We start from the raw sequence: 230686 nt of genomic DNA on the forward strand, positions 1-230686 counted from the left end.
GCGACCGGATTCCGTCAACCAGGCCCGACGGGCGTGGGGGGCCGGCGAGGGCGTTGTCCACCAGCATGACGACCAGCAGCGTCAGGGCCGAGAGGCCCGCCAGCACCAGGACTTCCATGGGCGACCGCCCTCCGGTTGAGTTCGCGTTGGAATCGGTGGGCACGATTCTGATGGATGTGGCTGGATGCGACGCGGCCGGGGCCCCCTTCGATGGTGGAGGCCCCGGCCCGCGGGCGGTCGAGCGATGCGTCGGCCCTTTGGCCGATCGATCGGGTCAGGCCATGCTGCGGTAGATGGCCATGCCGGCGGCGCCCAGGCCGGCGGCGGTGGCCAGTCGGAGGCGGTTGGTGTAGTAGCCCTTGGTCGCCTCGTCGGCCCTGATGTAGCCGACGACCGAGGCCAGGCAGACGAGGGTGAAGCCCAGGGCACCGCCCAGCTTCAGCAGCCGGCCGCCGACCTGCTCGCGCTCATACTGGCGGACGATCCTGGTCCGGTTGTCGCGGGAGAGGTCGGCCTGGAGCGTGGCCTTGTACATGGTCCCGTAGTCCTTCGTGACCGGCACGACCTGGATGTCCTGGATCAAGCGGCTGGCCTCGCGGGGCAGGCGGGCCCAGGTGCGCGGGACGTTGGGCTCCAGCCATTCGGCGACCCGGCGTTCCAGCAGGAGCTTGGCGTCCTTGCGGGCGCGGTCCTCGTCGGCCGAGATCCGGCCGGCCACGACCTGGCGGCGGCCTGCCTCGGCGACGCCTGCCTTGGCGAGCATCGAGTCGGCGACGACCTTGACCTTGGAGTTGCCGGATTTGGGCAAGACAGAGCCGACGACGACCTCGGCGGGCTCGTCGTGATCGGCGTCGTCCTCGCCGACCTTGATGTTGATCGTGCCGAGCTTCTCGAGGCCGGCCCTGGACAGGGTCTCGCGGACCTTCTGCTCGAGCTGGCCGAGCTTCGCCTCCAGCCTCGCCAGCCCTCGGATCGGCGGCTCGGGCGGGGCGGGGGGCTCGGGGGGGGCCGGCGGGGCGAGGGCTCCGTGGTCGTCATCCCACGAGTCGTCCGAGATCGTGGTGACCGCGGAGGACTCGGTGACGCGGCGATCGTTGCGGGCAAGATGCCGGGCGAACGCCTTGCGGGGGGCCGGACTGCCATCGGGGTCGTTGGCGTGCTCGACGATGGTGACGGGCCGGCCTTCGTCGTCCTGGACGACCATGACGCGCAGGTCGGACGCGACGGGTCGCGGCGGGGGCGGCGCCGGGTGATGGTGGCGGCCACCTCGGATGGCGTGGATGGCGAGCCAGCCCATGAAGAACAGCAGGGCGAATCGTTTCATCGAAGGTCCGTCCGATCCTTGCTCGACTCGCGTCGAGGGGCCCAACTCACGGCCCCTGGCCGTCGGTTCGGTCCCGCGTCCGTTCGCGGTCTTGACACCATGGAATTCGCCGGCCGAGGGCGATTATTCGGCCTCTTTGCGGTCCTGGGATGCCGCCAGTTCAAGGCGGCCCAGGAGACGGAGCAAGCCCCGGTCGGGCCGATGGGCCGGATCGGGGCTCGGAGACGGATTGGGCGTTTTCGGCCGCGCGAGTCGATCAGGCGACGCGGGCGGCGGTCGGGTTCTCGGCCAGGTAGCGTGCGTATCGCGCGGCGGCCTGATCCCAGGGGCTGGAAAGCTGGAGCACGACGGCCGTGACGACCAGGCTGGCCACGCCCCAGGCGCTGGGCATGTCCCAGAGGGGCGAGAGGATCAGGCCGATCAGCCCCGCCTTGACCACGGGCCAGACCCGGAACCGCTTCGGCCGGTCGCGGTCGGTCAGCTTCCACCATCCGCAGAGGGCGAAGGCCAGGGCGAAGAAGAGTCCCATGCTCAGCGACTCGGGCATGTTCATGTTGTAGGAGCCGAAGGCGTCGGTGACGACCCGGATCGACTGGCCAACAACTGGCGGGCCGACCCGCGTTGCGTCGGCCAGGGCCTGCGCGGCCATGCCGACGCCGACGCCGATGACGGCATAGCCGGCGCGTCGGCCCAGCCGGTCGATCTTGCGGCCTTCCCAGAATTTGTTGGCGGCCATCAGGGCCCAGGCCCCGGCCAGCGAGACGCCGAAGAGGCAGGCAAGCGGCTGCGGCTGCCGGGCGAAGTCGGCGGCGAAGGCGGTCAGGCCCAGACCTCCGGCGAGCAGGGCCGTCAGCGGCGCGACCCAGATCATCGACGTGGCCAGCTCGGCCACCCTGGCCCTCGGGGGGGGCAGGGGACCGGGAGCGGGGGGCGGCGGCGGGACCTTGGCGGCGAAGGCGCGGCGGACCAGGCGGGCGGCGCTTTGGCGGGCCTCGGCGGAGTTCGCCCAGGCCCGGGCAATCGGCGCGGTCCGATCCCGCTTCCGGCCGCGTGCCAGCCGGTCCTTGGCGCTCTCCCGCCACTCCGCGGCGATCTGCATCGTGGTCTTCGGCGGCGTGGTGTCCGGCCCGATGTAGAAGACGGGCTCCTCGTCGCCGATTCGGTGGACCTGCTCGGCGGCGGGCCGGGGGGCCTGCGCCGGGGCCGGCCTGGGCGCGGGCTGGGCGGCGGGGGCCTCGGGCTGGCGGGCGGCGAACGGGTTGGGAATCCGGAATCCGCCACGCCTGGCGTCGCCGATGATCCGGACCTCGGGGGGGGCCGGGGCCGCGGCGCCCAGCATCTCCATGACGGCGGCCTGGCGGTGCGCCGGGTCCTTCGACATCGCCTTCTCGGCGATCGCGCGGTAGGGCTCCGGCAGCGCCGAGACGTCGGGCCGCGCGGTCAGGTGCTTCATCAGGATCTCGCCGACGGACTCCCCCTGGAAGGGGACGCGGCCGGTGAGCATCTCATGCAGGACGACGCCGATGGCGTAGATGTCGATGGGCGTGTGGTACCGGCCGCTGGCGATCTCGGGGGCCATGTAGTGGCAGGTGCCGACCGACTCGGACTGGCCGCCGTCCTGGCTGCCGGTGATCAGCTTGGCCAGGCCGTAGTCGCCGATCTTGACGACCCCGTCTTCCATGAACAGGTTGGCCGGCTTCAGGTCGCGGTGGACGATCCCGTGGTCGTGGAGGTAGGCGACCCCCTCGACGAGCCCCTTGAGCCAGGCGTCGACGTCGGGCAGCGGCATCCCGTCGGGGTATTGCGCCAGGACGTTGGCCAGGCTCGGGCCGTTGACGTATTCCATGATGACGAAGGTGTCGCCCTCGTCGGTGGTCTTCAGATCATAGATCGCGATCAGGTTGGGGCTCTTGAGGTTCATGCATTGCACGACCCCCCGGCGCTCGATGTCGAGGTTGCGGGTGATGAGCTTGAGGGCGACTTCCTTGCCCGAGTCGGAGGTGGCGTAGTAGACCTCGCCGAAGCCGCCCCGGCCGACGGCCCGCTTGATCGTGTAGCCTTCCAGGGGGCGGGCGCCCGAGGTGAACGTATAGCGGACTCGGTCGACCCTGGGCTTGGGCTCGGCCGCGGGCGGCGCGGGGTGGGTGGCGGGGTCGGCGACCTCGGTCGGCTTCCTGATGGGGGCCGAGCCGTCGGGTCCGACGTGGGCGACGGTCTCTTCCAGCGTGTCGCCGGGCAGGTCCTGGGCCGTTGCGTTCGTCACGGGTCTCGCTCCGCCAGCCTTGGGATCGTCGCCGGGGGTCCGCCTGGGGCCGCCGCCGGTGCGTGGGGCCTTCACCTCGATGTTCATCGCCGCGGCGTTGCCGCCGGCCTGGCGGGGGCCGGCCTCGCCCCGACTTTCGCGAGAAACCCGGCGGGCCGCCCTCGCCATTGTCGCCAATCGTCCCGGAATCTTCAAACTCGCCCCCTCGGCCGGGACGTCCCGCCCGCGTCGTTCGTGTGAGTCGCCTGGGTCGTTGTCGCCTTGTCCGGTGTCATTCGCATGCCGGGGGCCTACATTCGAGGGAATGCGGGCGAGTTTGCCGGTTCGTTCGGATCAGGCCAGGCCGGGTGCCGGCCGGTGTGCCAGCGGTTCGAGGCTGAACGAGAAGCCGTCGCCCAGGACGCTGGACTTGAGGGTGAGCGGGGCCCTGGCCGAGCTGGCCCGGCCGTCGACATCGAAGGCGCCCGGGGCGCGGCACCAGAGCGCCCCTCCCTGGCGGTACAAGACCACCGGCTTCTCCAGCTCGATGGACTGGATGTGCGACTGCGGGCCGGGGCCGATGATGCAGGTCTCGGCCATGAGCAGGACGCCGTCGACGGCCAGCGGGAGGCGGTGGCGGCTGACGATCTCGAGCCTGGCGGTGGCCGACGCCGGGCTCGGCTGGTGGAATTCCAGCTCCACCGTCGAGCCCAGGCGGATCACGTCGCCGTGCCGCAGCGGGGCCGGCCCGTCGACCGCCTTGCCGTTGAGGTGGCACGACCGGTTGGGCCGCAGGATGTACCCTTCGCCGTCGCGGACGATCCGAGCGTGGTCGCGCGACAGGTCGCCCAGAAGCGGGATGTCGGCCGTGGAGTCGGGCCCGGCGCGGCCGAGCACCACCTCATCGTCGAGGCAGACGAGGTAGCCGCCGACGGCGTCGAGCCAGAGCAGGAACCGCCCGCCGGGGCTTGCCGAGGAGGCTTTGGAGAGCGGCCTGGCGGCGCCGTTGGCGCCCGGGTTCTGGTCCGGGGCCTCGGCGGCCTGCGGCGCCTGCGGCCTGGGTTGGTCGCTGATGGTGCGGCCTCCTGGGTCGGGGGTCTGCTGGGCGACGCGCCCGCCGCGGTCGGGCCAGGCCATCGAGCCGGGGCCGATGGCGGCGATCCGCTGCCAGGCCTGGGTCCTGGCCTGGCGCGCGGCGGGATGCTCGGGGATCAGGTCGAGCACCGACTCGGCGGCGGCCAGGACCCGGGCCCACTGCTTCTGCTCGAGCGCGGCGTAGAGGGCCTCGACACGCGGTGCGGCGTCGTTGCGCCTGGATTCGACCTGGCGGCGGGCGGCGGCCAGGGGGTCGGCGGCCGACCCCTGGGCGAGCCGCTCGGCGCGGTCGAGATTCTCGTGGGCGCGGCCGAACTCGCCGCGGCGTGCGTCGCTCTCGGCGGTCGCCCAGGCCTCGGCCGCCTCTCCGAGCCGCCGAAGCGCGGGGCCGCCGACCTTGAGCCGGCCCAGTTCCTCGACGCGGTCGATCACGCGGCCGGGGTCGCCTGCCTCCAGGTCGGCCCTCGCCTCGCGGGCGGCACGGTCGGCCAGCGACAGTCGGGCGGCGGCCAGGGCGTCGGGGGGGGCGGCCAGCCGCTCGGCCAGGCCGAGGTCGCCGAGGGCGCCGGCCAGGTCGTCGGCCTCGCCGCGGCGCACCCCGCGGGCGATCAGGTCCATGGCCATCCGGCCCCGGAGCCGGACGGCCTGCTGATGGTCGACCACGTCGGGGCGGCCGGCCAGGGCCAGCGCCTCGTCATATCGACCGGCGCGGGCCGCCTCTTCCGCCTGCTTCAAGACCACTCGCCACTGTCCCAGCATGGTTGACTCGCCGCCCGGTAAGACCATGGGGAGGAACCCACTCGCCGAAGGAAGGCCGCCAGGCCAGAAGGCCCCGGCCGAATCGTCCCGACCTCGCCCCGCGGCCGGCGGACTGGCCGGCCCCTCGCATCACTCATTCGTGCGATTCGTCGCCGTGGTTCGATGGATTCGATCGGATTCGCGGGATGGTTTTCCGCCCCGTTTTCCGGCCGCCCGTTCAATGGTCCGACCCCGCCCGGCCCCCCGACCCGGACGGTCGAGGGGGCCGGAGCGGGGCCGGGGGGCACTCGGGTTGGCCGGGGATCAGAGGCTCTTCTCGGTCCCCTTCAGCTCGACCGCCTTGGCGGCGGGGCCGAACTTCACGTCCACTTCCTTGACCACGTCGCGGCTGGGGTCGATCACCACCGGGGCACCGTCAACCGGGCGGCCTTCCATCTCGGCGACGCGGGCCATGATGTTGAGCCGCTTGTCCAGGTCGGCCACCGTCTGCTTGGCGCGGGCCAGGGCGCTGTCGTCGAAGTTGAACTCGTTGTACGTCTGGGTCGCCTCGATCTCCTTGAGCCGGGCCTCGATGCCCTCGACCTTGGCGGCGAGCACCTTCTTCGCGTCGTGCATGCCCATCAGCTTCGTGCGGGCGGCGATGACGGCCTTCTCCTTGGACTTGAGCGTCGCTTCCTTCGACGTCAGGGTCCGCTCGCAGCGGTTGTAGCCGTCCAGGCGAGCCTTCAGGCCTTCGGTCACCTCGTCGCGGGTGTAGGAGACCGACCCGGTCAGGCGGAACTCACCGGTGTCCAGGCTCTGCCTCAGGGCGAGGATCTCGGCCTTCTGGCTGCCCAGGTTGGCCGCCGTCGTGGCGATCTCCGACTTGAGGGTGTCAACTTCCTCCTCGGCCCGGGCGAGCAACTCGCGATTGTCGCGGATGGCCGGCTCGAGCTCGGAGATCATGTCGCGGGCCCGGTCGATCTCGAACGGCAGCGGCACCGAGTCCTTGGCGGTGTGGCGGACCTTGTGGAAGGCCGTCTTGACGTAGCTGGGGGCAGACGTGCCGAAGGCCAGATACAGGGCGCCGGCGGTCAGGGCGGCCCCGGCGACACCCTTCTTCATGAGCTTGCAAACCATGGTCGCGATCTCCCTTCGTGCAGGAGGCCCGTCAAACTGGCGGCGGCCCCGGCTGCCCGGCGTTGCGTTGGCGGTGTCGTTGTCAGATTCGTTCGCTGGGCGGCCCGTCCCGGCTCGTCTCACCGGTTTCCGGCCCCACACAGAGAATTTCGGGAAGCCCCGACCATTATTGGGTCTCCATTGAAAATTCGAGGCCCGTCCCCGGACCTCCTGGGAACTGCCTCCGACGAGCCTCGCTCCATGGACCCCTCGACCCGGACCATGCCAGCCCGGACACCTCACCGAGCGGGCCGACCGGGATTGGGTTCGTTTTTCGAAGGCGGGCGGCAAAGTCCCGAGGATGTCCGAGCGAAGTGGCGAAATTGCCAGGACTTAGGGAGAAATTGGGTTCGCTTCGTTTTGTCGAATTGGGTTCGTTTCGTACGGCGGCTTGAATTCAATCTGGAAGCTCTGGGTCGGTCGCATTCCTGGGGAAATCAATGTAAGTGTTTCTGAATAAACGATTTCTGGGAGAAAGCGATTTGTCTTGTGTGGCCACTGCATGGCATGGTGCGACCCGCTCTCCTGCTCTTGGCGAACGTCACGCATCCCGTCGATCAGGTACCGGCTTGTCCGGCAGAGACCGTTGCGGCCGGGCATGCCTCTGGCTTTGGAAGATTCGCGTCGTCAAAGAACGGCCCGGGTCGCGGCTGGATGGCGGGCGAGGCCTCCGCACGATCGCGGAGAGCCTCCTTGAATACCATCCTTAGAAAGGTTGATTTCCTCCCTCCTATTTTGGGATGGGGCGAAAATACAACGCAGGCCCCTGTCCCCATCGGGGGGACGTCGCACGGAATCGCCGAGTTGACGCCTCTATCTTCTGGTGGTCCAATCCGGGGGATGCCCGAGATCTCAGGCGACATGCCCATCGGCGGGGAGTCGGGCCGGACTCACCGGGGCACGAGGCAGGGCTGTGCGAACGCCCCGTTTTGGCGAATCCCGTTCGGGCCCGTTGGACTGATCCGTGGGTTGTCTGTCGGGAGGACAGCCCCGAGGAAGAGGAGGGTGGGCCTCGGGACGGAGCGGCGGTCGAGGGCCCCGGCGAGCCATGAGGACCACCGGCACGGGGCAGGTGCCAGATCAGAGGATGTCATCGTCGGGCGGCTCCTGTCGGGATCTCAGGCAGGTGTTGTCACCGCCAGCGTCCCGGTCGGGCCGGCCTTCGTCCGCCCGATCCTCGTTCGGAGCCGGCGAGCCATGCCCGACTTCCGGGCCTTGCTCCGCTCCATCGCGGGGCGTCTATCGCTGTCTTTCGGCGAGTGCTCCGTCCTCGCTGAGAGCGACGACCTCAACGGATGCTGCCACGCGTTAAGCGACCTCGGTCACATGGAGACGCCGTTCGACGGCTGGATGCGCCGGGTCGAGTGACGCGTCCTCATTTCGCACTCCGCGTGGCGCTGGACCCGCATTCTCCTGCACGTCGATGGGAGCGACCAGGTGGCGATCGAGCGCTGCCCGACCTGCATCGAGAATTCTTGGCCGGGCGCGCCGTGATCGGCGTCGATGGGATCGAGGCGGCGATCGAGCAACGTTTCATCAAAAGGCACGGTGAACCCTGGGATGAGCCCCCCGCGACGAGCACCACGATCGTCGCCTGATTCAGGGCCGTAGGCGCCGAAGCGAACCTCGTCGCCGAGCCATCAGCTTCGCGACCAGGGCTGCAAGGCCCCGCGCACCCAGTCCGGATGCACCGGGTCGCGGGACGTGCAGCTTGAGAAGAAGGGACCATGAATAGGCGGTCCCTGACTCCTCAGCCGAATTCGCCAACAGGATCCGGTGGTCTTCGGGACGGTTGAGCACATGACCCGAGGACCAAGCGTCCGCTCGGGAGTTGCTGAAAGGGATGGCTGATAGTGCCCTCTATTCTATGTTGCATTCGCCGGTGAGTGTCCCGGAGGTGTCACTCCGAGCCGCCCAGCGGTTGGCCGGCGCCGCACACGCCCGGAGAGGGGGCGCCGGCCGCTTCGACCGAACTGCGGGGCCGAGCTTACAGGGGATCGCAGCCCGGTCCCCCGATTATCGCCGTCTCAACTTGAGAAGGAACATGTTGGTTCCCCTCGGGTTCGTCAGCGTGTGGGTGCCGACGGGGTCCGGGTCGAAGTCAACCGTGGCGGAGGAGTAGTTGCCGGCCAGGTAGAGGTTGCCGGCCGCGTCGACCGCGATCCCGTTTGCGTAGTCACCCCCCGTTCCACCGAACGTCACCGCCCAGTCGACCGCCCCGGTCGTCGTCAGCTTGGTCACGAAGACATCGGTCCCGCCCTGAGAAGTGACGGTGGGGAGGCCGAAGCCCGGAACGAACGGCTCGTAGAAGGTGCCCGTGGCATAGACGGCACCAGCAGCGTCGACGGCCAGACTCTTGACCGGAGCACAGCCCAGCGGGGTCGCCCACTGGAGCGAGCCGGCGGGCGAGAGCCGGGCGACGAACCCGTCGCTGGTGAACGTCGCGAAGTTCGGCAGCCTGGTATCGACGCTCGCGCTCGGGTTGAAGTCGACCTGGCCGATATACGTGCCGCCGACGACGATGTTGCCCGCGGCGTCGAGGGCCAGGTCGTCCGGGCCGACTGAGGAGTTCACCTGGGTCGACCGGGTGAGGAACGGCGCGACCCACCCGAATGTGCCGGCCGCCGTCAGCTTGAGGACGTAGCCGTTCGAGTTCGGCCCTCCGGTCACGTAGTTCGCCTTCTTGGCGTCGGGGTTGAAGTCGAGGGTGCCGAAGAAGCCACCGGCGACGTAGACGTTGCCCCCCGCGTCGGTCGCCAGGCTCGAGGCCCCCCCGCCCGAATTGTCGAAGCGCTTGGACCACGTGACCGCCCCGGTCGGGCTGTACTTCCGGACCTCGAAGCCGGTGTAGGAGATGGTGTTGCCGCTCTGGGACCACGAGGTACCGGCCGTGAAGACGTTGCCGGAGGCGTCGATGGCGATATCCCCGTCGTGTTCCCCCGTGGCCGATGCTCCCCAGTTCTTGGCCCAGAGGAAGTTCCCGTTCGCATCCAGCTTGGTGACGATGGCGTCGGAGGGTCCAGCCGCCGTCAAGGACGTCGAACCGAAGGCGGCCTGCCCGGAGAATTCGCCGCTGACGTGGACGTTCCCGGCCCCGTCGACCGCGACGCTACCGGGCCCACTACTGCTATTGCTGCCGACCGGGCGGGCCCAGACGAGCGTGTTGTCGGGGGCGTACTTGGCGATGTAACCGGCCCAGGGCCCCGGCGGGGTGAGGATATCGGAGCCGTCGGGGCGGACGACGTTCGGGTCGAAATCCATCGGGCCACTGAAGCTGCCAGTCATGTAAGTGTTACCGGCCGCGTCCACGGCGTTGGACTGCGAGGTGACTGTCGCGGTATCACTCCCGACATCAAAAACCGAGTCGAACGCGGCGGAGAGGACGACGCGGTCCTCGAGGGATTCCAGGCGGGGCCGCGAGGCACGGCGGCGGGAGTATCGGGGCCGGCTCGAATTTGTCCGGGTCGGAGATGCGAACGGATGCCACATCGATCGGCTCCTTTGAAGGTCAGAGTGCTGGACAGGGACACTCGGCGCGCACCCCGGACGTCCGCGGGGCTCGCACGCCGCTCCGAAGGGGAATCAGTCGCTACTTCGAGACGCCGTCTGCGTGGCGCTTCGTGACCTGGCAATCGTTCAGTCGGCCGTCATTCGAGTTTCGGCCGGTCCTCGGACCGCCGCGGCTCGGGGGGCAACAGGGCCCGCAGCCGTCCTTCGCTCTCCCGGGCGAGCCGGACGAAATCCGGTTCGCCGCCCGACCAGGAACCCGGGGCTACGTCGCGGAGGAGCCGCTCGGCCCAGGCCCGGGCCTGCTCGCGATCGCCGCGTTCCAGGTGAATCAGGGCCAGAATCAGCCAGTGGTAGCGGTAGCCGTTGCTCTTCTGGATCTCGAGCGACTTGGTCGCGGCCTTCAGGGCAGCGTCAAGGTCGCCGGCGCTGTACTCGGCCAGTGCCAGGCCCTTCCAGTAGCCTGCCTCCTGCGGTTCGATGGCGACCGCCTCCAGGGCCAACTCCCGGGCACGTGTCCCATCGCGGGCCTCGCGCCCGTTGAGCGTCGCGAAATCGACGGCCGCCGAGTAGCAGATCCAGCCGAGGCTCACGCGATACCTCGTAAGATCGGGATATCCAGTGACGAGCGATTTCTGGATTTCGTAGGCACGCTCGAACGCCGCGCGGGCCCCCCCGTTCCGGCCGCGCTGCGCCTCCATGCTGCCCCGCTGGAGCGACCCCAGTGCCAGCTGATTTCGGTAGGAGGGGACGTCGGGAAAGTCGGCGACGAGCCGCTCTGCGATCTCTTGCCAGCGGCCAAGGGCGTGTTCCGCCTCGTCGAACTGAGCGAGGCGCGAGAGTTGGTCGGCCAGACGAAGGAACGTCTGCGCCAGGATCGCCCGAAACTCGGGGCGGGCCGGTTGGTCGGTGACCAGGTTCTCCGCAAGAGGCAGCGCCCTTCGGTACTCCGCCGCGGCCTTGTCGAACCGGAACGTGTGACGGTAGAAATTGCCGAGACGCTGGTACGACCCGACCAGGCCCTCCCGGTATGCTAAGTCATCCGGGTGGTTGCGCATGACGTCGAGGCGCAGGGCGAGTGACTGCTTGTATCGGGCCTCCGCTTCGGCCTTGCGGTCGGTCTATTGATACTTATCACCGCTACGGTGGTAGAGATCGCCGAGTTCCATCTCGGCCTCGGCGAGCAGGGCCTTGTACCGATCCTCGTTGGGAAACTCCGCGATCAGCCGGGAGAGCAACTCGGTCGCACGGACCTCGATCGGTTCGCCGTCCCCGGCCCTTCCGGTCGCGTCGAGCAGGGTGGCGCGGGCCAGGAGACCGCCCGCAAGGTCGGCCCGGTCTTCGGGCCTGCCGGATACCTTGGCCACTTGCTCCCACAGTGCGATCGCCTCGCGGTATGCCTGCTCGGCCTCGCGGATCTGGTCCAGCGACTCGTGAAGCCGGCCGATGCTGCCCAGGCTTTGGGCGACACCCCGCCGGTACTCTGGCTCACCGGGGAATTCGCCGGCGAGCAGCCGGAACACATCGAGGGCTCGGCGATGCGCCTCCATCGCCTCGGCGGACAGACCCAGGTGGCTCCGGATCTCGCCGACGCGAGCGGCCGCCTGACCAACCTCGGCGCGGGCCTTCGGGTCGTCGGCCCGCTCCCGGGCGAAGGCCTCGTAAAAGGCCAACGCCTTCTCGAGGAACTCCCGCTGGAGCGGAGTCCTCGCCCCCTCGCGTGAGAGCCATTTCTGGGCGACCTGTGTGTACATCTCGTCGACCGCCCGGCGGGCCAAGGCTCGCTGGCGCCCGGCCTCGGCAAGGCTCCCGCGGGCTTGCTCCAAAGATGATGCGGTCTGCCGCTCCGCTTCGGCCGCGCGGATCGCCATGGCAACGCTCGCGGCCACCCCGGCCAGGAGTGCCCCGCCGACCAAGGCGGTGGTCGTCAGCGCGATGCGATGACGCCTGGCGAACTTGCCGAGCCGATAGCGGGCCGTCGGCGGGCACGCCTCGACCGGCTGATCGTTCAAGTGTCGCATCACGTCGGCCGCGAAGTCGTTTGCGGTCTCGTAGCGGCGGCGTCGGTCCTTCTCCAGGGCTTTCATCACCACCCAGTCGAGCTCGCCCTTCATCGAGGTGCCCAGTCGCCGTGGGTCGGCTTTCCGCCGGGCCGAGACGGCCGAAAGGTTATCACCCAGCGAGCTCAGCCGCGTGCTCGGCCTCTGGGGCTCCTCCTCGCGGATGATCCGTCGCATCTCGTCGAAGGCGGCCCGCTTCAGCGTCTCGGAGTCGAACGGCGTCGTGCCGGTCAACAGCTCGTAGAGCAGGACGCCCAGCGAGTAGATGTCGCTTCGGGTGTCAACGTCGACCCCTGAGAGCTCGGCCTGCTCGGGGCTGACGTAGAGCGGCGTGCCCACGAACTGGTGGAACCCGGTGTAGACCGTATTGTCGGTAAGTGCCTGGCCGGCCGCCTTGGCCACGCCGAAGTCGATCACCTTCGGCACGCCGACCCCGTCGATGACGGTTACGAGCACGTTGGAGGGCTTCAAATCGCGGTGGATGATGCCCTTCTGGTGAGCGTGCTGGACAGCCCGGCAGACGAGCACGAACAGCTCAAGCCGTTCGGCAACGGAGAGCTGCTGCCGGTCGCAGTACTCGCTGATAGGCAGGCCCCGAACCAGCTCCATCACAAAGTAGGGGTGACCGACGGGGGTCATCCCGGCGTCCAGAACCCTGGCGATGTTCGGGTGGTCCATCATCGCGAGGACCTGCCGCTCGGCCTCGAACCGGGCGACGACCTGCTTGGAGCCCATTCCCGGCTTGATGACCTTCAAGGCGACCCAGCGGCGGACCGGTATGGTCTGCTCGGCCAAGTAGACCGTGCCCATTCCGCCCTCGCCTATCACCTCTCGCAGTTTGTAGAGGCCGATGACCGTACCAGGTCGTTCGTCGCTCAACCGGGACTCGTGGGCGGCGGTCTCCGTGGGCATTGAGGCCGGGGCTTCAAGATAATCGTTCGCCTCGGTGTCGAGAGCGAGGAGCCGCTCGACGCGACGCCGCAGCTCCGTATCCCCGCAAGTCCTATCGAGGAACGACGAGCGAGCTTCCGTGCCTTTCAATTCCAAGGCTGCAAAAAAGAGTTCCTCGACGTTTGGAACCGCTTGATACATCGCTGACACCCCGGTCGTCGTTTGTCTCCATCTATAGGGCAGTGCGAAATACCCAGCCCGCGAGCATCATGGACATGACCGATTTCAAGAATTTTCTTCGGCAACACCTGTTCCCCGGACCTCTCCGAGGAGCCAGACCTTGGCGAAACGCCAATGCCGTTGGGCAGTCGCACGGGAAATCCCGAGTACGTCTGACGCCTCGACCTCGGTCAAACCGGCAAAATAGCGGAGCTTCACGAGTTGGGCCTTGACCGGGTCCTCAGCTTCGAGTTTCGCCAGGGCCTCGTCGAGGCCGAGCAGGTCATCCAAGGGGGCCGGGGCCTCAATCTCAACCTCATCAAGGTCCCGTCTTTCAAGGTGACCGCCGTGCTTCTCGGACCGCTTGCGGCGGGCGTTCTCGACGAGGATGCGACGCATGGCCTCGGCGGCGGCGGCGAAGAAGTGGCCGCGACTGTTCCACTGTTGGGCCTCCTCGCCATCGACGAGCCGCAGGTAGGCTTCATGGACCAGGGCGGTGGCCTGGAGCGTCTGCCCCGGATTCTCTCGGGCGAGCCTCTGCTCGGCGAGCCGTCGCAGCTCTCGGTAGACGAGCGATAGGAGTCCCTCAGGCGCCTTCGGGTCGCCCTGCTCGATGGCCGAGAGGATACGGGTCACGTCGTTCATCGGCTTTGGCCGCATGGGCAGGAGGTTCGAGGTTGTGGCAACATCGCTCGACGCGACTCGAAGGCCGCCCCGGGAAAAGGTTCTTCCCAGATTAGCCGACATCCATGCAAGGAAATAGCGGCGGACGGAATCGACCCGCGCGATGTGATATGCGGAGGTCATTCGGCTCGGCAGGTTTTGCCGGAGAAAATTCCCTTGATCTGGGGCAAGGAGGCCGTGCCAAGACGGTCAGACTTAGTTGGGAAATTCAACGGAGTGGTCGGAGGACGCGTTGCAACCGGGAAAAGGGGACAGGTCACTGGTTCCGGCGAAACTCCCGCTAATCCTGATTGTCGGCATAACCGATGGTTTCTGTATCGACTTCCTGCATCGTTCACATAGTGGCCCCCGGCAATGTTGACGACACATCGAATCGTGTTGGTGATGTCTGTCATCTTGGCATGTTTAGCTGTGGGGCAACGGTGCTATGCCCAGCAGGAGAACCCGGGCGATTCCGGCGGGGACCCCGCATCGGCGACCGTTAAACCCGGTCCGGACTCCGCGACGGGGACCGAATCGACGGCTCAATCTCCCGCCGCGACTAATCCCTATGCTGGCGATCTTTCCACGCGTTATCGGCTGACCGGAGACTGGTCGGGTGCCCGGTCTACCCTTGCAGACCGTGGGCTCACGTTCGACTTCTTCGCCACCCAGTTCTACCAGGGCATCGCTAGCGGCGGCCGCCAGCGGGAATTCGAGTACGGCGGGAAGCTCGACTATCTGTTCAACCTCGACGGCGGCAAGCTCGGCCCCTTGCCGGGGTTTTTCCTCAATATGCACGCCGAGACCCGGTTCGGGACGGATGTCAACAACATCGATGGGCTGCTCGCCCCGTCCAACCTCCCGATGAGTTTCCCGGACCCCAATCGGGACATCACCTCGATTACCGGCCTGAAGTTCACGCAGGCGCTGAGCGAGAATCTTGTCGTCTACCTGGGGAAGATTAACACCCTGGACGAGTACGGATTCCGCTACGCCCCGGCACTCGGAGCCAGTAGGCCCGGCCTGGCCGGGTTCATGAACACCTCGCTGGTGTTCAACCCCATCGTCGGCCGGACCGTCCCGTATTCGGCCGCAGGGACGGGGTTTGCCTTCCTACGCGAGGGCGAGCCGTTCCTCTCCCTCTCGGTCTTCGACCCGCGTGAGCGAGCCACGACGGGCGTCGATAACCTGTTCGCGGACGGGGTGGTGCTCGTCCCGGACTTGACGTTAAAGGCCAAGCCGTTCGGCCTGCCCGGAAAGTACAACTTCGGCGGCACCTGGAGCAGTGCCAGCTACCGGTCTTTCGACCCGGCCGCCTACCTGAGCCTCCCTCCTCAACTGATTCTCGACGAGCGATTCACCCCGAAGGAGACCGGGTCGTGGTCGCTGTACGCGAACTTCTACCAGGCCCTATGGGTGGACGAGGAGGACTCGAAGCGGAGTTGGGGAGTGTTCGGGCAGTTCGGGATTTCGGACGGGAATCCGAACCCGATTCAATTCGTCGCCAACGGCGGGGTCGGCGGGCGGAGCATGATTCCCGGGAGGACGTTCGACACGTTCGGGGTCGGTTACTTCTACCTCGGCCTCAGCGACAATTTTAAGGCGCTGGCCCGTCCCATCCTGCCCCAGCGAGATGAGTTCGGCGTGGAACTCTTCTACAACCTCAACATCACGCCGTGGGCACGGCTCACCGGAGACCTCCAGATTGCCCGTCCGAGTACGGCCGAGTACAACACGGTGATTATCCCAGGGTTACGGTTCCAGATTCTGTTCTGACCGCATCGGAGCCGGGACCGACCTACTTATTCCCATGGCCGTTGCATCCCCTCACCGGACGAGCTTTACAGGCCGACCGGCAGTGTGAGGAGGGGCCCGCCCTTCTTGGGCTCGGAGAGCTGGAGGTTGAAGAGGGCCTGAATCAGGGCGAGGGTCGATTTCGACCGCTTGTCGGAGTCCGAGATGAAGTACCAATGGCCCTCGTACTCGATGGCCACGGCGGCCTCCTTCGGGCGTTTCTTCTGGGAGCAGACCTGGAACACGCCCCGCGTCACCGCCGTCCAGTCGAAGGTGAGGCCGTCGGGCCCCAGCGTCTGGGCAGCCAGGCCGCGACAGGCGTGCTCCTCGGGCACCCGCACGCCCTTGGACAGGAACGCGAGCATCTCCAGCAACGTCCGGGTGCGGATGTCGACGGAGTCGAGGGCATCGGGCAAGGGGAGGAGCCCGATGCCGCCGGGCACGTCGACCCGCTTGACCCCATACTCGAGGCGACCCGGCGTGAGCCGCAGCAATTGCCGCAGCTCGTCGGCCTCGGGGTGACCTTGAGCGGCTGGCGAGAGCGTGAGCTTATACCCCGGTTCCGTCCGGGTGAGGATGACCTCTTCCGGCCGCTCCGACACTCGATATTCGAGCTTGTTGCTCGCAGCCTGCACGAAGTCCGACCCGTCAACACGGCCCGCCGCAATCGCGGGAGAGACGGGTTTTGACAGGTCGGCCGAGGCGAGGACGATGAGCCGCTCGCGGCGAAGGTGGCCCGCGAGGTGGGACATCTCGCCGAACGGCGTCGGCGTCGGCACGGATTCGGGGATGAGCTGCTCGGCCCCCGGGGCGTTCTCCAGGCCGTTGACGTCGGCGACCATCACGCGGAGCACGTCGTCGAGGCTCCAGCCGTTGTTGGCCATGAGCCCCAGGGCGGTGATGCCCACCGGGGCGACCATGGTCCGGGTCAGCTCGGTCGGGTCACGCGGCGTGTAGCTCAGCGTGGGGGCATCGCGGAACTGGAGCGAGGCGTCGCCGAAGAGCGACAGGTTGGGCGAGTCCCGCTCCTTGCCGCCGGTGAGGCCGCCCCGGCTCGACAGCTCGAACTGGCTGGTGATGGCCGAGACGTCCATGAAGGAGGGCAAGTCGCCGTAGCGGAGGCGGACGATGTTCCGCAGCCACTGCTGCTCGCTCGTCTCGTGGACGGCCTGGTCGTATCGGAGCCGGGTGAGTTCGAGCCCCCGAGGGCCGATGCAGCCGGGGAGTGCGGCGACGAGCAAGGCCCCCCAGAGAGCGAGGTGAGGCCCGCAACGGGTGGGGGCAACGCTCGCCTTATTGCCCTCGACACACGGCATGACCCGCCTTTCTTGTGGACCAGATGCGAGTGGTCCCGCTCTAGAATCTGTCAGATACAGCGGCCCGCATCTTCGGGAAAGCTCCTGCAGTCGTCAAGGTTGGTTCGCTTCATCGTTCATTCACCGCCGATTTCACTTCTCGGAAGGGAAGACGAGGGACCAATCTCGCTTCATATCCACGACGGTCCAGCCCCGAGCCGGTGCCTCATCCAGGGCTCGGACCAGGCGACCGATGACCGAATCGCGGTCATAGGCATACTCGCGTTCCGCGTCGGTGTGGTGGACGATGAGCCCGAACCGAGGGCCGGTCCCCGAGGTGACGTAGCGGAGCATCTCGTAATCGCCATCGGAGTTGCCGAACGCCGCGATCGGCCGCTTCCCGATGAACTTGCCGATGCCGACCGGCTTTCCGGCATGGTCGTCGATGAAATCAACCTCGGGCAGTCGCATCAGTACCGGGGTTTCGCCACGCAACTCGTATCGCGTCTTGACCGTGCTGCCAACAACCTTGTCCGGAGGGATGCCGTAGACCGGCTCGGCCCAGACACGCATGAATTCGATGCCCCCACCCGACACGATGAACGTCTGAAATCCGTTCTCCCGGAGGTAGGCGAGCAGTTCGAGCATGGGCTGATAGACGCACCTCGTGTAGGGCCGCTCGAAACGCGGATGCTTGGCCGTCGCAATCCAGTCGCGAACGAGCAAGGCGAACTCCTCGCTCGTCATCCCGGCATGGGTGGCGGTGACGAGGTCGACCAGGCCCTTCTCCCCCAGACTGGCGAGGGTCGCACGGTCCTTTTCGAGCAGGGCCTTGAAAGGCTGCTGCTGCTTCCATTCGGGATGGTCCGGGGCCATCGCCTGGACGCGGTCGCGGACGAACGCGGCCTGAACGTACATGGGCTGTTCGCACCAGAGGGTTCCGTCGTTGTCAAAGACCGCGATTCGGTCGGCGACGGGGACGAAATCGGGAGACCCTTTCTCCGTCACTTTGGCGACGAACGCCAGGATGGCCTTCTTGGAAGCGACGTCATTCCACGAGGGCAAGGGACCATCCGAGGCCCGGACCGGACTCACGAAGAGCGTACCTAGGGCGACGACCAAACCGCCCAGGGACGTGAAGGCTGGACGCATCGAGAAAACTCCTGGCTTGAATGAGAAGCGGCGACCGAGGGCCGACGGGCTTCCTCGGTCGCCGCTCCGAAAAGGCATCCGGCAGGCGAATTACTGAGATGAAGCCTCTTTCAACTTTTCGAGGACCTCATCGAGATTGAAACTCGCGGCCTTCTGGCGTTGCGGGAAGTCCTTGAAGGTCATGAGGAACTTGCCCACGTAGTCTTGGGCCGGGACGAACAAGTAGATGTGGTCGAACAACCAATCGTAGTAGGTGTTCGATGTAACGTCAGCCCGCTCGTAGGGGTCGGTCCGAAGGTTGAAGAGCTTGGGAACCCGCAGGTTCACGAACGGCTCGGCCCAGACCTGGAGCGTGCCCCGCACCCTCTGCTCCAGGAAGACGAGCTTCCAATTGTCGAAGCGGAGGCCCGTGACCTGCTGGTCGTCGTTGCAATAGACGAACGACTCGCGAGGGCTCTTTTCGGCCTGGCCTGCCAGGTAGGGGACCAGGTTGTAACCGTCGAGGTGGACCTTGTAGGTCGTATCCCCCACGGCGTGCCCCTTGAGGAGCTTCTCCTTCACGTCTCCATCACCCGCCATGGCGAGGAACGTGGGGAGCCAGTCGTGGTGGCTGACCATCTCGTTGGACACCGTGCCCGGCTTGATTTTGCCCGGCCAACGAACCATCGCAGGGACGCGGTAGGCACCCTCCCAGTTCGTGTTCTTCTCGTTGCGGAAGGGGGTCATGCCCGCGTCGGGCCAGGTGTTCATGTGCGGGCCATTATCGGTCGAGTACATGACGAACGTGTCGTCACCGAGCTTGAGCCGGTCGATGGCGTCGAGGACCGTGCCCACGTTCTTGTCGTGGTCGATCATCGCGTCGTGGTATTCGCTCTGCCAGCGGCCCGACTGACCCTGGCTCTCCGGCTTCGGGTGCGTCCGGAAGTGCATGTGGGTGAAGTTCACCCATAGGAAGAACGGCTTATCTTCCTTCGCCTTCCGCTCCATGAAATCGACGGCACGGGCGGCAGTGTCGTCGTCAATCGTCTCCATCCGCTTCTTCGTGAGCGGCCCGGTGTCCTTGATGACCTGCTTGCCGATCTTGCCGAACCGGGGGTCGACGGTCGCGTCGTCTGTCTCCGTGGCCTTCGAGTCCATCACGCCCCGCGGGCCGTATTTCTGGCGGAAGGCCGGGTCCTTGGGATAGTCGCGGTTCTCGGGCTCCTCCTCGGCATTCAAATGGTAGAGGTTGCCGTAGAACTCGTCGAAGCCGTGGACGGTCGGCAGGAACGCATTGCGGTCGCCCAGGTGGTTCTTACCGAACTGCCCGGTGGCGTAGCCGTGCGGCTTGAGCAGCTCGGCGATGGTCGGGTCTTCCTTCTGGAGCCCCAGCGTCGCACCGGGGAGCCCGACCTTGGTCAGGCCGGTGCGAAGCCCGTGCTGGCCGGTGATGAACGAGGCACGCCCGGCGGTGCAGCTCTGCTCGGCGTAGTAGTCGGTGAAAATCATCCCTTCCTTGGCGACGCGGTCGATGTTGGGAGTGCGGTAGCCCATCACCCCCATCGAGTAGGCACTGACGTTCGACTGGCCGATATCGTCGCCCCAGATGACGACGATATTGGGCTTCTTCTTGGCCTGGGCCGGAGCAGCCTGGGTGGGCTGAACGGCGGTCGTGGCGAGGGCGAGGAGGGCGTTCCGGCTCAAACCCTCCGAGCAGGAAGACTTGGCTTCGGAACCGGTCGTCACCTCGGTAGACCGAGTCATCGGCTCATTCGCCGCCAGTGCGGTACGCGGGATGCCGAGCCCGCCCGCCGCGACGAGGTATCCCAACCCCGAGCCGAGGCCAAGGGCGAACAGGGCTCGTAACATCGTCCTTTTCATGATGTGGTGTTCCGAGAGGTGAATGGGTTGCGGCGAAGGGAGTCCCGGCCGAAATCGTACTGTAGCCTATGGCAGCGGATGCAACAGCGATAGCCCCGGATCCCGAGTCCCAGACTGCCTCAAAATGCTCGTATTTGAGACCATCCAACGAGGCTTCGTGTGGACCGGACGCCGATGCTCGGCATCATAGGGCACGCCAAGCGTGTCAAATCGGGTGTCCCCCGTATCGGCCACATCGAGACGAGCATCCCATGTTGGTCGCGGGCTAGCCGGCTAGGCTAGATATGCGGTCCGGCTAGGCCTCGGAGACAGGCCAGCTTACGCCGTCATTGGATCAAGTCCCACTGCGTATACCCCTGCCCGAAAGCCGGATTCCAGGTGCGGTGACATTGACGCACTCACTCGAATCCTTCATCGGTTAAGTGGGATCGACGCAATTGGAACCTTAAGACCCAGGAATCGAGATATCAGCCACCCGCCCTTTTGCCGGAGATCATTCCCAGTATTTGGGGCAAGGAGGTCGTGCCACGAATCGGGAAAAGGGGACTGGCACCCGCGCTTCGCTGCGGAGCCAGTCCCCTTATCTCGCTACTCAAGCGGGGACCGCTTTAGCGGAGTTTCGTGGCGGTGACCAGCTCGCCCATATCGGAGCGCATCACCATGGAGCTATCGCCGATGGAGTGGATGGTGTTGTACAGGACGTGGCCGGCGAGGCTGAAGTCGGTCGTCCGGAGGATCTCGGCGGTGAGGATCCCTCGGGTGTAAGACCAGCGACCCGACGACGTGGTGTCGCCCCCCTGGAAGAGCCGCTTCATGGCTTGCCTCCAGGCACGCGTCGCGGTGAACGAGCCGTCGGGCCGGATCACGAACGTGAGGGTGCCCTTGCGGTCGGTGATCTTCCAGGAGCCGATCAGACGCTCGTTGACCTGGCTGTCGACCGACTTGACCATCGGGCGGGCCTTCACCACCTCGGTCGTGATCTCGGGGAGCGGGTCCTTCCGGGGTTCCGGCCTGGGGGTGGCGGGGGCCATCTTGAGGTCGAACAGCATCCGATTCGAGCCGCCCGGGGCTTCGAATCCGGTCGGCCGGTCGTCGTCCTCGGACTTGGCCAGGCAGAGATTGAGGTGGTCGCCGTTGAACTTGTAGATCCCCTTGAGGACCTGGTCGAACTGGTCGGTGACGTTGACCTGGCTGGGAGATTTGGTGGGATCGATCTGGATCGCCGAGATCCTTCGCTCGCCCGTGACCGGAGAAGTGAGCCGGGCCGTGCGGGTGCCGATGACGATCCGGTTCCGCTCGGCGAACTTCGCCCGGATCAGGTTGCTGCCCATGGTGTCGCCGTCGTCCACCATCGAGACGATGTCCCAGTTGCCCGCCAGCAGCTCGTGAGCGCGGCGGACTTCCGGGCTGAACTGCGAGGCGCGGTCGCGGGCGGGCTTGTGATACTCCTCCTCGTCGGGCGGGGCGAGGACCGGGAGGGACGTGGGAACCGGGGCGACATTGGAGGCCGGCGCCAGCGCCAGGCTCACCAGGATCCGGTTCGACCCCTGAGGCGCCTCGAATTTGTCCGGCCGATCTCCGGTCTCCTGGGACTGCACGCAGAGGATCAGTCGATCGCCGTCGAACTGATAGATGCCCGGCAGGATGCGATCATTGCGGGAAATGATGTCGATTTGACGGGGGCTCTTCGACGGGTCGAGCCGGTAGGCGAGGTTCCTGGTCTCCAGCGTCTCAGGGTTCTCGAACGTCAGCATCCGCTCCGAGATGCGCAGGACACCTTCCTTGGCGAGCTTCCGCCCCACCAACTCGGCCCCCAGGCGTTCGCCCCCCTCGGTCAGCGAGGCGATGCGCCAGTCGCCGACGAAGAGTTCCTTGTCGCGGCGGACGGCCGCCGTGTCGTCGGCGGCGAGGCAGGCCGCGGAAGCCAGCAGGGGGAAGAGCAGGGCAATCATGGGGTGCGTTCCATCCGTGGATTTCGATCCGAATGTCCGGAGTCCGCCTGAATTTGTAGCAAAATGCGTGAATCCGGCAAAGGTGGACTTCCGGTCAGCGAAACTCGCCCGCGGGCCGATCTTCCTCGACCTCGTGAAACGGAAAAAGAAGGCCCGTTCTTCTCTCCCTTTGGGCGACTTCCCAGGCGGGTTCGTCTCCCTTCGAGGCCCGTGCCGAGGATTCGAGGACGGCACTGTCGAAGCCAGATCTCACGGTATCGAGGGGGAATTTCGAGAGGCGGCCGGTTATGGGTCGTCAGGTCGATCGAGAAGCCTCGCCCTTCAACTCGAGGGACGAGCCCGTGTTCCTCTGAGCCCGAAGTCGCTCAGGCCGAGGTCGAGGGCCGACGGGATCGCGCACGACGAGTCGGGTGCTCACCCGCCGATTGTGAGGTCGGAGGCGGGCACGCCGAGCAGCGTACGGAGGGTTGTCGCGATGTATTCCATGTCGGGCTTGGCCTGGGCGGCGGGCCCCGACATGAGGATGTCCGGTTCCTGACCGATCGGGTCGTTCCCGAAGATCAGGACGCGGGTCTGGCGTCCGCCACTGCCATCGCCGGAATCATCGAGCCTCGTGTCGGCGCGGATCGACGCGATCTCATGCGACTTCCAGGTCCTGCGCGACGTCCCACGCAGGCCCTTCGTCTCGAGCGTGAGGGAGTCCGGGGTGACCGTCAGGGCCTGGGACGATATCGCGTCTCTCGTCGAGAGGACGACGAAAACGCAGAGATAGATCAGGAGCAAGCCCGAGCAAAACAGATTGCTGAATTGATCGAGTTTCGTGCTGTCTACGGGCAAGCCGAGGAACGGAAGGAGCGCCGCGGAGAGCGCGAAGATCAGGACCCCGATTCCAGAGGCCGTGACATTCGTCGATTCGAACACGCGGAACCCCTTGCGTGGCCTGATGATCCGGGTTTCGCCCGTCACCAGATGCTCGATGGTCAACCGAGATCCCGCGGGCAGGTCGCGCCGCTCGCGGATGCCGGTCGAGACGTTTGAGTGTTCGCGGACGGCGAGCTTCCCCGGGCCGACCTCGACGAAGTCCGGGTCAATCGGCAGTTCTTTCCAGCGCGTCGACAGCTCGACGGCCAGGGCCATGAGCATCTCACGCGAGTAGTTCCCGCCCAGGATCCTCATCCGGCCGAAATCGTCCTCGGCCGCCAGCAGATGGCCCCCGCCACCCTCGCGAGTCACCGTGAATTGCGCCACGTCCGAACGCCGGGCGGTCGTCGACCAGGACAGCGGGCCGAGCCGCCAGGTCGCCCGGATCGCCACCGCATCGAGCGTCAGCTCGTCTCGACCGGCCAGCCGCCTGAGGAGATTGAAGACGAGCGAGGGGACCGAGGCGAGGATCGTCAGGCAGACGAGTACGAGGAACGCCTCGCGCGAGGCCCATCCGCGTCTCATCGTCGTCGGCACGTCGATCATCAGGACGTACCCGCCCGCCACGAGACAGAGGACGAACCTGCCGAGGGAATTGAACCAAGGGATCGGCTCGCGTGCGGACGTGGGGAGGGTGTAGGCCCATCCCTCGGGCGTCTTGGCGGAGTCGAACCAGCCGTGAGGTCGGGTTTGCATCGGCAGATCCCCCCGAGAGCGATTCTCGCCCATCATCGATCATCGTCGAGTGTCAGCGAGGAAAGTCACCCGCTGGTCGGGCCTCGCCCGACGCTCATTGACGGGGGGTCGGATCGGCACGCGACCTGGCCGCCGGGCGGCGATCGAGCCGTCGGGCCGGGAAAAGGGGCCCCCGCGCGGGCGGGGGCTGGGCGAATCAGTCGAGGGGGATCGGGCCTTCTTCGTCGTCGGTCTCGTCGGGTATCTCGGGGGAGTCCGGCAACGGGACGGGGACGGTGGGGGGGTCGGGAGGCGGCGGCGGAGGCGGGGGAATCGGATCGCCGTCGAGCGGGATGGCCCCTTCTTCGTCGTCGGGCAGGTCGGGGGTCATGGTCGTTGAGATCCTCGGGGGGCGGCGGCTGGACGGGGCGGCCTGGTCGGCCCTGAGAGTGCCGCGGGCCATCTTAACAAGATCGGCCGGTCCGGGCCCGTTGCGTGTGACGCGGGCGAGATGCCGGGGCTCGATGATTCCCGTGGGCCTCGCTCGCGTCAAGAACCTCGGTGGATGGGCCGCCGATCATGGGGAAGGTACTCGATCGTTCGAGCTTCCCGATAAGACGCTCTCTCTCGTTAACGAATATTGTATTGTTAAAATATTGATATCTATTTTACTTATTGAATTTATCAATATAAATTTGGCCTGATTCCGAGAATCTGGTCGGGCGTCTCTCCCCGGCCGACGCGTGCGCAGAAGTCGAGCACGGCCGTGCGATATCGTTGGGGGGCGACCTCGAGGATTTGATGGTGGCCGGCGCCCTGGATGATCACCAGTCGCGAGTGCCTCCGGACGCGGTCATGCAGGGCGATGGCCTCGGCGGGCAGCGCCAGGCGGTCGGCGCCGGCGGCCAGGATCAGAATCGGCACGCCGGCCGGCGATCGGCCGATGGCGCGGATAGGGGAGATGTCGGCGAATTCGGGGAGGACCAGCGGGGCGGTCGCCCGCAGGCCGAGATACGCGATCAGGTCGAGGACCGGCGGGAGATAGGCCCTGGTTCGATTCCTGACGGCCGTCACCAGGTCCTGGAAGGGGCTCTCGAGGAGATAACCCCGCACGCGGCCACCGAGTTCCTCGGCCGCGAAGATCGCCGCGGCCGCCCCCAGAGAGACGCCAACCACGACCACGGGCTTGCCCGGCCGCCTCCGCTCGAGGAAGTCGACCGCTGCCGTGACATCATGCCTCGCGCCCAGGCCGAAGGTGTTGGACTGGCCCGTCGAGTCGCCGTGCGAACGGAGTGAGATGAGCAGCACGGAGCAGCCCGCGGACGCCGGCACCTCGGCCCGGCCCAGGCAATTCCGCCGGCTCCCGCCATTGCCGTGCAGGACCAGGACCGAGGGGGCCTCATCGTCGGTGCCGGCGGCGTACCAGGCCCCGACCTCCTGGCCGTCGACGGTCTTGAGCCGATGCGGCTCCAGCAGGCCCCAGCCGACGATCGGCGGAGGTTCGGCGAACGGCGGCCTGGGCCTGCGCGTGAGGCGGTACGCGACGCCGAAGGAGGCAAGCATCCAGCAGGTCAGGCCCAGGATGCCCACGATCAGCAGACGTCGAAATCGCCCGTTCGCTCTGAGTCTGGCGAGGCCGAGGTCCATCATGCATCCCCCTGTGGTCCATCAGGTTCGCCCGTGCGACCATCCATGGTTGCTCGATGGGCGGCCGATGTCCAGCGGGGTCGGTTCAGGACTGGATGGCCTTGAGGTAGCGGTCGGCGGAGCGGCGGACGACTTGCTTGCCCTGGGTGGGGACGACTCCCTTGCCCCGGACGACGAAGGCGCCGTAGATCCGGTCGTAGGCCAGGGGTTCCAGGCAGTCGACGACGTGGCGGATGGCGGGCGCGTTCAGGGGGATGTAGTTGGGATAGCTGTACATGAAGCTGACCTGCTTCGGATCCATGCAGATCTGCGGCTGATCGCCGGCCATGAGCGCCCCCTTGCCGCCGGCGCCCGCGGGCCAGTGCAGGACCTGATAGCCCGTGAAGTGGCCGCCGGTTCGCACGAGGTTCAGGCCGCCACGCAGGGGTTTGGACTCGCCGTCCCAGAACTTGATGCAGGGGTCGGGGCGCATGACCCAGGGGGTCTCGGCCCGGTGGATGTGGACGGGTGCGTCGTCGAAGGCCCGGCTCCACTCGACCATGGTGGTGTAGTAGTGCGGGTGCGAGATGGCGATCTCGGCGATACCCCCGAGTTCCTTGATGCGCGAGACGGTGGCGTCATCGATGAGGCCGACGCAGTCCCAGAGGACGTTGCCCTCGGGCGTCCTGATCAGGAAGGCGCGCTGGCCGATGCCGGCCTTGGGCTCGGTGTTGATCGAATGGAGGCCGTCTTCCTCGGCATTGATGACGTTCTTGTGGGTGGTCCTGAGCTTGTCGAGCGTGGTCCACATCTGCCCCTCGGGCGGGACGTACTGGCGCTCGTCGTCGCAGATGGCGCAATGGTCGGGGGGCTGCTCGGTCTCTGCGAACTGAGTGCCGCAGGTGACGCAGAGGTAAGGCGTGCCCGAGTTCGGGGCCGCCGCCCGTGCGCCAGAGGCGAGCGCCGCCATCGCGGCGGCGGAACGAGTCGTTTCTTTCATGAAGGTCCTGCGCGTCGGGTCCTGGCTCATGGCCGTCGTTCCCCCGGGAGAGGAGAGAGGTGGGCGGATCGGCCCCGCGCGTGGCGAGGGCCGGTCGAGCCCTGAGTTTAGAGGGTCTCGCCGGCCGCCGCCACGCGCGGGGCTGGGGAGACGACCCGATTGGCATCCGGCGCCGGTCGTAGTCAACTCGGGGTCGCGGGCTCCGGTCAAGCCAGCACTTCTGTCCCTCAAAGTTGTCGAGATGCCCGGACCTTCGAGGATTGCATAATAGACGTGAAAAATGCCGACTCCAGATGTGCCGGACTTCGCAGTGGAATTGATTTGGGAGATGAGGGGAAAATAATGGGAGGTTATGATGCATTCTTTGATTATCGGCCTCGGTCGCCGACCGCCTCAGCCTGGAGATTTTCCTGATAGTCCAATGATTCAACTGCCGTCGTTCTGTCAATAAAATCCAAAATAAGGACGGTCATCATGCTTCGGACATTCCCTGCGAAAGTGACCGCCCCGGCACTCGTCGCGATCTGGACCGCCACCTGTCTCCAGGCCCAAGAACGCTCGCTCTCGGAAGCCCGGACAAGAGCGACCGATCCTGCCAAGGCCACAAGCACACAAACAAAATCCGCCGCTCATAAGTTCGACAAGACAGAGACTTCGATACCTAGCCTTTTGAGTTCGGAAGTCGTCAAGAGAGAGATCGGCATTAGTCAACAGCAAGAGATGGCGATCGATACAATCAGCAATCTGTACGGACGCCAATTTCCAGAGCTAGGGATGCGGCTTCGCAACGCTAGCGACCCTGAGGAGAAGGCTATCGTTGAGGCTCAGATTGCTGAGTTTCAAGCCGAACTCGATGACGCAATTTACACAAAATTGAGTCGCCCCCAAGCCCGCCGTCTGACACAAATCGTCGCACAAAATGCCGGCCTGCGTGCCCTGACTAATCCTCAGGTGGCGAGTGCTGTCGGGCTCTCTCCTTTCCAGCAGGAAGCGATCGTCTTCGCTCTTCAGCGTTTCGATGCCGAGGAGCAAGTCATGCGAGCCCAATTTCAGGAACGCGACTCCACCGATCGAGCCAAGATCGCTCACGACGATTACGAATCACTGGCGGCCTTCTCAAGAAATAAAGACAGACTGGATCGCATTAAAACACTCAATCGAAGTATCCAGCAGGCTCGTTCCAAGGCCGATCGCGAAATTCTGAAAGTCATGACAAAGAGACAAGAGAAGCGGTTTCAGCAATTGTTAGGCCGTCCGGTTATTGAAGGCGATGAAGGTGGCGCGGCCGATCAGGCCGGAAATCGGACCGGCGAAGAGGCAACCGCCGTTCGAAAGGAGGTTGAACGTAGGCCTTGATGGCCTTCCTGTGGGTGGTCCACATCTGCCCCTCGGGCGGGACGTACTGGCGCTCGTCGTCGCAGATGGCGCAATGGTCGGGGGGCCTGCTCGGCCTCGGCGAACTGGGTGACGCAGAAGTAGGGTGTGCCCGAGTTCGGAACCGCTGCCCGCGCGTGGCGAAGGCCGGTCGAGCCCTGAGTTTAGGGCGCACTCCGGCCGCCGCCAATCCTGGGGCGGGGAGACGACCCGCTTGGCAATTGGCGCCGGTCGTAGTCAACTCGGGGTCGCGGGCTCCTCGGTGTTATCGCCCCTTCGGAAGAAACCCAATGATGGAACTGCGGCGCCTTGTCCCGATCCTACTCTGCCTGCTCTCGCTGCCGGGTCTGTCGAAGGCCGATAACCCGCCCTTGATGCGGGCGACGCCCGAGATGTTGCGTGCACCGGCGACCTACCCCGCGCCCGACTTGAAGGCCGATGGCCTGGAGGCCATCTTCTTTGAAGGGATGCCCTGGAAGGGGAAGCCGACCCGCGTCTTCGCCTGGGTCGGCATGCCCAAGCTGGCGCCCGGCGAGAAGGCCCCCGGCATCGTCCTGGTGCACGGCGGGGGCGGGACCGCGTTTGCGGAGTGGGTGAAGCTCTGGGTGGGCCGTGGCTATGCGGCGATCGCGATGGACACCTGCGGGACCGTGCCCAGGGGTACCTACGGCAAGTGGGAGCGGCACGACGCGGGAGGGCCGCCGGGAAACGACTTTGCCGGGGCCAGCCTGCCGATGGAGGATCAGTGGAATTATCACGCGGTCGCCGACGTGATCCTGGCGCACTCGCTGCTGCGGTCGAGGCCTGAGGTCGACGCGGGCAGGATCGGGGTGACGGGGATCTCGTGGGGGGGCTACCTCACCTGCATCGCGTCGGGCCTGGACGACCGCCTGAAGTTCGCCGCGCCTGTGTACGGCTGCGGGTTCCTGGGCGAGAACTCGGTCTGGAAGCCGGAGATCGACAAGCTGGGTGAGCGAGGGGCGCGCTGGCTGGCCACCTGGGATCCGTCACACTACCTGGGCGCGGGGACGATGCCCAAGCTCTGGGTGACGGGGACGAATGACTTCGCCTACCCCCTGGATTCCCTGGCCAGGTCGACTCGAAAGGCGGGGGGGCAATCGACCCTCTGCATCCGCCTGCGGATGGTGCACGGGCATGGCGGGCCGGGCGAGAACCCCGAGGAGATCCGCGCCTTCGCCGACTCGATCGTCAACGGCGAGAAGCCGCTGGCCAGGATCGCGGCATCGGAGACGCTCAAGGATCATTCGATCCAGGTCTCGTGCCGATCCGAGGTCCCCATCGTCAGGGCCGAATTGCTGTTCACCAAGGATGCAGGGCCCTGGCCTGAACGGCGCTGGGAGGCCGTCGACGGCGTACTCGTCGCGGGCGGAGAGAAGGCCACGGCGAAGATCCCGGAGGGGGCGACGGCCTACTTCTTGAACCTGGTCGACGAGCGTGGATTGATCGTGAGCAGCGGGCTCGAAATGCCGAAGGCGGCGGATCGATAAATGAGGGCGGTTCTCCCCCCGGGCAACCGGGGGGACGTGGCCTCGATACACCGCGGAACCGGCCCCCGCATTGCCGCCCGGCCCGGGGCGGCGATGCCATGGTCGATAGGTATCACCGAATATTGTTTAATTATGATATAAAATCATGTAGAATTTGACGAGGCGATCCCGGCCGAGCGGTCGCTCTCGAGTCAACGATGGGGATCTGGTCGGCGTGCGGCCTCATCCCCGAACTCCTCCGGACCGATGCATCTCGCGAAGGCTCCTGTTCAACGGCCGGCGATATGTGTCTGAACCGCGATGTGGTACAAAGCCCTCCCCGGCGGCGTTTCCATGGAGGTGACGCGGTGGTGCGGTGGATGTCGTACCTGGGTTGTCGGATGCGACAGTGGCCCGGAAAGCAGCGGTAAATGAGCGACGTACGAACCGCGACTCACAGGGGTTGCAAACTTGCGTACCGTATCCGTGGGGATGGACTGCCGGTTCTGTTCATCCAGGGGGTGAACACGCACGGGGACGGCTGGAACCCGCAGGTCGACGGCCTCGCAGAGAGGTATTCCTGCCTGACCTTCGATCATCGAGGAATGGGCGGGAGCGACCGCGGAACCGAACCGATCACGGTCGAACAGATGGCGGCCGACGCGGCGGCCGTGATGGATGCGGCCGGTTGGGAGTCGGCCCACGTCGTGGGGCACTCTCTCGGAGGTCCGGTGGGCCTGCAACTCGCCCTGACCGATCGCAAGCGGGTCAGGAGTCTGGCCCTGCTCTGCGGTTTCGCCTGCGGGAAAGATGTTGGGCCGCTGTCATGGCGACTGGCGTGGGCGGGGATGCGGATGCAGCTCGGCACTCGGGCGATGAAGCGGCGGGCATTCCTCGAACTCGTCGTTCCGCCGGGAACCACGGGCGACCGGGATGCGATGGCCGTCGAGCTGGCCACACGATTCGGCCACGACTTGGCGGATCAGCCGCCCGTGGTGAAGGACCAGATGAGAGCGATGCGGGCGTTTGATGCCATGCCGAGGCTCGGCGAGCTGGGCGGGTTTCCGACCCTGGTTGCGAATGCCGAGTTCGACCCGATCGCCCCTCCGAAGCTGGGGCGCGCGGCCGCGGCCGCGATTCCGGGTGCCAGGTACGTCGACCTGACCGGGGCGTCGCACGGGGTCATTCTGACCGAGCCGGGACGGGTCAACGAATTGCTGGCAGCGCACTTCGAAGAGGTCGAGGCGAATCGAGCCTGAGACCGAAGCCTCGTCAGCCCCCATCGTGGCGAGTTCTCACGCGTCGAGGCTGATGCGGAAAGCCGAGGAAAAGCCGCTTGAGCGAGACGGCACATGATGGACCGCACCAGCAGGTCGACTGTCCTCAGCACTCTGGGTCGTGGGCAAGGATCGTCCATGTCGCTCGGCTCCGGTTCCTCTTACGGCCCGCGGCGCATGGTAAGGGCCGGCGCGGCCCGGGTTGCGGGGGGCGCCGGCCCTTGGAGTCAGGTCGGATCATCGATCGGTCGAGGGCCGTCATTCGGTCAGTTCGATGTCGATGGTGTTGGACCCGGACTTGACCTCTTTCTCGAGGCCGGAGGTCGTGGGGGCCTCGTACCTGGCGGGGATGGTGCCGGTGGCCTTGTGCTTGGCGACGGCCTTGGCCTGGAGCTCGGGGGGGATCCGGGTGTAGGTGACCTTCTTCTTCTTGGCCAGCGCATCGGACTCGGCCTGGAGGGCGCCGGAGTCGAGCTGCCGGTCGCTAACGGTGACCTTGTAGGTGCCGGGTATGGCGCCATCCTCGGGCTTCAGGGTTGTGAGCTGGTAGGTGCCGTCCTGGATGTTGCCGCTGGCGGCGTGGCCGTCCTCGGCGCTTGGGATGAAGTTGATGGAGCCCTTCTTGACGGGCTCTCCCTTGTGGGTGACCTTGCCGCTGACGGCGTAGCGTGTGGGCATGCCGCCGTCGTCGTCGCCGCAGCCGGCGAGGGTCAGGGCCAGGGAGAAGGCGATCGCCGCGGGGGCGGCAAGTCGGCGGGCCTGGAAGTCATTAAGCATGAGCGTGTGTCCCGTCGTCGATCCATCGACCGGGGGGCGGCGGCGCCTCGCGCCGTCGCCCCCGGGATGGATTAAGGCGTGGTGGATCAGAATGCGTCGGAGCTGACGATCTCTCCGCCGTTTCGGCTGCCGATGGCGGCGTAGGAGGCGCGATTGATGGAGCTCTTGAGGAAGCGGACGGATCCGTCGGCGAAGGTGAAGTTGGCCCCGCCCGGGTGGCGGCTCTTGAAGCCTCGCGCGGCGTAGCTGTAGCGACAGGTCCAGTCGACCGAGTTGTAGTTGCCGACGCAGGCGTCGTAGCGAGCGTTGCTCTTCCAGTTGAGCGGGATGGTGACGCCGGCCCCGCCGCCGGTGAATCCCCAGAATTCGTTGTTGGCGTCCTCGTCGGGGAGACCCTCGCCGTAGAGGATGGTGTTGCTGGTGCCGTCGGTGACCGAGGCCAGCGAGGCGATGCCGCCGGTGGAGTAGTCGGAGAATCCGCGCATCGATCCGCTGTTGTTGCTGGTGCCCCACCAGCCGTTGTAGCCGATGCGCGGGTTGACGCCGGCGCTGCTGGCGTTGGGTGTTTCCCAGGGATTGGTGGTGCCGACGAGGGTCTCGATGGCGTAGTTGTCGCCGAAACTCATCAGGTAGTTGGAGACGGGGACGAGCTGGGTGCCCGTGCCGCCGACCGGGGTGTTCGGGGGATAGGGGGGCGTGACGGTGGTGACGGTGCCGCCGGGCCCGCCGTAGGGGACGAAGCCGACGGGGCTCTGGCCCTGGCCGTCGGAGGGACACAGGAAGGCGGCGACGGAGGTGTACCAGACGGTGGCCATGGCCGGGCCGCTCAGGTTGTTGAGGATGCTGAAGTTGATGGCGTTGTACTGGTTATTGGCCTCCATCTGCGGCAGGATCATCGCCCGCCAGGTCAGGCCATTGCTGGTGAAGTTGAAGCCCCCGTTGGTGGCCCCCGGGGGGAAGAGGTCGGTCTGGCTGATGTAAGTGTGCGTGGCCAGGCCCAACTGCTTCATGTTGTTGGTGCACTGGATGCGCCTGGCGGCCTCTCGTGCGCTCTGCACGGCGGGCAGGAGCAGCGCGATGAGCACCGCGATGATCGAGATGACCACCAAAAGCTCGATGAGGGTGAAGCCGGCCTTGGGCGATTTGCGACGGAATTGCATGGGGACATAGCTCCGCGAGGTGCCGATTGGGAGAGGCGCGAGGCGAATCACCGGGGCGCGCCAGGGCGATCGTCGAGGGGACCCTCGAGAGAGGCCGGCGCCGGGCGGATTCGTCGTCGCGCCCGGCCTGGGCGTCTGACTTCGGGAGGCCGGTTCGCCGACGCATTTTGATACGTCGCCGAAGGGGCCGCGACGATCCTCGTGGAATCGACGCGATGCCGGCACATGGCGGCCAAGGCCGACCCGCCCGTCGATCCGGGTTAGTCGGCCGGCACGCTTCCCTGAAGAGATTCGTTCACCACCTCATTTATTCGGGATTGCGGGCGAAGGTCAAGGGTGGAAATTTGTATAACATCGATCTGGGCTCCAGGTTGCAATCGCCTAATTCTGTGAGGCTTGCGTCAATGATGGATGGACTGAGCCAGTCAAGTAACCTCCGAGACGTTGATCCGATTCGCGTTGGATTCGGGATTCATCCGGCACTAGGTCATCTAGATTTTCTCATCCTGACGCGGCGGATCTCGGTGACTCTCGGGTGGGGTGCCCGGCGGTCCACTCGAGACGGTCGCTGGCCCGATGATGCGCCGCATGCGGCATCGCCGGATCGGCGGGGTCGGCCTGTCTCGCCATCACCCCCGCCGATCCGTCTCGCAATTTCGGATCAGAATGCGTCGGAGCTGACGATCTCTCCGCCGTTCCGGCTGCCGATGGCGGCATAGGAGGCGCGATTGATGGAGCTCTTGAGGAAGCGGACGGATCCGTCGGCGAAGGTGAAGTTGGCCCCGCCCGGGTGGCGGCTCTTGAAGCCTCGCGCGGCGTAGCTGTAGCGACAGGTCCAGTCGACGGAATTCCAGTTGCCCACGCAGGCCTCGTTGCGGCCGTTCGTCTTCCAGTTGAGCGGGATGGTCACGCCGGCGGAGCCGCCGGTGAAGCCCCACATCTCATTGTTGGCGTCCTCGTCGGGGAGACCCTCGCCGTAGAGGACGGTGTTGCTCGTGCCGTCGGTGACCGAGGCCATCGTCGCGGTGCCGCCGGTCGTGTAGTCGGAGAAGCCCCGCATGGACCCCGAGTTGCTGGTCGTGCCCCAATATCCGTTGTAGCCGATGCGCGGGTTGACGCCGGCGCTGCTGGCGTTGGGTGTTTCCCAGGGATTGGTGGTGCCGACGAGGGTCTCGACGGCGTAATTGTCGCCGAAACTCATCAGGTAGTTGGAAACCGGCATCAGCTGGACGCCCGTGCTGCCGACCGGAGTGTTGGGGGGGAAGGGGGGCGTGATGACGCCCATGGACCCATTAGGACCGCCGTAGGCGGCGAAGCCGACGGGGCTCTGGCCCTGGCCGTCGGAGGGACACAGGAAGGCGGCGATCGAGGTGTACCAGACGGTGGCCATGGCCGGAGCGGCCAGGGCGTTGGTGATGCTGAAGTTGATGGCGTTGTACTGGTTATTGGCCTCCATCTGCGGCAGGATCATCGCCCGCCAGGTCAGGGCATTGCCGGTGTTCCCGAAGCCGTCCTTGATGGCGCCCGGGGGGAACAGGTCGCATTGGCTGATGTAAGTGTGCGTGGCCAGGCCCATCTGCTTCATGTTGTTGGTGCACTGGATGCGCCTGGCGGCCTCTCGTGCGCTCTGCACGGCGGGCAGGAGCAGCGCGATGAGCACCGCGATGATCGAGATGACCACCAAAAGCTCGATGAGGGTGAAGCCAGGCCTGGACGACGTGCGACGAAGGGGCATGGAAGCGTGACTCCGCGAGGTTCCGATGTGAGGTGTGGGGCGGAATGAATCGGCACGCCGGGGCATCGCGGACCGCTGTCCCTCAAGGGGATGCGGGCTGCGTGTTTCGGGCGGCCGGGTCATCGCCACAACCCAGGACTTTCGCCGCGGGGGGAGCCGCGCAGGGTCGGGTCAGGTCGACTTGAATCCGACGGGGAGAGGTCTTCGTCAGCCGGTTGAGGACCCAGATCGAGTGTCCGGCCCTTTTGTCTCCGAAAGAATTCGTTGACTCCCCATTTATCCGACATTTCGGGCGAAGGTCAATGGTGGAAATTTGTATCAATTGGGCCCGCATCCCGAGCCGGAAGTGGTTTTTAGAGTTGGGATTGCGTCAGACGTGAGGTCTCTTTATCGGGGCGAAAGGATTGGGTGTGTTGATTTGATGTGCGTCGGATCAAGAAACGGAGAATTGAATAACGCTGGAATCGACTGGCGAAATTTCAAGGGCGTGGAGGGTCGATCCGCCCGCTCGGCGGGGCGGAGACCGGCGAGGGAGACTCGTCGACGGGCCCCTTGGCGAGCCAGGATCCCGGCCGATCGGGGGTGCCCGGGGGGAATCGGTCGACGGCGACCCGGAGGGCGAAACGCCCCGGATCCTCCCGGAGGGCTGGAGGGACTCCCTGCGATCAGAGGAAGATCAGGCGCACCAGCAGGAAGGGGGGCAGCAGCACGACGAGGCTGTAGCCCATGTAGCCGAAGAATCCGGGCATGGCGACGCCCTGGCGCTCGGCGATGGCCTTGACCATGAAGTTCGGGCCGTTGCCGATGTAAGTGCAGGCGCCGAAGAAGACGGCACCCAGCGAGATGGCCGCAAGCAGGCTCTGGGGCACGGATCGGCCGCCCGAGAGGGGGACCATCTGGCCCTCGGCGGGGCCTTGCCGGGCCTGGGCCAGTTGGAGGAAGACGAGATAGGTGGGGGCGTTGTCCAGGACGCTGGAGAGGGCCCCGGTGGACCAGTAGAACGAGGCGGGCGTCGACAGCGGGAGGTCTCCGCCGCGTGCCTCGAGGAGTTCCAGCGGCGGCTGCATGGTCACGAAGATGCCGAGGAACAGGCAGGCGACCTCGGCGATGGGCGTGTAGTTGAATTCGAGCTCTCGCCTGAGCCCGCGCGGGGTGGTCGCCAGCGACAGCCCGGCCAGGATGAGCAGGACGGCCTCGCGGGCGTAATCGGGCACGATGGCGGTAGTGCCCGGCAACGGCCGGCCCGGGACGATGAGGGCCACCGACAGCACGGCCAACGCCAGCCAGACGACGTTGATCGTCCCGCGAAGGCGCACCGGGACGCGAATCGACTCGTCACGTGCGAGGTCTCGCGGCGTCTCGCGGCGATAAGCCAGGCGGTCCCAGACGTAGTAGGTGGCCAGAATCGTAGTCACGCAGACGGCCCAGGGGCCGACCAGGTTCAATGTCCAGAGGAACGGGACACCTTGCAGGTAGCCGAGGAAGAGGGGGGGGTCGCCGATGGGCAGCAGGCAGCCGCCGACGTTGGAGACCAGGAAGATGAAGAAGAGGACCGTGTGGCGGACGTGGACCCGCTCTCGGTTGGTCTGAAGCAGCGGCCGGATCAGGACCATCGATGCGCCGGTCGTGCCGATCAGGCTGGCCAGAAGAGCCCCCAGGCCCAGGATGGCGGAGTTGATCACCGGCCTGGCGGGCAGGTCGCCCGTGAGCCGCAGGCCGCCGGCGATGACGTAGAGGCTGAAGAGGAGCGTGACGAACGGGACGTAGTCGCCGAGCACCGAGTGATGCAGGACGGCCAGGACCGACGAGGCGCCGGGTTCCGCCCCGTGGTAGCCGTGGCCGCGGGTCGCGTAGTGCGCCAGGACCAGGCCGCCGAGGACCAGCCCGACGAGCAGCTTCGACCGGTTGCGCTCCCACCAGTGGTGCGTGCGCCCCAGCAGCGGCAGTACGGCGATGGCGGCCAGCAGCAGCCCGAAGGGGAGGCCCCAGGCGACGTGCGGCACCTCGTGCGATGGCTCCGCCGGATGGGCGCCCAGGGCGACTGCGGCCTGGAGCGTGAGCAGGGCGCAGGCCGATGCGGCGACGCGGAGGGGCAATCGGGGCATGGTGGCTCGCTTCGTCGCTGGCGAACTGGTGTGGGGCTGGAGGATGCGTGCGTGCGTCAGCCGGTGGCGGCCTCGGCGGCGGGGATGTCCTCCAGGCTTTCTCGCCACTCGACGGAGTAGCCGTTCTCGCGGGCGAATTTCTCGATCTCGTCCCGGGTCTGGGGGATGCCCATGCCGCTGATCTCTCGGTAATACCCGCTGCCCGACCGCTTCCAGGAGACTTCCTGGCCGAACCAGTCGTTGCCCGCCTTGTACACGATGAGGCTCTTCATGGACCGGGAGCTCCGCGTTGCCGCAACGTGCGTCGAGGAGGAAATAACGGGCCCCACGCGCGAGGCCCCGGGGCGGAGCATTCTAACCTGCCGGGGGCCGGTTTGAGAATCCAGGAGGCCATCCGCGAGGTCCGCCGCGGTGAAGGGGCGGTCGTCAACCCCGCGCGGCGGCCTCGCTCAGATCACCCTGTCGCGGGCGAACCCGAACGCTCCGACGCCGCCGTTGAAGGCGAGCTCATCGAGGCGGAGACGCCCGGGGAATCGAGCCGAACACATGAAAGAAGGATGACGGGCGACCTCGACAAATTCGCCGATCAGCGGGCGGCGACCTGATGGAAACGCTGGGCCCGGGATCTCGATGGGCGGTGCGGCGGCGGGCGATCTCACTTGTCGATCACGCCGTCCTTCAGGGATTCGGCGAGGGCGCGGATCCGGTCGGCGTCCTCCTCGGTGTCGCCGATCACGTTGAGCGTGTAGAACTCCTTGCCGAAGACCAAGGCGTTGCCGATGTGAACTCTCCGGCCGTCCGGGGTTGTCGCGGAGATCTTGGAGAAGACACGATCGGGGATAGGCGGGGTGTCGGGGTGCTGCGTGACCTTCACGTTGGTGAAGCCGCTCTCCTTGATGCCTTCGTGCAACTTGACGAAGTAGCCCCTCAGGGCGTCCGCTCTCCTGGCCTCCACGGCAGGAATACCGGCGGCCGTGGTCAGCGATGCGTAGAGCGACGAATCATCACTCGTGCAGAAGTAAACCTTCGATTTGCGGCCTTTGCTCTCGAGGGGTTGGTCGTGCCAGGCGTAGCCCTTGCCGATCGAGTCGATCCGGAAGGAACCGGGGACGACCAGGGGTTCGCCCTCGGCGGCCTTGGCCCCGGCTTCGGGGGCAGCTTCGCCGGGCCCTTCATCCTTTTCCTTCGCCTCGACCGCCTTGCGGGCGGCCTTGCGGCCGGCGATGACGGAGGAGGCGTCCACGCGCCAGTGGCCGTCGACTTTGGTGCAACGGAACGGGATCGGCTGGCCCTGGGGCAGTAGCAGGGCGTGGTCGTCGTTCACATCCTCGTCGGTGACCTTGACCACCCTGCCGCGGGGGAGCGTCCACTCTTCGCCAGGCTTGAGTGCCTTGATGGGTTGGCGAGCGATCAGGCCCTTGGCGATCGCCGCCCTGAGCTTGGGGATCGGCTGGCCCCCCAGCAGGACGTCGAAGTCCTCGTGGGGCAACGCCACGGCACGAAGCTTTGTCTCATCTCCGTCGAGCATCGCGCCCAAAAACCCCCGCAGTGCTCCCTCGGGGGACGCATTCGCGTCCGCCTTGGGCTTGTCGGAGGCTTTGGTCGCCTCGGCCTTGGGCTGAATCGCATCGGGAGCTTGCAGGATGAGCGAGGCGGCGAGGAGAAGCGTGAGCATGGGGGGAATTCCTGAAGGGTCCGCGTTGGCTTCGGTGGAAGGGCCAGGCGTGAACTCTGATCGATCAGGAGATGCCGGCGATGGCGCGCATCCAGGTGGCGACGGCGATGGCTCCGGGGTCTGGATGGCCCAGGGCTCGGTCTCCCAGGTAGCTGGAGCGGCCCTTGCGGGGGGGCATGGTCGCGGTGGAGTTGGCCCCGGATTGGGCTGCGTCGGCGGCGGCTTTTTGGGCCGTCTGAGCGGAGTTTCCGGCGGCGATGGCATCGGAGAAGGCTTGCGAGGCGGGGTGGAGGGCGTCGAGCATGGTGCGGTCGCCGGGGGCGGCTCCTCCCAGGTCGGCGATGGCCTCGACCCCGGCTTCGAAGGCTTCGGACCAGGTACGGAGTGGGATGTTTTTCGGATCCTGAGTCGCGGATTTCAAGCGGGCGGCGGCCCGCAGGGCGAGGACGGCGTAGAGCGGGCCGGAGGTTCCGCCGAGGGACCGTTGCAGGGTGACGCTTAGGGCGTGAAGGGTCGCGGCGGGGTCGTCCAGGGGATAGGTTGGCATGGCTTCGAGCACGGCGTTGGCGCCTCGGGCCAGGCTGATGCCGAGGTCTCCGTCGCCCACGGCCCGGTCGAGTTCGGTGAGGCGCGGGGCGTCCTTGATGAGCGAATTCGCCGCGGCGCGGATGGCACGTTCGAGGGCGAGGCCAACGGGAGTCGTTGGGGGATTGGCCTTCGCGGGGGCGGTTTCGGGGGTGGGATCGGGGGTTGCGTCGCGGTGGCCTCGGGGACGATTCAAGGCGGCCTGATTGGGCCAGGCGGGGGCGTCGGTCGTGGCGTCGAGGCGGGCCAGGCGGGCGTCGTCGAGCTTCAGGACCGTCAGGGAGACGCCGGCCATTTCCAGGGCGGTGAGGAATGTTCCCGCGTAAACACGCTCGATCGTCAGGCCGGTTGCTTCCAGGGATGAGATGGCGTGCCGCGCCACGATGGCCAGCTCCATCGTGGGCGTGGCGCCCAGGTTGTTGACGAGCAGCGCGATCCGATCGCCGGGCTTTAACGCCAGCTCGGCGACGATGGGCGCGAGCAGGAGGTCGACGATGTCGTCGGCCGGGCCGATGCACCGGCGCTCGACGCCGGGCTCGCCGTGGATCCCCAGGCCAAGCTCGACCTCGTCGGGCCCCAGGTCGAAGCCGGGGGCGCCGGCGGCCGGGACTGTGCAGGGGGAGAGCGCCACGCCCATCGTGGCCAGGTTGGAAGCAGCATCGCGTGCCTCGGCGGCGACCTCGAGGAGACTGAGGCCGGCCGCCGAGGCCGCGCCGGCGACCTTGTGCACGAGCACCGCGCCGGCCAATCCGCGAGGGCCTGCCGTCTGGCCCGTCGAGCCGCGCAGGGCGACGTCGTCGGCCACGAGGACGACCTCGACGGGAATTCCACCGGCACGCGCCATCTCGGCGGCCAGGCCGAAGTTCAGGCGGTCGCCGGTGTAATTCTTCACCACGAGCACCGCCCCGGCGGGCCCCGCTACGGCCTGGATGGCGGCGAGCACGGAGTCTGGGTCGGGCGACGTGAAGACGTCGCCGGCCACCGCCGCGGAGAGCATTCCTTCGCCGACATATCCCGCATGAGCCGGCTCGTGCCCGCTGCCGCCCCCCGAGATGACCGCCACCTCGCGCGGCCTCGCGGCCCCCGCGTCAAGGCCGGCCCGGACGACGACCTCGTGCCCGGGCAGCTTCCGCAACCCCGGCCAGATGGCGACCAGGCCTTCAATCATCTCCGGGACGACCGAGCCCGGACGATTGATGAGCTTCTTCAAGGCACCCGCCCCCACGTCCAAAGACACGTCGCCCCAGCCCGCGATGATGCACTCGCGGTGGGCGCACCGCCAGGGGGTCGGGCGGCGAGGGAGGGGGCCTCGGAGTCGACCGTGGCGCGGTCGTTGGCGGCGCATGTCCGGGCCGGATACGATCCCCCTCGTGGGATCGGGGCGGATCGGGGCATGGGAGATCCAGCGATGGCGTTCAGGGCGAAGGCGGCAGGGCGGGGCGGACTGGTGCTGGGGGCGCTCGCCCTGGCGGCGGCGATGGGGCCGGGGCAGGAGCAAGGCCAGCCGCCGGCGAAGGCGGCCAGGGCCGAGGTGGCGTCGAGGTCGCAGGCCGCCGGGAAGGCGAAGGCGGCGGCGGCACGCAGGGCGTATGAGCAGGCGCGGGCGTTCTATGTCGAGCGGCAGCCGGGGGCGTGGCTCGACGGCACCTACCTCTGGTCGGTCAGGATGCTCCACGCCGCTCTCGAGATGGCCGAGAGAGCCGAGTCCCGCGAGGCGGCGTACAAGGTTCATCTGGAGGGCATGGCGTCACTCGAACGGTTGCTACGGCGGACGGCGCGGATTGGCATGACCAACCAGTTCGATTTATCGGCCGTCGAGTTCTACAGGATCGAGGCCGAGCAGTGGCTGGAGCGCGAGCAGGCGAAGTGAGGGCGGTGCGAATGCGAACGGCCCCCCGCGGGTGCGAGGGGCCGTTCGGGGTGACGCGGCGATCGAGCCTGGCTCAGACGGTGATCCAGTCGGCGGCGGAGGGCTCGTCGACGAGGCTGAGCAGGAGCGAACGGGTCTTGTCGCGGGTCTCGCCGATGGCGGTGACGTAGACGGCCGGGTCGTCCTTCACCGGGCACTCATGCTCGCAGATGCCGCAGCCGATGCACTTGACCGGGTCGATGAAGGGACGCTTCAGCTCCAGGGTGGCGCCCCAGCGGTCGGTGACGGTGACGTTCCTGGTGAAGATCGCCTTGGGGCTGACCGGGCAGACCTCCTCGCAGACGACGCAGCTGGTGTCCATCGCCCAGGGGAGGCAGCGCCCCTGGTTGTAGAAGGCGGTGCCGGTCTTGACGGGGCCCTTGCTCTCGAAGGGGCCGACGCCGAGCTTCTCGGCGATGGAGATCTCGCGGATGGCGCCCGTGGGGCAGACCTGGCTGCACAGCGTGCAGTTCAGCTCGCACCAGCCCATCTTGGAGATCATGATCGGGGTCCAGAGCCCCTCGACGCCCGCTTCGAACAGGGCCGGCTGGAGGACGTTGGTGGGGCAGACCCGGATGCACTGGTCGCACTTGATGCAGCGGCGGAGGAACTCATCCTCGGCCACGCTGCCGGGGGGGCGGATGACGGCCTTGTTGAAGTTCTTGCGGACGCCGCCGGAGAGCCGCGCCATGGGGAAGAAGAGGACGCCGAAGACGCCGGCCAGCATCAGCTCGCGGCGGCCGACGGCCGGGTAGGTGATCTCGCTGGCCTTGCGCGGCAGGAACCGGTAGGAGAGGGCGTCGTGCGGGCAGTCCTCGATGCAGTTGAGGCAGACGAAGCATTCGCTCTTGCGCAGGTCTTTATGCGGGTCGGAGGCGCCTTCGCAGTTCTTCAGGCAGAGGTCGCAGTCGGTGCAGCGAACCGGGTCGCGGTCGATGCGCCAGAGCGAGAACCGGCTGAAGACGCCGAGCAGGGCGCCCAGCGGGCAGATGGCCCGGCAGAAGAACCGCGGGATCCACCAGTTGGCCACCAGGAATCCGATGAAGATGAGGCCGACGAGCCAGGCCTGCCAGTACTCGCGGGGCTCGGAATAGACCGACTCCGACGCCTTGTGCACGGTGGGCAGGACGCTGGTGGTCATCGACCGGACGGTCAGCGCGATGGGGTCGAGCAGGCCAATTTGCAGCGTGCTGTTGCCCACCTTGTGCTGCTCGGCCGAGCTGGCCAGGCCGGTGCCGACTGCGCCGAAGGCCCGCGCGAAGACGTTGCGCTCGGGCGTGTCGACCTGCGCCTCGCGGAAGGCCCGGCCCACGTGGTTGGGGGCATCGAGCACCGTGGGCACGATCCAGAGGCTGGCCATGGCGAGCATGGCGGCAAGGATGTAGTACTTGATCGCGTAGATCGGCTTGTATCTGTTGACCTCGATGAGCGCCTTCGTGTTCCGGCGATTGCCGATGAACCCGAAGATGTGGTGGAGGATGCCGAAGGGGCACATCCAGTTGCACCAGACGCGGCCGAGCATCATCGTGATGGCGATGACGACCAGGCCCCAGACGAGGTTGCGGTAGATCGTGTGCGTCGTCAGCGCGGTGGCCAGCGCCACCAGGGGCGTGGCCTCCAGGAAGATCGAGACCGGCCAGCCCTTCAAGTAGCGCAGGTCGGTGATCAGCAGGAAGAACAGAAAGAGGCCGAGGAACAGGGCCTCGTAAGCTCGTCGGATCTTAACCACGGATTCCTCCGGCGGGCTCGTTGAGGCATGCGGGCGAAGGTGCCAGTCGGGATGAAATTCTCATGTGAGAATCCCCGTGAGGTCGAGTCTGAATCCGGGGAGCACGTCCTCACCATCGAGCGAGGCGGGCCGCTCGAGGATCTGAGGATCCCGGCCAGGCCTGTAGATCTCGGCGGTGACTGAGATCGGGTCAATCAGCCACCCGAGCCGAGCGCCCTGCGCCAGGTACTCGACCATCTTGTCGCGGACCTTGGGCTGGGAGTCGCTGGGTGAGCGCAGCTCGATGACGAAGTCGGGGCAGATGTGGGCGAAGGCCTTGCGCTGATCGGGAGTCAAGGCGTCATATCGCGATCGTTCGATCCAGGAGGCGTCCGGGGCGCGGATGGCACCATTGGGCAGTGTGAACCCTGCGGAGGAGTCGAAGACGTAACCGAGCCTCGCCGTTTCATTCCAAATGAAGAGCCGGGCGGTGATCCCGGCGTTGGCGTGACCTGTGTCGGAACCCGCGGGTGCCATGGCAATGAGTGTCCCGCTTGCGGAGAGTTCCAGCCGCAGGTCGCTGTTGAGACGGCAAAGCTCGGCGAACCCAGCCGCCGAGACGGTGAGGTCGACATCGGGCGTGAGACGCAGCTCGACCGGCGGTGCGGCGACGGGGGGTGAGCTGGCTCGGGGCCTGGCGACGGATGTCTGGCTCATCTCAGGCATCCTCCGCCGGTGGCGTCTCGGGCTCGGGGGCTGCAAGAGGTTTCGCGGGCGGCGCCCAATCGTCGGCCAGCTTCAGGAGTTCGGCCAAGGGGAGGACGAAGCCGGGAAGCAGGTCGGTCTCGTGGGATTGGCCCTCGGTGACGACCTTGGTGAGGGTCCGGTCGCCATCTCGGCGGTGGACGGTCATCGTGCGGCGGTATCGGTCGATGATCCAGTACTCGCGGACGCCGATCGCCAGGTACTCGTCGCGCTTGATCTCGTAGTCGCGGCGGATGTCCCGCCTGGATCGGGAGACGAACTCGACGGCGATGGCGGGGACGTCGACGCGGGGGTCAGGCGTGCGTCCCAGTCCGACCCAGATGGCCCGGTCCATGCGGCGGCGGTCGTCGCCGACGGGGATCGTCTGCTCGGGCAGTGCTTTATCGATCGCCGACCCTTGCGGGTGGTTCCGCTTATGCGACATCAGCAGGAAGCCGAGGAATTCGTTGGGGTCGACTTCGCCGTTTCCTGGGTGGGGTGACACGACAAGAACTCCGCCGATCAGCTCGTAGCGATTGCCCCGCCCGGTCGTGGCCCGGTCGAATTCATCCGGGGTGAGGTGCACGCCCGCGAGCCCGGGGGCCAGGCGCAGACGCGACGTCTTCCTGGTCAGCTCAAGGCTCATGGGCGGGGGCTCCTGGCGGGGTAGACGCGTCGGGCGTTCGGCGCGGTCGTAGCTAGGGCTCAGACGGTGATTTCCTGGGTCCACTGGGGGCGCCAGTCGGCCCCGAGGCCTCGCTTGATGGCCTTGTCGAGGTAGAGGATCTCGTGACGCTGCTTCTCGAGGATCTTGGAGACGGTGTAGCTGTCGACGGCGACGTGGTCGATGCCGACGATCATGGCGTCGGATCGCTTCACGTCGTTGAGGCTGCCGCCGGTGGGGCCGTTACGCATCAGCATCTTGCGGGCGTCGGCGATGACCAGGGTCGGCTTCATCATCAGGGCGAAGTCGCTGATGATGCCGTGGATGTCCTGGTGGAACTGGTTGCGGGGGTTGCCCAGCAGGCCATACCAGTTCTTCATGGTGATGGTGGCCTTGCAGAGGTTGTGGTCCTTCACCGGCGAGACGCCGATGACCTTGGTGGCATACTGGAAGGGCTTGTAGAACATCCGCCAGGTGTTCTTGATGGTCTCGCCGCCGACGTAAAGCTGCTCGAAGTAGCTGTCCTGCGGCAGCATCAGCTCGGCGCCGGCACGCAGCGCGGCGTCGCCCACCTTGGTCTTGAAGAAGCAGCTCTCGGGGTTGTTGATCGGGTTGTCGGCAACGATCACCTTGCGGGCACCCGCGCCAAAGCAAAGCTTGATGACGGCGGCCAGGGTGTCGGGCTGGGTGGTCGCGGCCAGGTCGGGGTTCTTGTCGAACGCGACGTTGGGCTTCACGACGACGACGTCGCCCTTGACGATGAACTTGTTCACCCCGCCCATGGCGTCCATGGCCGCCTTGACCATCGCGAAGGCCTGGTCCTCGCGGGCCTGCATCTCCTCGGCCTTCCTGTCCACGTAGTCGCTGGACTCGACGGGCCGGGATCGGACGACGACCAGCGTGGGCTTGGCCGAGTCGAGCTTGATCGAGTAGTCCTTCAGGCGGACCGGGGGCGGTGGCTTGACCCCTTCCATGCCCCAGCGATCGCGCGTGAGCAGGCCTGCGGCCATGGCCCCGCCGGCGACGAGCGCCGTGCCGCCGACCCGGGCGGCGAAGTCGCGCCGGCTGAAGGTGTCGTCGGCCGGGTTCACTCCCCCGAGCCGTTCCAGGTTCTTCTGCTGGGTTCGCGTCAGTTTCTCGCTCATCGCGGACCTCGTCGAGAAGATGTCACGCCGCGGCGGGGGGGCGTGGCGGATGTTTGGGCTCGGTCGGAAGGGGGAGGGGCGGGTCGCGGCAGGGATGCAGTGGCAACCCGCCCGGGGGCGGTTATTTGCTTTCGTCGCCCCCGGCCTCGGGCTTCTTGGCCGAGCCGGTGTCGACGATCGGGACGACAGTGGGGAGCGACTTGGCGAATCCCTTGGCGAAGACCTCGGCCTTGGCCCCGTCGGTTGAGCCGTTGACCCCGGCCAGGGCATTGCCCTTCAAGATCAGGACGTCGACCAGACCGATGTTCGAGCTGACGACGATCTTATCGGCCCCTTCGGCGGGCAGTTCCTTCACCTCGGCACCGTCCAGCTTGGCCCCGGCCAGGTACTCTTCGAGCACGGCCTTGGCGGCGGCGGGGTCGGCGTAGGGGCGGATGAAACCCTGGAACGCGACGTCTCCATCCTGATAATCGGCCATGAAGACGTCGGACAGGAATGCGTAGCCGAAGACGTCCTGCGCGATGTACTTGGGATTGGCCTTGGCCGGCCCGTCCGGAAGCAGTGCGAAGAGGTCCTCGGGGGTCGCCTCCTTCTTCTGCCCCGGCGATGCCCCGGCGCCTTCGCCTCCCTTCATCGCCTTGGCGATGCGTCCCGCCAGGTTGAGGGCGAAATCGGCGAAGGTGGAGTGATCCTTCGTCGAGACGATCTGGATGTAATACTTGCCGGTGTAGAACAGGGTGCTGCCGGCTGAGGTGTAGCCCTCGGTGCCGATGGGCTGGACGCTCACGCCATCGGGCTTCTCGCTGCCGTACTTGCCCAGCGCCTTCAGCGGATTGGCCATCTCGAAGATGTAGAGCTGCACCTCGTTGGAGTCGTCACCGATCGGGTGATAGTAGGTGTAGGCCATCCCCCGGACGTCGTACTGGGTGAAGCTCTCGGCGCGGCCGTCGATCTTCTCGAAGAGGTTCTCGGCGTTGAACGTCTCTAGGTAGCGGTCGCCACTCTTGGCCACCATCCAACCTCCGGGCAGGTCGGTCAGGGGGAGGAAGGCGGCCAGCGGCTTCTGGGGCGCGGGGACGGTGGCCAGCTCGGCGTCGGCCTGTTCCTTGGTCAGTCCCGGCCCGGGGGCGGGGGCTGCCGCCACGGCCGCAACCGGGGCGGGGGCCAGGTTGGCCGGGGCGCCGGTCGTGCCTCCGCCGATGGCGGCGAGCTCGACCGGCGGGGCGGTCAGGTCGATCAGCTGCTGCGGGCCATCCAGCCCGACGCTCTTGCGCACGGCGGCCAGGGTCTGGAGCACGTCGGGGATCGTCGCGGCGACCTGCGCCGAGGTGCCGGCCACCGCACGCAGGCGGATCATGGCCTCATCCAGCTTCTTCACCGAATTGAGCAGGTTCTTCCGCTCGTCGGCCAGCCGGGCCATCTCGACCCGGACCCCCTCGTCGGCCGCCTTGATCGTGGCGTAGCCGCGGCCTTGCTCCAGCACAGACCAACTCTTGTTGGGGTCGAACTCGTAGCGGTCCTTGTCGAACGACTCGCTCTTGACGACCAGGGCCAGGAAGATGGCCGGGATGCCCATCACGAGCATCATCGAGCAGACCACCGACCAGAACGCGGGCTTCAGCATCACCCGGCCACGCCTGGCCTCGAACCACTTGGTGTTGCCCAGCACGGCGAACGCGATCGGGGTGCTCGCCAGCGCGATGAGCCCCGCGGCGATGGCCAGCGTCATCAACGGGTCGGTCCAGAACTTGTCGCCCAGCTTGATCAGCATCTCACGCATCGCGTAGCCGCCTCCGGACCATGGGGGGGCGTTCTTCCGCAAAGGGTTGCCGCCGCCAGGACGGATTATATCGGACAGAAGGAGGGTGCGGCAATCGCCATGCCACAACCCGGGTGATGCAGGCCGGATCGGACTCGCCATGCCCCGAATCCGGTCGTCACCGTAACTCCTTTACCATCCCCACCCTGAATGAATAGACTCGGGACACCGGCCGCCCGACTGGCCCCGACACCTGGGACTCGATGCTGAGAGCTTTGTTCGACAAAAATTCGACGAGACAGGTGAGGTCCGCGGCGGATCGAGGTCGGCGGTCCATCCATTTCTTGCCAACGGGGGACGCGGGAATGCGCCCGGAGAGTTGCTTCGCCCTGTTTTCGGCCCTGATCCTGGCGGCAACCGCCCACGGGCAGGCGCCGAAGCGAGATTATCGGGCCGACATGCGCGCCTTCGTGGCTGCAATCAGCCTGAAGGCCAAGGCGCAAACTCCGGGGTTCCTGGTCGTGCCGCAGGGGGGCCTGGAGCTGTTGACCGAGGATGCCGAGCCGGACGGCAAGCTGGCGGCCGCCTACCTGGGTGCCATCGACGGCGTCGGTCAGGAGGAGGTTTTCTACGGTTTTGAGAACGTGGACGACCGCAAGACGCCAAGGCCGGAGTCTGAGGCCTTTCTGAAACTCCTGGACGTGGCGAAGAAGGCCGGCAAGGGTGTGCTGGTGACCGACTACGCCACGAAGAGGCCCTTGGTCGATGACGCCTACGCCCGCAACAAGGCCGCCGGACTCGTCGGGTTCGTGGCCGACCGTCGGGGCCTGGACAGGATCCCGCGTTATCCGGCCAAGCCGCCGGGCGTGAACACAGCCGACGTCCGGTCCTTCGCCGACGTGAAGAACTTCCTCTACCTGATCGACGGCGGCCGGTTCGAGACGCTCGCCAACTACCTGGGGGCGATGGCGAGGACCGACCACGACTTACTTATCATCGACCCGTTCTCGGGCGACTGGGCGCCCACCGCGGCCGACATCGACCGGCTGAAGCGCAAGCCGGGCGGTGGTCGTCGGCTCGTGCTCTGCTACCTCAGCATTGGCGAGGCCGAGGACTATCGCCCCTACTGGAAGCCCGCCTGGACCAAGGCCCCGCCGCCGTTCCTGGGCCCCGAAAACCCCGACTGGAAGGGGAACTTCTCCGTCCGTTACTGGGATTCCGCCTGGCGGTCGATCATCCTCGACGGCCCCGGCTCGCCCCTCGGACGCATCCTGGCGGCCGGCTTCGACGGGGTCTATCTCGACAAGGTCGACGAGTATGGCTGGTTCGAGGACCACCCCGAGTAAGGCCAGGTCAGATCAAGTGAAGAGGGATTCGACGAAGTCGTCGGCGTCGAACGGCTGGAGGTCGTCGATTCCCTCGCCCACCCCGATGAACTTGACGGGCAGGTTCAGGATCTGGCGGATGGCGACGACGACCCCTCCCTTGGCGGTGCCGTCGAGCTTGGTCAGGATCACGCCCGTGCAGCCGATGCTCTTGGTGAAAGCCTCGGCCTGGCGGATGGCGTTCTGGCCGTTGGTGGCGTCAAGCACGAGCAGCGTCTCGTGGGGGGCGCCACCGATTTTGCGGCGGACCACGCCGTTGACCTTCTCCAGCTCGCGCATCAGGTGCGACTGCGTGTGCAGCCGGCCTGCGGTGTCGACAATCAAGACATCCACCTCGCGAGCCAGGGCACGGTCGCACGCGTCGTGCGCCACGCTCGCGGGATCGGCCCCGGGGGCTCCGCGGACGATCTCGGAGCCCGAGCGTTCGGCCCAGATGGCGAGCTGGTCGGCCGCGGCGGCGCGGAAGGTGTCGCAGGCGGCGAGCAAGACAGACTTGCCCTCCCCCTTGACCCGCTGGGCCAGCTTGGCGATCGAGGTCGTCTTGCCCGACCCGTTGACCCCCGCGATGAGGTAGACCGTCGGCTTTTTTGGTGCGACGGCTAGGGTCCCGGGCCTGGGGTCGGCGAGCAGGGCCTTCAGGCTCCCCTTGACCAGCGTGATCAGCTCCTCGTCGGCGGTCTTGCCGGCGTAGGCCTCGCGCACCTCGTCGACGATCTTGGCGGTAGCCTTCACGCCGACGTCGGCCTGGATGAGCCGGGCCTCGAGCGCATCGAGGAACGACTGGTCGACCGTCCGGCCGAACCACGAGCGGACGTCGAAGAGCTTGGCGGTCCTGGAGAGCCCCTGGCGGAGTCGGTCGAGCAGGCGTTTCGCGGCCATCGCAGTCCCGGGGGCTGGTTCGAGCGTCGAAGTTCGGAGGGGCCGAGTCCGTCCGTTTGCCGGCCTCGTCAGTTCAAGACGATATCGCGCCGACGGTCGATTTGAGAAGGGCAGGGCGCCCGCTCAGGCCCGTGCGACGCCGGCCTCAGACCGTTCCCGCAGCCGTTCGAGGTCGGCCGTGGGCGTCGTGATCGCCCCCAGCCAGCGGCCAGGTCGGTCGGGGGCGTGGAAGTCGGAGCCGGCGGTGGGGACCAGATCCAGCAAGGTGGCCCACTCGCGCAGGCGGGACTCGCGGCGGGCGTCGACGGCGTGGTAGTCGACCTCGATGGCGCCCATGCCCGCGTCGGCGTAGTCGCGCAAGGTGGCGAGCCGCAGGTCGTGGGGCGGGTGCGCCAGGCCGGCGACTCCGCCGGCTTCGCGGATAACCCGGATGGCCCTGTGCCACTCGACGCGCGGCTTGGGAACCTGCGCGGGGCCGTCGTCGCCCAGCCAGCGAGCGAACGCCTCGCGGCGGGTGGGCACCTGGCCGGTGCGCACCAGGAAGTCGCCCAGATGCTTGCGGCCCAGGGTGGCACGCGGAAAAGCCCGGCGCAACTGCTCGTGGTCGACCCGCAGGCCGAGCCCGGCCAGCCGGGCGATCATGCCGGCCAGGCGCGTGTCCCGCTCGATGCGCATCGAGGCGGTCAGCTCGACCAGGGTCGGGTCGTCGTCGCGGACGAAGTGGCCGAGGATGTGGACCTCTCGGCCGTCGCGCTCGGCGGTCAGCTCGATGCCGCCGACCAGCTCGATGCCCAGGCGTGCCGCTTCGGGGCGGGCCACGGCCAGGGCTGAGAGGCTGTCGTGGTCGGTGATCGCCAGGGCGGCAAGCCGCATGTTGGCCGCCGCCTGAACCACCTCACCCGGCGAGCAGGCGCCGTCGGAGTGGGTCGTGTGGACATGCAGGTCGGCCCGGCCGGCCTTCGAGGCATCAGGCATCGCGGCCGGTCCTTGCCTTCGGCCCCGGCTCACGACGTTTCGGGCGTCGTCTCGTCGCCGAGCCCGGCCGTCTCGTCAGCGATCTCTTCCCAGGCAAGCGACTCGTCGGCGATTTCGGCCACCTCGTCGTCGGCCTCTTCGCTGGCGACCGTCTCGGCCAGCTCCGTCTCGGCCAGCTCCGCCGCAGCTCTCTTGGCCCTGGCACGCGCCTTCTTGGAATCCGAGGAGGGCCTGCGATTCTCCAGGTTGATAACCACCTCGGGGCCCTTCTCGGCCTCGACTTCGGGGGCAACCTCGGGTTCCAGGGGGGGGAGTGGGGCGTTGGGGTCGATCCCCTGGAGGCGGTCAAGGATGCCGTTGACGAACCGGCTCGACTGCGCGGTGCTGTACCGCTTGGCCAACTCAAGGGCCTCGTTGATGGCGAGCCTTGCGGGCACGTCGGGCGAGTACAGAAGCTCGAAGGCACCCAGACGCAAGATGTTGCGGTCGATGGCCGCCATCCGGTCGATCCGCCAGTTCTCGGCGAACCGGGAGATCAGGTTGTCCAGCGTCTCCTGATGCTCCTGGACTCCGTCGATCAGGTCGATGGCGAAATTGATCTGATCCGCATCGCCGCGGAGCCTCCGGTTGATGAACCGGCTGATCTGGCGGGTGGAGACCCCTTCATTCTGCTCGGCCTGATACAGGACCTGGAGCGAGATCTCGCGGCACCGGGTCCGCCTCATCAGCGGCGACCGCGACGCCAGGCCTTCGGGCGTCTCGTCGACAGGGGCGACCGGCGCCGAGGCGGCCTCGAGCTCCGACTCCTCGATCCGCCGCGCGATGGGAGCCATGACAACCGGCGGCTCGGGCGTCTCGATGAGCGTGGGCGCCGGCTCGGCCTCGGGCTCAGGCGTCTCGACCTCGTCTCGCGGGGCGAACGGAGACGCGGCCCGCTGGGCCTCGGTTGACCTGCGGGGCGGGGGGACATCCTCGGGCGAGAGGGCCAGGCCATACTCGATCAGGTCGCGCAGCAGGCGATCTTCGAGGTGATCCCCTTCCTTCAATCCCATCGACTCGAGCAGCTCGCGTTCTCCCGCTTCGGTCAGCGGGTGGGTGACGATGCGGCTATTCAGGGTCGAGACGATGAAATATCCGGTCCCGTCCTTCTGTCTCCGTAAGACCGGCATGCAACAACGCCTCTTTGGCTTCACCGATACCTGCTGCCGACCCGGCTTCCGGGTCTTCATCCAGACGGGATTATACGCCGAGTCGGGCCCAGACGAGAAGGCCAGCCACGCGGGCCGGTCGCGGAGACGCCCTCGGACGGCCCTGGCCCGGACACCTCTCGGCGGCAACCCACCCCGATCAGCGACGGCGCCATAACACCAGCGCCACGACCAGGACCGCGACACCAAGGCCGATCGAAACGCGAGAGGGCGTCACAACTCCCTCCTCGGGAATCGTCACCCGGATTGCCTCGGTCGTCGTGTTCGCGATCGGGGGCGGCGCCGGCGGCGAGGCGACCGGCCGTGGCTTGCCCTTAACCTCGTATTGCTTGTTCGTCAGCGTGGCGACGACATCGGCGCCGGGATGATTGGCAGGCCAGAAGGTCGAGCGGGGATACTCCTGATCGAAGGCGATCCGCTTCACCGTGAGCTTCTGGCGAAGCGTCGCCTCGTTAGGCGTGCCGCGACCCACATGGGTCGCCCTCTCGGACTTGATCGGGAATGGCCGGCTTCGGACCTGGTCAAGCTCCGTCGCGACCCATGTCGACAGCGGCGGCTTGCCGTTGTACTCGCTCACGCCGTCGAAAATCTCGACCTTCAACGGAACCGACATTGCCTTGTCGAGGTGGAAGACGATTTGCTTCTTCGCGCGATTCCACGGGACGTCGCGAAACAGGAAGATTTCGCATTCGCGGGCGAGAACTCGGCCCTCGCCCACATACTCCGCCCTGGGCATCGCCTCATGCAGCGGGACGGCTCCGAGGTAGGAGTATCGGAGGGGAACGGGGCGGACGGTCCAGGCCCCTCGGTCCTCGACGGAGAAGGATTTCTTGATGACGATCTGACGCTCGAGCGCCAGGTCGTCCTTGTCGTAATTCACGTTGGCTCAACGATCACCATCGCAGTACGAGGTCGAGCGGCCCGTCTTCCCGTCGGTCTCATGCGTCCGGTCGTCGAGCATCCTCTGCCCGGCGGCGGTCTCGACGTATCGGGCCTCGATCCGTTGAATCCTCGATTGGTCAGCCGGGACGATCGAATCGGGGATCACCTGCTCGGTGAGGGCGTCGACCTCCACGGACATCCAACTCTCCGAGGCGACCTTGAGCCGCTCGGCCGCCTGAGTCATGCGATCCGGCATCGGGGAGGCTCCGAACTGTGAGGGGTGACCCGCGGGGCGTGGGAATTTTCCGGGGCGAACGCCAACGTCCGAGTGATCGTCTCGCGGACGCGCCAAGGGCGTTGGAGAAGTCGCGCGTCTCCATCGTGGGACCTCATCGGCCCACCAACCTTCGATATCCTTATGGGACGTCCGAGATCACCTCTCCCCCATCGCGGGTTCCGAGGCTTCGCCAGATCGCCGGGTCGATCGCCGAGCCGTACCAATGCACGGCTCCGTCGGCGGTCAGCGCATTGACCCCGCCCGGATGACGACTCCGGGCCCCGAACACACCTGCTCCGAAGAACCCATCATATCCGTAATCGGGGATCGGACTGTTCGGCGGGGTTGCGACGAAGAAGGTCGTGAAGATGGCGCCCGAGATCAGCCAGTTGCTCCCGGCGTCGAGCCGCGCACGCGACGTTTCAACCAACCGAGAGCAGACGGCAACCCAGCCGTCGGCGCTCCTCGGGGTCGGATTACTCTGTCTGTAAACCCAATCTCTGGATGAGGAATAAGTGCCGCCATGGCCCGAGCCGATGGGCTTCTCGGAGAATGCCAGGGTGTGCGAGAGGCCGTCACGGAAGCTAGACAGGCGATTCGGCCGCCCCCAGAAGAACGCCCCGACGTCATCACCCACGCAGCCGTGGCACGCCCCGGCGTTTGCCCGATAGCCATTCGCCCCACCATCGTCGCCGGATCTCGGGTCGGAGGGGCAGAGGAAAGTGCCCACGGAGAGTGCTATCACCGTCGAGTTTCCGGGATCGATGGCAATGATACCGGAAGATGTTTCGAGATTCGCCGTATAGCTGATTCCCAGGGAAAAGTTGATTGCGTTATAAATTCCCCCTTGTTCCAGAAAAGGGAGGAGCAGGGATTGCGGCGAGAAATACGTAACTCGATGCGGAGACCCGGCCGCATCGCCGGTCGAGGTCGAGGGGGGGACCGCATCCCACGAGTCGATATAGGAGTGAAGGGCCAGGCCCAACTGCCTGAGGTTATTGGAGCACGCGACACGCCTGGCCGATTCGCGGGCCGACTGAACCGCCGGCAAGGTAAGCCCCACGAGCAGGCCGATGACGCCGAGGACGACCAGCAGTTCGATCAGGGTGAACCCTCGGAGGGGTTCCGGCGCGGCCCTTCGTGTCGAAGAGTTGCTCATGGGTTGGTCGCCTCCCGCACTTCGACCGGGGCGACGACTCGCGTCGCGGCGTTATCCGACGCATGCAGAATGGCAGGATGGGAGCCCGGGCCGATGATCGTTGGCACAATTGTTACCTTCTCCAATCACCGGACTACGCCGCACAACAACCGATTCCTAAGCAGCCAATGCCCCGATTTGGCGGCAAGCAGCCGTGAGGACGGCCCGATCGAGCGCAATGCCGATGATGCAACCAAAACGATCGCAAAACCAATCAACCATTTCCTGATATTTCTTGCCCCACTCGATCCATTCGAACAGGGTTCCTGCCATCAAAGAACAAGTGAGATCAGGCAGAATCTGATTGAGTTGACTGTGGCAATCAGGATGAATTTTGCAAAAGAAAATCGCGTCACTGTTCAGAATTGAGAATGCTACAACCCGTCGCCGTAGAACGCTAGGTCGGACGGGCGAGTTGCGTCCATCGAGGTGTCACGCCTCCACAGACCGGCTCCCGACGCGGGTCGGGGCCGGCCTGTGTAAGGCGTGGCCTCAGACTCGCTCGGCCATCCGCTTCGCCATGCGGTCCAGCGCGGGGCTCCGGTCGAGCTTGTCCAGGTGGACATTCAACAGGCTGAAGCTCGACGCGTTGGCCTGGGCCCTGGCCAGCGCCTCGTCAAGCTCGTCCTCGGTGCGCACCTCGATGCCCAGGCCGGCGCCCAGGACTTCGGGGATCTTGTGGAAGGCCCAGGGGTGGATGTCGTTGAACGGGCCTTCGAGCAGGAACCGCTCGGTGGTGTAGCCGTGGTTGTTCAGCACGATGACGATCGGGTTCAGGCCGTTGCGGGCGACGGTGGACAGCTCCATGCCGGTCATCTGGAAGGCTCCGTCGCCGACGATCACCAGCGAACGGGCCCCCGGATTGGCGATCCCCGCGCCCACCGCCGCGGGGACGGCGAAGCCCATCGACGTGTAATAGGCGGGGCTGATGAACTCGGTCCGCTTGCCGATCGACAGGTCGGCCGAGCCGAACAGCGAGTCGCCGATATCGGCGATCACCACCGTGTCCTCGGTCAGCATCGTGTTGAGCCGGCTGAACAGCCGTGCGGTCGTCATCGCCTTGCCGCGCTCGGCCACCCAGGGGCCCGGCTTCGGCGGCCTGGGGGGCATCGGCGTGGTGGCGCGCGGGATCTTCCGGGCCCGCAAGGCCCGGATGAAGTCGTCGAGCCGGACGTCCCGATAGTGGTGGTAGCGAATATGCAGGTCTTCACTCGTGGCGTCGATGCACCGCGACTGGTCGAGCTTGGCGGTGAAGATCCCCAGATTGATGTCGGTGAGGAAGCACCCGAGCATCAGCAGGCAGTCGGCCGACTCCACCGCCTCGGCCACCTCGGCGCGGCCCATGGCCCCTTCGTAAACGCCGATGAACAGCGGGTGGCTCTCGGGCACGACGCTCTTGCCCAGCAGGGTCGACGCGATCGGCAGGTTGACCGCCTCTGCCAGCGCCAGCAACTCATCCTGAAGGCCGAACCGGTGGATCTCCACGTCGGCCAGGATCATCGGCTGCTTCGCCTTCGTCAGCATGGAGACCGCCTCGTCGACCGCCTCCCGCAGCGCATCGGGGTCGCTGGGGGGGATCGGCGCGGGGGCCCTGTGCGGCACCACCTGGCGGGCCTGAACCATGTCACGCGGCAGTTCCAGGTACACCGGTCTCTTGTACCGGACCGCCGCGGCGAGCACCCGGTCGATCTTGTCGAACGCCGTGACCGGGTCGTCGAGCACCGCCGAGGCCACCGTGATCTTCTCGAAGACCTCCAGCTGGGTCGAGAAGTCGCGCACCTTGTGATGCAGCAGCGGGTTGCTCACTCGTTCCGAGATCCCGGGCGACCCCGACAGCACCACGACCGGGCTCTTCTCGGCATAAGCCCCGGCGATACTGTTGCAGGTCGATAGCCCCCCCACACAGTAAGTCACGCAGACACATCCCAACCCGTTCACGCGAGCATATGCGTCCGCGGCGAACCCCGCGCTGTCCTCACGCGTCATCCCGATGACCTCGATCGGGCTGTCTTCCAGCATCTTGTACAGCCCGAGGATGTAATCACCCGGGATCCCGAACAGATGCTTGAGCCCCAGATCCTGGAGCCGCTGGACCAGGTATCCCCCGATCGTGACCTCACCGGCCCGCGCGTCCTTGCCATCGAGCTGCGCGTCCGCGTTCGCCGTCGTTGCCATCGGTCGTCTCCTTCACGTCCGGTTCGGTCCGGCCGGCCCCGACCCCGGGGCCGCCGCACGCTCTCCCTTTCATTGTAGGCGCCAATCCCCCGCCCCGAAACTCGCCGCGATGCGTCACATCCGTGGGTGGCGGAAGGACCCCCCACCGACTTCGTCTTTCGTGAGTCGATCGAGATAGTTAAGATTCAGCCCCTGGGCGGCCCGCCGGGGTCCTCTCCTCAACCGGCACCGCATCGATCGACTCTCCTGGAATTGAGGCGGTATGGCCATGCTCGGATCTTGCGTTTCGCTGGCATTCGCCCTGCTGGCGGGGGTTGCCCCCGCGGAGGCGGGCCGGCCCAACATCGTCGTCGTGATGAGCGACGACATGGGTTACTCGGACCTGGGCTGCTACGGCGGGGAGATCGGCACGCCGAACCTCGATGCGCTCGCCTCGGGCGGGGTCCGGTTCACGCAGTTCTACAACAACGCCCGCTGCTGCCCCACCCGCGCATCGCTTCTGACGGGCCTGTACCCCCACCAGGCCGGCATCGGTCACATGACGATTGACCGCGGGTTCGACGGTTATCGAGGTACGCTGAACCGGCAATCCGCCACCATCGCGCAGGTGCTGCGCCCCGCGGGCTATCGCACCTACATGGCCGGCAAGTGGCACGTCACCCGGGGAGTCGGCCAGAACGCCGATCGGGCCGACTGGCCGATCAAGCGCGGGTTCGACAAGTTCTACGGTACGATCGCCGGTGCGGGAAGCTATTACGACCCGACCTCGCTCTGCCGCCAGGAAACCCTGATCACGCCCGAGAACGATCCCGACTACGCGCCAGACGCCTACTACTACACCGATGCCATCTCCGACAACGCGGTGCGCTACCTGAAAGACCATCGCCAGGAATCGCCCGACAAGCCCTTCTTCCTCTACGTCGCCTACACGGCCGCCCACTGGCCGATGCAGGCGCCCGAGAAGGCCATCGAGAAGCAAAGAGGGAAGTACGAAGCCGGCTACGCCCAGGCCCGCGCGGCCAGGCTTAGGCGCATGAAGGCCCTCGGCCTCGTCCCCCCCGAGACCGACCTTTCCCCTGGCGCCGAGAGCTGGGACGAGGTCGGTGACAAGGCCTGGGAGGCACGCGGCATGGAGGTCTACGCCGCAATGGTCGACACGATGGATGCCGGGGTCGGCCGGATCGTGGCACAATTGAAAGAGAGCGGCCAGCTCGACAACACGCTCATCCTCTTCCTCCAGGACAACGGCGGTTGCGCCGAGCTGACCGGGCGCAAGGATAACGGCAACGCGCCCGAGGCCTTGAAGCCGCTGGGCCGGGACGGGCTCCAGACCCGTGTCTCGCCGCCGATGCAGACCCGCGACGGTCGCTGGGTGAAGACCGGTCCGAAGGTTCTGCCGGGCCCGGCCGAGGCTTACATCGCCTACGGGCGAGGCTGGGCGAACGTGAGCAACACGCCGTTCCGGGAATACAAGCACTGGACCCACGAGGGCGGGATCTCGACCCCCCTGATCGCCCACTGGCCGGCCGGAATCAAGGGTGAACGCGCCGGCAAGCTGGAGACGCAGCCCGGCCACCTCATCGACCTCATGGCGACATGCGTCGACCTGAGCGGCGCGGCCTATCCCACCAAGATCGACGGCCAGCCAATCAAGCCGCCCGAGGGCGTGAGTTTGCGCCCGGCCTTCGACGGCAAGCCCCTGGCACGGACCTCCCCCATCTTCTGGGAGCACGAGGGCAACCGCGCCGTCCGCGACGGTCGCTGGAAGCTCGTCGCCAAAGCCGACGCCCCGTGGGAGCTCTATGACATCGACGTCGACAGGACAGAATCCACCGACCTCGCAACCTCGCATCCCGACCTGGCGAAGAAACTCGCCGCACAATGGGACGCCTACGCCGCCCGCGCGAACGTCTTGCCGCTGGGCGCCTGGCGTGCCCCGGACGACGCCACTGCCTCGCTGAGCACCGAGCGACGCTTCGATCTCAAGGCAGGCGCCCGCCTGGGTCGCGCCAACGCCCCGGCCGTCGCGGGACGGGCCTTCGCCGTCGGGGCCAAATTCGCTACGACCCCGGAGTCCGGTGACGGGGTCCTCATCGCCCAGGGCGCAAACTCGCATGGATATGCCCTCTACCTGAAAGACGGGACACCCAGGTTCGTCGTCCGCACCCCCGCGGGCTCCTTCGAGATCGCCGGCAACCCACTTCCAGCCGGCCCGCACGACGCCCGGGCTCGGGTCGACGACCAGGGTACGCTTTCCCTCGAAGTCGACGGCAAGCCGGCCGCCTCACCCGTCCCAGGCAAGCTCCTGGCCCGCATGCCCGCCGATGGGCTGGAAGTCGGCCTGGATGCCGGCGGACCCGTAGGCCCCTACGAATCGCCGTATTCTTACGCCGGCACGATCGAATCGGTCGTCATCGAGATCGCCCCCAAGTAAGGGGCCTCGACCCGTCGAATCCGGGCGGGGCGATCACCCCTCGATCGCCCCGCCCATTCGCATTTCGAAGCCCTCGGCCTGCTCCTTGACCTCCACCCCGCCGAGCTGCCGTTCGATCATCCGGGCGGCCAGCGCCGCAATCCGCGGGGCCGCCTGTTCGGGCGTGACGCCTCGCGAGTGGATATTCGAGATCAGGTTCCGATGGGCATCGGTCTGCCCCGCGCACGGCCGGAAGGCCAGATACGCCGACAGGCTCTCCGCCGTCGCCAACCCGGGCCGCTCGCCGATCAACAGCACAACCACCGTCGGGGCCAGCAAATCCCCCAGGTCATTGATCACGCCCACGCGGCAATGATGAATGAGCATCACTCGACCCATCGTCCACCCTCGCTGCCCGGCCTCCTCGGCCAGCAACGGCAGCAACACCGGAACCTGGACCCTCACCGCCTCCGACGAGAGCCCATCGCCGATCGCCACCTGCAAGGCCGCCCCGCGAGGACAATCCCGGCTGATCGCGGCCCTGGCCTCGTCATTCAGGCTTCGCCCCAGGTCAGGCCGACGCAGGTACTCGGCCTTGTCCGCGGCACGGGTGCAGACCTCGAAGATGCCGAACCGCTCAACAAGCTCATGGGGTAGGTCATCCATGGATAGCTCGGATCGAACTGCATCCAGGGCCGCGGCGTGGTCTAGCCGCAACGCCAGCTGGGTCTCCGTGCGATAAGACGTCCCCGCCCGTCCGACGAAGATCCGCGCGGGCGTTCGGGCCCGTAGCGCCGCCTCGCTGGGCGCGACTTCGGCAGGCAGGTCTTCGGTCGGTTCAGGGCTCACGAGGTGGAATCTCCGTGGTCGGCCGGTTGCGGCGCATCCAGCGTTATCGCCCTGTCAATTCAAGAAGCCTGCGGAACTCCTTCGCATCATGATCGAGCAAGCCAGCCCGGCCGGGCGCAAGTCGCCCGGCCCGGGTGATTCCCCGGCCTTCCAGCCAGGCGGCGAACTCGGGGGCGGGGGCCAGGTGGAGCAGGCGGCGGACTCCGGCAGCGTCGTGAAAGCTGGTGGACTGGTAGTTGAGCATCACGTCGTCGGAGGCGGGGACGCCCATGACGTAGTTGCATCCGGCCGTGGCAAGGAGCAGGAGGAGGTTGTCGGTGGTGTTGCCGTCGGCGTCGGCGTGGTTGGTGTAGCAGACGTCGCAGCCCATCGGCAGGCCCATCAGCTTGCCCAGGAAGTGGTCTTCCAGGCCGGCCCGGATGATCTGGCGCTCGTCGGCCAGGTATTCGGGGCCGATGAATCCGACCACGCTGTTGATCAGGAACGGGTCGAACGCGCGGGCCAGGCCCTGGGCCCTGGCTTCCAGGGTGAGCTGGTCGACATCGTGGTGCGCACCGGCCGACAGGGCGCTTCCCTGGCCGGTCTCGAAGTACATCACCTGATCGCCCGCCCAGGTCACGTCGGCGCGTGCCCGGTGCGACTCCAGGACCCGCTCCCGGCCCTCGGTCAGCATCGCCAGCGAGATGCCGAAGCTGGTGTTGGCGGCCTGAGTTCCGGCGATCGACTGGAAGAGGAGGTCGACCGGCACGCCCCGCTCCAGGCAGGCAAGCTGGGTGGTGATGTGGGACAGGCAGCAGGCCTGGGTCGGGATTTCGAGCGTGCCGATGAGCGCGTCGAGAGACCGGAGAATGGCCCCCACGGCGTCGACGGATTCGGTGGCCGGATTCACACCAATCACCGCGTCGCCGCAGCCGTAGGCGAGGCCGTCGAGCGTCGAGAGCAGGATTCCGCCGGGGTCGTCGGCCGGGTGGTTGGGCTGGAGCCTGACGCCGAAGACGCCGGCCTGGCCCATCGTGTTGCGGCACCGTGTGACGACCCGGACCTTGGCGGCGGCCAGGATCAGGTCCTTGTTCCCCATCAGCTTGGCCACGCCCGCGGCAATCTCCGGGGTGATGGCCGCGTGTAGGGCGGCGATCTCGGGCCCGCCGGTCTCGTCATCGAGCAGCCATTCGCGAAGCTCGCCCACCGTCCAGCCCGCGATGGCGGCGAACCCCGCGCGGTCGTGGCGGTCGACCAGCAACCGGCTCACATCGTCTTCGTCGGGATCGATGACGGGGTTGTCGGCGATCTCGCTCAAGGTGAGCCCGGCCAGCACCGTCTTGGCGGCCACCCGCTCGCGCTCGTTGGCGGCGGCCAACCCGGCGAGCCGGTCGCCCGACTTCGCCTCGTTGGCCTTGGCCAGGACCTCTCGCAAGTCGTCGAAGACGAATCGCTCGGATCGCAGGGTGGTTGCATACGTCATGAATTGGTCGGATCCTCGGGCCTTCTCGCCCGACTCTAACCTCCCGCCGCCCGCGTTGCTATGCTCGGGCGGGCCCCGGCCCGGGGCGAGGCCCTCCGGCCTCAGCCGGCGATCATCCTCCGCGCGTGGTCGACGTGGCCGGCATACCGGTTGTTCGTGGACGCGGTCGCCGGGTTGAACGGGCGGATGATGACCCCGGTGGGGACCAGGCGGTTGTTGGAGTCGATGTGCGGGGGTGTCCACCGTTGAGCCGACGATCAGGTACTAAAAGCCTGTTGGGAAAGCGTGACCTAGCCTTCTGGAATGGACACACGAATCGCGTATCCGAGTGACCTGACCCACGCCGAGTGGGCCCAGGTCTGCCGCGTTATCCCCTCACCCAAGCCGGGCGGGCGGCCCGCCAAGCACGACCGGCGGGACATCGTCAACGCCCTACTGGCGGGACATCGTCAACGCCCTACTGGCGGGACATCGTCAACGCCCTGCTGTATGTCGCGCGCACCGGCTGCCAGTGGCGCGCGATCCCGCACGACCTGCCCCCCTGGGCCACCGCGTACTGGTACTTCCGCATCTGGAAGGCCGACGGCACCCTCGACCGCCTGATGGACCTGCTCCGAGGCGACCTGCGCCAGGCCCACGGCCGGCCGCGCCAGCCGTCGGCGGCCATCCTCGACAGCCAGTCGGTCAAGACGACGGAAAAAGCGACTGTGTTCCGCGTCAAGTCCCGAAGGCCCGTTTTGATCGCGAGATCGTGAACTGACCTTCATCGGGCCAGGGCCATCTCCGGCTCCCAGGGGCGACCGGTCCGGACCACCGCATTGGCGATCACCAGCAGCTTGCGGGCAACCGCCGTCAGGATCACCTTCGCCTTCTTCCCCCGCGCCCCCAGGCGTTCCTTGAAGGCCTTCATCGCGGGGTTGTATCGCACCGCCGACAGGGCCGCCAGGTAGAGCACCCGGCGGACCACCGCCCGGCCGCCGCGGACGTGCCGGCTGCCGTGGCGCGTGCCGCTGTCGTCGGCGAACGGCGCCAGCCCGACCAGGGCCGACAGCTTGCCGCCGTCAAGTGTCCCCCGCTCCGGCAGGGCGGCCAGTAGCGTCAGGCTGGTGACCGGGCCCAGCCCGGGGATGCTCCGCAGCAGCTCGTCGCGTTCCTTCCACGCCGGGCTCGCCTTGACCGCCTCGGCCAGCAGGCGGTCGGCGTCGGCGGCCTCGGCTCCCAGCCAGGCGATGTGCCGCTCCAGGCCGGCCCTCACCGTCGGGTCGGGGCAGGAGCCCAGGCGGTTGGACTCCATCAGCCTCATGCCCAGCAGCTGCTGGCGGCGCGACAGCAGGGCGTCCAGGGCCCGGACCTCGGCCGAGGGGAGCGGCCTGGCCTCGGGGCGGATCGCCTCGGCGAAGTGGGCCAGGGCCTGGGCGTCGATCCGGTCGGTCTTGGCCAGGCGGCCGGAGGCCTTGGCGAAGTCGCGGGCCTGCCGCGGGTTGATCGCGGCGACCGGGATGCCGGCGACCTGCAGGGCGGCGACCAGAGGCAGCTCCAGGCCGCCGGTGGCCTCGACGACGACCAGGGCCGGGGCCGGGGGCAAGAGGCGGGCGACCACCGCGGCGATGCCGGCCGGGTCGTTGGGGTCGCGGTCGGGCTTCGATCCGGGCCGGGTGGCGGTGTCGAGATAGGACTTGGAGACGTCGATGCCGGCGTAGGGCGTAGACCGGGGCGTTGGTATCCATGGGATGCGACTCGATGGGGTTGTCCCGGCGTGTCCCGTCCTTGCCGATGCGGCCTCGCGGGCCAGGCGACTGTTCGGGATGAGGTCGGGGAGGCGATGGGGGCGGCGACCCGCGCTTTTTTACGGCCTCACCGGGCGGGCCAAAGGGGCGACGGCCTACCACCCCCATCTCCATGCTATGGCCGCTCGGGAAGCGGCAGGGGAAACATACAAGGGGGCCCCGAGGTTACGATGCCGGCAAGAAGGTCGCCGGCCGCAAGCGGCACATCCTCGTCGACGGCCTGGGGCTGATCCTCTCGGTGGTCGTCCACGCCGCGAGTATCCAGGATCGCGACGGTGCGAGGCTGGTCCTGGCCCCGCTGCGGCACCGCTTCATGCGGCTGCGGCTGATCGTCGCCGACGGGATCGACAACGGCGGGATCGCCGAGTGGGTCCATGCGTTGCGGGGCCGCAACCGGCTGCGGCTGGAGATCAAGGCGAAGCGCCCCGGTGCCGACAAGTTCGAGCCGATCGCATTCCGCTGGCGTGTGGAGCGGACCTTCGCCTGGCTGGGGCGGAACCGTCGGCTGAGCAAGGATTACGAGGCGACGACCGCAAGCAGCGAAGCATTCGTCAAGTTGGCGATGATCCATCTGATGGCCCGCCGACTACCGAAGATGTTGGCGAAAATGTAGCTTTCTCAACAGGCTTTAAGTAGGTCACCAGTAGTGATTGGACGACTCCCCGGAGTTGACCTATGGTTGCGATAGCCCCACAGAGGACTCGCGACCATGGCCCTGATCACACTCCAGCCGGCCGAGCGCGAGCACCTGCGCGGCCTGGCCCGTCACTCCGACGACCGCCGCGTCATCCACCGCGCCCTGGCCCTGCTGGACCTCGATTCCGGCCAGCCGCCGCTCGGCTCGGCGTCAGCCGATCGACCGTCTACAACTGGGCCGGCCGGTTCGCCAAGGAGCGAGATCCAAGCCCGTCGCTGGGCGATCGCCCACGCGCCGGCAGGCCGCCGGCCGCCAGGCGGGCCGCCGAAGAGTTGGCCGAGGCCGCCCTGGGGACGGATCCCCGCGCGGCCGGCTATCGCCACACCAACTGGACCGTGCCCCTGCTGCTGGCCCACCTGAACCGGGCCTCAGGCCAGCAGGCCAGCGGCACCACCATGCGGCGGGCCTTGCACGGGCTGGGCTATCGCTGGAAGCGGCCCCGCTTCGTCCTCTCGCGCCGATCGCCCACCTGGCGGCAGGCCAAAGGGGGCTGAGGCGCGGGCTGCCCGGACGCACGCGCACCGTCGTCCTCTTCTCCGACGCCACCATCCTCACCGAGACTCCGCCGCTGCGGGCCGCCTGGGCCAGGGCTGGCCAGCAGGCCGAGGTGCCGATCACCGGCAACCGCGACCGCCGCGTCCTCTTCGGCGCCATCGCCGTGGGCCGCGGCACGCTCCGCCTGGACCGCGCCGGGCAATGGAACCAGGACAGTTTCCAGAGCCATCTGCGGCACTTCCGCCCGACCTGGCGCGGCTGGCGGATCGTGCTGTTCCTGGACCGGGGCTCGCCGCACACGGCCAGGCGGTCGCGGGCCCTGGCCAAGCAGTTCTCCATCGAGCTACGGTTCCTGCCGACGGCGTGCCCGGAGCTCAACCCGATGGAGGGCCTGTGGCGCGAGATCAAGGGGCAGATCCTGGCCAACGAGCCGACGCCCGAGCTGGACGTTTCGCTGGAGCGTGCCGTCGATCACCTGATGGCCATGACCGGCAAACAACGACGCCAAACCGCGGGCATCCTCTCCGAGAACTTCTGGCTAGCCACTTAGTGGTTCATCCGGCAGGTGATTTGCAGGTGGATGGAGGTATCTCCCAGGAGACCTCGCCATGGCCGCCCGCGTCCTTCTCCGCCCGATGACGTCCGAGGAGCAGCAGGCCATCGCCGAGTTGCTCCACTCGCGCACCGCCCCGGTCCGCCTGGTCGAGCGAGCCCGCATCGTCCAGGAGGCCGCCTACGGCCGATCGGCCCCCACCATCGCTGCGGCCCTCGGCTGCTCGCGGCCGACCGTCTATGCTTGGATCCGTCGCTTCAGCGAGCTGGGCATGGCCGGCCTCCAGGAGCGGCCCCGCGCCGGCCGACCGCCGACCTATACCGTCGACCAGCGGGCCGAGGTCCTGGCCGTCGCGCTGACCGCCCCCCAGGACCTGGGCCTGCCCTTCGGCTGCTGGACGCTCGACCGCCTGGAGGCCTACCTCAACGAGCAGAAGGACATCGCCATCAAGCGGAGTCGGATCGACGAGATCCTCGCGGAGGAGGGCCTCCGCTGGCGCAAGCAGGAGACGTGGTTCGGCGAGCGGGTGGACCCCGAATTCGCCGAAAAAAGGGGGCCATCGAGCGACTCTACCGCGAGCCTCCGGCGGATTCGGCGGTCGTCTGCCTCGACGAAATGGGGCCGGAGAGCGCCAAAAGCTTCCCGGGACAGAACCCCCTGCGAACCAAGCCCGAGACGACGGCCGAGGGCAGCCGCCAGCCCGCCGGCCGCGCTCGGCAGGAGGCCGACTACGGCCGCCGCGGCAAGGGTTACGTCTTCGGCGCCTTCCGACCCGCCACTGGCGAAGCCTTCACCCGCCCCTACGACAGCCGCTCGACCCGCAACTGGGTCGAGTTCCTCGGCCAGGTCGAGGCGTGGGTCCCGGCGGACGCCGAACGGGTCTACGCCATCCTCGACAACCTGAGCGCCCACCGCGCCACCGACGTGCTGCTGTTCAGCCTGGCCCATCCCCGCTGGGAGTTCGTCTTCCAGCCAGTCTCCGCGGCGTACCTGAACCTGATCGAGCCGTGGTGGAAGGTGCTGAGAAGCCTGGCGTTGAAGGGCCGCCGGTTCGAGACTTGGGAGGAGATCTGCCAGGCGGTCGAACGAGCGACAGCGTACTGGAACGCGCATCGTCACCCCTTCGTCTGGGGCCGTCGTCGTCGCCATCAACCACGCCGAACGCCGGGAATCGCCGCCGTACCGGGTGTCAGGACACTTGCCGGATGAGCCACTTAGTCCCCCGTCGCCGCCTTGCCGAAGCGGCCCAGCCAGAGCCAGGTGATCGCGTGAGTGACCTTCGACGGGTCGCTCACATCGTTCGGGGCGATCGTGTCCTGGCTCGGGTTGATGTCGAGGATGTCGCCCGTCTGCAGGTCCTTGACCATCGCGTCGTCGCGTTCCCAGGGCTCCAGGACCAATAGGCTGACGTGGTCGGCGAGGGAGGCCGGGATGCTGACATCCGAGTTGGACGTGATCGCCGCCTGCATCGTGGGCTTGCTGTCTATGAGGATTCCTATCGCATCGGCGCAGGTGAGCGTGCTGATGTTTGTGCAGACGACTCCCACGCCCAGGTTCCCCAGGGCCACGGCGTTTCAGGTCGGGCCCTGCTTCGGCAGCCATCGTGGGGTGAATCTCCCGACGGGCATCGGCGACCTGGCGGGGATCGGCTGGGTCATGGCCACCGGCTGGGGCGTGCCCGACGGCAAGGTCCTGCTGGAGAGCCTTAAGAACCACCCCAGGAAGTGAGCCATCGACACCGGTCCGTCCGGCCTCGAATGCACCGGGCCGAGATGACTCAAGTCATCTCGGCCCGGTGCTTCGCGGGGTCGCGTCTGTCCGGCCCGTCGCGGGCGTCAGGCCCCCTCGACGGACTTGCCGAAGAAGGCCTCGGCCTCTTCGATGGCCTGCTGGAAGATGGCCTCGGCCTGGCTGTCGGATAGGCCGATCAGGTCGCGTGCCATGTCCAGCTTGCGGTGCTCGGCGTCGGTGACCACGCCGTCGGCGATCACGCGGCGGATGAGCAGGGTGAACTCCTCGACCATCCGGTCGTGGATCCAGGCGTCTCCCAGGCCCAGGGCGTCGCCGTCGGGGGCGAAGTCGGGCCACTCCGACTTGGAGTCGGGAAGGTCGTCCAAAATGCGCTGGAGCTTCTTGCGCCAGAGCGTCCGCTCATAGTCGGTGGCGGCGTGTTGGCTGACCACGAAGACGTCTTCGCCGTCGTCGGTTTCGGGGCCGGCCTCTGCCCAGCGTTCCAGGGCCCTGCGGCGCAGCTCGAGGTCCTTCTCGGAGGAGGACCAGCCTTGGAATAGCCTGGCGAACAAGCTCATGTCGATGCCTCCGCGAAGGTGGATCGTCGGTCGCCGCCCCGTCCATGTTCTTCGCTCACCTGGACGCGGGGGCGTCGGCGGCCGGCTTGGGCTGGAAGTGGTCGAAGACCTCGCGGGCGACCTCGGCGCACAGCACGTTGCCGGCGTTCTCGGGAACCCATCGCTTGTCCTCGTTCTTGCTGGTCAGCACGCAGAGCGCCACCGGGCCCGACCTGGTCGTCATGATCCCGGCACACGTCCGCGACTCATCCACGCTCCCCGTCTTGAATGCGAGCGGCGTACCATGGGGCAGGAATTTGGGGAACTTGTCCCTGTCGTCGCAGGTCCGCAGGTGGACCAGCATCGCCTCGCTGGCTGCGGGGCTGACCAGCTCCTTTTTGTGCAGCTTCTCGAACAGCGCCACCATGTCGGCTGCGGTCGTGCTCCCCAGGCCGTACTTCACGCTGCGCTCGGGGAAGACCGAGGTCTCTCGGTGGTACGTCTTGGAGTGGATCTTGGTCTCGGGGAAGCCCAGCTTCTCCATGAAGGCGGCCGTCGAGCCGATGCCGATCTGGTCGAGCACCATGTTCGTCGCGGTGTTGTCCGACGTGAAGATCATCATCCGCACGGCGTCGCGCAGCGAGAAGGTCGCCCCGTCGGTGAAGTGGGGCGTCAGGATGCCCGACCCCGCCACCCTGTCTTCCTTCTTCAAGGTCAGCATCTTGTTCAGGTCGACCTCGCCCGCCTCCGACTGGCGATAGGTCTCGATCATCACCGGGAACTTGATCAGGCTGGCCGTGGGCATCGGCACGTCCTGGCGATAGACGAAGGTCTCGCCCGTGTCCAGATGCTTGACCGCAACGGCGACCTCCCCCTTGTGCGCCTTGATGAGCGGCATCAAGCGGGCGCCCAGGGCCCCGGCGGTGTCATCGTCGGCGGCCTGCACGGTGCTGGGGCTTGGCATGGGCATCAGGATCGTCGCCACCATCATCCAGAGGGTCATCGTCCCGAGGCCCGTCATCGTCGCCCATCGTCGCATGCGCATCGTCGTCATCCTCAACCCTGGAGACCTCGGGTGATCCGGTCCCGGCGTGCGTGGCCGTCGTCCCGGCCCGGCCGGGGGCGACCAATCTGGAGAGGCGCCGCGAGGTGGAAATTGTCTCACGAGAGGCCCGATGCCCCAAGGCCTTCCCGGCGCGACCTGCGCGGGATCCGGGCGGAAGCGGGCCCGCCGTGCCGCCGCTGTCTTGACCGCCCGCCCGCCCGCCGCCATCGTCATGAGGTGTGGGGAACGAGCACCTTCGAGGAGCCCGGCCATGGCACGCCCATCCATCCGCGTCCGATCCCTGATCGCCGGGGCCTTCGTCCTCGCCGCCTCGGCGCGGGCAGACGCCGACAACCCGCAGGTCGGGGCCTCCGCCGACATCCCGCAGGGCAGGGCCTTCAATGCCGCCCGCGACGCACGCTTCGGCCTGCTCGTCTCGTGGGGCCTGCACTCGCTCGTCGGCCGCGATGAGCACGTGATGGACCGCGACCGCCTGCCCGTTTCCGAATATGAGAAGCTCCCCCCGCGCCTCCAGGGGGGGGCCTACGACCCAGCCGCCTGGGTCAGGGCCGCCAAGGCCGCCGGCCTGACCTCGATCGCGGTCGTCGCCAAGAACCACGACGGATTCTGCCTGTTCGAGACCGCCCTGACCCGGTTCGACTCCATCGACGCCAGCCCCTTCGGCAAGGACCCGCTCAAGCCGCTGGCCGAGGCCTGCCGCAAGGAAGGCATCGCCCTCTGGATCGTCTACTCGCTGGCCGACTGGCACCATCCCGACGCCCTCCCGCCAGGCAAGACCGGGCGCCAGGCAGGCCGGGCCGGGCCGGGCAACCTGGCCTCATATAACGACTACTACCAGGGGCAAATCCGCGAGCTCTGCACCAACTACGGGCCCATCGCGGGCGTCTGGCTCGTGGGCGCCTGGGACCGTCCCGAGGCCGACTGGGACCTGGCCGAGACTCACCGGATCGTCCGCGAGCTTCAGCCCGACGCCCTCATTGGCGACGACCGCCACGCCCCCCCGCCGCAGGGCGACGACCCGTCGATGCGCTTGCGACTGTCCGTCGGATCGGAGAACCTCGACGTCGACGTCCGGTTCCTGGGCGGCAAGCCGGTCTCGGAAGTGGTCGCCGCGATGGTCGACGCCGCGGGCCGCGACGCCAACCTGCTCATGGGCGTGCGGGCCAGGGCCGACGGCTCGCTGGCGCCCGGCGACCTTGAACGCCTGACTGAGCTGGGCAAGTGGCTCTCCACGCACGGCTCAAGCCTGGTCGGAACCCGCGGCGGCCCGGTCCCGCCGGCCGCCTGGGGCGCGTCCACCCGCGCCCCGCGCGACGGGGCCATCTATCTGCACATCCTCAAGCCCGACGCCGGCCCGATCGTCCTGCCGCCCGGCCTGATGGCCTCCGAAGTCCGCCCGATGGGCCAGCCCGAGGCGACTCGGATCATCGCCAGGACGCGGCCCGGCGGCGGCGTCGAGGTCGACATCCCGCTGGCCTTGCGCAAGCCCATCGACACCATCTTCGTCGTCAGCCCCATCATCTTCGACGACCAGCGACCCATCCCCCGAGAACCGTAGCCATGACCGAGGACGTCCCCGAGCCCATCCCGGTCCCCGCGCCCGCCGCCCAACCCCCGCGCATGGATTGGGTGGCCCTGGCGATGACCGCGGTGATCGTCCTCTCCCTGGCCCGCTTCGCCTGGGTGCGCTGGTCCCCCGGGGCCCGGCCCAATCCCCCGATCGTGGGCAAATCCATCCCGCCCCTCAGCCTACGGGACCCATCCACGGCCGAGCCACTCGTCTGGGTCACTCCCCGAGACCGGGTCACCTGGCTCACCTTCTACTCCGCCACCGACCCCGCCGCCTCTGCCGACCTTGCCGTCCTCGAATCCACCTGGCACCGCTTCCGCCAGCGGGCCCACTTCGCCATGCTCGCCGTCGCCGCCAACCCCGACCAGGAACCCGCCGTCGCCCGCCTCCTCGCCCAGACCAAAGCCACCCTCCCCACCGCCGTCGCCACCCAATCCACCCTCGCCACCTTCGACGCCGATCGGGGAACACTCCCCCTCCACCTCATCCTCGACACCGACGGAACCCTCCTCGCCATCGCCCGAGGTCGCCCCCCCGGCCAGCTCGAACGCCTCACCGAGACCGTCACCCGCCGCCTCGCCGAGCTCGATCCCACCGGAGGCGCCCGGTTCGCCCATCTGGCGCCGTCCGGGTCTTGAGGATTCGACCTACTCGTGTCGCCTGGTCTCCAGGGGACACGCATACGGCGAGCCGCTCTCTCTTGGTGTATCATCGCTCATCCCCGAGATCGCTCGCGGGAGCCCACCCCAATCTCCTCGGTCGGAACCCCCCGCATGCTCCGGCGCAGGCTCTCGCTCCTCCAGGCCGTCAGCGTGAACATGGCGATGATGGTGGGGGTCGGCCCATTCATCACGATCCCCTTGTTCGTCAAGTCGATGGGCGGCCCGCAGGCCATCGTCGGCTGGGTCCTCGGCGCCCTGATCGCCATCTGCGATGGGCTCGTCTGGAGCGAGCTCGCCGCGGCGTTCCCCGGCTCGGGCGGGACCTATCACTTCTTCGACGAGGTCTATGGGGCCCGTCGCCTCGGGCGCCTGCTCAAGTTCCTTTTCGTCTGGCAGTTCCTCTTCAGCGCACCCCTCGAACTGGCCAGCGGGGCGCTCGGGCTGGCCCAGTACACGGGCTATCTCATCGGCGGCCTCGACTCGGCCGTCTGGACGCTGAGTCCCTTCGAGAACGCCCCCCAGCTCACCTGGCAGGTCAACCGCGGCCAGCTCCTCGCCGTCCTCTTCATGGCCGGGATTGTGGCGATGGCCTATCGAGGGGTCGAATCCGCGGGCCGGATGATGGTCGTCCTCTGGGCCGGCATGCTCGCGACCGTCGGATTCGTGATCGCGTCATGCCTCGCCCGCTTCCAGCCCTCGCTCGCGTTCACCTATCCCGCAGGGGCCTGGAGCATGGACCGGGCGTGGTTCGGCGGGCTGGGTATTGCGCTCGGAATTGCCATGTATGATTTCCTGGGATACTACCAGATCTGTTACCTCGGCGATGAAGTCTCCGACCCGGCGCGGACGATCCCCCGTTCCATCCTCATCGCCGTCGTCGCCGTCGCGGCGCTCTACCTGACGATGAACCTGGGCATCCTCGGCGTCATGCCCTGGCAGGAAGTCGCCGCCTCCGGGCACATCGCCAGCGACGTCATGTCCCGCCTCTACTCCCCGCGCGTCGCGCAGGTCGTCACCCTGATGATCCTCTGGACCGGCCTGGCGGCCACCTTCGCCGCGATCCTCAGCTACAGCCGGGTCCCCTACGCCGCCGCGCGATCGGGCCACTTCTTCTCGACGCTCGCCGCGGTCCATCCCTCCGGCCAGTTCCCCCACCGCTCGCTGGTCCTGGTCGGGGTGCTTGCCATGCTCGCCTGCCTGGCCAGCCTGCAAACCGTGATCGAGGCCCTGCTCGCCTCCCGGATCCTGATCCAGTTCGTCGGCCAGATCGTCACCGTCGCCTACATACGGACCCGCCCCGACCTGGCCGCTCGCCTCTCGTTCCGGATGATCTTGTACCCCATCCCCGCCTGCATTGCCCTCGCCGGCTGGCTCTATGTCTTCGGCTCATCGTCGCCCCAGGTCATGCTCTACGGGCTCGGCTCGATGGCCCTCGGCCTCGTCGTCTTCGGCTTCTGGGATCGCCGGGCTCCCATCGCCGGATGACTTCGATCAGCCGCGGATTGACCGATTTGTGTGTCGGCATCGGAACGCCATTTTCGAAAGCCCATCAATGCGAAGGTCAACGATCGGAAATCGTCCGCTCGCTCGGGGTTGATTTCCGACGACATCGGCGACGATTGCCCATCCAGGTGGAGGCCCCCCTTGTCCGAACACGATGCCACGCCGCCCGCCGCGTTCCTGGCCTTGCAGAACCTCGTCCTCGGGAAGTGGGTCTCCCAGGCGGTGAGCGTCGCCGCGAAGCTGGGGGTTGCCGACTCGCTGAAGGACGGCCCCCGCAATTGCGATGATCTCGCCCGGATGCATCAGGCCGACCCCTCGTCGCTTTATCGCCTGCTGCGTGCTCTGGCCAGCGTGGGCGTGTTCTCGGAGGTGTCCGACCGCCGGTTCGCGCTGACTCCGACGGCCGAATTCCTGCGGTCGGACGTCCAGGGCTCGCTACGCGCCGTGGCGACGATGGGCGGCGAAGATTTCACCTGGCGCCCCTGGGGCGATCTCTCCCTCACCGTGAAGACCGGTGAGCGGGCCTTCGACCGGATCTTCGGGATGCCCCCGTTCAAATACCTGGCCGAGCATCCCGACGCGGCCGCGATCTTCGATGCGTCCATGACCGGCTGGTCGATGCAGAATTCCAACGCGGTGGCGGCCGCCTATGACTTCTCCGGCATCGGCACGCTGATGGACATCGGCGGCGGCCATGGATATCTGCTCGCCACGATCCTCAAGGCCAACCCATCGCTCCGGGGCATCCTCTTCGAGACTGCGGAGGTATCCGAGGGAGCAAAGGTTCGGTTCGCGGCCGAGGGGCTGACCGATCGCTGCAAGGTTGCGGCCGGCGACTTTTTCGCATCCATTCCCGAAGGGGCCGACGCCTGCATCCTCAAGAGCGTCATCCACGACTGGGATGACCGGCTCGCCACGGAAATCCTGTCGAATTGCCGGCGGGCCGTCGGTCCCGGCGGTCGCGTCCTGCTCGCGGAGATGGTCATCCCGGCCGGCAATGATCCGCACCCGGGCAAGCTGCTCGACCTGGAGATGCTCGTCATGGTCGGAGGTCGAGAGCGGACCGAGGAGGACTTCCGCAAGCTCCTCGACGGGGCCGGAATCCGGATGACCAGGATCGTGCCCACGGCCTCACCGACGTGCGTCATCGAAGGCATCGCGGGCGAGTAATCGACGGAAGATCGGGAGCGGCGCCACCCTGAGCCGCCGCTCCCGCTTCTCTTCCTCATGATCCGGCCCCGTTAAATGGCCGAGACATGAGCACGGATCAACGCGATTATTTGGCCGGTTCCGAGGCCTTCAGGTGCTCGTCGAACCAATCCACGAGGGTCGACACGTCCTTGTCGATCCCCGCCCAGCCGTGCGCGGCACCTGGCTTCACGACGAGCTTGGCGGGCACCTTGGCCTCATCGAATTTGGCGACGATCAACTCGGCCTGCTGGATGGGGACGAGCTTGTCGGCGTCTCCGTGGATGATCAGGCTGGGGGCGTCGTCGGGGGTGACCTGGTAGGCGGGGGAGATCTGCTTGCCGATCTCCTTGAGCTTCGCCTCGTCGACGATTGACACGAAGGCGTTGATCTTCGGGTCCAGCTCGCGGAAGTCGAACGGGGCGCGGAAGCTCGCGAGCACTCCACGGCCCAATGCGTCTTCGCCGGGCTTGCCGTAGTTGAAGAAGTCGGTGGGCGGGAAGAAGCAGGCCACGGCCTGGACCTTGCTCGAAGCCTGGTCGATCGGGTCCTTCGCCTTGGGGTCGCCGTCGCCGCCGGCCGTCCCCAGCATCAGGGAGAGGTGCCCGCCCGCGGAGGCGCCCATCACGCCGATCCGGTCGCCGTCGATCCCGTAATCGGCCGCATGATAGCGGATGTACCGCACCGCGCGGTTCATGTCGGCGACCACTTCGGGGATGGTGAACTTCGGCTGGCTGCCGTGGACAACGGCGAAGACCGTGTAGCCGCGCTTCAGGGGCTCGGCGAGGAAGGCCAGGTTGATATTGTCGTGCGACGAGTACCAGCCGCCGCTGACCACGAAGATCACCGCCGCGCCGTTGGGCTTCTCCTTCGGCTTGAAGACGTCCATCGTCAGAGCCGTGCCGAATTTCCGCCCGTAAATCACGTCCTCGGTGCGGGTGAACGCCGGGGCTTCGTCGGCGGGGGCCGCCGTCGAGAGCAGGGTCAGGGCGATGGGCGCGGCGAGCAGCAGTCGGCGAATCATGGGCGTCGTCCTTCGGGGGCGGGCAGGGCGGGGCATCGCTGGGGGCTTCGGCGGTCGGAGCCCAGAAGAGGAGGCGCGAGCCCGCTCGGGCCGTCCCAAAAGCATCCCCGACCCACACCGTCGCCGCAACCCCGGGGCCGGGCCCCTGGAATCCGCCCGCCGCGTCGGTCAACATCGGGGGCTCGACCGTCCCGAGCCGCCAATTGGACCGCGAGGAGCCCTCTCCCATGCCGCAAACTCTCCTCATTCTTCTCGCCCTCCTCGCCCAGCCCGATGGGCTTCCCCAAGATGGCCAGCGCATCGTCTTCCTGGGCGACAGCATCACCAACGCCGGCGGGTTCGTCCGCGAGATCGAGGCCTATCTCGTCACCCGCTTCCCCCGGCGGCACGTCGAGTTCATCAACCTCGGCCTCTCCAGCGAGACCGTCACCGGCCTCACCGAGACCGACCATCCCTTCCCACGCCCCGACGTCCACGATCGCCTCGCCCGCGCACTGGCGCAGGCCAAGCCAGACCGGGTCGTCGCCGGCTACGGCATGAACGACGGGATCTATCACCCGTTCGACGACCGCCGTTTCGCCGCCTATCAGGAAGGCATCCATCGCCTGATCGCGGCCGTCCAGGCCTCGGGGGCGCGGCTCACCCTGCTGACTCCGGGGCCCTTCGAGGCCTCGGCCATCCCCAACAAGGTCAGGCCCGCGGGCGCCGCCGACTACAGTTACAAAGACCCCTACGCCCGCTACGACGACACCCTCGCCCGATACGGCAAGTGGCTCCTCACCCAGCGCAGCGACTCCGTCGAGGTCATCGACACCCGCTCCGCGATCCTTGCGCAGGCCGAATCCATGCGCAAGAATGACCCCAAGTTTCACCTCACAGGCGACGCCATTCACCCCGGCCCCGACGGCCAGTGGTTCCTCGCCTCGGCGATCCTGGACGCCTGGAACGCCCCCGCCGAGGTCGATTCCCTCGCGATCGATCCCGCCGCCGAACCCAATTCCAAGGTGACCCGCGGCAAGCTCGGCGAGCTCACCATCAACCCCGCCCGCACCTCGGTCCAGTTCAACTGGACGACCTTCGTTCCCGCGCCGCCGGACCCCGGCCTGATCGCGCGCAAACAATTCAACGACCGCCTCAATCGGCAGATCCTGGTCGTGCGCAACCTCGCCGCCGGCCGCTACAGCCTGAAGGAAGGTCAGTCGTCCCTGGGCCACTTCACCGCCGAAGACCTCGCCGCCGGGGTAAGCCTCCCCTCGCTCGCCGGTCTCTCGACCAACCGCCGCGCCGCCGAGATCCGGGCCCTCCTCGATCGCCGGGAACGCCTGCTCTCAGCCGCCTGGCTCGCCCACGTCGGCCACAAGCGTCTCCTGGTCCCCGCCGACCATTCCCTGCCCGAATCCCAGGCCGAGGCCGCCACGCTCGAAGCCAAGGCCCGCGCGCTGGCGGAGCCCGTTGCTCTCAAGCTCAGCCTGGAACGCATGGGCGACTGACGCCCGGTTTGTCAGCCGCCCGTCGGCAGCGTCAGCACCGGCCCGCCGGTCTCTTTGCCCGTGTCCTGGAGCGAGAACAGGATCTCCAGCACCGCCAGGATCGACCTCGAATCCACGTCGGTCTTCGGGATGAAGAACCAGTAGCCCCGGTAGAAGACCGAGACCTCGGCGTCCTTCGGCCGTTGCTTCTGCGAGGCCACGAAGAAGTTGCCCGCCGTCACGCTCGTCCAGTCGAACGGCCGGCCGTCGTACCCCGGCGTCATCGGCGCCAGGCCGTTCTGGGCGTGCTCCTCGGGCACGCACACCCCCTTGGACAGGAACGTCATGATCTGGAGCATCGAGCGCAAGTTCAGGAAGATCGTGCTCCCATCGTCAAGCGCCCCCGGCGGGCTGCTCTGCGAGTTCGGCTGCAACTCCGACTTGATCTTGTACCTGGCCAGGCCCGGCGTCAGGTGGAAGATCTCGGCCATCTCGGCCATCTCGGGCGAGTCGCGGAACGGCGCCCTGATCTTCAGGGTCAGCTCCTTGTCCCGCTTGTACAGGGCCATCCGGCCCGCCCCTTTGGTGCGGAACACATAGCCGTCCTTCGCCGCGGCCAGCAGGTCGGCCCCCTTCACCTGGTCGGCGGCAATCGATTCGGAGGCCCCCTCGTCGTCCTCGCTCGTCGAGAACCCGATCTCCGCACCGCCCCGGTCGTCGATCTCCTCAAGCAGCTGGATCCCCCGGCGGAACCTCGCGTTGTCGTCGGGCGCCCTGGGCACCATGATCGTCCCGCGCACCGCGTTCTGCACGTCGTTGATGTCGTTCATCGTCAGCCAGAACAGCTGATCCAGCCTGGCCCCCGCGCTCACCACGCTCAGCAAGTCGGTCGTCAGCGGATTCAGCAGCGCCTTGGCAATCTCCCGCCCCTCCCTCGGGTGATAGCTCAGGGTCGGCGTATCACGCACCGCGAGCTCCCCGAACCCCAGGCTGGACCTCCCCGGGAACTGGAGCCCATATCCGCCGTTAAAGTTCCCCGTCGCGGCCACTTCGAACTGGCTGGTGATGCTCGGCAGGTCGATGAACACGGGCGAATCCGCGTACCGCAGCCGCACCAGGTTCATCAGCAGCTGCTCATCGTTGGTCGACCGGATCACCTCGTTGTACCGCATCCGCGTCGACCGCACCGCCGCCGGCCCCAGGCAGCCGCAAGCCCCCAGGCAGGCGAGCACCATCGCCGCCAGCCCCAACCACCCGCCGCCAAAATGTTTGCGTCCCTGCGAATCCATCAATCCCCGGCCCATCCCGTCCACCCAGGCGCAGCCTCATCCCGGACCCCTGCCTTACTGGAATCGTCGCGCTGACCGTCAAACTTGATGAAATCAGCAGGATCGGGGCGACCTGCCGGAAATTCAGTCGGCGACGACGTCCTCGGGATCGCCGCCGAATGCCGCATTCTCCGCGTCATCGCGGGTTCGCTGCCTGGCTTGTCGCGCCCATCCGCGGTGTCATCTTAACATCAGGCCTTTCCCATCCTTCCCGCAGCTTGGTGTGCGCCCGCTCGGCCGCTCACGTCGGCAAGGGTGGGGCTTGCAACGACCCGATGTGTCGATAAGTGTTGATGAGAACGCCCGAGGGCGTGGCCTTTGTGCTGACGAAAGCGAGTTCGCGCGGGGCGGCACTGTCCGAAAAGAAGCGTTTGCCCGGACCCAGCAAGACCGGGTAGACGAGCAGCAGAACCTCGTCGACCAGTCCCTGCTCGAACAGCACGGACGTCAGGGTCGTGCTTCCCCAGACGATCAGGTCGGGGCCGTCGTTCGACTTGAGGCCGCGAAGACCTTCAAAGATGTCCGCGCCGAGGTCGCCAGCCGGACCCCATCCGAGGCTCTCCGGCCTGTGGGTCGCGACGTATTTCGTCGCGGCGTTCAGGCCGTCCGCGATCGGACTGCTCGGCGCCTTCGGCCAGTATCCGGCCCAAAGATCGTAGGTGCGGCGGCCCAGCAGCAGATCGAAGCTCGTGCCCTGCGCCTCGGCGACGGCCGCCGCCCCGGCCGGATTTCGATAGGGTGCCGTCCATCCGCCATGCGCGTACTCGCTGTCTTCGTCCGGTCCGCCGGGCGAGATCACGCCGTCCAGCGAGATGTGTGCGAAGATCCTGATCTTTCTCATTTCGAGTCTCCATCTGATGGATGGATTGCCTGCTCGGTCCCGACACCGAGCAGCATTTTGATGGAGCGGCGCAGGTGATCGATGCGGTCCGCGGCGATCACCCGGACGCTCGATTGCTCACTCAGCCACGAGCGGAACGAGTGCGCGGAGCTTGCGATCGCGGAGATAGAGCCCGGCCCACGCGACGACGCCGACGATGACCGGCGCGAAGAACATGCCGTCGTTGGCGTGAACGTGGGTCGCCACCGCGCCGCCGAGGTATGCGAGCATGAAGAGTCCGCCCAGGTAGCGGGTCTTCGGGACGATGTAGAGGACGAAGATCGCCAGCTCGATGAACCCGATCGGCAGGGCGGAGGAGGCGGGATAGGTCTTGGACCAATCCTCGACGAAGCCCTTGGGCTGCGCGATCTTGAAGAAGGCGCTGGGCAGGAACACGATGGCGAGGATGCCCGAGAGCACCCAACCGGTCACGCGCTGCCATTTCGGGATCGTATCCGTCATGATCTTCATCGCTCCTGGGTGGTCCGATTCAGGAATCGCAGTCGGGTTACACGAGGCCCGCTGCATTTGCTTCGTCACGATCGAGGCCTGCCCTTTGCCTTCGACTTCTCGTTCTTCTGCACTCGCAAGCCCCAGGCGAGCTCGAGCCCTCTGAATAACTGCTCCGGGGTCGCCTCTGCCAGGCGGATGTGCGTCGCGCCCTGTCTGCCCCAGCCGCCGGCGACGGGATGGAAAACGTCCGGAGCCTCGGCGAGAACCAATTGCTGCAGCTCGGGGGAAAGCATCAGATTCCCGAACCCGAGAGGCTCATGGGCGAGAGTCGCGAAGATGCGGCCGCCCACACGGAAGTCGGCAACGCCCATGTGGGCGCTCTCCTCGGCGTCGTCAAAGCCAAGGGCGAGTTCTCGAAAGTCGTTTGCGTCCATGAGCAATGCCTTCCCTGGCGGAGGCGTGCGGGTTCGGGGCCGTTGGTCTTACTCCTCGGCCTTAGCCCCGGCGCGCGGCCTCGATCGCGGCGATGTCGATCTTTCCCATGGTCATCATCGCGTCCATTGAACGCTTCGCGGCGGCGCGATCCGGGTCGGTCGTCGCGTCGAGCAGCACGCGCGGCGTGATTTGCCAGGAGAAGCCCCAGCGATCCTTGCACCAGCCGCAGGCGCTCTCCTCGCCGCCATTGCCCACGATCGCGTCCCAGTAACGATCGGTGTCTTCCTGGTTCTCGGTCAGGACCATGAAGCTGACCGCCTCGTTCGGCTTGAAAATCGGCCCGCCATTCAGGCCGATGTACGCCTGACCCAGGACGGTGAACTCGACGGTGAGATCCTCGCCCACCTTCGCGGCCGGAAGGTCGACGGCGGAGGGGTTCGCTTTCCCGACGTGGCTATCGGGGAATACGCTCGCGTAGAACTCGGCCGCCTCGCGGGCCTGGCCACGGTCGAACCAGAGGCAGGTGATCATCTTTGTCATGTTCGCTCTCCTTGCTTGCCGCCGACGAGCGCGAAGGCGGCGACTTGCGGAGCCCCTGTCATCGCCTCGAGAAGTTCCCAGCTTCGGGGATTGGAACGATCTATCGGCAGGAAGTCAACGGGTGTACAGTAAAAATCGAGAGACGGGAGGCCGTCGTCCATCCATCGCCTGGACTGATCGTAGATGGCGTGCCGGGGGCGACTACATCCTGGCCGTCAAGCGTAACCAGGAGACGCTGCACGGCGGGATCACGGGTCACTCGACATGAGTTTCGGCGAGGACCAGAACCGGACGAGAAAGGACCATGCGGCGGCCAACCTGGCGGCGTTGCGTCGGATGAGCTTGAGCCTGCTGAAGAAGGAGACAAGTGAGAAAGTCGGGATCTAGAACAAGCGGCTCGTCGCAGCCCGCAGTAGTCAGAATTAGCAGGATGCGATTGCTTGCGTGCATGCATAAAATCGCGGAGGTTACTATTCATTTGTGTAGATCGCCGAGTAAGATTAAGCTGCGATAAAAAAACGGAGAAGGCAAGATGGCGAAGGCACCACGAAAGTCGATCGTAAAGCCCACAATTCTTACAGTTGAGAGAAAGATATATTTCTATCGTGCGATACTTGGCAAAAACGAAGATCTATCGCCGATCGCATTTGATCCTTCGCCCGTGTTGGAGATTGTCGACCGCTTGACATTCGACCCGCCACAGCGTTATCAAATTAGCATAGATGGAACAGAAACGCTCTGCATCGTTGACCGTAACACATACCCGCACCGGATCAGACTCTGCAATGTACGTCGATCGGATTTTCCACATGAGGAAGAAAGAGGTGTCTTCGCTCCACTGAGTATCGCTGCGGGGAAGGGTTTGGTTGAGCCCGTTCATGTCGTCTTCTTCGCTGATAACATCGTTGGTTGTGAGTTTAACTTCTACGGACCAAGAATCGGAAAATTGAGAACCTATCTGGCGACCAAAGGCGGCGAATTCTGCCGTGAAATCACGTTCGCGGCGTTGCTACGAAAAAATGCCTCGATGGACCTTAACCGCCTTAGCTCCCTCCGCACTTTTCAACTCAAAATTCACAGCTCATTTGCGGAATCCGTCAAAAAAGCTGATGAAAGATTGGGCAGTGCGTTTGTTCAAGTGAGAGAAGTAGGAGAAGCAGAGACAATCGAAATTTGCCTCAAACCCGCAACACGCTCAGTCCTTCAAAAGCTGTCGTCAAGCCTTTTGGAATCGGCGCGTAAACTTACACGAATGCCGGATATTCGCGAACAAGCTAAAATTTTTAAGGTCGCAGGCGAAGATGAGGAGACAGGAAAGCAATTCGTGATCGATTTGCTGAGCGATCAGCTCATTGCAAAGAAGAAGATCCTCAAGTCAGATCCAAAATCGCGAGCTGTTGACTCAGAGTCTGCTTATCAGGCCATTGAGGAAGCGTACTCAGAGTTGCGGGGTGAATTGGTAAAAATGTCGGGATTATCTGTATGAAACTTCTCGTCAGGTTCGCAGATAATCACTACACGATATTTAGTATTATGGTTGCATCTGCTTCCGAAATTACCGTCGTCTTCTGGGGCGAATGGTACGGCGGGAGGTCTGTGATGTCTAATGCTCTGCAAGGCAACCGGAGTGCCGTCTATGGAGCATTTGCGAGTATCTTCGGATCATTGCTCGGCTTCGTGATTACGGCTGTTTCCATTGTGCTGGGATTCTCAACATCCGAGCGACTTGCCATAGTCAGGAATAGTAAGCATTATCCATCGTTGTGGGCGTCCTTTACGCATACGATCAGAATTTTGGGGCTGGCCACCATTGTTTCAATAGTGTCATTGATTTGTGATCGAGATAGCAATAGTGTGATTGCGCTAACTTATATGGAAATTTATATTGTTTTTTTGTCAGTTTTACTTTTATGTCGAAGCATCTGGGCGCTTGAGCGCGTCGTCGAAGTGGTTGCTAGTCCTGTGAAATCCTCGAAATCGGTGTAATTATTGTTGGGGCGGCAATGGATATTGGTAATGGTTGCAGGAGTATTGTTGTGAATAAGCCCATCCTTCAGCGGAAACCCTCTCGGGAAATGGTAGGATTGAAAATCGATCGTAAGATCGATTAGCGGAATCACTGCTCTTTTAGCTGCGGTAAATTGGATTGTTGTTGCGAGATTCTGAATCAAAGGAGATGTTGATGTCATTAGATCGATTCGCCCTGTCGCGAAGGGCGTGGCTTAGTTCTGCGGCCGGCGCATTGGTGTTGCTTCCCGGGCAGATGGCCCGGGCGCAGGCTCCCTCGGCTATCCGCAAAAATGCGTACGACCTCACGGACCTCGAATGGACTACCTTCGAGCGGGGCGTCGCCGCTATGAAGCGTATTCCGAAGCAAGCGGCTCCGTCGTGGGATTTTCAGGCGAACATGCACGGGTATCCGCCCGGCGAGCCCGGCCCCATTCTTGCCGGGTGGCATACCTGCCAGCACGGCAATTGGTGGTTTCTGCCCTGGCATCGGGCCTATCTCCTCTATTTTGAGAAGATTATTCGGGCTTACAGCGGTGACCCAGGATTTATGCTCCCCTATTGGGACTGGACAAGACCGGATCAGCAGTCCCTACCCGCGAGGTTTCTCAATCCTGACAGCCCTCTCTATGACGGGTCTCGGGCGTCTGAGATCAACGGTGGGTGGCCGATCAACGAAAACGCGGTATCCTGGCCTGTGGTGGCAGGACAGACTACCTTTTCGACCCCGACGAAGGGCTCTGGGATCGGTAGCCAGCGAGTTACATCATCTGGTGATGAGGGTAGTCACGGGGCCATGGAGACCTACTGCCATGACCTTGTCCACGACTCTATTGGTGGGCAGATGGGTAATCCTGACACGGCAGCTCGCGACCCCATTTTCTGGCTACATCACGCTAACGTTGATCGCCTCTGGAGCGCGTGGTTACGAGCGCGGGGTGGAGCATTTCTTCCGCGTGAGGCAATCTGGCTCAATACGCCGTTCCTGTTCTACGGTCCGCTGGGCCGCAGCGGCTACATGACAACTGCCCAACTACTAAATACCGAAACTCTGGGTTACCGCTACCAAGATTACCCGGCGATGCCAACAATGGTGATTGCTATGGTTCCCGGGGCTCCAGGCCAAGACGCGACGCCGGTGCCGGTCGTCGGTGCTTCACCCCAAGAGAAGAAGATTACAATCGCTTCGGCTCTCCCTCCGAGAGCCGAATTAACAAGCGAGCCGCTCACAGTGATGCTCACTCCCGATGCTCCCGGAAAGGCGCGGATCGGTAGTTTGGGAATGCCAATGGCAAAGGCACTCATCCCCGGCGAAGGCGGTGCGGCCATTCCTGTCGAGGGGGCGACACTCCAGATCGTCATCGACGACATTCGCTTCGACCAGTCGCCCGGCAGATTCTATGAAGCTTACATCAACCTGCCCGGTCAGGCGGATGCCGGCGGGCCGGGGAGTTTATATTTCGCGGGCAGCATTTCATTCTTCTCCCTCTCAGCGAGTCACGGCGGCGGTCATGTGATGGGAGATGGGCCCGCCAGTAAATCCGCTGTTATCGATGCAACTGAGGCAGTGGTTCGGCTTCGGGCGGCTGGCAAGCTCGTGGATGACCTTAAGGTCACCCTGATCGAACGTTCGGCAAGGCCGCGGCGGAATATCGTTGGAGCACCGGTCCAGGCCCAGCTTCACCCGCCAAGGGTGACGATTGGAGCGATCCGGCTTCAATACAGCGGAGGCTAATCAAGTGCCGGTACTCGTGGCCAATTTCGGTCGCGAGTACCGGAGTATGTCTGGAGTTGGACTTACTGATAAGCCAGGGCAATTTGAGGAATATTGGAGCACCACCGTGCAGGCGCAAGCCTCTGTCTCGCGGAGGAACCTTGAGGGGGGCCTGGTGGCGAGTAGGATGGGCGGTTGCGGGATGAATGGTTCGTGTGATTGAACGTTTATGGTTCTGTGGTCATCGCGCGAACCGAGGGATGGCAGGCCCCATGGAACGACCGGCGTCGGGTAGCTTCGCGGGATTTTTCACGAAGGAAGTCGTCATCGCCGCGACCGCGCTGGCGGCGATCGGCGTCCACCTGATCCTGCGATTCGGCGCCGGGGGGGGCGGGACGGTCCTCGGGTTCCGCGGGTCCGAGATCCCGCTTTTGTTCGCCCTGGCGTGCGGGGCTCCCCTGGTGTTCGGCCTGGCGGTGCGGCTCGCACGGCTGGAGTTCAGCTCCGACCTGCTGGCGGGGATCTCCATCGTCACGTCGGTGATCCTCGGCGAGTACCTGGCCGGGACGCTCGTGGTCTTGATGCTTTCCGGCGGCCAGGCGCTGGAGAATTACGCCGTCCGCCGGGCGTCGTTCGCGCTCGAGGCGCTCGCCCGGCGGATGCCTTCGCTGGCGCACCGCAAGCGGGACGGGTCGGTGGGGGACATCCCGCTGGGTGAGGTCGCGGTCGGCGATGCCCTGGTGGTCTTCCCGCACGAGACCTGCCCGGTTGACGGGATCGTGCTGGAGGGCAGCAGCACGATGAACGAGGCGTATCTGACGGGTGAGCCCTTTCTGTTGCCCAAGACCCTGGGATCGGCGGTACTCTCGGGGGCCATCAACGGCAACGGGGCGCTGACGATCCGGGCGGAGAAGACGGCCGTCGACTCGCGGTACGCCAAGATCATGCAGGTGATGCGCGAGTCGGAGCAGAAGCGGCCCCGGTTGCGGCGGCTCGGCGACCAGCTGGGCGCGGTCTACACGCCGCTGGCCGTGGTCATCGCGCTGGTGGCCTGGGCATGGAGCGGCGACGTCCTGCGGTTTTTGGGCGTGCTGGTGGTCGCGACGCCCTGCCCGCTGCTGATCGCCATCCCGGTGGCGATCATCGGCTCGGTGTCGCTGGCGGCGCGCCGGGGGATCATCATCAAGGACCCGGCCGTGCTGGAGAAGATCGACACCTGCCGGGTCGCCATCTTCGACAAGACGGGGACGCTCACCTACGGGCAGCCGAAGCTGACCGAGGTCATTCCCGCCGCCGGCTTCAGCGCAGACGAGGCGCTCGCCGACGTGGCCAGCCTGGAGCGCTACTCGCGGCATCCGCTCGCCTCCGCGATCCTCGAAGCCGCCGCCGAGGCCAAGCTGCCGCTCGTCGAGGCCCTGGAGGTCGGCGAGCGACCGGGCGAAGGGCTGCGCGGGGTGATCGACAGCCGGACGGTGCAGGTGACCAGCCGTAAGAAGCTGACCGCCCAGTCCCCGGAGGTCGCCGGGCTCCTCCCCCCGCTCGCCGGCGGCCTGGAATGCGTCGTGCTCTTCGACGGCCGCTATGCGGCCACGCTCAGGTTCCGCGACGAACCGAGGGCCGAGGGCAAGTCGTTCGTCCGCCACCTGAAGCCGAGGCACGGCTTCCAGCGCATCATGCTCGTCTCGGGCGACCGCGAGTCCGAGGTGAGCTACCTCGCCGAAAAGGTCGGCATCACCGAGGTCTACGCGAGCCAGAGCCCCGAGCAGAAACTGGCGCTCGTGCGCGCGGAGACCCAGCGCGCCAACACCGTCTTCATGGGAGACGGAATCAACGACGCCCCGGCGCTGACGGCCGCCACCGTCGGGATCGCGTTCGGCAAGGGGAGCGACGTCACCGCCGAGGCGGCCGGGGCGGTCATCCTGGACAGCTCCCTGGAGCGAGTCGACGAGATGCTCCACATCGGCCGACGCATGCGGTCGATCGCCCTCCAGAGCGCCATCGGCGGCATGGGCCTGAGCCTCATCGGAATGGGCATCGCCGCGGCCGGCTACCTCCCCCCCGTGGCCGGAGCCATCACCCAGGAAGTCATCGACGTCCTCGCGGTCCTCAACGCCCTCAGGACCTCCATGACCCCGAAAACGCTCACCAACTACGACCCCCGACGCACCGATTAACCTGGGGTGTCTACTGCTTGGCCGCCAACCCCCCCCGAAAAACTTTCGAAAGTTTTTCGGAATTCGTGCCGGAAATCTTCCGCAATTGCAACTGACAGGATACGGCTCGCTCCGCGCCCCAAACAAAGGCAGGTGTGCGAGCCCCAGTCTCTTTGGAATCCCGAGCAAGCAGAGACGCGGGAATTCCCGAACGAACCCATTGCGGGGCGCCGAACGAAGCCACTCCTGAAATTGCGGAACGAACCCATTCTCGGGGTGAACGCCAGTCTTGGTAACGACTTGCGTCGAAACGGCCGGGGCCGAACGCGATCCTTGAGAGGGCGATTTTACGAAACGAACCCGGCGCCGTTTCGAAACGAACCCAATTTTACGCGGACAGGGGGGCTCAGGTCAGGCCGGGGATGGGGTCGGCGTGATAGAGGAAGTGGGGTCGGTCGAGGTCGTCTTGCCAGGCGGCCTGCTGCGGAATTCCGAGGGCCTGGTAGATCGTGGCGGCGAAGTTCTCGGGACTCTGGGCGTCGGAGCTGGGGTAGGCGCCGATCTTGTCCGAGGTGCCGATGACCCGGCCGCCTTGCACGCCGCCGCCGGCCAGGAAGACGCTCTGCAAGTGCCCCCAGTGGTCGCGGCCCGGCTGCTTGTAGAACTGAGGCAGCCTGGAGATCCGAGGGGTCCGGCCGAACTCGCCGGCCATCACGATGAGGGTGGAGTCGAGGAGTCCGGTGGCGGAGAGGTCGTCCAGCAACGCGGAGAGGGCCCGGTCGGTGGGGGGGTAGAGGTTGTCCTTGAGGTGCGGGAAGGCGTTGCCGTGGGTGTCCCAGGTCTCGTTGTTCCCCAGGTTCACCTGCACCATGTTCACCCCCGCCTCGACCAGTCTGGCCGCCATTAACAGCGACCAGCCAAAGGAGTTACGTCCATAGCGGTCGAGCATCCTGGGGTCGGCCCCGGCGACGTCGAAGGCCCGTCGAACCTTGGGGTCGGTCAGCATCGAGACCGCCCCCTCGCGGTGGGCATCGAGCCTGGCCGACGGCCCCGCATCGAGCAGCGACTCGCGCTGGCGGTCGAGCCCGGCGAGCAGCTCGAACCGGCGGGCCAGCCTGCCTGCGGCGAAGCCTTCGGGCAGGGTCAGGTCGGGGATCTGGAAGGCCTGCCGCTTCGGGGTGCGTTTCCGGTCCTGGTGGTCGAACTCATACTCGGGGAAGGCCCCATAAGCCGTGGGATCGAAGGCCGAGCACTCGACGAACCAGGGGTCGCGCTTCCGCCCCATGACCCCGCCGAACTGGCCCGGGAGCACCCGGCCCGTGGTGTGAATGAGGCGGTCGGGCAGGACCACTGCCGGCGGCAGGTTGTTCCTGGGCGTCGTCATCGCCCCGGCTACGGCGGCAATCGCCGGGTCATCGCCGGGCTTCGGCATGTTGGGGTCGAACCCGAGCGGAGGCTTCGACCGGCCGGTCAGCATGATATGGTGACTGAACGAATGGTCATTCGACGAATGGGTCAGCGACCTGACCAAAGACCAGAGCCCGCTCCGCTGCGCCAGGCCGGGCAGGTGCTCGCAGATGGAGAGGCCAGGCGTCGCGGTCGAGATCGCCTTGAACTCGCCGCGGATGTCCTCGGTCGCCTCGGGCTTGGGGTCGAAGCTGTCATGCTGACCCAGGCCGCCCGAGAGGAAGACATAGATGACGGATTTGGCCCGGGGAGGCGCCTTCCGCCCGGAGACCTCGGCCCCTCGGAGAACGTCCAGCTGCCCCGAACCGAGCCCGAGCAGCCCGACCCCGCCCGCCTGCAACGCCAGCCGCCGGCCGAACCTGGGGTGGACGAACGAGCCGGACGCCGCCTTGTGCGTGGATTCGGCCATGGCGATGCGGCCCTCGGGGTCATCCGGCGCTGGTTGGAGGATTGTTGGATCCCGATCCTACCACCGGCCGGGCTTGCGTGCCACACGCCTCTCGCAGGTGAGGCTTCAGGGCTTCTTCGGCGCTTCGGGTTCCGGCGTGGCCTTGCGGAAGACCATGAGGGTCCGGCCGTCGCCGGCTTCGGCCTCGAAGGAATCGGGCCTGGTGCCATCGGGGGCGGCCATGCAGATGGTCAGCTCGTCGCCGTCGAGCTTGTAGATGCCCTGGACGACCTTGTCGCGGAACTTGCCGCCGTCGGCCACCACGTCGATTGTCTTCAGCTTGCGGGACGGGTCGAGCGTGACATGGGTGCCCGCGAACCGCTTCCCCTTGCGGGTCCAGTAGACGAAGTCGCCCTCGGCCACCCTGCGGATCTCGGCCAGGATCTCGGCGGCCGTACTCTGGCCGCCTGTCGTATACCGGGTCGGCTCCCAGGTCCCTTCCAGCGTTTTCAGCTCCTCCTTGACCTCGGCGCTTACCGCCTTCGGAGGCTGATCTTGCGCCGGGGCGAGGCCCGCCGAGACGAGGAATGCGGCGGCAAACAAGGCGATCTGGGCGAGGGGAATTGGCATGGCCATCGGGCCTTTCCGTGGTCTGGCTCCGGCCCGTGCCCCGCGGGTTGCAGGGGTTTCGGGCCGGGGGCAGGACCCATCACTACCGACTCTCGGCGCCGGGATCAATGCCGTCGATCCCCCGGTGGGAACATCGATCCGCTCACCTCAGGCGGCCTTGCGGAACCGGGCGTAGCCCAGCAGTCCGAGCAGGCCGGCGCCCATCGACACCAGGCTGGCGGGCTCGGGGACGACGGCGCCGACGAACGCAGCGTTGATGGCGGCGTAGCCCGCCGCGTTCGGGTGGATGTCGCCCGAGGCGATGTTGGTCCACGCCAGCTCATGCCCGATGAACGGGGTGGCCAGGTCGATGTAGGTCGCCCCGAAATAGGCCGCGTCGGCCTGGATGTACTGGTTGAAGCCGGCGAGGATCGGGGCGAAGAAGGCGCTCTCGGCGGAGAACGAGGGGAACGGGTTGTAGTAGCCGGGCAGCAGCAGCCGGGCCTCGGGGGCCAGGGTTTTCAGCTCTGTCAGCACCGTCAGATAGTTGTTCTGGATCGTGTTGAGCGTGGCGATGACCATCGCCTGCTGCTCGGCGGGCGTGGCGGTCAGGAAGTCGAGCCGCTCGCTCAAGGCGAAGATGTCGTTGCCGCCGATCAGGAAGCTGACGGTGCCGATCGTGTTGCCCGCCGCGTGGATCGCGGTGATTGACTGGATCAACAGCGAGTTCTGGGGCGTGGTCGCGTCGGGATAGTTCTGGTTGAGGCCCGGATCACGCTTCGTCCAGCCGGCCGGCGCCACCCCGCTGAAGAACGAGGTTGACAGCTCGCCCGAGACGCCCAGGTTCAGCACCTCGGGCCGGACGCCGCCATTCTGAGAGGCGAGGAAGTCGGCGAACGGCTTGACGAATCCCTGGTCGGCATTCGACGGGACGAGCGTCGACGAGTTCGAAGTGTCGAGGCCGAACGTGATCGAGTCGCCAATCGCGAGATAGACCAAATCGGCCCGGCTCTCGGCGGGTGCCGATGTGACGGCGAGCGACAGGAGCAGGGGAATCAGGGCGATGCGGGGTGTCGGCAGGTGCATTAGCGGGTTAACCTCGAGGACAAAGGGGGCTGGCCGATCCATGGGGGGACATGCCCCGTCTTCTCGCCTGCGCGGCGCGCAACTTCAACCGCCTCGCTGGCCTCCGAGGCGCAGGGAGTGGCTGCCCGGGTCCGCCGAGGCGGGCCGGATCGTTCGCATCCCGGACGAATTCGAGCGGGGAAACCTGGTCAAGACGCCGGGCATCCGCCCAGGGGAGGGGCGAACGGCGACCACCTGTCGTGGACCTCGGCGTCCGTCGCCCCGCGTGGGAGCAGACCGGTCGGGCGAGGGCATCGTCCTTGATGGTGGGTGCGTTCGCGGGCGCCGAGCCTGAGGCCCTCCTGGCATGCCTCGTCGCATGGCTTCGCGGCGACGGATCGTGACCATAGCGGCCATTCGGGCCGATCGCAAGGGACGTGGCGGAAAATCATCCCGGTGGAATCAAGCGGTCCAACGTGATGATGAACTCATGGAGCTTGACGGATCTTCATGACCTGAATGCGAACGCAGAATGCTGCCATGGCCCCATCCGCGTCTCCGTTGTTTAACTTTTATCCTTGCAGTTTGACACCGGCTCTGTACAGTGGACGAACGTGGATGCACCGCGGTGGCCGCAATCCGGCCGACCGCGACCACCCCCCGCCTGCCTCAAGATCGAAACACCAGTGATGAGGGGTCGTCACGATGTCCCGACTCGATCGACTGCGCCCCGGGGCGTGGGCGTCTCGGGCCGCGCCAGGCTTCGCGCTTGCGGCGGCCTTCGTCAGCATCGCCGCCGCACAGGCTGAGGAGCCCGTCAGCTTCTCGAAGCAGGTGATGCCCGTCCTCCAGCGCCGATGCCAGGGATGCCACCAGCCGGGCAAGCCCAACGGCAAGCTCGACCTCACCTCATATGAGGCCCTCAAGAAGGGGGGCGACGCCGGCGCCGGCTTCCTGCCCAGCAAGCCCGAGGCCAGCCCCCTGGTCGAGAACGTCGTCGGCAAGACGCCCGACATGCCTCCGAACGCCACGCCGCTGGCCGCCGAAGAGGTCGCCCTGATCTCCCGCTGGGTCGCCCAGGGGGCCGTCGATGACACGCCACCCGCCGCCCGCGACACCATCGACTCCGCCCATCCGCCGCACTACATCACGCCCCCGCTGATCACCGCGCTGGCCTTCAGCCCGGACGGCCAGATCCTGGCGGTCTCCGGATACCGCGAGGTCCTGATCCACAAAGCGGACGGTTCGGGCATGCTGCACCGGCTCGTCGGCCAGGCCCAGCGCATCGAAGGCCTGACCTTCAGCCCCGACGCCAAGACCCTGGCCGTCGTCGGCGGTTCCCCGGGTCGGTTCGGCGAGGTCCAGTTCTGGGACCCCCAGACCGCCACCCTGAAGTCGGCCATCCGGTCCACCTATGACACGCTCTACGGCGGCGCCTACAGCCCCGACGGCAAGCGGTTCGCGTTCGGCTGCGCCGACAACTCGACCCGGCTTGTGGCCGTCGCCGACGGCAAGGAGACGCTGCGGGTGGACCACCACTCCGACTGGGTCTTCGGCACCACCTTCTCCCAGAACGGCAAGCACCTGATCACCCTGGGCCGCGACGGCGCCATCAAGCTGACCGAGACCGACACCGGCAGCTTCATCGACGACATCGGCAAGAACTACGGCGAGCTGAAGGTGCTGGCCCGCAACCCGAAGGCCGATCAGGTGGCCATCGGCGGCGACGAACGCGTCCCCCGGCTCTACCAGATCTTCCGCACGCATGCCCGCGACATGAACTATACCGACTTCAACCTCTTGAAGGCGTTCGAGACGCAGCCCGGCCCGATCTCGGCCATCGCGATCAGCCCCGACGGCAAGGCCCTGGCCGTCGGAAGCATCGGCGGCGAGGCCCGCCTGTACAATAATGCCGACGCCGCACGCATCCAGACCTTCAAGGGGCACCGCGGCGGCATCTATGCCATCGCGTTCAGCCCCGACGGCAAGCGGGTGGCCACCGGCGGATTCGACGGCACCGTGCGGCTCTTCGACGTGGCCAACGGCTCGCTCATCCGCGAATTCGTCCCGGTCCCCATCGATGCGCCCGCGGTCGCACTGAAGGTCGGCGAATGACCAACACGCGACGACCCGCACGCCCCCGACTGAAGACCAACGAGAGGCTGGAGACGCCCCCCGAACGAACGACCGGCGGCCCCCCTTCGACGGACGACGCGGGCCGCCCCCGCCAGGCGCCGATGACCATGCTCCGACGACCCGCCCGCATCCCCGCCGCCGCCCTGCTGCTGCTGTTGTTGACGGCCCAAGCCGAGCCCGCCCGGGCGGCCGCGCCCTCGCTGACTTCGATGGCCCCGCGCGGCCTCGAGCGGGGCAAGACCGTCGCGTTCACCCTGAACGGGGACGGGATCGGCGGCGCCGGGGTCGAGGTCCGAACCAGCCTGCCCGGCACGCTCGGGCCGGTCGAGGTCGTCGGGCCCAACCAGATCAAGGTCTCGGCCACCGTCCCCGGCGACGCACCGGTCGGCTTCTACACCGTCCAGGCACGCACCGCCGACGGCCTGACGGCGCCGCTGACGCTGGCCGTGGGCGACCTGCCCGAGGTGGCCGAGGCCGAGCCCAATGACATTCCGGGCTCCGCGCAGGCGCTCACCCTGCCGGCGACGGTGCAGGGGGCCTGCGCCGGCACCGACCGCGACTTCGTCAAGTTCGCCGCCAAGAAGGGGCAGGCCATCGTCCTGGAGGTCGAGGCCCGCCGGCTCGGCTCGGGGCTCGACTCGGCCATCACCGTGACCGACGCCGCCGGGCTCACGCTGTCGATGGACACCGACTCGGTCCCCGTCGGCGGCGACACCCGGCTCGTCTTCGTCCCGCCGGCCGATGGCACGTATCTGGCCGTGCTCAACGACATCAAGTTTGGCGGGGCCAACGACCCGTTCTATCGCTGGAAGATCGGCAATTACGCCGCGGCCGACGCGGTCTATCCCCTGGGTTGGCGACGCGGCGAGTGGGTCGAGGCCCAGTGGCTCGGGGGCAGCCTCCCCAGCCCGCTCCGTCTGAAGGTGCAGGCCCCGGCCGACACCGAGGTCACCTCGTCTCCGTTGACGCTTCCCGCCTCCGGGCCGATGGGCGCCTCGCCCCTGCGGATGGTCGTCTCCGACTTGCCCGAACGCCTCGAACCCGACGCCAAGGGGCCGCACGCGCTGGCCGTCGGCACGGTGATGAACGGCCGGATCGCCGCGGCCGGCGAGACCGACGCCTATTTCATCCCCGTGAAGCCCGGTCAGGTGCTCACGCTGGGGATCGAGGCCTCCCGCCTCGGCTCCAGGCTCGACGCCGTGCTCGTCGCCCGCAAGCCCGACGGCTCGGTGCTGGCCCAGTCCGACGAGGGCGGTATGGACCCGAGCCTGGCCCTGACGATCCCCGAAGGGGTGAGCGAGATCAACGTGTCGGTCACCGACCTGCTCGGCCGCGGTGGCCCTTCGTTCGCCTATCGCCTGCTGGCCAGGCCCGCCACGCCCGACTTCGAGTTGCGCGTGAATGTGCCCGCGATCAACATCCCCAAGGGGTCGCCGGTCGTCATCCCCGTGCAGGTGGTCCGCCGCGGCTTCAATGACGCGATCCAGCTGAGCGTCTCGGGCGACCTGGCCGCGTCGGGTGTCGTCGCCACGGGTGGCCTGATCCCCGCGGGCGCCTCCGAGGGGTCGATCCTGCTGTCGGCGGCACCGGACACCGAGCCGAAGGCCCTGGCCCTGGAACTTTGGGGGACCGCCGGGTCCGCCTCGCAGCCGATCCGCCGTCGGGCCCGATCCACGACCGACGGCACCCCCGGCGGGCCCCAGAAGCCGTTCCTCCTGGCCGCCGCGGTGGGAACCGGGCCGACGATCACGCTGGCCGCTTCGGCCCCGTCGATCGTCTTCGTCCACGGTCAGAAGTCGCGGGTCGTCGTCTCCGCCAAGCGTCCGGCCGGCAACAAGGAGCCGATCGCCCTCAGCGTGACCGGGCTCCCCGCGCAGGTCACCGGCGGCACGGCCACGATCGGCCCCGACCAGACGGAAGCGACCCTTGAGTTCGACGTCGCCGCCGTGGCACCCGTTGTCGACGCCTCCGTCGGCCTGGTGGCCAAATACAAGGCGGGCGGCCGCGACGAGACGGTGACGCTCGCCCCGCTGTCCGGCCGCGTGGTCCGGCCCTACTCGGTCGAGGTGCTCACCCCCGAGGTCAAGGCCGCGCCCGGCTCGCGGGCGGCCATCGCCCTGATCGTGCGCCGGGTGCCCCCCTTCGACGGCCCGGTCCACCTGAGCGTCGAGGGGAGCGTGCCGCCGCAGGTCATCATCCTGCCCGTGGTGGTCCCCGCCGGGCAGGCGCTGGCGCAGGTCGAGGTAACCGTCGGGCCTGCCGCTCCGGCGGGGTCGCTCGATCTGCTCGTCCGGGCCGCGGCCGACATGCCGGGTCGCAAGCAGACCAAGGATTACCAGATTCCCGACGTCCCAGTGCGCATCACCGTGACGCCCCCCCCCGCAGTACCCGTTGCGGCCCAATAACATTCATCGAGCCGTGCCGGGCAAGCCGACGACTCATCGACTGATGACCCCGCCGAGGAACGACCCATGAGCCCCAAGACGATCGCCACGCTGCTGGCCTTGGGCCTGCCCCTCGGGCCGGTCGCCGCCCGCGCTGCCGACACCCCTCCGCCGGTCCCCGCCTCGATCGAGGTGATGCCGGCGTCCCTGGAACTCGACGGCCCGCGCGACGCCAGGCGCGTCGTGGTCACGGGCGTCCTGGCCGACGGCCGACGCGTCGACCTCTCGGGCCAGGCCACCTACTCGGTCGCCACCGACGGCCTGGCCGTCGACCCTTCGGGCTTCATCCACGGCCTGAAGGACGGCCCGCACACCGTCAAGGTGGCCGCCGCCGGCAAGACGTTCGACCTGCCCGTCTCGGTCCGGGACGCGGGCAAGCCCCGCCCCGTCAGCTTCGTCCGCGACGTCGAGCCCATCCTCGCCCGCGCCGGCTGCAACGCGGGGACCTGCCACGGGTCGGCCAAGGGAAAGAAGGGATTCAAGCTCAGCCTGCGGGGGTACGACCCGGATTATGACTACGCGCAGCTGGTTGAAGACCTCGCCGGCCGTCGGTTCAACCGGTCCGACCCCGACCAGAGCCTGATGCTCTTGAAGCCCACCACGGGCGTCCCCCACGAGGGGGGCAACGTGATCACCGTCGGCGACCCGTCCTACCAGATCCTCCGCGACTGGATCGCCCAGGGGGCCCCCTCCGACGTCACCACCACGGCACGCGTCGCCTCGCTTGAGGTGCTGCCCAAGATCATCGAGCTGGCCGTCGAGGGCGAGCCGCAGCAGCTCGTGGTGTTGGCCCGCTACCCCGACGGGACGAGCCGCGACGTCACGCTCGACGCCATCTATTCCAGCAGCGTGCCCGACGTGGCGCTCGTCGATGCCAAGGGCAAGGTCGAGTCCGTCCGCCGCGGCGAGGCGGCCATCCTCATCCGCTACGAGGGGGCCTACGCGGTCGACAACGTCACCGTCATGGGCGACCGATCCGGGTTCGCCTGGAAGGACCTGCCCGAGCTCAACGCGGTCGACAGGCTGGTCGACGCCAAGCTGAAGAAGATGAAGATCCAGCCGTCGCCGGCCTGCACCGACGCCGAATTCCTCCGCCGCGTGAGCTTCGATCTGACCGGCCTGCCGCCGTCGTCCGAGACGGTCAAGGCGTTCCTGGCCGACCCCTCCGACAGCCAGGCCAAGCGACTCAAGGTGGTCGACCAGCTCATCGACAGCCCCGAGTTCGTCGCCCACTGGACGCACAAGTGGGCCGACCTCCTCCAGGTCAACCGCAAGTTCCTGGGCGACAAGGGGACCTGGGCCTTCGTCCGCTGGATCGAGTCGGCCGTCTCCCGCAACATGCCCTACGACCAGATGGTGCGCGAGGTGATCGCCGCCCGCGGCAGCTCGTATGACACCCCGGCGGTCAACTACTACCGCACCTCGAAAGAGCCGAGCGTGGCGCTCGAGAACGCCACGCAGCTCTTCCTGGGCGTGCGGTTCTCGTGCAACAAGTGCCACGACCACCCGTTCGAGAAGTGGACCCAGAACCAGTATTACGGCATGGCCGCCTACTGGGGCCAGGTCGGCACCAAGCCTGGCGCCCGCGAGGGGGAGCAGGTCATCTTCGACCGCCAGGCCGGCGAGGTCACCCACCCCAAGGACGGCCGGGTCATGGCCCCGACGTTCCCCTATGAGCATGCCGGCAAGATTCGCAAGACGTCGCGCCGCCAGGAGCTGGCCGACTGGATGACGGCGGCCGAGAACCCCTTCTTCGCCCGCTCGATCGTCAACCGCGTCTGGAGCTACTTCCTGGGCAAGGGGATCATCGAGCCGGTCGACGACATCCGCTCGTCCAACCCGCCGACCAACCCCGAGCTGCTCGACTACCTGGAGAAGGAGTTCATCGCCGGCGGCTTCGACCTCCGCAAGCTGATGCGCACCATCGCCGGCTCGCGCACCTACCAGGCGTCGATCGAGACGAATGACTTCAACCGCGACGACACGATCAACTTCTCGCACGCCACCCCCAGGCGCCTGACCGCCGAGCAGCTCCTGGATGCGATCGACATCGCCGCCGGCCGGACCCCCAAGTTCGACGGCGTGCCGACCGGCTTCCGTGCCAACCAGCTGCCCGACTCGCAGGTGTCGCAGGGCGGATTCCTCGACCTCTTCGGCAGGCCCGCCCGCGAGAGCCCCTGCGAGTGCGAGCGATCCAGCGAGGTCAGCCTGGCCCAGGCACTTAACCTGGTCAACGGCCCGACCATCGCCGATGCCCTGGTCGACCCCGACGGCCGGATCGCCCGGCTCATGAAGACGAAGCCCGACGATGATACGATCGTCCTCGAGATGTACCTTGCCGTCCTCTCGAGGCAGCCCGACGACGCCGAGTTGACCAAGGCCCGGACCTATTTGGCCGGCGTCGCCGACAAGGCCGAGGGGGCGCAAGACCTCCTCTGGGCCCTCATCAATAGCCCCGCATTCCTGTTCAATCGCTGAGACGTGTCGACGGACAGACCTTGAATCGACGGAGGATGGACCGATGATCTCGATCCCAGGACCCGCGGCACGCCTCTGCGACGGACCCAGTCGGCGCGACTTGCTCAGGATCGGCGGGGCCGGCCTCCTCGGCCTGTCCTTGCCCGAAGTCCTACGCCTTCAGGCCCACGCCGCCGAGGCCAACGCCGGCGGCACCGTGGCGGGCCGCGGCCTGCCGGGGTTCGGCAAGGCCAAGAACGTCATCCTCCTGTTCCTTCAGGGTGGCCCCAGCCACATCGACCTGTGGGACCCCAAGCCCGACGCCCCCGAGAACGTCCGGGGGCTCTTCAAGCCGATCGAGACGAAGACGCCGGGCCTCCTCTTCGGCGAGCACATGCCCAAGCTCGCCGGGGTCACCGACAAGCTGACCATGGTCCGCTCGGTCAGCTATACCCCCGTCGGCCTGTTCAACCACACGGCCGCGATGTACCAGATGCTGACCGGGTATACGCCCGATAAGGTCAGCCCGTCGGGGCAGCTCGACCCCCCCAGCCCGGCCGACTATCCCAACGTCGGGTCGAACGTCATCAAGCTCAGGCCGTCGTCCGAGGCCATGCTCCCGTTCGTCATGCTCCCCAGGCCGCTGCAAGAGTCCAACGTCATCGGCAAGGCGGGCAACGCCGGGTTCCTGGGCAAGGCCTATGACCCCTATTACCTGTTCCAGGACCCGAATACGAAGCTCCAGCTCGACGACCTGACCTTGCGAAAGGAGATCTCCGAGATCCGCCTGAAGCGGCGTGGGACGCTGCTCGGGACGGTGACCGAGGGGATGCCCGAGCTCGAGAAGGCGACCGCCAACTTCGCACTGGACAGCTATCAGAGCCGTGCCTTCGACCTGATCCTCTCGGGCCGCGCCCGGCGCGCGTTCGACCTCGACGAGGAAGACCCCAAGACCCGCGACCGCTACGGCCGCCACACCTTCGGCCAGAGCGCCCTGCTCGCCCGTCGGCTGATCGAGGCGGGCACCCGGTTCGTCCAGGTCAACTGGCCGAGCGTGGCCAACGGCGACCCCAACTCGACGGCCTGGGACACCCACGCGGCCAACTTCAAGCCCTTGAAGGAACTGCACTGCCCGAAGCTGGACAGCGCCCTTTCCAGCCTGATCGCCGACCTCGACGGCCGCGGGATGCTCGACGAGACCCTGGTCCTGGCCATCGGCGAGTTCGGCCGGTCGCCGCGCCTGGGCGTCAGCACGTCGGGCAACACCAACTCGCCCGACGGCCGCGACCACTGGCCCTATTGCTACACCGCCGCCATCGCGGGCGCGGGCATCAAGCGTGGGTCGGTCTACGGCAAGTCCGACGACCAGGCCTCGTCCCCCATCGAGACGCCGGTGCACCCGACCGAGCTGCTGGCCACCGTCTACCACGCGCTCGGCATCAATCCCGCGACGCTCATCATGAACCACCTGAACCAGCCCCGAGAGTTGGTCAAGGCCGAGCCCGTCTACGGCCTCTACGGCTGAGATGCTCGGATCGTTCCCGTCGCCCAAACGACAGAGGGCCCGCGACTTCCACAAGGCGGAAGTCGCGGGCCCTTCGTAATTCCATCAAAACAGTTCGGGACTTATCGCTCGCCGGTAACCTTCTGCCAGGCGTGCTTCACGACGTCCTTGAAGTCTTCCCAGGCCCCTTGGTTCTGCTTCTCCCACGACTTGCGTGCGAGGGGCTCGACCTTCGTCCAGTCGCCCTGGTAAGTCTTGTCGCCCGCCAGGTCATAGCCGAAGCGGTAGGCGGGGGCGTATTGCTCGTACTGGTATCCGCTGTCGGCGTACTTGGACGTGAAGTCCTTGCGGAAGCCGGTGTCGTAGGTCTCCCAGGCCGTGCCCGAGACCTTCCCCTTGCCGGCGGTCTTGGTGACCTCGACGTCGGTCTTGCGGACGGTATCGCGGACAGTCTCGGTGCGGTCGTGACCTTCCTTGCCGATGATGACCTCCTCGACGACGCGAGCCTTCTTGGCGACCACGGCCTCCTCGGTCGACTCGTGTAGCTCGAGCGTCCCCTCGCGGAAGGCCGCATCGTCGGCGGTGACCTCGCGGTTCACAGCCCGACGCTTGACGCTGACCTTCTCGTCGTGGAGATGGACCTGCTGCTCGACGGGCGTCTCGATGACCTTAGTCTCGACGTGGATGCCACCCTTCTCGACCTTGCGCTTGCCGACCTTAAGCTCTTCCTCAATGATCGGCACGACGGCCTCGCCGCCGGAGTCGAGGGTGCCCTGCGATCGGCGTTCCCAGGCGGTGCGGATGTACGGCTCGTGGTCCTCGTACTTGCCGGCACCGATCCAGCCCTTCTTCAGCTCGGCGCTGACCTGGTCGTAGCTACGGCCCTTGTGGGCGGACGACGAATAGTTCTCATATCCATATCGGTAAGCGGGCGAGACGTCGGCCCAGGTCTTCTTCCCACGCGTGGCGGCGCCGGAAGATTCCCAATTGCGGCGGAACTCGGGCTCGGCCTCGTTGTAGTCGTACGAATTGCCGGCCAAGCCGCCCGCGGCGGCGCCGACCACGGCACCCACCCCGGCGCCGACTGGGCCGCCCACAGCCCCGCCGATCAGGGCCCCGGCCGTCCCGCCGCCCGCCGCGCCCGCCGCCTTGGCGTCGACCTTCGCTTCGTCTTTGTCGATTTCCCTGGCCATGATCCCACTCCTCCTCTGTCGAGGTTCAAGATGTTGTGGATATGCCGAAGGCGCCGCTGCAACGCTTGGGCCCGGGTGGCTCGTGGGCGACGCCGACGAAGCATGATATCTGAGTGTGAGCAGCAAGCCGCGTGCCGTTCGAGGCTAATTGACCTGTGCGCCTTTGCCGATGCGTTCGACCTCGACGACTTCCGTGCGAAGGGTCACGGTCTCGGCCTTCGACTGCTCGACGCGTCGGCGGGTGATCCTCAACTCTTCCTTGAGCATCAGGCGCTTCTCGACGACGAGCACTTCTTCCATCACGGGGATGATCGTCACGTCCCCCTCCTGGCGCGTGGCGGGGGTGCTGTCGACCCTCCGGTTGACGGCCACCCGCTCGACGTCCAGCTGCTCGCTAATGAGCGGGACGTTGACCGTCTCGTCATGCACGCGTACCGTCTTGCTGATCCGGACGGTGCCCGCCTCCACGGTGCGCTTCGAGACTTCAGCTTGCTCGGCCACGATCGGGATCACGATCTCGTCGTCGTTTTCTCCGCCCGCTGGACCGCGGAGAAGACCGAGTTCGGCCGCACCCAGTAGGAGCTGAAAGCTGCCGTCGCCCCGGTCCTTCAGCAGCGAGATGGGGACGGAGAGGCGACGCCCGTCGTCGAGCAGGACCATCGCGGACCCGGCCTCGGATGTGCCGCCCGCATTCCCATCGGCCCAGGGCTCGACCCTGCCACGCAGGCCGTCTTCGCCGAGGACCAAGCCCGGATTCAGCCGACCCATTGCTGACCCCCGCACCCTTACCGAGAGGCCCTGGCCGTCCCCCGGCCACAAAGGCCGCGAATCGTGGCTCGCCTCATGACAGGGGGGTACCCGGTGCAAAGTGGGTGCCGCCGAAGGGTGGGTCGGATCCGAGAAAGCTCAGAATGCGTCGGCGCTGACGACCTCGCCGCCGTTGCGGCTCCCCAGGGCCTGCCATGTGGCGGGCTGCACGGTGTCCTTGATGAACTGGACGTGGCCGTCGCAGAAGACCGAATTGGCACCGCCGGGATGCCTGCTGCGCGCCGCCACGTTCAGGGAGAGGTTCACCCAGTCGGCGGCCGACTTGTCGCTGTGCGGCAGGCCCCCTCGGCAGTCGTAGCCATTGTCGTTGGGGACCCTTCGGTGGTTGTACATGCTATGTCCCGGGGCACCATACATCCATTTGATCCCTCGCGTGGGCTGGAATCCCGGTGGAGTCGTCGTCAGGCAGCGGGCCTGGTAGTCGGCATCCGACATGATGGGCGGGCCGTCTCCCTTGACGTTCTTGCCCGTGATGACGAACCCCAGAAGCGGAGTCCGCGCGAAGACCGTCAGTGTGTTCAGGCCCGTCGGGGCGCCGTCGACGCTGCGGATCGACTCGCTCATTGCGACCGTACCCGACGTGCCGTCGGTGATCCCCGAGACGCCAACAGCCGAGTTCTCGAACAAGACTCCGTTGGGCGGCATCATCCCGGCCGGGGGCGTTTGCACGACCGAGTAGCCCGACCCGACGTTCAGGAAATAGTTGTGTCCGGCAAACATCCCGCCCCCGACCTGCACCCGGCTCGGCCCCGAGTCCGACGGGCAGAGCAGGGCCGCGAGCGCCGTGAGTGAACCGGTTGAGTTCGCCGCGGCGATGGACGTCGTGTAATCGGGATCGGGGGAGACGTTGAAGTTGATCGCGTTGTAGATCGTCTGCTGCTCCATCTGCGGCAGGAGCTGGGCGTGCGCCCCCCAGCAATTGCCCTGGCCGGCGACGTACGAGTTGTTCCGGCCGGGGGGGAAGACCCCGTGCGCGGAGTGGTAATTCTGCAGCGCCAGGCCGAGCTGCTTCAGGTTGTTCACGCATCCGATGCGCCTGGCGGCCTCTCGGGCGCTCTGCACGGCCGGCAGGAGCAGGGCGATCAGGACCGCGATGATCGAGATGACCACCAATAATTCAATGAGCGTGAATCCACGCCCCCGTCTCTCGCCACCCATGCCCGGTCCCCCCGATCGAAGGAAATTCTCCACGATGATGTCGGGAAGAGTGTGGCAGGATTCCCTCGATGATTCAATCGTATCGATTTTAGGTCGGATCATGGCAGCTTCTCGCGGAGAGTTGGCCCAAGACGATGCGAGAATGGGCTAGACTCTTGATCTGCACCTGACGGGGCTTTAGCGTGATACGATCATGCCCACGCACGATGAGCTGATCAATGCGGTTCGGGAACACAGGCTCAGGCGTCACTGGTCTCAGGACGAGTTGGCGAGACGCTCGGGGCTTTCGCGCGCCGGCGTGAGCGCGATCGAGGTGGGGCGGCTGGTCCCCTCGACGGCGGCGGCTCTGGCGCTGGCCGAGGCGCTCGCGGTGCGCGTCGACATGCTCTTCCGGCTGGCGCGCAAGGCGGCGGGGGCCCCACTCTGGGCGTGGGAACCCGTACGCGTCCCCTGCCGATACTGGGTGGCCGAGGTCGGCGGCCAGGTTTGGCGGTATCCCGCCGAGGCGTCCCCGCTGGGGACGGTCCCGCACGACGGCGTCATCAAGGCCCTGGATTCGGGCGATCCCTTATTTGACGGTATTGAGACAGGATCCCGGGATTGGGATGCGGCCGAGGGTGGGCCGACCCGGACCTTGGTCCTGGCCTGCTGCGACCCGGCCGTCGGCCTGCTGGCGGGGCCTCTCTCCAGGCTCGCGGGCGTCCGCCTGATCGTCCTGCCTCGTTCCAGCCGGTCGGCCCTCGAGTTGCTGGGCCGGGGCCTCGTTCACGTCGCGGGGGTCCACCTATCGGGGCCCGGACTCGACGACGGCCCCGGGGCCGAGGACGGCAATGCGCAGGCGGTTCTAGCCGCGTTGGGCGATGGTTATCGGTTGCTCAGGCTGGCGCGGTGGGAGGAAGGGATCGCCTCGCTGCCAGCCCTGCGGCTGGGCTCGGTGGCCTCGGCGCTGGCGCCGGATCGCCGGTGGGTGGGGCGTGAGCCGGGATCAGGCGCGCGGCAGTGCCTTGATGCGTTGCTGGGAGACCGGCCGGCACCTGAGCACCTGGCGCGCGACCACCGGGGGGTGGCCGAGGCGGTCCGCTCGGGCTGGGCCGACCTGGGCGTCTGCCTGAGGCTGGCCAGTGAGGAGGCGGGCCTCGACTTCATCCCCTTGCGCCACGAGGATTACGACCTCTGCTACCCGGCGCAGCTCGAGGACGACCCCCGCCTGGTCGCCCTTCGCGAGGTCGTCCGCTCGGCCCCGTTCCGGCGTGCCCTGGGCGGACTGCCGGGCTATCAGGCGGCCGACACCGGCGAGGCCCGGGCCGTCGAGTCCGGGGCCTGACGCCGGCCGTCGTCGATCGGTCAGGGGACCTTGATCTCGATCAGCTCGGTGGTGACGGTCTTATCCGCGGATTCGACCTTCATCGACGACTTGAGGATCTTGCCCGGGACCTCGTCGGAGACCCAGGTGCGGCCCACGGCGGGCCCGTGGTCGGTGGGGGCCTCGGTCTCATACCAGCTCGCCTTGTAGTCCTTGCCCAGAACCTTCACGGTCTCGAGTCCCGCCTTCTTGCCCTTGCCGGGGTTCTCGACTTGTTCCTTGGTCATGCCGGGGAGCAGGATGAGCCCCTTGCGGTAGTCCAGGGTGATCGACGTGATGACCTTGGGCTTGCCGTTGACCGTCTCGAACGTCTCCTCGTCGATGACGGCCTTCTCGGGCGTCAGCTTGGCCAGGGTGGCGCGACGCGTCGACTCGGCGCGGACCCCTTTGGTGATGACGATTTCGCGATAGGTGACGCTGGTGCCGACCTTGGCCTTGGCCCAGCTCCGGTAGATCGGGCTCTCGACCTCCTCGGCGGAGGTGGCGTGTGACGCCAGGGCGACGGCGACTGACGCGAGCATGAAGGTCCGCAACATCGGGTTCTGGCTCCGGGTCGGGCGGCTTGAATCGAAGGCGACGCGCCGGCCGTTGGAGCGGGCCGGCGGGGGATTATGGGCCGAGGCCGCCCCACCCGCCAGACTCTTCATCAAACTTTCATCCGACCACATCTGGATCGGATTGGAAATTCCGGGCGAGTTTCGCGGTCTCTTCATCGACTCGACATCGGCCCATTATGGCCGGTCCCTACACTCTCGTCTCAGACATCGAGGCCGGAGAGGCCTTCGCCCTACTTTTCCACTCTTCCGGAGCCGAGCCACGTGAGACTTCGCACCCACCGAAGCCCGTCCCGTCCGGGCTTCACCCTGATCGAGCTGCTGGTGGTGATCTCGATCATCGCCGTCCTGATCGCCCTGCTGCTCCCCGCCGTGCAGAGCGCACGAGAGGCGGCCAGGCGTGCGCAGTGCGTCAACAACCTGAAGCAGATCGGCCTGGGCTTCATGAACTTCGAGAGCGCCAACGGCCATCTGCCGCAGGGCGCCTACGACGGCGACCCGCAGGCCGTCACCGCCTCGGGCCAGCCCGACCTTCCCTCGCGCAACTACACCGAGACCGTCGGGACCTCCTATGAGGACTCGGTCTGCTGCAACTCGGCGTCTCCCAACGGCTGGAACCACTTCTTCAAGATCACGCCGTACATGGAGCAGCAGAACGTCTACAATCTGGCCAACTTCAGCACCCCGCCGATCCATAACGTGTCGAACACGTATAACGGCGACTATGACGTGGCCCGAGTGGCGATTCCCGGCTTCTACTGCCCCAGCCGCCGCGCCCCGACCCGCTACGCGGGCACCCTCCTCGGCGCGGCGACCCTGATCGGCAAGAACGACTACGCCGGCTCGGCCGGGTTCATCCAGGGCCAGATCTACGAGTGCGACGGCTCCAACGGCAACTTCACGCCTGGCCGCCTCGTGCCCCCTCCCCCCAACGGCCTCCAGCCGATCGCCAACGAGCGCAATCCGATCAACGAAGGGGACACGTCGGGGCGCAAGGGTGCGATTATCCACGGCGTGCGTGGCAAGCGGAAGCTGGCCGACTTCCTCGACGGCACCTCCAACTCGATCCTGGCCGCCGAGAAGAGCCTGCCCCCCTCGCGCCACGGCCTCGACGGCGGCGACAACGAGCGCTGGAACAACGCCGGCTGGGACGAGGACAACATCCGCTTCCACTTCGTCCCCGTGCCCGACCAGGCGGCGCCAGCCCTGAACGGCTTCTGTGCCACCCCCTCGGACCCCAGCACTGGCGGCAACCTCTGGCGGCGGATGTTCGGCGGCTCGCACCCCGGCGGCATCAACGCCGTGCTCGGCGACGGCTCGGTCCGCTTCCTCAAGTTCACGATCAACCCCAGCACCATGCGGCAACTTGCGGTCATCGATGACGGCGAGGTCATGAGCGCCGACTCCTTCTGATCGATCGCTTCGACCCCCCACAAAACATCTCCCGATGGAGTTTTACCGATGACGCGTAAGCGAGCCTGCGGTGCCCTGATGACGGCCGTCCTCGGCCTGGCGGCCGGCTGCGGCCAGGATGACACGGTCATCATCAACCCCGCCGACCTGCCCAAGCTCAGCGCGGAAGACATCCGCCAGTTCCAGTCCGAAGACCAGCGGATCCAGGAGGAGGAGGGCGGCGCAGGCCGCGTCTTCGCCGGAAACAAGTCCCGGACGAAGGGCAGAGTCGTGCTGAAGACCAGCCGCTGAACCCGATCCCTCGCCCGGGGAGCCCCGGGGACGAACCGGAACGCCCCGAAGTGCCCGACGGCCGGAGGACTCGAAGACGAGTCGCCCGGCCGTCGGGCCATCGCCGTTGCGGTTGTCGCCGCCGTCGCAGGCTGCTAGAGTCAATGGCTCGCACGCCCGTCGGGCGCCCTTGTCCCCCATCAAAGCGGGGGCGGGGCAAGGAAGCCGGTGCAATTCCGGCGCGGGACCGCCGCTGTAAGCGAGGAGGAGCCCGGGCAACACGCCACTGCGGGGGATCGATGATCCCCGCGGGAAGGCGCCCGGGAGCCGCCTGACTCGCGAGCCAGAATACGGCCCGACGGGTGACCATGGGATGCTCCGGCCCGAGCACCAAGGGAAGGCGCATCCCGGGGTCCGGCGTCGGCCCCGGTGCCTGCCCGCGCGGCCGGAGGCCCTGGCCGCGTCAGGACAGGACCCTCGACGGATGATGATGCGTCTCAGTCGGAACAAGCAAGCGCCCCGCGCGGGCCGCGGCGGCTTCACGCTCATCGAGCTGCTGGTGGTCATCTCGATCATCGCCGTGCTGATCGGCCTGCTTTTGCCCGCGGTGCAAAGCGCCCGCGAGGCCGCCCGCCAGCTCCAGTGCCGCAACAACCTGAAGCAGGTCGGCATCGCCGTGCATAGCTATCTGGCCACGGTGAACGTCTTCCCCAAGGCGGGCTTCGGTGGCTCGCTGGCCAATGACGCGGCGATGAACACCGCGGTCGCCCGGGCCAACCGGATCGTCAGCTGGGGCACCGCGCTGCTGCCCGGCCTGGAGCATGGCCCCCTGTTCAACGCCATCAATCAGGGGGGCTGGTATCTGGAACCGATGAACCTGTCGGCCGCGCAGACGGCGCTCCAGGTCTTCCTGTGCCCGTCGAACCCCGCCGGGTCGGCCATGAAGCCCAACGGCGACAACCAGAGCTCGCCCCTCTTCGGCCGCAATGACTACGCCGGCAACTACGGCGAGCGTGTCCTGCGCTGCTACCCGAAGACCAACTGCCAGAACAACTATGCCGATCAGGGAGACCTCAGCGGGGCAGGCCGGGGCCTGACGCTGCTGGCCGCCAACAAGACCTTGCGCATCCAGGACATCATGGACGGCACGAGCACCACGATCCTCGCGGGCGAGGCCCCCGAGGCCCTGCACGGGCTCTGGGCCGGTCATAAGAACGTGCTCGACCAGAGCGCCCCGATCAACTCGCACTACGGCCGGGGCGCCTCGACTCCCTGGGAATCGTGCCAGGCCCTGACCACCAGCCCGTTGATGGGCCGGATCGGCTGCGACTTCGGCCAGGAGTTCCACAGCCACCATTCCGGCGGGGCAAACTTCGCCTTCGCCGACGGCTCGGTCCGCTTCCTCGCCCAGACGATCAACAACCAGACCTTCGCCGCGCTGCTGTCGCGCCGGGGTAAGGAGATCATCAGCCAGGATTATTGATCCGATCACCCGGCGGGCCGGCGGCGTGGAGGTTGCCGCCCGCCGGCCTTCGGCGGTACGATCGAGCCGAGGAGGCCCATCCCACGATGATCGCCACCGTGAAGCAACTGCTCGCCGGGCTCGGGTCCGGTATCGAGGCCACTCCGGGCGTCTGCGGCGGGCGCCCCCGCGTCGCAGGCACGAGGGTCCCAGTCTGGACGCTCGAACGCTACCGGCGCCTCGGCATGCCCGAGGCCGAGATCCTGGCCAGCTATCCCACCCTGCGCGCCACCGACCTGGTCAACGCCTGGGCCTACGTCGACACGCATGCGGATGAGATCGAGCGTCAGATCGCCGAGGACGAGGGAGAGTCGCGTTGGCCAGGCTCTACGCCGACGAAAATTTCCCCCATGCCGTCGTCGCCTTCCTCCGGACCGACCACGACGTCCTGACCCGTCGCGATGCCGGCCACGCCGGATTCGCCATCCCCGACGATCGCATCCTGGCCCTGGCGCACGCCGAAGGGCGGGCGGTGTTGACGCACAACCGCGTCGACTGCCGCCATCTCCATGAGGCCGGCCTCCCGCACAGCGGTATCATCGCCTGCACGATCGACCGCGACCTTCAGGCGTTGGCCGCAAGGATCAAGGATGCGATCGATGCCGAAGGCGACCTTGCCGGCAAGCTGATCCGGGTCGTCCGACCGCCTGGATAAACGGGCCTCGGAGTCCGTTTGGCCACCTGTCCGGGCGTGGGGCGACGGCGGGCCGTGTGGCGGCCCGCCGTCTCGATTGTCCTCGAATCAAGAACGATTCGTCAGGGCGTTCAGGATCAGCATTTCCAGCTGCTCATACTTCCGGGCCAGGCGAAGTTCCTCGACCTTGGCCTTGTCCACGCCGCGGACGATGTCGACCAGGCGGAGGAACATGGTGCGGGAGTTGGAGAGGTGGAGCATCGAGTCTTCGACGGTGGTGGTGCGCATGGCCTTGATATCCAGGCCCACGCACTCGCCGTTCTTGCCGTACCCTGCCTGCTCCAGGACCCAGACCTGGTCGAACGCACGCCGCAGGTCGGCGGAGCCGAAGGTCTTGTCCTGGTCGTACTTCAGGCCGTTCTGGTCGTTCAGGTGGACGCTCCAGAGCTTCTCGTGCCAGAGGGCGAACGCCATGTCGTCGGCGGGGTCGAGGCCCGCCAGGATCGAGTGGGCGCTCTCGATCAGGACGCCCGACCGCTTGGGGTCGATCGTCTTGTAACCCAGGGCCAGCATGTGGCCGACGGTGGGCGCGTAGGCCTGGTCCATCGGCTCGTTCGGCTTGGCCTCGCCCATCACGCGGATGTCGGGGTCGTGCTCCAGGATCATGTTCCAGGCGTCGAGCAGGCGGCCGTAGGCGGTGACGGCGTCCTTGGCCTCGCGGATGTAGGTCCCTTCGCGGGCCAGCCAGAGAACATAATTCTTGCAGCCGACCTCGCGGGCGATGTCCACCGTCCGCTTGGCCCGGTCCAGGGCATACTTGCGGTCGACGGGGCTGTTCGAGGTGAAGGCACCGTCGAGCGTGTGCGGGTCTTCCCAGAGGCGCGGGGCGACGATCTCGACGACTAGGCCCTCGCCGTCGAGCATGTTCTTGACGGTGGCGATCCCCTTGAGGGTCGCGGGCCAGTCGAGCCCGGCCGGCACGATGTCGTCGTCGTGCATCTGCACGGCGTCGAAGCCCAGCTCCTTGTAGGCCTTGATCTTGCGCGCGTATTCGACTTCCTTGCGGGCGGGCGGGCCGAAGGGGTCGGCGCCGGTGCTGATGTTCCAGGGGCCGAACGAGAATTTGTACTGCGTGGGCGTGGAAGGGGAAGTCGAAGCGGCCATCGCGGGAGAGGCTCCGGGCGGGATCCGAAGGGGGTGGGCACGGACGAACGTGCGAAGCCCCGGGCGCACGGATTTCCGCGCGAAGCCAGGGGCTGCCGCATTAGACTATCACAGCGCGACGCCGAGGTCTTCAGGCCAGCCGGCCGCGTCCCGAGCTTGAACTGCCCCGCCCCACCCGCGGAGGGCCCGTCCGATGAGCGTGGGCCGCCTGATCTGCGTTGTCTTCCTGTTCGCCATCGCCTTCGCGCTCTGGCGCGAGCCGGTCGGCCGCGTGTTCGTGATCGTCTTCGGGGTCGGTCTGGTCGAGGCCTGGCTCGGCGTCTTCGCCCTCATGGCCCTGTTCGAATCGCTCCTGGCCCTCATCGAGGCGGGAGATCCCCCCGAACGCCTCACCGCCCTCGCCGAGTCGACCGTCATCCTGATCGGCTCGGCCACCATCATGGCGTTGCTGGCAGTCATCGCCGGGGCCTTGGCCTGGCGGTTTGCAATCTAGGGAAATCAGCCCGCCCGGGACCCGGTCGTCGCATCAGTCGGGCCGCTTGTTCACACGTTCGGCCAGAAGCGAGACTTGCCGCTGGAGATCGGCCAGGTTCGCGGCCAAGATCCGGTCCTGCGTCCTCGAGATCGCTGGCTTGTACTTTTCGTTGTACAGCGTCAGCAAGATGGCGGTGCAGAGCGAGGCGGCGACGCAGAAAGCGAACCAGATGGTCCGGAGCGTCTCGATGATCGGGGTCTGATGGAAGAGCATCTCCAATGGGAGCCTCGCCAGGAGACCTGCGATCACGGTGGCCAGGCCGACCAGGAAGGCGAGGAAGACCTTGCGGGCCCGGATCTCCACGGCGTCGAGCGAGTTCATGAGGTTGTTCCTTGACTCTTGAAGCCGGGAGGCGGTGATCCCCCCGTCCTGGGCTAGGAGATCGGCGGCCCCTCGTCCGGGCGTTTCCTCATTCATGGCAGATGGCCTCCATCTCGCGGCGAAGTTCGGCCTTGGCATAGTGAAGCCGGGACTTGATCGTTCCCAATCGTTCCCCGACAACCTCGGCGATGTCGTTCAAGCTGAGATCTTCGAGGAAGCGTAATGTCAGCACTTCCCGATGGGGGAGCGACAATCGGCCCAGGATGTGGTGGACAAGCTCGGCATTCTCCAGGGCCTCTCGCTCGTCCCACCCGTGCAGTGCAGGGCTGTCTGCGGCGCATTCCGCGGCGACTCTCTCCTGCAATCGATGCCGCCTCAGATACGTCATCGCCTGATCGTGCGCAATGCGATAGAGCCAGACCCGGAATGCCTCCGCGACGCGCAGCGACACGATCCGGCGATAGGCCTGGAGCCAGACCTCCTGCAAGATGTCAGTCCACTCATCGTCATCGCCGATGAGTCGTCGGATGTAGTACGAGATGCGTCGCTCGTAGATCTCGATCAGGCGCAGGAAGGCGTCCTGATCGAGATTGGTCGCCGCGACGACGAGCAACCGCTCTTGGACCGTGTCCAGGTCGCTTTTCAGGCTCATGGGCGTGTCTCATCGCCTTCACCCCGGGAAATGCGTCGATCTCCTGGAGAGAAGTCGCGTCGTCACGCCGAAAGGTTCAACGCCCGTGTCCAGGACGGACCAATCGCCTCACGGCTCGCGGTGGTCGCGGGGTACGAGGCACCAGCGGATGGCATCCATCTCGGAGAGGCCCTCGGGAATCGGCGGGGCGTTGCCACGGGTGGTGGCCATCCGGTCGAAGAGGGCCCGGCGCAGGCGGTCGCGGGCGGGCGTTGCGGCGGGGTCGTCGATCAGGTCGTGGGTCTCGTCGGGGTCGTCCCGCATGTTGAACAGGTGCTCGTAAGGGCCGGGCAGGGGCCTGCCGGTGGCGTAGCCGTCCTGCCTCTGGCGACGCCCGGTGCCGACGACCAGCTTGAAGCGCTGGGTGCGGACGACCGCCTCCTCGTTCTCGGTATACTCGCTGACGATGAACGCGCGACCCTCGGCGTCGGGCAGGACTCGCAAGAGCGGGACGAGGCTCTTGCCGTGCAGGTCGGGCGGGTCAGGCAGACCGGCCAGGTCGGTCAGGGTCGGGAACAGGTCGACCAGCTCAACGAGCGGATTCACGCGGACGCCCGGCTTCAGGTGGCCCGGCCAGCGCACGAGCAGCGGGACGCGGATGGCGGGCTCGAAGCTGCAATGCTTCTCGAACCGGCCGTGCTGGCCGAGCATGTAGCCATTGTCGCCCACGAAGGCGACCACCGTGTCGCGGCCCAGGCCCGCGTCGTCCAGGGCGTCGATCAACCGGCCGACCTGGTCGTCGGCGTACGACAAGGCCGTGTAATACGAGGCCATGATCCTCCGCTTCTCGTCGTCGGTCAGCTTCGAGAAGACCTTGGGCTGGTCGCGCAGATCGGCCTCGGAGACGGCCGGAACGTTGAACTGGTCGGGCTTCATCCGGCGTGGCCAGTCGCGCGGGAACTTGAACGGGGAATGGGGCTGCTGGATCGAGACGACCAGCGCGAACGGCTTCGGCTTGTCGGGCCCTTCGTCCAGCGTCTGGTCCCCTTTCTTGCGGCGGGCGCGGAGGAACTCGATGGCCCGGTCGGCGATGTAGGTCGACTCCATGTCGGCGCCCGGCAGGTCGACGGGCTCGATGGCGGCGTTGAGCCAGACGGGCGCGGGGTCGTTGAACGGGCGGAACGGCTTCAGGGCCTGCGTGGCCCCGGGGCGCCTTGCGTTCAGGTCCCTGGCCCAGTCGGCGGTGTCCAGCCGATGGGAGAAACCGTGCGTCAGATTCGAGTTGAAGTGCATCTTGCCATAGGCGGCCGTGTCGTACCCCAGGTCGCCGAGCCAGTCGCCCAGGGTGACGACGGACTCGGGCAGGGGGGTGATCAGCTGCGTGACCCCGACGGCGTGCGGCATTCGGCCCGTGATGAACGAGGCGCGGCTGGCCGTGCAGACCGGCGCGTTGCAATAGGCGTGGTCGAACCGAACTCCTTGCCCGGCAAGTGTATCCAGCCTGGGGGTCGCGGCCCGGGGGTCGCCGTCGATCCCGAGCAACCCCCCGCCCAGGTCGTCGCAGACAATCAGCAGCATGTTGGGCCGGTACGGCGGCGCGTCCACGGGCTGCTCGGCGTGTGCCTGCGAGTGCCGTATGTCGGGATGCACCGGCAGCAAGGCCAGAAGCAGGGCGATCCGCCAGTGTCGTCGGGGGCCGGGGAGACGCATCTTGGTTCGGACCTCGGGCTGCGGTGGCCTTGGTTGACGCCCGTCTGAGCTGGAACAGATCAGGGGTAGATGAGGGCTTTCCGGCGGACAGCGGCGAATTGTTCGAGCTCCGCCTTCCAGCCCGCCCTGATGGTCGCGGGATCCTTGCCATCGACGATGCCGCGATACGTCGCCTCATCGGTGATGAACTTCTCCAGGTTGGCCGGCTCCCAGGCGTCGCGATACGTCGAACGCAGGGTCGTGGCCATCCCGAGGAACAGGTCCAGCGGCTCGAAGGACGACCAGTCGGTGATCGCGATGAACACGCCGCCGCACTCCTTGCCGGAGAACTGGCGTTCCGTGGGCGTGAACCGGATCGGCACGAAGCGGACGCCCTTCAGGCCCAGGTCGTTCAGGGCCAGGGCGAACGCCATCGGCTCGATGTAGGGGGCCCCCACGCGTTCGAACGGCGTGTCGGTCCCGCGCCCCGTGGCGAGGTTGGTCGCCTCCAGCAGGCCGACCCCCGGATAGAGCAGGGCCTCGGTCAGGCTGCGCATGTTGGGCGACGGGTTCACCCACATCAGGCCCGTCCGGTCGTACAGATCGCCCCGGCGCCACCCTTCGCAGGCGATGACCGTCAGGTCGGCGTCGATCTTGCGCTCGACGTTGAAAAGACGTGCGAGCTCGCCCAGGGTCATCCCGTGCCTGACGGGCAGGGCGTGGTGCGCGATGAATGACTCATACTTGTCGTCACGGACCGGCCCGTCGAAGGCCAGGCCGCCGATGGGGTTGGGCCGGTCGAGCACCAGGAGCGGGATCCCTCGCTCCTTGGCCGCCACCATGGCCAGGCCCATGGTGCTCGTGTACGTATAGAATCGGGTGCCGATGTCCTGGATGTCATACACCAGCACGTCCAGGTCCTTCAGCAGCTCGGGCGAGGGCTTGCGCTCCTTGCCGTAGAGGCTGTGGACGTGCAGGCCGGTCTTGGCGTCGACATCGTCGTCGACGATCGGCTTGTCCTCGACGCCCCGGATGCCGTGCTCGGGGCTGAACAGGGCGACCAGCTTCACCTCGGGCGCCTTGAAAATGGCGTCGATCGTCGGGGTCCCGTCGCGCAACCGGCCGGTGTGGTTGGTGATCAGGCCGACCCGCTTCCCCTTCAAGGGGGCGAAGCCATCGCGGGCCAGCACGTCCACGCCGCAGAGGACCGGTACACGCTTCCCCTCGGCCGCGGGCGCCGGGGCCTCTGCGACAACCGGGTCGGGCGTCGGCTCGGGCGTCGGGATCAGGGGGGGGCCGTCGACGATCGAGGCCGCCGCCAGCGTGGCCACCTCGCGCCTCAGCGCGATGGGCGAGGGGGCCTTGCCGTCGGGGTGCAGGCGGCTGGCCAGGATGATGACGAAGACGCCCGACTCCGGGTCCATCCAGAGGCTCGTGCCCGTGAACCCGGTATGGCCGAAGCTGGAAGGCCCGAACAAGGCCCCACGCGGCGAGCTGTACGGCGTCGACACGTCCCAGCCCAGCCCCCGACGCTGGCCGACCGGGGTCGCCGCCGGGTCGATCATCGCCCTGACCGACAGCGGGCCGAGGACCCGGTTGCCCCCCGGCAGTTGTCCGCCGCCCAGGATCGCGCCGGCGTAGGCCGCCAGGTCGTCGGCGGTGGAGAAGAGGCCCGCGTGCCCGGCCACGCCCCCCAGCTTCCTGGCCCTCGGGTCGTGGACCAGTCCCCTGAGGGGCGCGGCGCCCCCGCTGGGCTCGGTCGGGGCGATTCGGGTCGCGGGCACCGCGGCCGCCGGGCCGGCCGTCGGCCTGAAGTCGGTGTCCGCCATCCCCAGGGGCTTGAAGATGTTCTCACGTGCGTACGAGTCCAGGGTGCGGCCCGAGACCCGCTCCACCAGCTTGCCCAGGACGATGAACCCCACGTCGGAATAGGCGAACCGCTCGCCGGGCGGCGCATCCAGCGGCAGCTCGGCAATCTTCTTCCAGGCCTCGGCCGGCCCCCCCGCATAGTCGGCGATCGAGTTGTCGGGCGTCAGGCCCGACCTGTGTCGCAGCAGGTGGCCGACGGTGATCCCCTTCTTGCCGTGGTTGTCCAGCTCGGGCAGGTATCTCACGATCGACTCGTCGAGCCGGATCAGGCCGCGCTCGACCAGGATCATCACCGAGGTCGCCGTCGCGACCGGCTTGGTCAGCGAGGCCAGGTCGAAGGCGGTATCGCGCGTCATCGCCTCGATCGCGGGGACGGTCGCCCGCTTGCCCGACGCCTTGGCGTAGACGAGCTGCCCGTGCCGGCCCACCAGCACAACGGCCCCCGGCACCTGCCCGGCGGCGATCGCCTTGTTCACCGCGCCGTCGATGAGCGCCAGCCGCGCGGCGTCCATGCCCACGTCGCCCGGCGGCACCTCGCTCAGGTCCCCTCGCGCGTGGACCGGAATCATCAGGGCGAGCAGGCATAAGCCCAGGGCCAGAAGGCGGCCTCGTGCGGCAAGCTGGACCATCGCGGGAGGCTCCGTTGCAAGGTAAACCGGGTTCAGGATTTGGGCGTTGAAGACGCGGCCGTCGGCGACCAGGGCGGCAGCACGTAGCTGGCCGCCAGCCCCACCAGCACCACCGTCGACGACCCCACCAGCGCATACCAGGGCCACGCGAGCGCCGTGCCGAATGCGGCGTACGACACCGCAGCCAGCCCGGCCACGAACCCCACCAACGCCGACGCCTGCCCCACCCGGGTCGTCCAGACCCCCAGCAGGAACAGGCCCAGGATGATGCCCGTCACGAACGACGCGATCTTCAGGGCCAGGCTCACCACGTTGTCATTCAGGCCGATCGCCCCGAAGGCCACGCCCATCTGCGCCAGGCCCCAGGCCGCCGTCATGGCCTTCGACAGCCGGAGCAGGTGGGCCTCGCTCGCCCCGGGGTGCAGCGGCCGGTACAGATCATTGATCGTCGCCGAGGCCGACGCGTTCAGCGAGCTGGAGAGCGTGCTCATCGCCGCCGAGAAGATCGCCGCCACGACCAGGCCCAGGATTCCCGTCGGTAACTCGTGCGCGATGAACGACGAGAACTCGCCGTCGCGACCCAGCGGCAGGGCCGGGGGGTGGTCCTGGTAGAATGCCCAGAGCGCCACGCCGATGAGCAGGAACAGGGCGAACTGCGCGAAGACCACCAGGCCGCTGGCCATCAGGGCACCCGCCGCCTGCCGCTCGGAACGCGCCGAGAGGTAACGCTGGACCATGATCTGGTCGGCCCCGTGGGTGGCCGTGTTCAGGATCATCCCGCCCACCGCGCCCGCCCAGAAGCTGTATGGCAGCGTGAGGTCGAACGTGAAATCGAACATCCGGAACTTGCCCGCCGCCGCCCCCCGGCTCACCAGCGCCTCCCAGCCGCCGTCGATCCGGTGGACCAGGATCCAGAGAGCCACCAGGGCACCGGCCATATAGATGAAGAACTGGATGACATCGGTCCAGATGACCCCTTTCATCCCTCCCAGATAGGTATAAATGATGGTGGCTGTGCCCATCACCACGATCGACGCGGGCAGGTCCCAACCCGACAGGTCACGCATCACGACCGCCGCCAGGAACAGGCGGAGGCCGTCGCCCAGCGTGCGGGTCACCAGGAAGAGCACCGCCGCCAGCGTCTTCGTCGCCCCGCCGAACCGCTGGTCCAGCACCTCGTAGGCGGTGTAGATCTCCCCCTTGAAGTACATCGGCAGCAGCACCGTCGACACCACCAGCCGGCCGAACAGGTAGCCGATCGCCAGCTGGAGGAACCTGAAGTCCCCTTTGTAGGCGATGCTCGGCACGCTCAGGAACGTCGCCGTGCTCGTCTCGGTCGCCACGATCGAGATCATCACCGCCCAGGCCGGGATGTTGCTCTCGCCGAGGAAATATCCCTTCAAGCCCTTGGCCGAGGAGCCTAGCCAGCTCCCAAGCAGCGTGCAGCCGACGATATAAGCGACGATGATCCCCAGGTCGACCGGGTTCATGTGGGCTCCAAAGAATGCATGCGGCCTTGCGCCAGAGGCGACCCGAGAAGTGATCGCGCGAAGGGGCACACTCTACCGCGGGCCCCGCCAATCTGCCACCACCCGCGTCGGTTGATGAGGCGGCGGGGAACGGCCCAAACCGCCGGCCCCCTTCCAACGGGGGGGCGGCTGGGTATACTGAAACTTGGAGTCTCGACAGGTCGTCCCTCCCCACCTCCCCTCGCGGGTGTCATCGATGAGGCCGGATGGCGTCCAGCCCCGATCGTCGCGCGGACGTGTCTCGCGCCGAGGCCTGTTCCGGCCCGGCTCGAACCTGGGTGGACAGGCTCCGTCGATGCCCACCGCCGTGGCGCCCCAGGCCGGCGACCTCGTTCGCGCAGGCCGTCCCGCGATGGGTACCACCTTCGAGGTCCGGCTCGGCCTGGCCGTCCCGGGCGCCGTCGAGCTGGCCACGCTCGCCCTCGACGTGGTCGATGAGCTCGAGGCCCAGCTCACCGTCTACCGGGATGACTCCGAGATCAGTCGGATCAATGCGACGGCGCATCTCGGGCCGATGGCCATCGAGCCCGGCCTTGCGCGGCTCTTGCGGGCGGCGATCGACCTGGGGCACGCCACCGGCGGTGCTTATGACGTGGCCTCCGGCGCCCTCTCGGCCGCCTGGGGGTTCACCCGCGGTCCCAGGCGTGTCCCCTCGCCCGAGGACCTGGCCGACGCCCGCGCCAGGACCGGCCAGCATCACCTGCGGCTCGACGCGGGGCGCAACACTATCGCCTTCGACCGGCCGGGCGTGGTGCTCAACCTCGGCGGCATCGGCAAAGGGTATGCGATCGACCGGGCCGTCGACTTGATCCGCAAGTACTGGTGGCCGACCGGGGCCCTGGTGCATGGCGGACGATCGAGCCTGTATGCGCTCGGGTCGCCTCCGGGGCAGTTCGGCGGACGCTGGGACGTGGCCGTCCGCAATCCTTTTGCACCCGAGTTGCCCCTGGGCACCCTCCGCGTGCGTAACAGGGGAATGGGCACCTCGGGCGACGCATTTCAGCGGTTCGAGTCGGGCGGCAGGACCTATGGCCACATCATCGATCCGCGCACCGGCGAGCCCCCCCAGGATGCGCCCGCGTCGGTCACCGTGCTGGCCCCCAACGCCGCCGAGGCCGATGCGCTCTCGACCGCCTTCTACCTGCTCGGGCCCGACGCCTCCGCCTCCGTGATCGAGGCCAGGCCCGGCGTCTCGGCCCTGTTTGTCCTGGCCCCCGAATCCCCCGGCGCCCCCCCCCGCCTGCGATCGTTCGGCCTGGATGACGCCGACTTCGTCCCCGACCCCGACGCCGTCGACCCTCGCCGTTTCGTTCCCAAGTTCATCCCGTTGAGTTAGTCTTCCCGGCGGGCCGACCCGCGCGACACGCTCGCCCGGCCCGCTCCCGCCGAACCGATCCGCCGGGGCCGCCCCAATCTCCCCGGGGCCCGCCCCGTCTCGTGAGGAAGGAGCAAGACCCTGGCCGCCTCGACCACCGCACGCTACTACCCCGGCTTCTTCGGTGCCCTCTTCCTGGTGCTGCTGCGCATCGCCATCGGCTGGCATTTCCTCTACGAAGGGCTCGACAAGTTCAAGGTCAACGAGGGGGGCAAGACCTTCAGCGCCGAGGGCTATCTGCGCGGCTCCGCGGGCCCCTTCGCCTCGCACTTCCGCAACCTCGTGCCCGACGTCGACAGCCTGGGCAAGCTCGACCTCGATACCCTCAAGAAGTCGTGGCACACGCGGGCCGATCAGATCGCCGCCCACTACGGCTACGACGGCGCCCAGCGTGCCCGGCTCGACGCCGAGTTGAAGGACACCGAGGCCAAGGCCGACGACTGGTTCCAGGCCAAGGAGAACGCCGAGAAGGGCAAGAAGTACAAGTCCGACCTCGGCAAGGTGCTGGCCATCGAGGCCAACCCCGGGTCCATGTCGTATGAGCGCGAACGAGCCGCGTCCTCACGCAAGGACCTGGACAAGGACCGCCGTGAGCTGGTGGCCCCGCTCGACGCCATGGGGGGTGCCCTGGAAGACGCGATCGTCAAGCTGGCTACGCCCGAGCAGGCCAAGGCCGTCGCACCCTTCGCGCCGCCGCCGACCCAGGTCGACCAGATCAACCTGACGACCAAGTACGCGATGGTGATCTTCGGCACCTGCATGATCCTCGGCCTGTTCACCCCCGTGGCCGCGCTCGGCCTGGTCTGGTTCCTGGCCATGTTCTACTTCAGCCTTCCCCCCTGGCCGGGCGTGCCCAGCCCGCCCAACAGCGAGGGGCACTACTGGATCGTCAACAAGAACCTCATCGAGCTGCTGGCCTGCCTGGTCGTCGCCAGCACCCCCAGCGGCCTCTGGGTCGGCCTGGATGCCCTGATCTTCGGCCGCTTCGCCCGCCGACGCGCCATGCGTGCCGCCGAGCGGCGAGCCGAACGCGATCTCGCATCGTCAGTCTAAATTGTCCCGATTCGTTTGATCATCCGCCCGGCAGCCTAACCGATCCGACACGATCACCCAGAGGGATCCAGCCATGTACCTGACGCCTGAGCAGCGGGCCCTGGGCCGAGACAACGCCAACGTCGTGATCGGCTCCACCCGGCGCGACTTCCTCAAGGCCGCCGCGGCCGTCCCCGCCGCCGGCGCCTTCTACTTCGGCTACGAGAAGATGGGGGACAAGCCCGCCGTCCGCGCCGCCATCATCGGCACCGGCAACGAAGGCTGCCAGGCGATGATCCGCGACCACAACCGCGAATACGTCAACTACATCGGCTTCTGCGACGCACGCCCCAGCCAGCAGGCCCGCGCCCGCGAGGAATTCTCCAAGCACAAGGACTACACCAAGGACGACGTCGCAAAGCTCAAGAGCTACGCCGACTACAAGGAGATGCTCGCCGACCCCGACGTCGAGATGGTCGTCATCGCGCTGCCGCTCTGGCTGCACGCCCCCATCGCCATCGAGGCCATGAAGGCCGGCAAGCACGTCTTCTGCGAGAAGCTGATGGCCCACAATGTGGGCGAGTGCAAGGAGATGGTCCGCACCGCGCACGACAAGAACAGGCTCCTCGCCATCGGCCACCAGCGCCACTACTCAGCCCTGTACGACAACGCCAACTACCTCGTCCAGAACGGCCACCTCGGCGAGATCCGCCACATCCGCGCCCTCTGGCACCGCAACAACGCCATCCCCATGATCGAGAAGGACAAGGACGGCAAGCTCCGCTACGACGGCAAGGGCGACCCCGTCTACCTCCGCGACGACGCCGGCAACGTCCGCTACTACGACTCCTGGAAGCCCGACATCCCCGAGGCCGACAGCAAGATCGACTTCGCCAAGTACGGCTACAAGAGCCTGGACGAGCTGATCCGCTGGCGGCTCTACGATCGGACGGGCGCGGGCCTGATGGCCGAGCTGGGAAGCCACCAGCTCGACGCCTGCTCGATCTTCCTGGGCAAGATCCACCCGCTCTCCGTCAGCGGCGTCGGCGGCTCGTTCTTCTTCCGCGACGGCCGCGAGGTTGACGACCACGTCTTCGTCACTTTCGAGTTCCCCGGCAAGGAGGGGCCGAAGGACAAAGACCGTGTGGTGGTCACCTACTCGTCGATCAACACCAACGCGTTCGAGCCCTACGGCGAGACCGTCATGGGCACCCGCGGCACGATGATCGTCGAGCAGGAGCGCGAGATCATGCTCTTCAAGGAGGCCGACCGCAACAAGTCGGGCGGGGGCCCCTCCCGCACCACCTCCGTGACCGTCGAGACCAAGGCCGGCGGCAAGCCCACCGTCGAGGCCAGCCCCACCGCCGCCGGCCCCTCCGCCGCCTCCAGCCTGGGCGGCCTGGCCACCGCCGACCCCTCGCGCGGCTACCGCGAAGAGCTCGAGCACTTCGCCTACTGCATCCGCCACGGCGACGCTTCCAACTATCACGCCGACGAGAAGCACCGCCCCCGCTGCCGCGGAGAGGTCGCCCTTGCCGACGCCGTCATCGCCCTGACCAGCAACCTGGCCATGCGCCAGCGTCGCCGGATCGAGTACGACGAGCGCTGGTTCGACTACACCTCCCCCGAGGTCCCCGAAGGCGCCGCCGGCACCATCGCCCGCTCCTGAGCATCCAGCCAACCGGCCCGGCGATTTGCCCGAAAGGCCTTCGCCGGGCCGGCCGTTCGCCCCTGGTCATCGGCGAGGTTTCACACACCTGAAACCTGTCCGCCAACCTCGTTCAGACCTGGCGTCGCCCCGGCAAGCCCGAGGCCGAGATCCTGGCGTTCGACAGAACCGCGACCTCCTCGACGGGGGAGGAATCGTGTTGCGGACGTATCGAGTGGCGAGGAACGGATCGGCTAGATCGTCTGCGTCGTGAAGATTGACATGAGCGTCTCGTAATCGACGGGCTTCACGATGTGATGATCGAACCCCGCATCCTTCGACCGCCGGAGGTCTTCGGGCTGGCCGTAACCGGTGACGGCGATGATGAGCGAGTCTTTGCAGCACTCGTCCGACCGTAGGCGCTTCACGACCTCGTAGCCGTCCAGGCCGGGAAGGCCGATGTCGAGCAGGATGATCTCGGGATGGTGGGCACGGGCGGCCTCGATGGCGGCTTCGCCTTCGTAGGCCACCTTGACGTCGTGCCCGAGGAGCTTCAAGAGTCGCGCGATACCCGATGCGCTGTCGGTATTGTCGTCGACGACGAGCACCCTGGAACTCGGCCGGGCGACGCGTGGCAAGCTCCACGGTCGGGGCGGTTGCTGCGGGGTCGACTCGTCCATGGCGGGCAGACGGACCGTGAAGACGCTCCCCTTGCCGGGGCCGTCGCTCAGGGCGACGACGCTCCCGCCGTGCATCTCGGCCAGCTTCTGGACCAGCGTCAGGCCGATGCCCAGGCCCCCTTCGGACCGCGCGATCGTCCGGTCGCCCTGGGAGAAGAGCTCGAAGATCCGTGGCATCAGGTCCGGGGCGATGCCAATGCCGGTGTCTTCCACGGTGATGACGATCTCGGGGCCGTCGTGCCGCGCCGAGAGCGAGATCTTCCCGCCGGCGTCCGTGTACTTCGCCGCGTTCGTGAGCAGGTTGATGAGGATCTGCTCGAGCCTCAGGGGATCGGCATCGAGCCTCAGGCCCACGTTGATGAGCGACAGATTCAGCTCGTGCTTACGCTCCTCCAGGAGCGGGCGGACGGACTCGACGGCGCTGCTGACGATCGGCGAGAGCGTGACGCACTCTTTCCTGAGGCTGATCTTCCCGCGCGAGATCCGAGAGACATCGAGCAGGTCGTCGATCAGGCGTGCCAGGTGCTTCACGTGCCGGATGACGACGTCCTTGGCCCAGACGAGGTCTTCCTCGGTCTCGAGCTGCCCCAGAAGATGCGCCGCGGTGCTGATCGAGGAGAGCGGGTTCCGGAGTTCGTGGGCCAGCATCGCCAGGAACTCGTCCTTCCTTCGTTCGGCCTCCTGACGCTCGGCCTCGATGAGCTTCTCCTGCGTGATGTCGCGACCGATCTTCGACGCCCCGATGACACGCCCCTGAGCATCTCGGATGGGCGAGACGGTGAGGGAGACGTCGATCACGACGCCGTCCTTCCGCATGCGCTTCGTGTGGTAGTGGTCGATCCGCTCGCCTCGGCGGATCCGCTCCAGGATCTTCGGCATGTCCTCGACCAGCTCGGGCGGCATGATCGCCGAGATGTGCTTCCCGATGACCTCCCCGGCGGAATATCCGAGGACGCGCTCGGCCCCCTTGTTCCAGCTCGTGATGACGCCGTCCAGGGTCTTCGAAGCGATGATGTCGTCGGACGACTCGACGATGGCGGCCAGTCGCTCGTTTAGCTCGTGGGCCCTTATCTGTTCCGTCACGTCCCGTCCGACCTTCGAGGCCCCGATGATCAGGCCTTCCGAATTCCTGACCGGGGAGACGGTGAGGGAGACGTCGATGATGGTGCCGTCCTTCCTCCTGCGTTTCGACCGATAGTGGTCGACCTTCTCGCCCCGTCGCACACGGCTGAGGATGGTCTCGGTGTCCTCGATGTATTCCGCCGGCATGAGCATCGAGACGTGCCGGCCGATCACCTCGTCGGCGGAATATCCGAGGAGCCGCTCGGCCCCCCCGTTCCAGCTCGTGATGATGCCGTCCAGGGTCTTCGACACGATGATGTCGTCGGACGACTCGATGACGGCCGCGAGGCGCTCGTTGGCCTCCTCGGCCTGTCGCTTCTCGGTCACATCCCTGAACACCAGGACGACGCCGGTGATGGTTTCCTGATCATCGACGATCGGTGCGCCGTTGGCTTCAATCGGCCTCTCCGTCCCCTCACGGGAGATGAGCACCAGATGGCTCGCGCGGTTCACGTCATGGCGCGTCGCCAGGATCCGATCGACCGGGTTCTCGACGGGCTGCCTGCTCACTTCGTTCACGACGTGGAAGATCTCGGCGAGGGCCTTGCCGCGCGTCTCGGCCGCCGTCCAGCCGGTGAGGAACGCGGCGACCGGGTTGATGAAGAGGATCCGGCCCATCCCGTCGGTGGCAATGACGGCGTCGCCGATGCTCCTCAACGCCGTCGAGAACCAACGCTCGTCGAACTGGGATGACTGGACCGATTCGTTCATAGGTCGTCCGAATGCCGAAGCCGGGGCTCGGGGTTCTCAGTCGCGGGGCGGCGGAGACTCGTCAGCTCAGTCCTGATCGACGCACACTCAAATCGACTCAAGCGAGGAAGGCCGATTGTAGCAGGAAGTGAAGGATTGCGAAGGACCGCGAGCGGGTCGAGGAATCGACCATCCGCGGTTTTTCCCATGGTCCCCCTCGGGCGGATCATCGGCCTGACAACCCTTGGGATGAAGACGAAGGACGGCGTTTCCCGAGCCGATGATCCGCTGTAGACTTCGACGTTGAGAACGCTGAATCCGCCTGTCAGCCTCGCTGAGGCTTGGCGTCAACTCAGCAGTCGTGAAGCTGGGATCCTGGCCTTCGACGGATCAGATGAACGCGCGGGCCGAGAAACCCTGGCCCGAACGCCGCACCGAATTCGACGATCGCTGAGTCGACTTGACGTTACCCCCCGAGTTTTTCGGCGTCGCCTCCATCGTCGGGCATTCTTGACGTTCATCAATGTTCTCGCGGCGCTTCCAGGAGATCGGTCCTTGCGTTCCTCATCCACGCCAATCGCGACGACGGTCAGGCGACGCAGGCGGCGAAAGACCGCGCTGGGCGCCTGGATCTGGATCCTCGGATCTTGCATCGCCGTGCTGATCGCGACCTATCTGATCTTCGTCGAGCCGCCGCCCCCTCGCAAAGTCGTCATCGCCAGCGGCGGACGAGACGGGGCCTATCACCGATATGCCCGGAGATACGCCGAGGAATTGCAGAAGGTCGGCCTGACCGTGGAGGTCCGCGAGACGGCGGGCTCGGTGGAGAATCTGAGCCTGCTGGGGCAGGATGACTCGGGCGTGGCGGTCGCCATCGTCCAGAGCGGCCTGGCCGGCCCGCAGGATGTGCAGCGGTTTCAGGCCCTGGGCAGCCTCTACCACGAGCCCCTCTGGGTCTTCCACCGCGGCGAGAAGCCGATCGAACGCCTCAGCCAGCTCGCCGGAAAGCGCATCGGAGTCGGCCCGACGGGCAGCGGCACCCACGCGATCGCCATGCAATTGCTCGCGGCCAACGGCCTGGTCGAATCTGGGACTTCCTCCGGGAACCCGCGAGCCGTCCTGGTCCAGGGGCCCGTCGCCGATGCCGCCAAAGTGCTGCGGAAGGGAGAGCTGGATGCCGCCTTCATCGTCGCCGCCTTCGAGGCCGAATACGTCCAGGCCCTCCTGACTGATCCCCATGTGACCTTGATGGATTTCGGCCAGCGCGAGGCCTACCACCGCCGCTTCCGCTTCCTGGCCCCCGCCACCCTGCCGGCCGGATTGGTCGACCTCGGCCGCAACATCCCCGCCCGGGACGTCGCCCTGCTCGCCCCCACCGCCATGCTCGTCGTCCGCAACGACTTCCACCCCGCGCTCGTCCCGCTGCTGCTCACCACCGCGACCCGCATCCACGGAAAGGGCGACGAGATCTCCAAGCCCGGCGAGTTTCCCGCCTCATCCTTCTGCGACCTCCCCGTCAGCGAAGACGCCAGGCACTTCTACAAGTCAGGCCCGCCCGTCCTCCAGCGCCTGCTCCCCTTCTGGCTGGCCTCCCTCGCCGACCGCGTCAAGGTGATGCTCATCCCCTTGATCATGCTCCTGATGCCGCTCTTGAGAGCTACCCCGCCCTTGATGCGTTGGCGAGCCAGGCGCAAGATTTACCTCTGGTATTCCGACCTCAGGGAGATCGACCAGAGGCTCGCCGCCGGCCTTTCCGCCTCCGAGATGGACGAGGAACTCGCCCGCCTCAAGGAGATCGAGCACCAGGTCGCCTACATCGAAGTGCCCCTCAGCTATATGGAAGAGTTCTACCACTTGCGCATGCACCTGGCGATGTTGCAGCACCTCTTCGAAATGCGAGCCAAGGGCGAGCCGACCGCCGTGGACGCGTCGCTCTGAGGGGAATTCCGTCCGCCCCTGTCAATTCGGTGTGGTGTCGTTTTCCCCCTTCGAAGGCCATCGCACACCGATCGGCGGTTGCCATTCCCATGCCTTGTAAGCCCTTGACGAAGGCTTGACGACGGAGCATTCACGGGGTGCTCTCATCCTCGATGGAGAGCAGGGCGTTCGCTGCGGCATTCTTGACCGCGCCGGAGCGATGGGTTTTCATCTCGCGAATCGCGGGGATGGCCGCCGCGGCCTTCGGCCCGAACAGGCCCAGGGCCTCGACCGCCCTGAGGCAGGAGTTCCAGTTCCCGGACTGGAGGACGGGCCGCAGGGCCGCGATGGCCCGGTCCGACGATGGTTTCCCTGGCGCGATCATGCCGAGTGCCATGGCGGCCGATTCCTGTCGCTCAAAAGAATTCGCATGCGAGGAATCTTCGAGTAAGCCGATGAGGGCGGGGACCGCCTCCTCGGCCGCCGGCCCGAACTGGCCGAGGGCGACGGCCGCCCAGCCGCGTCGGCTGATGGGGCCCGAGCGCACAACCTCGATCAAGGCCGCGATCACTTCCTTCGCCTTTGCGGTCCGTGGAGCGATCTGGCCCAACGCCGAAGCGGCCTCGCTGGCGGGCTCGAGGTTGTTGAAGGGACCCCGGTATGGTGCCGACTGGGGGTCGAACGGCTCGTTCAGGATGCGGACTAATTCTGGGATGGCGCCGGCGGAGTAGGCCTTGAATTCGCCGAGCAGCCGGACAACTTGGCTCCGCACCTTCGCGTCCGCGCTCTTCAAGCTCGGCATCAAAACGGGGATGACGTTCGGCGTGACGGCGGGTGACTTGAACGCGAAGCTCAACATGGTCAGGCAATGGTCACGCATGGAGGGATCGGGGTCGTTCTCGGCGAGCCGGAGCAGGATGGGGACCCATGGATCGAGCCCCTGTCGGTATGGGCTCAGGCCGCTGACGGCTGCCCTACGAATTTTGGACTCCTGATCCTTCAGGCTCTCGGCAAGCTCTCGGTGCGGGTCGCCGTTTTCGTCAGGAAGCGAGGAGATGGCCTGGATCACCGCGAGCCGGACCCCGGAATCGGGATCGTCCAACCTGCCGATCAGCGCGTGAATGACGGCCTTGCGATCGATCAGGGGAGTCGCCCCGATGACGAACCTCGGTGAGGTGATTAATCCCAGGTTGGTCGCCGTCCTGGACCGAACGTCCGGATTCGAATCCCCGAGGCGGCGGATCAGGGCCGTCGCCGCGGGCTGGACGATCTCATCGCCCGATCTCGACTTTGACTTCAGCGCACAGGAACCGACCGATCCCAGGGCATTGACCGTCGCGAGCCGGACCGCCGGATCCGAATCCTCGAGGCGGCGGATCAGGGACGTCACCGCATCGCGTAAGGACTCCCTGCCAGATCCCGATTCCGCCAAGCTGGAGCCAATCGAACCCAGGGCCTCGACCGCCGCGAGGCGGACGTCGCTCACGTGATCCTCGAGGGCGGCGATCAGCGGGTGAATCGCGACCGAGCTGTCCCCCGCGTTGAGACGCTCCAGCGCCACGATCGCGGTCACACGCTCGGTCGGCTCGCCGGACTGGAGGGCACCGATCGCCTGTTTCTGGATCGCTCGGGCCTCGATGAGCACCGGGTCGTTGTTCTCCGACAGATGCCGCCAGGCCCAAAGGACTGCCCCGCAGCACGCGACCAGGACGACGAGCGTCCTCACGCCCTGGCGGGCTCGGCGACCCTTCCTTGGACCGTCGGCCCTGGAAATCGAAGCGACATCGCTGCTCGAACTCATGAACTGCTCCCGACTTCGTGGCCCTTTGGCGGTCGAGGCAGGCGGAGTCACGGGCGATGCCGCCATGAACCGCCCCCTGCGGGACCCCTGTGTCGCATCGAATTGTATCAACCGGGCAGGTGGGTGTGGAGCGATATGACCGAACGTGTTCCGCGGCAACCGGCGTTCCCCGCGCTCTCGGGTTGTCCGGGACCGAAGAGATGTTGCCGGACCTCCTGGTCTTCTTCGCCAGTGATGCGCGGCGTCTTCTCCCGCTCGCCCTGCTCTTGGGCCGTCATTCGCACGGCGGTCGACCGGATGAGTGCCACGGCGAGGCCGAAGAGGAGAGAAATCGAGGAGATCGGCGCGACTTTCGATTTTCCCACGAGTCGAGACCGATCAAGATGTCGCGAACCACAAATCTATCGGCCGCTCTCGAAGGCGGTCCCCATTGCGCACAGCGGGTTCCGCGCGAACGCGTACTCCTCGACGACCTTCCCGCCGACGATGTGCTCGTCGATGATCCGATCCAGCACCTCGGGCGTCACCGAGTGGTACCAGGTCCCCTCGGGGTAGACGACCATCAGGGGGCCGCTCCGGCAGATGCTCAGGCAGTCGACCTGGGAGCGGTAAACGCGGATGCCTTCATTTGCCAGCGCCTTGAGCCGCGTTTGAAGTCGTTTCCGCGTCTCCTTCCCCTCGTCATGGTCGCCGCGGCAATTTGAGTGAGAGCAGAGCAGGACGTGCCGCGAGAAGCCGCCGTGGCCGTCCAGAGAGATTCCTCGCGACCTGGCTTTCTTCGTTGCCTTTTTGATCCCGTCTTTTGACGAATCGTCCACGCTAGCAGCCCCCCGGACGCTCGTTGACGCACGTTTCTGGTGCATCATCGTAACCGAACGGAGCAGGGGTTAGCGACTGGGGCCCTGGGGGGTAGGCATTGGGTGCGGATGGCCCTGGGGCGATCCGACTGCGCCGGGCTGGTGCCGGTCGAGCCAGTCGATCAGGGGGGGGAAGACTTCGCGGGGGGCGTGGCGGCTCCAGACGAGGTCGCAGTGGCCGTAGTCGCCGTAGTGGCCCTCGGCGGCGCCGAAGCGGAGCATCGTCTTGTCGGTGCTGCCCAGCCCGTTGAAGGTGATGACGCTGGCGGGGACGTCGGCGACCATGTCGGCATCGCCGACGACGAGCAAGGTCGGCGTGGTGATCTCGCCGATTCGATTCGCGTAGTCGATCTTGCCGTCCGCGGAGAGCAGGTGGCCGTCTTCCAGATACGACGCCAGTTGCTTGAACGCCAACCGGCTGGGGGCTTCCAGCGTGTAGCCGTAGAACCTCGAAACCGTCTCGTTGTCGACGTTGTGATCGGCGAAGTAGTACTTGTCCACGCGGCTCAGGCCCGGCGGCCTGTACAACATCAGGGGCCTGGCCCAGCGGCCGGTGCTCGAGAACCGCAGCAACACCCGCAGGTTGCGCGTGGCGCGGATCATCTTGGGGTCGGTCGGGTTGGCAAGCAGCGGTGCGGCGCCCATGCTCACGAAGCTGGCGATCCGATCGCGATGGGGCGAGATCTCCAGGAACGCATACATCAGCATGCCCCCCAGGCTGTGCCCCACCCAGTCGACCTTCTCGTGGCCGGTGACGTCGCGCACGTAGTCGAGCACGGCGGGGACGTCCTGATGGACGAGGTCGTCCATCGACCATTCCCCCTCGCCGATCTCCTTCAGGGGGGTCTGCCGCAGCAGGGTATTCACCTTCCCGCGGGCCCCGACCTGGTAGCTGCCGCCGGCCCCTCGGGTGTCGAAGACGAACACCTGGTAGCCACGCGCGACGAGCTGGCTGGGCAAGTCGTTGTCGGCGATCGTCCAGAACGTGCCGTTCAATCCAAGCCCGTGGCAGAGCACGACGGGACGCTTGTTGGGGTCGATCACCGCCGGGCGGAAGTGCCTGACGCCCAGCATCCAGCCGTCGGCCGTGGCCGCATAGCCGTCGGTGCAGGGGCGTAAGTCGGCGTCCGAGGCGCGGGTTCGCATCGAGGCGCAGCCCGTCAGGCTGGCGCACACCAGGGCGAAAATTCCGCCGACCGCCCATCTGGCGCGCGATCCCTCGCGGTCCATACGGTGAATCAAAGACCGGCCTCGCCTTCCACGACGCCCACCATCCTCGGGCCGTCCCTGGCCCGCACCGCCACACTCTGCCATCTCCGCCCCGATCGATCAAGATCGACCCATGAACGGCGTCGGCAAGTCCTCCGCCGTACTCAGTGTCGGGCCGATTTTAGATCGGCAACCGATTCCTCAGAAATTGGCAAATGCCAGCCCCCTCCGTCGCCAGCCCGCATCCTTTGCCACGCTTGCCGACTCGCGCCTTTCGGCGGGCTAACCCAGGTCTTAAGGTCGCTCTGGAGCCCCCATTTTGATGGCTTTCTCAGAGTCACCGATTCTCGGCCTGTTTCCCGGAGGGATTGCATCGTTCACCCCAGGCGAAAGACCACGTCATGCTCCGCCCCTCTCTGCCAAGCTGGTGGAAATCCGTCTCCAGGCGACGGAACGAGCCCATCGAGATCGCCAGACGAAGCGACCCGGTGCGCCGACTGAAGCCATGACTCCGGCCCGTAATGAAGCCGATTCATGCCGAAGCTATTGGTGAATAACAGGTTGTGGTGACGATGTTCGCCGCTTCGATCAAAGCGGTTCGCTGTCCGGCCTCGGCTTGCCACTTGGCCGGACCGTTGGCGTAGAATCGGGAATCCCATACGACTTCACCCAGGAACCCCGGCATACGGAGCCTCGCGAGCCCGGGTTCGGGGGCGATCCTCGAGGAGCGTCCGCCGTGTCACCTCGCACTTTGCTCTGCATGATGCTCTGCGGACTCGCCCCGACAACGGCCCCGGCCGCCGAGGTTCCACCCGGGCTTTCGGTGCTCTTCCTGGGCGACCAGGGGCACCACGTCCCGGCCCGGCGGTTCGCCCAGCTCGGCCCGGTGCTCGCCGGGCGAGGCATCAACGCGACCTATACCGAGGCCCTGTCCGACCTCAACCCGGCCAACCTCGCCAGGTATGACGCCCTGGTGATCTACGCCAACATCGAGGCCATCACCCCGGCGGCCGAGGCGGCCCTGGTCGAGTACGTCGAGGGGGGCGGCGGATTCGTCCCGCTCCATTGCGCCTCGTTCTGCTTCCTCAACTCGGCCCCCTACATCAAGCTCGTCGGAGCCCAGTTCGCCCGCCACGGCACCGGCGAGTTCGACACCAAGGTCGTCGACCCAGGCCACCCCATCATGAAGGGCCTGGAGCCATTTCGCACCTGGGACGAGACTTACGTCCACGCCAAGCACAACGCCCAGGGTCGACAGGTGTTGCAAGTTCGGGCCGAGGGAGACGCCGAGGAGCCCTGGACCTGGACACGCACCCAGGGCAAAGGGCGCGTCTTCTACACGGCCTACGGCCACGATCATCGGACCTGGGAGCACCCCGGTTTTCACGACCTCGTCGAGCGCGGCATCCGCTGGGCCTCGGGCAAGGGGCCCGTCGTCGACGGCAGGCCTCGGGTGGCGACCGGCCTTGAGCCGTTCGAGTTCGAGCAGGCAGGCGACAAGATCCCCAACTACGTCGCCGGGGCCAAGTGGGGCGTCCAGGCCGAGTCGTCCAACAGGATGCAGAAGCCGCTCAGCCCTGAACGTTCGATGGCCCACTACGCTCTGCCCGAAGGCTTCACGCTGAGCCTCTTCGCCGCCGAGCCCCAGATCAAGAAGCCGGTCGCCCTGGCCTGGGACCACCGAGGTAGGCTCTGGGTCGCCGAGACCTTCGACTACCCCAATGAAAAGCAGCCCGAAGGCAAAGGCCGCGACCGGATCTCGATCTGCGAGGACACCGACGGCGACGGCCGCGCCGACAAGTTCACCGTCTTCGCCGACGGCCTGTCCATCCCCACAAGTCTCACCTTCGCCAACGGCGGCATCGTCGTCCACCAGCCCCCCGAGACCCTCTTCCTCAAGGACACCGACGGCGACGACCGGGCCGACGTCCGCACCGTCCTCTTCAGCGGCTGGAACACGGCCGACACCCACGCGGGGCCCAGCAACCTGAAGCCGGGCCTGGATAACTGGATCTATGGCATGGTCGGCTACTCGGGGTTCAAGGGGAAGGTCGGCGGCGAGGACCAGGAGTTCCGCACCGGCTTCTATCGCCTGAAGGCCGACGGGTCGGAGATCGAGTTCCTGCGCAGCACGAATAACAACTCGTGGGGCGTCGGCTTCAGCGAGGAGGGGCTGCTTTTCGGTTCCACCGCCAACAATTGCCCGAGCGTCTACCTGCCGATCCCCAACCGGTTCTACGAGGCTGTCCGCGGCTGGTCTCCCCGGGTCTTGCAGAGCATCGCCGACGACAACCGCTTCTTCCCCGCCACCGCCAACGTCCGCCAGATGGACTGGCACGGCGGATTCACGGCCGCCGCGGGTCACGCCCTCTACACCGCCAGGGCCTATCCCCCGCACTACTGGAACAAGGTCGCCTTCGTCACCGAGCCCACGGGTCATCTCGTGTCGACATTCTCACTCGAGACGCGCGGTGCCGACTTCGCCTCGCACAACTCCTGGAACCTGCTGGCCAGCGACGACGAGTGGTCCTCCCCCATCGCGGCCGAGGTCGGGCCTGACGGCAACGTCTGGGTCATCGACTGGTACAACTACATCGTCCAGCACAACCCGACGCCCCAGGGCTTCAAGACCGGCAAGGGCAACGCCTACGAGACACCCCTCCGCGACAAGACCCACGGCCGCGTCTACCGGGTCATCTCCGAGAAAAAACCTTCGGTGACGCCCGCGCCCCTCGACCCCGCCGACGGCCCGGGCCTCGTCGCCGCCCTGGCCCGCGATAACATGTTCTGGCGCCAGCATGCCCAGAGGCTGCTGGTGGAACGCGGGAAGACCGACGTGGTGCCGGCACTGGTGGCGTTGCTGGAAGACCGCACGGTCGACGCCGTCGGCCTGAACCCAGGCGCCATCCATGCCCTCTGGACGCTGCAAGGCCTGAACGCATTGGAGGGCGCGGCGCTCGAGGCCGCCTCGGGCTGCCTGGCCCATCCGTCGGCGGGCGTTCGACGCAACGCGGCCCTGGCCCTGGCGAAGGGCAAGTCCAGTGCGGATCGGATCGTCGCCGCAGGCCTGCTCGCCGACCCCGACCCCCAGGTCCGCCTCGCCGCCCTGTTGGCGCTGGCCGAGGCCCCTTCGTCGGACGCCGCCGCGCACGCGGTCGTCGACGCCCTGGCGAACGGACGGATGTCGAACGACCCCTGGCTGACCGACGCCTCGGTTGCCGCGGCCGCCGCGCACGACCTCCCGTTCCTGAATGCCCTGGCCGCCCATCGCTTCGACCGCGATCCCGCCTCGCCGCTACCGGAGGTCGCTCGCCGCGTCGCCGAGCACGTCGCCCGTGGCGAGCCGACCGCGAAGGAGATCGGCGGGCTGCTCGCGGCCCTCACCAACTCGAACCCGAAACTGGCCGACGCCGTCGCGCTGGGGCTGGCCGCGGGCTGGCCCAAGACCCGGTCGATCGCTCTGGACGCTAAGGCGGAGGCCGACCTCGGCAAGCTCCTGCCGATCCTCGGCACCGAGGCCCGTGGCCCGCTCGTCGCCATTTCCGGCCGCTGGGGGGTGAAGTCCCTCGACCGATTTATCAAGGAGATCGCCGATGGATTGCTCGCCACCGTCCGCGACGAGGCCCGGCCCGACGCCGCACGCCTGGCGGCGGCCCGGCAGCTCATCGAGCTGAGCCCCGCCGACGCCGGGGCCGCGACCGCGATCCTCGACCTGGTCACTCCGGGCACCTCGCCCGAGCTGGCCGCGGGGCTCGTCGAGGCCCTGGCAAAGGCCGACTCGCCTGCCGTGGGCGTCGCGCTCGCCGGCCGCCTGGGCACGCTCACCCCGGCGGCCGTTCCCCCGACGCTTCGGGCCCTGCTCGGGCGTGCCGACTGGACCGGCCCGCTGCTAGACGCCATCGCGCGCGGCGACATCCCCGCCTCTCGCCTGGCCCTCGACCAGCGTCAGGCCCTGGCCTCTCACCCCGACCGCACGCTGGCCGAACGCGCCCGCACGCTGCTGGCCGACGGCGGCGGCCTGCCCGACCCCGACCGTCAGAAGGTCATCGACGCCCTCGGCCCGCTCGTCCTCAAGGCGGGGAACGCGGGCAAGGGCAAGGACGTGTTCAAACAGCACTGTGCCAAGTGCCACACCCACGCGGGCGAGGGGGGCAAGGTCGGCCCCGACCTCACCGGCATGGCGGTCCATCCCAAGGAAGAGTTGCTCATCCACATCCTCGACCCCAGCCGGAGCGTCGAGGGCAACTTCATCCAGTACAGCGTCGCCACCAAGGACGGTCGCGTCCTCAACGGCCTGCTGGCGGGCGAATCCAAGGCCGCCGTCGAGCTGATCGACGCCGAGGGTAAGAACGCCGTCGTCCTCAGGGCGGACATCGACGCCCTCGCGGCCTCCAAGAAGTCGATCATGCCCGAGGGGTTCGAGAAGCAGGTCACCCCCGAGGCCCTGGCCGATCTCCTGGAATTCCTCACCGGCCGCGGCAAATACGTCCCGCTCGACCTCCGCAAGGCGGCCACCGCCGTCAGCACGCAAGGCATGTTCTACGACAAGGCCAGCCCCGTCGAGCGCCTGATCTTCGCCGACTGGTCCCCCAAGGTGGTCGACGGCGTCCCATTCGCCCTGGTCGATCCGATGGGCGATCGGGTCCCGAACGTGGTCCTCCTGTACGGCCCCCAGGGGACGATCCCGCCGACGATGCCGCGCTCGGTGTCCCTCGCCTGCCGGACGCCCGCCAGGGCCCTGCACCTGCTGGGGGCCGTCAGCGGCTGGGGAGCAGGCGGGCCCGACGCCCCGCACACCGTCTCGATGATCGTCCGGTTGCACTACGCCGATGGCAAGGCCGAGGACCACCCGCTTCTCAACGGCGTCCACCTGGCCGACTACATCCGCCGGGTCGACGTCCCGGGCTCCAAATTCGCCCTGAACGCCCGGAGCCAGCAGGTGCGCACCCTGTCGATCGTCCCCGGCCGCTCCGAGCCGCTCGACCATATCGAGCTGATCAAGGGGCCCGACGACACCGCGCCGGTCGTCCTGGCCATCACCGTCGAAACCAAGTAACGAGTCGTGGATGAATGAGAGGATTACTTCGAAGGCGGCCCGGCGCGGAAGGTCTCCAGCCATCCCCGCGTCATCGCCGACCCGATATCCGGCTTCTTGGCAAGCTCCTCGGGGGTCTCCCCCCAGTAGAAGCCCACCCAGCCGGCCGCGGTCGCCTTCGAGGCCTCCAGGAACGCGCGGAACTCAGCGCCAGAGCACTTCATCGGGAAGGTCTCCTCGATGACCACGGGCTTGCCCACGGCAAAGGCTTCGAGGGTCTTCAGGTTCTCGGCCAGCTTCCCCGCCTCGGGGTAGAGGTGGACGCAGACGAAGTCTAGCCGGACGGCGACCTTGTCGACGTCGAAGCCCGATTGCAGCCCTGGCCGGTCCAGGCTCCAATCGACCATCCCCAGCGTGACCAGGGCGCGTTTGTCGTGCTTGCGGATCGCATCGGCCATCGCCCCGATCCAGAGTCGGGCGATCTCGGGCCTGGGCCTGCCCGCCTGGTCGAGCGTGATGACCTGGACGAAGTGCTTGCCCGCGAACGCCGGCCCCAGCCAGTCGCCGGCCGCCCGCTTGCCCCCGGGCACCACCGGCTCATTCATCAAGTCATAACAGAACACTGCCGGGCTGCCGGCGCAGACCTTGGCCACGGCCCCCCAGAACTCGGCCTGGGCCGACCAGCGGCCCGCCTCGTCGAGCGCGTCGTACCAGGCCGGCACGTCGGCCATGTGGTAGCATCCCAGCCCGGTCAGGTCGAGGTACAGGCCCAGCCGCTCGGCCACTATCAGCAGCCTGGCCAGCCGGTCGAGATTGGCCGCGTCGGGCTTGCCGGGCTCGGGCAGGAACCGGCCGAATTGCAGGTGGACCCGGACGACGTTCGCGCCAAGATCCTTCATCTCGCGGAAGTCGGCCTCGACCGTGTCCCACTCCGCGTCCCAGTAATCCTCGATCAGCCGGCTTTTCGAGTCGCGATCATAGTTGAATCCCCAGGGTACGAACGATTCCCCCGACGGCACCCTCACGAACCCACGCTTGTCGCCCGAGACCTCGATCCGGTCCATCGCCATCGAGGCGGCCGGGGCCAGCGTCAGCAGCGCCAGGGCGAGCAGTCCTCGCGTTCGCATCGTCGATTCACTCCGGTTAAAATCTCCGTGATCGGAGGCCGTGGATGAACGTCGATCGCCTCGACCATCTCGTGCTGACGGTCCGCGACCTGCCCGCGACGTGCGCATTCTACACCCGCGTGCTGGGCATGCGGGAGGTTCGCTTCGACGGTCGGACGGCCCTCGCTTACGGGATCCAGAAGATCAATCTGCACCAGCGAGGCCACGAGTTCGAGCCCAAGGCGCAGGCCCCCACGCCGGGTTCGGCCGACCTCTGCTTCCTCTCATCCACCCCGATCGATCGCGTCATCGAGCACCTCCGCGCGTGCGACGTGCCGGTCGTCGAAGGCCCCGTCCCGCGAACCGGGGCCACGGGGCCGATCCTGTCCGTCTACTTCCGCGACCCGGACGGCAACCTCATCGAGGTTTCCAACCCGGCAGACACCCCCCAGACCGAGGACCCTCGCCCTTGAGAAACCATGGATTTAGCAAGGATATGCTGGCGGCAGGCTTCGGTGAGCACAGCCTCGAAGCCCCTCTGGGCGCCTCGATGCCGGGCTATTTCGCCGACCGGAAGGCCACGGCCACGCTCGACCCCTTGATGGCCAAGGTGCTCTACCTGCAACTCGGGTCGGTGCGGGGGGCCTTCGTCTCGGTCGACCTCGTCGGCCTTGAGGCACCCGAGGCCGACGCCTGCCGCGCGGCGGTGTCGAAGCGCACGGGGATCCCGGCCGCCCACGTCTGGATCCATGCCACGCACACCCACACCGGCACCATGATCCCGCGCAGGTTCACATCGGACACAGAGGCGATCCTCGGCAAGAGCATGCGCATCGGCGAGGCCGACGCCGGCTGGCTGGCCCAGTTCCCCGACCGCGTGGCCGACGCCGTCGAGGCCGCCGTCAAGGCCGCGAAGCCCGGCCCCGCGAAGCTCGCCGAGACGAGCGTCGAAGGGCTCGCCTTCTACCGCCGGTTTACCGTGAAGGACGGCACCGTCCGCACCAACCCGGGACGGAATAATCCCGAAGTCGTCGGCCCGGCCGGCCACGCCGACCCCACCCTCACGCTCCTCGGCTTCCCCGAGAGCCGCACGCTGCTGGCCATCTTCGGCCTGCACCCCGACACCGTCAGCGGCACCGGCTATTCGGCCGACTACCCGGCGCACATGGCCAATGCCGTGCGGGAGGGACTGGGGGCCGATTGGAACCTGGTCTTTCTGAACGCCGCCTGCGGTAACATCAATCACATCAATGTGCATGACCCGAAGCAGCTGGGGGGCCCCGCCGAGGCGACCCGGATTGGCAAGGCGCTCGGCGAGGCGACCGTCGCGGCCTGGGCCAAGGCCAAACCCATCGAGGTCGACCGCCTGGCATTCGCCTCGCGCACTGTCCCCAGCCGCCTGCGCACCGTGCCCGAGGCCGACGTGAAGGAAGCCGAACGCGTGCTGAAGGAGGAGCCGGGCAAGGCGATGCCGTTCAACGGCTTCCACGCCGCCTCGGCCAAGGTCCTGGGCCGCACCGCCGAGCGCGAGCAGAACGCCGAGATCTCGGTGGCGAGGATCGGGCCGGTGGGCCTGGCGGCCATGCCGGGCGAGGTCTTCGTCGAGCTGGCCCGGCAGATTCAGCACGATTCCCCCTTCGAGCCCACCCGGCTCATCAACCTGACTAACGGCCTGCTCGGCTACATCCCCCACGCCGATGCCTACAAGGAGGGGGGCTATGAGTCGGGCTACCTCTCGGCCCGGTTCGAGCCCCGCACCGGCCACCGCTGGGCCGAGGCCGCCATCGCCCTGCTGAAGCAACTGGCCCAGGGGGGCGGCGCCTGAGCCGGGCCGTGCGAGCCGGGCGGATGTCTGCACGAGATCAACGCCCGGCTCGCACGCCAGGTTGAACGCGTCCGCCCGCCCCTGCTATGCTTTGTCCGTGGTCCCGCACCCCGACACGTCCCAGGTGATGCCCATGTCTGCGACCGCCTACCAGCCCGAGACGTTCCCCCACACCTGGCTGCCGGCCGAGGTCGAGCTGACGACCTGGGGGGCCATCGAGCCCTGGTACCGCAAGCTCGTCGACTGGCCGATCGCCTCGGTCGACGACCTGACCAGCTGGCTGACGGCCCTGGGCGAGCTCAACGGCGCGGTGGGGCAGGTGGGGGTCAAGCGGTACATCGCCATGACCTGCCAGACCGACGACCCCGCCCGCGAGGCCGCTCACCTGGAGTTCGTCCGCGAGATCGAGCCCAAGCTCAAGCCGCTCCAGAACCAGCTCCGCGGCAAGTACCTCGACAGCCCCTTCCGCGCCCAGCTTCCCGCCGACCGCTACAAGGTCTTCGACCGCGCCCAGGAGAACCGACGGGCGCTCTACCGCGAGGCCAACGTCGCCCGCGAGACCCAGCTCGCGGAACTCGAGCAGCAGTACCAGAAGCTCATCGGCTCCATGACCGTGCAGTTCCGCGGCGAGGAGCGCACCCCGGCCCAGATGGCCCCGCTCTACGAGGAGACCGACCGCACCACCCGGCAGGAGGCCTGGGAGCTGGTCGCCAACCGCCGCCTCAAGGACCGCGAGGCCCTGGATGACCTCTTCGACAAGATGATCGCCCTGCGGGCCGAGGTCGCCACCGAGGCCGGCTTCGACAACTATGTGGACTACGCCTACAAGCTTCGCGAGCGGTTCGACTACGGCGTCGACGACGCCGAGCGGTTCCAGGACGCCATCGCCCGGCTCGTGATGCCGCTGGTGACCCGCCTGCAAGAGGAACGCAAGGCCTCCCTGGGCGTCGACCGCCTCCAGCCCTGGGACCTGTCCGTCGACCCGCTCGGCCGCCCGCCGCTCCGCCCGTTCACCGACGTGGAGAAGCTGGCCGAAGGCTCCGAGGCGATCTTCTCGGCCGTCGACCCAGAGCTTGGCGCCCAGTTCGGCTACCTGCGGGCCAATGGCTTGCTTGACCTTGCCAATCGCAAGGGGAAGGCCCCGGGCGGCTATCAAACGACCCTGGAAGACGACCGGCTGCCGTTCATCTTCATGAACGCCGTGGGCCTCGACGGCGACGTCCGGACCCTGCTGCACGAGGGGGGCCACGCCTTCCACGCCCTGGCCAGCCGGGGCGAGCCGCTGGCCGCCTACCGCGAGAGCCCCATCGAGTTCTGCGAGGTCGCCTCCATGTCGATGGAGCTCCTCGGCGCCCGCGACCTGGGGATGTTCTACGACGAGGCCGACGCCGGCCGGTCTTATCGCCAGCTCCTCGAAGGGATCGTCACGATCCTCCCCTGGATCGCCGCGGTCGACGCCTTCCAGCACTGGATCTACAGCGTCAAGGGGCACGACCGGGTCGAGCGCCGCGAGGCCTGGGCCGCTCAGCTCGACCGCTTCGGCGGCAACGTCGACTGGACCGACTACGACGAGGCCCGCGAGGCGTCGTGGCATCGCCAGTTGCACATCTTCCTGTATCCGTTCTATTACATCGAATACGGAATCGCGCAGCTGGGCGCCCTGCAAGTCTGGCTCAAGCACCGGGCCGACCCCAAGGCCGCGGTGGCCGACTATCGCCGGGGGCTCGCCCTGGGCGGCTCCAAGCCCCTGCCCGAGCTGTTCGAGGCCGCCGGCATCAAGTTCGACTTCAGCGAGCAGACCCTCACGCCGTTGATGAAGGCCATCGGCGATGAGCTGGACCAACTCGCCCCGTAAGGTGGTTCTCGCTCGAATGACGCAGGGAAAGGGGACGGGCACCCGCGCTTCGCTGCGGAGCCAGCCCCCTTTCCCTCGAATCAAGGGGCCTTGTGGCCGGGCGGCAGCACCGTCAGCGTGATCGGCGGGGAGCTGTGCTCGGTCCCCGCCGACTCCGCCCGGCCCACCGCGTAGAAAGGTCGCTCCGTCGCCTTCACCCAGGGCTCGGCATAAAGCGTGATCGACCGCTCGACCTGCGTCTCGGTGACCAGCACGCCGTTCAGTCCGATATTCATGACCCTGACCCCGTGCGGCAAGTTCCGCACGTCGATGGGCACCCGCCCCGCGTAGGCAGGGCCGCGGGCCACGGCCAGGGTCAGCATGGCCTGCTCGCCCGGCCGGATCGTCACACCTTCGGGTCTCGCCGCGATTGCCAGGTTGGGGGCCCCGGTCACGGTGATCCTGCCGCGGGCCGGCCCGCCCGGGTCGATCTCGTGTCGGATCGCCTCGCCGGTCCCCCCGTCGGGGTTGGGACCCGAGGCGACCGCCCTCCAGGTCGGCGGCGAATACGCGGGCGCATCGGCGTCCGCCATCACCAGCAGCTCGGCCGAGCTCGCACCTTCCTCGATTCGTGCCGAGGACGCACGGATGCCCGAGGGCAATCCCTCAAGTGTCACGTCCACCGCCCCGTCGTACCCGTCGAGCCGATCTAGGCTCGCCGTCAGCAACGCCGTCCCACCGCGCGGCACGTTGATGTCTTCGAGGGAGAGGTTGACCCGGAAATCGGGCCTGGGCCGACGCACCACGAGGTGATACGCGTAGGGTTGGCCCCCCTCGCCCCGCACGTCCTCGACCCGCGCGATGTACTCGCCGTCGGCCGGGGCGTCGAACGTCAAGCGGCTGTCGCCGCCGAAACCAGGGCCGCCGTCGTCGTTGCGATAGGCCAGGGTCATGGCCGGCGTTCCGCCCGGCGGGAAGCTGGTCCCGGGCGGGTGCAGCTCGACCTTGTACACCGGCTGGGCCATCGGATGCTGCTCGGGCGTCGTCTCCAGGAACCCCAGCCGCAACCCCTGGGCGTTCCTCAGCAGGGCATCGTCGTCGGGCCCCTTGGGCAGGGCCTCGATACGCATCAGGTCTCGGCCGACGAGCAGCAGGTCGTCCTGCGCCAGCTCGGTCCACTGCGTCAGGCGGATGCGTGGGTTGCTGGAAGTGTGATCACGGAACGCCACGGCGGTCTCGGCCACGGGGCGGACCACGGCGCGGGGCACCGGCTTGCCGGCGGCGTCCAGAATCTCCAGAACAGGGTCGAGCGGCGTGCCCAGGCGGCCTGCATACACCTCCACGATCAGCCGCTCCCCCTTCCTGGCGCGGAACCGGAAATGATCCACATCCCCGGCCCGGCCGATGCGTCCCGAGGCACCTCCGGGCGTCCCGACCGCACTGGCCGCGGCGGGGCTGTCATTCGGTTCGGCCTCTTCGACCTGCGTCCCCTCGGCCACAACTACCAGCCGGCCGCGGCCAGCCAGCGGGATCGCGGAACCGGACGGCACGCCCAGCATCGTCCCCGGCGCGGCCTCGGCGGGGGCCTGCACCGTGGCGACCTCGGAGTCGAGGTTCGACCCGCGTCGCTGCACGGTCAAGGTCGTCCCAGGCGCGACTCCCAGCGGGAACGCCTCGACCAGCGTGGGGATCGCCCCGGCGTTGATCCGATAGATCCTGTCCCCGCCCCCGGCGAGCGTCGCGTCCCCGACCTCCAGCCGTAGCACTTCGCCCTTCGTCGGCGTGTACGACAGCACCGCGTCGCCGCCCGATGAGTCGACCTCGGTCAGCGTGTGCCCCCGATCGTCGACCAGCCTCAACGTCGCATCCAGCGGCGATCCGATCGACCTCGCGACCGTTTCGAAGACGATCACCTTACCCGCCTCGCCCTGGATGGTGAAGGCATCCACGTCCCCGGGCTTGTCGATCGTGCCGACCAGGGTCGCGGGCAGCTTGGCCGCGGGCGGCTCGTCCTTCTCGGGCACCTCGGGCGCGGCCGAGACCGCGAATGGGCGGAATCCGGGGATCCCCAGCGGCGTCTGCACGCCGATTTGATGCACGCCCACGCGTGCGTCGGACGCAAGGTCCAGGTCGACCGTCAATCGGTCGGGCGCCGGCTTCTCCTCCGGAACGATCAGGCCGCCCAATCCGGGCTCGGCGAAGATCAGGGACGTGGCACGTCCCACGCCGTTCCCCGTCAGGGTCACCCGAACCTTCGTGCCCCGGACACCGCCGCGCGGGGCGGGCGGATTCAACGACGCATTCCGCGACAACTCAGGCTTCGTGGCCGCGATCGGCGCACCCCCGACCGATCGAAGCGTCGCCTCGACCTTGCCGGTCGCGGCGTCGACACGGTCGAGCGAGCCGTCGTATCGGCCGACCGCCAGCACCTTGCCGTCGGCCGAGATGGCCATCGAGAGCGGCCAGTCCGACTGGCTTCCCAGGCGAATTCTGGGCGACAGGGTGGCAAGCTCCCAGGTCTTGATCGATCGGTCCTCCGACGCCGAGAACAGGGTCAGCCCGTCGCGCGAGACAACCAGCCGCGTCACGGCCGCGTCGTGGGCGAATACCGAGCGCAGCAGGGGCATGCCCTTGCCCTTGGCATCCCAGACCCGGATCGAGCGGTCGACCCCGGCGCCCGCGATCGTCTCCCCCTTCGGCCCGAACACGACGGCATATTGCTCGGCGACGGCGTCCGAGAGCGTGGCCAACTTCACACCGGTTGCCACCTCCCAGACCTTGATCGTCCGGTCCGCCGACGCCGAGGCGAGCCGCGAACCATCGGGCGAGAACCCGACGCCATGCACGGCGTCGGTGTGCTCTTTCAGGGTCCGAACCACCGAGCCTCGTTCCAGGTCCCAGATCATGACGAGCCGATCATAGCCTGCGGTCGCCAGCGTCTTGCCGTCGGGGGCGAGGTCGGCCCCCAGGATTTCGTCCGCGTGCCCTCGCAGGTCGTGGATCTTCGCTTTCGAGGCGACGTCCCAGACGACCACCGAGCCGAACTGGCCGGGTCGTCCGCCGGCGGCGATCAGCCTGGTGCCGTCGGACGTGAACAGGAGCGACGTGATCGAACCGGGGTGACCGGCCAGCGTCGCGAAGGGCTTGCCGTCCGATCCATGGAGCAGGACCTCCCGGCCCACGCCCGCGGCCAGGGTCTTGCCGTCGGGGCTGTGGGCCAGGGCCGTCACCGCGTCGGCGACCTTCGCCTTCAGCGCGACCTTGGGGGCGCCGGCGAGCGGGTCGACCAGCGAGGAGAGCGTCGTCGTCTCTTCGGATGCCCCATCAAACTTCGCGCCCGCCTTGACCCATCGTTCGAGCGTCTCGATCTCATGCTCGCCGAGGGCGTCTTCCTTCAGGGGCATCCGCGGCTCGGCGTCGGCCTGGATGGATTCGATCAGGCCACTCGACTCGGGGTCTCCCGCGACGATGGATTCGCCCGCCTCGCCCCCCTTCTTCAGCAGGGCGAAGGTGGCCATGTTCAGCTTGCCACCCGCCTTCTTGTCGTTGTGGCAACCGAGGCAACGCGCCACCAGGATCGGCGCGACGTCCTTGCGGAAGGACGGGGCATCCGTGGGCGCCTGGGCCAGCGCGATCAGGCCGATCAGGGGGAGGGCGAACATGGCGGGAGGCTCCGACGCGCTGGGACATCTCGATCAGTGATTGAACAGGAACTCTTTGCCCGTCAGGATCGCCCAGTACACGTCCTCGACCGCCTGGCGACGGCTCGCGGCGGCCATCGCGGGATCGGTGATCCCGGCGACCGACTCCGCGAGGACAGCGATCAGGCCGGTACGCTCGGCGTCGGTGGGGCGGCGTGAGAGGGCGGAGAGGTAGAGGCGGTCGATGATCCTTGTGTCGTCAAGCTTGTCGCGGAAGGCAAGGGCGACCGCGCCGTCCTCGGACCGGAGCTTGTCGTTGATGGTGCTGCCGTTGGACAGGTGCAGGGCCTGGGCGATCGAGGGTTCGGCAGACCGCTCGCACGAGCAGGTGCTCACGCGTTCGGGGCGGCCGAAGGCGCCCAGGAAGGTGCTCTCCACCCTGGAGTCGGGCAGTTGCAGGCTCCGGTAGCCGGCCGGGTAGCCGGCGAACGGCGTGGGGACCCCGGCCACATCGGCGACGGCGTCGAGCAGGACCTCGGCCGGCAGCCGACGGGGGGTGAAGTGGCTGAGGAACTTGACGTCGCCCGCGTTGCCGGGCAGGGGGACGCTCGACCTCGCATAGGCGGCCGAGTTCATGATGGTGCGAGCCAGGTGCTTGGTGTCGTACTTGTGGGCGAGGAAGTCGTCGACGAGTTGCTTCATCAGCAGTTCGTCGCTGGCGGGGTTGGTGGCCCGCAGGTCGTCCTCGGGATCGACGAGCCCCCGGCCGAAGAAGTTGCGCCAAATCCGGTTGACGATGGCGCGGGCGAAGTAGGGGTTCTCGGGCTTGGCCAGCCAGTCGGCGAACGCCTCGCGGCGATCGTCGCGGCCGTTCACGTCCAGCGCCGTGTCGTCCAACGGCTGCGGGGCCATGACGCCGCCGGTGCGGGGGTGGCGGATGTCCCCCTCGGAGGCGGCCGTCACCACGACGTCGCCGGCCCCCTTGCCGTCCTTCAGGCGGACGCGCGAGAACAGGTTGGCCATCCCGTAATATTGGTCCTGCGTCCACTTCTCCATCGGGTGGTTGTGGCAGCGGGCGCAGGTCAGCGAGAGTCCGAGGAAGGCCATGCTGGCGTTCTCGGTCAGGTCGATCGGGTCGCGGTGCAGCACGAAATAGTTGCCCGCCCCGTCGGCCAGCGTGCTCCCCCTGGCCGTGATGACCCGCCGTGCGAACTCATCCCACGGCGTGTTGTCGGCTACCGCCTTGCGGACGAACCGGTAGAACGACCACATCGCCTGGGCGGGCAGGTTCTTCGACGAGATCAGGAGCAGGTCCGACCACTTGTACGACCAGTAATCGACATATTCGGGGCTCTCAAGCAGCCGGTCGACCAGCTTCGAACGCTTGGCGGGGTCGGCGTCGTCGAGGAAGGCGGCGACGGCATCAGCCCGGGGCAGGGTGCCGGTGGCGTCCAGGTAGGCCCGGCGCAGGAAGGTCGCGTCGTCGGAGTCGGGCGAGGGGGGAATGCCCAGGGCCCTCAACTTGGCGAGGTTTGCATCGTCGATGAAGTTGCGCCTGGGGGCGTCGTCGAAGACCTGGGCGGGGGGCGGCTCGGCGGCCGGGACGGTGATGGTCGACCGGCCGACGAGGCTGGAGTACCAGACGTTGACGGGGGCTTCGCCGGACCCCTCGACGGTAACACGGCCCGACTCGTCGACCTTCGCGACCGAGTCATCGGCCCCGCTGAACCTGGCCCAACGTGTCACGTCTTCGACCCGGCCGTCGGAAAACCTGGCCTGCACCAGGATGCGCTGGGCTTGCCCACGCTTGAGGATCGCCGCATCGGGATACGTCATCAGGGCAATGGGCCTGGCATCGCCGATTGCGGGCGGCGGCGTGCCGGCCGCAATCCAGCCGGAGAGGATGCGGTATTCGGGCGAATTCACGCCGAACAGGGCGCCGCCGCCGTGCTCGATCGCGCCGGTGGGCTTGAGCAGCATCAGGCTCTCGCCGGGGGCCGTCTTGTTCACCCTGCGGCCGATGGACTGGCGAGTCAGCACGTCGTAATCGACCTCGGCCCCATACCCGCGAAGGGTCAGCCGGAGCCCGCTCTTGCCCGCCGCCGCGCCGTGGCAGGCGCCCGAGTTGCACCCGACTTTCGACAGCACCGGCAGCACGTCATTGCGGAACCCGAACGGCCGATCAATGCCCGAGCCTTCGACCGACACGACGGCCGTGGCGGTCTTGCCGTCAACCTCAGCCCTGATCGTCGCCGTGCCGTCCGACCTGGGAATGACCGTCCCATCAGCCGAGACCTCGGCGACGGCCGGGTTGTCGCTCACGAACTTCGCCGAGGTCTGCGACTCGCCCACCCAGGCTTCGCCGCGGCGAAGCTCGGGCAGGAACCGCTGCGACGCATTCGGCCCGACCAACCGGGCGGACGACGGCAGCAGGTGCAGGTCATCTGCCGCGGCTTGCGTGGCGACGGTGAGAAGGAGGGCGAGCGCGACTCGTGCCGGATGCAGCTTCATGGGGACGGCCTCGGTGGGCTTCGGGGGCGGGCACGCTCGGGTCGAGTCGCGGAGATTCAGAACAATTCGCGGATCGGCTCGACGCCGTGATCGACGACCCTGAGCGGGCGGCCCTGGGGGCCGGGCAGCTCGGTTTCGAGGGGAATGCCCAGGCCTTCGAGGACGGTGGCGGCGATCTCGCCGGTGGTGACGGGGCGGTCGGCGGGGGCGTAGCCGGTCTCGTCGGAGGCTCCCACGACTCGGCCTCCCTGGATCGGGCCGCCGGCGAAGAGGGCCGACCAGCAGCCGGGGTGGTGGTCCCGGCCGCCTGCGGGATTGATCTTGGGGGTCCGGCCGAACTCGCCGAAGGCGAGGACCATCGTGTTGTCCAGCAGGCCGCGGGCGGAGAGGTCGGAGATCAGGGCCGAGTAGGCGGTGTCGAAGTTGGGGCCGACCTCGTTCTGGTAGCACTCGATGGGGCTGAACGGGGCCGATCCGTGGATGTCCCAGGTGATCTCATTGAACACGGTCTCGAACATGTTCACGGTCACGAACCGGACCCCGCGCTCGACCAGCCGTCGGGCGAGCAGGCAACTCTGGCCGAAGCGGGAGCGGCCGTAGCGGTCGCGGGTGGCGTCGGGCTCGCTCTCCAGGGCGAAGGCTTCGCGGGCGGTGCGGCTGGACATCAGGCGATAGGCCTGGTCGAAGTTGGCGTCCATCAGGCGGGCGTCGGGCGACGACTCGAACGAGGCGACGGCGCCGTCGACCACCTGGCGCAAGGTCTTGCGGCGGCTCTCGCGTGCGGCCGTCACATAGTCGGGGGGGAGCAGGTCGGGGACCTTGAACCCTTTGGCCCTGGGGTCGGCGTTGAGCACGAACGGGTCGAAGTTCTTGCCCAGGTAGCCCGCGTTCTGGCCGTGCGGCATGTTGCCGCCGGTGGCGCCGATAGGGCGGGGGAGCAGCACGTGCGCGGGGGCCTCGCCGCGTGGGCCCTTCACCTTCGAGAGCACGCAGCCGACGTGGGGGTGCTCGATGCCGCCGGTGAAGAGCCGGCCGGTCTGCATCATCTGGTGGCCCGTGTCGTGCACGGCGGTCGCCTGGTGGTAGACCGACCGGACGATGGAGACCTTGTCCATCTGCTGGGCGAGCTTGGGGAAGATCTCGGCAATCTGGATGCCCGGCACGGCGGTGTCGATCGGCCGGAAGGGGCCACGGATCTCGTCGGGCGAGTCGGGCTTGGGGTCCCAGGTGTCGAGCTGCGAGGGGCCGCCGACCAGGAACAGCATAATGCAGTTGACGTCGGCGTCTTTCGAGGCCAGGCCGCCCGCCGCCAGGGCGCGGGCCGCAGGCAGGCCGAGGCCCGCGCCGAGCATGGCCAGGGAGCCGGCGTGGAGGAAGTCCCTGCGCGTCGATCCGTCGCAGAAACGCACCGACGAGTTGGCGTCGAGCCGGATCATGGGGGAGATCCCTCCGTTGCACGGGCCGTTCGGAATGGTCGGGGAGACAAGCGGGGAGGGAAGGAGGGGGCCGGCCCCCGGCGGTGGGGGGCCGGCCTCGATGCGTTGCGGGTTGCTCAGACCTTGTCGGGCACGATGAAGGGGGCCCGATACTGCCGGGTCAGCCAGCCGTCGGCCTCGGAGTCATTCACGAACGACTCGGTCGAGGGGTTGATCGTCAGCTTGCGGCCGAGGCGGTAGGCGATGTTGCCCAGGTGGCAATAGGCGCTCGAGAGGTGGCCTTCCTCGATGTCGCCGTTGAGCGTCTTGATGTCGCGAGACTGGACGCTGTCCAGGAAGTTGCCGAAGTGGTTGCCGCCGCCGGTGGTGCCGGCCTGGGGTTCCAGGTCCTTGCCCAGGTAGGCCTGCCAGGTGTTGTAGCTGGTGATGGCCAGCACACCCTCGGTGCCGTAGAAGAGGTCGCCGATGCGGACCTTCATCTCGTCGTTGGTGGGCAGGCCGCGGACCTCGAACTGGAGCAGGGCGTCGTCGAACTCGAAGGCGACGGTCTGGGTGTTGGGCGTCTCGCCGTCGTCCTTGTAGCCGAACCGGCCGCCGCTTGACTGGACGGTCTTGGGGAACTCATTCTTGCCCAGGCCCCAGCGGGCGAGGTCCATCTGGTGGATCCCCTGGTTGCCCAGGTCGCCGTTGCCGGTGTTCCAGATCCAGTGCCAGTTGTAGTGCAGCTTGTTGGCGTTGAACGGCTTCATCTCGGCCGGGCCGGTCCAGAGGTCGTAGTTCAGGCCGGCGGGAACCGGGCCATCGGGCTTGATGCCGATCGACCCACGGGGCTTGTAGCAGAGCCCCTTGGCCATGTACACCTTGCCCAGCTTGCCGGAGCGCAGGAACTCGATGGCATCCTGGATGCCGGTGCTGCTGCGACACTGGGTGCCGGCCTGGACGACCCGGTTGTACTTGCGGGCGGCGTCGACCATCTTCCGGCCTTCGCTAACATTGTGGCTGACCGGCTTCTCGACGTAGACGTCCTTGCCGGCCTGGCAGGCCCAGATGGTGGCCAGGGCATGCCAGTGGTTGGGCGTGGCGATTGAGACGACGTCGATATTCTTGTCGTCGAGGACCTTGCGCAGGTCCTGCTCGAACTTGGGCGCGGAGCCGTAGGCGGCCGAGATGAGGGTGTTGGCCTTGCCGATCACGGCCTCGTCGGCGTCGCAGATGGTGGTGATCCGGGCCCGCTTGTCTTTCAGGTAGCTGGAGACGTGCTCCATCCCGCGACCCCGGACGCCGATGACGGCGACGCGGATCTGGTCGTTGGGGCCCGCTTTCTTGGACTCGTCGGCGGGCTCGGCGGCCTGGACGGCGTGGGAGCCGGCCTCGAATGCGGCCAGGGTCGCCGTCAGGGCGGCGGAATCTTGGAGGAACCTGCGGCGTCCCATCGGGCCCATGGCGCTCACTCCGTCTGTTGGCGGCCTCGCTTCAAATTCAAGGAAAGATGAACCTCATCAGAACGCGGCGAATGTCGCGAGTCAAGCGAGCGGTCCGGGGGCTTTGCGGCGGCCGCGCGGCGGGTTATCGTTGGCGGTCCGCCTCGGGGGACGATCTCTCCTGCTGTCCCATCATCTGATTCGCCCGTCGGCGACCTTGATCCAGTCCCTCCCAGGAGCCGCAACCATGTCGGTCGCCACGCCCCCCGGCCTCGACGTCGCCGACGACCGGGGCGACGAGTTCGCCCAGGGTTCGTTCCGCCCCTATGTGCCCGACTCCGAGGTCCAGGCCGAGCTGACCTGGTCGGCCCTGCTGCTCGGCTCGCTGCTGGGCATCATCTTCGGCGCCTCGTCCTTGTACCTCGTCCTGCGGGTGGGGCTGACGGTCTCGGCGTCGATCCCGGTGGCAGTGCTGTCGATCACCCTGTTCCGGGTGTTGCGGCGGACGAAGGCGACGATCCTGGAGAACAACATCGTCCAGACCGCCGGGTCGGCCGGCGAGTCGATCGCCTTCGGCGTCGGCGTGACGATGCCCGCGCTGATGATCCTGGGCTACGACATGCAGGCCGTGCAGGTCACGCTCGTCGCGGCCCTGGGCGGCCTGCTCGGCATCCTGATGATGATCCCGCTGCGGCGTGCGTTCATCGTCAAGCAGCACGGCGAGCTGAAGTACCCCGAGGGGACGGCCTGCGCCAAGGTTCTCATCGTGGGCGAGCAGGGGGGCTCCAGCGCCCGGACGGTCTTCACCGGCTTCGGCATGGCGTTCGTCTACCAGGTTTTGATGGATAGCTTGAAGGTCTGGGCGCTCACACCCAAGTGGGTGGTGCCCAGGTTGAAGAATGCAGTGGTTGCCTGCGACGTCTCGCCGGTCCTGCTCGGCGTCGGCTACATCATCGGCCACCGGATCGCCGCGGTGATGGTGTCGGGCGGCGTGCTGGCGTATCTGGTGCTGACCCCGGCCATTTCCTTCTTCGGCGCGGGGGTGGCCACGCCGGTCTTCCCGGAAAGCACCAAGAAGATTGCCGAGATGGCGCCGGAGGAGATCCGCAACGCCTATATCCTCTATATCGGCGCGGGGGCGGTCGCCGCGGGCGGGATCATCAGCCTGCTCCAGGCATTGCCCCTGATCCTGTCGTCGATCCGGTCGGGGGTGGGGGACATGAGGCGGTCGGGCAGCGGGCCCGTCTCGTCGCGCCGGACCGACAGCGACCTGCCTCTCTGGCTGGTCGGCCTGGGCGCGGTCGGCCTGGTCGCCACCATCTCGCTAACCAATTTATTCCCCTCGCAGATCGGCACCACGGGGCGGATCGCGGGGGCGGCGCTCATCGCAGTCTTCGGATTCCTGTTCGTGACGGTCTCATCGAGGCTCACCGGCGAGATCGGCTCGTCGTCCAACCCCATCTCGGGGATGACGGTGGCCACCTTGCTGCTGACCTGCCTGGTCTTCGTGCTGATGGGATGGGTCGGCCCCGAGTACCGCGTGGCCGCGCTCTCGATCGCCGGGATCGTCTGCGTCGCGGCGTCCAACGGCGGCACCACGTCTCAAGACCTGAAGACGGGCTATCTCGTGGGCGCCACGCCCAAGGCCCAGCAGGTGGCGATCTTGGTGGGCTCGCTCACCTCGGCGGTGGTCATCGGCTCGATCCTGCTGCTGCTCAACAATGTCAGCACGGTGGTCAGCCGCAAGGCCGAGAACCTGCCGACCATCAAGGCCGACCCCGCCCTGCTCACTGAGAGTGAGGTCGGCTCCGACGGCAAGACTTACAAGGTCTGGCGCGTCGTCGACCCCGTCCCGGGCGCCATGCCGGGCAGATACCGGGTGGACGAGTCGGGCACCCCTGTCGAACTGGTCGACCCGGGCATCAACGGCCGCCTGAGCACGCGTGACGACGGCACGACCGTCCAGAAGTATGACGCCCCCAAGGCCAAGCTGATGTCCCTGATCATCGACGGGATCATGAGCGGGAACCTCCCCTGGGAGCTGGTCATCCTGGGGGTCTTGATCGCGGTCCTGATGCAGCTCTCGGGCGTGCCGGCGCTGGCGTTCGCGGTGGGCGTGTACCTGCCGCTGTCCACGTCGATGCCGATCTTCGTCGGCGGCCTGGCCCGCGCCTGGATCGACCGCAAGCGGACGCCGGCCGAGGCGGAAGACTCCGACAGCAGCCCGGCGGTCCTGCTCTCCAGCGGTTATATCGCCGGCGGCGCGATCGCTGGAATCCTGATCGCGCTGGTCGAGCTGCTGCCGTCGGTGAAGGCGGCCCTCGACGTCTCGAAGGTCTTGCCCGCGGGCTGGTTGGAGAACCCCTGGCCCTCGCTGGGCGCCTTCGGCGTCATGGTCATCGTGCTGCTGCTCGTCGGCGGCGGCGTCCTGTTCAAGGGGGCCTCCGCCGACGCCTCGCCCCGACGCGCCTGAACTTCCAAGGTCGAGTCGCGCCCACGACCGGCCCATCCAAGGAGATCGCACCCGATGCCTTCCCGACCCATCAGACCGAGCCTGTCGATTGCGACGGCCGCCTGTCTCCTGATCGCCGGAGTCTCGACCTTGCAAGCCGATGAGGGGATGTGGACGTTCGATAACCTGCCCTTGAAGCACCTGAAAGACACCTACGGCTTCTCGCCCCCGCCCGGTTGGGTCGAGCACCTCAGGGGTGCGGCCCTCCGGTTCAACAACGGCGGGTCGGGCTCGTTCGTCTCGGCCGACGGCCTGGTGATGACCAATCATCACGTGGGCGCCGACACGCTCCAGAAGATCAGCACCGCCGAGAAGGACTATTACAAGATCGGCTTCCTGGCCAAGACCCAGGCCGACGAGGTGAAGGCCCCCGACCTGGAGCTGAACGTCCTGGTCGGCATCGAGGACGTGACCGACAAGGTCAACGCGTTGGTCTCCAAGGACCTCGACGACGCCGCGGCCAACGTCGCCCGCCGCAAGGCCAAGGCCGAGATCGAGAAGGCCTCGCTCGACGCCACGGGCCTGCGCAGCGACGTCGTGACCCTGTACCAGGGGGGGAAGTACGCCCTCTACACCTACAAGAAGTACACCGACGTCCGGCTCGTCTTCGCCCCCGAGTTCGCCGCGGCCTTCTTCGGCGGCGACCCCGACAACTTCGAGTTCCCCCGCTGGTGCCTCGACGTCTGCTTCTTCCGGGCCTATGAGGACGGCAAGCCCGCCAGGCCCAAGAACTTCCTGACCTGGAGCGCCGAGGGCTCGAAGGAAGGGGACCTGACGTTCGTCGCCGGCCACCCCGGACGCACCAGCCGCCTGTTCACCCTGGACAACCTGAAGTACCTGCGTGATACCGGCCTGCCGTTCGTCCTGGACATGCTCGGCGACCGCGAATCGTTCCTCCAGGAGTACTCGAAGCGCGGCCCCGAGCAGGCCAGGCAGGCCAAGGAAGACCTCTTCGGCTACCAGAACAGCCTGAAAGCCCGCCTCGGCGGCCAGAAGGGGCTCAATGACACGGCCCTGATGGACCGCAAGGCCGCCGCCGAGACCGAGCTGCGATCGAAGATCGACGCCGACCCCGCCAAGAAGAAGGCCTATGCCGACGCCTGGCCCCGGATCGCCGACTCGCAGAAGGCCGCCGCGAGGATCCTGAAGCCGTACAACTTCCTGGAACGCGGCCTGGCCTTCGACTCGACCCTCTTCAGCATCGCGCGGACCCTCGCCAGGCTCACCGAGGAGAAGACCAAGCCCAACGCCGACCGGCTCCGCGAGTACGGCGAGGCCGGCCTCGCCTCGCTCGAGCAGGGGCTCTATTCCGACGCCCCCATCTACCCCGAGTTCGAGACGGCCAAGCTCGGCCACTCGCTGGAGCACTGGGCGAAGGCCGTCGGCGCCGACGACCCGGTCGTCCGCAAGGTGCTCAAGGGACGCACCCCCGCCGAGGTGGCCAGGTCGCTCGTCGAGGGGACCAAGCTGGCCGACGTCGAGACCCGCAAGGAGTACGCCAAGCTGGGCGTGACCGCCGTCGCCCGCAGCGAAGACCCGATGATCCAGCTCGCCCTGGCCGTCGACCCCGAGGCCCGCGCCGTGCGCAAGCAGCGTGAGGACGAGGTCGAGGGGGTCGAGAGTGCCCAGTATGCCCTGATCGCCAGGGCGATCTTCGACGACAAGGGCGACTCAACCTACCCCGACGCCACGTTCACCCTCCGCCTGGCCTTCGGCACGGTCAAAGGGTACGAGGTCGACGGCAAGACGGTCCCCCCGTTCACCACCTTCGCCGGCGCCTTCCCCCACGCGGCGAAGCACGACAACGTGGACCCTTATGAGCTGCCCGCCTCGTGGCACAAGGCCAAGGATAGCGGGGCTTTGAAGCTCGACACGCCGCTGAACTTCGTCTCGACGGCCGACATCATCGGCGGCAACTCGGGCAGCCCGGTGGTGAACCGGGACAACGAGGTGGTCGGCCTGATCTTCGACGGCAACATCCAGAGCCTGGTGCTCGACTATGCCTACGATGACAAGGTCGCCCGGGCCGTCTCGGTCGACTCGAGGGCCATCGCCGAGGCCCTCCGCTCGATCTACTCCGCCGAGGCCCTCTTGAAGGAGCTGACCGGCAAGTAATACGAATCTTGGCCCCGGCCTGATCCGAAGAAATCGCCCCGCGACTCGCCCCGCCTTCGGGGGGGTCGCGGGGCGTCCCGTTGCGCGGGCATTGCGGTCCCAGCCGGTCGCCCCGATGGGCTCAGTAGCTGTCGGCGCCGATGATCTCGCCGCCCATGCGAGTCGACAACTTCTGGTAGATTCCCCCCGATTCTTCCGTCCCCGTATTATTGCCGTACGAGTCGTAAATCATGCCGATCGGGTCACAATTACCCTCAGGGCCGGCGATCGGCCAACTCTCGATCGATTCCTTGATGAAGCGGACCGAGCCGTCGCAGAAACCATAATTCACGCCGCCGGGGTGCATACTCGACGCCGGCTCGATGGGGATGCGCCAGCAGCCCATGTTGATGAACTCCGCCAGCTTGCGGTGGGCGTTGGGCATGTACAGGGTCGACATCCCCTGGTGCGGCCAGAAGGTGGAGTTCCACCAGCGAGGGCCCCACTGGGAGGCCAGCGTCTGCGCATCGAAGATGGCCATCGCCCGCTCTCCGAAGAGGAACGTGTTGCTCAGGCCGTCGCCGATCTCGGCGATCCGGACCGGTCTCTTCGGCAAGATCGTCCCGTTGGCGAGGTTGACTTCGGCCGCGAATATGGGAGACCACGGGGCGTTGTAGACGACCCAGGTGCCCATATTGCCGGCATAGCTGGTGTACTGCTGCCTCAGGCCCGGGGCGGCCGCCTGCCCCTGATAGACCGGGTCCAGGGCCATGGACTTGCTGACGACGGAGTCGCTGGGGCACCAGAGGGCCGAAACGCCGATGCCGGCGACCGTCTCATTGCCCACGGCGAAGAAGGCGAGGCTCTGGTTGTAAGCGTTGTAAGCCGGGGCCTGCTCGTAGTAGGGGAGCAGCCGCACGAAGACGCTGGCGCCGAGATTGTCGCTCGTCAGGCCCGGGCCGCCGCCGGTCGAGTTAGCCATCGGGAGTGAGCCGGTCGCCGCCTCGTAGCTCAACGCGGCCAGTCCGAGCTGCTTCAGATTATTGATGCATTGCATTCGCCTGGCGGCCTCGCGGGCGCTCTGCACGGCGGGCAGCAGCAGGGCGACCAGGACCGCGATGATGGAGATGACGACGAGCAGCTCGATCAGCGTGAAGCCACCTCGTTGTTTGGTCATAATATCGCTCGCGAAGCGGATGAAGTGGGATCGAGAGGATCTTGGCTGATGGAGCCGCCCCCAGCAATTGGGCGTCGAGACTGGATCAAAACCGCCGGACCGGGCCTGCGGCGTCAGCGTGAGGGCCGCTTCGGCTTCGGGGCGACGCCGATCGAGCCGCTGAACTTCGCCGCCTTCACTGCCAGTTTGGGATTCTGCGCTTCGGCCTCCTGGGCTGCGATCAGATTGACCGTGCCCTCGTCGCCGGCCGTGCCGCTGCAACCTTGCCAGGTGAGTAGGCTCAGGGAGCCGGCCAGGCTCAGCAAGCCAATCGAGTCACGAATCCACCTCGTCCCTGTTTCAAGTCGACCATCCATGGATGCCTTGCCGATCTTAATAAGCGGTTTCACTTAAGGAAGTCAACAGGAAGTCGGCTCCAGGATTGTAGAAGATAAACGGACTTCCGGGTGAAAAATCGCGGAAAGGTCGGCAAAAATGGGGCACCCGGCAAGACCGTCTCAGGCCGCATCTTGCGGCGTTCAGATCCATCGGACTTGTTCCGGGTGTGGGCTGGTTGCAACACTTTCGCGCCGGAGAGAGACGCTCAAGCCCCGGATTGAGCCGTCCGGGCGATCGGAGTTTTCCGGAACATCGAGCATAACGCGGCGTAAATCACTTAAATGACGCCAGTAAAGACGGGTGCGGCGGGTTAGGATAAGACGCCATCAATTCTGTCAGAGATGAGTCAGTTATAAAAAGAAAGAGAAGGTTACTTATCAGAATCGGACCTAGGTCGAGTCGCGGTGAGACCGCCGCGGCCTCTCTGCGGATTCCGGGTCCCGAGCGATGCAAAAAGACCACGCCGGCGCGAGGTGCACCGGAGTGGTCAGGTTGTTCAGTCGGGCGTCGTTCCTGCCGGCGTTCAGGCCTGCGGGGTCGACTTGGCGGGGGCCTGCGGGGCCGGGGCGACCTTGCTGGGGGCGACGGGCGCCGGGGCGACCTTCGAGGGGGCCTGGGGAGCAGCGTAGGCGGGGGCCTGCGGGGCCGGGGTCACCTTGCTGGGGGCGACGGGCGCCGGGGCGACCTTCGAGGGGGCCTGGGGAGCAGCGTAGGCCGGGGCCTGGGGGGCCGGGGTCACCTTGCTGGGGGCGACGGGCGCCGGGGCGACCTTCGAGGGGGCCTGGGGAGCAGCGTAGGCCGGGGCGACGGGCGCCGGGGCGACCTTCGAGGGAGCCTGGGGAGCAGCGTAGGCGGGGGCCTGCGGGGCCGGGGTCACCTTGCTGGGGGCGACGGGCGCCGGGGCGACCTTCGAGGGGGCCTGGGGAGCAGCGTAGGCCGGGGCCTGGGGGGCCGGGGTCACCTTGCTGGGGGCCTGGGGCGACTGGGCCTGGGCCGAGGTGGCCAAGGCGGCGAGGGCGAGGCTGGTTCCGAACACGCCACGAATCGTCATCGTTGCAGTCTCCAAAGCGGAAATGAGGAGCGTCGGACGACCGATAGCCGGAAGAGCCGGCGACATGCCGACCGGAATCGGTTGAGTTAGTCTGGAAATAGGATAGCTGGGCATTTCGGGAAGTCTAGCGGAATTTCGTTGGTTCTGCCAACTTTGTGGGTCCGGAAGTCTGGCGTGCCTTTGGCTCTTCTCGGGTCCAGGGTCAACAATTCCGATGCCGGAGCCGCATTGTTCCGGGCAGGCAGGCCGATGGAATGCAAGCAGAGTGCGATTCGCGGCTTGAGCCGGCCGAGGAACTGCGGTTATAACGGCCTGGGGCGGAGAGGCAAGAAGCCGGGGATGCCCGAGGGACCGACCGCGACGCGACGTGCCCGCCCGGCGACGTCGAGGGGAAGGAGACCGCCCGTGCGCCCCGTAGAGCATCCTCCCAATCTCATCAGGCCAACTCTGGTCATGGCCGGGGCCTTCCTCGCCTGCTTCGCGGGATGGGCCGCCCGCGGCCAGGAGCCGCCCAAGTCTAGGACAGGTTCGGCGACCGCACCATCCGAGGGCCAGGCCCCGAGGCGGGCGGTGCCCGAGGGCCTGAACTTCGCCAACGGCCTGTTCCGCGACCGCCGCTACGACATGGCGGCCGACGAGTATGAGCGGTTCCTGGCCGATGCCAAGGGCCCAGACGCGGTCGAGGCCCGCTACGGCCTGGCCAATGCCCGGCTCTTCCAGGGCAAATACGCCGAGGCCCGCGCCCAGTTCGAGGCCTTCCTGAAGGAGGCGCCCGAGCACCCCAACGCCGCGACGGCCCGCTATCGGGTGGGCGAGACCTCCTACATGGTGGGTGACCTGCCCGCCTCGAGGGCGGCGCTCGAGGCCTACACGGCCGGCTCGCCGGGGCACCGCCACCTCGACATGGCCTGGACTTATCTCGGCGATGTCGACTACCGGATGGGCGACTACCCCGAGGCCCAGAAGGCGTACAAGCGGGCCCTGGCCGACTTCCCCGAGAACCGGCTCGCCGACCGTGCACGCTTCGGGCTGGCCCGGTCGCTGGCCGCCCTGAAGCAGACCGACGAGGCGCTCGACGTCCTGGCCGGGCTGGCCAAGATGGGGGGGGCCGACTGGTCGGACAAGGCCCGGTTCGAGTCCGGCAAGCTGCTCGCGACCGCCGGCCGCCATCCCGAGGCCGTCGAGGCCCTGGCCGCGCTCGAGGCCGCCAGCCCCAAGAGCCCGCTGCTGGCCGAGGCCAGGCTCAGGCGAGCCGAGGCGCTCTCCAAGTTGAAGAAGCCGGGCGAGGCCGAGGCGTTGCTCGCCCCCATCGCCGCCGACCCCGCCCAGCCGCTCTCCGGGCAGGCCGCCTACGCCCTGGGGATGGTCCAGGCCGAGCAGGGGCAGGCCGCGGAGGCGCTGGCCACCTTCGACGCCGCACTGAAGACCCCCGCCGGCGCAACGCTGAAGACGGCCTTGCTCTATGGCTCGGCCGAGGCCGCCTTGAGGCTGGAGAAGCTGCCCGAGGCCCGCGACCGGATGCTGAAGGCTTATGAGGCCGACCCCGCCGACCCCTGGGCCGACGACGCCCTGGCGAGGGCCGCCACGCTGGCCCTGGACGCCCGCGACCACGCCGAGGCCACCCGCCTGGCCGAGCTGTTCGCCAAGTCGTTCCCGCAGAGCCCCTTGCGCAATGACGTGACGCTGGTTGAGGCCCGCGCCAGGCTGGCCGACCACGACCCCAAGCGGGCCATCGCCCTGCTGGAGCGGATCCGCGACGAGGCCAAGCCCGAGGGGGCCGACGGCGACGCTGCGCGTTACTACCTGGGCCTGGCCTATCGGGCCGACGGCCAGGTTGCTCTCGCCGACGAGCTGTTCGCCGCACTGGCCAAGGCCCCCGCGACCCCGACCGCGGTCGACGCCCAGTACCTTCTGGGACAAGGACATATGGAAGCCGGCCGGTTCGACAAGGCGGTCGAGCCCTTGAAGGTCTACCTGGCTGGCCGGCCAGACGGAGACGTGGCCGACTTCGCCCTGGCCCACCTGGCCCATGCCCACCTGGAGCTGGGCGACGGCACCGAGGCCAGGGCCGACCTGGATGCCCTCGCGGCCCGGTTCCCGGCGAGCACGGCGCTTCCCACGACCAGGCTCAGGCTGGCCGAGTGGGCCCTGGCCCGCAAGCAGCTCGACCCCGCGATCGAGCAGTTCCGCCTGGTGTCCAAGGCCGGCGACCCCAAGCTCGTGGCCCGCGCGGCCTCGGGCCTGGGCCACGCCCTGATGCAGTCGGGCAAGCCCGCCGAGGCGGCCGACGCCTTCGCCGAAGCCCTGGCCACCAAGCCCGAAGCCCCGCTGGCTGGCGAGATCGCCCTGGCCCGCGCACGGGCCCTGGAAGCCGCCGGAAAAGTCGATGACGCTGTCGCGGCCTATGACGCCGCCCGCGAAGGGGTTCCGGCAAGCGCGACCGGCCCGGCCGTCCTGGCCAAGGCTCGCCTGCTGGCCGACTCGAAGCGTCCCGCCGAGGCCGCCGAAGCCTATGCCGCATGGCTGACCGACCACCCCCAGGGGGCCGACGGAGCCACGGTGGACGACGTGCTGGCCGACCTGGGCTGGGCGCTGGGAGACGCGGGTAAGGTGGGCGAGTCCGATGCGGCCTTCGCACGGCTCCTGGAGCACGCACCCGCCGGCCCGAGGTCGGCCGATGCCCGGGTGAATCTGGCCGAAACCGCCTTCAAGGCCAAGGATTACGGCCGGGTCAAGGAGCTGCTTGACCCGGTGGTGGCCGAGGACGCCAAGGTGCCCGAAGGGCTGCTCCAGACGGCCCTCTACCGGATGGGCAGGACCCTGGCCGCGACGAAGGACTGGCCGGGGGCATCGAAGGCGCTGGATCGGCTGATCGAGGCCAAGGGCGAGACCCCCTACCTCCGCGAAGCCCGGTTCTGGCGGGCCGAGGTCGCCTTCCAGGCGGGCGACAACGCCGCGGCCGAGGCCCGATTCAAGGAGCTTGCCGCCGAGCCGCCGTCGCCGGCCGACCCCCCCGGCCTGATCGAAGGGGCAGGATGCCGTCGGGTCCAGGCCCTGGTGCTGCTCGGCCGCTGGAAGGACGCCCTCGAGGCCGCCGATGCCTGGAAGCTGGCCCACACGTCGGATCCGAGGACGCCCGAGGTCGATTACGCCCGGGGGCGTTCGCTGCTCGGCCTGGCCCGATTCGACGACTCGAGGGCCGCGTTCCAGGCGGTCATCAAGGCCCGCGAGAAGAGCGAACTGGCCGCGCGGGCGCAGTTGATGCAGGGCGAGACCTACTTCCATCAGAAGGACTATCACAATGCCTTGCGCGAGTTCCTGAAGGTTCATTACCTTTACAATGCTCCGGATTGGCAGGCCTCGGGGCTCCTGGAGGCGGGAAAAGTCTACGAAGAACTCGCCCGCTGGGCGGAAGCCGCCGAAACCTATGAGAGGCTTCGTTCGGAATTCCCCACGTCTTCCGTCGCCGAAGAGGCCGGGACCCGCCTGGAGGCGGCCCGCGTGCGATCCGCCGGCCGCCCTGGTCCGGCCGATTCGCGGAGCCGCTGACGGCCCCTGGCCCGCGTACGTCCCACGTTCTGGACGCATGTCTTGCGCTCCCATCTGGTTGGGAAGGACCCCATCCCATGTATCGGACGAGAATGAAGGGCGGCATGCTGGCCTTCGCCGTCATCCTGGTTGTCGCTGGTTCGGGCTCTCCGGCCCTGGCCGACGCCCCGGCCGAGAACCCGACGGTCGAGCTGCTGAACCGCAAGGCCGGTCAAATCGTCAGCCGTGGCCTGGACTGGTATCGCAGGACCCCCGCGGCCGACCGGGTCACCTGGGCCGGGCTGGGTGCCTCGGCGTTCCTGGGCCTGATGGTCCTGGCCGAGCGATCCGTGAGGCTCCGGAAGCGGCGGATCGCGCCGGCCGATTTCATGACCCGGTTCCTGGATCGGCTGCGGGACGGTAAGCTCGACCGAGGCAAGGCGCTGGACCTCTGCGAGCTGAACACCAGCCCGGCCGCGCGGATCGCCCTCTCGGCCGTGCGCCGCTGGGGCAGGCCGGTGGCCGATCTGGAGCGTGCGGTGGCGATCTCGGCGAAGGTCGAGTCCGACCGCCTGCGGCGCAACGTCGGCACGCTTCGGCGGGTCGCGGCGCTCTCGCCGCTGATCGGGCTGCTGGGGACGCTCCTGACGGCCGGGCGGGTCCTGGCCGAGCAAGGCCTGGTGGCCACCTCGCTGGGGCAGTCGCTGATCGCCCTGACCGTGGGTGTTGGGCTGTCCATCGTGGCCTTGGTGGCGTATGACGGCCTGGTCGGCAAAGTCGAGGCCCTGGCCAACACCCTGGATCGGTTCGGGGCGGAAGTCGCCGATGCGATCGCCATGACGGTCCCCGCGGCCGAGGTCAGGGCAGGGCAGGGACGACGCGGGCCGGCCCGCACGCCCCACCAGGTCCGGATCGAGATGCCGGAGTCGATGCGTGCGTCCAAGCGAGACCGGGAGATCGAGCTGGATTGACCGGCCGACCGGGCGGATCGGGGGCCTTGCTTTGACGCCGAAGGTGCTGCGATGACCGGCCTGGACCTCGAGTCGTTCCTCCACCTGTTGCGGGCCGACCTGGGCGCCTGGGCCGCGCTCGGAGCGGCCGCGCTCGCGCTGGCGGCCATCGCCTGGACGACCTGGGGCTCGCGCAAGGCCCTGCGGAAATGCCTCGTCCTGTCGGTCGCGGCGCATGTCGGGCTCCTGATCTTCGGCGGGACGCTGCCGGCCAACGGGCCGGGCGGGGGACTGGTCCAGGCGGTCGGGGCCTCGGGCCTGGTCGATTCCGCCCGGGTCCGCGTCCGGCCCGTGTTCGAAGGGGCGGGCGACGGCCAAGGGGGCGAGACTCAGGCGGGCGGGAAGGGACCGGGCGGAGGCGGCGGTCCCGCGTTCGACCGGCCTTCCGAGTCGATCGCCCTGGCCGATGCCCCGGTGCCGCTGGCCCGGCCCGAACGGTCCCCGAGCCAGCCGGCCCCCGTCGCCCCGGCCCCGTCGAGCCTGCCCGCAGCCTCGGCGGCCCCCGAGGTCGACAGCCCGGCCCCTTCGGCCAGCCCCGAGGACAGGCCGGTGGCCCTGGCCGCATCCGAGGCGGCCCCCGACAGGGCGGCACCCGCCGATGTCTCGGAGATCGCCCAGGCCGAGCCGGCCCCGTCGGCGGCCGAGGTCTCGCCCCCGGGGGCGGCGGATATCGCCCTGCCCGGCGACGCGGGCGGAACGATCCGCGCCGGGATCCGGCCCAGGCGCCCCTCGGGCGTGGCAGGCGTCCCGGCACCGGCCGCACCGCTGGCCGAGGCCAGTCCCGAGCGGCTCCCCTCTCCCCACGGGCCGGCCCCGGCCTTGACCGCCCCGATGCCCCGATCCGAGCCGTCTGGGCCCGAGGCGACCACGTCGGCCTCGGTCGGGCCGACCGAGGCTGCGGCGGCCGAGGAACTGCCCGCCCTGGAGAAGCCCGAGGCGGCCGTCGCGGCGGCCCCCGTGCTGAGCCTCCCCGAGCCCGACCTGCGCCGGCCCGAGCGGCCCGTGGCCGGCGTGGCCGGCACGCCGGAGGCCCCCGCGATGGGGCCGATCGCCGTGGCGAGGGCCACGCCCTCGGGGGCGACGACGGCCAGGACGGGCCTCGGCCCGAGATCCATGCCCGTGCCCGATGTTTATCGGTCGAGGCTGGACCCCAACCGGTCGACCCTGGCCCGGCGGGCGGGGGCCAGCGTGGCCAGCGAGCAGGCCGTCGAGCGCGGCCTCGACTGGCTCAAGCGGCATCAGGACGCCGACGGCCGATGGGACGGCGGCACCGCCCGCGACCTGGAGAACAACGTCATCCGCGGCCAGTCCGACTTCACCAAGCACTGCCCGGCCGGCGAGATCTGCTTCGGCGAGTGCCGCTACTACGACGCCGACACCGCCCTGACTGGCCTGGCCCTGCTGGCCTACCTGGGGGCCGGATACACGCACGCCGATGGGAAGTACGCCGAGGTCGTGGGCAACGGGGTCGACTTCCTCCTGAAGTCGCAGGCCGCCAGCGGAGACCTGCGGGGAGAGAGCCGGGCGGTGGGGATGTACTGTCACGCGATGGCCTCCCTGGCGTTGTGCGAGGCCTATGCCCTGACGGGCGACGAGCGGCTGCGTGATCCGGTGGAGCGTGCGGTCGGCTTCCTGGTCAAGGGGCAGGCGAAGGACGGGATGGCCTGGCGGTATGAGCCCGGGGCCCCGTCGGGCGACACGAGCATTTTGGGCTGGGTGATCCTGGTGTTGAAGTCGGCCCGGGTGGTCGGAATCCCCGTCCCGCAGGCGGCCCGGACGGGCTCGGTGGCCTGGCTGTCGAAGGTTTCCTCCGGCAAGAACGGCGGACTGGCGCGGTATCAGCCGGCCAAGCCGGTGACCCCGACGATGACCGCCGAGGCCTGGGTCTGCCGCCAGTTCCTGGGCATCGGCGGCCCAGGCCTGGCCAGCACCGAGGCGTCGAACCACCTGCTGACGAACGGCCCCCCCGCCAAGGCCTTCAACATCTATTACTGGTACTACGGCACCCTGGCCATGTATCAGCAAGGGGGCCAGGCCTGGGCCCGCTGGAACGTCCAGGTGCGCGACGGCCTGGTCGCCCGCCAGCGCAACTCGGGCCACCAATCGGGGAGCTGGGACCCCGACGAGAGCGAGTACGGCCCTTATGGCGGTCGGATCTACACGACAGCACTCGCCACCCTGACCCTCGAAGTCTACTACCGCTTCCTCCGGCTCTACGAGGCCCCCGAAGTCGCCCCCGCCGACCCCCCCATCCGCCGCGCCGGCGTCCCTCCCCAGCCCATCATCTCCAAGCCGGCGGCCGGGCCGAGGCCCGCCGCAACTCGCTGAACTCGGAGGCAAGCCGCCCGGGGCATACCCCCGTGTTTTTCACCGTTTGACCACCGATCGCAGGAACCGATAGATACTCGGCCCTTCATTCCGCTTGCGTGATTTCGCCTTGTCGAGCGCGTTCAGCTGCATCCAGCCACGCCGAGTCGGGTCGGCCCCCGCCGCGACCAGCATCTTGACCATCGCCAGTGAACAGCCGCCGGCGATCTCCCCCAGCGGCGTATTGCCGATCGAGGCCACATGCTGGGCATTCGCGTCGGCCCCGTGGGCGATCAGGTAGGCCACGACCTCCAGATGTGCCGCCGCCGCCGCATGATGCAGCGGGGTGCGCCCGACGAAGTCGAACGCGTTGATGTCGCATCCCTCGCCCAGCAGTTTGATCACCTCTTCGAGATTCCCGCTCCCGGCCGCTGTGTGCAATTCAATCGGGCCGTCGGGAGGGAAGAACGAGTTCGACGGTTTCTGATTCGCCATCGGCGTTTCCTGGCCTCCATTTCGACCACATCGAGGAATCGAGCCGGGCCTTCCGGCCTGACGACATGTCACCCTCGCCTCAATCTCGGATCTTGGTCCGGCGGAAAAAGTTCGGACAAATCCTCCGGCAATGCCCGGGAAGTTGGGAGGGTGCCCGGGTCTCGTCAGAGCCGTGACCGACGCCCTGGCCCAGATCGCCGCCCTTGCCCGTAAGCTCGACCGAGCGAACCTCGCGACCCCGCGGCACCCAGCGATGCCGCCCGGACCCCCAGGAAGCCCTCGGCCGCCTGCACGCCGATCAGCCCGGCCGTCGTCGGCGACGGTTGAATTGCAATCGAGGAGGTTTCCTCTACAATGAGGGGCGAATCCACTCTTGGCTCGGCACCGTCGGGAAAATGAAAAGGCAGAGATTCGAATGGGAAGAATCTTCGAAAAACGCAAAGAGTCGATCTTCAAAACCGCCGATCAGAAGTCAAAGCTCTTTTCCAAGTACGGTAAGCAATTGTACATGGCCGCCAAGAATGGTGTGCCCGACCCGGACGCCAACCCGACTCTGCGCAACCTCGTCGAACGAGCCAAGCGCGATAACGTCGCGAATCATGTGATTGAAAAGGCGATCCAGAAAGCGGCCGGCGCGGGAGGCGAGGATTTCCAGGCCGCACGTTATGAGGGGTTTGGTCCCGGCGGCTCCTTACTCATTGTCGAATGCTTGACCGACAACAGTACGCGTACCATCGCCGATGTCCGCAGTTGTTTCTACAAGACCAATTCCAAATTGGCTGCCAATGGATCCGTTGTGATGTCCTTCGATCACCTGGCGGTCCTTTCTTTCCCCGGTGACGACGAGGAGAAAGTGATCGAGGCGATCTTCGCCGCGGACGTGACCGTCGAAGAGGTCGAATGCGAGGATGGCACGATGACCATCTTCGTCCCTCCCTCCGAGTTCTACAAAGCGAAAACGGCCTTGCTCGAGGCGTTCCCCGGCCTGGAGCTGGACATCCAGGAAATCAGATTTCTACCGCAGGTCAGCAAGACTCTCAGCGGTGAAGAATTGGGCTCGTTCGAGAAACTGCTAGGCATGCTCCATGATTGTGATGATGTGCAGGATATCTACCACAATATCATCCTTCCCGGTTGATGAACGGCTCTGGCAAGACCCGAGCACCCTCCCATCTGCCCGGCTTTGCCGGGGGTTTTGTCCGAGCTTGTAAGCGCATCTAACCGCACGCGGTGAACGACTTCCGTAATCTTGGCTAAGCCCTTCTCGTCGGCTCGTACTAAGTCAATAGTCGCTCAGCGGGCTGGTCCTCTGGGCATTGCTTTCACTTGGAGGTATATTTATGACAAGAATGGAAGCCAAGTGCGTTGCAGCCTGGCGTGACGCGGCGAAGGATTTGGGTTTCCAATTCTCCTCTCCCTACACCGCCACCGCTTTCAGCGGCGAACGATTTGAAGCTCTCGCCCTCGTGCATGAGTACGGCGGGTCTATCGGCACTCTTATCTCTGTTGGTGGTGAGCCATCGGCAGAAGCCAATTATCCTCGAGGTGACGGTTACTCAGAATCCTGTCTCGGACGAGGTTGCTACACGAGGTACGACCGTGCCACTTGGATTGAGATGCTCTGCGACTGGGGTTTTTGGGGCGATCTTCCATCCGCCCCTGATTGGTACGCGCCTGGCCCGTATTGTCACCGGAATCAGTAAGAGTATCTAATAAGAGAGGGATAATGTTAGACGCTCTAAGGCTGGAAGTCCTCAGGGTGCCATGCTCGCGCGCAGCCTGAGCGCCCATGCGGGAGCCTCGGCCCTGACTTGATGCCAAGGTCGCCGATCATTCGCATCGAATTGTCAAAGAGTCTTAGGGCGCGTGCGGTGGCCTGAGATCAGCAGGCGAGGAGCCGGGCTTCGGCGGCGCGACGGCGGGCCTTGGCCTGGCGGAGCTTCCGGAGGGCCCGGGTGTTGGGCTGGGCGGGCGCGGGCCGCTCGGCCGGGGCCGGTTGCGATGCGGCCTGGGCCTGAATGGCCTGCATGATGGGGGTGAAGTGGCTTCGTTCTGGCGGATTTGACCCGGCTTGATGGGTTCGTTCGGGGGCCTGGTGGGTTCGTTCGACGGGAGGTTGAGGGGCGGGGGCTTCGGGTTGGCCCTTGGCCTTCTGGAGGAGTCCGAGGGCCCAGCGGAGTCGGCGGAGGCTGGCGGCTTCGTAGCGGCGGATGAGGGCGAGGGCGGGGTCGGCGGTGACGTCGAGGCCCAGAGAGACTGCCTCCTGCATTTCGTCCTCGATGGCGTCGAGGACCTGCTCCTTGCGATCGAGGAGTCGGTTCACCTGGTCGTCGACGAGGTTCTTGCAGTGTTCGAGCGGGTTGACGCCTTCGAGGGTGTCGATGGGCGTGGGCTGGTCGCGGAGTTCGGGGTCGATGCCCAGGAGGTCGAGGGCCAGCTCGTCCTGCTCCTCGGTCCAGCAGCCGTTGACGTCGAGGGCCTGGCCGAGCATCCGCCAGCGGGCGGTCAGCCAGTCGCAGCCGGGCGACGACGTGGCCAGCTCCGAGGCGGTCCGGGCGGGCGTCTTCTTGAGCGTGCGGGCCTGAACGGCGATCGAGGCCCTGCGTTCGTCGCCCCAGCAATGCTGGGCGCGGCGGGCGCGGAAGTCGCGGGCGAGTCGTTCTTCGAGCCGGCAACGCTCGATGCGCAGGCTCTCGGCGGCGACGGTCTCGACCAGCGCGCATTCGAGCGCATTGGCCGGTTGCAGCGTTGAGCACAACTCCAGGGTCCGCCCCGCGGCGGCGGCCGTCTCGGCCTCGGGCAACACCAGGCCCGACCCGGCCATCCCGTGCACCAGACTATTGCGCCTGGATTTCGCCTTCCCATCGGCCGTCTTCGGCCCGGTGCTGCGCATGGCGTTCTTGCGGTTGGCGTCGATGCGCTTCTGGCTGACTTCAAGCGTACCCATGGTGCTGCATCGCTTCCTTGGGGTGCGGGCTCGTTGGTGGTTTTCGCCGGCATCGGCGATGGTCCCCGGAGCACGCGGCGTCGCGTGCGCGGGGCTCTCTCTTGAACTATCCTGAAATTCGCGCGTTCCGATCACATAAAATTGAAAATTTGGGAAATTTTCCCCGACATCGGTCGTCGAGGACATTCCCGGCGACCGATCCGATGACGAGCATGCCCTTCTCGTCGGTGTTCTCGCCGGCACCGGTCGCCGGCCCGGTCATCGGGGTGGTCTCTTATTCGGAGCCCGAAATTCGCCGGATGTTGCGCGGAGACGCGTCAGAATTTCGTCGAGATCAGTGTGTGTCTTTGTTGACTCCGATCGCGATCAGTTTGCGGATGTTCTCGCCCTTCGTCGCGACCTTCGGGCCGTGGAGCGGCGGTTGGCGGAGGACGACGAAGGTGTCGGAGCCCTCGGTGATCTCGATCGCCTGGTCGGCGGCGAGGTCGTGGAAGGTCTGGGTCGTCTTGCTCGTCGGCCAGGTGATCGTCAGGCGGGCGACGGACTTGTCGTCGAGGAGGCCGACCAGCTCGTTCAGGCTGTTGCCTCCGAAGCTGCCGTTGTTGCCGACCGTGCGGAAGATCGATCGCGAGGGGCCTCCGGGGGCTTCGATGTCGACGCGGATCTTGGCGCCGATGGCGGAGCGGTTGGTCTGCTTGCCGACCAGCTTGAGCTTGAGCCAGTGGCGGCCCTGGCCGGGGTTCTGGAACAGGGTGTTGTAGCCACGGTCGCCCGGGAAGCCTCCGCCCAGGACCGCGTAGAGGTCGAGGTCGCCGTCGAAGTCCCAATCGGCGAACGAGATGCCGTGGCCCTTCTGGAGGTGGCCGGTGCCGGTGGGGCCGGTGACGTCCTCGAAGCGGCCCCCTCCGACGCTGCGGAGGGTCCTGTCGGGGATCAGGCCCGCGTAGGACATCCAGCCGGTGCCGAGGTGGAGGTCGAGGAAGCCGTCGTTGTCGATGTCGCCGCAGTTGACCGACATCGCCGGGATTGGCCGGCCGAGGCCGACGTCCTGGCTCACGTCGCGGAACTTGCCGTCGCCAATGTTTCGGTAGAGGCGAGGATGGCCGCCGCCCGCGACCGGGAGCCCCATCAGGTCGGCCACCGACTCGGAGAGGGTGCCCGCGAAATCGTTGAGGAAGAGGTCGAGGCGGCCGTCGTTGTCGTAGTCCCAGAAGAGGCAGCTGAAGCTGGACGCCGAGCCGGCGATGCCGACTTCCGCCGCGACATCGACGAATGTGCCGTCGCCCTTGTTGCGATACATGCGGCTGGCCCCGTTCATGTTCGAGACGAAGAGGTCGAGGTGCCCGTCGTCGTCGTAGTCGCCCCAGGCGACGCCCTTGGCGCAGCGGTCGTTCAGGACGCCCGCCGACCCGGCGACGTCGACGAACGTGCCGTCGCCCTGGTTGCGGTAGAGCCGGCTGCGGTTCCGCGGGTCTCGCCGGCCCGCGGTCGGGTTGCCGTCGGCGTTGAGATACTCGCCGCAGACGTACAGGTCGAGGCGGCCGTCGTTGTCGAAGTCGCCCCAGGCCGCCGCCTCCGACTGGATGGGTTCGGCCAGGCCGCCGGCATCGGTGACGTCTTCGAAGGCGCCCGCGCCCGTATTCCGCAGCAGCGACATCCGCATCGGCTTCTCCCAGCCGCCGCGCAGGAGGACGACGTCGAGGTCGCCGTCATTGTCGTAGTCGGCCCGCGCGACGTTCAGGGCGTAGATCTGGTCGTCGAGCCCGGCCGAGGTGGACCGGTCTTCGAAGGTGCCGTCTCCGCGATTGACGAAGAGGGCGGCGCCCTTGTCAGCGTCGAGCGAGGTGGAGAAAAGGTCGGGGAGGCCGTCGCCGTTGAAGTCGTCGAAGATGCTGCCGCCGGCGAGATTCGGGCCCCTGGCATCGAGGCCGACCAGCGGGGCGACGTTACTGAATCGGCCCGGGTCGGGCGTCGCGTCGGGCGGGTCGAGCTTGATCAGGTAGGCCGGCGGGACCTTGTCCGGATACTCGCCGAGGGTCATGTAAGCGAGGTTGAGCAGCCAGCGGACGCGGAGGTCGCCGGGGCGATCTTCCAGATACATCGTGAATTGCCGGATCGCCTCGCGCGAGCCGGCCTTGCGGGTGTGGACGGCCTCGGGCGCGATGGGCAGGATGCAGCTGGAAGGGCCGAGGCAGGCGATGCAGTTGGCCAGCTCCCCTTGACGCAGGGCAACGACGCCGAGCAAGGCCCGCACGTTGGCGCGGAGGTCGGCCGGCATCCCCGGCGTCCCGCTCACTTCCATGGCCCATTCGAGCCACGAGGTCGCCTCGCCGAATCGGCCCTCGGCCATGTGCACGAAGGCGATCTGGCGCCGGAGCTGGAACAACTGGAAGGCTTGCCTGGGCGATTGAGGCGGGTCGGGCAGCCGGTCGTGCTCCGCCTGATAGGCGGCGAGGGACGCGGAGGCACGCGAGTTGAGCGACGTCTTCAACTCCGCGAGGGTCCGATCCTCACGCGCCGGCGCACCGCCGAGGATCGCCCGGTAGATGCCCTGATCGATCTCGGAGCGGTCGACATAGACGCGAGCCGGCGTGCCCGGGGCATTCGGGTCCGGGAAGTTCTCGCCGATCACGAACCTCGCGGCCTGCCTGGCGGCCTTCGACAACGGGGCGACGGACGCGCCCTTGGACGTTCGACTCGCGCGAGGAACCCGCGAGTTCGTCCCCATCCCGAAGAGCCAGACGGTGGCTGCGAGACAACCCATGCTCACGACGAGCGATCGTTTTCCGAGTCGCATCGATCCGCGCTCCTTCTCGAACTCGAGTTTCAAAAGGGTCGCGGCCTGGGCACTGGGGCAACTCATGCGAATCGTTGGCTTATGGCGACCCCAAGCCTCTGCTGATCTCCTAAAAAATAAAACCTCAATCCTTAGGCGTCAGGATCGATTTGCCCGGCCGCGTTGGGTCGAAATTTTTCCACGGACCGGGTTCGACACGACCCGTGATGGGGCGTGATTTCGGTCGATCTGCCGTTCCGGGGAGCCCGGTCCGGGGGGTGGACTCGGGTCTGAGGTGGGGGGAGAATCGGGGCCGATGTCTGGATGAGGCTTTTGGGAGATGGACCGATGAAGATGGGCCCGATTCTGGCGATCTTGATGTGCTCGGCGGCCGTGGGGCAGGAGGTGGTGGCGAAGAAGGCGGTCCCGAAACGGTATGAGCTGGGGCCGGATTCGCAGGTGAAGGAGGGGGTGCCGCAGGGGAAGGTGACGGGGCCGTTCCTGTTCAAGAGCAAGGCGCTGGCCGGGACGGTGCGGAAGTACTGGGTTTATGTTCCGGCGCAGTATGACAAGGCCAAGGCGGCGGACCTGCTCGTGTTTCAGGACGGGGCCAGGGCGATCAACCCGTCGGGGGTTTTGCGGCTGCCGGTGGTGATGGACAACTTGATCGCCAAGGGGGAGATGCCGGTGACAATCGGGCTTTTTATCACCCCAGGGCAGCGCGGGGAGGAGTTCCCGGATTCGATCGGTACCGGAAACCCCAACAACCGGAGCGTGGAATATGACTCGCTGGGGGACGCCTATGCGCGGTTCCTGGTCGACGAGCTGCTGCCTGAGGTGGGGAAGACGTACAACCTGACGAAGGACCCCGAGGGCCGGGCGATCGGCGGTGCCAGCAGCGGGGCGATCTGCGCGTTCAACGTGGCCTGGGAGCGGCCCGACGCGTTCCGGAAGGTGATCAGCCTGATCGGCAGCTTCACCGACATCCGCGGCGGTCATGTCTATCCCGAGATGGTGCTGAAGGCGGAGAAGAAGCCGATCCGGGTGTTCTTGCAGGACGGGGTGCTGGACAACCGGAACCCGAAGCGGCCGACCCGCGACTGGCACTTGCAGAACCTGGCGATGATCGAGGCCTTGAAGTCGAAGGGGTATGACCTGAAGGTGGAGATTGGCGAGGGGGGGCACTCGGACGACCACGGGGGGATGTTGATGCCGGAGATCCTCCGCTGGCTCTGGCGGGATTCCGGGCGCTGAGCGCGTGGTGGCGGCGGGTCTCGCCTAGTACAATCGTCGCGGGCCGGGCGTGGCGATCTGTGTGATCGGGCCGCGCGGGGGCGAGGGTGCCGGGCGGGGGGCTTCGCGGTGGTGGAAGGCTTGCTGCTGTGGGGTCAGGCCGCTACGACGCCGGGCCCCGGGACGGCGGGGGGGACGGCGCTGGCCTTGCAGGCGCTGAGGCGTTGGTGCGCCAGCCTGACGCTCTCCTCGCCGGGGGCGTTGCCGGGCGCGACGGGCCTCTGGTGCTGGCTGGGAGGGCTGTCGGCCCTGCTGCTGGTCTCGGTCGTGCTGCAAGGGCCGAGGCGTGCGCTGGTGCAGCTGCTGGACCCCGCCGGGCATGCGAGGCTGCTGGCGGCGGCGATGGGCCGGCTGCGCAAGGCGGGCCGGGTGGTGGCGGCGACGATCGGCCTGGCGGTCCTGTCATGGACGGCCGACCAGGCGTTGGGGTACTTCTCCCTGTCCAGGGGCCAGGAAGACCTGCTGCGGCTGACCCGGTCGAGGTCGCTGGCGGAACTGGCCGCGGAGCACGGCGTGCTGGCGGCCCTGACGCCGCTACGCGACCTGTGCGGGCTGGCGGACAACACGCCGCTGCTGCTGCTGGCGGCGCTGCTGATCTTCCAGGCGTCGTCGGACCGCTGGAAGGCGGCGACGGACTCGACGAGCGACCTGCTGCGGGCCGGGTCGGGGTGGGCGTCGCTGAGCTGGGGCGCGATGGCGATCTATGCGTTCTACCGGGTCGGATCGAGGGTGATGGGGGCCAGGGATCTGCCGATGGGGGGATGCCTGGGGGTCGAGTCGCTGGTGATCCCCTCGCTGATGCTTTTGTGCGACGGGGCCCTGCTGGCCTGGGTGCTGAGCGAGCTGCGAGACTCGGGCGAGGGGGGCCCCGCCGGGGGCCCGCTGGACCCGATGAGGGTGCTGGGGCTGATGCCCGCGACGTCGTTGGCGTGCCTCGCGGCGATCCCTTCGCGCTACCTAGCGACGTTCACGGTGCTGGCCTATCCGCAGGTGGCGGGGCTATTCCCCGACAGCCGGGTTGCCGCCGCGATGTGGTGGCAGCTGGGGCCCGGCCTGGCGGCGATGCAGGGGGTAGCGCTGGTGACGGCGGGGCTGGCGGGCTCGGTGGCCTGGAACGGCGCCGGCGGCGCGGGGGCCTCGCTGGCGGGGTATGTCCGGCTCCTGCGTGCCGGGGGCGGCCGGCTGGTGGGCGTGCTGCTCGGCGGGGGCGTGGCGGCGGGCCTGGCGGCCGCGCTGGTGTACGGGCTGGTGCTGGCGTTGCCGCCGCAGGGCTGGGTGCTGGCGGCGGCGGACGCTTATGCACACTACGCGACGCTGCCGGTCGGGCTGCTGGTGCTCTCGGCGATGGTGGAGCTGGGGCGGTCGTCGGCGCGCGTGGATGCGATCGAGGTGGTCGAGGTGACGCCGGCGCTGAAGGTGGAGCAGGTCGAGTTCGCCTGAGCCCGCGGGCGTCGAAGCGGCGGGTGCTCGCGTGCTTGACAGGCGGAGAGGCCGAAGGCTGTAATTAGACGTGGGTGGCGGAGCCGGGCATCGGAGGCCCTGACCGTCGCCCTGTCCCGCCCACTCGACGCGGAGACCCAGCTCGACCCTCCGGCCCATTCGGGGGCGGACCTCGCCGGCGGCCCGTCCGGGGCCCCGGATCCCGGGCCCGTCCACCCCCTTCAGCTTGCTCGGCTTGACAATCCGGACCCGCCCGCATCGGGAGACCCCCGGCCCGCGAAGGTGCCGGCCCGGCTGCCCGGCCCGACGCGCGTGCGCCCGATCCATTCGTCGGATCCAACGCTCAGGAGGGAATCCGCTCATGCCCGCAGGAACGGATCTGATCGCCCTGATCGCCGACCGCCAGAATCTGGCCGACTACCAGAAGATGAACTGGCACGGCACCTTCGCCGACTACCTGGACGTCGTCCAGCGCGACACACGGGTCACCCGCACCGCCTATCAGCGGTTGTACGATATGATCCTCAGCCACGGCACCGAGGAGGCCGTGGTCAACAAGGAGAAGGTGACCCGGTTCCGCTTCTTCGACGACCCGACCAACAACGGCGACGACGCCATCTTCGGGCTCGACCGCACGGTGATGAGCCTGGTCAACGTCCTGAAGAGCGCCGCCAACCGCTACGGCACCGAGCGCCGGGTGCTGCTGCTGCACGGCCCGGTGGGCAGCTCCAAAAGCACGATCGCACGGCTCCTGAAGAAGGGACTTGAGGCCTACTCGCGCTCCGACGAGGGGGCCCTCTTCACGTTCGGCTGGCGCGAGGAGGCGATCGACGGCCTGGAGACGTATGTCGACTGCCCGATGCACGAGGACCCGCTGCACCTCGTCACCAACGACCTACGCCCCCAGTTCCTGGCCCAGCTCAACCGGAACGTGGAGCCGGGCGGATACGAGGTCATCATCGAGGGGGACCTCTGCCCGTTCTGCCGCCAGACGTTCAACGAGCGCATGGCTCGTTATGAAGGGAGCCTGGAGCGGGTGCTCCAGGACGTGCGGGTGCGGCGGCTGGTACTCTCCGAGCAGGACCGCGTGGGCATCGGCACGTTCCAGCCCAAGGACGAGAAGAACCAGGACGCGACCGAGCTGACCGGCGACATCAACTACCGCAAGATCGCCGAGTACGGCACCGAGAGCGACCCGCGCGCGTTCAACTTCGACGGCGAGTTCAACATCGCCAACCGCGGCATCATCGAGTTCATCGAGGTCTTGAAGCTGGACGTGGCCTTCCTATACGACCTGCTGGGGGCCAGCCAGGAACACAAGATCAAGCCGAAGAAGTTCGCGCAGACGGACATCGACGAGGTGATCATCGGGCACACCAACGAGCCCGAGTACAAGAAACTCCAGTCGAATGAGTTCATGGAAGCCCTACGCGACCGGACCGTCAAGATCGACGTGCCGTACGTGACCAGGCTCTCCGACGAGGTGCAGATCTACGAGAAGGATTACAACACCCGCAAGGTGCGCGGCAAGAAGATCGCGCCGCACACCCTGGAGGTGGCCGCGATGTGGGCGGTGCTCACGCGGCTTGAGGAGCCCAAGAACGCCGGGCTCACCCTGATGCAGAAGCTGAAGCTGTACAACGGCAAGACCCTGCCGGGCTTCACCGAGGACAACATCAAGGAGCTGCGCGAAGAGGCCGAGCGCGAGGGGATGCACGGGATCAGCCCGCGGTACGTGCAGGACAAGATCTCCAACGCCTTGGTCTCGCACGCCGACGAGCGGTCGGTCAACCCGTTCATGGTGCTCAACGAGCTGGAATCGGGCCTGAAGCACCACTCGCTCATCAACAACGAAGACGTGCGCAAGCACTACAAGCACCTGCTGTCGATCGTGAAGGAAGAATACGAGGACATCGTCAAGAACGAGGTCCAGCGCGCCATCGCCGCCGACGAGGAGGCCCTGACGCGGCTCTGCTCCAATTACATCGACAACGTCAAGGCCTACACCCAGCGCGAGAAGGTCAAGAACAAGTACACCGGCCAGAGCGAGGAGCCCGACGAGCGCCTGATGCGGTCGATCGAGGAGAAGATCGACATCCCCGAGAGCCGCAAGGACGACTTCCGCCGCGAGATCATGAACTACATCGGCGCGCTGTCACTCGACGGCAAGAAGTTCGACTACAAGACCAACGAACGCCTGCAAAAAGCCCTGGAATTGAAGCTGTTCCAGGACCAGAAGGACACGATCAAGCTGACGAGCCTGGTCTCCAACGTGGTCGACAAGGACACGCAGGAGAAGATCGACATCGTCAAGGGTCGCCTCATCCGCACCTACGGCTACGACGAAGACTCCGCCACCGACGTCCTCAACTACGTCGCCAGCATCTTCGCCCGCGGCGACGTCAAGCGCGGCAGCCACTGACCGATCGACGCGGACTCATCGCCGAAGATCCAAAGGGGGCGTGCGGTCAACGGGCCGCAGGCCCCCTTTGACATTCGAGGATGCTCAATCGCCCATCAGTTCAACGCCGGCAGCATGTTGCGGATCGCCGCGATCCGCCAGCCGTCGGGCCCGCGTTTCAGGGTGATCGCCGTCCACATCTCGCGGGTTTTCCCGGCACCTTCGCCGCCGAGCTGCCGGTAGCGGCCGTCGACGAGCGCGATGTCCGGGGAGAGATGGCGAACGGTCTCGACGTCGATGGTGCGCCTGGCCGGGTTCTTCGCCGAGGACGCCAGCATCCCCTTCACCAGGACGTCGCGGCCCTTCCGCCAGGTCCCGTCGGAAACGAGCTGGTCGGCGTCCTCGGTCAGCAGGGCCTCGATGGCCTTCGGATCCTTCGCCTCGCGGGAATCCACGTATTTCTGCACCACCACGCGGATGGCCGCGTCGTCGTCGGCGGGAGCCTGAGCGTGGAGGGGTGTGCAGGTCGCGGCATGAAGGAGGAGGACGCAGGCAATCGCGGGGCAGGGGCGGAGGCGCATGGTCGGGCTCCTCGGAAGTCAGCGGGACGTCGGCGGCCGGTCGTGCCCGGGCCGCTTGATGGCCACCGAAAGTAACCGGATCACCCCCTCGAAGTCACCCTCGCGTGCGATCCGCTCCGAGCAGGCGCGGTATTGCTCCACCATGTCCAGCTCGGGTAAGTGTTCCTCCATCATCGCGCGCGTCTCGGGGGTCAGATCCAGGGACTCGCAGAGGTCGGCGACGCTCCGCGGCCTGGTGTAGACCGATTTGAGGTACTCAAGAACGTCCGGGTCGGGGCCCTTGCTGGAGTATTCGGCGATTTCGAGAGGGGTTCGCTCCTGGATCGTGTCTCGCAAGGTGGGATCCGCACCCCGTTCGAGCAGGAGCCTCACCGTCTCGACGCGGCCGGAGAAGGCGGCCTCCATCAGCGGGGTCTCGGCGGCGTCGATCTCCTTGCGTCGGTCGATGGTCGCGCCCGCGTCGAGCAGCAATCGAGCCTTCTCGGCGTGGCCTTTCGAGGCCGCCATGTGGAGCGGGGTATATCCGTTCATCCCGGTCCGGTGGATGTCGGCGCCCGCCTCGATCAGCATGGAGACGATCTGGGTCGACGCCGGTTCGGTCGACTCGATGGCCGTGAGCAGGGTCGTGTAACCGTCGTCCACGTCCGGGTCGGGGGCGGCGCCATGGTCGAGCATGAAGCGAACGAGGTCGGCGTCGTCGAACTGGACGGCGAACATCAACGGGGCGGTCTCGCAGAGCTCGCGGGACCTGAGGTAGGTCGGGTCGTCCAGCACTCGCCGCCTGACCGCGTCGACATCGCCGCGTTCAAGTGCGTCGGACGTCCAGTTCTCGTCGTATCCGCTGCTCATGTTCGCGTCTCGCACCGCCTCGGTCGCCTGGACGTGCCGACCGGCACCCGAGCGCAAGCGTGGCGAGCCGGAGTTCCTGGGAGATCCTGAGAATTGCCGACCACGCGCCGCCCCGTTGATTTTCCTCCATCGGGTAGCGATCGGCCAGATCCATCCGAGACCACGAGCGACCGGACGACGAGCAGGGCCGGGGGCACTCCGACCCTGCTCGTCAGTCAGTCTTGGTCGCCTCGCCCGGACGGGCCGTTACGGGGCGATCGATCAGCGGGCCTTGGTGAGCTTCTTTTTGGAGTTGGCCGCCTTGCTCTTGTTGATCTCCTGCTCGTACTTCGAGACGGATTGAGTCGTCGGGTCGCTCGGCCCACTGGCCGCTTCAGAGCCTCCACAACCTTGCAGGCCCATGAGCGCAGGCAACGTGAGGAAGAGGATGAGCACGCGGAAACGCACGAGGGCCCTGGCGTTCATGCGAGGAAACTCCCATAACTTCCTGGTGAAGGTGTCCGCGGTGCGGGCGTCCCCGCGCGAATGGGACGCCCGCCCGCTCCGGAGTGTCGCTCGGGACAACGCCCCGGTGTCGAGGGATTGAGCGGGTCTGATCAGTACGCGTCAGAGCTGACGATTTCGCCGCCGTTGCGGGTTCCCAGGCCCATGTAGGTCTGCTGGTTGACGGTGTCCTTGATGAACTTGACGCTGCCGTCGGCCATCATGAAGTTGGCGCCGCCGGGGTGGGTGCTGGTGGCCATCGCGGGGCCGTTCTGCTCGGGCCAGCAGTCGGCGCTGCAGTCGGTCCGGCAGCCCATGACGTGCGGTCCGTTGGGGGGCTGGATCGTGTTGAATAGCGAGAGGTTGAACCCGCCGACGGTCCACCAGCGTCCGGCCCAGTTCGCCTCGGTGACGCCGACCTTCTGGTAGCCGTTGAGGTCGCACTGGGCCTCGAGCTGCTTGAAGAGGGCGAATTCGACCAGGGCATTGCCCGTGACGGGGTCGCCGCCCGCGGTGATGTCCCAGATTCCCGCGCCGCCGCCCCAGCCGTCGGAGCGGCTCCACTTGCCGCGCTGGCCGTCGCCGCCGGCCTGCTCGCCGAAGGCGATGGTGTTCGACGAGCCGTCGGTGCAGTCCCGGAGCCCGTAGCAGATGTCGACGGTGAACAGCCCGTTTGTGGGCAGGCCGATCCCCTGGCCGTTGCTGCCGCCGCCCCGCTGGATCTTGGCGAACGTGCCGGTGCTGGCCTTGTAGTTGTTCTGGATCACCTGGTCGCGCACCCCGTCCGACGGGCAGAGGAACGAGGCGACCTTCATGTTCAGCGTCGTGGCGTTGGCATCGTCCGAAGGTGCCCAGTACTGGAAGTTCAGGCAGTTGAAGGCCGCGCCCTGCTCCATGTACTGCGCCATCATCGCCAGGGCGCCCCAGTACTGCCAGGCCCCGTTCATGCCGTTGGGGCCGAAGCCGGGCCGCAGCTCGCCGATGGGGAAGGTGTCCTGCGAGCTGTGGTAATTGTGGATCGCCAGGCCCAGCTGCTTCAGGTTATTGATGCACTGCGCCCGCCTGGCGGCCTCGCGTGCGCTCTGGACCGCGGGGAGGAGCAGCGCGATGAGCACCGCGATGATGGAGATGACCACCAGCAGCTCGATGAGCGTGAAGCCACGTGACCGTTTCATCATGAGTCTCCTCACAACGCACTGGGTCCGACGGCATGGATGCGCACTCGCCTGACGCAGCGGGAGCATTCCACCCGTGCCAGACGGACGCCCCCCGATCGGTCGGCGGACCCGCCGCGCGACGATGACAGAGGGCACGACTTGTAGGGCACTGAAATCAAGAAGTGACCATCGAAGCCTTCGCCCCCGGAAGGGCACCCCGACGATGGCTCCCTGCAGCATCCGGCTCGGACGCGGATGTGTCAACTAAATTAGGCTTGTTTGAAGAAATTCATCCTCTCCCCATTCCCGGTGTTTCCGCGGATCCATGGCGATCGGGAGCGTCTGGACGTAGTGTTCGCATGGTGGAAGTGGCCATTGTGAACGGGATTGCTTCGGCCTGAACGCTTGCCTGGGCGTGGCTGGTAGGCCCGCGCGTCCGATCTTGGGCGAGGCACGAGCCGGGCGATCGGCGGCCGCGGCGGGGCGAGACTCGCCCGTCCCGCCAACCGAGATTCCCGATGCGTCGGGCCTCGCAGGCGACGCCTTCGCGCCGCGATTCCGGCCCGACCGCGATCGATCATGGATCAAGACTCTTCGACCCGTTGCCGCTCAGCACGTGGTCGAGGTGCCCTGGCGAGTTCGGATGCGGCGCCGGCTCATGGACGGCGTGCGGCCTCGGGGGGCGGGACGTCGCGTCATTTCCTTCCTGGGCCCGCGCGAACGTCAACTACGTTTGCGAGGTGGCTCCTGACGACGCATCCAAAGAGGTCCCGATCATGACGAAGTCTCTCCGGATTTTCGGCTTCGGCCTCGCGGCGGTTCTGGGCATGGGCATCGGGCAGGTCGCGGCCGGCGAGGTCGTCATCCGGTCGAACGCCGTCGGCGGCGACGCGTTCACCCACACCGGGCCGAACCCCCCGAGGGACAAGAGCCAGGCCATCGGGGCGACGGGCTGGAACTACGCCAATGTCCGCGTCGGCGGCACGGTGGGCATCGACGGGACTTACCGCGACCCGAATCCGACCACGGGCTCGACCGGCTCGGTTCACTTCAAGGGGACCGATGGGAATGCCAAGGCGGACGTGGAGCTGTACGCCCCGCTGGGCAGGCTCGGCGACCTGACGAGCCTGAGCTACGACTGGTACCGCTCGGGCGCCTCGGCCGCGACGGCCCACCTGCACCCCACGCTCCGGCTGATCATCCAGGGGAGCCAGGGGATCGGCTACCTCATCTTCGAGCGCGTGTACAACGCCGGGACGGCGGGCCCGGCCCCGTCGGACACCTGGACCCATGAGGACCTGTTCCACACGAACCCGGGCACGGCCGGCAACCCGACGGCCAAGATGTGGGTCAACGGGACCGAGGTGTTCAGCAACACGCTGAGCGATTACATCAACCTGGACCCCGCCCAGACCCTGGCCGGCAACCGGTTCGGGTTCAGCGAGGACAGCCTGATCGTGGGCCTGAGCTCGGGCATCGGGTCGGGCTGGGGCTCGTTCGACGGGGGGGTGGACAACATCGGGATCGGCTTCAACGGGCTGGCGCCGACGGCCTATAATTTCGAGGTTCAGGGCGTCAACCCGGTGCCCGAGCCCTCGAGCCTGTTGATGGGCGGCACCTGCGCGGCCCTGGGCCTGGGGCTGGCCGCGTTGCGGAATCGCAAGAAGCGGCCCGTCGTGGCTTGATCGAACGGGTGTCCTTGGTATACGTTTGAGACGCAGGACTCGTCGCGCGACCCCGGCCCGAAGAGGCCCGAGGCCGTGCGGCGGGCCGACGCCAGCCCCGGGCCCGCCCGACGCGGGACGCGATGGAGCGCACCGTCTCGGCTCGCCGGCGTCGGCCGAGGCGCGGACCGCGGCGGATCGTCCCAAACGGCGAGGGTATCAGGCCGTGGTCCGAAAAATCGAGCGGGACGCCAACCGGTTCAAGCAGATCGTCCGCGGCAAGATCAAGGCCGACCTGCGTAAGTACATCACGCATGGCGAGATGATCGGCAAGACCGGGGGGGAGTTCGTCTCCATCCCCCTGCCTCAGATCCAGATCCCCGAGTTCCGCTACGGCCCCAAGGGGGGCGGCGGGGTCGGCCAGGGTCCCGGCGACGTCGGCACCCCCATCGGCCGCTCGGGCGACGACCCCAGCCAGGGCGAGGGGGCCGCGGGAGACTCCCCCGGCCAGCACATCCTCGAGGTCGAGCTGACCATGGACGAGCTGGCCGAGATCCTCGGCGAGGGGCTCGCCCTGCCGCGCATCCAGCCCAAGGGTCGCGCCAACATCGTCGAGGAGAAGGACAAGTACACCGGCATCCGCCAGGCCGGGCCCGAGAGCCTGCGGCACTTCAAGCGGACCTACAAGAAGGCCCTGAAGCGGCAGATCGCCTCGAATACCTACAACCCCGCCGACCCGCTGGTGATCCCCGTCCGCGAGGACAAGCTCTACCGGTCGTGGAACCCGATCTCGCTGCCGCACACCAACGCGGTGGTGCTCTACCTGATGGACGTCTCGGGCAGCATGACCGACGACCAGAAGGAGATCGTCCGCATCGAGGCCTTCTGGATCGACACCTGGCTGCGCAGCCAGTATGACGGCGTGACCACCCGCTACATCATCCACGACGCCGTCGCACGCGAGGTCGACCAGCACACCTTCTACCACACCCGCGAGAGCGGCGGCACGCGGATCAGCTCGGCCTACAACCTGGCGAACAAGATCATCGAGGCCGACCACCCCCCGGCCGACTGGAACATCTACGTCCTGCACTTCTCCGACGGCGACAACTGGGGCGAGGACAATCGCCAGTGCATCGCCACCCTGCGCGACTCGATCCTGCCCAAGTGCAACCTCTTCGGCTATGGCCAGGTGGAGAGCCCCTACGGCTCCGGCGAGTTCTATCGCGAGCTTGAAGAGGCCTTCGAGGACGTGCCCAACCTGGCCCTCTCGGAGATCCGCAACAAGGACGGCATCTACGACTCGATCAAGGAATTCCTGGGACGGGGCCGCTAGCCAAGAGCAGCCCGGCCCGGACAGGGGGGCGATCGCCGATGTCGATCATGAGCACCGAGCACAACCTGCCGGCCGACCTCCGCGCGCTCCAGGTCGAGATCGAGGGGCACGCCCGCGAGTTCGGCCTGGACTTCTACGACACCGTCTTCGAGGTGCTCGACTACGACGAGCTCTCCGAGATCGCCGCCCTGGGGGGCTTCCCCACCCGCTACCCCCACTGGCGGTTCGGCATGGAGTACGAGCAGCTCTCCAAGGGCTATCGCTACGGGCTCCAGAAGATCTACGAGATGGTCATCAACAATGACCCCTGCTACGCCTACCTGCTGCGCTGCAACCAGCGGGTCGACCAGAAGCTCGTCATGGCCCACGTCTACGGCCACAACGACTTCTTCAAGAACAACGTCTGGTTCAGCCAGACCAGCCGCAAGATGATGGACGAGACGGCCAACCACGGCAACCGGATCCGGTCGGCCATGGAACGCCACGGCGAGGAGACCGTCGAGAGCTTCATCGACAGCTGCCTGTCGCTGGAGAACCTGATCGACATCTACTCGCCGTTCATCAAGCGGCGGGGCACGCCCGACCGGTACGACTTCTCGGCCGCCGGCGAGGCCGAGGGGGTCGGCCGCAAGTTCCGCAGCAAGGACTACATGGATTCGTACGTGAATCCGCCGGAGTACCTCAAGGAGATGGCCCGCAGGGAAGAGGCCGAGGCGCAGAAGGCCAGGCAGTTCCCCGAGCAGCCCGAGCGCGACGTCATGCTCTTCCTGCTGGAGCACGCCCCGCTGAACGCCTGGCAACGCGACGTGCTCGACATCGTGCGGCAGGAGGCGTACTACTTCGCCCCCCAGGGTCAGACCAAGATCATGAACGAGGGCTGGGCTTCGTTCTGGCACTCGACCATCATGACCACCCGCACGCTCGAGCCCTCCGAGCTGGTCGACTACGCCGACCATCACTCGGGGACGATGGCCACGCAGCCGGGCAGGCTGAACCCCTACAAGCTCGGCATCGAGCTGTTCCGCGACATCGAGGAGCGCTGGGACCGCGGCCAGTTCGGCCCCGAGTACGACGAGTGCGAGAACTCCGAGGTGAAGCGGCGCTGGGACAAGAAGCTCGGCTTGGGCCGCAAGAAGATCTTCGAGGTCCGGAGCATCTATAATGACGTGACGTTCATCGACACGTTCCTGACCCCCGAGTTCTGCCGGCGTCACGGCCTGTTCAGCTTCAAGCACAACGACCTGAGCGAGACGTACGAGATCGAGAGCCGCGAGTTCAAGAAGATCAAGGAGCGGCTGCTCTTCGGCCTGACCAACTTCGGCCAGCCGATCATCCGGGTGAAGGACGGCAACCACCGCAACCGCGGCGAGATGTACCTGCTGCACGAGCACTTCGGCGCCGACCTGAAGCTGGACCACGCCCAGGACACCCTGCGCCACCTGCACCGACTCTGGACCCGCCCGGTCCACCTGGAGACGATCATCGACGGGCGGGCGAACCTCCTCTCATTCGACGGGTCGGAGCACTCCGTCCGCCCGCTCGGGGGAATCAGCCATGAGCAGCCTGAGCCGAGACCTGTCCGCCGCGGTTGACTCGATCGATGCCGGCCGCCTGCCCGCGAAGGTGTCCGTCGAGAACGGCCCGCACCGGGTCGAGCTCGACCTGGTGGCCGGCGGGCCCGTGGGCGTCTCGTTCGACCGCCTCGACTTCGCCGCCGAGGGGGTGAACGACAAGACCCCGGCCGAGCTGCGCGGCCGCGCCGACCGCGTCGCCGGCCGATTGTCGTACCTGATGGAGCCGCTGGCCGTCGTCGAGCACGACCCGCAAGGCGCCGGCGTGGTGATCCGCAGCCAGCCCCCCTCGCAGCGAGGCGACGTTCATGCCTACTACGAGGCCAACCTGCGCGACGACGGCCACCTGACCCTGGGCCGGGTCGCCTTCGATGAGACGGACCGCGAGCGTCACCCCGTCCCCTGCCAGCTCACCCGCGAGGCCCTCGACCGCCTGGTCGACGACCTCGCCGACGTCATCCGCTGAGCCCCGACCGAAGGCCGCCCCGGCTGTCCCGGCTGCCATGCTCATGCCACGCAGGGGCATGACGCCGGGGGATCGGGCGGAGGTGTGTCGCCCTGCTCAATGGCGGTCGCGGAGCCAGTCGGCGGCGATGGCGGCGTCGTCGAAGGGGATGACCCCGCTGGCCAGGATCTGGACGCCGCTGCGCCCCTTGCCGGCCAGCAGGACGGCGTCGCCGGGCTTGGCGGCGGCGAGCGCGGCCTCGATGGCCGCGCGGCGGTCGGGCAAGACCCGGACCCGGCCGGGGCGGCGGAAGCCCGCGAGCAGGTCGTCGAGGATCGCGTCGAGGGGTTCGGTGCGTGGGTTGTCGGCGGTGAGGATCACCGAGTCGGCCCCCATCTCGGCGGCGCGGGCCAGTCCCAGGCGACGGTTTCGATTCCGGTCCCCCTCGGCCCCCAGCACGCAGTGGATGCGGCGAGCGCCCAGGGCACGCAGCGTTCCCAGGGCCGAGCTCAGTTCGCCCTCGGTGCACGCGGCGTCGACGCGGACGTCGAAGTCCTGGCCTTCGGAGACCTGTTCGAGCCGCGCAGGCATGCGGGCGGCGGATTCAAGGCCGGCGACGATGGCGTCGAGCGGCAGGCCCAGGGCCCGGCCCACGCCCGCGGCGGCCAGGGCATGCTCGACGTGCCCGCGGCCGACCAGCGAGAGGCTGACCGTGGCCTCGCCGTCGAGCCCGACCAGGCGGAACCGCGAGCCACGCGCGTCGATGCGCTCGATGACGGCGCCGATGCCCGAGTCGTCGCCCAGGCCGAACGAGACGCGGTCGGCGTCCAGGTTGACGGCGCCCAGGAGGTCGGCATCGCGGTCGTCGGCGTTGACCACGGCGGCCCCGCCGGGTCGGACCTGCTTCATCAGGCGGGCTGCGGCGCGTCGGCGCCAGGCGCGGGCCTCGCCGTCGTCGCAGAGCGGGTCGTCCAGGGTAGTCACCACGCCCGCGGCGAACCTGATCCCGTCGGCCCTGCGGCCGTCGAGGGCCTCGTTGGGCAACTCGACGACGGCGGCCGAGCAGCCCCGGTCGGCCATGGCGGCGAGCATCAGCGAGAGCCCTTCGGCGTCGGGCAGCCTCGGGCCGCTGGGGCGGGTGGTCAGGCCGTCGGACCAGTCCGAGGAGCCGATCCAGCCGACCCGCTCGCCGGCCGCTTCCAGGATCGACCGGATGAGCAGGGCGGTCGCCGCCTTGCCCCGGGTGCCGGCCACGCCGACGACCTGCATCCGCGCCGAGGGATCGCCGGCCAGCGTGTGGCAGAGCGACCCGCGGGCCATGTCGGTGTCGGGCACGATGACTTGCAGCCGGCCGACGCTCGACCGGTCTCGCTCGGCCGCCAGCCCCGAGAGGCTCCGCCCGAAGGCCTGGCCGACATGCCCGCGCACCTCAAGCCTGCGTCCCGAGATCGCCGCGGAGGTCCGCACCGTCTCGCGCCGAGGTCGCTCTTCGTTCCCAGCCTCGCCATCAACGCCAGGTTCGGCGATCAGCCGCCTGAAGTGGGCCGAGGGGGCATCCGCCTGCGGGGAACGGTCGATGTACCAGCGAGCCATTGTTGAGCCTCCATGCTGCGACTTCGTTGTGCGGCGGGTTCAATCCCCCGCCGGGCCGCCAGCATCATGCTCGGCCGCCCCGATCCTCACGCGCCCATCGGTGGCGCCCGCGCATTCTGAGTTGACTCGCCCGAAAAGACAATCCCAGTCGGGTTGACGCCTCGGATGATCCGATTTCGTTTCTGGCTCGTCAGGCTGACACGACGATGACCCGGGGATACACCCGGTTCAATGCTTGAGTCGGGCCTTCGCCTGGACCAGCCAGCTCTCGGCCTCCAGCACCCGGTATTCGGCCTCTTCGGCGACGTCGTATTGGATCGATGCTCCCGGAGTCTTCGCCTTGAACTTCGCTTCGTCGAGCATCTCTTTGGCGAATTTGAGATAAGCGGCGAGATCGGCAATCACCTCAGCCTCTTGACCGCCCAGCTCATGGCGAGTCTCGGCGATTCGGCGGCGCCAGGCTGCGATTTCCGGCCCGCTCAGCGCGATGTCTCCGACGTTTGACTTGGCGAGGACCGATAACTCCGCGATGGTCTTGCGAGCCAACGCAACGCGTGCCTCGGCCAGCTCGTCTGTCGTCCGCTCGACCCCCTGGGCCGCATCAATTGGACGTGCCCACGAGATCATCGTCAAGACCAGGGCTCCAACGAGCGCGGCCATCGCATGCCCGAAAACTCGGCCGACGATCGTTGATCGCATGGGGTTATGCCACCATTTGAGAAGGGCTCGGTTCTCACGGAACTTGCGAGTCCGGCGACGATGGCCGGAGGATCCTTCGGCTTCAGATCAGAGTGAATGAGAGTCGGACCATGACGCAAGCCAAGACGACGGTATAAGCGATGCACAGAGCGGCCCCCGCCAGTGCGAGGTTGCGAGGCCAGCCCGGCGTTCCGCTTGTCACCGAAACAGCCCCGATGGCAATCAACGGGGAAAACGGCAGCAGCCAGAAACACACAACGCTCAGGATGGCCAAAAGTTTCGCCAACCGTCCGGGAACGGCGCGGCCGGTGAGTGTGTCGATGATCGAATCTCCCGAACCTGGAAAGGTCAAGATCACCGATCATTGGCAGTCGGTTTGACAGCTGTCAAACGAATTACTCATCAAAAGTGACGACCAGGAATGCAGCGACGGCCGGGGGAGGTTGCCCTCGCCCCGGCCGTCCGTTTGTTGGTTGGAATCCCGATCCGTCGGATCAATGGCGGAAGAGGAATTCCTTGGAGTTGATGAGCACCCAGCCGAGGTCTTCGACGGCCTGACGGCGGTCTCCGGCGGTCAGGTGCTTGACGGAGGCGGCCTGCTCGGTGGCGTTGGGCCGGCGGGCAAGGGCCATCATGTAGAGGTCGTTGGTGATTTCCTCGGGCGTTCCGGTCCCCTTGGCGAGCTGCGCCATCCGGCCGGCGTCGTCGCGGAGCTTGCCGTTGACGGTCGAGCCGCCGATGAGCTGCAAGGCCTGGGACAGGTTGGAGTCGCCCTCTCGCTCGCACTCGCAGGCCAGCTCGCGGGCGGGCCGGCCGAACGTCTTGAGGAACGGGTTTTCCATCTTGCCGTCGGGGATCTGGATCGCCTTGGCACCCTTGGGCAGGCCGTCGAAGGTGGTCGGCATGCCGGTCACCGTCGAGATGGCGTCGAGCAGCACCTCGGCCGGCAGCAGCTTGGTGTAGGCGTGCGAGAAGTAGATCGAGTCGTCGGCGTTCAGCTCATTGGTCCGGGCGCTCAGCTGATAGGTCCGGCTGGTCAGGATCGACCGCACCAGGGACTTGAGGTTGAAGCCACCCTTGACAAAGTCGGCCGTCAGGCCGTCGAGCAGCTCGTCGTTGCAGGCGGGGTTGGAGTCGCGGAAGTCGTCGACCGGCTCGACGATGCCGCGGCCCATCAGGTGGTACCAGATCCGGTTGACCAGGCTCTTGGCGAAGAAGGGGTTCTCGCCGCTGGTGAGCCAGGTGGCCATGTCGGCCCTGCGGTCCTTGGCGGGTGCGTCGTCGTAGGTGGGGCCGCCCAGGGCCTTGGGCTTCATCACCTTGCCGGTGCGGGGCTGGTTCACCTCGCCGTTGGCGGCGGTGAAGACGACCTCCTCGTCGGGCAGGTTCCCCTTCTTCTGGCGGACCCTGGAGAAGAAGGCCGCGAAGCCGTAGTAGTCGTCCTGGGTCCACTTTTCAAACGGGTGGTTGTGGCACTTGGCGCACTGGATGCGAACGCCGAGGAAGAGCTGGGCGGTGGTCTCGACCGAGTTCTCGGGGTCGCGGCTGATGCGGTAGTAGTTCGCGGCCGGGTTGCGGTAGGTCGAGCCGTCGGCGGTCAGCAACTCGCGGACGAACTTGTCGAGCGGCATGTCCTGGGCGAGCTGGGCGCGGATCCAGCGGTTGAAGACGTAGGTCCCCTTGGGCTGGATCAGGCGGCCGTTGGACCGGAGGATGTCGGCGAACTTCATCGTCCAGAAGTCGAGGAACTCGGGGCGGCCCAGCAGGCTGTCCACGACCTTGGTCCGGCGGTCGGGCGACGTGTCGTCGAGGAACGCCTTGACCTCGGCGGGGGTGGGCAGGACGCCGATGCCGTCGAGATAGGCCCGGCGGAGGAACTCGGGGTCGGAGCAGGGCTCGGACCGGGAGATGCGCATCCGGTTGAGCTTGGCGAAGACGGCCTTGTCGATCGTGCTGTCTTGCGGGACGTCGGCGATCTGGAAGCCCGGGACGTCGACCAAGTGGGTCAGGCGGACGTTGGCCACCAGGTTGAGGTAGTGGGCGATGACCGCCACCTCGCCGCTGCGTTTGAACGTGACGTGACCGTCGGCGTCGACCGCGGCGATCTCGGGGTTGGACGAGTCGTAGTAGCAGAGGGGGGTCACGTCGCGGACGGTGCCGTCGGCGTAGTGGGCCAGGGCGAACGTCTGCTGGGTGGTGGCCGGGGCGTTCAGCACGCGGGCGCCGGGGAAGATCTCCAGCTTCACGGCCAGGGTGACGGTGGGGTCATCCTTGGCGCCTTCGGCGATCCAGTCGTGGATGGCCTCGTAGGTCTTGGAGTTGCGGGCCAGGCGGAGGCCGCCCTCGTGGGCCTGCTCGCCCAGGGGCTTGCGCAGGACCTGGCTGGTCTCGGCGGCCATCGGGTTGATGCGCCGGCCGCCCACGTCGCGGCTCAGGACGTTGTAATCGACGTCGGGCAGGTAGCCGCGGAGGCTGAGCTTGAACCCGCCCTTGCCCGTCGGGGTGCCATGGCAGGCGCCCATGTTGCAGCTGGCCTGGCTGAACGCCGGGATCACGTCGTTGCGGAAGCTCACGGGCGAGGGCTTGGTCATGGCCTCGACCTTGACCGTCGCCTTGATCTCGACGCTCCCCTTGCGGGCGACGATCGTGGCGACGCCGTCGGCCTTGGGCGTGACCCGCCCCTTGGCCGAGACGCTGGCGATGGCCGGGTCCAGGCTGACCCATTCCAGGGCCCGCGTCAGGTCACGCGTCGAGCCGTCGGCGTAGGTGCCCGAGGCGATCAGCTGGCGGGTCGCGCGGCGGCCGACGAGGCTCGACTCGGCCGGTTGGATCTCGGTCGAGGCCGGCGTGCCGACCAGGTCGACCGCGACTGGTGCCGGTGCTGATGTCGCGGCTGCCTTGGGCTCGTCGGCATGGGCCCGGGGGGCCAACGGCGACGCGGTCAGGGCGGCCATCCATGCGAGGACGACCGCGGCGCCACGTCGGCGTGCAATCCCTGGAACGTCCATCGATCGCTCCTGTCGCAACATTTGGGTCGGGGGGCGTGTCACCCGCGACGACCGGCGGGATTGCCGGGGGACGCGGGCGGTGGGTTCGATCCGGATTCAGCGGGACAAGTCGATTGGGGCGACCCGGCCGCGTGCGCTGACCCTGCAGTTCAGGCGGGGGCTAACAATCCGAGCATACGCAACCCTGCCGGCCTCTTCAAGCAAAGTCAAACAAATTCGCAGCCTGGGTTGTGCGTCCTCGCTCCCGAGCGGCCCGGCCTGGCGGAGTGTCATGGTGTCGTGGCCTCACCCGTGGGGGGATTTTCCCGGCTGCGGCGACATTGGACGTCCTCGCCCGCCTGCGAAATCTTCTACGAATGCACGCACGCAATGTTCGACCTTCCCCGCTTCAATCCCTCCTCGGTGTCGCGACGGTCCGGGCAGGCGAGAGGGAACCGCGGGACGGCGGGTGGCGTCGAATTCTTGCAACATCAGGTTCCGGAACGAATGGGTGGGGTCCGCCGGACTCGAGCCCTGGTCGAATTTGCCGGCTAGCTTGTCTGGGAGGTTTGCGGGTCATGGATGGCCGTTGAGTGGACTTGCGGCGGTTGTCAATCCGGCTAGAATGCGCGTGATCGCGGCCGCGTTCGCGTGCCGTCTCATCTTGATTGGCCTCGGGCCGCCCATCCTTCCGAGGTCGCGGCCCCGGGGCCTTCCGGTGTGGTAAACTGACGGGGTCGGCGGCATGTCCGCCCGAGCCTCGGGGCGTGGCCGGCGGCCACGCGTGCGGGTGAAGTGAGCGGGTCGCCCCGGAGGGGTCGGCCGGATCCTTTTCACAGGGAGGTGTCGACTGATGGGAGACGCTCGTTGGAACTCCGCGGCCCGTTCCGGCCTCCCCTGGATGCTGCTTGGCATGGCGCTCGCCTGGGGGGCCGGCGTAGGCGGGCCTCCCTCGGTCTCGGCGCAGGGGCCTCTGGGCGTCGATCGCGGTCGGCCGTCGGCCGGCGGCGAGCAGGGATCGCAGGGCTCGGCCTCGGGCACCATCGCCCTGACGGCCACCCTGGGCAGCGGGGCCCAGTTGCTCTATCTGGTCGACACCAGGCTCCAGTCGCTGGCCATCTACAGGGTGGATCCGACTACCGGCAACAACAGCAAGGGGTCGTTGAAGCTGGAGGCGCAGAGGCACTATGGCCAGGATCTGAAGCTGACCGAGTTCAACAACGCACCCCCCGAGGTCCGCTCCATCGAAGCCATGGTGCGGACGCTCCCTCCCAAATAAGCGGCGACGCGGACGTGTACGGCGTCGCGTCGGCCGCCTGAGCCTCGCGAAGCCCGAATCCCACGGCCCGAGTCGGTATACCCGGAACGGGCCGATCTTCTCAGGAGCACGTCCGATGGCGCAGTTCTATACGCTGGAAGAGGCAGCCCGCGTCCTCGGGATGAGCCCCGAGGAGCTGAAGGTCAAGGCGCAACATCGCGAGGTCCGCGCGTTCATGGACGGCGGGACCTGGCAGTTCCGCGTCGCCGATGTCGACGAGCTGGCACGCCGCAGGGGCCTGGGCAGCGACCCCGAGCTGTCCCTGTCCGACCTCGACCTGGACATTCCCGCCGGCTCCGACAGCCACAACCTGGACCTCTCCGAGTTCCAGCTCGGCGTGGTCAACCCCGACCTGGGGCCCCCCACGGTCAACCTCTCGGCCGACTCCGGCGACGACCTGGACATCCTGCTCGACGAGACGACCCTGCCCCCCGGCCCCTCCTCGGGCTCCAGCTCGACGATCCTGGGGATGAAGCCCTCGGGCAAGCGCCCCAGCGACTCCGACGTGCGGCTGGTGCCCGACCTGACCATGCGCGGGTCGAGCGACTCCGACGTGCGGCTCTCGCCTCAGGCGAAGATGCCCAGCGACTCCGACGTGACGCTCATCAGCGACATCTCGTCGGATGACCTGGCCCCGGTCCTCCCCGGCTCGCGGTCGGGCGACACCTCCTTCCAGCCGAGCCCCTCGCTCGGCAGCTCGGACGAGCTCCATGCGATCGAGTCGGACAGCGACTTCGAGCTCTCCAGCCCGTCGTCGAACCTGATCGACGCCCTCCAGCCGGAGTCGGGCAGCGACTTCGAGCTGACGGCCCTGGACGCCAGCAGCGACGAGTTCGAGGCGACCCCGCTGTCGCCGGCCGACTCCGACGTGACGGCCGCCGAGCCGTCGCTCTCGGGCATCAACCTGGGCCGGCCCAGCGACTCGGGCATCAACCTGCTCGGCCCCGGCGCCTTCGACCTGAGCCAGGCCGACTCGATCGAGCTGGCCCCGCTCGACGGCGACGAGCCCGCCCCCAAGGCCCCGCCCAGGCCGGTCACCAGGCCGGCCGCCGCAGCCGCCCCCAAGGCCCCCGACAAGGACATCTTCGAGGACACCGACTTCGAGGTCGACGCCCTCGGCACCGACGAGTCGGGCGACGACCGGACGGTGCAGCTCGAGGCCGCCAGCGACTTCGAGCTGGAGGATTCCGACAGCGCCTCGGAAGTCTTCGCCATCGACGAGGACGACGTCGATCAGAACGCCGCCACCGCCATGGCCCCGGCCTTGCTCGAAGAAGAAGACGATGAGGATGCCTTCGGCGACCTGGGCGGCGCGGCCGCCAGCGGCGACTCGGCCGGCAGCGGCTGGGACGTGGAGCGCGAGGACGACGCCACCGGCTCACGCGCCGCGCCGGCCGCGATGATGGCCAGCTCCGCGTCGTCGGCCGAGTGGGGCGGCCTCTGGGTCGGCGTCCTCGGTGCCGCTGCCGTGTTCACGCTGGTGCTCGCCCTCGTCTCGCTCGACCTGGTCCGCAACCTCTACGAGTTCCGCGGCGACACCCCAGCCTCGGGCCTGATCCGCAGCCTCGCCGGCCTGGTCGGCTGACCTTGGCCCGTTCGACCGTTCGATGATCCTCGATGCCGGGCCGGACGCATCGCCGTCCGGCCCGGTCGCATCCTCCACTCAACGCCGGTCATCGTCCCGAAAGGAGTCGGAACGCATGGGACCCCGCACGATCCCCGGCCCCTCGCGAATCAGGCCGGCCCTGGCCGTCGCGCTCGCCCTCGTCACTGCGGCGATGCCGGGCTGCGGCATGGTCCCGCGCACCCGCCTGGCCGATTGCGCCAAGCTGAGCCAGAGCCTCCAGGCCGACAACTCCCAGTTGAAGGACCAGGTCGTCAAGCTGCGCGCCGAGAACCAGGAATTCGCCCAGCGCGCCGTCGACGACTCGGGCCAGATCCGCCGCCTCTCCGCCGAGAACAACCGGATGGAGCGCAGCATCGCCGCCTATCAGGATGACCGCGAGCGCCTGAACACCGCCTTCCAGGACGTGAAGGAAAAGGTCCATCAGGCGGCCCTGCTCGACGACGCGGGGATGGGGCGGAAGTGATCGGGACACTGATCCGGTCCGCTGCCATGATAGGCGTCATGGTCTGATTTGACATCTGTTGATGCGGGTGTAGGTTCTTTCCGGGGCACCCCGGAAAATTGTCCGGGAGATGCCATCGACCCGGGCCGGAGGCTCGGCGGATCCTCTCCAGTCGGGCTGCCCCGAGGGCTCGCCCGATTTGCTCCCGGGAGGCGAAGATGCTCTCCAGCTTCCGTGATCCGTCCGCGCGGACGGCTAGCCGATCCGCGCGCCTGGCCCGCCGCCCTGGCGTCGAGCGATTCGAGGCCCGCGCCTTGATGGCGACGCTCTCGGTGACCAATGTCACCGATTCCGGTGCGGGCTCGCTCCGCCAGGCGATTCTCGATTCCAACGCCGCCGCGGGCGCCGACACGATTGCCTTCAGCATCGGCTCGGGGCGGCAGACGATCATCCCGGCCTCGCCCCTGCCGCAGGTCACCGACACCGTCGCGATCGACGCGACCACCCAGCCCGGATATGCGGGCACGCCGCTGATCGAGCTGAACGGTTCGAGCATCTTCTATCCGCCGACCGACCCGCCCTCGGCAAGCCCCGTCCCCATTCCCGGCGTGCACGGCCTGGTCATCAGCGCCGGCGGGAGCGTCGTGCGTGGGCTGGTGATCAACCGGTTCACCGGGAGCGGGATCGTCCTGACCGGGAGCGGCCAGAGCCAGATCGCGGCCAACTACATCGGCACCGACGCCGCCGGCGACTTGCCGCTGGGCAACGGGATGGACGGCGTGCTCGTGCTCGACTCCCGCAACAACCTCATCGGCGGGACGTCCGCGGCCGACGGCAACCTCATCTCGGGTAACTCCGGCAACGGCATCCAGCTCACCGCGTCCGGCTTCAGGGGTCTCTCGGCCAACAACAGGGTCCTCGGCAACCGGATCGGCACCGACGCCTCCGGCACGTTCGACATCGGCAACTCCGGCTATGGCGTGGTCGCTTCCACGGGCGGCAATGCGATCGGGGCGGTCACGCCGGCGGGTGCCGGCAACGTCATCGCCTTCAACGGCGGCGGCGGCGTCCTGCTCGGTGCGTTCTACCTGCCGTTCGGGCAGCAGGTGCGTAACTCGGTCCTGTCCAACTCGATCTACAGCAACGCGTTGCAGGGAATTACCGTCAGCTACGGGGCGGAGGTTTCCGTCTTCGGCGCCTCGCTGACCTCGGCCTTCCCGCTCGCGGGCGGCGGGACGATCGTCCAGGGGTACTTCAGCGGATCGCCCGAGACGGCCTACCTGATCCAGATCTTCGCCAATGCCTTCGGCGACCCGTCCGGTGCGGGGGAAGGCCAGACCCTCGTCGGCTCGACGACGGTGACCACCGACTCCGACGGCCAAGCGAATTTCGAGGCCGGGGTGCCCGCCACGCTCGCCCTGAACCAGGTTCTGAGCGCGACGGCGACCGACCCGAACAGCAACACGTCGGGCTTCTTCCGCAACACCCGCGTCGCGGCCACCGCCGAGGCCGACCTGGTCCTCGTCCAGCACGCCTCGCCCGCGCCGGTCCTGTCGGGCGACAAGCTGACCTACCAGGTGACGGTCACGAACAGGGGGCCTTCGACGGCAACCGGCGTGACCATCAAGGGGTTGCTGCCCGCCAACGCCGTCTTCATCTCGGCCAAGACCGACCAGGGGACCGTCAGCCGCGACCAGCGAGCCCTCAACGTCGCGGTCGGCACGCTCTACTCGGGAGAGAGCGTGACCCTCACCGTGGTCGTCACCCCGACCACGGGGGTGGTGGCCTCCAGCGCGTTCGAGGCGAGTGCCGATCAGGAGGATCCGACGCCCGACGACAACACGTCGTCCATCGAAGTCGGGATCACGCCCGATCTGGTCCCCCCCACGGTTCAGGGCGTTCGGCTGCGTGTCGGCCTCCGCTCGATCAACGCCATCGTGCTGACCTTCAGCAAGCCCCTCGACCCGATCCAGGCCGTGAACCCGATCAACTTCGCGCTCCAGCTGGTTCGCGGTGGCCAGTCCAGCAACAACCCACACGGGACCCCCGTCGCCCTGGGGGCACCGGTCTACGATCCGTCGGCCCAGACCATCACGCTGACCCCGACGAAGCCCCTGTCGCTGGGCAAGTTCTACCGCCTGACCCTCAACGGGGTGGGATCGGCGGGCATCACCGACCTGGCCGGTAATCTCCTGGTCGGCAACAACAACAGCGTCGCCGGCGGCTCCTACGTCATCGACGTGAGCCGGGGCGCGGCGACCCCGCATCCCACGCATGTCGTGAAGACCCCGACGCGCAAGCCCGCGAACGTCCGGCTGGTCGAGTCGCTGGTCGGCCGCCGGGTCTTTTCCGGCCCCGCAGGCAGCGTTGTTCCGTCCAGTTACACCAATTTCTCGAACTCCTTCTCCTCCTGAGCCGGGAGCCACCTGACGTCGCGATTGAGGCCCCGCGGGGGCCGGAGAAGGGGTCCCCCATCACCCCCCTCCGGCGCCTGCGGGGCTTGACTTGGTTCCTCTGCGGGACCCATAATCCAAGGTGATGCTGGACGGCTGTCTTCCGTCCCGCTCGACTCTTGGATCTTGCGGCGATGGGGGCCCGGGACGATGACGAGGACTCTGAAGGCGCTTTGCGGCGCCCTGATCCTGGCGGGATCGACCAGCGCGAATGCGGCCGGCCTGCGAGGCGACTACATCGAAGCACGCACGGCCGACGTCTACACCGGCCCTTGCTTTTCCAATGCTGAAATCTTCATTTACGGCGATAGCGCCGTGATGGCCTGGAAGGTGACCGAAGGGTCGTTCAACGGCGTGAAGCTCGACGGCCTGGGCATCGCCGCGGCGGTGCGCGGGACGACGACCTTCTCCGAGGACAAGCCCGAGAAGGCCAAGTCGGTCCTGATCGTCGACCGCAACGCTAACCCCAAGCAGCGCGAGGCCCTCATCGCGATGGCCAAATCGCTGGCCGGCAAGCGGCTGGACTCGGTCGTCGAGGTCCGGACCTCGCTGATCAGCCTGACCGTCGAGGCCCACGCCTCGGCCGAGCCGACCGCGCACCACGGCATGCCCCACGCCCCCCTCGGCACATTCTGGGCCCCCGGCCTGGCCGAGATCAGCACCCGCCCGCTGGGCGACGGCGACCACATGTGCGGCAACGAGACGGTGGCCTACGCCCCGCTCTCGAAGAGCGTCGACGTCCTGCCGGCCTACACGCTGGGCCACCACTTCAAGGCCCCCGGCCTGGGTGGCAACTGGGACGACCCCAACTGCCGGAGCAGCTTCGTCGGCCACTTCTCGCTCTGAGATCCGGCCGAGTATGACTTGCTGAGATCGATCGTCGGCGCGGGCAGTCCGGGCGGTGAAACCATCGCCGGGGATGCCCCGTCGGCGCGGGTCTTCTCGCCCTTTTGACGGCCAGACTCTCCCGGCCGGTGTGCCCTCGGACTCTATATCCATCTTGAGGTTTGCTACTCGCATGCAACGCCCCCGCACCCGGTTGTTGGGACTGGCCCTGGCGATCGCCCTGGCCCCGGCCGTCTCGTTCGCCCAGGAACCCTACAAGGTCGAGGCTTCGAAGGAGGCCCCGCCCGAGGCCCTGGCGCCGGCCGTCAAGGAGGCCCTCCGGCCCGAGGGGTTCCGGGTGCTCGACGCCCAGGGCAAGCCGTTCGCCGAGTTCTGGCTGCGCAAGGAAATCCCCGCGTCGGGCAAGCCCGCCGGCACCCAGGGGGCCGTCCAGTTCCCGATCCTGGCCGAAGGCGAGCTGCTCGGGGCCATCAAGTACTCGGTCGAAGGGGGCGACTATCGCGATCAGCCGATCGCCGCGGGGGTCTACACCCTGCGCTACGGCCTCCAGCCGGTGAATGGCGATCACCTGGGCGTCAGCCCGTTCCGCGACTACGCGCTGCTGCTCCCCGCGGCCAAGGACAAAACGGTCGCCCTCCTGCCGCGCAAGGAGCTGGAAACCGAGAGCGCCGAGGCCGCCGGCACGAATCACCCGGCCATCCTCTTCCTCCTGACCGCGCCCGCCGGGTCCAAGGCCGAGCCTTCGATCGTCCATGACGAGGAGAAGAAGACCTGGGGGGCGATCGCTCCGCTCGAACTGGCCGTCAAAGGCGAGGCCACCCCGGTGCCGCTGCCCGTGAAGCTGATCGTCGTGGGCGCGACCCAGGGGGGCTGAGCCCGCGCCGGTTCCATTGCAGGGGGCGACCCGAGGCCGATCACTGGCGACGCTCGATCTCCCCAGGGAGCAGGACGGACCTTCGCATGCCCTTGCCGCTGCTCGTCGCCGTGGTCGTGGCCTTCGGGCTGGATACGCCCGGCGACCTCGATTTGCTCGCCCCCGCCGAAGTCCTCAGGCGCCTGCTGGAGACGCTCGGCGGGGTTGTCGTCGTGGCGGTCACGGCCGGGGTTCTCGGCCTGGTCCTGGCCTCGGCGGCGCGCCGGGAGGGCGGGCCCACCGTGCGGCTCAGGCGGACCTATCTGCTGGGTTCCCGGGCCTGTGAGGTGCTGGCGTTGGGCACCTTCGCCTGGATCATCCACTCCGTCGGCTGGCGGCAGGTGGTGCGGTCGGGCTTCAACCTGCGCGGGGCGATCCTGGCCGACGAGGTCCTGATCCTGGCGCCGTTCCTGCTGTCGCAGCTCGCCGTCTGGGCGGGCCTGTACCCGGCCGAGCGTGCCCTGCGGTCGCGGGCTGTCCCGTCGGCCGGGGGGGTCTTCGGCCACGTCGCGCGGCGGGCCAGGCAGACGATGGGCCTGATCCTGCCGGTGGTCCTGATCTTTGCCCTGGGTCAGGACCTGGTCGGCCGATTCCTCCCCTCGGCCTCGGGCGACGCCTGGGTCCAGGTCGGCGTGATGGCGGCAATGGGGGCCCTGGTGCTCGTCTTCTCGCCCGCGTTCGTCCGCATGGCCTGGCCGACGCGCCGGCTCGAAGACGGCCCGCTGCGCGACCGGCTGGAACGCCTGGCGGCGCGGCACCGGTTCCGCTGCACCGACATCCTGGTCTGGGAGACCGGCGGCACCGCGGTCAACGCAGGCGTCACGGGCGCGCTCCCCTGGTTCCGCTATGTTTTGCTGACCGACGCCCTGATCGAGCGGCTCGACGCGCGGCAGGTGGCGGCGGTCTTCGGCCACGAGGTCGGGCACATCGCGCACCGGCACCTGCTCTCGTTCGGACTCTTCTTCCTGGGAAGTCTGGGTATCCTGGCCCTGATGGGGCAGGGGATTGAGGCGTACGTCACCCTGCCCGCGGGGGTTGATACCGAGGATCTGGCGGCGACCACCGTGCTGCAATCGGCCGTCTTCCTGGGGCTGGTCGTGGCCTACTTCCTGGGCGTCTTCGGCCTGCTCTCGAGGCGGTTCGAGCGTCAGGCCGACGTCTACGGCTGCCGCGCGGTCTCGTGCGACGTGGACGGCTGCCCGCCGCACATCGACGTGGACGGCAAGCCGGGCGCGGCGTTGACGGGCCCCGCCCCCGGGCTCTGCATCCTGGGCATCCGGATCTTCGCCGAGGCTCTGGCCGACGTGGCGCGGCTCAACGGCATCGACCGCGACGTAAGGTCGTGGCGGCACGGAAGTATCGGCCGGCGGATCGCGTTCGTCGAGGGCCTCGCCGGCCGCCCCGAGGCCGAGCGCCGGTTCCAGGCCGGCACCGTCCGCCTGCGGCTCGGCCTGCTGGTCCTGCTCGCCGGATCGGTGGCCCTGGCGGTGGCGGCCGGATCGGTCGAATACCTCGGCCGCTGACGGGCCTGTCGGTCGGCGTGGGGGCTCGACTGGAGGAAAACCGGGCCGAGGTCGCCTTTGATCCCGGGCGGACCTCTGCTAGAGTGCCGCCCCTGGACGCAGAACGGCCGGCGGGCCGGGCTTCATTGAGGAGGCCCGAAGCACGCCAACGCCCGCGTCCGACCCACGCGACATGGAGGTCGCCCCATGGTCCAGTGGCCGATTCGGATCAAGCTGATAGCCGGACTCGTCCTGGTCGTCGGCATGATGCTGACCCTGATGGGTGGCTCGCTGTTCGGGCTCCACGCCTTCCACAGCAGCAACCTCACCGTCGTCGACCTGCTGCCCGAGCTGGGCGCGTCGAAGGACCTGATCCGCTACGTGGTCCGGCTCGACGGCCACCGACTCAAGGCACGCGGCGACCTGAAAGCCCTCGACGAGGCCGTGCGCGACACGCAGCAGGCCCTGGTGCGTTACTTCGAGGTCTTGAAGAAGAACGCGACCCGCGGCAACCGGGCCGACGATGGCCTGGACGAGCGCAAGCTCGCCTTCCTGATGGACGAGGACCTGCGGGCGATCCTGGTCGCGCTGCACCCGGACGAGCCGGCCGAGCCGATTCTCAAGGGGACCGCGTCCTTCCTGGCCGAGAACCCGACGATGGCCGTCCCGGCCGCCGAGCGAGGCGCGGGCGATGGTGAGGTCCTAGCGCGGGTCGACCGGCTCAACGAGTCGGTCATGCAGCTGCCCGACTTCCTGCATCAGGACCTGTTCACGGTCCTCGGCCTGTCGAAGCGCTATTACGAGTCGAGCCGCGTGATCGTCTGGGCCTCGTTCGTGATGGTCACGGCCATGCTGACGGCGCTGGCGGCTCTGTTGCATCGCTGGGTGCTCTACCCGGTGCGGCTGCTTCAGCGCGGGGTGCGTCGCGTGGCACGCGGTTCCTTCGACTATACGATCGACCTGCGCACGGGCGACGAGATGCAGGCGCTGGCCGAGGCCTTCAACGACATGACCGCGCGATTGCGCGTGACGTATGAAGACCTGGAACGCCAGGTGCACGAGCGTAGCCGCCAGCTCGTCCGGTCGGAGCGCCTCGCCGGCGTCGGCTTCCTGGCCGCGGGCGTGGCGCACGAGATCAACAACCCGCTGGCCTCGATCGCCTTCTGCTCCGAGGCCCTGGAGAGCCGCCTGACCCCGATCCTGGGCCGCGAGGCCGACCTGGCCGACGCCAAGGTGGTGCGCAACTACCTGCGGATGATCCAGGAGGAGGCGTTCCGCTGCAAATCGATCACCGAGAAGCTGCTCGACTTCTCCCGCTGCGGCGAGATCCAGCGCCAGCGCACCGACCTGGTCGGCCTGGTGCAGGGGGTCGTCGAGATGATCCGCCACATGGGCAAGTATCGCGACAAGCAGGTGGCCTTCACCCCCCGCGAGGCCGTTGTGGCGCACGCCGACGCCCAGGAGATCAAGCAGGTGGTGCTCAATCTCGTGGTCAACGCGCTCGACTCGATGGAGGACGGCGGCACCCTGAAGATCGACCTCAGGCGTTCCGAGGGGATGGCCGAGATGTCGTTCAACGACGACGGCTGCGGCATGCCGCCCGAGGTGCTCGAGAACATCTTCGAGCCCTTCTTCACCCGCAGGCGGGTGGGCAAGGGGACCGGCCTCGGCCTGTCGATCACGCATCGGATCGTCAGCCAGCACCACGGCGAGATCCACGCCACCAGCCCCGGCGAAGGCCGAGGCTCGACCTTCACCGTCCGGCTGCCGACCCGCCCCGAGGACGCCGCCCCGGCCGAACCCTCGCAGGGCCAGCGCGCCGCCTGAGTCGGCCAGATCCGCTTCAAGTCCGGGAAGTCCGATCGAACGGTCGGTCCCGACGCGACGTACCAACACACAGCTCCAGGGGCCTTCGGGGCCCGACAAGACACGCAGACGCCTCGCTTCGTCTCATGGAGGAGACCTTCCGATGGAAAAGAACCCCCAGGGTGGGCTCCGCATCCTCTTCGCCGACGACGAGGCCCACCTGCGCGACCTGATGCAGATGGAGTTGCCCAGGCTCGGCCACGAGGTCACCGTCTGCCCCGACGGCACCGCCGCGCTCAAGGCGATGGAGAAGGGCTCGTATGACGTCGCCCTGCTCGACATGCGCATGCCGGGCCTGACGGGCATCGAGGTGCTCAGCAAGATCAAGCAGCTGAGCCCCGACACCCAGGTCATCATCCTGACCGGCCACGCCACCGTGGACACCGCCGTGCAGGCCCTGCGGCTGGGGGCGTTCGACTACCTGACGAAGCCCTGCAAGTGGGCCGAGCTGGAAGTGCTGCTGGCCCGCGTGGCCGAGCGCCGCGACATGACCAACAAGGCGACCGCCTTCGAGGCCCGGCTCAAGGCCGTCGAGGGGAGCCCGACCCTGGTGGGCGAGACCCCGTCGATGCTCGGCGTCCGCCGCCTGATCGACACCATCGCGCCGACGGATGCCAGCGTGATGATCCTGGGCGAGACCGGCACCGGCAAGGAGCTGGTCGCCCGCAGCCTGCACGACAAGAGCCACCGGGCCAGCCACGCCTTCATCCCGGTCAACTGCGGCGCCCTGCCCGAGAACCTCGTCGAGAGCGAGCTGTTCGGCCACCGCAAGGGGGCCTTCACCGGGGCCGACACCCACCGCAAGGGGCTCTTCGAGGTCGCCAACGGCGGCACCCTGTTCCTCGACGAAGTGGGCGAGCTGGACAAGAGCGTCCAGGTCAAGCTGCTCCGGTTCCTGGAGTCGGGCGAGATCCGCAGGGTCGGCGAGAACGACCCGTTCCGGGTCGACGTGCGGGTGCTCTGCGCGACCCACCGCGACCTGCGCGGGATGATCGAGACCGAGCAGTTCCGCGAGGACCTGTTCTTCAGGGTCAACACGTTCGAGATCAACCTGCCGCCGCTGCGCGAGCGCAAGGGCGACATCGGCGCCCTGGCCGCGCACATGCTGGCTCGGTTCGCCTCGCGCCGCGGCCTGGTCCCGCCCGAGCTGACCCCCGAGGCCCTGGCCGCCCTGGCCGCGCACGACTGGCCGGGTAACATCCGCGAGCTGGCCAACGCCATCGAGCGGGCCACGATCCTCTCGGGCCGAGGCCCGATCGGCCCCGAGCACCTGCCCACGTCGTCCCCGTCGCGGCGAGGAGCCTCCGCCACCGCGTCGCCCGCCGCCCCCGCGCTGGCCGGCCCCCACTTCACGATCCCCGAGGGTTCGCCGACCCTGCGCGACATCGAGATGAAGTACATCCAGGTGGTCCTGGAGAAGCACAACGGCAACAAGCCCGCCGCCAGCAAGGAACTCGGGATCAGCCTGAAGACCCTCTACAACAAGATCAACCAGCTCCAGCAGGCCTGAGCGCCGGCGGTTTCCGGCCCTGCCAACTCATCGCGCCTTCGCGGAGGGATCGCATCATGTCGATCACCCAAGCCGGACATCCCTTCCGCGGAGAGCCGACCCCCGAGCGGCCCTGGACCTCGGGCCTATTCGATGCCGTTCGGGCGGAACCTCTCGGGGCGACAATCCGGTGAGGCCAGGCCAATCGATGAGTCCGCGGCATCGCCGCCGGATTTCGGCGGCGAGCACAACGAACTGACGGTCATCACATCCAACCCGTGGGCACCAGGGCCGATACGTCCCGGCTGGCGAACGGGTCTGGAGTGATTGCGGGCAGGATCGGTGAACTTGACTTACGATTTGGCTTAACTTTGGATTTGAACAGACGATGCGGCGTCGATTTTGGTCATCGGATTGGGCCTGAATTCTCCGATTTTGTTCATCTTCGAAAGTTTTAGGTTCAGACTCCGGGCCGATGTCGCTTGGTCGAGATAGAGGCCCCCAGAAACGCTGGAGACTAGCCAGCCTGGGTTGGTCGACGAAGTGAGTGCAGATCTGTCGTGGGCGACGATTGTCGCGTGCGTCGAGATTGCGTTCGGTGCGTTGGAAGTCTGCTCCGGCAGTCAACTTGAGGTCGCGGTCCCCCCCGGCCGGCGAGTGCTCGTGCGTGCCCCTTGGTGCGCCGGGTGTTTGTCCTGTTTCGCGTGTTCAAGTGGACCGGCACAGCTCGGCGGGTTCGCCGTGCGCGCCTGGTTTGTCGGAGTCGACGGATGACTTCAACGACGATGGGATCGGGTCGGTACGCGATGATCGATGCCGTTCGTGGCCTGGTCTGCGTGCTAGTGGTGGTGGACCACGCGGGCATCGCGATCGCGACGCGAGGGACGCCCGGCGATGGCCTGGAGGCCCGACTGCAACAGTTGGTCGTCCAGGCCCTGACCCTGGGGATCGCACCTTCGCTGTTCTTCGTGCTCAGCGGGTTCTGCGTGGCGGCGGGCGTGGAGTCGGCCCGGAGCAAGGGGGGATCGCCGGTCGGATTCATGCTGAAGCGGCTCTGGCGGACGTTCCCGCCTTACTGGGCAGCCCTGATGGTCTTCGCTGGGGTTGTCCTGGCGCTGGATGTGGCCGGGTTGGGATGGGTGTATTCCGGTGGGGTGGCATTGCAGCTGGAATCGCCCTGGGCGCTGAGCTGGCCCCAGTGGGTGGGCAACCTGACGCTCTCGGAGACCTGGCGACCCAGCGTTTTCGGCGGCGGCGACGTGCTGGTCTTCACGCGGGTGGGGTGGTCGCTCTGCTATCAGGAGCAGTTCTACCTGCTCTGCGTACTGGCCTGGGCGCTGGTGCCGCGCGGGATGCACGGGGCCCTGGCGGTGGCGACGATCGGGGCGGCCCTGACCCGCGCGATCGCGGTGGACATCGGGGCGGCGCACCGGATCGAGGGGACCTTGCCGCTGCTCTGGCACGAGTTCGCCATCGGCCTGGCGGTGTACTGGCGGCTGCGGGTAGCCTCGACGGCCTGGGCTCGCCGGGCGGTGGATTTCGGGCTGGCGGGCCTGGTGGTGGCGTGCCTGGCCTCGGGCTCGATCAAGACGGCGGCTGCGGCCGGCCTGGGGCTACTGCTGATCTTGATGCAGCCCTGGGACGCGAGGCTGGTGGCGGTGCGTGCGGCCGGGCCGTTGCGGGCGTGCGGGCGGCGCTGTTACAGCATCTACCTGGTACATCTGCCGTTCGTGACGCTCGTGAACGTGACGCTGTGTCACCTGGGACTGGAGCACTTCTGGGGCCGCGTGTTCGTGCTGCTGCCGGCCGCGACGGCCGTGGCGGTGGCCGCGGGATGGGCCTTCCACCACGTCGTCGAGCGGCGATTCATGGACCTGCCCACGCTCGGCCTGGTCAGCGGCCCATGGACCAGGCGGCGAGTTGCAGGGTCCCCTTGACGGACTTCATGGCCTCGTCGACGGCGCTGTGCTCGAAGCCGCTGTGCATCTTGCAGTTGAGGCAGCGGGGGTCCTTGCGGCTCTCCCAGTAGGCCCAGTCGGTCTTGTCCCAGAACTCCTGGAAGTCCTGGTGATAGCCCTCGCCCTCGATGAGGTAGCAGGGGGCCTTCCAGCCCTTGGGGGTGTAGTTGACGGTGGACCAGGGGGAACAGGGAAGCTCGCGGAGGCCGGCGGCGAACTCCAGGAACATGGGCGTGGCGTTGATCTTGTACTTATGCGTCAGGGCCAGCTCGCGGATGGCCTTGAACTTCTCGTGGATCTGGTCGCGGTTCAGGAAGACGTCGCGCTCGACGCTCTGGTACTCGTAGCCGGGCGAGACGAGGATGCCGTTGGCCTTGAGCCGGTCGACCAGCTCGCAGAGTTCCTTGACCTCGCCGACGGCCGTCTCCTTGTACACGGTGGTGTTCAGGAAGATGGTGTAGCCCAGCTCCTTGCCCTTCTTGATCATCTCGACGGCCTTGTCGAAGACGCCGGCACGGTTGCACACGAAGTCATGCGTCTCGCGCATGCCGTCCAGGTGCACCATGAGGAAGAGCTTGGGGCTGGGGGGGATGACCCCGTAGAGCTTGGTGTCGAGCTTCAACGCATTGGTGCAGAGCAGGACGTAGCGGTCGCGGGCGACCAGGCCGTCGATCAGCTCCTTCAGCTCGGGATAGAGCGTGGGCTCGCCGCCGCAGATGTTGACGATCGGGGCGCCGCAGTCCTCGGCGGCCTTCAGGCAGGCCTCGACCGGCATCCGGTCGGCCAGCTTGCCGGAGTAGCGCTCGACGGAGCAGCCGACGCAGGCGAGGTTGCAGGTGTACAGCGGCTCGAGCATCAGCACGGTGGCATACCGCGCGTTGCCCTTGCGGCGCTGGCGGGCTCGGTGCTTGGCCTGGGCCAGGGTGAACCCCAACGGGTATCGCATCGCCAACCACCTCGCTCTTGCGCCTCCGCCGCCGGCGTGCCGGGGCGGTCCCTCCTGGAACCATGGGTCGTGATCATAACGGATTTGCCGGCCTTGGGAACGGGCAATTCTCACGGGGCCTTGGATGGGTTGCCGGACAACTCGACGCAGCCGTCCGGCTTGACCGATCCGGCGCCGGCGGCCACAATCCCCCCCTTCGCCGCAGAGGTCGCCGGCCGACCTCGCGGCCCGGCCGAAGCAGGCCTCCAGACCCCGAGCTTGCCCACGATGCCCGAGACTCGACCGACCGATCGGCTGGACGCCCTGGGCGTGGCCGTCGCGGTCTTCTGCTGTGCTTTGTGGGGGGGGAACGCGGTCGCCGCCCGGTTTGCCATCCCCGACATCCCGCCGATTGCCTCTAGCGCCATGCGGTTCGCGCTCGGGGTGCCGATCATCGGCCTGTTCTGCGTCTGGGCGAAAGAGCCGCTCTGGCCGGCTCGCAAGTACTTGCCGCTGCTGATGTTGCACTCGATCCTGGCGAGCCTCCAGATCGGGGCGTTCAACTGGGGGACGGGGCACGGCGAGGCGGGCCGGTCGTCGGTTTACATCAATATTCACCCGCTCGTCGTGGCGCCGCTGGCCTGGGCCGTGCTGGGCGAGCGGCTGGGCGTTCGCGGGATCTTCGGCCTGGCGTCGGCGGTGGCCGGGGTGGCGGTCCTGCTGTCGGAGCCGCTGAGGAGGGGCGGGGGCATGACCGGCGACGCGGTGGTCTTGCTGGCGGGCCTGGTCTTCGGGGTCCAGACGATCGCCCAGAAGCTGACGTTCCCGGTCATCCCGCCGACGACCTTGCTGTTCTCGCAGAGCGTGCTGGCGGTCCCGCTGTCGGCGGCGGCGAGCCTGGCGTTCGAGCGGGGAGACAGCTACACGTTCTCCAGCACGGCCGTCTGGGCGGTCGTCTACCAGGGGCTGGCGGTTTCGGGGCTCTGCTTCACGCTCTGGATGCTGCTGCTGCGGCGGTATCCGGCGGGCCGGCTTGCGACCCTGGCGTTCCTGACCCCGCTGTTCGGCGTGGCGCTCGGGCACCTGCTGCGGGGCGAGCCCCTGACCGCCGCGTTGATGGCCGGCGGGGCCCTGGTGGGCCTGGGGATCTACCTGGTCGCTTCGGATCGGACGGCGCACCACCAGCCCGCGGACATCGGCCTGCCGGGCGAGGATGCGCCTTAGTTCCCAGGTCAGGCATGCGGGGGAGTCTTGTGCCGGGGGTGCGGCCGGCCGACGGCGTGGCGTGCCATCATGTTCAGGAAGAAGAGGCCGTTGCCCAGGTAGCGTTTGGTCAGGCGCCTGGGCTCTAGCCAGAGGCGGTAGGTCCACTCCATGCCGGTCTTCTGGAAGACCCGAGGGGCCCGGCTGACTCGGCCCGCGGCGAAGTCGAACGTCGCCCCAACCTGGGCGCAGAGCGGGACTTGCAGCTCGTGCAGGTGCTCGTCGATCCAGAGCTCTCCCTTGGGCTGGCCGAAGGCAACCAGCAGCAGGTCTGGCTTGGCCTCGCGGATCCGGGCGATCAGCGCGGCGCGTTCCTCGGGGGTGGGGGTACGGAACGGCGGGGCGTAGGTGTCGACGATCTGGAGGCCGGGATACTTGGCCCGCAGGTTGACCGCGGCGGTCTCGGCCACGCCGGGCTCTCCGCCCAGGAAGAACATCCGGTAGCCCTTGGCGGCGGCCAGCTCGGAGAGGTGGAAGATCAGGTCGGAGCCGGCCACCCGGCCGGGCAGGGGGGTCTTCTTCAGGCGGGCCGCCCAGACGAGGGGCATGCCGTCGGCCATGATGAAGGCCGCGTCGCCTGCCACCCTTCGCACCTCGGGCTTCTTGTGGGCCAGCATGGCGAAGTTCAGGTTGGCCGTGATGAAGTGCGAGGGCACCCTCGCTTCGACAAGCTGCTCGATCGCGGCCAGCGTCTCGTGCATCGTGATCGGGCTGAGCGGCAGGTCCCAGAGCCGGATCGGCGGAAAGATCGCCCGCGTCGGGGCGGTCCGGGGGGCCGGGCTGGGCGGGCTCTGGCTGGGCTCGGTGGTGGTCGGGGCGCTGCTCATGGGCGTGATGTCGCCAAGGTTCCTGGGTGGCCGCGGCCTGCATCGTGGATGCGGCCGGGCGCCGATTGGCCCCGTCGAGCGTGGGGCGCGGAGGAGCATCAAGGTTTCGTACGCGGCTCCCCCCTGTCAAGTGACACTCGAATTCTCCCGGATTGGTCCGGCCTGGCGGGAGGTAGCCGGTGGCCCCGGGCGCGGGGATAATGGGGCGCCGCCCGCGCGGGCTCGACCACCCAGGCCGGGCCCCTCTCCCGGGTGCGGAGGAGATGCGACCATGGACGACGGCAAGTTCCAGAGGCGTCGACGGTTCCTGCGGACGACCGCGGCCCTCGGCGTTGGCGCGGGGATCGGCCCCGCGGGGCTGCTGGCGGGCGTCACGCCGGCCCGCGCCGAAGACATGAAGCTGGGCCCCGACGCCGTCCGGCTCAGGCCCGAGATCGAGCCGGTCGTGCGCTGGATCGAGGAGACGCCCCGCGAGAAAATCCTCGAGGTCGCCCTCGGCCACCTCAAGGCGGGGCTCAGCTACCGCGACCTGCTCGCCGGCCTGTTCCTGGCGGGCATCCGCAACGTCCAGCCCAGGCCGGTCGGGTTCAAGTTCCACGCCGTGCTCGTGGTCAACTCGGCCCATACGCTGGGCCAGACAGCCCCCGTGGACGACCGGCTCCTGCCCTTGCTCTGGGCGCTCGACACGTTCAAGAACTCGCAGGCCCAGGACATCAAGGAGGGGGACTGGACCCTTTCCAAGGTGGACGAGTCGAAGGTTCCCGGCCCAGGCCGGGCGAAGGCCGAATTCGCCGAGGCCATGGACGCCTGGGACGTGGCCAAGGCCGACGCCGCAAGCGCAGGCCTCTGCCGGGCCGCCGGTGCCGCCGAGACCATGGAGTCGTTCTGGCGGTACGCCGTGCGCGACCAGCGGGATATCGGCCACAAGGCCATCTTCGCCATGCAGTGTTGGCGGACCTTGCAGGCGATCGGCTGGAGCCACGCCGAGCCCGTCCTGCGCTGCCTGGCCTACGGCATGCTTGACCTGGGCGGCGACAAGCCGGGCGTGGTCGGGCCCTACGAGCCCAACAAGGACCTCGCCGCCACCATCCGGCCCGACTGGATCGCCGGCAAGCCCGACCCCGCGGCCACCCGCGCCCTGCTGGAAGTGCTCCGCCAGGCCGACCCCGAAACCGCCTCGGCCGAGGCCGCCGCGATGCTCAACAAGGGCGTCGCCCCCGGCTCGATCTGGGACGCCGTCGCCCTGTCGGGTGCCGAACTCCTGATGCGTAAGCCCGGCATCATCCCCATCCACGCCGTCACATCGGCCAATGCGTTGCACTACATCTACGCGGCCAGCGGCGACGAGACCACGCGCAAGCTGGCCTTGCTGCAAGCCGTCGGCTGGAACCCCATGTACCGCGAGCGGATCAACCCCGCCCCGACCCTGCGGGTGGACGACCTGGCGGAGATGCCCACCGAGGCCAAGGGCGACGCCGCCGTCCCCGAGATCTTCGCGGCCATCAACGCCGACCGCAAGCAGGCGAGCGCCAAGGCCCTTTCCTACCTGAACGCGGGTGGCTCGCCCGACCTGATCTTCGCCACGGCCCGCCGGATGATTTTCCACAAGGGCCGAGACAGCCACGACTACAAGTACGGGGCCGCCGCCTGGGAAGAATTCCGGCTCGCCGCCGACCCCCGCTGGCAGGCCCCCCTCGTCGCCGCCACCATGGCCAACCTCCCCGGCGCCGAGACCCCCGACAGCCCCCTGATGATCCGCGCCCGCGAGGCCGTGGCCCAGGCGCTCTGATTCGCTCACCCGAGGCCGTGCGACCTTCGCATCGCACGGCCTCGGCGTTCGATCCTCGGAACCGGCTTGGAGTCGGGCGATGAGGGGGCGAAGGTGCGGTTGGACCAGTCCGATCATGGCTGCTATCATTATAAGCATGTTGCTTTGTTGCTGGATTAAATCTATAATGAGAAAAGTATATTATGTGTTTGTGTCTATCGCCTCGATCGTCTGCTCGGCGATGATCTTGAGGGCCTCTGGCCAGGGAATCAACTCCTTCGTTGGCTACCTGATTGTCATGGCGACGGCTGTGATGGTTTGCTTGCAGTGGCTGATTTTCCCCTCGTTGGGCGCCCACCCCGGAAAGGTCAGCGATGGAGAAATCTAGACGACCGACCATCCCTCATATCACCTGATCCGTCCGGGTTAGCGCCGAACGATGACCAGCATCCCCGGAGCCGAGACCCCGACTGCCCCTGATGATGCGCATCCGCTGGTTGGAACCACGGCTGAAACAAGGACTTGATTGATGATCCTGGTGACCGGTGCGACGGGCAGCGTGGGCGGTGAGGTCCTGAAGCGGCTCTCGGCGAAGGGGGAGCGGGTTCGGGCCGTGACTCGTGATCGCCGCAAGGTGTGCGACCTCGATTTGCCGGGGGTCGAGTGGATTGAGGGGGACTTTGATCGGCCGGAGACGATGGAGGCGGCCTGCTCCGGCGCGGATCGGGCGTTCCTCCTGACCAGTTCGTCGGATCGGGCGGAGGCCCAGCAGGTTGCGTTCGCGGTCTCGGCCGGGCGGGCCGGGGTCGGGCATCTGGTGAAGCTGTCGCAGCTGGGGGCGGAGCTGGATTCCCCGGGGCGGTTCCAGCGGTATCACGCGGCGGTCGAGGCGGCCATCCGGGAGTCGGGGTTGGCCTTCACGTTCTTGCGGCCGAATCTGTTCATGCAGGGGCTCCTGAAGTTCCGGACCATGATCGCTGCCCAGGGCCTCTTCTTCATGGCCGCGGGCGACTCGCGGGTGAGCATGATTGATGTCCGCGACGTCGCGGATGTGGCCGTGGCGGCCCTGACTGAGGCCGGGCACGAGGGGAAGACTTACAACCTGACCGGGCCCGAGGCGCTGACGCATGACGAGATGGGCGAGCGGCTCTCGGCGGCCGTGGGGCGGAAGATCGCGTTCGTGAACCTGGAGCCCGAGGCGATGCGTCAGGCACTCATGGGCGTCGGGCTGCCGGACTGGCAGGTGGGCGGGCTGAGCGAGGAATATGCGATGTACCGGGCGGGCGAGGCCGCGGCCGTCGAGACCGGGGTCCGGGACGCCCTGGGGCGTGAGCCTCGAAACTTCGACACATTCGCCCGCGACTACGCGCCGATGTTCTCCTGACGCTCGGTTCGGCCCCGTCCCCTATGCCGCGATGGGTTCGTTCCGTCCGGGAGAAGGGCGCGATCGGGAAGCCTCCGAGGCGGTCGGGCTTCGCTCGGTGTTTGCGCCCGTCGCGACGATCAGTGGAAGCGGATGGATCGAATCTCATTCGGCCGCCAGCTTCGCGTAGGACTCCAGGAAGCCGCATTTGGGGCAGCAGAAGGTGGTGACGGGGCGGCGGACCTTGCCCTTGAGTTTCAGGACGCCCGTCCACCAGGTTGAGGGTTCCGGGGTCCCTCCGATCCATTCGGCCTGCGTGTCCCGCCCGTAGCTGTGATCGATGAGGAAGCCATCGTCCATCGGCTGGGAGCACTTCGGGCAGTGGGGTTGCGGCATGAATCCTCCGGGGGGTTTGGTTGGTCGGGACGTCGCGGGCCATTCGTCGGGCTCGGCCCGTTATTGGACAAAGAGGGGGGCGGGGGCCGATGATCGGGGGGCGGTTCGTGGCCTTCGGCGGCGGTTTGTCGCGGCGGGTCGGGCCTGTTCAACCGGATGGGATCGATGCACCAGACGTCGCACGATGAGTGGCACTTCACGGCGGGCGCGGCGGTCAGGGATGTCGTGATCGGCATGTCTGATGGGTTGACGGTCCCGTTCGCGCTGGCGGCGGGGCTGTCGGGGAGCGTGGCGTCGACGCGGATCATCGTGACGGCGGGGCTGGCCGAGATCGTCGCGGGGTCGATCGCGATGGGGCTGGGGGGTTATCTGGCGGCACGCAGCGAAGCGGAGCATTATGCAAGCGAGCGGGTACGCGAGGCCAGGGAGGTGGCCGAGGTGCCCGAGGTGGAGATGGCGGAGGTGGCCGCCGTGTTCCGCGGTTATGGGCTGACCGCCGAGGAGGCTGAGCCGATCGTGCTCGCCCTGAGCAAACGGCCCGAGGCCTGGGTCGACTTCATGATGAAGTTCGAGCTGGGGCTGGAGCCGCCCGACCCGAAGCGGGCCGTGACCAGCGCCCTGACGATCGCAGTCGCCTACATCGCCGGCGGCCTGATCCCGCTGGCCCCTTACATGGCAACGGGGTCGCCCGACTCGGCCCTGAATGCGTCGGTGGCCATCACGCTCGTCGCGCTGCTGATCTTCGGCTACGTCAAGGGGCGGTTCACCGGGGCGAAACCGTTGAGGAGCGCGCTGCAAACGGCGTTCATCGGCGGGATCGCGGCGGCGGCGGCCTTCGGGATCGCGCGGGTTATTTCCTGAAGGTAAGCGAGGGGATTCCGAGGGTGTCGCCAGGTCCGGGGCGCACGTTCCCCGGTGCCCGCCGGTTCAAGGGGCGGGCGTGGCTTGCTCCGAATTGCCAAAGAACGGCGGATGGTCGGGCGGATCAGCGGGCGGCGAGGGTCAGCTCGCGGATGGCGGCGGCCCGGCGGCTGCGGCGGGCGCGGGCCCGGGGGGTGACGGGGCGGTCCTGGTCCTGGCGGCCTTGGCGGGGGGCTCGGGCCGGGACGATGGTCTGGATCTGGCCTGCGAGGCGAGCGGTCAGGCCAAAATAGTCGCGGGCGACGGGTTCGAGGGGGGGCGCTTGCTGCGAGGCGGGCGAGCTGTCGGGCCCCGGTTGGGTTCGTTCTGCCGCGGGGCTCGAACCGCCCGAGTCGGGGCCTTCGGGGGTAGGGTCGCCTTCGAACTCGCGTGCGGGGCCGCGGACGAAGGTGTGGTCCCTGGGGCGTTCCTGGTAGGAGTGGGTCATCTCGTCGAGCGGGGGCAGAGGCTTGTGGCGGCCCTGGTGGAGCAGGGCGATGGCCCAGCGCAGGCGGCGGAAGCTGGCGGTCTCGTAGCGCCGGAGCAGGATCAGGGTGGGGTCGTCGACGGCCGAGAGCCCCAGCGTGGTGGCTTCCTTCTGCTCATCCTCGATGGCGTCGAGGGTCTCGTGCTTGCGTGCCTGCAAGTCGTCGATCTTGTCGGCGACCAGCTCGCGCAGGTGGTCGAGCAGCAGGACGCCGGCGGCTGGGTCGAGCGGGGTGATGAGGTGGTCGTCCCTGAGGTCCAGCGGGATCCCGAGGAGGTCGAGGGCGAGCTTATTCTGGTCGTCGGTCCATCCCCCGGCGTGGTCGAGGGCCAGGCCCAGGGCGTCCCAGCGGGCGAGCAGCCAGTCGCAGCCGGGGGCGGTGGAAGCCAGGCGCGGGGCGATGACGTCGGGCTTCCTGGGCAGGGCGCGGGCGAAATTGGCGGTCTCGGCCCGGCGCTCGTCGGCCCAGCAGTGGCCGGCCCGGCGGGCTTTAAAGTCGCGGGCGAGGTGCTCCTCGTTGCGGCAGCGCTCGATCCGGACGGTTTCGGCGGCGACGGTCTCGACCAGGTTCACCTCGAACGCATTCATCGGCCGCAGCGATGATTGGAACTGCTCGGCGCGGCGGGCGAAGGCCTCGGCGTCCTGCATGGGATGCAGGGTGGTGGCGGCCAGGCCGTGGACCAGGCTATTCCGGCGCGACTTCGCCTTGCCCTCCTCGGTCTTCGGGCCGGTGCTGCGCATGGCGTTACGTCGATTGGCCTCGAGCCGCGCGGTGCTGACGATGAGCTTGGTCATGGGGGCGTCGTCGCTTTCCCAGATCGTGGTGTGCATCAAGTGCGCCTCGCCGGCATCGGCGAGCTAGCCTTGCTCACGCGACGTCGCGCGAGCGGGGCCTCTCATGGAGATAATCCTTTTTGGACGCGAATTAGTTCTGCCTAAATGGGAAATCTCGCCAAGTATTGGGAAATTTCCCCGCGGGGGCGAGCCCAGAATGAGATGGCATCGATGTCTGTGATGTATTTAGACATCTTGTGAGTGCTTGTTTGCTGCTGGCGGTCTAAAATGTGCTATCGATCGGGAGACGACCCGGTGGTACGCTCGCATCGCAAGCGTGGCGGCGGGGAGGCGCCCGCCTTTGGATCGGGGATGGGTCATGTCGGCAGAATTTCAGGTGCCGTTTCGTTATCGGGTCAGCTCGGCGGCCTCCCCCTCCCCCGGCGTGCGGCCCCGGTTCTGGAGGGGCCTGAGGCACGACCCCTGGCAGAGGCTGGGGGTCATGGCCGTCGCCTTGCTGCCGGTGCTGGGCCTGGCGATGATCGGGGCCGGGATGCTGCTCTGGCAATCGGCTCGCGGGATCAAGGCCCAGGGGTTTGCCGCGCTGCTCTGCGGCTGCGGGGCCCTGGTGGCGGCGCTCGGCCCGCTGGTCGGGGTGGTGGCGACGCGGACGGCGCTGAGCACGGCGCGGCGATTCGCCGACGGCCAGCTCATCCCCGGGGTGGTCGTCTCCACAAAACCGCTGGTGGTGATGGCGCTGGCCGACCTGGGCATCGGCCGCCAGGGCGAGGAGTTCGCGCTGGGGAGGCTGAGGCCGAGCACGCTGCCGTCGGAGCCGCACGAGCCCGGGACGCGCATCGCCTGCCTGGCGAGGGTCGCCGCGGAGGGGCACGGGCATTACCTCTGGTTCACCCCGCACCCGATCTGCTGGGGGACCGGCGAGTCCTTCGAGCTGAAACGATGCCTCGACCGCCTGGGTGAGGCCCCCTTCCGGCGGCTGGAGGCCCTGCTGAGACGCGGACCCGTGCCGCAGCAGGACCAGGAGATCGTGGTGCTCGACGCCGCCGACAAGGTGCTCGACATCCGCCATTACTGGCAGGCCGTCGCCTCAGCCCAGGACGAGAAGCGGGCCTGAGCCCCCGGGCCCCTCGATCGATCTCTTGCAAGGCCGCGGCGCGTCTCACGGAGCGCGCCGCGGTTTTTCGCTTGACAGCGCCTTCGGTCCCGCTACCCTGTTATGCGTGGTAGCGATGGCTGGGGGCGAGGACGCATGCTTCCTTGGGAGACGCAACTGCGCAAGGGGGTGGTCGAGCTGGCGGTGCTGGCCTCGATCGCCCGCGGCGAGACGTACGGGTATCGGATCGTGGAGGCGTTGCGCAGCCACCCCGGCCTGGAATTCACCGAGAGCACGGTGTACCCGGTGCTGACGAGGCTGGCGCGTGACGGGTTCCTGGCGGTCCGCACGGCGCCATCGCCGAGCGGCCCGACCAGGCAGTATTACCGCCTGACGGACGAAGGGCGGGCGAGGCTGGACGAGATGGCCGGGCGCTGGCGGACGGTGGCCGGTTCGATCGAGGCATTCCTGCGAGGGGCCCACGAATGACGGTGACGGCAATGCGACTGGACGACGCGCTGCAAGCCCTGGTGGACGCCCGGCTCGACACCATCGACCGGATGCTGATGGGCCACCTGCCCAGGCGCGACCGCCTGGCGATCGTGCAGGACGTGGAGGGTCAGATTGATGAGATGCTCGACGGGTTGGGGACAGAGGGGGTGACCCGCGAGGCTTTGATGTCGATCTTGGCCCGGCTGGATCCGCCCGAGGCTTATATTCCCGAGCCTGAGGGTCGAGAGATGGTCGTTCCGCCGCGTCGGGTGAGCATGCCGGCGGACCTGGGAGTGGATCGGCGGGCGCCGGCGACGGGCCTTGCTCGCCCGGCGAAGGCGAGCGGGATCGTCGGGCTGATCTCGCTGGTTGGCGGTGCGCTGGGGACCGTGCTGGGCTATGTGTTGGCGTTGATGACGGGATCGATGGTCCTGTTCTACCTCGGATGCTTTGGGTCGCTCGGTGCGATGCTGTGCGGCGGCACCGTGGCGATCACGCTGGCGGCCTGTTTTCGACGCGGTGGGGAGTGGGCAACCGTTGGCCTGGTGACCGGGATCCTGGCCGTCGTTTCCTCGCTGATGACGGTGGCGATGGTTTTCACGGGAGTAATCCCCGTCTAGCCTTCGAGCTGGGCCAGCCCCGACGATCGTTGCAACGGTCGCTTCCGGAGTGGGCGTGGTGGCGGGCGTTGGTTCCCCGATCGAAAGCGGCACGGGAGATGCCGATATCGAGAAGGGTTCCACCCGCCCTTCGCATCGATCATGGAGGATCGTGATGAACCGCCGAATTCTCGCCGCCGTCGTTTTGCTCGCCGGACCGGGTTGCTCCATGATCGAGCGTGCCGACACGGCCATCGCTCAGCTTGGGACGGCCAACACCCAGCTCATGACGGCCAATGCGCAGCTGGGGACGGCCAACCAGCAGCTGACGGACATGCAGGGGAAGCTGGTCGAGGCGAATACGCAGCTCATCGCGGCGAACAAGCGGCTGGATGAGACGAATGCGAACATCGCCCGGACGAACGGCAAGCTGGACACGACGAACGTCAGCCTGACCCAGACGAACGGCAAGCTGGAAGAGACCAACGGCAAGTTCAACCAGACCATCGCCGGGCTGGGCGAGACGAACGTGAGCCTGGGCAAGACGAACGAGAAGTTCGACCAGACCAATTCCAAGCTGGGGGTCATCAGCCAGGCGATCGACAAGGTGCCGCTGCTGAGGCGCTGAGCAAATCCGGGTGGCACGGAGGGGACGACGCCGGGTCCAGTGTGGCCGCCGTCCCATGACTTGCCGATTTCGGCGACGAGCCGAGGTTCGTCGCCGAGTCATGTTGCCCGGCATGCGCCATCGAGGCGAGGCCTGACGAGCGTTCGGGCATGGACGCCGGGGCGGTCGTTGACCCGGCCCACGGCTACCGCCCGACGACTCAACCTCTGGCCACCAATCCGACCCCGACCCGGGACGCGGCCGACCGTCTGCGGCAGCCCATGGCGGCGATCAGGCCGGTGGCGAGCAGGCAGAGTCGAGGCGTTCAGGGGCCGTCTCGGCGATCTTCGTTGGCTTCGCGAGGCGCAGCCCATCGCATGACTAGGCCAGCGATGGAGGACGTGAGCACAGCGATGACGATGCTCGCGAAGTCGGGTCTCGACGATCCGACGGGAGAGGCAGCCAGGGAGGCAGCGAAGGTGGCCGGGAAGAGGAGGCCGCGGTCTCGGCGCCCCGAAGCGAAGGCGAGGCAGAGGCCCCCTGGGAACGCCGCGGCTCCACAGACCAGCGCACTGCCGAGGGGGGCGCCGAGGGGATCGATGACCAGCTTCATCGCGCCGACTGTGAAGGCGGCGATGCCTGAAGACATCACCAAGAGAAGGGCCAGATTCATGGGGGGGCGATTCCCTGCCGTGAACTGCGTCATCCGCCGGCCTTGCGGTCGGCGACGAGGGCCTTGTAGGCGGCGACGGCCATGCGGTCGCAGGCCTCGTTCTCGGCGTGGCCGGTGTGGCCCAGGACGGTGGTGACCTTCACCTTGTGGATGGCGAGCAGGTCATCGAGCTGGCGCCAGAGGTCCTCGTTCTTGACGGGCTTGAGGGCGTTGCCCTCCTTGCGCATCCAGCCTCGGGCCTTCCAGCCCTTCATCCACTCGGTCATCCCCTTGGCGACGTACTGGCTGTCGGTGACGACCTCGACCTTGCAGGGGCGCTTCAGGGTGGCCAGGCCCTGGATGACGCCCATCAGTTCCATCCGGTTGTTGGTCGTCAGGTCCTCGGCGCCCGAGGCGTCGCGGACCTGGCCGCTGGCCGGGTGGGCGAGGATGTAGGCCCAGCCGCCCGGCCCGGGGTTGCCGCTGCAGGCGCCGTCGGTGTAGAGCCGGACGAGGTCGGCCGGCGCGCCGGGGTCGGGGGCGGCTTCAAGGACGGCTTCGGGCATGGGGGGCGTCGCTCGCGGGGCTCAGAAGCGGGGGGCCCGGCCCGGGAGACGGACCGGGCCCGGGCCGGCCTTCGGAGAGGGTATCCGCGATCGGCCCGGGGCTCAATACTTGCGGACGACGCCGACGAGGACGCCCAGGATATTCACCCGGTCGCGGTAGATGGGCTTCATCGTCTTGTTGGCGGGCTCCAGGCGGACGCGGTTCTTCTCGCGGAAGAAGCGCTTGAGGGTCGCCTCGCCGTCCTCGTCGCGCACGGCGACGATCTGGCCGTCGCGGGCGTCTTCCTGCTTCTTGATGACGACGAAGTCGCCGTCGGCGATGTGCTCCTCGATCATCGACTCGCCGGAGACGCGGAGGGCGAAGGTTTCCTTGGCGCTCTCCCACTCGCTGAACTCGAGCTCTTCCTCAATCTGCTCGATGGCCTCGATGGGCTGGCCCGCGGCGATCCGGCCGAGCATGGGGATGCCCGAGGGGCGGGGGGGGAGCGAGGCGGGGTCGTCGAGGAGCTGGATGGCCCTCGACATGTTGGGCTCGCGGTGGATCAGGCCCTTCTTCTGCAGGGCCTTCAGGTGGCACATGACGCCGTTGGGGCTCTTGATGCTGAACTCGGTGCCGATCTCGCGCACGGTCGGCCCGTAGCCCCGCCCCTGGATCTTGCCGCGGATGAATTCGTAGATCTCGCGCTGGCGGGGCGTCAGCGAATCGGTGTCGGCCATGATCGGGGTCCCAACGGTGTCAAGGGGCCGGGCCAACGCAGCGGATGCCGAAGGGTCGACTGTCCCTGCTCCGACCGCCGCCGCGCGGTTTTCGGCGAACCGGCAAACCACGCGACGTACGATCACTAACTGGCCCTTTGTCGCTAATGTACACAGGTCGTCTAGCGCACGCGAGAACATTTTCGGAAAAAAGGGCCCACGTCGCGCGGGAGCGGGCCCGCCGCACCTCGGCACGCCCCGGGCGCGGCAAGGTCCCGGCGCCCGCCCGTCCCGCGCCGAGGTGCGGAGGGCGAATGTCATGTCCATCAATGTCATTGGAATTAACGATTCATGAATCGAGACGTCTTGCTCGGTGAGGGCGTTGACGCGACGCGACGTGGAGGCTGCGTGAAGTCAACGCCTTGATGCTTCCTTGCACGCATGGTCACGCGGCGATCTCGGTCCCGAATGAAGGTTGTCTCGCACGGATGACCGGCCTCGAGGGATGCACCCCGGGCCGGTCGTGGAGGCCGGCGAAGTGGGCCGGTCGCGTGTCGAGGAGCACTACAGACGGAGATCGAGACGATGCTGAAGACCTTCCTCCGCCCGATCGGCCTGGCCGCCCTGGCCGCCCCCGCCCTCCTGCTGGCGTCGTCCGCGCCGTCGATGGCCGGCGTCGTCGTCAGCCTCGAGGCGGCCGGAGTGCAGTCGTCCACGCAGGGGCCCGTCATCACCGAGACGTTCGACCGCCAGGACCTTCCCCCCGGCCAGTACTCGTCGATCGTCTCGGCGATCGGCACTTACACCCCCACCTCCGGCGGCGCCTCGATCGTGCTGCCCGACACCTACGGCGGGGCCAACCAGACGAATTACATGACCATCGGCATCGCCTCCGGCAGGGCCCAGGAGGTCACCCTGAACCTGGCCAAGGCCGAGTCGTACTTCGGCTTCTACTTCGCCGCGATCGACGCGACGAACAGCGTCAAGGTCTACGACGGCGTGACCCTGTTGACGACAATCGACCGCACCTCGCTGGCCTCGCTGCTGACCTCGGGGTACTACGGCAGCCCGAACCTTCCCGGGGTGAACACGGGCGAACCTTATGCGTATGTGAACGTGTTTGGCACCGCCGGCCAGACGTTCGACCGGATCGTCTTCAGCAACTTCAACTCGTCGGGCCTGGAGTCTGACAACCACAGCGTGGCCGTGCCCGAGCCGGCCAGCCTCGTGATGACCGCGATGGGCGGCCTCGCCCTGGTCGGATGCGGCCTCCGCCGCCGCAGCCAGAAGTGATCGCGATCGAGCGGGAGGACGCGACCACGGAAGGATTCAGATGAACGACCAGAATGCCGGAAGACCGGCCGCCCGCCAGGCAATCCGCGGGAGGCCGGTCCTTCTCATTCGAACCTCGGGCCGGCGATGGAACGTGCCCCGATGACGCGATGGGGTCTGTAAGATCCTCGTCGGGCGGGCCGTGCGGCCGCCGCTCCCCTTGGTCTTCACCGTCCTCAGCCGCACCGTGGCGAAGGTCGACTTGATCGGGTTGGTCGTCCGGATGAGACGCCATTGCCCCGCCGCCTCGTCGAAACCCAGCAATGCCGCCCGGTCCCCGGCCAGGCACTCGGTCGCCTTCGGGGCCTTCGCCTGATCGATCGACGCGGGCTCCTTGATTTCTCGGAGTGGGAGAGACTCTTGCCGAACAGTCCTCGAACCTGGGCGAGGGGTTTCTCCAATTCCGGCTAAAACAACGCAGCCGGGACGCCACTGGAGTGACACCCGGCCGCATCGGTCGACGTGCGAAGGTCCTCACCTTCCGTGCGCGCCTCAGTAGGGTGCTCGCACAACCTGCGGACGGTCAGCGCCCGGGGCCGAAGCCGCCGGCGCCCAGGCCTGGGCGTACTCCGATACCGGACGCCGGCCCGCCGAGGCCGCCCGGGTTGTAGCCGGGCCGACCGAAATCGTACCCGCCGCCATAGCCGGGATAGCCGGCCGTCCCGCCGTAGTAGCCCCCGTTCGTCGTGGGGTAGCCGGCCGTCCCGCCGTAGGAGACGGTCTGGCCCGCGTAGCCCGACCCCGCGTAGCCGCCCGACGCGGGGGCGCAGGCCGCCCGGCGTCGGTGGCACGCCTCCGAGGACGTCGTCCAGGAGACGACCAGCATCGAGGCGATCAGCAAACTTCCCTTCACGTTGCGCGTCATGATTGCAACCCCCGCGGGACCGCGTGCGCTCGCGCAGAGTCCACACTCTCCCCGCGCGACGCGACTTCGCATAAGTGCCGCGAGCGTCAGCCTAAGCTGCGCCATCCGCAATGTCTACGCATTTCCATCAAGTGTTAATATTTGTGATATCACGCATGATGCTGGTGGTCGCCTTCCCCGGGGCTCGCGTCCCGCATCAAGGTCCCCGGGGGACGGGAGTTGCCCCCCGGGGCTCGGCGGATTGCGCCAGATCTCGCCCCGACTCACCACGCCTTCATGAACCAGAAGATCATGCCGAGGTCGCCGATTCGCTGCTCGGTCACCGGGGTCGGTAGCCCGGCCAGGAAATACCAGTCGCGTCCCACGTGGGTACGCATGCCGGGGGTCAGTGTCACGCCGGTATGACCGCCGTCCACGAGGGACGTGTTCGCGACGGCCGACACGTAGACGGTAAAGTCACCGAACAGCGGCACGTCGTGATCCGTGAGAGTGTTGCCGATGGCGAGCTGGCTGATCAGGTTACTCCCGGTGCCGTTCATCGGGATGCCGAGGCCGAGGCCGCCTCGGATCGCCCAGCCGCCCCCGGGGTTATTCCAGAAGCCGACGGCCGGGACCAGGGTGGTCGTCTTGCCGGCGAGGGGTTGATTGCCGGTTGGGGTCACAATCGCGAGTTCACTTGTTACTGAGAAGTTCTTCGTGTCGTGAAGCAAGAAGCGGGGCGTGAACGACATGTCGCCGAATCCCGAGTGGCTCGTCGTCGGCTGAGTCGTGCCGGTTGGGTTCAGGATCGGCAAGCCGCTGGCGGCATTGTTCCGGACCACGAACGGGACGTTCACGATCAGCTCGAGTCGACGGCTCAGCGGCGCCATCATCGTGTAGGAACCGATGTAAGCATTGCCCTTCGGATCGCTGTTGAACGCCTGGCCGAACGTGAAGAACGACAGCCGGTACAGGCTGCCGTCCATGGCGTTGATCCAGCCTTGACGGGCCGCGCCACCGTCCCCGTTGGGTGACGGCACCCAGGCTTCGTTCCAACCCTCGCTGAAGAAGGTCGAGAGCGGCAGCGGCCGCCAGGTGTTCGGATCGGGCTTGCCGAAGAGCGATTCGCCGATCGTGTCGAAGAACCCCGTCTCGATCCGCGTCGTGCTCGGGATGACGCCGAAGCTTTGGCCGAGCGCAGGCCCGGTGACGGTCGTCGGCGCGGGAACCGCCACCGTCGGGTCCACGGGCTCGACGAGATCGGCAAAACTCCGGGCCGGCGTCGCGGCCGGCGTTGAAGGATCTTGCGCCTGCGCAAAATCCGAAATCGTCAGGAAAGCAACGGCGAGCGCGAACAGGCCGCCTCGCCGGCGGAGAGCCTGGCTTCCTGCCATCGGTCGACTCCTAGAGTATCGGTAGCGGCCATCCTGGCCGCTCGAGGGGGAACGCTTGGTATCGATCGAGGGGATGGCGATACAACCCGGTGAATACATCATGTCTTCGACCCGAGGCTCGTTCCAACTTCGCCCGATTCGGATCCGGGCGGTGGAATTTTCAAATAATTAGGCTACGAGCCGGCTGCCAGTGGATCCCGCCCGGATGGGCGTCACGCTCACGGCCTGGTCGGCCGACCGCGTTCGGAGCCACCCAGCACCGGCCAGTGGGGTGTCGAAATACGACCTGTCACAGATTCTCTGCTCCCGGATCTGATGGACATCGGAGCACTGAAGGTCACGCCGGCGCGGCCTCATGCGCGTCAGAGCCGGGCTTGAAGAGTTGAGGGTCGAGCCGATTCAAGAGCCGCTGGATCTTCGGGATTTGTTCGAGCGCGGCCGCCTCGCCAATCGCGGCGAGCTCCTTCGCCCTCATGAACTCCGAGGGATCGATACCCGTCACGTCCGGCTCGATGACCACATCCGCCGGTTGAACCCCGAAGGCGTTCAGGTTGTAATTCTGAACGAGCAGGCTGCGGAAAATCGTCGGCACGATGCCCGGATAATTCCTGGACAGGGTTGGTTTCTCGGGCGAGATATCGCAGAAACGAGTCTCCAGCTTCGCCGACACACTGACGGCGATCACGAAATTGCAACCCATCGACACCAGCACATTCGCCGGGATGTTGTTGACCAGCCCGCCGTCGATGAGCGCCTGGCCGTTGCGGACGATCGGCACGGAGAGCACGGGCAAGTTGATGCTCTCGAGGATCGCATGCACGGCGTCGCCGCGTTCGCGAACGACCGAGCTTCCGCTCACCAGGTCGAGCGTGACGGAAAGACATGGGATGGCAAGTTGCTCGAGTTTCCAGTCATCCAGGTACTTGCGCAGCATCGGATCGAAGTGCCCGCGGCGATACTTGTACAGGAGGTGCCAGTAGTTGCCTTGCGACAGGTGGCGAAAAATCCAGGAGGGGAGAAGGTCCTTGGCGAAGGAATCGGCGTTGTAGTCGGGATCCAGGCCGGCGGAGTACATGATGCCGGTCATGGCGCCGGCGCTGGTGCCCGCGATCATGTCCACGACGATACCGCTGCGTTCGAGGGCCTTGAGCACGCCGAGGTGCGACAAGCCCCGGGCGGCCCCGCCGCCGAGAGCGACGCCCACGCGCACGCCTCGAAGGTCGTGGACCAGACGCTCCAGTCCGTTGGCCAGGGACCGGCCTGACGGCAATCCCGGCGGCGTTTCGTGGATTTTGAAATCGCGGGAAGCGAGATCGACGAGGTTCGGAACCGTGGAGAGCACGGGGGTGTCACCCCCGAGCAGCCAGGCGATCCCGATCTTGTCGCGCCAGCCCCGGGCCTGCACGTCGATCTCCCTCAGGCGGCGGATTGCACTGTACGCCTCATTTGCCGGGACGAAATAGATCACACGGTCGACGAGTTCCATCAACTGCGCCGTCCGTTCCGGCGTCAGGTATTCGTTGACGTCGAAGATGACCCGATTGACGTCCTGCCATTGAGCGACTTGCTCCCGGATTTCGTCCGACGTCAAATCTCGTCCGTGCTCTCGGAGCGACCGAAATCGCACATTCGGCGAATCCAGTCGCTGGTCCGAATCGCTCAAGACGGCGAGCTTCTCACCGAGGTCGGACAGCCGACGGATGAGCCGTTCGGCCACCGGACGTGTTGCGGGTGAATTGTGGATCAGCGCCAGCATCATCGTCGACCGCTTGGGGGCGTCGCCCAAGAAGATCTTTCGCAAGCTTCTCGCGTAGGTCTTGAGCCACAGGCGGCGCAGGTCCGGCCTGGTGAGTGTCAGCTCGAGCGCCTCTTCATAGTCCAGCTTGAGGACCGTCGTGGGCTCCAGCGCGACGACGCGGATCGGGACCGATTCGCCTAGCGCGCCGACCATCAGCCCGAATTGTTCGCCTCGCTCGATCATTCGAAACAGCGACTCGCTGCCGTTCGCGCCGACGCGTACGGCCTTGAGCCTCCCGCGCAGGACGAAGCCCACGGTGGTGAGCACGACGTCCGCCTCGTGGACGACGCTGCCGACTGAATAGTGCACGACTTGCCCGAGCCGGGCGACTTCCTGGAGGGTCTCATCGGACGCATTCTGAAAGTACTCGTGCACTTTCAGGAGCGGAATGACATCATCGTTCATGGCGGATCCTTTCGAGTTCGCGTCGGATATGATCCCCGAAACCCTCCGCCGGGGCTGCGTTCGCAATGTCGTTCAGGTAGGAGAGTCGGCGGAGTTCCTTGAAAGGAATCGTCCGATCCACTCGACCGTCATGATAGAGGGCCCGATCTAAACGGGCGTTGGCAATGACACGCCAGTCCCAGCGGACCCGCGTGCTGGGAAGCTTGTAGAACGACGTCGTGCAGTTGGTGAACAGCGCATGGTACCAGCGAGGGCTCTCGTACAGTTGATTGATTGTATTCACGTAATCGAGAAACAGCATTTTTAGTTCCTCCACGCTCGAATTGATGTGGTAGAGGTACGCCCATTGGTGCTTGCCGAATTTCGTGCGACGCAGAATGATGTCGCGCTCATCCGCTGCGATAAAGATCAGCTCCTGCTGCCGATAGAGGCTGCTCAAGGCCGAGTATTTCTGCCCCTTCGTGATTCTCGCCTCAATTGACATGCAGATGCGGCCATCGTCTCCGAAGTCAAAGACCAAGACGGGGTGGCCCCTAAGCCCGTCTCCCCAGTCGAAGAAGATGACATCCACTCCTTTGACGTTCGAGAGATGATAAGTGCGGCTCTCCCAATGCGGTGTGAAATCGTCCAGCGTACGGTACTCCAGGTTGCGGACTTTATCGATCGTCACCGCGTCGCCGGTGATGTCAGCCCGCTGTAGCAGCGCCATGCTCGGGTCCCAGTCGCGGTCGTTGGTCGGTTTCAGTCGGTACCACCAAGCGAGGAACAGCGACCCCGCCCCGAGCAAGGCAACGATCGGCAGCCAGAGTGGCCGCCAGACCGCGAACATCGCAATCACGCCGGCGGCCCAGGCCAGCGCGACCCAACGGCCCCATCCAGCTCCGCCACACACGTCGAAGTAAATCGCGCCGACCATCCAGACGGCAACCAAGGCACACACGAGCAGCGATGCTCCCGTGATGATTACCGGTATGTAAGCCATAAACTTTTCTCTTTAAATCGATAGGACGAAGGCCGCAGTGCCGTTCGGATCGCAGACTTGCGTAGGTGACACGCTCGTGCGAACCCGGAGGTGCCGACCGTGTCGAACGCCAAGCCGAGGAAACTCGCCGTCGCCGGGAAACCCGTCGAGCCGCTTCGCCCGGAACAGGCCGAGGCGGTGGGCATCGACGACGACGTCCACGAGGCGTCCTCCCGGCTGCGTCATCCAAGATCCGTGAGGGAAAGTTCCCTCTATGTTGATCCTAGCAGTGCCTGGATTGCGCACGTTGCGAAATTTCGTGAGGATCGGCCACGCCTGGCTAGGCGAATTGCCAGGTCTGACTGCGCGTTCCGCGTGGATTGTCCCAGTCCTGCCTCAAGAGCCCCGCATGCTCAGAGATGTCCTAAGGAAATCTTCAGGGTCGGCCCGAAGGAGCCCAAGCAAGTGACGAGCGAGCCGCACCTTGGAGGCCGAGGCGACCCAGTCTCGGGAGACGCTGGCACTGGTTCGATGGCCAGACGTTCGGGGACCGGGCGCCGCCGGTTCAGGGCGTAGGCGGCGGGGCGGGCGCCGCGGGAGGGGTCGCGGCCGGGGTGGCTTGCTGGGGGCTGACGAGGGCCTCAAGCTTGGGCTGGATGTCGCTCAGGGACTCGCCGGTGGCGACGAGGATTCCCTGGCGGTCGACGAGGAGCTTGAACGGGATGGACGAGATGCCGAAGCGGGCGACGAGGGGGGCCTTCCAGGGGGAGGAGCCGGGCGAATCGTCGACGGCCTTGATCTGCGGCCAGGGGGGCTTCTCGGCCGCGAGGTGGTCCCGCAGCCGTGCGGCCTGATCGTCGAGGCTGACGCCCAGGATCTCGAAGCCGAGCGGCCCGAGGCGCTCGCGGAGGTCGGTCAGGCCTCCGGCCTCGGCCATGCATGGACCGCACCAGGTGGCCCAGTAGTCGATGAGGACGACCTTGCCCTTGAGGTCGGCGAGGTTCACCGCGGGGGCCCCGGGTTCGGGGGAGGGCCCCTTGAAGTCGGCCAGCGGCTGGCCCTTGGCCTCGATCCGCGCGGCCGAGCCGGCGGCGAACCTGGCGATGTCGGTGCCGGGGGTGTGGGCCTCGGCGAGCTTGTACAGTTCCAGGGCCTCGGCGTCCATCAACCGGTGCTCGGCCTCGCCGGCCACCTGGAAGAGCGCCTGCGGGGCCTCCGAGCGGCGGGGCTCGACCTTTCCCAGCTCGATCGTGGCGGCGACGACCGGCTTGAATTGCGCGGGGGACATCACGCGGAGGGCCTCGGGGGTGATGTCGTCGCAGAGGGCACGCAGCTTGAAGGAGGCGATCACCGTCTTGAGGACCTTGGCGTGCTTGCCTTTCTCCATGGCCTGGACGGCGGCGAGCAGCTTGGGCCGCTCCTCGGGGAGGAACTCGGCCTGGCGTTCCAGGGCCACGAGCTTGGCCTGGGCGGCGCTTCGGATGTCGGCCTCGGGGGCGTCGGCGTCGGACATCAGCGTGTCGGCGGTCTCGATGACGGCCGAGCTGTAGTCGACGAAGCTCTTGCGCACCTCGTTGAGGTCTTCGCTATTCCGCCCTTCGAACGTGTCGTCGAGCAGCTTCAGGTGCGCGACGAGGTCGCGCGACTCGCCGGTGGTCCTGGCGATGAACGCACTCCCTCGCGCCGGCGAGGTCCCGTCGGCGCCCCAACGGCCGCACCCCTGGGCGGGCATGGCGGCGAGGGCTGCGGCGAATCCGAGGGCGAGCCTGAGCCTGAGCGTGAGGCGTGGGGCGTTGTCCCCGATCTGAGCGTGCATGGGCGTGGGGCTCCGCGCCTGGTCGGGCATGGGGGAGGGTGGGGCCTGCCGGTCGTGGGCGTCGCGGAGCGGGCTTGCGTCGGGCCCGCCCTCGGGGTTACACCACAACCCGGCCGCCGTCGCCGATCTCGGCCCCCTGGTCGTCGTCAGTCCGGCATACTTAGTGTAGTCCGCCCCTCCGGAGCCCGCCATGACCCCGCAGACCCGCGTCCTGGCCATCCACGCGCACCCCGACGACATCGAGATCCAGTGCGCCGGGACCCTGGCGCTGCTGGCACGGCTGGGCTGCCACCTGACCCTGGCGACCATGACCCCCGGAGACTGCGGCAGCGCCGAGCACGACGCCGAGACGATCGCCGGAATCCGCCGCGCCGAGGCCAAGGCCGCCGCCGACCTGATCGGTGCCGACTACCACTGCCTCGAATTCCGCGACCTGGCCATCTTCAACGACGACCCCTCCCGCCGCCGGATGGTCGAGTTCCTCCGGGCCACCCGCCCCGACCTGATCCTGGCCCCCCCACCGGTCGACTACCTCTGCGACCACGAGATGACCCACCTCCTCGTCCGCGACGCCTGCTTCATCGCCCCGATCCCCAACTACGCCACCCGCCAGTGGGAGCCCGCCCCTCCCCTAACCAAAATCCCCCACCTCTACCTGGTCGACCCGCTCGAAGGCCAGGACCGAGATGCCCGCCCCATCCCGCCCGGATTCCACGTCGACGTCACCCCTGTTTTTCCCCTGAAGCGGGCGATGCTCGCCAGCCACGCCAGCCAGCGCAACTGGCTGATGACCCAGCACGGCATGGACGAGTACCTCGACAGCCAGGACCAGTGGAGCCGCCACCGAGGCGCCGAGGTGGGCGTCGAGCACGCCGAGGGGTTCCGGCAATACCTGGGGCACGCCTACCCGCACGACAATTTACTGCTGGAACTGCTGGGGCAGGATGGCCGGGGGAGGTCGAGTGCGGTCTGACGCTTGACGGATCGCGATCGAGCGGGCCGAGCGAGCGGGGGGCGCCTCGGCGGCATGCGGAGTGCACGCCTTGTCGATCGGTGGTCCCGTGGTTGTCATTCTGTTGATCGAAGTGCCGAATTGCGTTCGCCGACGTCGCCAATCGGTCGGTCAACCGGGATTCGGGGCGACGCGTGTCGGCGGCGGGCGTAGGATGGATGTCCCCGTTCCGCTCCCGGATCTTCTCCGGACGACTCCGATGCGAGCGACGGGATGCTGTCGGATGGATGGAGTGCCTTGCCATGAGCAAGAGATCGGGCGAGAGCGAGTCGACCTTCGTGGTCACCGTGCCGAAGTCCCAATCCGCCGACGACCCGGCGGAGAAGCTCGCGAAGATCGGCGACCTGGAGCCGGTGGCGGGGCATCCGGGAGTGTATCTCCTGTCGGTCAGGTCGGCAAAAGCCGATCACGCGGGGATGCTCGGCCAGGTCCGCGAGCTGCTGGGCGACGGGGCCGATGTGCAGCCCGTCTTGCGGGGCGAGAAGGGCGAGCTGCAGATCCCGACGGGACAGGTGACGGTCCGATTCAAGAGCTCCCCATCGGATCTCGAGCTGCACAAGTTCGCCGGGCCGCTGGGCCTGGACGTCGAGCGGCGCAACGCCTACGTCCCCAGCCAGGTCTCGTTCCGGGCGTCCAAGGGGGCCGAAGGGTCGGTCTGCGATCTGGTCGAGAAGATCCGCAAGTCCGAGGACCTGGTGCACAGCGTTTGGCCGGAGACGCTGAGCAAATATCGACGTGAGTGACCGACCTTCCAGTCGTTCGAGCGCATTCGATTCGGGCCCATCCGCCCGCCCCGGCCTTCGGGGCGGGCTTTTTTGCGCCTCCTGCGCCGCATTCGCGGGGACCGTGTGCTTTTAATTTGACCCGGGCGTCTCGGTTCGCTCCAATGGTCGCCGGCCGGGGAGGGCCGATGCAGGCCCGTTTTCCCGAGGAATATGATTTTATGTAAGGAATGTCATGCACATCTTCGGTGCCGGTGGACAGCGTGTCGAGTTGGAGGAGGTCTCTGCGCAGGTCGAGGCGGGCGTCGGCGGGGCCGTCTTCCGCCTCGCGGGCTCGGAGCAGGCTTCGACGAGGATCACGAGGGCTGCCAGTGCGTTCCTGAAGATGGGCATGCGGGAAGCGTCCCCGGTGGCCATGGATGCCCGCGAGGCCAGGGCGATCACCGCGGCGCCGCCGGCCGTGTTCCGCGAGGCGAGCACGAAGTTATTGCGCATCGTCTATAAGGAGATCGTGATTCGCTTCAAGGCGGGCACGCCGGAGAAGGCACGGGAGAAGATCCTCAGGCAGCATGGGCTGGCCGTCCGCTCGCGGAATCCCCTCATCCCCGACCAGTTCGTGGTTTACGACCGGGCGGGCAAGCGCGCCGGGGCCGGGATCCTGGACGTGGCCAACGCATGCAGGGAGGCTGAGGAGGTCGTCTTCGCCACGCCGAACTTCATCTCCGAGTACACCCGCACCGCCCCGACGATCATCGATGCGCAATGGCATCTGGAGAACCGCGCCAAGGTGCCCGGCCAGAAGAAGAAGGAGGACGTGAGGGCCGCCGATGCCTGGGCGGTGACGCTGGGCAAGGCGAAGGTGGTCGTCGCGGTGCTCGACGATGGCATCGATGTCGACCACCCGAATCTGAAGGCCAACATCCTCAAGAAACCCGACCCGTCGGAGCCGCGTGACCTCCTCGGGCGCGACTTCTTCATCCCGGTCGACCCCGTCGACCCCGCCAGCACGAACCCCGAGCATTTCAATCCCAGGCCCAAGCTGTTCCAATTCCCGTTCAACCAGATGCCCGGCAACGACATCCACGGGACGGCTTGCGCGGGGGTGGTCGCCGCGGTGGGCAGGGCGGGCGGCGCGTTGGGCATCGCGCCGAAGTGCCGGATCCTGGCGGTGAAGATCTTCCACGCCGACAACTTCGCCGCCGATGCCCAGGTGGCCGATGCCATCCGCTATGCGGCGCTGCACGCGGATGTCCTGTCGCTCTCCTGGTCGGGAGCGACGAGCCCCGATATCGAGCTGGCGATCCAGGACGCCGGGGTGCTGGGCCGCAACGGCCTGGGCTCGGCCGTGGTCTGCGCCGCCGGGAACGATTTCGGGTCCCCGGTCGGGTTCCCCGCCTCGCACGCGGACGCGATCGCGGTCGGGGCATCGACCGACCAGGGCAAGCTCGCGTCTTACTCGAATATCGGCCCTGAGCTGTGGGTTGTGGCCCCGTCGAGCGGTGGCAAGGCGGGCATCTTCACCACCGACGTCTCGATCGCGGGCCGCGGGTTCAACACGGGCTCGGCCGCGGCCGGGGGGATCGACGGGCTGCACACCAACAGCTTCGGCGGGACCTCGTCGGCCACGCCGCTGGTCGCGGGCGTGGTGGCGCTGATGCTCTCGGTGAAGCCGAGCCTGACCCGGCAGCAGGTCAAGGACATCCTGGCCCGGACGGCCGACCGGATCGGCACCGATCACGACGCTGCCACCGGCCACAGCGACCGATTCGGTTTCGGCCGGGTGAATGCCTCGAAGGCCGTGGCCGCCGCCTTGGCCATGCCCTGACGGCCTCCCCCTTCCGACCAGGTTGGCCCTCATCCGGTCCGACGTCCCCCGCCTCGACCGGGGCGGGGCCTTTGCCTCAAGTGACCTCGGCGAGGTACTCGTGCGATGGGCTGCGGCGATCCGAGTTCGGTCGTGCCGAGGCCGTCATCTCGGCTTCGGGGCGTCCGGCTTCCGGATCTTGATCTCGTCGAAGGTCGTGGCGCAGAGGATGTCGTCGAAGTAGATGGTGTCGACCGATTTGGTGTGCGGGGCGCGGTGGATTCCGGGCTGGGAGAAGTAGACGGTCTGCGGGCCCTTGGTCTGCACCTTCTTGTCCAGGACCACCTCGCCGTCCCACCAGAGCTTGGCGTTTCCCTTGGCGGGATCCTCCGACCAGTGGATGTGCATGCCAAGCTGGTGCCACTCGCCGACAGTGAAGTCGGCCTCCCAGTGGACCCCCTTGCGGCCCAGGTTGCCGGTGCCGTATTTGACGGATGTGCCCGAGCCGTCCTTCTTGGGCTCGACCCACCAGGTCATCACGTTGTTGTAGCCGGGGGGCGGGCTGCCCTCCCAGTAGAGGAAGTTGTCGCGATCCTTGGGGGCTTCTTTCATGTACATGAAGAGGGACATGAAGGTGTCCGAGCCTTCCTCGACCGTGACCTTGGCCCCGTTGGCCTGGACGCGCAATTGACCCTTATTGAAGACGTTGTCCTCGTGGATCGTGAACCTGCCCGAGTATTTGCCGGAGTGGACGACCTCGGTGTCGACCTCGATATGCCCCGACTTGATGTTCCTGCTCTTGCCGCTGAACTGGCTGAAGTCGCCGGTCTCGAAGTCGGCCTTGAAGAGGATCTCGGCCATCGCCGGCTTGAGGCAGATGAATGCGGCCGACAGCAGGGTGACGAGCGCCAGGCGGCCATGCCGGGTTGTCGGTCTCATCTGTGATCCTTATTGCGTGGTTTTCGCATTTCACTTTCACCGTCAGTCGACCAGCCATGATACGACGCGACCGGGATCCAACGCGAATACGAGGGTGGCATTTCGAACTCGATGGTCGCAACGGGAGGGCCGCCCCCGATCGGCATCGCTTCGGCCCCTGGAGCTGGTTCGCCCTCTGCATGCCTGCGGCCTCGCCAGGCCATTGAACAGCCATTCCTGTCCCGAAGCAATCGCACTCGGACCAGCCCGCATTCTAATAATACGATCATTATTTCAATAATACGATTATCTTTTTGTTTGCCTTATGCTTCTTGCCGCGCGAACCTGAGTCGGCGGCCTGCGAGGCGCCTGGGTAATGACTGGGTCGTGGTGGCCACTCCACCTCTCCGACTCGGCCGTCCTCCCTGGCGAGGAAGCCACCCTTTCGGGCGGCTCCCGATGAGGACAGGCCGTCGAGTCTCGAGCGTTCGAGGCCATGTCTGACCGGGAACACGGACGGTCCGCCGCGAGGTGGGCCCGCCGCGCAAGGAGTGGGATCATGCGAGCGATGACGCGTGGGGCGACTGCGATCGCGGCCGGGATGATCGCATGCTCCGGGTTACTGGCGGTCGCAGGATCGGCGACCGCTGGGGGCAAGATCCTGCCGCCGACTGCCAGGGCGAACGGGCTCAGCCTGACCGACATAGCCCGGATCGTCGCGCCGTTTACGGCCGCAGGCAACGACCCGGCCCTTCTCCAACCAACCCCGGTGCAAGTCCTCCATTACGACCCTGCCACGGCGGAGTTCAGCTTCGGGGACGGCGGGATCACCGCGACCGGCTCGGGTCGATTCACGGTGCCCACCGGGACGATGTTCTACATTCCGGTCTTCAACGCGGACGATACCGGGCTCGACGCGCCCTTCTTCCCGACCGACGACGCCGGCGGCGTCGCGTTCTTCTTCGGCCGCTCGCAGTTCGGGGCCGAGGGGATCACGATCATCGTGGATGGGCAGGCGACCGTGCTCGGCCCCGACTACCTCTCGGGACTCCTCTCGTTCTCCGAGCCGCTGGCCAGTGGCGCCACGCGTGTTCTGACCGTGGGAGCGTTCCTGACGCCATTGCCGCCGGGGACGCACACCATTACCATTCGCGCGGCTTTCACCGGCGCGGCGTTCCCGGACAGGTATGGCCTGGCATTCTTCGCGGAGGACATCACGTATACGGTGGAGGTTGTGCCCGGGCGCCGAGCATCGCCTTGAGGGGCGAGTGACCTCCTGCCGCGTCGGCCTTGCCCCCGTGGCGGACTCAAACATGATCACTTCACGTTTTTTCATGAAGCCGAGGTGCCCGACCCTGGAAGCGACGCCCGCGTGCGGATTCAGGTCTTCGAGGGCGGGCCCAACCTGTCGCTGCATCGCAGCAAGCTCGGGACGAAAACGCGTTCCAACTATGATGCGGCCTATCTCGAACTCGCGATGCGGCGTGGCCTGCTGTTGGCGACGCTCGATGGCAGGCTCAGGACGGCCGCTCTTGCGGTCTGGGTCTCGTCGTTTGCGCGACGGGGCGCACCTCACAAGGGGTGAGCGGCGGTCATTCCTCGTCCATCTCGACCCTGATTGGCGAACGATTTAGAACGGCTTGCGATCCTACGGGGCAGTCTTTGACGGGCCGGGGAAGAGGGCCTGGAGCTGGTCGATCGAGGCGCTGGCATGGCAGAAATTCGGGTCGAGGTGGATCCTGATCTGGTCGAGATCTTGATGGAAGGCTGGATCCTGGCGGAGGGTGGATTGGGCGGCGGGCAGATCGGGGTGGGTGTTGATTGCGTCGGCCTGTGCGCGAAGGGTCACGCGGAGGGAAGGGGCTTGGTCATGGCGGGCCAGGCGGCGGTCGAGGGCGTAGAGGAGGAGGGCGGCTTCCTGAGGGGTTTCCGGGGTGATCGGGCCGGGGGGGGCTCCGGAGAGGTGGATGAGGTGGGCGAGGTCGGTTTCCATGGCGGGGTAGGTGCAGCCGGCGGTGCGGACGAAGGTGAGGGCGAGCTGGAAGGAGCGGGCGTAGGGGGCGGCGATGGGGAGCGGGTCGGGGGGACAGCCGGCGAAGGTGACGGACTGGGCGGCGGCGAGGTCGAGGAGGGCCTGGGTGGTGTCGGTGATCATGGACTGGGCACCGATCAACTCTCGCTGGCGTTTGTCGTATTCCAGGGTGGCGGGGCGTTTGTTCTTGTCGGCGGCTCCCAGGCCGAGGGTGCGGAAGGCGAAGAGGACGAGGGCCGGGGCGGTGTCTTTCAGGCGGTCGTTGAGGGGGCGGCCGTTGGGCAGGCTGTGTTGGCGGCCGTCGACGAGCAGGGGGACGGCGGGGAGGGCCGCCAGGGCGGCGTAGAGGCGGTCGGCGAGGGGTTCGAATTCGGCGGCGAAGGCATCGAGGACTTCGGGGGGGAGGCGGCGGTGGTCGCGTGCGTTGGCGGCGGGGTCTCGGTGGCGATCGAGGAGGGCGAGGTAGATGTCGATGAATGCGTCGTACTGGCGGACGTCGGCTTCCAGATGAGGCGGGATGACGAACGCGCGACCGATGCCGAGGCTGGACTTGCGCATCAGGGCGTGCAGGCGGTTCATGAAGGCGGCGAGGTCGGGCCCTGATTTCGGCTGAGGGGACCGGCCGGTGTCGGTGCGGTGGAAGGAGGAGCCCCGGCGCGGGTCGCTGGCGATGCGCTCCAGGTAGGGGGGAACGCTGGAGATGTTCAAGTGGCGGTAGGCATGGTCTTCGGAGACGTCGAGTGCCGGCTCGTCGCCGATGTGACGCATGAAGAGGACGGCATCCTTCAGGGTGTCCAGCATGTGACCGAGTTGGGCGAAGGTGGGGCTGTCGGTGGCGCCGGCATGGTGAGGGCGCGGTGCATCGCGGTAGATGAGGCGTGCCTGGTAGGCGTCGGTTTGTGTGAGGGCGTCGAGATGTCGGTGGGCATCGTCGGGCATGGGGGGGCGTCCTCGCGTCCTCGCGTCGTCGCGGGTCGGCTTGTGCGTCGATTCAGCGGGGCGTGCGTGGGGCTTAGGTCATTCCTCGCCGCAAGCGGTGAGGGCCATCAGGGCGAAGCCGGTGCCGGCGTGGGTGATGTAGTGGACCTGGTCGACGGTGACGGAGCGGGTGAACCAGCGGCCCGAGGCCCTCTGGTTGGACTTGAGCCAGGCGACGCCTTTGCGGATGGCGGGATCGTCGGTGGGCAGTCCGGCCTGCCGGAGGACGTAGACGACATAGCCGGTTCCGTAGCCGTCGGAGGGGGCGTCCGGCGAGTTGGGGGTGCCGTCGCGCCGGGTCCACTTGCCCAGGGAGGGGAGGCTCCAGCCGCCGTCGGGGCGCTGGGCGGCCAACAGCTCGCGGATGGTGGCGTCGCGGTCGGCGGGGGCGAGCAGGCCGTCGAGGCCGACGGAGGCCCAGAGGAGCATGACCCGGTGGTGGAGGTTGGGGGCGGGGGTAGACTTCAGGTAGGTGACGAGCTTCGAGAGACCAACCTTGGCCGACTCGGACGACTTGTAGTCGTCGGGGGCGTGGCCGACGGCGATGGCGGCCAGGGCAGTGCCGTAGTAGTCGTCGTCCTCGGCGGGGGGGAGGTCGCAGTCGAACCAGTCCCAGGTGCCGTCGGCCCGCTGGAGGGTCCACATCCGGTCGAGCGAGGCGCGGGTGAGGGGGTGGAGCTTGCCGGTGGTGGCCGCGTCGTGGAAGGCGAGGGCGGCGCCGACGGCGACGACCTCACCGTCGGCGATCGGCTTCGACGCCTTCTCGGGCCGGTCCCAGTTGGCGGCACGCCCTTCGAAGAAGGCGCGGACCTCGGCCAGCTCGGGCGAGGGGTCGCCCTTGATCGTGGGGCGGGCCATCATGTGGGCGTAATTCGTGTGGCAGGTGCCGCACTTGCGGGCGCGGGTCCAGTCGACGGAGACCTTGTCCAGGAACTGGCCGCCCCGCAGGAGCGAGAACTGCTCGGCCAATGGCTCGGAGTCGGAGTTGGGCGTCGGCTTTTTGGTGGCGTCGCCGGCATGGGCGGAGTGCGCGCCGAGGAGGGCCAGGGCGACCAACAACCGTGGAAGGAGTCGCGACATCGGTTGGCTCTCCGGGGGCGTCTGTCTCGGGCGTGTGGCCGGCGGCGGGACGCCCATCCTAGCAGGCGCGCGGGGGCCCGCCTAATGGGTCGATGACTCCGCGTCGGGGCCGCGCGGAGTCATCGACAGCCTTGAGTCAGGTCGATGTCGGGAAACCGACATTCAAGGGGAGACGAAGTCGAGGAGCTGAGAGATGTCGAGAATACGGCATCGAATTATGCCGATTTCACTAAAGTGATTTTCAGGGCGAGACGAAGTCGAGGAGCTGGGAGAGGAGGCCTCTCAGCTCGTGGCGGGGGACGATGCGGTCGAGGAAGCCGTGCTGGAGGAGGAACTCGCTGGTCTGGAAGCCTGCGGGGAGGCGGACGCGGACGGTCTGCTGGATGACCTTGGGGCCGGCGAAGCCGATGAGGGCCTTGGGCTCGGCGAGGATGATGTCGCCCAGGGAGGCGAACGAGGCGGCAACTCCGCCCATGGTGGGGTTGGTCAGGACGCTGATGTAGAGGCCGCCGGCGGCGTTGTGGCGGGCCAGGGCCGCGGAGACCTTGGCCATCTGCATCAAGGAGAGGATCCCCTCGTGCATCCGGGCGCCGCCGCCCGAGCCGGAGACGATGACGACGGGGAGCTTCTGGCGGGTGGCTTCCTCGATGGCCCTGGTCAGCTTCTCGCCGACGACGGAGCCCATGCTGCCCATGATGAATCCGCTGTCGGTGATGCCCAGCACCAGGCGGATGCCCTTGATGAACCCCTGGCCGACGATGGCCGCCTCGCTCAGGCCGGTGCGCAGCTGCTCGGCCTTGATGCGCTCGGGGTAGGGGCGGCGGTCGTTGAAGCCCAGGGGGTCGGCGGGCTGGAGGTTGGGGAACCACTCCTCGAAGGTGTCGAGGTCGAGGATCTGGGCGATCCGCCGCCGCGCCGGAACGGTGAAGTGGTGGTTGCACTCGGGGCAGACGCCCAGGTTCTCCTCGACCTGCTTGCGGTAGAGGGTGGCCTGGCAGCCGTCGCAGCGCATGAAGATGCCTTCGGGGACCCCCTTGCTCACGGCGTGTCCTTCGCGTCGGTCGGCGGGTGCGCCTGGGGGTGTCGAGGGCATGTCCGGTCCACTCCTGGTCGTCTCAAGCGGGCCTTCGGTCGGTGTCCCGGCGCCGGCAAGGGCCCCCGGGCTTCGGTCCCGGCGGGTCAGTCGGTCGGTGGCGGGCGTCGGGGCTGGTCAGATCCTGCGTCGTCGGGGCGGGTCAGTGGTCGTCGCCGTTGCGTCCGAGATCGGCGGAGACTTCAATCCGTTCGAATCGGCCGGTGGCGGCCTGTTCCTGAAGCTGGACCAGGGGATCCCGGCGCAGATAGCAGGCGATGAACTGGGCGATGGGGTCGCCGACGACCATGCCGATCGACTCGTCTCGGTGGCGCCTGATCAGGGGCTTCAGCGCCGCCTTGAGTCGTTCGAGGGCATCTTCGACACTTTCGCCTTGGGGGGGGCAGATCGTCAACGGGTCGTCGAGCCACTGGCGGAAGACCCGCTGGTGGCGGCGGCGGATCTCGTCGACTTGCAGGCCCTGCCAGAGGCCCTGGTCGAGGTTCCGCAACTCGTCGAGCCGCTTGGGCTTGAGCGAGAGGGCGCGGCCGACGGCCTCGGCGGTGCGGACGACGCTCTCGCCTGGCCCGCAGTAGATGGCGGCGAGGTGGACGCCCGCGAGCGTCTCGGCCAGGGCGACGACCTCGAGCTTGCCCCGGTCGCTGAGGGGGATGTCGAGGATGCCCTGGACGCGGTTCTGCTCGTCATAGACGGTGGCGCCGGGGCGGATCAAGACCACCTGGGTCATGCCGTTGAAGTCGGCCCGGCGGGTAAGGCCGGGCTGCTGCCTCGTCGGGGCCCGCGGCGGGCGTGATCGGCCAACTCGGCCAGCGCCTCCGCGTAATTCTGTTCGCCGCGGAAGACGGCCGAGCCGGCCACGAACTGGGTGGCACCGGCGTCGAACGCCTCGCCGATCGTCTGCGGGTTGATCCCGCCGTCGATCGAGATCGGCAGGTCGGGGCGCGCGGCGCGGGCCGCCCTGACCTTCTCCAAAACTTCGGGCTGGAACGCCTGGCCGCCGAAGCCGGGCATCACGCTCATCACCAAAATCGCGTCGACGGCGTCCAGGAATGGCTCGATGGCCGAGAACGGGGTGGGCGGGTTGAGCGTGAGGCTCGCCTGGCAGCCGGCCGCCCGGATCCGCTCGATCAGGTCGATGGGATCGGGGACGACCTCGATGTGGAAGATGATCCGATCGCAGCCGGCCTCGATGAAGTCGTCGAGGTAACGCCCGGGGTCGGACATCATCAGGTGGACGTCGAAGGGGAGGTCGGTGACCTTGCGCCACCAGGCGATGACGGGGGCGCCGAAGGTGAGATTGGGGACGAAGTGGCCGTCCATCACGTCCAGGTGGACGCCCAGGGCCCCGGCCGCCTTCAGGGCGTGCAGCTCGTCGCCGGCGCGGGCGAAGTCGCAGCTGAGCATCGACGGGGTGATGAACGGCGCGGGGGCCGTGTCCATCACCCGCAGCCTCTGGGGCCTGGTTCCCGACCGGTCTGACGTCGTGCCCACGCGGATTGGCCTCCCCAAACCAAACACTTCATCGAGCCGGGAACTTGCCGCCGACCTCCCGT

180 protein-coding genes, 3 pseudogenes and 1 riboswitch (1 of these 184 only partly in view) are annotated in these 230686 nt (G+C 67.4%); of the genes and pseudogenes, 82 read left to right on the top strand and 101 right to left on the bottom strand.

All coding sequences use genetic code 11. The annotated features are described in order from the left end of the window. The 5 genes from EP7_RS12905 to EP7_RS12925 form a co-directional block, all read right to left on the bottom strand. Positions 1-118, bottom strand: the beginning of a protein-coding gene (locus EP7_RS12905; RefSeq protein ID WP_463528254.1) for a hypothetical protein. The gene continues 662 nt to the left of window position 1, outside the view; only the first 118 of its 780 coding nucleotides appear in the window; it begins with the start codon at positions 116-118; the stop codon falls past the left edge of the window. A 156-nt stretch (positions 119-274) separates the two neighbouring features. After that, positions 275-1324, bottom strand: a complete 1050-nt coding sequence (locus EP7_RS12910) for a hypothetical protein (protein WP_463528255.1) — start codon at positions 1322-1324, stop codon at positions 275-277. A 256-nt stretch (positions 1325-1580) separates the two neighbouring features. Continuing rightward, on the bottom strand, positions 1581-3755 hold the full coding sequence (locus EP7_RS12915) for a serine/threonine-protein kinase (RefSeq protein WP_463528417.1): 2175 nt from the start codon (positions 3753-3755) through the stop codon (positions 1581-1583). A gap of 165 nt (positions 3756-3920) precedes the next feature. Next, complete coding sequence (locus EP7_RS12920; protein WP_463528256.1) at positions 3921-5420, bottom strand: FHA domain-containing protein; 1500 nt, start codon at positions 5418-5420, stop codon at positions 3921-3923. A gap of 303 nt (positions 5421-5723) precedes the next feature. After that, entirely contained in the window at positions 5724-6539 is an 816-nt protein-coding gene (locus tag EP7_RS12925) for a hypothetical protein (protein WP_463528257.1), read from the bottom strand. A gap of 1236 nt (positions 6540-7775) precedes the next feature. Between EP7_RS12925 and EP7_RS12930 the strand changes: the two genes are divergently transcribed. Next, entirely contained in the window at positions 7776-7946 is a 171-nt protein-coding gene (locus EP7_RS12930) for a hypothetical protein (RefSeq protein ID WP_463528258.1), read from the top strand. A gap of 648 nt (positions 7947-8594) precedes the next feature. Here EP7_RS12930 and EP7_RS12935 read toward each other — a convergent pair. The 4 genes from EP7_RS12935 to EP7_RS12950 form a co-directional block, all read right to left on the bottom strand. Continuing rightward, a complete protein-coding gene (locus EP7_RS12935) occupies positions 8595-9863 on the bottom strand; it encodes an NHL repeat-containing protein (protein ID WP_463528259.1) in 1269 nt (422 codons plus the stop codon). 362 nt (positions 9864-10225) lie between these two features. Continuing rightward, positions 10226-11143, bottom strand: a complete 918-nt coding sequence (locus EP7_RS12940) for a tetratricopeptide repeat protein (RefSeq protein ID WP_463528260.1) — start codon at positions 11141-11143, stop codon at positions 10226-10228. A 63-nt stretch (positions 11144-11206) separates the two neighbouring features. Next, positions 11207-13057 (bottom strand): serine/threonine protein kinase, encoded by a 1851-nt coding sequence (locus EP7_RS12945; RefSeq protein ID WP_463528261.1) that lies wholly within the window; start codon positions 13055-13057, stop codon positions 11207-11209. Positions 13058-13321: 264 nt separating this feature from the next. Further along, complete coding sequence (locus tag EP7_RS12950) at positions 13322-13900, bottom strand: sigma-70 family RNA polymerase sigma factor (protein ID WP_463528262.1); 579 nt, start codon at positions 13898-13900, stop codon at positions 13322-13324. 423 nt (positions 13901-14323) lie between these two features. Here EP7_RS12950 and EP7_RS12955 point away from each other — a divergent pair, with 423 nt between their 5' ends. Beyond that, positions 14324-15697: a carbohydrate porin gene (locus EP7_RS12955; protein WP_463528263.1), complete on the top strand. Its 1374-nt coding sequence runs from the start codon at positions 14324-14326 to the stop codon at positions 15695-15697. Positions 15698-15762: 65 nt separating this feature from the next. Here EP7_RS12955 and EP7_RS12960 read toward each other — a convergent pair whose 3' ends face one another. From EP7_RS12960 to EP7_RS12995, 8 genes are all read right to left on the bottom strand, one after another. Beyond that, a complete protein-coding gene (locus tag EP7_RS12960) occupies positions 15763-17031 on the bottom strand; it encodes a hypothetical protein (RefSeq protein ID WP_463528264.1) in 1269 nt (422 codons plus the stop codon). A 132-nt stretch (positions 17032-17163) separates the two neighbouring features. Then, positions 17164-18162: an HAD family hydrolase gene (locus EP7_RS12965; protein WP_463528265.1), complete on the bottom strand. Its 999-nt coding sequence runs from the start codon at positions 18160-18162 to the stop codon at positions 17164-17166. Between the two features lie 90 nt (positions 18163-18252). Further along, the gene (locus tag EP7_RS12970; RefSeq protein ID WP_463528418.1) at positions 18253-19905 is read right to left on the bottom strand and encodes an arylsulfatase; all 1653 of its coding nucleotides are present in this window, start codon (positions 19903-19905) and stop codon (positions 18253-18255) included. 725 nt (positions 19906-20630) lie between these two features. Further along, positions 20631-21974: a TIGR03067 domain-containing protein gene (locus EP7_RS12975; protein ID WP_463528266.1), complete on the bottom strand. Its 1344-nt coding sequence runs from the start codon at positions 21972-21974 to the stop codon at positions 20631-20633. Positions 21975-22388: 414 nt separating this feature from the next. After that, positions 22389-23591, bottom strand: a complete 1203-nt coding sequence (locus EP7_RS12980) for a hypothetical protein (RefSeq protein WP_463528267.1) — start codon at positions 23589-23591, stop codon at positions 22389-22391. 196 nt (positions 23592-23787) lie between these two features. Then, complete coding sequence (locus tag EP7_RS12985; protein ID WP_463528268.1) at positions 23788-24033, bottom strand: hypothetical protein; 246 nt, start codon at positions 24031-24033, stop codon at positions 23788-23790. 221 nt (positions 24034-24254) lie between these two features. Then, positions 24255-25217 (bottom strand): alpha/beta hydrolase, encoded by a 963-nt coding sequence (locus EP7_RS12990; protein ID WP_463528269.1) that lies wholly within the window; start codon positions 25215-25217, stop codon positions 24255-24257. Positions 25218-25302: 85 nt separating this feature from the next. After that, entirely contained in the window at positions 25303-26226 is a 924-nt protein-coding gene (locus EP7_RS12995; protein WP_463528270.1) for an MBL fold metallo-hydrolase, read from the bottom strand. Between the two features lie 444 nt (positions 26227-26670). Between EP7_RS12995 and EP7_RS13000 the strand changes: the two genes are divergently transcribed. The 3 genes from EP7_RS13000 to EP7_RS13010 all read left to right on the top strand — a co-directional run bounded on the left by EP7_RS13000 (position 26671) and on the right by EP7_RS13010 (position 30316). Then, positions 26671-27552: a hypothetical protein gene (locus EP7_RS13000; protein WP_463528271.1), complete on the top strand. Its 882-nt coding sequence runs from the start codon at positions 26671-26673 to the stop codon at positions 27550-27552. A 311-nt stretch (positions 27553-27863) separates the two neighbouring features. Beyond that, the gene (locus EP7_RS13005) at positions 27864-29078 is read left to right on the top strand and encodes an alpha/beta hydrolase family protein (protein ID WP_463528272.1); all 1215 of its coding nucleotides are present in this window, start codon (positions 27864-27866) and stop codon (positions 29076-29078) included. A 410-nt stretch (positions 29079-29488) separates the two neighbouring features. Continuing rightward, on the top strand, positions 29489-30316 hold the full coding sequence (locus EP7_RS13010; protein WP_463528273.1) for an alpha/beta fold hydrolase: 828 nt from the start codon (positions 29489-29491) through the stop codon (positions 30314-30316). Between the two features lie 276 nt (positions 30317-30592). Here the strand turns inward: EP7_RS13010 and EP7_RS13015 are convergent, their stop codons facing one another. The 7 genes from EP7_RS13015 to dhaL all read right to left on the bottom strand — a co-directional run bounded on the left by EP7_RS13015 (position 30593) and on the right by dhaL (position 39581). After that, positions 30593-31111 carry a hypothetical protein gene (locus tag EP7_RS13015; protein ID WP_463528274.1) on the bottom strand — a complete coding sequence of 173 codons (519 nt, stop codon included), beginning with the start codon at positions 31109-31111 and terminating at the stop codon, positions 30593-30595. Positions 31112-31197: 86 nt separating this feature from the next. After that, entirely contained in the window at positions 31198-32271 is a 1074-nt protein-coding gene (locus tag EP7_RS13020; protein ID WP_463528275.1) for a DUF1559 family PulG-like putative transporter, read from the bottom strand. Positions 32272-32932: 661 nt separating this feature from the next. Beyond that, positions 32933-34006, bottom strand: coding sequence for a DUF1559 family PulG-like putative transporter (locus EP7_RS13025; RefSeq protein ID WP_463528276.1), 1074 nt, complete (start codon positions 34004-34006; stop codon positions 32933-32935). Between the two features lie 665 nt (positions 34007-34671). Further along, a complete protein-coding gene (locus EP7_RS13030; protein WP_463528277.1) occupies positions 34672-36111 on the bottom strand; it encodes a sodium:proton antiporter in 1440 nt (479 codons plus the stop codon). Between the two features lie 56 nt (positions 36112-36167). Then, on the bottom strand, positions 36168-36383 hold the full coding sequence (locus EP7_RS13035) for a hypothetical protein (RefSeq protein WP_463528278.1): 216 nt from the start codon (positions 36381-36383) through the stop codon (positions 36168-36170). A gap of 383 nt (positions 36384-36766) precedes the next feature. Then, a complete protein-coding gene (locus EP7_RS13040; RefSeq protein ID WP_463528279.1) occupies positions 36767-37786 on the bottom strand; it encodes a hypothetical protein in 1020 nt (339 codons plus the stop codon). A gap of 64 nt (positions 37787-37850) precedes the next feature. Beyond that, complete coding sequence (gene dhaL / locus EP7_RS13045; RefSeq protein WP_463528280.1) at positions 37851-39581, bottom strand: dihydroxyacetone kinase subunit DhaL; 1731 nt, start codon at positions 39579-39581, stop codon at positions 37851-37853. 198 nt (positions 39582-39779) lie between these two features. Between dhaL and EP7_RS13050 the strand changes: the two genes are divergently transcribed. After that, positions 39780-40241, top strand: a complete 462-nt coding sequence (locus tag EP7_RS13050) for a hypothetical protein (protein ID WP_463528281.1) — start codon at positions 39780-39782, stop codon at positions 40239-40241. A gap of 73 nt (positions 40242-40314) precedes the next feature. Here the strand turns inward: EP7_RS13050 and EP7_RS13055 are convergent, their stop codons facing one another. The 5 genes from EP7_RS13055 to EP7_RS13075 all read right to left on the bottom strand — a co-directional run bounded on the left by EP7_RS13055 (position 40315) and on the right by EP7_RS13075 (position 46321). After that, positions 40315-42009 carry a 4Fe-4S dicluster domain-containing protein gene (locus EP7_RS13055; protein WP_463528282.1) on the bottom strand — a complete coding sequence of 565 codons (1695 nt, stop codon included), beginning with the start codon at positions 42007-42009 and terminating at the stop codon, positions 40315-40317. Between the two features lie 60 nt (positions 42010-42069). Beyond that, positions 42070-42705, bottom strand: a complete 636-nt coding sequence (locus tag EP7_RS13060; RefSeq protein WP_463528283.1) for a Uma2 family endonuclease — start codon at positions 42703-42705, stop codon at positions 42070-42072. 1 nt (position 42706) lies between these two features. Next, positions 42707-43378 carry a Uma2 family endonuclease gene (locus tag EP7_RS13065; protein WP_463528284.1) on the bottom strand — a complete coding sequence of 224 codons (672 nt, stop codon included), beginning with the start codon at positions 43376-43378 and terminating at the stop codon, positions 42707-42709. 59 nt (positions 43379-43437) lie between these two features. Beyond that, a complete protein-coding gene (locus EP7_RS13070; RefSeq protein WP_463528285.1) occupies positions 43438-44541 on the bottom strand; it encodes a DUF362 domain-containing protein in 1104 nt (367 codons plus the stop codon). Between the two features lie 121 nt (positions 44542-44662). Then, a complete protein-coding gene (locus EP7_RS13075; protein WP_463528286.1) occupies positions 44663-46321 on the bottom strand; it encodes a DUF6599 family protein in 1659 nt (552 codons plus the stop codon). A 344-nt stretch (positions 46322-46665) separates the two neighbouring features. On the opposite strand from EP7_RS13075, the gene EP7_RS13080 reads away from it, so the two are divergent. Next, positions 46666-47646 carry an endo alpha-1,4 polygalactosaminidase gene (locus tag EP7_RS13080; RefSeq protein ID WP_463528287.1) on the top strand — a complete coding sequence of 327 codons (981 nt, stop codon included), beginning with the start codon at positions 46666-46668 and terminating at the stop codon, positions 47644-47646. A gap of 12 nt (positions 47647-47658) precedes the next feature. On the opposite strand, the gene ftsY is transcribed toward EP7_RS13080, so the two are convergent. The 6 genes from ftsY to EP7_RS13110 all read right to left on the bottom strand — a co-directional run bounded on the left by ftsY (position 47659) and on the right by EP7_RS13110 (position 53065). Continuing rightward, entirely contained in the window at positions 47659-48564 is a 906-nt protein-coding gene (ftsY, locus tag EP7_RS13085) for a signal recognition particle-docking protein FtsY (protein ID WP_463528288.1), read from the bottom strand. Between the two features lie 123 nt (positions 48565-48687). Further along, a complete protein-coding gene (locus tag EP7_RS13090) occupies positions 48688-49539 on the bottom strand; it encodes a PHP domain-containing protein (protein WP_463528289.1) in 852 nt (283 codons plus the stop codon). Between the two features lie 29 nt (positions 49540-49568). Next, on the bottom strand, positions 49569-50708 hold the full coding sequence (nusB, locus tag EP7_RS13095) for a transcription antitermination factor NusB (RefSeq protein ID WP_463528290.1): 1140 nt from the start codon (positions 50706-50708) through the stop codon (positions 49569-49571). A gap of 178 nt (positions 50709-50886) precedes the next feature. Then, positions 50887-51627 (bottom strand): hypothetical protein, encoded by a 741-nt coding sequence (locus EP7_RS13100; protein WP_463528291.1) that lies wholly within the window; start codon positions 51625-51627, stop codon positions 50887-50889. Positions 51628-51633: 6 nt separating this feature from the next. Further along, positions 51634-51885, bottom strand: a complete 252-nt coding sequence (locus tag EP7_RS13105; protein WP_463528292.1) for a hypothetical protein — start codon at positions 51883-51885, stop codon at positions 51634-51636. A 160-nt stretch (positions 51886-52045) separates the two neighbouring features. Continuing rightward, positions 52046-53065: a DUF1559 family PulG-like putative transporter gene (locus EP7_RS13110; protein WP_463528293.1), complete on the bottom strand. Its 1020-nt coding sequence runs from the start codon at positions 53063-53065 to the stop codon at positions 52046-52048. A gap of 93 nt (positions 53066-53158) precedes the next feature. On the opposite strand from EP7_RS13110, the gene EP7_RS13115 reads away from it, so the two are divergent. Next, entirely contained in the window at positions 53159-53473 is a 315-nt protein-coding gene (locus EP7_RS13115) for a hypothetical protein (protein WP_463528294.1), read from the top strand. Between the two features lie 123 nt (positions 53474-53596). Here EP7_RS13115 and EP7_RS13120 read toward each other — a convergent pair whose 3' ends face one another. Then, a complete protein-coding gene (locus tag EP7_RS13120) occupies positions 53597-55279 on the bottom strand; it encodes an alpha-keto acid decarboxylase family protein (protein WP_463528295.1) in 1683 nt (560 codons plus the stop codon). A gap of 268 nt (positions 55280-55547) precedes the next feature. On the opposite strand from EP7_RS13120, the gene EP7_RS13125 reads away from it, so the two are divergent. Next, a complete protein-coding gene (locus EP7_RS13125; protein WP_463528296.1) occupies positions 55548-57713 on the top strand; it encodes an arylsulfatase in 2166 nt (721 codons plus the stop codon). Positions 57714-57746: 33 nt separating this feature from the next. On the opposite strand, the gene eutC is transcribed toward EP7_RS13125, so the two are convergent. Continuing rightward, positions 57747-58541 (bottom strand): ethanolamine ammonia-lyase subunit EutC, encoded by a 795-nt coding sequence (gene eutC, locus EP7_RS13130; RefSeq protein WP_463528297.1) that lies wholly within the window; start codon positions 58539-58541, stop codon positions 57747-57749. 43 nt (positions 58542-58584) lie between these two features. Then, positions 58585-60003, bottom strand: a complete 1419-nt coding sequence (locus tag EP7_RS13135) for an ethanolamine ammonia-lyase subunit EutB (protein ID WP_463528298.1) — start codon at positions 60001-60003, stop codon at positions 58585-58587. A gap of 347 nt (positions 60004-60350) precedes the next feature. Here EP7_RS13135 and EP7_RS13140 point away from each other — a divergent pair, with 347 nt between their 5' ends. Then, complete coding sequence (locus EP7_RS13140) at positions 60351-60758, top strand: transposase (RefSeq protein ID WP_463528299.1); 408 nt, start codon at positions 60351-60353, stop codon at positions 60756-60758. 8 nt (positions 60759-60766) lie between these two features. Here the strand turns inward: EP7_RS13140 and EP7_RS13145 are convergent, their stop codons facing one another. Next, positions 60767-61726, bottom strand: coding sequence for an IS110 family RNA-guided transposase (locus tag EP7_RS13145; RefSeq protein WP_463528391.1), 960 nt, complete (start codon positions 61724-61726; stop codon positions 60767-60769). A gap of 212 nt (positions 61727-61938) precedes the next feature. On the opposite strand from EP7_RS13145, the pseudogene EP7_RS13150 reads away from it, so the two are divergent. The 5 genes and pseudogenes from EP7_RS13150 to EP7_RS13170 form a co-directional block, all read left to right on the top strand. Next, positions 61939-62403: pseudogene (locus EP7_RS13150) on the top strand (transposase); the annotation flags it as partial. Between the two features lie 62 nt (positions 62404-62465). Then, entirely contained in the window at positions 62466-62981 is a 516-nt protein-coding gene (locus EP7_RS13155) for a helix-turn-helix domain-containing protein (RefSeq protein WP_463524471.1), read from the top strand. Positions 62982-62989: 8 nt separating this feature from the next. Next, positions 62990-63532, top strand: a complete 543-nt coding sequence (locus tag EP7_RS13160; RefSeq protein WP_463528419.1) for a transposase — start codon at positions 62990-62992, stop codon at positions 63530-63532. An 85-nt stretch (positions 63533-63617) separates the two neighbouring features. After that, positions 63618-63998: pseudogene (locus EP7_RS13165) on the top strand (helix-turn-helix domain-containing protein); the annotation flags it as partial. A gap of 95 nt (positions 63999-64093) precedes the next feature. Continuing rightward, positions 64094-64744, top strand: a complete 651-nt coding sequence (locus tag EP7_RS13170; RefSeq protein WP_463528420.1) for an IS630 family transposase — start codon at positions 64094-64096, stop codon at positions 64742-64744. A 5-nt stretch (positions 64745-64749) separates the two neighbouring features. Here the strand turns inward: EP7_RS13170 and EP7_RS13175 are convergent, their stop codons facing one another. The 3 genes from EP7_RS13175 to EP7_RS13185 all read right to left on the bottom strand — a co-directional run bounded on the left by EP7_RS13175 (position 64750) and on the right by EP7_RS13185 (position 66868). Then, positions 64750-65103, bottom strand: a complete 354-nt coding sequence (locus tag EP7_RS13175) for a hypothetical protein (RefSeq protein ID WP_463528300.1) — start codon at positions 65101-65103, stop codon at positions 64750-64752. Between the two features lie 267 nt (positions 65104-65370). Next, complete coding sequence (locus tag EP7_RS13180) at positions 65371-65844, bottom strand: tellurite resistance TerB family protein (protein ID WP_463528301.1); 474 nt, start codon at positions 65842-65844, stop codon at positions 65371-65373. Positions 65845-65899: 55 nt separating this feature from the next. Beyond that, positions 65900-66868 carry a serine hydrolase gene (locus EP7_RS13185; RefSeq protein WP_463528302.1) on the bottom strand — a complete coding sequence of 323 codons (969 nt, stop codon included), beginning with the start codon at positions 66866-66868 and terminating at the stop codon, positions 65900-65902. Between the two features lie 271 nt (positions 66869-67139). Here EP7_RS13185 and EP7_RS13190 point away from each other — a divergent pair, with 271 nt between their 5' ends. From EP7_RS13190 to EP7_RS13205, 4 genes are all read left to right on the top strand, one after another. After that, the gene (locus EP7_RS13190; RefSeq protein ID WP_463528303.1) at positions 67140-68447 is read left to right on the top strand and encodes an alpha-L-fucosidase; all 1308 of its coding nucleotides are present in this window, start codon (positions 67140-67142) and stop codon (positions 68445-68447) included. A 2-nt stretch (positions 68448-68449) separates the two neighbouring features. Continuing rightward, entirely contained in the window at positions 68450-69097 is a 648-nt protein-coding gene (locus EP7_RS13195; RefSeq protein WP_463528304.1) for a hypothetical protein, read from the top strand. A 135-nt stretch (positions 69098-69232) separates the two neighbouring features. Next, positions 69233-70606 (top strand): APC family permease, encoded by a 1374-nt coding sequence (locus EP7_RS13200; RefSeq protein WP_463528305.1) that lies wholly within the window; start codon positions 69233-69235, stop codon positions 70604-70606. A gap of 159 nt (positions 70607-70765) precedes the next feature. Then, entirely contained in the window at positions 70766-71794 is a 1029-nt protein-coding gene (locus tag EP7_RS13205) for a methyltransferase (protein WP_463528306.1), read from the top strand. A 106-nt stretch (positions 71795-71900) separates the two neighbouring features. Here EP7_RS13205 and EP7_RS13210 read toward each other — a convergent pair whose 3' ends face one another. Further along, a complete protein-coding gene (locus EP7_RS13210) occupies positions 71901-72836 on the bottom strand; it encodes a prolyl oligopeptidase family serine peptidase (RefSeq protein WP_463528307.1) in 936 nt (311 codons plus the stop codon). Positions 72837-73063: 227 nt separating this feature from the next. Here EP7_RS13210 and EP7_RS13215 point away from each other — a divergent pair, with 227 nt between their 5' ends. Continuing rightward, positions 73064-74326 carry an SGNH/GDSL hydrolase family protein gene (locus tag EP7_RS13215; RefSeq protein WP_463528308.1) on the top strand — a complete coding sequence of 421 codons (1263 nt, stop codon included), beginning with the start codon at positions 73064-73066 and terminating at the stop codon, positions 74324-74326. Between the two features lie 11 nt (positions 74327-74337). Here the strand turns inward: EP7_RS13215 and EP7_RS13220 are convergent, their stop codons facing one another. The 5 genes from EP7_RS13220 to EP7_RS13240 form a co-directional block, all read right to left on the bottom strand. Further along, a complete protein-coding gene (locus EP7_RS13220) occupies positions 74338-75594 on the bottom strand; it encodes a hypothetical protein (RefSeq protein ID WP_463528309.1) in 1257 nt (418 codons plus the stop codon). A gap of 280 nt (positions 75595-75874) precedes the next feature. Next, positions 75875-76474: a dihydrofolate reductase family protein gene (locus tag EP7_RS13225; RefSeq protein ID WP_463528310.1), complete on the bottom strand. Its 600-nt coding sequence runs from the start codon at positions 76472-76474 to the stop codon at positions 75875-75877. 117 nt (positions 76475-76591) lie between these two features. Continuing rightward, complete coding sequence (locus tag EP7_RS13230; protein ID WP_463528311.1) at positions 76592-76975, bottom strand: DoxX family protein; 384 nt, start codon at positions 76973-76975, stop codon at positions 76592-76594. Between the two features lie 74 nt (positions 76976-77049). Continuing rightward, positions 77050-77400 (bottom strand): MmcQ/YjbR family DNA-binding protein, encoded by a 351-nt coding sequence (locus tag EP7_RS13235; RefSeq protein WP_463528312.1) that lies wholly within the window; start codon positions 77398-77400, stop codon positions 77050-77052. Positions 77401-77461: 61 nt separating this feature from the next. Then, a complete protein-coding gene (locus tag EP7_RS13240; protein WP_463528313.1) occupies positions 77462-77941 on the bottom strand; it encodes a VOC family protein in 480 nt (159 codons plus the stop codon). Positions 77942-78205: 264 nt separating this feature from the next. Between EP7_RS13240 and EP7_RS13245 the strand changes: the two genes are divergently transcribed. The 5 genes from EP7_RS13245 (at position 78206) to EP7_RS13265 (ending at position 83836) form a co-directional block, all read left to right on the top strand. Continuing rightward, a complete protein-coding gene (locus tag EP7_RS13245; RefSeq protein WP_463528314.1) occupies positions 78206-78328 on the top strand; it encodes a hypothetical protein in 123 nt (40 codons plus the stop codon). A gap of 145 nt (positions 78329-78473) precedes the next feature. Beyond that, entirely contained in the window at positions 78474-79427 is a 954-nt protein-coding gene (locus EP7_RS13250; RefSeq protein WP_463528315.1) for a hypothetical protein, read from the top strand. Next, positions 79424-79927, top strand: coding sequence for a hypothetical protein (locus EP7_RS13255; RefSeq protein WP_463528316.1), 504 nt, complete (start codon positions 79424-79426; stop codon positions 79925-79927). The genes EP7_RS13250 and EP7_RS13255 overlap by 4 nt, the downstream gene beginning before the upstream one ends. Before the next feature lie 196 nt (positions 79928-80123). Next, positions 80124-81683 carry a tyrosinase family protein gene (locus EP7_RS13260; protein ID WP_463528317.1) on the top strand — a complete coding sequence of 520 codons (1560 nt, stop codon included), beginning with the start codon at positions 80124-80126 and terminating at the stop codon, positions 81681-81683. A 251-nt stretch (positions 81684-81934) separates the two neighbouring features. Beyond that, entirely contained in the window at positions 81935-83836 is a 1902-nt protein-coding gene (locus EP7_RS13265) for a heavy metal translocating P-type ATPase (protein WP_463528318.1), read from the top strand. A gap of 385 nt (positions 83837-84221) precedes the next feature. Here EP7_RS13265 and EP7_RS13270 read toward each other — a convergent pair whose 3' ends face one another. The 3 genes from EP7_RS13270 to EP7_RS13280 all read right to left on the bottom strand — a co-directional run bounded on the left by EP7_RS13270 (position 84222) and on the right by EP7_RS13280 (position 87365). Then, the gene (locus tag EP7_RS13270) at positions 84222-85691 is read right to left on the bottom strand and encodes a DUF1501 domain-containing protein (RefSeq protein WP_463528319.1); all 1470 of its coding nucleotides are present in this window, start codon (positions 85689-85691) and stop codon (positions 84222-84224) included. Between the two features lie 105 nt (positions 85692-85796). Next, positions 85797-86306, bottom strand: coding sequence for a TIGR03067 domain-containing protein (locus EP7_RS13275; RefSeq protein WP_463528320.1), 510 nt, complete (start codon positions 86304-86306; stop codon positions 85797-85799). Positions 86307-86447: 141 nt separating this feature from the next. Continuing rightward, on the bottom strand, positions 86448-87365 hold the full coding sequence (locus EP7_RS13280) for an SGNH/GDSL hydrolase family protein (RefSeq protein WP_463528321.1): 918 nt from the start codon (positions 87363-87365) through the stop codon (positions 86448-86450). 684 nt (positions 87366-88049) lie between these two features. On the opposite strand from EP7_RS13280, the gene EP7_RS13285 reads away from it, so the two are divergent. The 4 genes from EP7_RS13285 to EP7_RS13300 all read left to right on the top strand — a co-directional run bounded on the left by EP7_RS13285 (position 88050) and on the right by EP7_RS13300 (position 95906). Beyond that, a complete protein-coding gene (locus EP7_RS13285) occupies positions 88050-89459 on the top strand; it encodes a c-type cytochrome domain-containing protein (RefSeq protein WP_463528322.1) in 1410 nt (469 codons plus the stop codon). Beyond that, positions 89456-91885: a PPC domain-containing protein gene (locus tag EP7_RS13290; protein ID WP_463528323.1), complete on the top strand. Its 2430-nt coding sequence runs from the start codon at positions 89456-89458 to the stop codon at positions 91883-91885. Before EP7_RS13285 ends, EP7_RS13290 begins: the two co-directional genes overlap by 4 nt. 66 nt (positions 91886-91951) lie before the next feature. Next, positions 91952-94402, top strand: a complete 2451-nt coding sequence (locus EP7_RS13295) for a DUF1549 domain-containing protein (protein WP_463528324.1) — start codon at positions 91952-91954, stop codon at positions 94400-94402. Positions 94403-94445: 43 nt separating this feature from the next. Beyond that, on the top strand, positions 94446-95906 hold the full coding sequence (locus tag EP7_RS13300) for a DUF1501 domain-containing protein (protein ID WP_463528325.1): 1461 nt from the start codon (positions 94446-94448) through the stop codon (positions 95904-95906). A 101-nt stretch (positions 95907-96007) separates the two neighbouring features. On the opposite strand, the gene EP7_RS13305 is transcribed toward EP7_RS13300, so the two are convergent. The 3 genes from EP7_RS13305 to EP7_RS13315 form a co-directional block, all read right to left on the bottom strand. Further along, positions 96008-97078 (bottom strand): YsnF/AvaK domain-containing protein, encoded by a 1071-nt coding sequence (locus EP7_RS13305; RefSeq protein ID WP_463528326.1) that lies wholly within the window; start codon positions 97076-97078, stop codon positions 96008-96010. A gap of 144 nt (positions 97079-97222) precedes the next feature. Continuing rightward, entirely contained in the window at positions 97223-97846 is a 624-nt protein-coding gene (locus EP7_RS13310; protein WP_463528327.1) for a YsnF/AvaK domain-containing protein, read from the bottom strand. A 138-nt stretch (positions 97847-97984) separates the two neighbouring features. Continuing rightward, positions 97985-99064 (bottom strand): DUF1559 family PulG-like putative transporter, encoded by a 1080-nt coding sequence (locus tag EP7_RS13315; RefSeq protein WP_463528328.1) that lies wholly within the window; start codon positions 99062-99064, stop codon positions 97985-97987. A 193-nt stretch (positions 99065-99257) separates the two neighbouring features. On the opposite strand from EP7_RS13315, the gene EP7_RS13320 reads away from it, so the two are divergent. Then, complete coding sequence (locus EP7_RS13320; protein WP_463528329.1) at positions 99258-100388, top strand: substrate-binding domain-containing protein; 1131 nt, start codon at positions 99258-99260, stop codon at positions 100386-100388. A 20-nt stretch (positions 100389-100408) separates the two neighbouring features. Here EP7_RS13320 and EP7_RS13325 read toward each other — a convergent pair whose 3' ends face one another. Beyond that, positions 100409-100963, bottom strand: coding sequence for a hypothetical protein (locus EP7_RS13325; RefSeq protein ID WP_463528330.1), 555 nt, complete (start codon positions 100961-100963; stop codon positions 100409-100411). Positions 100964-101245: 282 nt separating this feature from the next. Between EP7_RS13325 and EP7_RS13330 the strand changes: the two genes are divergently transcribed. From EP7_RS13330 to EP7_RS13350, 5 genes are all read left to right on the top strand, one after another. Beyond that, complete coding sequence (locus EP7_RS13330; RefSeq protein WP_463528331.1) at positions 101246-102394, top strand: DUF1559 family PulG-like putative transporter; 1149 nt, start codon at positions 101246-101248, stop codon at positions 102392-102394. A gap of 48 nt (positions 102395-102442) precedes the next feature. Then, positions 102443-102685, top strand: a complete 243-nt coding sequence (locus EP7_RS13335) for a hypothetical protein (RefSeq protein ID WP_463528332.1) — start codon at positions 102443-102445, stop codon at positions 102683-102685. Positions 102686-102829: 144 nt separating this feature from the next. Then, positions 102830-103037, top strand: a riboswitch (cobalamin riboswitch). A gap of 117 nt (positions 103038-103154) precedes the next feature. Beyond that, positions 103155-104147 carry a DUF1559 domain-containing protein gene (locus EP7_RS13340; protein WP_463528333.1) on the top strand — a complete coding sequence of 331 codons (993 nt, stop codon included), beginning with the start codon at positions 103155-103157 and terminating at the stop codon, positions 104145-104147. Between the two features lie 86 nt (positions 104148-104233). Further along, positions 104234-104578, top strand: a complete 345-nt coding sequence (locus tag EP7_RS13345; protein WP_463528334.1) for a DUF433 domain-containing protein — start codon at positions 104234-104236, stop codon at positions 104576-104578. Continuing rightward, positions 104503-104841, top strand: a complete 339-nt coding sequence (locus EP7_RS13350) for a DUF5615 family PIN-like protein (protein ID WP_463528335.1) — start codon at positions 104503-104505, stop codon at positions 104839-104841. The genes EP7_RS13345 and EP7_RS13350 overlap by 76 nt, the downstream gene beginning before the upstream one ends. 87 nt (positions 104842-104928) lie before the next feature. On the opposite strand, the gene EP7_RS13355 is transcribed toward EP7_RS13350, so the two are convergent. Further along, entirely contained in the window at positions 104929-105984 is a 1056-nt protein-coding gene (locus EP7_RS13355) for a TIM barrel protein (protein WP_463528336.1), read from the bottom strand. A gap of 193 nt (positions 105985-106177) precedes the next feature. On the opposite strand from EP7_RS13355, the gene EP7_RS13360 reads away from it, so the two are divergent. Continuing rightward, entirely contained in the window at positions 106178-106477 is a 300-nt protein-coding gene (locus EP7_RS13360) for a hypothetical protein (RefSeq protein ID WP_463528337.1), read from the top strand. Positions 106478-106510: 33 nt separating this feature from the next. Here EP7_RS13360 and EP7_RS13365 read toward each other — a convergent pair whose 3' ends face one another. From EP7_RS13365 to EP7_RS13385, 5 genes are all read right to left on the bottom strand, one after another. Beyond that, positions 106511-106936, bottom strand: a complete 426-nt coding sequence (locus tag EP7_RS13365; RefSeq protein WP_463528338.1) for a hypothetical protein — start codon at positions 106934-106936, stop codon at positions 106511-106513. Further along, the gene (locus EP7_RS13370) at positions 106929-107492 is read right to left on the bottom strand and encodes an RNA polymerase sigma factor (RefSeq protein WP_463528339.1); all 564 of its coding nucleotides are present in this window, start codon (positions 107490-107492) and stop codon (positions 106929-106931) included. Before EP7_RS13370 ends, EP7_RS13365 begins: the two co-directional genes overlap by 8 nt. Positions 107493-107600: 108 nt before the next feature. Beyond that, the gene (locus tag EP7_RS13375; RefSeq protein WP_463528340.1) at positions 107601-109181 is read right to left on the bottom strand and encodes a sulfatase family protein; all 1581 of its coding nucleotides are present in this window, start codon (positions 109179-109181) and stop codon (positions 107601-107603) included. A 59-nt stretch (positions 109182-109240) separates the two neighbouring features. After that, positions 109241-111658: an exo-beta-N-acetylmuramidase NamZ domain-containing protein gene (locus EP7_RS13380; protein ID WP_463528341.1), complete on the bottom strand. Its 2418-nt coding sequence runs from the start codon at positions 111656-111658 to the stop codon at positions 109241-109243. 32 nt (positions 111659-111690) lie between these two features. After that, positions 111691-113148, bottom strand: a complete 1458-nt coding sequence (locus tag EP7_RS13385) for a sodium:solute symporter (protein ID WP_463528342.1) — start codon at positions 113146-113148, stop codon at positions 111691-111693. 334 nt (positions 113149-113482) lie between these two features. Here EP7_RS13385 and EP7_RS13390 point away from each other — a divergent pair, with 334 nt between their 5' ends. The 3 genes from EP7_RS13390 to EP7_RS13400 all read left to right on the top strand — a co-directional run bounded on the left by EP7_RS13390 (position 113483) and on the right by EP7_RS13400 (position 117263). Then, on the top strand, positions 113483-114523 hold the full coding sequence (locus tag EP7_RS13390) for an FAD:protein FMN transferase (protein WP_463528343.1): 1041 nt from the start codon (positions 113483-113485) through the stop codon (positions 114521-114523). Between the two features lie 177 nt (positions 114524-114700). Further along, complete coding sequence (locus EP7_RS13395; protein ID WP_463528344.1) at positions 114701-115615, top strand: DoxX family protein; 915 nt, start codon at positions 114701-114703, stop codon at positions 115613-115615. Positions 115616-115688: 73 nt separating this feature from the next. Then, positions 115689-117263: a Gfo/Idh/MocA family protein gene (locus EP7_RS13400; RefSeq protein WP_463528345.1), complete on the top strand. Its 1575-nt coding sequence runs from the start codon at positions 115689-115691 to the stop codon at positions 117261-117263. Positions 117264-117496: 233 nt separating this feature from the next. Here the strand turns inward: EP7_RS13400 and EP7_RS13405 are convergent, their stop codons facing one another. Continuing rightward, the gene (locus EP7_RS13405; protein WP_463528346.1) at positions 117497-119755 is read right to left on the bottom strand and encodes a PAS domain-containing hybrid sensor histidine kinase/response regulator; all 2259 of its coding nucleotides are present in this window, start codon (positions 119753-119755) and stop codon (positions 117497-117499) included. 534 nt (positions 119756-120289) lie between these two features. Here EP7_RS13405 and EP7_RS13410 point away from each other — a divergent pair. After that, positions 120290-121672 (top strand): TAXI family TRAP transporter solute-binding subunit, encoded by a 1383-nt coding sequence (locus EP7_RS13410; RefSeq protein ID WP_463528347.1) that lies wholly within the window; start codon positions 120290-120292, stop codon positions 121670-121672. 130 nt (positions 121673-121802) lie between these two features. Here the strand turns inward: EP7_RS13410 and EP7_RS13415 are convergent, their stop codons facing one another. The 3 genes from EP7_RS13415 to EP7_RS13425 all read right to left on the bottom strand — a co-directional run bounded on the left by EP7_RS13415 (position 121803) and on the right by EP7_RS13425 (position 125551). Further along, positions 121803-123611, bottom strand: coding sequence for a sister chromatid cohesion protein PDS5 (locus EP7_RS13415; RefSeq protein WP_463528348.1), 1809 nt, complete (start codon positions 123609-123611; stop codon positions 121803-121805). Positions 123612-123853: 242 nt separating this feature from the next. Next, positions 123854-124270 (bottom strand): (2Fe-2S) ferredoxin domain-containing protein, encoded by a 417-nt coding sequence (locus EP7_RS13420; protein WP_463528349.1) that lies wholly within the window; start codon positions 124268-124270, stop codon positions 123854-123856. Positions 124271-124339: 69 nt separating this feature from the next. Further along, positions 124340-125551 carry an alpha/beta fold hydrolase gene (locus EP7_RS13425; protein WP_463528350.1) on the bottom strand — a complete coding sequence of 404 codons (1212 nt, stop codon included), beginning with the start codon at positions 125549-125551 and terminating at the stop codon, positions 124340-124342. A 727-nt stretch (positions 125552-126278) separates the two neighbouring features. Here EP7_RS13425 and EP7_RS13430 point away from each other — a divergent pair. Then, entirely contained in the window at positions 126279-130574 is a 4296-nt protein-coding gene (locus tag EP7_RS13430) for a PVC-type heme-binding CxxCH protein (RefSeq protein ID WP_463528421.1), read from the top strand. A 23-nt stretch (positions 130575-130597) separates the two neighbouring features. On the opposite strand, the gene EP7_RS13435 is transcribed toward EP7_RS13430, so the two are convergent. Beyond that, on the bottom strand, positions 130598-131680 hold the full coding sequence (locus tag EP7_RS13435; protein ID WP_463528351.1) for a cellulase family glycosylhydrolase: 1083 nt from the start codon (positions 131678-131680) through the stop codon (positions 130598-130600). A gap of 44 nt (positions 131681-131724) precedes the next feature. On the opposite strand from EP7_RS13435, the gene EP7_RS13440 reads away from it, so the two are divergent. The 3 genes from EP7_RS13440 (at position 131725) to EP7_RS13450 (ending at position 135339) form a co-directional block, all read left to right on the top strand. Continuing rightward, on the top strand, positions 131725-132132 hold the full coding sequence (locus tag EP7_RS13440) for a VOC family protein (protein WP_463528352.1): 408 nt from the start codon (positions 131725-131727) through the stop codon (positions 132130-132132). Continuing rightward, entirely contained in the window at positions 132129-133484 is a 1356-nt protein-coding gene (locus tag EP7_RS13445) for a hypothetical protein (protein WP_463528353.1), read from the top strand. Before EP7_RS13440 ends, EP7_RS13445 begins: the two co-directional genes overlap by 4 nt. Before the next feature lie 127 nt (positions 133485-133611). Next, positions 133612-135339: a M3 family oligoendopeptidase gene (locus EP7_RS13450; protein ID WP_463528354.1), complete on the top strand. Its 1728-nt coding sequence runs from the start codon at positions 133612-133614 to the stop codon at positions 135337-135339. 80 nt (positions 135340-135419) lie between these two features. On the opposite strand, the gene EP7_RS13455 is transcribed toward EP7_RS13450, so the two are convergent. The 4 genes from EP7_RS13455 to EP7_RS13470 form a co-directional block, all read right to left on the bottom strand. After that, a complete protein-coding gene (locus EP7_RS13455) occupies positions 135420-138980 on the bottom strand; it encodes a c-type cytochrome domain-containing protein (RefSeq protein WP_463528355.1) in 3561 nt (1186 codons plus the stop codon). 33 nt (positions 138981-139013) lie between these two features. Then, positions 139014-141470, bottom strand: coding sequence for a DUF1549 domain-containing protein (locus EP7_RS13460; protein WP_463528356.1), 2457 nt, complete (start codon positions 141468-141470; stop codon positions 139014-139016). Between the two features lie 56 nt (positions 141471-141526). Then, the gene (locus tag EP7_RS13465; protein ID WP_463528357.1) at positions 141527-142906 is read right to left on the bottom strand and encodes a DUF1501 domain-containing protein; all 1380 of its coding nucleotides are present in this window, start codon (positions 142904-142906) and stop codon (positions 141527-141529) included. A gap of 116 nt (positions 142907-143022) precedes the next feature. Then, entirely contained in the window at positions 143023-144348 is a 1326-nt protein-coding gene (locus EP7_RS13470; RefSeq protein ID WP_463528358.1) for a Gfo/Idh/MocA family protein, read from the bottom strand. A 226-nt stretch (positions 144349-144574) separates the two neighbouring features. Between EP7_RS13470 and EP7_RS13475 the strand changes: the two genes are divergently transcribed. Both EP7_RS13475 and EP7_RS13480 read left to right on the top strand, forming a co-directional pair. Beyond that, positions 144575-146800 carry an OPT family oligopeptide transporter gene (locus EP7_RS13475; protein WP_463528359.1) on the top strand — a complete coding sequence of 742 codons (2226 nt, stop codon included), beginning with the start codon at positions 144575-144577 and terminating at the stop codon, positions 146798-146800. Between the two features lie 54 nt (positions 146801-146854). Further along, a complete protein-coding gene (locus tag EP7_RS13480) occupies positions 146855-148954 on the top strand; it encodes a S46 family peptidase (RefSeq protein WP_463528360.1) in 2100 nt (699 codons plus the stop codon). A gap of 121 nt (positions 148955-149075) precedes the next feature. Here EP7_RS13480 and EP7_RS13485 read toward each other — a convergent pair whose 3' ends face one another. The 3 genes from EP7_RS13485 to EP7_RS13495 form a co-directional block, all read right to left on the bottom strand. After that, positions 149076-150110, bottom strand: coding sequence for a DUF1559 family PulG-like putative transporter (locus EP7_RS13485; RefSeq protein WP_463528361.1), 1035 nt, complete (start codon positions 150108-150110; stop codon positions 149076-149078). Between the two features lie 113 nt (positions 150111-150223). After that, positions 150224-150466 (bottom strand): hypothetical protein, encoded by a 243-nt coding sequence (locus tag EP7_RS13490; protein WP_463528362.1) that lies wholly within the window; start codon positions 150464-150466, stop codon positions 150224-150226. 545 nt (positions 150467-151011) lie between these two features. Then, positions 151012-151539: a hypothetical protein gene (locus tag EP7_RS13495; protein WP_463528363.1), complete on the bottom strand. Its 528-nt coding sequence runs from the start codon at positions 151537-151539 to the stop codon at positions 151012-151014. 405 nt (positions 151540-151944) lie between these two features. Between EP7_RS13495 and EP7_RS13500 the strand changes: the two genes are divergently transcribed. The 3 genes from EP7_RS13500 (at position 151945) to EP7_RS13510 (ending at position 158405) form a co-directional block, all read left to right on the top strand. Beyond that, entirely contained in the window at positions 151945-155088 is a 3144-nt protein-coding gene (locus EP7_RS13500) for a tetratricopeptide repeat protein (protein ID WP_463528364.1), read from the top strand. A gap of 77 nt (positions 155089-155165) precedes the next feature. Then, positions 155166-156038, top strand: coding sequence for a MotA/TolQ/ExbB proton channel family protein (locus tag EP7_RS13505; protein ID WP_463521486.1), 873 nt, complete (start codon positions 155166-155168; stop codon positions 156036-156038). Between the two features lie 51 nt (positions 156039-156089). Then, positions 156090-158405, top strand: coding sequence for a prenyltransferase/squalene oxidase repeat-containing protein (locus EP7_RS13510; protein WP_463521488.1), 2316 nt, complete (start codon positions 156090-156092; stop codon positions 158403-158405). Between the two features lie 39 nt (positions 158406-158444). Here the strand turns inward: EP7_RS13510 and EP7_RS13515 are convergent, their stop codons facing one another. After that, positions 158445-158879, bottom strand: coding sequence for an ankyrin repeat domain-containing protein (locus tag EP7_RS13515; protein ID WP_463521490.1), 435 nt, complete (start codon positions 158877-158879; stop codon positions 158445-158447). 415 nt (positions 158880-159294) lie between these two features. Here EP7_RS13515 and EP7_RS13520 point away from each other — a divergent pair, with 415 nt between their 5' ends. Beyond that, on the top strand, positions 159295-160017 hold the full coding sequence (locus EP7_RS13520; protein ID WP_463521492.1) for a YebC/PmpR family DNA-binding transcriptional regulator: 723 nt from the start codon (positions 159295-159297) through the stop codon (positions 160015-160017). A gap of 744 nt (positions 160018-160761) precedes the next feature. On the opposite strand, the gene EP7_RS13525 is transcribed toward EP7_RS13520, so the two are convergent. Next, positions 160762-161826 carry a hypothetical protein gene (locus EP7_RS13525; protein ID WP_463521494.1) on the bottom strand — a complete coding sequence of 355 codons (1065 nt, stop codon included), beginning with the start codon at positions 161824-161826 and terminating at the stop codon, positions 160762-160764. A 334-nt stretch (positions 161827-162160) separates the two neighbouring features. Then, entirely contained in the window at positions 162161-164623 is a 2463-nt protein-coding gene (locus tag EP7_RS13530; protein ID WP_463521496.1) for an FG-GAP-like repeat-containing protein, read from the bottom strand. Positions 164624-164950: 327 nt separating this feature from the next. On the opposite strand from EP7_RS13530, the gene EP7_RS13535 reads away from it, so the two are divergent. The 3 genes from EP7_RS13535 to EP7_RS13545 all read left to right on the top strand — a co-directional run bounded on the left by EP7_RS13535 (position 164951) and on the right by EP7_RS13545 (position 169757). Next, on the top strand, positions 164951-165856 hold the full coding sequence (locus EP7_RS13535; protein WP_463521498.1) for an alpha/beta hydrolase: 906 nt from the start codon (positions 164951-164953) through the stop codon (positions 165854-165856). Between the two features lie 111 nt (positions 165857-165967). Then, positions 165968-167335 (top strand): hypothetical protein, encoded by a 1368-nt coding sequence (locus EP7_RS13540; protein WP_463521500.1) that lies wholly within the window; start codon positions 165968-165970, stop codon positions 167333-167335. Positions 167336-167696: 361 nt separating this feature from the next. Further along, complete coding sequence (locus EP7_RS13545) at positions 167697-169757, top strand: PrkA family serine protein kinase (RefSeq protein ID WP_463521502.1); 2061 nt, start codon at positions 167697-167699, stop codon at positions 169755-169757. 95 nt (positions 169758-169852) lie between these two features. Here EP7_RS13545 and EP7_RS13550 read toward each other — a convergent pair whose 3' ends face one another. The 4 genes from EP7_RS13550 to EP7_RS13565 form a co-directional block, all read right to left on the bottom strand. Further along, entirely contained in the window at positions 169853-170317 is a 465-nt protein-coding gene (locus EP7_RS13550; RefSeq protein WP_463521504.1) for a YybH family protein, read from the bottom strand. Positions 170318-170335: 18 nt separating this feature from the next. Next, positions 170336-171166: an ankyrin repeat domain-containing protein gene (locus tag EP7_RS13555; protein ID WP_463521506.1), complete on the bottom strand. Its 831-nt coding sequence runs from the start codon at positions 171164-171166 to the stop codon at positions 170336-170338. A 261-nt stretch (positions 171167-171427) separates the two neighbouring features. Further along, entirely contained in the window at positions 171428-171631 is a 204-nt protein-coding gene (locus tag EP7_RS13560; protein ID WP_463521508.1) for a hypothetical protein, read from the bottom strand. A gap of 131 nt (positions 171632-171762) precedes the next feature. Beyond that, positions 171763-172824 carry a DUF1559 family PulG-like putative transporter gene (locus EP7_RS13565; RefSeq protein WP_463521510.1) on the bottom strand — a complete coding sequence of 354 codons (1062 nt, stop codon included), beginning with the start codon at positions 172822-172824 and terminating at the stop codon, positions 171763-171765. A 758-nt stretch (positions 172825-173582) separates the two neighbouring features. Here EP7_RS13565 and EP7_RS13570 point away from each other — a divergent pair. The 4 genes from EP7_RS13570 to EP7_RS13585 all read left to right on the top strand — a co-directional run bounded on the left by EP7_RS13570 (position 173583) and on the right by EP7_RS13585 (position 177843). Further along, the gene (locus tag EP7_RS13570) at positions 173583-174491 is read left to right on the top strand and encodes a hypothetical protein (RefSeq protein ID WP_463521512.1); all 909 of its coding nucleotides are present in this window, start codon (positions 173583-173585) and stop codon (positions 174489-174491) included. A 205-nt stretch (positions 174492-174696) separates the two neighbouring features. Continuing rightward, entirely contained in the window at positions 174697-175806 is a 1110-nt protein-coding gene (locus tag EP7_RS13575) for a DUF444 family protein (RefSeq protein WP_463521514.1), read from the top strand. A 47-nt stretch (positions 175807-175853) separates the two neighbouring features. Next, positions 175854-177398 (top strand): SpoVR family protein, encoded by a 1545-nt coding sequence (locus tag EP7_RS13580; RefSeq protein ID WP_463521516.1) that lies wholly within the window; start codon positions 175854-175856, stop codon positions 177396-177398. Further along, a complete protein-coding gene (locus tag EP7_RS13585) occupies positions 177361-177843 on the top strand; it encodes a hypothetical protein (protein WP_463521518.1) in 483 nt (160 codons plus the stop codon). Before EP7_RS13580 ends, EP7_RS13585 begins: the two co-directional genes overlap by 38 nt. A 96-nt stretch (positions 177844-177939) precedes the next feature. Here EP7_RS13585 and EP7_RS13590 read toward each other — a convergent pair whose 3' ends face one another. Continuing rightward, positions 177940-179415 (bottom strand): Mur ligase family protein, encoded by a 1476-nt coding sequence (locus EP7_RS13590; RefSeq protein WP_463521520.1) that lies wholly within the window; start codon positions 179413-179415, stop codon positions 177940-177942. A 228-nt stretch (positions 179416-179643) separates the two neighbouring features. Next, entirely contained in the window at positions 179644-180114 is a 471-nt protein-coding gene (locus tag EP7_RS13595; RefSeq protein ID WP_463521522.1) for a hypothetical protein, read from the bottom strand. A 215-nt stretch (positions 180115-180329) separates the two neighbouring features. On the opposite strand from EP7_RS13595, the gene EP7_RS13600 reads away from it, so the two are divergent. After that, positions 180330-180494, top strand: a complete 165-nt coding sequence (locus tag EP7_RS13600) for a hypothetical protein (protein ID WP_463521524.1) — start codon at positions 180330-180332, stop codon at positions 180492-180494. Positions 180495-180608: 114 nt separating this feature from the next. Here the strand turns inward: EP7_RS13600 and EP7_RS13605 are convergent, their stop codons facing one another. Then, a complete protein-coding gene (locus EP7_RS13605) occupies positions 180609-183122 on the bottom strand; it encodes a DUF1549 domain-containing protein (RefSeq protein WP_463521527.1) in 2514 nt (837 codons plus the stop codon). Between the two features lie 832 nt (positions 183123-183954). On the opposite strand from EP7_RS13605, the gene EP7_RS13610 reads away from it, so the two are divergent. From EP7_RS13610 to EP7_RS13655, 10 genes are all read left to right on the top strand, one after another. Then, positions 183955-184380, top strand: a complete 426-nt coding sequence (locus EP7_RS13610) for a hypothetical protein (protein ID WP_463521529.1) — start codon at positions 183955-183957, stop codon at positions 184378-184380. Between the two features lie 115 nt (positions 184381-184495). Further along, positions 184496-186004, top strand: coding sequence for a helix-turn-helix domain-containing protein (locus EP7_RS13615; RefSeq protein WP_463521531.1), 1509 nt, complete (start codon positions 184496-184498; stop codon positions 186002-186004). Between the two features lie 115 nt (positions 186005-186119). Continuing rightward, positions 186120-186509, top strand: a complete 390-nt coding sequence (locus tag EP7_RS13620) for a hypothetical protein (protein WP_463521533.1) — start codon at positions 186120-186122, stop codon at positions 186507-186509. 197 nt (positions 186510-186706) lie between these two features. Beyond that, positions 186707-188902: an Ig-like domain-containing protein gene (locus EP7_RS13625; protein WP_463521535.1), complete on the top strand. Its 2196-nt coding sequence runs from the start codon at positions 186707-186709 to the stop codon at positions 188900-188902. Positions 188903-189091: 189 nt separating this feature from the next. Continuing rightward, on the top strand, positions 189092-189787 hold the full coding sequence (locus tag EP7_RS13630; RefSeq protein WP_463521536.1) for a DUF1326 domain-containing protein: 696 nt from the start codon (positions 189092-189094) through the stop codon (positions 189785-189787). Between the two features lie 172 nt (positions 189788-189959). Further along, the gene (locus tag EP7_RS13635) at positions 189960-190661 is read left to right on the top strand and encodes a hypothetical protein (RefSeq protein WP_463521538.1); all 702 of its coding nucleotides are present in this window, start codon (positions 189960-189962) and stop codon (positions 190659-190661) included. 86 nt (positions 190662-190747) lie between these two features. Further along, positions 190748-192223 carry a M48 family metallopeptidase gene (locus EP7_RS13640; protein ID WP_463521540.1) on the top strand — a complete coding sequence of 492 codons (1476 nt, stop codon included), beginning with the start codon at positions 190748-190750 and terminating at the stop codon, positions 192221-192223. A gap of 186 nt (positions 192224-192409) precedes the next feature. Then, positions 192410-194029: a sensor histidine kinase gene (locus EP7_RS13645; RefSeq protein WP_463521542.1), complete on the top strand. Its 1620-nt coding sequence runs from the start codon at positions 192410-192412 to the stop codon at positions 194027-194029. A gap of 142 nt (positions 194030-194171) precedes the next feature. Continuing rightward, positions 194172-195578, top strand: coding sequence for a sigma-54-dependent transcriptional regulator (locus EP7_RS13650; RefSeq protein WP_463521544.1), 1407 nt, complete (start codon positions 194172-194174; stop codon positions 195576-195578). Positions 195579-196327: 749 nt separating this feature from the next. After that, entirely contained in the window at positions 196328-197494 is a 1167-nt protein-coding gene (locus EP7_RS13655; RefSeq protein ID WP_463521546.1) for an acyltransferase family protein, read from the top strand. Here EP7_RS13655 and hpnH read toward each other — a convergent pair. Next, entirely contained in the window at positions 197451-198461 is a 1011-nt protein-coding gene (gene hpnH / locus EP7_RS13660) for an adenosyl-hopene transferase HpnH (protein WP_463521548.1), read from the bottom strand. The genes EP7_RS13655 and hpnH overlap by 44 nt on opposite strands. A gap of 267 nt (positions 198462-198728) precedes the next feature. Here hpnH and EP7_RS13665 point away from each other — a divergent pair, with 267 nt between their 5' ends. After that, a complete protein-coding gene (locus tag EP7_RS13665; protein WP_463521550.1) occupies positions 198729-199664 on the top strand; it encodes a DMT family transporter in 936 nt (311 codons plus the stop codon). 8 nt (positions 199665-199672) lie between these two features. Here the strand turns inward: EP7_RS13665 and EP7_RS13670 are convergent, their stop codons facing one another. Further along, positions 199673-200530 (bottom strand): WecB/TagA/CpsF family glycosyltransferase, encoded by an 858-nt coding sequence (locus EP7_RS13670; protein ID WP_463521552.1) that lies wholly within the window; start codon positions 200528-200530, stop codon positions 199673-199675. Between the two features lie 271 nt (positions 200531-200801). Between EP7_RS13670 and EP7_RS13675 the strand changes: the two genes are divergently transcribed. Continuing rightward, on the top strand, positions 200802-202319 hold the full coding sequence (locus EP7_RS13675) for a hypothetical protein (protein ID WP_463521554.1): 1518 nt from the start codon (positions 200802-200804) through the stop codon (positions 202317-202319). Between the two features lie 508 nt (positions 202320-202827). Next, on the top strand, positions 202828-203682 hold the full coding sequence (locus EP7_RS13680; protein WP_463521556.1) for an SDR family oxidoreductase: 855 nt from the start codon (positions 202828-202830) through the stop codon (positions 203680-203682). A gap of 144 nt (positions 203683-203826) precedes the next feature. Here EP7_RS13680 and EP7_RS13685 read toward each other — a convergent pair whose 3' ends face one another. Further along, on the bottom strand, positions 203827-204057 hold the full coding sequence (locus tag EP7_RS13685) for a PF20097 family protein (RefSeq protein WP_463521558.1): 231 nt from the start codon (positions 204055-204057) through the stop codon (positions 203827-203829). Positions 204058-204222: 165 nt separating this feature from the next. Here EP7_RS13685 and EP7_RS13690 point away from each other — a divergent pair, with 165 nt between their 5' ends. Next, positions 204223-204918, top strand: coding sequence for a VIT1/CCC1 transporter family protein (locus EP7_RS13690; RefSeq protein WP_463521560.1), 696 nt, complete (start codon positions 204223-204225; stop codon positions 204916-204918). Between the two features lie 124 nt (positions 204919-205042). Here EP7_RS13690 and EP7_RS13695 read toward each other — a convergent pair whose 3' ends face one another. Then, positions 205043-206275 (bottom strand): hypothetical protein, encoded by a 1233-nt coding sequence (locus EP7_RS13695; protein WP_463521562.1) that lies wholly within the window; start codon positions 206273-206275, stop codon positions 205043-205045. A 322-nt stretch (positions 206276-206597) separates the two neighbouring features. Here EP7_RS13695 and EP7_RS13700 point away from each other — a divergent pair, with 322 nt between their 5' ends. The 4 genes from EP7_RS13700 (at position 206598) to EP7_RS13715 (ending at position 209051) form a co-directional block, all read left to right on the top strand. Continuing rightward, on the top strand, positions 206598-207353 hold the full coding sequence (locus tag EP7_RS13700; RefSeq protein WP_463521564.1) for a DUF3239 domain-containing protein: 756 nt from the start codon (positions 206598-206600) through the stop codon (positions 207351-207353). Positions 207354-207488: 135 nt separating this feature from the next. Continuing rightward, complete coding sequence (locus tag EP7_RS13705; RefSeq protein WP_463521566.1) at positions 207489-207821, top strand: PadR family transcriptional regulator; 333 nt, start codon at positions 207489-207491, stop codon at positions 207819-207821. Then, positions 207818-208444: a hypothetical protein gene (locus tag EP7_RS13710; RefSeq protein WP_463521568.1), complete on the top strand. Its 627-nt coding sequence runs from the start codon at positions 207818-207820 to the stop codon at positions 208442-208444. The genes EP7_RS13705 and EP7_RS13710 overlap by 4 nt, the downstream gene beginning before the upstream one ends. A gap of 154 nt (positions 208445-208598) precedes the next feature. Continuing rightward, the gene (locus tag EP7_RS13715; protein WP_463521570.1) at positions 208599-209051 is read left to right on the top strand and encodes a hypothetical protein; all 453 of its coding nucleotides are present in this window, start codon (positions 208599-208601) and stop codon (positions 209049-209051) included. 681 nt (positions 209052-209732) lie between these two features. Here the strand turns inward: EP7_RS13715 and rnhA are convergent. Together rnhA and lexA are read right to left on the bottom strand one after the other, a co-directional pair. After that, the gene (gene rnhA / locus EP7_RS13720) at positions 209733-210248 is read right to left on the bottom strand and encodes a ribonuclease HI (RefSeq protein WP_463521572.1); all 516 of its coding nucleotides are present in this window, start codon (positions 210246-210248) and stop codon (positions 209733-209735) included. Between the two features lie 102 nt (positions 210249-210350). Beyond that, positions 210351-210965 carry a transcriptional repressor LexA gene (lexA, locus tag EP7_RS13725; protein WP_463521574.1) on the bottom strand — a complete coding sequence of 205 codons (615 nt, stop codon included), beginning with the start codon at positions 210963-210965 and terminating at the stop codon, positions 210351-210353. Positions 210966-211529: 564 nt separating this feature from the next. Here lexA and EP7_RS13730 point away from each other — a divergent pair. Then, on the top strand, positions 211530-212237 hold the full coding sequence (locus EP7_RS13730) for an Npun_F0296 family exosortase-dependent surface protein (protein ID WP_463521576.1): 708 nt from the start codon (positions 211530-211532) through the stop codon (positions 212235-212237). A 183-nt stretch (positions 212238-212420) separates the two neighbouring features. On the opposite strand, the pseudogene EP7_RS13735 reads toward EP7_RS13730, so the two are convergent. The 6 genes and pseudogenes from EP7_RS13735 to EP7_RS13760 form a co-directional block, all read right to left on the bottom strand. Next, positions 212421-212588, bottom strand: a pseudogene (locus EP7_RS13735) (IS256 family transposase); the annotation flags it as partial. A gap of 211 nt (positions 212589-212799) precedes the next feature. Continuing rightward, positions 212800-213141: a hypothetical protein gene (locus EP7_RS13740; protein WP_463521578.1), complete on the bottom strand. Its 342-nt coding sequence runs from the start codon at positions 213139-213141 to the stop codon at positions 212800-212802. 263 nt (positions 213142-213404) lie between these two features. Further along, positions 213405-214514, bottom strand: coding sequence for a hypothetical protein (locus tag EP7_RS13745; protein WP_463521580.1), 1110 nt, complete (start codon positions 214512-214514; stop codon positions 213405-213407). A 337-nt stretch (positions 214515-214851) separates the two neighbouring features. Further along, complete coding sequence (locus tag EP7_RS13750; protein WP_463521582.1) at positions 214852-216717, bottom strand: patatin-like phospholipase family protein; 1866 nt, start codon at positions 216715-216717, stop codon at positions 214852-214854. Further along, entirely contained in the window at positions 216707-217699 is a 993-nt protein-coding gene (locus EP7_RS13755) for a lipoprotein N-acyltransferase Lnb domain-containing protein (RefSeq protein ID WP_463521584.1), read from the bottom strand. The genes EP7_RS13750 and EP7_RS13755 overlap by 11 nt, the downstream gene beginning before the upstream one ends. A 544-nt stretch (positions 217700-218243) precedes the next feature. Continuing rightward, positions 218244-219494, bottom strand: coding sequence for a TlpA family protein disulfide reductase (locus EP7_RS13760; protein WP_463521586.1), 1251 nt, complete (start codon positions 219492-219494; stop codon positions 218244-218246). A gap of 190 nt (positions 219495-219684) precedes the next feature. Between EP7_RS13760 and EP7_RS13765 the strand changes: the two genes are divergently transcribed. The 3 genes from EP7_RS13765 (at position 219685) to EP7_RS13775 (ending at position 223053) form a co-directional block, all read left to right on the top strand. Continuing rightward, positions 219685-220467, top strand: coding sequence for a PIG-L deacetylase family protein (locus EP7_RS13765; RefSeq protein ID WP_463521588.1), 783 nt, complete (start codon positions 219685-219687; stop codon positions 220465-220467). A gap of 281 nt (positions 220468-220748) precedes the next feature. Then, positions 220749-221249, top strand: coding sequence for a hypothetical protein (locus EP7_RS13770; RefSeq protein WP_463521590.1), 501 nt, complete (start codon positions 220749-220751; stop codon positions 221247-221249). A 214-nt stretch (positions 221250-221463) separates the two neighbouring features. After that, positions 221464-223053: a S8 family serine peptidase gene (locus EP7_RS13775; protein WP_463521592.1), complete on the top strand. Its 1590-nt coding sequence runs from the start codon at positions 221464-221466 to the stop codon at positions 223051-223053. 144 nt (positions 223054-223197) lie between these two features. Here the strand turns inward: EP7_RS13775 and EP7_RS13780 are convergent, their stop codons facing one another. After that, the gene (locus EP7_RS13780; protein ID WP_463521594.1) at positions 223198-223971 is read right to left on the bottom strand and encodes a heparin lyase I family protein; all 774 of its coding nucleotides are present in this window, start codon (positions 223969-223971) and stop codon (positions 223198-223200) included. A 538-nt stretch (positions 223972-224509) separates the two neighbouring features. On the opposite strand from EP7_RS13780, the gene EP7_RS13785 reads away from it, so the two are divergent. Further along, positions 224510-225211, top strand: coding sequence for a hypothetical protein (locus tag EP7_RS13785; protein WP_463521596.1), 702 nt, complete (start codon positions 224510-224512; stop codon positions 225209-225211). 84 nt (positions 225212-225295) lie between these two features. Further along, positions 225296-225535: a type II toxin-antitoxin system VapC family toxin gene (locus EP7_RS13790; protein ID WP_463521598.1), complete on the top strand. Its 240-nt coding sequence runs from the start codon at positions 225296-225298 to the stop codon at positions 225533-225535. Between the two features lie 63 nt (positions 225536-225598). Here EP7_RS13790 and EP7_RS13795 read toward each other — a convergent pair whose 3' ends face one another. The 5 genes from EP7_RS13795 to rpe form a co-directional block, all read right to left on the bottom strand. Continuing rightward, the gene (locus tag EP7_RS13795; protein WP_463521600.1) at positions 225599-226921 is read right to left on the bottom strand and encodes a hypothetical protein; all 1323 of its coding nucleotides are present in this window, start codon (positions 226919-226921) and stop codon (positions 225599-225601) included. A gap of 78 nt (positions 226922-226999) precedes the next feature. Then, positions 227000-228040 carry a squalene--hopene cyclase gene (locus EP7_RS13800; RefSeq protein ID WP_463521602.1) on the bottom strand — a complete coding sequence of 347 codons (1041 nt, stop codon included), beginning with the start codon at positions 228038-228040 and terminating at the stop codon, positions 227000-227002. A gap of 241 nt (positions 228041-228281) precedes the next feature. After that, positions 228282-229133, bottom strand: coding sequence for an acetyl-CoA carboxylase, carboxyltransferase subunit beta (accD, locus tag EP7_RS13805; RefSeq protein WP_463521604.1), 852 nt, complete (start codon positions 229131-229133; stop codon positions 228282-228284). A gap of 142 nt (positions 229134-229275) precedes the next feature. Then, positions 229276-229860: a histidine phosphatase family protein gene (locus EP7_RS13810; protein ID WP_463521605.1), complete on the bottom strand. Its 585-nt coding sequence runs from the start codon at positions 229858-229860 to the stop codon at positions 229276-229278. Beyond that, positions 229857-230624 (bottom strand): ribulose-phosphate 3-epimerase, encoded by a 768-nt coding sequence (rpe, locus tag EP7_RS13815; protein WP_463521607.1) that lies wholly within the window; start codon positions 230622-230624, stop codon positions 229857-229859. The genes EP7_RS13810 and rpe overlap by 4 nt, the downstream gene beginning before the upstream one ends. Between the last annotated feature and the right edge of the window lie 62 nt (positions 230625-230686).

The organism is Isosphaeraceae bacterium EP7 (genome assembly GCA_038400315.1).
In the GTDB taxonomy this organism is placed as follows: Bacteria; Planctomycetota; Planctomycetia; order Isosphaerales; family Isosphaeraceae; genus EP7.

Excerpts from the sequence above, each read along its gene's own strand:
- EP7_RS12910 (WP_463528255.1), bottom strand. The coding sequence starts at position 1,324 with ATGAAACGATTCGCCCTGCTGTTCTTCATGGGCTGGCTCGCCATCCAC.
- EP7_RS12915 (WP_463528417.1), bottom strand. The coding sequence starts at position 3,755 with ATGGCGAGGGCGGCCCGCCGGGTTTCTCGCGAAAGTCGGGGCGAGGCC.
- EP7_RS12920 (WP_463528256.1), bottom strand. The coding sequence starts at position 5,420 with ATGCTGGGACAGTGGCGAGTGGTCTTGAAGCAGGCGGAAGAGGCGGCC.
- EP7_RS12925 (WP_463528257.1), bottom strand. The coding sequence starts at position 6,539 with ATGGTTTGCAAGCTCATGAAGAAGGGTGTCGCCGGGGCCGCCCTGACC.
- EP7_RS12930 (WP_463528258.1), top strand. The coding sequence starts at position 7,776 with ATGCCCGACTTCCGGGCCTTGCTCCGCTCCATCGCGGGGCGTCTATCG.
- EP7_RS12935 (WP_463528259.1), bottom strand. The coding sequence starts at position 9,863 with ATGACTGGCAGCTTCAGTGGCCCGATGGATTTCGACCCGAACGTCGTC.
- EP7_RS12940 (WP_463528260.1), bottom strand. The coding sequence starts at position 11,143 with ATGCGCAACCACCCGGATGACTTAGCATACCGGGAGGGCCTGGTCGGG.
- EP7_RS12945 (WP_463528261.1), bottom strand. The coding sequence starts at position 13,057 with ATGCCCACGGAGACCGCCGCCCACGAGTCCCGGTTGAGCGACGAACGA.
- EP7_RS12950 (WP_463528262.1), bottom strand. The coding sequence starts at position 13,900 with ATGAACGACGTGACCCGTATCCTCTCGGCCATCGAGCAGGGCGACCCG.
- EP7_RS12955 (WP_463528263.1), top strand. The coding sequence starts at position 14,324 with ATGTCTGTCATCTTGGCATGTTTAGCTGTGGGGCAACGGTGCTATGCC.
- EP7_RS12960 (WP_463528264.1), bottom strand. The coding sequence starts at position 17,031 with ATGCCGTGTGTCGAGGGCAATAAGGCGAGCGTTGCCCCCACCCGTTGC.
- EP7_RS12965 (WP_463528265.1), bottom strand. The coding sequence starts at position 18,162 with ATGCGTCCAGCCTTCACGTCCCTGGGCGGTTTGGTCGTCGCCCTAGGT.
- EP7_RS12970 (WP_463528418.1), bottom strand. The coding sequence starts at position 19,905 with ATGACTCGGTCTACCGAGGTGACGACCGGTTCCGAAGCCAAGTCTTCC.
- EP7_RS12975 (WP_463528266.1), bottom strand. The coding sequence starts at position 21,974 with ATGATTGCCCTGCTCTTCCCCCTGCTGGCTTCCGCGGCCTGCCTCGCC.
- EP7_RS12980 (WP_463528267.1), bottom strand. The coding sequence starts at position 23,591 with ATGCAAACCCGACCTCACGGCTGGTTCGACTCCGCCAAGACGCCCGAG.
- EP7_RS12985 (WP_463528268.1), bottom strand. The coding sequence starts at position 24,033 with ATGGCCCGCGGCACTCTCAGGGCCGACCAGGCCGCCCCGTCCAGCCGC.
- EP7_RS12990 (WP_463528269.1), bottom strand. The coding sequence starts at position 25,217 with ATGGACCTCGGCCTCGCCAGACTCAGAGCGAACGGGCGATTTCGACGT.
- EP7_RS12995 (WP_463528270.1), bottom strand. The coding sequence starts at position 26,226 with ATGAGCCAGGACCCGACGCGCAGGACCTTCATGAAAGAAACGACTCGT.
- EP7_RS13000 (WP_463528271.1), top strand. The coding sequence starts at position 26,671 with ATGCTTCGGACATTCCCTGCGAAAGTGACCGCCCCGGCACTCGTCGCG.
- EP7_RS13005 (WP_463528272.1), top strand. The coding sequence starts at position 27,864 with ATGGAACTGCGGCGCCTTGTCCCGATCCTACTCTGCCTGCTCTCGCTG.
- EP7_RS13010 (WP_463528273.1), top strand. The coding sequence starts at position 29,489 with ATGAGCGACGTACGAACCGCGACTCACAGGGGTTGCAAACTTGCGTAC.
- EP7_RS13015 (WP_463528274.1), bottom strand. The coding sequence starts at position 31,111 with ATGCTTAATGACTTCCAGGCCCGCCGACTTGCCGCCCCCGCGGCGATC.
- EP7_RS13020 (WP_463528275.1), bottom strand. The coding sequence starts at position 32,271 with ATGCAATTCCGTCGCAAATCGCCCAAGGCCGGCTTCACCCTCATCGAG.
- EP7_RS13025 (WP_463528276.1), bottom strand. The coding sequence starts at position 34,006 with ATGCCCCTTCGTCGCACGTCGTCCAGGCCTGGCTTCACCCTCATCGAG.
- EP7_RS13030 (WP_463528277.1), bottom strand. The coding sequence starts at position 36,111 with ATGCCCCGATTGCCCCTCCGCGTCGCCGCATCGGCCTGCGCCCTGCTC.
- EP7_RS13035 (WP_463528278.1), bottom strand. The coding sequence starts at position 36,383 with ATGAAGAGCCTCATCGTGTACAAGGCGGGCAACGACTGGTTCGGCCAG.
- EP7_RS13040 (WP_463528279.1), bottom strand. The coding sequence starts at position 37,786 with ATGCTCACGCTTCTCCTCGCCGCCTCGCTCATCCTGCAAGCTCCCGAT.
- EP7_RS13050 (WP_463528281.1), top strand. The coding sequence starts at position 39,780 with ATGGCGTTCAGGGCGAAGGCGGCAGGGCGGGGCGGACTGGTGCTGGGG.
- EP7_RS13060 (WP_463528283.1), bottom strand. The coding sequence starts at position 42,705 with ATGAGCCAGACATCCGTCGCCAGGCCCCGAGCCAGCTCACCCCCCGTC.
- EP7_RS13065 (WP_463528284.1), bottom strand. The coding sequence starts at position 43,378 with ATGAGCCTTGAGCTGACCAGGAAGACGTCGCGTCTGCGCCTGGCCCCC.
- EP7_RS13070 (WP_463528285.1), bottom strand. The coding sequence starts at position 44,541 with ATGAGCGAGAAACTGACGCGAACCCAGCAGAAGAACCTGGAACGGCTC.
- EP7_RS13075 (WP_463528286.1), bottom strand. The coding sequence starts at position 46,321 with ATGCGTGAGATGCTGATCAAGCTGGGCGACAAGTTCTGGACCGACCCG.
- EP7_RS13080 (WP_463528287.1), top strand. The coding sequence starts at position 46,666 with ATGCGCCCGGAGAGTTGCTTCGCCCTGTTTTCGGCCCTGATCCTGGCG.
- ftsY (WP_463528288.1), bottom strand. The coding sequence starts at position 48,564 with ATGGCCGCGAAACGCCTGCTCGACCGACTCCGCCAGGGGCTCTCCAGG.
- EP7_RS13090 (WP_463528289.1), bottom strand. The coding sequence starts at position 49,539 with ATGCCTGATGCCTCGAAGGCCGGCCGGGCCGACCTGCATGTCCACACG.
- nusB (WP_463528290.1), bottom strand. The coding sequence starts at position 50,708 with ATGCCGGTCTTACGGAGACAGAAGGACGGGACCGGATATTTCATCGTC.
- EP7_RS13105 (WP_463528292.1), bottom strand. The coding sequence starts at position 51,885 with ATGCCGGATCGCATGACTCAGGCGGCCGAGCGGCTCAAGGTCGCCTCG.
- EP7_RS13110 (WP_463528293.1), bottom strand. The coding sequence starts at position 53,065 with ATGAGCAACTCTTCGACACGAAGGGCCGCGCCGGAACCCCTCCGAGGG.
- EP7_RS13115 (WP_463528294.1), top strand. The coding sequence starts at position 53,159 with ATGATCGTTGGCACAATTGTTACCTTCTCCAATCACCGGACTACGCCG.
- EP7_RS13120 (WP_463528295.1), bottom strand. The coding sequence starts at position 55,279 with ATGGCAACGACGGCGAACGCGGACGCGCAGCTCGATGGCAAGGACGCG.
- EP7_RS13125 (WP_463528296.1), top strand. The coding sequence starts at position 55,548 with ATGCTCGGATCTTGCGTTTCGCTGGCATTCGCCCTGCTGGCGGGGGTT.
- EP7_RS13135 (WP_463528298.1), bottom strand. The coding sequence starts at position 60,003 with ATGACGTATGCAACCACCCTGCGATCCGAGCGATTCGTCTTCGACGAC.
- EP7_RS13155 (WP_463524471.1), top strand. The coding sequence starts at position 62,466 with ATGGTTGCGATAGCCCCACAGAGGACTCGCGACCATGGCCCTGATCAC.
- EP7_RS13180 (WP_463528301.1), bottom strand. The coding sequence starts at position 65,844 with ATGAGCTTGTTCGCCAGGCTATTCCAAGGCTGGTCCTCCTCCGAGAAG.
- EP7_RS13185 (WP_463528302.1), bottom strand. The coding sequence starts at position 66,868 with ATGCGCATGCGACGATGGGCGACGATGACGGGCCTCGGGACGATGACC.
- EP7_RS13190 (WP_463528303.1), top strand. The coding sequence starts at position 67,140 with ATGGCACGCCCATCCATCCGCGTCCGATCCCTGATCGCCGGGGCCTTC.
- EP7_RS13195 (WP_463528304.1), top strand. The coding sequence starts at position 68,450 with ATGACCGAGGACGTCCCCGAGCCCATCCCGGTCCCCGCGCCCGCCGCC.
- EP7_RS13200 (WP_463528305.1), top strand. The coding sequence starts at position 69,233 with ATGCTCCGGCGCAGGCTCTCGCTCCTCCAGGCCGTCAGCGTGAACATG.
- EP7_RS13210 (WP_463528307.1), bottom strand. The coding sequence starts at position 72,836 with ATGATTCGCCGACTGCTGCTCGCCGCGCCCATCGCCCTGACCCTGCTC.
- EP7_RS13215 (WP_463528308.1), top strand. The coding sequence starts at position 73,064 with ATGCCGCAAACTCTCCTCATTCTTCTCGCCCTCCTCGCCCAGCCCGAT.
- EP7_RS13220 (WP_463528309.1), bottom strand. The coding sequence starts at position 75,594 with ATGGATTCGCAGGGACGCAAACATTTTGGCGGCGGGTGGTTGGGGCTG.
- EP7_RS13225 (WP_463528310.1), bottom strand. The coding sequence starts at position 76,474 with ATGAGAAAGATCAGGATCTTCGCACACATCTCGCTGGACGGCGTGATC.
- EP7_RS13230 (WP_463528311.1), bottom strand. The coding sequence starts at position 76,975 with ATGACGGATACGATCCCGAAATGGCAGCGCGTGACCGGTTGGGTGCTC.
- EP7_RS13235 (WP_463528312.1), bottom strand. The coding sequence starts at position 77,400 with ATGGACGCAAACGACTTTCGAGAACTCGCCCTTGGCTTTGACGACGCC.
- EP7_RS13240 (WP_463528313.1), bottom strand. The coding sequence starts at position 77,941 with ATGACAAAGATGATCACCTGCCTCTGGTTCGACCGTGGCCAGGCCCGC.
- EP7_RS13245 (WP_463528314.1), top strand. The coding sequence starts at position 78,206 with ATGAGTTTCGGCGAGGACCAGAACCGGACGAGAAAGGACCATGCGGCG.
- EP7_RS13250 (WP_463528315.1), top strand. The coding sequence starts at position 78,474 with ATGGCGAAGGCACCACGAAAGTCGATCGTAAAGCCCACAATTCTTACA.
- EP7_RS13255 (WP_463528316.1), top strand. The coding sequence starts at position 79,424 with ATGAAACTTCTCGTCAGGTTCGCAGATAATCACTACACGATATTTAGT.
- EP7_RS13260 (WP_463528317.1), top strand. The coding sequence starts at position 80,124 with ATGTCATTAGATCGATTCGCCCTGTCGCGAAGGGCGTGGCTTAGTTCT.
- EP7_RS13265 (WP_463528318.1), top strand. The coding sequence starts at position 81,935 with ATGGAACGACCGGCGTCGGGTAGCTTCGCGGGATTTTTCACGAAGGAA.
- EP7_RS13270 (WP_463528319.1), bottom strand. The coding sequence starts at position 85,691 with ATGGCCGAATCCACGCACAAGGCGGCGTCCGGCTCGTTCGTCCACCCC.
- EP7_RS13275 (WP_463528320.1), bottom strand. The coding sequence starts at position 86,306 with ATGGCCATGCCAATTCCCCTCGCCCAGATCGCCTTGTTTGCCGCCGCA.
- EP7_RS13280 (WP_463528321.1), bottom strand. The coding sequence starts at position 87,365 with ATGCACCTGCCGACACCCCGCATCGCCCTGATTCCCCTGCTCCTGTCG.
- EP7_RS13285 (WP_463528322.1), top strand. The coding sequence starts at position 88,050 with ATGTCCCGACTCGATCGACTGCGCCCCGGGGCGTGGGCGTCTCGGGCC.
- EP7_RS13290 (WP_463528323.1), top strand. The coding sequence starts at position 89,456 with ATGACCAACACGCGACGACCCGCACGCCCCCGACTGAAGACCAACGAG.
- EP7_RS13295 (WP_463528324.1), top strand. The coding sequence starts at position 91,952 with ATGAGCCCCAAGACGATCGCCACGCTGCTGGCCTTGGGCCTGCCCCTC.
- EP7_RS13300 (WP_463528325.1), top strand. The coding sequence starts at position 94,446 with ATGATCTCGATCCCAGGACCCGCGGCACGCCTCTGCGACGGACCCAGT.
- EP7_RS13305 (WP_463528326.1), bottom strand. The coding sequence starts at position 97,078 with ATGGCCAGGGAAATCGACAAAGACGAAGCGAAGGTCGACGCCAAGGCG.
- EP7_RS13310 (WP_463528327.1), bottom strand. The coding sequence starts at position 97,846 with ATGGGTCGGCTGAATCCGGGCTTGGTCCTCGGCGAAGACGGCCTGCGT.
- EP7_RS13315 (WP_463528328.1), bottom strand. The coding sequence starts at position 99,064 with ATGGGTGGCGAGAGACGGGGGCGTGGATTCACGCTCATTGAATTATTG.
- EP7_RS13320 (WP_463528329.1), top strand. The coding sequence starts at position 99,258 with ATGCCCACGCACGATGAGCTGATCAATGCGGTTCGGGAACACAGGCTC.
- EP7_RS13325 (WP_463528330.1), bottom strand. The coding sequence starts at position 100,963 with ATGTTGCGGACCTTCATGCTCGCGTCAGTCGCCGTCGCCCTGGCGTCA.
- EP7_RS13335 (WP_463528332.1), top strand. The coding sequence starts at position 102,443 with ATGACGCGTAAGCGAGCCTGCGGTGCCCTGATGACGGCCGTCCTCGGC.
- EP7_RS13340 (WP_463528333.1), top strand. The coding sequence starts at position 103,155 with ATGCGTCTCAGTCGGAACAAGCAAGCGCCCCGCGCGGGCCGCGGCGGC.
- EP7_RS13345 (WP_463528334.1), top strand. The coding sequence starts at position 104,234 with ATGATCGCCACCGTGAAGCAACTGCTCGCCGGGCTCGGGTCCGGTATC.
- EP7_RS13355 (WP_463528336.1), bottom strand. The coding sequence starts at position 105,984 with ATGGCCGCTTCGACTTCCCCTTCCACGCCCACGCAGTACAAATTCTCG.
- EP7_RS13360 (WP_463528337.1), top strand. The coding sequence starts at position 106,178 with ATGAGCGTGGGCCGCCTGATCTGCGTTGTCTTCCTGTTCGCCATCGCC.
- EP7_RS13365 (WP_463528338.1), bottom strand. The coding sequence starts at position 106,936 with ATGAATGAGGAAACGCCCGGACGAGGGGCCGCCGATCTCCTAGCCCAG.
- EP7_RS13370 (WP_463528339.1), bottom strand. The coding sequence starts at position 107,492 with ATGAGCCTGAAAAGCGACCTGGACACGGTCCAAGAGCGGTTGCTCGTC.
- EP7_RS13375 (WP_463528340.1), bottom strand. The coding sequence starts at position 109,181 with ATGCGTCTCCCCGGCCCCCGACGACACTGGCGGATCGCCCTGCTTCTG.
- EP7_RS13380 (WP_463528341.1), bottom strand. The coding sequence starts at position 111,658 with ATGGTCCAGCTTGCCGCACGAGGCCGCCTTCTGGCCCTGGGCTTATGC.
- EP7_RS13385 (WP_463528342.1), bottom strand. The coding sequence starts at position 113,148 with ATGAACCCGGTCGACCTGGGGATCATCGTCGCTTATATCGTCGGCTGC.
- EP7_RS13390 (WP_463528343.1), top strand. The coding sequence starts at position 113,483 with ATGCCCACCGCCGTGGCGCCCCAGGCCGGCGACCTCGTTCGCGCAGGC.
- EP7_RS13400 (WP_463528345.1), top strand. The coding sequence starts at position 115,689 with ATGTACCTGACGCCTGAGCAGCGGGCCCTGGGCCGAGACAACGCCAAC.
- EP7_RS13405 (WP_463528346.1), bottom strand. The coding sequence starts at position 119,755 with ATGAACGAATCGGTCCAGTCATCCCAGTTCGACGAGCGTTGGTTCTCG.
- EP7_RS13430 (WP_463528421.1), top strand. The coding sequence starts at position 126,279 with ATGATGCTCTGCGGACTCGCCCCGACAACGGCCCCGGCCGCCGAGGTT.
- EP7_RS13435 (WP_463528351.1), bottom strand. The coding sequence starts at position 131,680 with ATGCGAACGCGAGGACTGCTCGCCCTGGCGCTGCTGACGCTGGCCCCG.
- EP7_RS13440 (WP_463528352.1), top strand. The coding sequence starts at position 131,725 with ATGAACGTCGATCGCCTCGACCATCTCGTGCTGACGGTCCGCGACCTG.
- EP7_RS13450 (WP_463528354.1), top strand. The coding sequence starts at position 133,612 with ATGCCCATGTCTGCGACCGCCTACCAGCCCGAGACGTTCCCCCACACC.
- EP7_RS13455 (WP_463528355.1), bottom strand. The coding sequence starts at position 138,980 with ATGTTCGCCCTCCCCCTGATCGGCCTGATCGCGCTGGCCCAGGCGCCC.
- EP7_RS13460 (WP_463528356.1), bottom strand. The coding sequence starts at position 141,470 with ATGAAGCTGCATCCGGCACGAGTCGCGCTCGCCCTCCTTCTCACCGTC.
- EP7_RS13465 (WP_463528357.1), bottom strand. The coding sequence starts at position 142,906 with ATGATCCGGCTCGACGCCAACTCGTCGGTGCGTTTCTGCGACGGATCG.
- EP7_RS13470 (WP_463528358.1), bottom strand. The coding sequence starts at position 144,348 with ATGGGCCCGATGGGACGCCGCAGGTTCCTCCAAGATTCCGCCGCCCTG.
- EP7_RS13475 (WP_463528359.1), top strand. The coding sequence starts at position 144,575 with ATGTCGGTCGCCACGCCCCCCGGCCTCGACGTCGCCGACGACCGGGGC.
- EP7_RS13480 (WP_463528360.1), top strand. The coding sequence starts at position 146,855 with ATGCCTTCCCGACCCATCAGACCGAGCCTGTCGATTGCGACGGCCGCC.
- EP7_RS13485 (WP_463528361.1), bottom strand. The coding sequence starts at position 150,110 with ATGACCAAACAACGAGGTGGCTTCACGCTGATCGAGCTGCTCGTCGTC.
- EP7_RS13490 (WP_463528362.1), bottom strand. The coding sequence starts at position 150,466 with ATGGATGGTCGACTTGAAACAGGGACGAGGTGGATTCGTGACTCGATT.
- EP7_RS13495 (WP_463528363.1), bottom strand. The coding sequence starts at position 151,539 with ATGACGATTCGTGGCGTGTTCGGAACCAGCCTCGCCCTCGCCGCCTTG.
- EP7_RS13505 (WP_463521486.1), top strand. The coding sequence starts at position 155,166 with ATGTATCGGACGAGAATGAAGGGCGGCATGCTGGCCTTCGCCGTCATC.
- EP7_RS13510 (WP_463521488.1), top strand. The coding sequence starts at position 156,090 with ATGACCGGCCTGGACCTCGAGTCGTTCCTCCACCTGTTGCGGGCCGAC.
- EP7_RS13515 (WP_463521490.1), bottom strand. The coding sequence starts at position 158,879 with ATGGCGAATCAGAAACCGTCGAACTCGTTCTTCCCTCCCGACGGCCCG.
- EP7_RS13520 (WP_463521492.1), top strand. The coding sequence starts at position 159,295 with ATGGGAAGAATCTTCGAAAAACGCAAAGAGTCGATCTTCAAAACCGCC.
- EP7_RS13525 (WP_463521494.1), bottom strand. The coding sequence starts at position 161,826 with ATGGGTACGCTTGAAGTCAGCCAGAAGCGCATCGACGCCAACCGCAAG.
- EP7_RS13530 (WP_463521496.1), bottom strand. The coding sequence starts at position 164,623 with ATGCGACTCGGAAAACGATCGCTCGTCGTGAGCATGGGTTGTCTCGCA.
- EP7_RS13535 (WP_463521498.1), top strand. The coding sequence starts at position 164,951 with ATGAAGATGGGCCCGATTCTGGCGATCTTGATGTGCTCGGCGGCCGTG.
- EP7_RS13545 (WP_463521502.1), top strand. The coding sequence starts at position 167,697 with ATGCCCGCAGGAACGGATCTGATCGCCCTGATCGCCGACCGCCAGAAT.
- EP7_RS13550 (WP_463521504.1), bottom strand. The coding sequence starts at position 170,317 with ATGCGCCTCCGCCCCTGCCCCGCGATTGCCTGCGTCCTCCTCCTTCAT.
- EP7_RS13555 (WP_463521506.1), bottom strand. The coding sequence starts at position 171,166 with ATGAGCAGCGGATACGACGAGAACTGGACGTCCGACGCACTTGAACGC.
- EP7_RS13560 (WP_463521508.1), bottom strand. The coding sequence starts at position 171,631 with ATGAACGCCAGGGCCCTCGTGCGTTTCCGCGTGCTCATCCTCTTCCTC.
- EP7_RS13565 (WP_463521510.1), bottom strand. The coding sequence starts at position 172,824 with ATGAAACGGTCACGTGGCTTCACGCTCATCGAGCTGCTGGTGGTCATC.
- EP7_RS13570 (WP_463521512.1), top strand. The coding sequence starts at position 173,583 with ATGACGAAGTCTCTCCGGATTTTCGGCTTCGGCCTCGCGGCGGTTCTG.
- EP7_RS13580 (WP_463521516.1), top strand. The coding sequence starts at position 175,854 with ATGAGCACCGAGCACAACCTGCCGGCCGACCTCCGCGCGCTCCAGGTC.
- EP7_RS13585 (WP_463521518.1), top strand. The coding sequence starts at position 177,361 with ATGAGCAGCCTGAGCCGAGACCTGTCCGCCGCGGTTGACTCGATCGAT.
- EP7_RS13590 (WP_463521520.1), bottom strand. The coding sequence starts at position 179,415 with ATGGCTCGCTGGTACATCGACCGTTCCCCGCAGGCGGATGCCCCCTCG.
- EP7_RS13595 (WP_463521522.1), bottom strand. The coding sequence starts at position 180,114 with ATGCGATCAACGATCGTCGGCCGAGTTTTCGGGCATGCGATGGCCGCG.
- EP7_RS13600 (WP_463521524.1), top strand. The coding sequence starts at position 180,330 with ATGGCAATCAACGGGGAAAACGGCAGCAGCCAGAAACACACAACGCTC.
- EP7_RS13605 (WP_463521527.1), bottom strand. The coding sequence starts at position 183,122 with ATGGACGTTCCAGGGATTGCACGCCGACGTGGCGCCGCGGTCGTCCTC.
- EP7_RS13610 (WP_463521529.1), top strand. The coding sequence starts at position 183,955 with ATGGGAGACGCTCGTTGGAACTCCGCGGCCCGTTCCGGCCTCCCCTGG.
- EP7_RS13615 (WP_463521531.1), top strand. The coding sequence starts at position 184,496 with ATGGCGCAGTTCTATACGCTGGAAGAGGCAGCCCGCGTCCTCGGGATG.
- EP7_RS13620 (WP_463521533.1), top strand. The coding sequence starts at position 186,120 with ATGGGACCCCGCACGATCCCCGGCCCCTCGCGAATCAGGCCGGCCCTG.
- EP7_RS13625 (WP_463521535.1), top strand. The coding sequence starts at position 186,707 with ATGCTCTCCAGCTTCCGTGATCCGTCCGCGCGGACGGCTAGCCGATCC.
- EP7_RS13630 (WP_463521536.1), top strand. The coding sequence starts at position 189,092 with ATGACGAGGACTCTGAAGGCGCTTTGCGGCGCCCTGATCCTGGCGGGA.
- EP7_RS13635 (WP_463521538.1), top strand. The coding sequence starts at position 189,960 with ATGCAACGCCCCCGCACCCGGTTGTTGGGACTGGCCCTGGCGATCGCC.
- EP7_RS13640 (WP_463521540.1), top strand. The coding sequence starts at position 190,748 with ATGCCCTTGCCGCTGCTCGTCGCCGTGGTCGTGGCCTTCGGGCTGGAT.
- EP7_RS13645 (WP_463521542.1), top strand. The coding sequence starts at position 192,410 with ATGGTCCAGTGGCCGATTCGGATCAAGCTGATAGCCGGACTCGTCCTG.
- EP7_RS13650 (WP_463521544.1), top strand. The coding sequence starts at position 194,172 with ATGGAAAAGAACCCCCAGGGTGGGCTCCGCATCCTCTTCGCCGACGAC.
- EP7_RS13655 (WP_463521546.1), top strand. The coding sequence starts at position 196,328 with ATGACTTCAACGACGATGGGATCGGGTCGGTACGCGATGATCGATGCC.
- hpnH (WP_463521548.1), bottom strand. The coding sequence starts at position 198,461 with ATGCGATACCCGTTGGGGTTCACCCTGGCCCAGGCCAAGCACCGAGCC.
- EP7_RS13665 (WP_463521550.1), top strand. The coding sequence starts at position 198,729 with ATGCCCGAGACTCGACCGACCGATCGGCTGGACGCCCTGGGCGTGGCC.
- EP7_RS13670 (WP_463521552.1), bottom strand. The coding sequence starts at position 200,530 with ATGAGCAGCGCCCCGACCACCACCGAGCCCAGCCAGAGCCCGCCCAGC.
- EP7_RS13675 (WP_463521554.1), top strand. The coding sequence starts at position 200,802 with ATGGACGACGGCAAGTTCCAGAGGCGTCGACGGTTCCTGCGGACGACC.
- EP7_RS13680 (WP_463521556.1), top strand. The coding sequence starts at position 202,828 with ATGATCCTGGTGACCGGTGCGACGGGCAGCGTGGGCGGTGAGGTCCTG.
- EP7_RS13685 (WP_463521558.1), bottom strand. The coding sequence starts at position 204,057 with ATGCCGCAACCCCACTGCCCGAAGTGCTCCCAGCCGATGGACGATGGC.
- EP7_RS13690 (WP_463521560.1), top strand. The coding sequence starts at position 204,223 with ATGCACCAGACGTCGCACGATGAGTGGCACTTCACGGCGGGCGCGGCG.
- EP7_RS13695 (WP_463521562.1), bottom strand. The coding sequence starts at position 206,275 with ATGCACACCACGATCTGGGAAAGCGACGACGCCCCCATGACCAAGCTC.
- EP7_RS13700 (WP_463521564.1), top strand. The coding sequence starts at position 206,598 with ATGTCGGCAGAATTTCAGGTGCCGTTTCGTTATCGGGTCAGCTCGGCG.
- EP7_RS13705 (WP_463521566.1), top strand. The coding sequence starts at position 207,489 with ATGCTTCCTTGGGAGACGCAACTGCGCAAGGGGGTGGTCGAGCTGGCG.
- EP7_RS13710 (WP_463521568.1), top strand. The coding sequence starts at position 207,818 with ATGACGGTGACGGCAATGCGACTGGACGACGCGCTGCAAGCCCTGGTG.
- EP7_RS13715 (WP_463521570.1), top strand. The coding sequence starts at position 208,599 with ATGAACCGCCGAATTCTCGCCGCCGTCGTTTTGCTCGCCGGACCGGGT.
- rnhA (WP_463521572.1), bottom strand. The coding sequence starts at position 210,248 with ATGCCCGAAGCCGTCCTTGAAGCCGCCCCCGACCCCGGCGCGCCGGCC.
- lexA (WP_463521574.1), bottom strand. The coding sequence starts at position 210,965 with ATGGCCGACACCGATTCGCTGACGCCCCGCCAGCGCGAGATCTACGAA.
- EP7_RS13730 (WP_463521576.1), top strand. The coding sequence starts at position 211,530 with ATGCTGAAGACCTTCCTCCGCCCGATCGGCCTGGCCGCCCTGGCCGCC.
- EP7_RS13740 (WP_463521578.1), bottom strand. The coding sequence starts at position 213,141 with ATGACGCGCAACGTGAAGGGAAGTTTGCTGATCGCCTCGATGCTGGTC.
- EP7_RS13745 (WP_463521580.1), bottom strand. The coding sequence starts at position 214,514 with ATGGCAGGAAGCCAGGCTCTCCGCCGGCGAGGCGGCCTGTTCGCGCTC.
- EP7_RS13750 (WP_463521582.1), bottom strand. The coding sequence starts at position 216,717 with ATGAACGATGATGTCATTCCGCTCCTGAAAGTGCACGAGTACTTTCAG.
- EP7_RS13755 (WP_463521584.1), bottom strand. The coding sequence starts at position 217,699 with ATGGCTTACATACCGGTAATCATCACGGGAGCATCGCTGCTCGTGTGT.
- EP7_RS13760 (WP_463521586.1), bottom strand. The coding sequence starts at position 219,494 with ATGCACGCTCAGATCGGGGACAACGCCCCACGCCTCACGCTCAGGCTC.
- EP7_RS13765 (WP_463521588.1), top strand. The coding sequence starts at position 219,685 with ATGACCCCGCAGACCCGCGTCCTGGCCATCCACGCGCACCCCGACGAC.
- EP7_RS13770 (WP_463521590.1), top strand. The coding sequence starts at position 220,749 with ATGAGCAAGAGATCGGGCGAGAGCGAGTCGACCTTCGTGGTCACCGTG.
- EP7_RS13775 (WP_463521592.1), top strand. The coding sequence starts at position 221,464 with ATGCACATCTTCGGTGCCGGTGGACAGCGTGTCGAGTTGGAGGAGGTC.
- EP7_RS13780 (WP_463521594.1), bottom strand. The coding sequence starts at position 223,971 with ATGAGACCGACAACCCGGCATGGCCGCCTGGCGCTCGTCACCCTGCTG.
- EP7_RS13785 (WP_463521596.1), top strand. The coding sequence starts at position 224,510 with ATGCGAGCGATGACGCGTGGGGCGACTGCGATCGCGGCCGGGATGATC.
- EP7_RS13795 (WP_463521600.1), bottom strand. The coding sequence starts at position 226,921 with ATGCCCGACGATGCCCACCGACATCTCGACGCCCTCACACAAACCGAC.
- EP7_RS13800 (WP_463521602.1), bottom strand. The coding sequence starts at position 228,040 with ATGTCGCGACTCCTTCCACGGTTGTTGGTCGCCCTGGCCCTCCTCGGC.
- accD (WP_463521604.1), bottom strand. The coding sequence starts at position 229,133 with ATGCCCTCGACACCCCCAGGCGCACCCGCCGACCGACGCGAAGGACAC.
- EP7_RS13810 (WP_463521605.1), bottom strand. The coding sequence starts at position 229,860 with ATGACCCAGGTGGTCTTGATCCGCCCCGGCGCCACCGTCTATGACGAG.